A 228,842-nucleotide genomic window follows, 5' to 3' on the forward strand; every position below is an offset into this window, starting at 1 on the left:
AAGACGCGCGAGGCCCCCGATACGGACACGATGGAGGCGGCGAGCAGTCCCCCGGTCAACGACTCGGCCGCCGCGATGCTCCAGCCGAGGTCGGCGAGTCGGGCGACGAGGCGTTCCGGGTCGCTGCGGCGTCCCGCGGAGACGAGGGTGCTCTCGAGATCGTCACCCTCGGCATCCTGGTGTTCGTCGTGCGCACCGCCGCGCCGGGACGAGGGGCTCATCGACGGGTCCCGGTGCCGGCACCGCCGCGGGCCGCTCGGGCCCCTCTGATCTCGGTGACCACGTAGTCGAGGCCGCTGGCGACCGTGAGGATGACGGCGATCCACATCGTCACGGTGTTCACGACATGGATGCCCTCCCCCACCACGTTCCACAGCGGCAGCAGCGCGAGCGACAGCGCGACCGCCTGCGCGACGGTCTTCAGCTTGCCCATCCAGGCCGCCGCGACGACGTGGCTGCTCGCGACGACCAGGCGATGCACCGTGATGCCGATCTCGCGGATGAGGACCAGAATCGTGACCGCCCAGGGAAGCTCACCCAGGATGGACAGACCGACGAAGGCACAGCCGGTCAGCGCCTTGTCGGCGATCGGGTCGAGGAGCTTGCCGAGGTCGGTGACGATCTCGTACTTGCGGGCGAGATAGCCGTCGATGCCGTCCGTCGCGATGGCGACGATGAAGAGCACACCGGCACCCCACCGCAGCGGACCATCCCCACCCTGATCGGCCAGGAGCATCCAGAGGAAGACCGGCGCGCACAGGATGCGGACGATCGTGATCGCGTTGGGGAGCTGCCGGGGAATCGCCACGAGGCGAGCCTACTCGCGGCCCGTGCGCTGCACCGCCGCGCGTCGGCTCAGTCTCGGCCGGTGAGGCTCCAGGCGTCTTCGGATCCGTCGTCGCCGTCGACCACCGCCAGCCCGTCGAACTGGGCGCTCACCGCATCCGGCCCGTAGGGGTCGCTCACCGGCGCGGCCGGCGGGTCGTCGCCGCGCAGGCGCGCGAGCACCTCGGGCAGCTGATCGGGCGTCACGAGCACGTCGCGGGCCTTGGAGCCTTCGGACGGGCCGACGATCTCGCGCGACTCCAGCAGGTCCATCAGGCGCCCGGCCTTGGCGAACCCGACGCGGAGCTTGCGCTGGAGCATCGACGTCGAGCCGAACTGGGTGGAGATGATCTGCTCGGCGGCGGCGAGGAGCAGTTCGAGGTCGTCACCGATGTCGGCGTCGATCTCCTTCTTCTCGGCGACGGCCTGCACGTCGGCGCGGTAGTCGGGTCGCGCCTGGTTCTTGACGTGCGTGACGACCTTCTCGATCTCGCTCTCGGCGACCCAGGCGCCCTGCACGCGGATCGCCTTCGACGCCCCCATCGGCAGGAACAGGCCGTCGCCCTGGCCGATGAGGCGGTCAGCACCGGGCTGGTCGAGGATGACGCGCGAGTCGGTGACGCTGGTCACCGCGAACGCGAGGCGGGACGGCACGTTCGCCTTGATGAGACCGGTCACGACGTCGACGGAGGGCCGCTGCGTCGCGAGGACGAGGTGGATGCCGCTCGCGCGCGCGAGCTGCGTGATGCGCACGATCGAGTCCTCGACATCGCGCGGGGCGACCATCATGAGGTCGGCGAGCTCGTCGACGACGACCAGCAGGTAGGGGTAGGGCTTGAGCACCCGCTCGCTGCCGACGGGCAGGTTGATCTCCCCCGCCACCACGGCGCGGTTGAAGTCGTCGATGTGGCGGAAGCCGAACGACGCGAGGTCGTCGTAGCGCATGTCCATCTCCTTCACGACCCACTGCAGCGCCTCGGCGGCCTTCTTGGGGTTCGTGATGATGGGCGTGATGAGGTGCGGCACCCCGGCGTAGCTCGTGAGCTCCACACGCTTCGGGTCGATGAGCACCATCCGCACCTCGGAGGGCTTGGCACGCATGAGCAGGCTCGTGATCATCGAGTTGACGAAACTCGACTTTCCCGAGCCGGTCGATCCGGCGACCAGCAGGTGGGGCATCTTCGCCAGGTTCGCCACGACGTAGCCGCCGCCGACGTCCTTGCCGACGCCGATCGTCATGGGGTGGGTCTGGCCGGTGGATGCCGGGGAGCGCAGCACGTCGCCGAGCGTGACGATCTCGCGGTCGGTGTTGGGGATCTCGACACCGATCGCGCTCTTGCCGGGGATCGGCGCGAGGATGCGCACCTCGTTGGAGGCGACCGCATAGGCGATGTTGTTCGTGAGCGCGGTGATGCGCTCGACCTTCACGCCGGGGCCGAGAGAGATCTCGTACTGCGTCACTGTCGGGCCGCGCGAGAACCCCGTCACCCGCGCGTCGACGCCGAACTGCTCGAAGACGCCCATGATGGCGGCGACCACGCGGTCGTTCGCCTCCGAGCGCGCCTTCGGCGGGTCGCCCTGCGCCAGCGCGGCCACCGACGGAAGGCGATACGGCGCCTGCGGCGGCTGACCGTCGTGGTCGTCCCCCAGGGCGGAGATGCCCGGGAGGATGCCGTCGTCGAGGATGATCTCGCCGCTGTCCTCGCGGATGCCGGTGTCGGCGCGACGCGCGGCCTTCTTGGCGTGGGCGATCACGGCCGGATCGATGATCTCGGTCGGCGCCTCCGGAAGCGGCGGGACCGGCGGAACAGCGGCCGGCATCGCGACGGCCTGCTCGAAGCCGCCGTCGCCGCTGGTGTCCAACAGCGCCGTCAGGTCGTCCGAGCCGAGGTGGCCGTCGACATCCTCCTCACGGCCGGACTTGTTGCGGCGCCACCACGGCAACTCCTTGTCCGCGGCATCCGTCGCCTCACTGAAGGCGACCGTCGGCGCGTCCGTCGACGGCGCGTCGGGACGCTCGGCACCGAACATCCAGGCGTACAGGTCGCCCAGACGCCGCCCGATGCGGTTGGGCGGGGTCTTGGTGAGGATGAGGATGCTCAACAGCGTCAGAGCGCCCAGCAGCACGTAGGCGCCGATCGTCGTCAGCAGCGACAGCGGCTCGCCGATCGTCCACCCGAACAGCCCTCCCGCGGCGCTCAGCGCCGGCATGCCCTGCGACGGTTGCGGCCGACCGCCCGCGACGTGGCAGAAGCCCGCGATCGACAGCACGAACAGCCCGAAGCCGATGCCGATGCGTCCGTTGTCGTGGATGGACGGCGGGTGACGGAACAGCCAGCCCGCTAGCAGGAGCAGCAGCACCGGCATGATGAAAGCGACACGACCGACGAACAACCCCACGGTGTAGGCGCTGATCTGCGTTGCGGCGTCGTTGCCGATGAAGAACCACTCGTTCACGGCGCCGAGCGCGGCCAGCACCACCAGCAGGAACGGGAAGCCGTCACGGCGCTGGTCCTTCTCGAGGGTCTCCAGGCCGAACGCGCGGAACATCCCCCCGACGGCATGGGCCAAGCCGAGCCAGGCACGGACGGCGACCGGCGGACGCTCGACCTCGTCGACGTACTTCGCGGGGGCCGGAGCGGGCTTGCGGGCACGGGTCGAGGAGCCCTTCGCGGACGCGCGGGCGTTCGTGGGCGTGCTCGTGGATCGTGCCATTACTCCACGGTAGGCGCAGGGGCCCCCGGATCCGCGGATTGACGCGGCCCGAGCCGGGCTCGGCATCCGCGGCGCCGCCGCGTCAGCGGAGTCGCTTGACCATGGTGTCGCGACCGTGACCGGCCTGGGTGAGCGCGAAGCCCTCGCTGCGATAGAGCGTCTGGGCGTAGTTGCCCCGTTCCACCGACAGGCTGATGCGGCCGTAGCCCTCGGCTCGCGCATGCTCGCACAGTCGCTGGAGCAGGGCGCGTCCGACGCCGTGCGCGCGCCAGAGGGGCCTCACACCGATGATGAGCTCCGGCACGCCCGTGCCGATGTACCCGAAGCCGGGGTCGCTGCGCGGCAGCATCCGATACCACGCCGCGCCGACCGGACTGTCCTGCGCGTCGACCGCGACGAAGCCGGCGTCGCCGGGACGCATCCACCCCGAGATGTAGCGGTTGTGGTCAGGATGCGTCAGCACCTCGTGCCGCGGGCGCGCGCCCCCCTGCCGCCAGTTCGCCGCTTCGACGACCATGTCGCCCAGGAACGCCCCATCGGCCTGTGTCGCGGGGCGCACACGAAAGCTGACGGGCATGGAGCCGATGGTAGCGCTCCGCCGCGACCGCTCAGGCCTCGATGACGAGGGGGACGATCATGGGCCGGCGACGCAGCCGCTGATTGACCCAGCGTCCGATCGTGCGTCGGACCACCTGCGACAGCGCGTGCGTGTCGCGCACGCCCGACTGCGCCGCCTCGGTGAGGGCTGCAGCGATCTTCGGCTTGACGTCGTCGAACACCTTGTCGTCCTCCGCGAAACCACGCGCGTGGATCTCGGGGCCGGTGATGATCCGTCCCGTCGCGGCATCGACGACGACGATCACCGAGATGAAGCCCTCCTCGCCGAGGATGCGGCGATCCTTGAGGTCGGCGTCGGTGATCTCGCCCACGGTCGATCCGTCGACGTAGACGAAGCCGAGATCGAGCTGGCCGACGACGCGGGCGACGCCGTCCTTGAGGTCGACGACGGTGCCGTTCTCGGCGATGATCGTGTTCTCCGCGGGGATGCCGGTGTCCTGCGCGAGCTTCGCGTTCGCGATGAGGTGGCGGTACTCGCCGTGCACCGGCATGACGTTGCGCGGCTGCAGGATGTTGTAGCAGTACAGCAGCTCGCCCGCCGCGGCGTGACCCGACACGTGCACCTTGGCGTTGCCCTTGTGCACGACGTTGGCGCCGAGCTTGGTGAGGCCGTCGATCACGCGGTAGACCGCGTTCTCATTGCCCGGAATCAGGCTCGACGCGAGGATGACGGTGTCACCCGGACCGGGCTCGATCGCGTGGTCCAGGTTGGCCATGCGGCTGAGCACGGCCATCGGCTCGCCCTGCGACCCGGTCGACATGTAGACGATCTTGTCGTCGGGAAGATCCTGCGCCTTCTTGTAGTCGATCAGCACGCCGTCGGGAACGCGCAGATAGCCGAGATCCTCGGCGATCGTCATGTTGCGCACCATCGAGCGCCCGAGGAACGCAAGACGGCGCCCGTTCGCCGCGGCCGCGTCGATGACCTGCTGCACGCGGTGGACGTGGCTGGAGAAGCTCGCCACGATGACGCGCCGGGGAGCCTTGGCGATCACCTGGTCGAGCACCGGACCGATGTCGCGCTCGAGGGGGGTGAAGCCGGGCACGTCGGCGTTCGTGGAGTCGACCAGGAAGAGATCCACGCCGTCCTCGCCGAGGCTCGCGAACGCGCGGAGGTCCGTGAGGCGGCCGTCCAGGGGCAGCTGGTCCATCTTGAAGTCGCCGGTGGCCAGCACCGTACCGGCGTCGGTGTGGATCGCGACAGCGAGCGCGTCGGGGATCGAGTGGTTGACGGCGACGAACTCGAGGTCGAACGGACCGACCTGCTCTTCCTGCCCCTCCTGCACGGTCAGCGTGTAGGCCTTGATGCGGTGTTCCTTGAGCTTCGCCTCGACGAGCGCGAGGGTGAGCTTCGAACCGATGAGAGGAATGTCGCTCTTCAACCGCAGCAGGTAGGGCACCGCGCCGATGTGGTCCTCGTGGCCGTGCGTGAGCACGACGCCCACGACGTCGTCGAGCCGGTCCTTGATCGGCTCGAAGTCGGGGAGGATGAGGTCGACACCGGGCTGGTGCTCCTCGGGGAAGAGAACACCGCAGTCGACGACGAGGAGCTTGCCCTCGTATTCGAAGACCGTCATGTTGCGACCGATCTCGCCCAGCCCGCCGAGCGGGATGACGCGAAGGGTCTGCGGGGCGAGCGCGGGGGGCTCGGAGAACGTCGTGGGCATCGTCTGCCTTTCGTGGATGCCGCGGCATCCACCGGTATCGCGGTCGCTCAGCGGGTGGTGCCGTGGACCTTGGGGAGCGCGCCGCCGGCGGCGGCGTTGCGGTCGGGTCGGAAGTTGGAGAAGTCGGCCCCGTCGACGCCCTTGACGAGTGCGAGCTCGTCCTCGATGAGGGCGGCCTCCCACTCTTCGGGGCCGACGAGCGGCAGACGCACGCGCGGGCTGGAGATGCGGCCCAGGCCGTGCAGGATGTACTTCGCGCTCACCGTGCCGGGCACATGGGTCATGACGGCGCGGACGAGCGGTTCGAGCTGCTGGTGCGCGGCGGTGGCGGTGGCCAGGTCGCCGCGGTTCACGGCATCCACGATGACGCGGTAGGGCGTCGCGGTGATGTTCGCCGTCACGCCGATCAGGCCCGCGGCGCCGATCGACAGGTGCGGGAGCACATTGGCGTCGTCGCCGGAGAAGTACATGAGATCGGTCTGGTTGAGCACCCGGCTGACCTCGCTGAAGTCGCCCTTGGCGTCCTTCACGGCGAGGATGTTCGGGTGGTTGGCCAGCCGCAGGATGGTCTCGTACTTGATCGGCACGCCGGTGCGACCGGGGATGTCGTAGAGGATGACCGGGAGGTCGGTCGCATCGGCGACGAGGCGGAAGTGCGTCAGGATGCCGGCCTGCGTCGGCTTGTTGTAGTACGGCGTGACGATCATGATGCCGTCGGCGCCGGCCTTCTCGCTGGCCTTGTAGAGCTCGATCGCGTGAGCGGTCTCGTTCGAGCCGCCGCCGGTGATGATCTTCGCCCGGCCGGCGGAGACGGACTTTCCGACCTCGACGAGCTTCAGCTTCTCGGGATCGGTGAGGGTGCTCGTCTCGCCGGTGGTGCCGGTGACGACGATGCCGTCGGCTCCGGCGGTGATGACGTCGTCGATGTGCTTCTCGACGGCGGGCCAGTCGACTTCACCGTCGGCCGTCATCGGAGTGACGAGCGCGACGAGGACCTGTCCGAAGGGATTGCCCGAGTGCGTCATGCCTCCAGGCTACCGGCTCGCGGCGACCCCGTCGGAGCAGACCACGGGCGCGTCATCCCCGACCCGTCACCGTCCGGTGCGACCCGTCACCGTCCGGTGCGGGCCAGACGGGCGGCTAGGGGGCTCGGCAGCAGGCGCATCGCCGCCACGAGCAGCTTGTAGCGCACCGAGGGGATCGAGACGGCCTTGCCCCGAGCAGCGTCGCGCAGCCCTTCGCGGACGACGTCCGCGGCGTCGAGCCACATCACCGACGGGATGCCTTCCCGCCCCGGCGGCAGTCCCAGTCGCTCGTGGAAGTTCGTGTGCGTGAAGCCGGGGCAGAGCGCCGTCACGCTGACGCCGCGGGGCGCGTAGACCACGTTGGCCCACCGGCTGAAGGAGATCACCCACGCCTTGACCGCGCCGTACGTTCCGCGAGGCATGAATCCCGCGACCGAGGCGACGTTGACGATGCGCCCGTGTCCCCGCTCGAGCATGGCGCCCAGCGCGGCGTGCGTCAGGTGCATCGTCGCGCGCACGTGCAGATCGAGATGACGCTGCTCGTCGGTGATGTCGCCCGCCGCGAAGTCGAGATCGAGTCCGAATCCGGCGTTGTTGACCAGGATGCCGATCGGCCGCTCGCGGTCGGCGACGCGGCCGACGACCGCGGCCAGACCGTCATCGGCGACGAGGTCCGCCGCCAGCACCTCGACCTGAACACGGTAGTCGGCGCCCAGGCGCTCGGCGATGTCCCGGAGTGCGGCGCGGTCACGGGCGACCAGGACGAGCTCGGCTCCGCGGGCCGCGAGCTGACGGGCGAACTCCGCGCCGAGGCCCGAACTGGCACCCGTCACCAACGCTGTCCTGCTCATCGCACGCTCCCTCTTGTCGTCGCGGCTGGTCGCTCCTGGTCGCTGCTGCTCGCCGTGCGAACCGCTCAGGGTCTGATCAGCGTCAGGAACCGGTAGGGGATGCCTGTGCGCGAGACCGACCATCCGTCCTTCGGGTCCACCCGCGCCACGCTCCAGCCGTGCCGCTCGGGGGCGAACGTGTCACCGTCGACCTCGAGATCGAGCTCGGTGACCTCCAGCACGTCGGCGCGCGCGATCGCCTCGGCGAACAGCCCCGCTCCCCCGATGACCCAGGCCGATTCTTCCCCGTGCACGAGCTCCAGCGCCTGATCGAGCGAGACGGCCCGCTCGGCGCCGTCGTCCTGCCAGGAGTCGTTGCGCGTGACGACGATGTTCCGGCGACCCGGGAGGGGTCGGAACCGGGGCGGGAAGGACTCCCACGTCCGCCGCCCCATGATGACCGGATCCCCCATCGTCGCCGCGCGGAAATGCGCGAGGTCTTCCGGCACATGCCACGGCATTGCGCCGTCCTTACCGATGACGCCACCGCGCGCCTCGGCCCAGATCAGGCCGAGTCGGGTCATACCGCGACCGCTGCCCGGATCGTGGGGTGGTGCTGATAGCCCTCCACGACGATGTCCTCGTACGTGTAGTCGAAGATCGACTCCGGCGTCCGTGCGAACGAGAGGCGGGGATACGGATACGGCTCCCGCGTGAGCTGCTCGCGGACCTGCTCGAGGTGGTTGTCGTAGATGTGGCAGTCGCCACCGGTCCACACGAAATCGCCGGGCTCGAGCCCGGTCTGCTGGGCGATCATCATCGTCAGCAACGCATAGGAAGCGATGTTGAACGGCACGCCGAGGAACATGTCGGCGCTGCGCTGATACAGCTGGCACGACAGCTTGCCGTCGGCGACATAGAACTGGAACAAGGCGTGGCAGGGAGCGAGCGCCATCTGCGGAATGTCGGCCGGGTTCCACGCCGAGACGATGAGGCGACGCGAGTCGGGGCTGGTGCGGATCTGCTCGATGACCTGCGAGATCTGGTCGATCTGTCCGCCCGACGGCGTCGGCCACGAGCGCCACTGCACACCGTAGACCGGTCCGAGCTCGCCCTCGGCATCCGCCCATTCGTCCCAGATGCTCACGCCGCGCTCCTGCAGCCACGAGACGTTCGACTCGCCGCGCAGGAACCAGAGCAGTTCGTAGGCGATCGATTTCATGTGCACGCGCTTGGTCGTGATCAACGGGAAGCCCTGCGACAGGTCGAAACGGATCTGGCGGCCGAAGACGCTCGTGGTGCCGGTGCCGGTGCGATCGTCCTTGTGCACGCCGTCGGCGAGCACGTCGCGCAGGAGGTCTTCATACGGGGTGGGGATGGATGCCGCGCTCACGCCAGCAACCCTACCCTCGCCCGCCGACACCGGGACTGTTACGAACGGCCCGTCATCGGAGCCGGCTCCCATCGAGAGGCGGTATCGTGGCAGACCGTGAACATCGTCGATGCCGTGCTCGTGCTGACCGCACTGCTCGCCGTGACCCTCGCCGTCGGGCTCTTCCTGCGGTGGACGCAGAACCGTGCCCGCCGCGCCTCGACCGATGAAGTCGTGGAGCCGCATCGGCTCGGAGCGGACGCCCTCGGTGAACGCGCCACCCTCCTGCAGTTCAGCACCCAGATGTGCGCCCGCTGTCCCGGCGTGCACCGCGTGCTCGGATCGATCGCCGACACCCATGACGGCGTGATGCACCTGGACGTCGACCTCACCGACCGTCCCGACATCGCGAAGCACTTCCACGTGCTCCAGACGCCGACGACGTTGATCCTCGACCGCGACGGGGTCATCCAGACCCGCTTCGGCGGCACCCCCAGCCGCAGCGCGATCGAGCTGGAGCTCGGACGCGTCACCGGCACCCCCGCCGCCGTCTGAGGGGCCGTTCCTGCCGCCGGCCCGACCGGTTCCGTGGGGGCACGGGCCCGTCTAGGCTCGGATGCACACCGCCGCCACGCGGCCCGCATCCGACACGAGGAGCACACATGAGCGTCACGAGCGAAGCGTCCACGAGCTGGAAGGGCTCCCTCACCGACGGATCCGGCGAGGTCGCGCTGGAGAGTTCGAACCAGGGTCCGTTCGCCGTCAACTGGAAGGCCCGCAGCGAAGGCTCCTCATCGGTGACGACGCCGGAGGAGCTGCTCGCCGCGGCGCACTCGTCGTGCTTCAGCATGGCCCTCTCCCACGCGCTCGCCGGCAACGGAACGCCCCCGGAGAGCATCGAGACCACGGCATCCGTCACCTTCATCCCGGGCACCGGCATCACGGGCTCGCACTTGAACGTCAACGCGGTGGTCCCGGGACTGTCGGCCGAGGACTTCGCCCGCATCGCGGGCGAGGCGAAGACGGGCTGCCCCGTCTCGGCCGCCCTGGCCGGCATCGATATCACGCTCGAGGCGACGCTTGCCTGAGAACGGCCCATCGCGCGCCGAGGGGCGCGTCGTCGTCGCGGGAGCCTCCGGTCTCATCGGCCGCGCTCTCGTGGCGAGCCTGCGCGCCGACGGCATCGCCGTGACGCGCCTCGTGCGCCGCGCGAGCGCCGCGCCCGACGAGATCTCCTGGGATCCGGCCACCCAGCCGCTGCCCGCGGCGGCACTCGAAGGCGCGCGGGCCGTCGTCGGGCTCAATGGCGCAACGCTCGGGCACTTTCCGTGGACGCGACGGTACAAGCACGATCTCGTGTGGTCGCGGATCGCTCCGACGCAGGCGCTCGCGGCAGCGGTGCGCGCGCTCGGCGAGGACGCCCCCCATTTCGTGTCCTCGTCAGCGGTCGGCTACTACCCGTCGGCGCCGGGGGCGAGTTTCACCGAGTCGTCTCCGCGCGGAGACACCTTCTTGGCGGACCTGTGCGGCGAGTGGGAGACGGCCGCGACCCGCGGCGCCGGGGATCACGCCCGCGTATCCCTGCTGCGCACCGCGCCGGTCGTGCACACCGACGGTGTTCTCAAGCCGCTTCTGCTGCTCACCAAGCTCGGCGTGTCGGGCCCGATCGGGCGCGGAACCCAGGTCTGGCCGCTGATCTCTCTCGACGACGAGGTCCGCGCGATCCGCCACGTCATCGACAACGGCCTCGTCGGCCCGGTCAACCTCGCAGGACCCGAGCGCACGAGCGCCAACGATCTCGGGTTCGCTCTCGCGAGGCGGATGAACCGCCCCTACCTGCTGCGCGTACCGGAGTGGGCGCTGAAGCTGGTCCTCGGGCGCGACGCGGCAGAGGGACTGCTCACGTGCGACATGAATGTGGTTCCCGAGGCGCTCACGGCATCCGGCTTCGTCTTCTCGCATCCGACAGTCGAGGATGCCGTGGCCGCCGCGGTGCCGGCCTGATCAGCGCGTCGGCGGGTTCTTCTCGAGCGTGATCGCCCGTCGGATGGCTTCGCGGGCGCGGCGTCGATCACCGGCGCCGTCGTAGGCCAGCCCCAGCCGGAACCAAGCGCGCCAATCGGTGGGGTGCGCCTCGACGTCGTGCCGGTAGTGCGAGAACACCGCATCGGCCTGCGCACGGTCGGGACGGCCGCTGACACGGACATCCATCTCCTCGCTCGGGAGCGCGCCTTCGGCCTCCAGCCGCCTGGCGAGGCGCTCGGCGCTGCGCCCGAAAGCAAGCTCCCGCCAGAGCGCCCACCCCGCGATGACGGGCAGGACGATCAGCGCCACGCCCATGGCGACGCCGATGATCTGCCCCGAGATCAGCAACAGCCACGCGCGCTGCGCGACGAGAACGATGTAGAGGACGAGCAGCGCCGCCATGACGGCGACGCCCGCGCGAGCCTTCATACCCCGGTGACGCGGGCGACTTGCCCGGGAACGGAGCCCTCGTCGACGACCTCGATGACCGGCGCTGCGGGGCGCGGCGCGCCGAGACCGAGATCGATGAGCGCGTCGAGGCCGATCGTCACCCCGCGCGCGTCCCGCGCCGCCGCAAGGGCGACGCGGATGCCGGGCGCGTACGCGCGCGCCGGCTCGATCGTGTCGTGGACGATGGTCAGCGACTCCCCCGGCCCCGACAGGATCGTCTCCTGCTTCGCGATGACGCCCGGCCGGCGCAACGAATGGATGGGAACACTCGCGACCTGCTGGCCGCGCGCCCGCTGATCGACATGCGGCGATTCGACCGGGCCGACCCCGACGCGAGCGTCGGCGATGAGTTCGGCGGTGCGCACCGCCGTGCCACTCGGCGAGTCGACTTTCGTCTCGCGATGCGTCTCGACGATCTCGATCGAGGGGAACAGAGGTGCCGCTGCCGCCGCCAGTGCCGTCGCGACGACCGAGCCCAGGGAGAAGTTGGGAATGAAGACCGCGCCCGTACCCGCCGCTTCGACGAGGGGGCGCACCAGCGCGATCCGTTCGGTCGACCAGCCCGAGGTGCCGACGAGCACGTTCTTCCCGCGTTCGATCGCCGCGCGGACGACATCGATCGACACACCGGGCGTCGACGCATCGACGACGAGATCGGCCGCGTCGATCTCGGCGAGATCGCTCGCCGACCCGAGAACGGCCACCGTCTCGAAGTCGTCGAGCTCGTCGATCACGCCGGCGATGATCGCACCGAGCTTGCCGGTGCCGCCCACGAGGGCCACTCTCGTCGTCATGGTTCCAGCCTAGGCCGTGCGGCCGACACGGTTACGCTCGAGGGATGGTGCTGCTCGACCCCCTCGCCGCCGACGACCCGCGCGCACATGCCCTGCTGGAGGAGTACTTCCGGATGCGTGCCGACGCGTTCCCTGAGGGGCAGGCGTACCGTCCCGTCTTCCCCGCGCCATCCGTCTTCACGCCGCCGGCCGGCGTCTTTCTCGTGCTCGTCGACGATGACGGGGCGGATGCCGGGTGCGGCGGCATCCGCAGGGTCGAGGACGGACCGGCGGGCGTGCGGTACGAGGTCAAGCATCTGTACCTGCAGCCGCGCACCCGCGGCCGCGGCTGGGGTCGGCTTCTTCTGGACGCGCTCGAGGAGCGGGCCCGCGCGTTCGGCGCGGCAGAGCTCGTGCTCGACACCCACCACACGCTGGAGGCCGCCGGCGCGCTCTACGCACGGACCGGTTTCACCGCCATCGAGCCCTACAACGACAACCCGAACGCGACGCGCTGGTACGGCAAGGTGCTCTGAGCTCGGGCGTCTGCATCGACGGGTCGGCTTCGAACGGCGCGCCGACACGCGTGGAAGGATGTCGACATGCCCGCTGCGGAACACGACGTCACGGAACTCGTGGAGGCCGTGGCCTGGTGGCGCGCCGATCTGCCCCGCGCCCGAACCCTGCTCGCCGACGCGGCAACGGCGGCGCTGATCGCCGGCAAAGGCGGCGACGACCTGGTGCAGCTGGCGCTGATCGATGAAACCGCGAGCCGGTTCGACGTCGACACGTTGATCGACCGGGCAGCGATTGACGCGGGCATCGCCGAGGCCGTTCACGCGGACCTCGACCCGGTCGTCACGCGTCGGCTGTGCCGCCTCGTTCTCTGTGATCAGCTGAGCCCGCGTGAACTCACACGGTGGGCACACTCCCGGTACCATCACGGCTCCTGCGACCAGGCGATCGATCTGCTGGCGGTGCTCGACGACGAGTACGACGACATCGCCGAGGTCGACGGGGAGCTGGCGCCGCTCGTCGCAGAGATCCGCCGCGTCGCCGCACGGATCCTCGCACGCAGCGACTGATCAGCCACGCGGCGTGTTCACAACTCCGGAGTTTCGTCGACTCGCGCCCGGGTTTCCCCGCGGGGGCGCAGGCGTCCCGACGGCCCGGCGAGAATCTCCGGAGTTGTGAACGCGGACGACCGATCGCGCAGCGGCGGATGCCGGGCGCCTGAAGCGGTCGCCGCTCATCCCGCGTTCGCTCAGACCGGAGGAACCTCGGGCAGGCCCGTACGCAGTTCCATCGGCAGATGGGCGAGGTCGTTGTGGGTCACAAGAGCCCACGGCCGGCCCTTGCGCTGGGCGAGCACCGTGAGACCGCAGTGCGCCTGATTGATCGTCATCCATCGCCAGTCCGGGGCGTCGAGCACCTCACGGACGAACCAGGCGATGACGGAGTTGTGGGTGATGAGCAGCTCATGGGCGGCGGGCTTGCGTACGAGGAACTCGGCGACCGCATCCCCCATCTGTGCGCGCCCGGCGTCCATCTCGGCCTCGGTGTAGGAGCCGAAGAACGGCTCGTAGATCGACGGCGTCTCGGGCAGCATCCCGGTGGGAATGCAGTCGAACAGCAGCGCCGAGGGCTTCGGAGTCACCGAGGGGAGGCGACCTGCCACCGCGCGGGCCGTCTCGGCCGCGCGCTCCAGAGGCGAGTGCCACACGGCATCCAGCGGCACGCCGGACAGCCGGTCGGCGAGAAGCTCCGCCTGGCGTCGACCCCGCGGCGACAGCGGGCCGTCTTCGAGTCCGTGCTCCGCGTCGAGATGCTCTCCGTGTCGCACGAGGTACAGGTAATGCGTCACGTCATACTCGTCTCGCCTGGGGGTGGGGCAACTCCCAGCCTACGTCAGGCCGTCGCCGTCGCCCCGGGTCTTGACACCGGGCGACACGCCACCCTCTACTGCGTGGCGCGCGCGATCTCGCCCAGGTGCGAGCGGCTGAGCCGCGCCCCCACGCCCTGCACCAGCTCGTCGACGTGGCTCACGGCGAAGACGTTCACGATCGGGGCGACGACGGCGCGCTGCGCCAGCAGCCAGGCGATGGCGACGGCCGACGGCGGCACCGCGAGTTCGTCACCGATGCGGTCCAGCGCACGGAGCGTTCGCGATCCGCGCCGGTTCATGGCCGCCGCCAGTTGGATGCCGCGAACCGAATACGCCACCTGAGCACGGTCGCGATGTACGCCGGCGAGGTAACCGTGCTCGAGCGCCTGCGACGGCGTCACGGCGATGCCCTGGGCGCTGGCCACGAGACGCAGGTCACCCTCGAACTCCGACTGCCGCAGGATGTTGTACGGGACATCGAGCACCGTGAAGCGGGGGTAGCCCGCCGAGGCGAGAATCCGGGCTTCGACCAGCTGGGCGGCCGTATGACCGTAGGCGCCGACGGCGCGCACCTTTCCCGACTCGATCAGCCATTCCACCGTGGCCAGAGTGTCTTCGAGGGTGGTCGCGTCATCGGACAGCGCGTCGAGGTACAGCAGATCGATCCGGTCCGTGTGCAACCGCGTCAACGACGCTTCGACAGCCCGGATGAGGTTGACCGGACCGAGCCCGGGGTGGTCGGGGTTGGCGCCGACGCGAACGGCGACGACGATGTCGTCGCGGATGCCGCGATGCTGCATCCATTGCCCGACGATGTGCTCGCTGCGCCCCGCCGCATAACCGTCGGACGTGTGCACGGCGTTGCCGCCCCGCGCACGGTACGCGTCGAGGATGCCGTGCGCGGCGGTGAGGTCGACGTGCCAACCGAATTCGGCCGCGCCGAGGATGAACGGGAAGACCTGGAGCCCGGACTCGCCGAGCGCAACGCGGATGCCGGCTCCCACGGGTGCCCCCTGAACGGGAATGGGAGCGGACGGGTGCACGGGCGGCGCGGCGCGCACGGCCGTCGACGTCGCTCCGATGCCGAAGTAGCCCATCCGTTCACCCCCTTCACGAACCGCGGATGCGGTGTCGCCCTTCTTGTCTACCCACCCCCCGATGTGTAGTTCCGAGGGTAAGGCAGACGCGGGTACGGGCCGCGCATTGAGCCCAACGAACGGTAAACATTCCATAACGCTTGCGTCACGACGCCGTTCCGTGTGGGTGCGTGTCCCCCATCCGGTGGACATCGCGTGAACGAACGGATGCCCGCCCCTCCGAGACGGGAGGAAGCGGGCATCCGTGTCCTGGTCGCCGCCGCAGCACTGTCAGGGTGAAACCCTCAGCGCCGGGCGACGAAGCACTCAACCTTCGGCGGGAGCCTCCGGGCCCTCGCTGGCGGCCGCACGGCCCTCCTGGTCGGCAGCCTCTTCGAGCACGGGCTCGAGCGACAGCTTGCCGCGGTCGTCGATCTTGGTGATCTTGACGAGCAGCTTCTGACCGACGCCGAGGACGTCTTCGACGTTCTCGACACGCTTGCCGCCGGCGAGCTTGCGCACCTCGCTGATGTGCAGCAGGCCGTCCTTGCCGGGCAGCAGCGAGATGAACGCGCCGAACGCCGCGAGCTTGACGACGGTTCCGAGGAACTGCTCGCCCACCTCGGGGTTGGTCGGGTTGGCGATCGCGTTGACCTGGGCGCGAGCGGCTTCCGCCGCGGGGCCGTCGGTCGCACCGATGTAGACGGTGCCGTCCTCCTCGATGGAGATCTGCGCACCCGTCTCGTCCTGGATCGCGTTGATCGTCTTGCCCTTCGGGCCGATCAGCTCACCGATCTTGTCGACGGGGATCTGCACGCTGATGACACGCGGGGCCGTCGGCGCCATCTCGTCCGGGCCGTCGATCGCGGCGTTGAGGACGTTCAGGATCGTCATGCGCGCGTCCTTGGCCTGCGTCAGCGCGGCGGTCAGCACCGACGACGGGATGCCGTCGAGCTTCGTGTCGAGCTGGATCGCCGTGACGAACTCGCTCGTGCCCGCAACCTTGAAGTCCATGTCGCCGAGCGCGTCTTCCGCGCCCAGGATGTCGGTCAGGGCGGCGTAGCGCGTCTGGCCGTCGACCTGGTCGGACACGAGGCCCATCGCGATTCCGGCGACGGGGGCGCGCAGCGGCACACCCGCGTTCAGCAGCGACAGGGTCGATGCGCAGACCGAACCCATCGAGGTCGAACCGTTGGAGCCGAGGGCCTCGGAGACCTGACGGATCGCGTACGGGAACTCCTCGCGGCTGGGCAGCACCGGCACGAGGGCGCGCTCGGCGAGGAAGCCGTGCCCGATCTCGCGACGCTTCGGCGAGCCCACACGACCGGTCTCACCGGTCGAGTACGGCGGGAAGTTGTAGTGGTGCATGTAGCGCTTGCTGGTCGTGGGCGACAGCGAGTCGATCTGCTGCTCCATCTTCAGCATGTTCAGCGTCGTGACACCCAGGATCTGGGTCTCGCCGCGCTGGAAGATCGCGGAGCCGTGCACGCGCGGGATGACCTGGACCTCGGCATCCAGCGGACGGATGTCCGCCAGACCGCGGCCGTCGATGCGCACACCCTCGGTGAGGATGCGGCTGCGCACGATCAGCTTCGTGACCGACTTGTACGCGCCACCGAACTCGGCCAGCGCGCTCTCGGGCAGCTCGCCCGCCTCGACGGCGGCGACCAGCTGCGCCTTGACGTCGTCCTTGACGGCGTCGTCGGCGTTCTGGCGCTCGATCTTGTCGGCGATCTGGTACACCGGCACGAGGCGGTCGTACGCGCGACCGGCGACGAAGTCGTAGGTCTCCTTCGCGTAGGCCGGGAAGACCGGGTAGGGCTGGATCTCCTTGGCCGCCGTGTTCGCGACGACGTTCTGCGCCGCGACGAGCTCCTTGATGAAGGGCTTGGAGGCCTCCAGGCCCTGCGCGACGATCTCCTCGCTGGGCTTGACGGCGCCGGCCTTGATGAGGTTCCAGCTGTTCTCGGTGGCCTCGGCCTCGACCATCATGATCGCGACGTCGCCGTCCTCCAGGACGCGACCGGCGACCATCAGGTCGAACACGGCCTCCTCGACCTGCGCGGCCGTCGGGAACGCGACCCACTGGTCGGCGTGCTCGCCGTGGCCCGGGATGAGCGCGAGGCGGACACCAGCGATGGGGCCGGAGAAGGGCAGACCGGAGATCTGCGTCGACAGGGATGCCGCGTTGATCGCCAGCGCGTCGTAGAACTCGCCCGGGGCGATGCTCAGGACGGTGACGACGATCTGGACCTCGTTGCGCAGGCCGTCGACGAACGACGGACGCAGCGGGCGGTCGATGAGGCGGCAGACGAGAATCGCCTCGGTGGAGGGCCGACCCTCGCGACGGAAGAACGAACCGGGGATCTTGCCGGCGGCGTACGAACGCTCTTCGACGTCGACGGTCAGCGGGAAGAAGTCGAAGCCCTCACGCGGGTGCTTGCCCGCACTGGTGGCCGACAGCAGCATGGTCTCTTCGTCGAGGTAGGCGGCAACGGCACCCTGTGCCTGCTGCGCCAGTCGTCCGGTCTCGAACCGGATCGTGCGGGTGCCGAATCGGCCGTTGTCGAGAACGGCTTCGGCGGCGGTGATTTCTGGACCTTCCAAGAGGTCTCTCCTTCTTTGTTTAGACTCGCGCGCGCGTTTCGCGCACGAGATCGTGCGAAGGAGCAGGAACAGGCAGATCCAGACGCGCGGCGGCTCCGCGTGCGGCGCCGCCGGGACGATCAGCGCTGGCCACCAGTAGAAAGCCACCGTTCGCATCGGATCTCATCGAACGGGAACCCACCACAGGGGACCAGCTTCCTGCCGGCCTGCTCCGGATGCCGCGGAAGATCCACGGCAACCTGCTCAACCCTATCAGTCGCACCTCGGCGTGCGTATGGTTGACGGTATGAGCACCCACGACACCTCGGCATCCGATGAGATGAAGCGCAAGTTCAAGGAGGCGCTCGACAAGAAGAACGCGCAGCACCGCTCGGGTGAGGCGCACCTCGACGGAGATTCGTCGGTGCACGCCAGCCACGGCGCGGTCGCCAAGCGGGAGTTCCGCCGCAAGAGCGGCTGACTCCGCCGCAGCCGCTCGCTCGCCTCAGGACTGTGGCGCGGGGGTCCGCGCGCTCGATCCTCCGGCCGGAAGCTCGATGTAATCGGTGTGCTTCGCGGTGATCTGGTCACCTGCCGTGCGGCCGCGCAGGCGCCGCCACACCCAGGGCAAGGCGTCGCGCGTGAGCCAGGTCCCCGAGACCGGACGATCCTCTTCCGCGTGCAGAGCGGCATCGAGCGCCCCGAGCGCTTCGACATCCGGCACCCCGAGCACCTCCGCCGCACGGTAGGAGACGAAGCGGTGGCCTCGTGAGCTCAGGTGCACCTTGTCGTGCGACCACTTCTCGAGTTCCCCGACGTCCGGGTCGGTGTCGAGATCGAGGAGGAATGCGCCGTGTGCCGTCGCCGTCTCGCGCAGGCGCTCGGCGAACCGGGCGAAGCGCCGTGCGAACAGCCCCGACGCACGACGAGCGGGAAGAAACGGCGTCACCAGCAGCACATCGCTGCCGGCGGCCCGCAACACACCGACGGCGTGGTCCAGCCGATCGGCGAGCACGTCCGGATCGGCGCGATGCGACACGAGGTCGTTCGCGCCGATCAGCACGGTGGTCAGATCCGGAGCGAGCTCGAGCGCCCGCGGCAGCTGCTCGTCGAGCAGATCCCGCACCCGGCGACTGCGGACGGCGAGGTTCGCGTAGCGCACCGTCGACGACGAGCGCTGCGCGAGGAGCGTCGCGAGACGGTCGGCCCATCCCCGGTACTGACCCTCGGGCATGCGGGACGTGTCGCACAAACCTTCGGTGAGCGAATCGCCGAGTGCCACGACGCGGCTCCACGACCGCGGCGGGCGGGCAGGAGCGATGGATGCCGGGCGCACCCGCGCTGCGCGCGCCGTCGAGAGACCGGCCCCATGCAGCTGCTGCGCCTCGAGGTAGTAGCCGTGAAGAGTGTCGACGAGCGCGGGCCAGGTGCGTCCTTCGACGCCCGCGCGTGCCGCCGTCCCGAACGCCTGCCGCTTGGTCGCGTCGCCGACGAGATCGCGCACACGGTCGCGCAGATCATCGAGGTCGCCGGGGCGATAGAGCCAGCCGTCCACGCTGGAGCGGACCAGGTCGACGGGGCCGCCGCGTCCCGTGGCCACCACGGGAACCCCACTGGCGTGGGCTTCCTGGATCGTCTGACCGAACGTCTCGCTCTCCCCCGGATGCACGAAGACGTCGAAGCCGGCCACCGCCTGGGCGAGCTCGATCCCGGAGAGGTGTCCGAGGAACACCGCGCCCGGCAGCGCACGCTCCAGCCGGGCACGCGCGGGGCCGTCGCCGACGATGACCAGCCGCACACCCGGCATCCCGGCGATCACGGCCAGATCCTCCACCTGCTTCTCGGGAGCGAGTCGCCCCACGTAGCCGACGATGACCTCGCCTGGAGCGATCCACTGGCGCCACGCGTCACTGCGACGGCCGGGGTGGAAGCGTTCGGTGTCGACACCGCGACCCCAGAGGCGGGTGCGATCGACGCCGAGCTCGTCCAGTTGCGCGAGCGCCGCCGAGGACGGGGCGAGGGTGAGCGTCGCGCGGGCGTGCAGGCGGGCGACGTGCGCCGCGGTGAGGGCCGTCGCCCGCGGCAGACCGTACTTTCTGGCATAGGCGATGACATCGGTCTGGTAGACGGCCACGGTCGGCAGGTCCAGGCTCGCCGCCGCCGCGACGGCGCGCCAGCCCAACACGAACGGTGAGGCGAGGTGGACGACGTCGGGGTCGTAGTCCCGCAGGATGCCGGCCAGGGTACCGGTGCGTCCGAACGCCACACGCACCTGGGGGTAGCCCGGCAGCGGCATCGAGGGCAGCAGGCGTGTCTGCGCGTCGGAGCGTGCCCCCGGTGCGCCGGGGGCGACGACGAGAGCCTCGTGTCCGCTCGCGGTGAGATGGCGGACGGACTGCAGCACCGAACCGGTGACCCCGTTCATGTGAGGCAGGAACGACTCGGCGACGAACGCGACTCTCATGGGTCCAGCGTCGCGGCTGCGGGGCCGGCGACGGGGCCGAATCGGGCGCCGGAACGCAGTGTTCGCCGAACGGTCCCGCGGCGGCCATCCCGACGTCACCGGCGCACACGCCGTTCCCCGCCCGTTCATGACGGCGTGATACTCCGAGGGAGTGAGCGACGCGTGGTTGCAGGCCCTCGCCCAGAGCCCGTGGGCCCTCCCCGCGATGGCGCTCCTCGTCGTCGGTGACGCGTTCCTCGTCGTCATCCCGGGCGAGGCCGCCGTCACGACGCTCGGCGCCCTCGCCGTCGCGGAAGACTCTCCCCCGCTCGCCGCCGTCATCGTCGTCGCGGCGGCGGCCGCGCTGACCGGAGACCTCGGCTGCTACCTCGTCGGCCGCACGGCGGGGCTCGAGCGGTGGCGCTGGATGCGCGGGCCCAGAGTGGCGGCGGCCTTCGGTGCGGCGCGAACCGCGCTGGACCGCCGCGGTGCCACGATGATGTTCACGGCCCGCTTCATCCCGTTCGCCCGCCTCGCCGTGAACCTCGTCGCGGGTGCCTCACGGATGCCGCTCCGGCGCTACCTGCTGCTGGCAGCGCCTGCGGCTAGTGCGTGGGCGCTCTACCAGGCGTTGCTCGGCGCGGCCGTCGCGGCCATCATCCCGGGCGGCACCGTCGCCGCCGTGATCGCCTCGATCGTGGTGGCGATCGCGCTCGGCGCGGCGACGGACGCCATCGTCACCCGCGCACAACGGCGCCGCGCCCCCGACACATGATCGGGAGCGCGGCGCCGCGTGCGCACGGGTCGGGTCAGCGGACCCCGGCGCGCTCGCGGGCGCGCTCCTGCTTCGCCTCGGCTTCGGCGATCGCAGCCTCCTCGAGCCCCTGCGTGCCGACGGCCGCGGTGTCGGTCGACATGCCATCGTGCCCGTCACCGGTGAGGGTGGCCTCGTCGAACGGGATGCGTCCGGAGAGCACGTCGCGTACGCGGTCGCGGTCGATCTGCTTCGTCCAGGTGCCGATGAGGAGGGTGGCCACGGCGTTGCCGGTGAAGTTGGTGACGGCGCGGCCCTCGGACATGAAGCGGTCGATGCCGACGATGACGCCGACGCCGTTGACCAGATCGGGGCGGAACGCCTGCAGACCGCCGGCGAGGGTCGCCAGGCCCGCACCGGTCACGCCCGCAGCGCCCTTGGAGGCGATGATCATGAACACCAGCAGGCCGATCTGCTCGGGGATCGACATCGGCATCCCCATCCCGGTGGCGATGAACAGCGACGCCATCGTCAGGTAGATCGCGGTGCCGTCCAGGTTGAAGGAGTAGCCGGTGGGCACGGTGATGCCCACGACGGGCTTGGACACGCCGATGTGCTCCATCTTGCCGATCAGACGCGGCAGCGCCGACTCGGAGGAGCTCGTGCCGATGATGAGGAGATACTCGCGGGCCAGGTACTTGATGAGGCTGAAGATGTTGACGCGGGTGACGGCGTACAGCAGCGACCCCAGCACTCCGACGATGAACACCGCGCACGTGATGTAGAAGGCGATCATCAGGATGCCGAGGCTCACGATGGCCGAGACGCCGGTCTTGCCGACGACCGCCGCGATCGCGCCGAACGCGCCGATCGGGGCGAGCCACAGGATCATGCCGAGGATGCGGAACACGAGCACCTGCAGCTGCTTGACGGCGAACATGATCGGCTCGCCCTTCTTGCCCAGCTGCTGGAGTGCGAAGCCGACCAGCAGCGCGATGAAGAGCACCTGCAGGACGCTCGAGCCCGTGAACGCGCTGAAGAAGGTCGTGGGGATGATCCCGAGAAGGAAGCTGACGGTGTCGGTGGCCTCGGTGGACTTGCCGGCGTCGTACGTGGCGCCGGCCATGTTCAGGCCTTCCCCGGGGTGGATGATGTTGCCCACGACGAGCCCGATCGCGAGGGCGAACGTCGACATCACGAGGAAGTAGAGCAGCGCGAGGCCGCCGATCTTTCCGACCGTGGCGGCCTTGGCGATCGAGCCGACGCCGACCACGATGGTGCAGAAGATGATCGGCGCGATCATCATCTTGATGAGGTTGACGAAGGCCTTGCCGACCGGCTCGAGCCCCTTCGCGAAGTCCGGCCACAGCAGACCGACGACCGCGCCGAGCACGACGGCGATGATCACCGCCACGTAGAGCCAGGTGTGCTTGTCCCACGAGCTCTTGCCGCGGCGCCAGTTGTAGCCGGGGAGCTTGAAAGATGATGTGAGGGCCATGTCCGCCTCCAGGTGTGAACGGGTCTTTGTTCGGGTGCCGCCGACGCTGGCGGCCACACGCACAGAGTGCAGCGCGGGCCCCCTCGTGGTTCACTTGTGGTCGTATTGGTCCCGGCGGCCGCTCCGATACGCCGCCGGGACGACCCGAAGACCCGCCATCGACCGCCGAGGACGCCATGACCCGAAGGATCGGACGCAGCGCCGCGTCCCGGATCTTCCTGTGGCTGGCCGGCGCCGCTCTCGTGCTGGCTCTGGCCACCGCCGGGCTGCTGGTGCTGGAGGCGCAGCGCACCGCACGGGCCGAGGCGGAGCGTGTCACGCAGGCGGTGGCGGCGACCCTCGCCGACCTGCGAGAGGTCTCTGTGGCCCTCGCGCAGGGCGACGACGCCGCCGCCAGCCGCACGCTGCAGCCGGTGGCGACGGCGGTCATGTCGGGCGCCGGTGTCGACTTCGTGACGATCATGGATGCCGACGGCATCCGCGTGACCCACCGCGACCCGGCACAGATCGGAAAGCACTACATCGGCACCATCCCGGCCTCACCGGCGCCTCTCACCGAGGAGTTCAGCGGAACGCTCGGACCGTCGCTGCGCACGATCGTGCCCGTCGAGGCCGACGGGCGCCTCGTCGGCTGGGTCTCGGTCGGCGTGACGATCCGGACGGTGACCGCGCAAGTGGTGCCGCGCCTGCTCGTCGTCGCGGCCGTCGGCCTCGTGCTCGTCGGCGCCGGGCTCGCCAGTGCGGTGCTCGCCCGCCGTGCGACCCGTCTGGTCGCCGGCGACCTTCCCGCCGGTGCCATCCGCGACACCCTGGCCTCCGCCGAGTCGATGCGCACACTCGGCGAGGCCCTGCGCGCCCAGACCCACGAGCACGGCAATCGCATGCACGCCGCCGTCGCGCTCATCGAACTGGGGCGCACGGACGACGCGATCGGCATCCTGACGGATTCGGCGCGGCAGAGCCAGGCGCTCGTCGACCAGGTCGCTGCCCGCACAGACGGCGATCCCACGGTGGGGGCGCTGCTGCTGGGCAAGGCCTCGCAGGCGATGGAACGCGGCATCGAGTGGTCGACCGACATCGCCGCGGACGCCCCCCGCTCGCTTCTGAGCCCGATCGACGCCGTCGCGCTCGTCGGCAATCTCATCGACAACGCCCTGGATGCCGCGGCCGCCGGTCCGACGCCGAGATGGGTGCGCGTGCACATGTCGCGCACGGTGGAGGACGAACTGCTGCTCACCGTCTCCGACTCCGGCGACGGTCCCGACGAGGAGGTGCGTGCACGGATGTTCGAGCGAGGGTTCTCGACGAAGCCGGCCGGCAGCGACGGCCGCGGCATCGGGCTGGCGCTGGTGCGCGCCGTCATCGACGAGATCGGCGGGACGATCGCCGTCGATCTCTCCCCGACGACGTTCCGCGTCGTCCTACCGACGGTGCGGTCATGATCGGCGTGCTGCTCGTCGATGACGAGGCACTGACGCTCGAGCTGCACCGCTCGTACATCGACCGGGTCGACGGTTTCGAGGTGGTCGCCGAGTGCGCGGGCGCGCGGGCCGCGGTCACGGCGATTCTTGACGCGTCCGATCGCGACCGCATCGATCTCGTGCTGCTGGACATGACCATGCCCGACGGCTCCGGCCTCGACGTCCTGCGGCACGTCCGCGCGCGTGCCGCAGACGTCGACGTCATCGCCATCACCTCGGTGCGCGACGCCGACGTCGTCCGCCAGGTGGTCGCCCTGGGCGCGGCGCAATACCTCGTCAAGCCGTTCACCTTCGCGACCTTCCACGACCGGCTGGAGCAGTACCGCGCGTATCGCGAGCGCGCACGCGCGGCATCCGGGGCGGCGACCCAATCCGAGATCGATGCGATGCTGGGGGCGCTGCGCCCGACGGGGACGATCGAGTTGCCGAAGGGGCTGTCCCCCGCGTCGCTGGAACGCGTGTCGCAGGCCGTCCGCGACGGCGGAGGACTGTCGGCGACCGAAGCAGCCGATGCGTTGGGCATGTCGCGTGTCGCGGCCCGGCGCTACCTCGAGCACCTCGCGGATGCCGGTCGCGTGGACCGCGCGCCCCGCTACGGCACGCGCGGACGGCCGGAGACCGAGTACCGCTGGAGATGAGTCAGGAAGAGGCCCACCCGTCGGGACCATCCGATCCGGCCGGGTAGTCCTCCATGGGCACATCGCCGCGTCGCCACGCATCACGGACGGGTTGGATGATGCGCCAGCACTCCTCGGCGGCGTCTCCGCGGACGGCCAGCATGGCGTCGCCGTCGAGGATCGCGGCGAGCACCTCCGTGTAGGCGGCATGCGTGCCCAGACCGAGGTCGGCCTCGAGAGTGGCGCGGTGCAGGGCGAACGGCTCCTCGCCGCCGTTGACCGAGATCTCCATCGTGAGCTTGTCGGGCCCGAGGCCGAAGCGGATGACGGCTCCGCTCGCATCACCGGTGAAACCGACTGGCAGGTGGCGCACGGGTCGCAGGACCACGTCGACTTCCGCACGCTTGGCTGCAAGCGCCTTGCCGGATCGCAGGGTGAACGGCACGCCGGCCCACCGGGCGTTTCGCACCTCGACGCGCACCTGCGCGAGCGTCTCGGTCTCCCGTGCGGGATCGACGCCCGGCTCGTCGACGTACGACGGCATCCGTTCCTCGCCCGCCGTGCCGGCGGTGTAGCGGGCGCGGTGCGAGAAGCGCACGGCGTTGTCGTCCCACACGTGCGTCGCCCGCAGCACTGCCGCCGTGGCGTCACGGAGATCCGTCGCGGTGAGGGCCGCGGGCGGCTCCATCGCGACCACGGCCATGACCTGCAGCAGATGGCTCTGGATCATGTCGACGAGTGCTCCGGCGTGATCGTAGAAGCCCGCGCGGCCCTCCAGCCCGAGGGTCTCATCGAAGCGGATCTCGACGCGCTCGATGTGCTCCGCCGACCAGATGGGCTCCAGCAGCCGGTTCGCGAACCGCGCGCCGAGAACGTCCAGGACGGTGGAGCGGCCGAGGAAGTGATCGACACGGAACACCTGCTGTTCGGGCAGCAGCTTCAGCAGCACCGCGTTGAGCTCACGCGCGCTGGCTTCGTCCTCGCCGAACGGCTTCTCCAGCGCGAGGACCGTCCCCTCGGGCAGATCGGACGCAGACAAAGCCGCGCAGGCGGCGGCAGCGGCGGCCGGTGGCACGGCGAAGTAGAGCACGAGACGCCCCTGCGGCACGGCGCCGATCACCGCACGCAGGCCGGCGGCCGTGGTCGCGTCGGCCGTGATGAACGGTGTCGAAGCGACGGCGGAGAAGGCGTCCTCCGCCCCGGCCTCGCGGAAGGCGGTCCGCACGCGTCGCCGCCACTGCGCCTCGCTGATCTCGGTACGCCCGACGCCGACGAGGTGCAGCTGTCGGGCCGGTTGCTGTCGCAACAGGTCGGCGAGCGCCGGCAACAGCAGTCGCTGCGTCAGATCGCCGCTTGCCCCGATGATCACGAGTGTCGACACGTCGCCCATGTGCTCACCCTATGTCGCCCGATCCAGGTGGGCGAGGAGGCAGAATCGATCCGTGGCAGATGCATACACGGGCGGGGGCCCGTCCCCCACGCCCATCGAGGACTACGCGTTGCTGAGCAGCTGCCGCACGGCGGCGCTGGTCTCGCGGGACGGATCGATCGACTGGCTGTGCCTGCCGCGCTTCGATTCGCCATCCGTGTTCGCGGCCCTTCTCGGTGACGACCATCAGGGGCGATGGGCGCTGCGGCCCACAGATCCCGACGCGCGGGTGGCGCGACGCTACGACGGCGACAGCTTCACCCTCATCACCCGCTGGGAGAGCGCCGATGGGGTGGCCGAGGTGCACGACTGCCTGCCCGTCGACCCCCGACACCTCGACGTCTCGCACCGCGTGGATCTGGTGCGCCGCGTCGTCGGCATCAGCGGCCGGGTCGAGTTCGAGCAGCAGGTGCGCCTACGCTTCGACTACGCCCGCGCGCTGCCGTGGGTGCGCCAGACCGGCACCGCCGATGCCCCCGAGGTGACCGCGATCGCCGGGCCGGATGCCGTGGCTCTGCGCGGTGCGCCGCTCACCGCCACCGACCACGTGCACCGCGGCACGCTGAGCGTCGCCGCCGGCGAGCACCGCGACCTCACGCTCACCTGGCACGCATCGCACCGCCCCGCGCCGCCACCCCTGGACGTCGAGGATGCCCTGCAGTGCACGCGCGAGTGGTGGAGCACATGGGCCGAACGCATCGACGTGCAGGGTCCGCACCGGGACGTCGTGGTGCGCTCGCTGCTGACGCTGCGCGCACTGACGCACCGCGACACGGGCGGCATCATCGCCGCACCCACCACGTCGCTGCCCGAGCAGTTCGGCGGCGGGCGCAACTGGGACTACCGCTTCGTGTGGTTGCGAGATGCCTCCCTGACGATCGAGGTGCTCCTCGGCCAGGGCTTCGCCCACGTCGTCGCGCACTGGCAGCGCTGGCTGCTGCGGGCGATCGCAGGCGACCCCGCCGACCTGCAGATCGTCTACGGCATCGCCGGCGAACGTGACCTCGTCGAGCGGGAGCTCGGCGACCTGCCCGGCTACGGCGGCGCCGCCCCGGTGCGGATCGGCAACGGCGCGGCGCAGCAGTACCAGGCCGACGTGACCGGTGAGGTCATGACCTGCCTGTTCGCCGCGCGCGCGGCCGGCATCGAGCAGTCGGCGATCTCGTGGCCGTTGGAGCGCGCGCTGCTGCGCCGTGCCGAAGAGCGCATCGACGAACCCGATCAGGGCATCTGGGAGATCCGCGGCGAGCCGCAGGTGTTCGTGCACTCCCGCGCCATGGTGTGGGCAGCGTTCGATCGCGGCGTGCGCTCGGTGCGCGAGCACGGTCTGCACGGGCCCGACGCGCACTGGGAGCAGCTGCGCGACCGGGTGCGCGCCGGCATCGACGCGCACGGGGTCTCCGCGCGCGGCCACTTCGTGCAGCACACCGGCACCGACGCGGTCGACGCCTCGCTGCTGCTGCTGCCGACGGTCGGCTTCTGCGCCGCCGACGACCCGCGCATGCTGGCCACCGTCGCCGAGATCGAGCGCACGCTCATGGTCGACGGGCTCGTGCTGCGCTACCGCACCGAGTCGGGCGTGGACGGACTGTCCGGCACCGAGAACCCGTTCCTCGCGTGCTCGTTCTGGCTCGTCGAGCAGTATGCCGCCAGCGGCCGCCTCGATGACGCACGGGCGCTCATGGATCGAGCGTGTTCGCGAGCCAACGACGTGGGGCTGCTGTCGGAGGAGTGCGACGTGGTCGAGGGACGGCAGGCCGGCAACACCCCGCAGGCGCTCTCACACCTGGCTCTCGTGCGCGCGGCATCCGCCCTCGCCCGCGCCGAGGCCGCCGCCCGCTGACACGACGATGCCCCCGGCCGCAACGCGCGGCCGGGGGCATCGTGGGGGTCACTCCCCGGCGAGACCGCCGAGCAGATGACCGAAGGAGCGCCCCTCTCCGAGGTAGTTCGCCGGGTCGAACGGGTCGCCGCTGCCGACCGGTTGACGACGCGCGACCGCTTCCGCCAGTTCGCGAGCACCGCGCTCGACGCGGGAGCTGAGCGGAGCGACCTGGTCGGCCGCCGCTCCCCAGTCGCTGGATGCCGCGAACACACCCGTCGAGACGGCCTCCGCGTGCAGGTAGGCGAACAGCGGACGGATGGCGTAGTCGATCGCGAGCGAGTGCCGCGCCGTCCCCGCGTTCGCGCCGATCAGCACGGGCTTGCCGGTCAGCGCATCGGGGTCGAGCACGTCGATGAACGACTTGAACAGACCCGAGTAGCTCGTCGAGAAGATCGGCGTGACCACGATCAGCGCGTCGGCGGAGACGACCGTGTTGATGGCCGACTCGAGCGCCGGCGGGGCGAAGCCGGTCAGCAGGTTGTTCGTGATGTCGTGCGCGAGATCGCGCAACTCGATCGTGTCGACCGTGGCCTGGATGGGAGCACCGTCAGGCCCCGACAGCTCACCCAGCGCCGCCACGGTCGCCGCCGCGAGGCGGTCGGCGAGCATCCGCGTGGAGGAGGGGTTCGACAGCCCCGCCGAGACGACGGCGATGCGACGCGCGCTCATCGGGTCGCCCCCACACCGAACGCGGCGCCGGCGGGAGCGGGCGCGTCCTGGTAGGGCGACGGACCGCTGAGGTTGTCACCGCGGTTGGCGCGCGGCGTCGCCTGACGTGCCGGTCCATCGCCGTACGCGGCGCGCACCAGAGAGGCGTGCGTGGGGGCGTCGGGCACGTTCTCGGGACGGTCCTTCGCGAACTCCTTGCGCAGCACCGGTGCGACCTCCCCGCCGAGGAAGTCGAGCTGCTCGAGCACGGTCTTCAGCGGAAGACCGGCGTGATCCATGAGGAACAGCTGGCGCTGGTAGTCGCCGAAGATGTCGCGCATGCCGGCGTAGCGGTCGATGACCTGCTGCGGCGAGCCGACGGTCAGCGGCGTCATCTCGGTGAAGTCCTCCATCGACGGGCCGTGGCCGTACACCGGAGCGTTGTCGAAGTACGGACGGAACTGGTTCACGGCATCCTGCGAGTTCTTCGCCATGAACGCCTGTCCGCCGAGCCCGACGATCGCCGTCTCGGGGGCGCCGTGGCCGTAGTGCTCCCAGCGCTGGCGGTACAGACCGATGAGGCGCTGGTAGTGCTCGGCGGGCCAGAAGATGTTGTTCGCGAAGAAGCCGTCGCCGTAGTAGGCGGCCTGCTCGGCGATCTCGGGCGTGCGGATCGAGCCGTGCCAGACGAAGGGCGCGACGCCGTCGAGGGGTCGCGGGGTCGCGGTGAAGCCCTGCAGCGACGTGCGGAACTTGCCCTCCCAGTCCACGACGTCCTCGCGCCACAGCTTGTGCAGCAGCGCGTAGTTCTCGATCGACAGCGGCAGCCCCTGGCGGATGTCCTTGCCGAACCACGGGTACACGGGACCGGTGTTGCCGCGACCGAGCATGAGGTCCATGCGGCCGCCCGACAGGTGCTGCAGCATGGCGTAGTCCTCGGCGATCTTCACCGGGTCGTTCGTGGTGATGAGCGTCGTCGAGGTCGAGACGATGAGCCGCTCGGTCTGGGCGGCGATGTAGGCCAGCGTGGTGGTCGGCGACGACGACCAGAACGGCGGGTTGTGGTGCTCGCCGAGGGCGAAGACGTCCAGGCCCACCTCCTCGGCGTGCTTGGCGATCTCGACGGTCGCGCGGATGCGCTCGGCCTCGCTGGGCGTGTGGCCCGTGGTCGGGTCCTGCGTGATGTCGCTGACGGTGAAGATGCCGAACTGCATCTGCGGGCTCTTCTCGTTCACGGTGTCCTTCGCCTTCCGGATGCCTCGGCATCCAATACATGCAAATGAATGTATCTGGTGCAACGCGTCCGTGTCCAGGTTATTCCCGCCGCCGACGGCGGTCACACGGCGCAACACAGGCGCGCGATGGCGCCGCAGCGGCCTACCCTCGCCTTCATGAGCGACCTGAACCTGCCCGTCCTCGACTTCGCCCTGCTCGACGCCGGCCCGGAACAGGCGGCGCTGTTCCGCGAGCAGCTGCGGGTGGCCACCCACGACGTGGGCTTCTTCTACCTCACCGGCACCGGCATCAGCGGCGAGCTCGAGGAGCGCCTGCACCGCGCCGCCCGGGACTTCTTCGCCCTGCCGGAGGCCGACAAGCTCGCGATCGAGAACGTGACGAGCCCGCACTTCCGCGGCTACACGCGCATCGGCGGCGAGCGCACCCAGGGCGAGGTCGACTGGCGCGAGCAGATCGACATCGGCCCCGAGCGGGATGCCGTGACGGACCCCGAGGCTCCCGACTTCGCGCGGCTGATCGGGCCGAACCTGTGGCCGGCGGCCCAGCCGGAACTGCGAGATGTCGCGATCGCCTGGCAGGAGCACCTGACCGTCGTGGCGCGGACGCTGCTGCGCGCCTGGGCGCTCACCCTCGGCGCCCCCGAGGACTACTTCGACGAGCATTTCGGGGAGCCCTCGACGCTGCTGAAGATCGTGCGCTATCCGGGCTCGACCTCGCCGGAGCCCGCCCAGGGTGTCGGCGCCCACAAGGACTCGGGCGTGCTCACGCTGCTGTGGGTCGAGCCCGGCAAGGGCGGGCTGCAGGTCGAACGCGACGGGCAGTGGGTGGACGCGCCGCCGGTGCCGGGCGCGTTCGTCGTCAACATCGGCGAGATGCTCGAGTACGCGACCGACGGCTACCTGATCGCGACGAATCACCGCGTGGTCTCGCCCCGGCATCCCGAGGACCGCATCTCCGTGCCGTTCTTCTTCAACCCGGCCCTCGACGCGCGACTGCCGCTGATCGCGCTGCCCCCGCAGCTCGCCGCCCAGGCCCGCGGGGTCACGCAGGACCCGTCGAACCCGATCCACGCCCGCTACGGCGAGAACGCCCTGAAGTCACGGCTGCGCGCACACCCCGACGTCGCCGAGCGCTGGCACGCCGACCTGCTCGCCGCCCGCTCCTGAACCGCGCCTGAACCGCGCGCACGACGAGAGCCTCCCCACACCGTGGGGAGGCTCTCCAAGAACGTTTTGCGCGATTGAACGCTGAGCGCGAAGCTTAGCGGCGCAGACCGAGGCGCTCGATGAGCGAGCGGTAACGGTTGATGTCGATGTCCTGCAGGTAACCCAGCAGGCGACGACGCTGACCGACGAGCAGGAACAGGCCACGACGCGAGTGGTGGTCGTGCTTGTGCTCCTTGAGGTGCTCGGTGAGGTCCTTGATGCGCTGCGTCAGCATCGCGACCTGCACCTCGGGGGATCCGGTGTCACCGGGGTGCGTCGCGTACTCTTCGATGATCGCCTTCTTGACGTCTGCTTCCAGTGCCATAGGTGATCCCCTTCCTCTTCGTTGCGCGGCGCCCGACGCCTGATGCGTGGGCTCTCTTTATCCGCGGCCGATCGAACGGCAACCTCAGGAGTCTACCAGCGCCGAGGCCGGTCCGGAAACTCGTAGGCTCGGTGCGTGCAGTTCACCGTCCACGTCAAGCCCGGCAGCCGCAAGGGCCCCCTCGTCGAAGAGGATGCCGAGGGTCTCACGGTCTTCGTCCGCGAACGGGCTGTGGACGGCGCCGCGAACGAGGGCGTCGTGCGCGCGCTCGCGGCCCACTTCGGGGTGCCTCCGCGCGACGTGACGATCCTCCGCGGACACGCCTCGCGCCACAAACGCGTCGAGGTGGACGCATGAGCGGCAGCCATCTGATCGATCTCACGCCGTTCCGGCGCAGTCCCGCGTTCGCACGACTGTGGGTCGGCTCGACGCTGTCGGGGCTCGGCGGCCAGCTCACGATCATGGCCGTCATGCTGCACATGTACGCACTGACGTCATCGACGTTCGCGGTCTCGATGATCGCGGTGGCGGGCCTGGTGCCCATGGTGCTCGCGGGCATCTACGGCGGCATGCTCGCCGACGCCTTCGACCGTCGCACGGTCGCCCTGACGGCCGCCACGGTCACCTTCGCCTCGACGCTGCTGCTGGCTGTCCTGGCGTGGATGCAGCAGGAGGCCGTCTGGTCGCTGTACGTCCTCAGCGTCGTCAACGCGGCCGCCAACTCCATCGTGATGGCGAGCCGCTCCGCCATCATCCCGCGCCTGCTCCCCCGCGAGCTGCTGCCCTCGGCGGCGGCACTGCAGGGCGTCACGGTGGGCATCATGGTGATGGCGGGCCCTGCACTGGCGGGCGTGCTGGTGGCGACGACCGGCTACGCCTGGACGTACTCGATCGATGTCGTCCTGATGCTCAGCCTGTTCCTCGGGCTCTGGACGCTGCCTGCGATGCGGCCCGAGGGCGAGACGGTGCGTCCGGGGCTGGAGTCGCTCAAGGACGGGATCGCGTTCCTGAAGCGCGCGCCGAACATCCGTCTGCAGTTCGTGATGGACATCGTCGCGATGACCTTCGGCCAGCCCCTCGCACTCTTCCCTGCGCTCGGGATGGTGCTGCTCGGCGGCGGTCCGGTCACGGCCGGCGTCCTCACGGCCGCGATCGCGGCCGGCGCCTTCCTGTCGAGCCTGTTCTCGGGCCGCGTCGGCGGCTATCGCTGGCACGGCCGCGGCATCGCGCGTGCGATCGAGGTGTACGGAGCCGCCATCGGCGCCTTCGCCCTCGCGCTCGTGCTCGCCGCCGTCGGCATCGGTGCCCCGGACGGAGTGGATGCCGACCACGCCAACATTCCGATGATCGTCGCCGCCTGTGTGGCACTGGCCGTCGGCGGCGCCGCCGACAACGTGAGCGCGATCTACCGCTCCACCATGCTCCAGGCCGCGGTGCCGGATGCCGTGCGCGGGCGACTGCAGGGCATCTTCATCGTCGTCGTGGCCGGCGGTCCGCGGATCGGAGCGCTCTACGCCGGGACGCTCGCCACGATCACGACACTGTGGTTCCCGCCGCTGGTGGGCGGCATCCTGATCATCGCGATCGTCGCCGTCCTCGCGCGTCTGCACCCGCGCTTCCGAAGCTACGACGCCGAGAACCCCCTCCCGTAGCGAGCAGGGGTCCGCGAAGAGTTCCTGCCAGGCTCCGGCGGGTTTCGGACGTGGCACTCTGCGGCTGCCGGCGGCGTCGGACACCGCCGCTAGAGTCGGCCCGTGACACGTTCCCCCACTTCCCTGCCAGCTTCGGCGCCGGCCGCTCTCGGGCCTTCTGCGGCGGTGATCGCCGTGCAGTTCGTTCTCGTGGGGATCATCTGGGGATCGAGCTTCCTGTTCATGAAAGTCGCCCTCGGCGGCATCTCCCCCGCGCAGGTGGCCTGGGGGCGTCTCGTGCTGGGCGCAGCCACGCTCGGCGTCTTCGTCCTCATCCGTCGCGACCGGCTTCCCGCGCTGCGCGGTGCGGGCGCGCGCATCTGGGGGCACATGACGGTGCTCGCGGTGACATTCTGCGTCGTGCCGTTCTTGCTGTTCTCGTGGGCCGAGCAGCACGTCTCCTCGGGCCTCGGGAGCATCTACAACGCGACGACACCGATCATGACCGCGATCATGGCGGCCCTCGTTTTCCGTGTCGAGCGGCTGAAACCGGTGCAGATCACGGGCATCGTCGTCGGCATCGGCGGGGTTCTGGTGATCATCGCCCCCTGGAGCGGCCTCGACCTGACGCAGAGCCTGCTCGCCCAGCTCGCGCTGCTCGGCGCGACCGCCTGCTACGGGTTCAGCCTGGCGTACATGCGTCGCTTCCTCGCGAACTCGGGCATGACCCCGCTCGCCTTCTCCTTCGTCAACATCGGGATCGCCGCGGTGATCATGACGATCCTCGCGCCGGCGATGGCCCTCACGCCGGTGCGACTGGACCCGTGGATCGTGGGGAGCATGGTGTTGCTGGGCTGTCTCGGAACCGGAGTCGCCTACATCTGGAACCAGAACACCCTCCGGGCATGGGGGCCCACGGCGGCATCGACTGTGACCTACATCACGCCCGTCGTGGGCGTGGCACTGGGCGTGCTCGTGCTCGGCGAACGCGTCGGCTGGCACGAGCCGGTCGGCGCCGGCATCGTCTTCCTCGGCATCCTGCTGGCGCAGAACCGTCTCCGGATGCCGAAACGGCGGCCGCCCCGTGCGAACGGGGACGACCGCCGTCGGGCGGAGGGGCTCAGGCCTGGAGCGAGCCCTGCAGGTCGAGCGTGATGGTGACGTCCTTGCCGACGAGCACGCCGCCGGTCTCGAGGGCCGCGTTCCACGTCAGACCGAAGTCCTCGCGGTTGATGACACCCGTGGCGGTCGCGCCGGCCTTGTAGTTGCCGTAGGGGTCGGTGCCGAAACCGCCGAACTCGAGCTCGAAGGTCACCGGCTTGGTGACACCGTGCATCGTGAGGTCGCCGTCGACGAGGAAGTCGCCGTCCTGGTAACGGACGCCGGTGGAGACGAACTCGATGGTCGGGAACTGCGCGACGTCGAAGAAGTCGGCGCCACGCAGGTGGTTGTCGCGGTTCTCGTCGTTGGTGTTGATCGAGGCGACGTCGACGGTTGCGCTGACCTTCGCCTCGAGCGGGTTCTCCGGAGCCTCGATGCTGGCGCTCTTGAGCCCGAAGACGCCGCGCACCTTCGAGATCATCATGTGGCGGAGGCTGAAGGTGACTTCGCTGTGCGCCGGGTCGAGCACCCAGGTGCCGGCCTTGTAGCCCGGGATCTCGGGAACGGTGGTGGTGGTCTCGGTCATGTCTGCCATCCTTCGTCGGGGAAACGGTCTGCGGCTACTCAACACGCGGAGTCCGTATGTATTCCCACACATGGAAAAACTCTCGAGGAACACCTCGTGGAGAAAACGAGAAGGGGGTGGATGCCGCGGCATCCACCCCCTTCTCACGGAGATGTCGGATCAGCCGACCTTGAGCAGGTCGATGATGAAGATGAGGGTCTTGCCGCCGAGGAAGTGACCGCCGGCGGGGCCGTAGGCCAGGTGCGGCGGGATGATCAGCTCGCGACGTCCGCCGACCTTCATGCCGGGAATGCCGTCCTGCCATCCCTGGATGAGTCCGCGCAGCGGGAACTGGATCGACTCGCCGCGGCCCCACGAGGAGTCGAACTCCTCGCCGGACTCGTACTCGACGCCGGCGTAGTGCACGGTGACGTTGTCGCCGGGCTTGGCCTCGTCCCCGTCGCCGACGATGAGGTCGCGGATGACGAGATCGGCGGGAGCAGGTCCCGTGGGGGCGTCGAACTCGGGCTTGGTGCGCTCTTCGGTCATACGTCCATCCAAGCATGCGCGGATGAGTCGGGCACCCTCTTGACACCCTCCGCGCACCCGGAACACAATGAATCCAGGCCAACTCAGCGCCCGGGAGACACGCAGGCATCGCCGCGGCACCGGGCGCTGAGTCTGTGTCGGGGCAGGTGTCCGGCGACCGAAATCACCAAAACCTGCGGAGTTCATCGCCCCGCACTACCCTGGAGGGATGCGTTTCGCCCACGTCCTCCTGCCCGAGACGGACGATCCGCAGCTGGTCGTCGTCGTCGCACCCGGACGGATCGCCCCCGTGGCGGCCCTGTTCGACGCGGCACCGACCACGCTGCAGGCCTTGATCGAAGGGGGCGACGAGCTCCTCGCCCGCGTGCGCGAGGCTGCCCGCCACGTCGACGGCATCCCTCTGGACGGCCTGACGTTCGGCCCCGCGGTCAACGAGCCGCCCATCGTCCTCGCCGTCGGCTTGAACTACGCGGCGCACTCCAGCGAGCTCGGCCTCAAAGCCGACACCGCTCCGACGGTCTTCGTCCTGTGGCCGAACTCGCTGTCCGGACACGACGCCACCACCTCGTGGCCGCGCTCGCTCAGCGAGTCGGTGGACTACGAATCGGAACTGGGCGTCGTGATCGGCACACCCGCCAAAGATGTGGCGGCCGACGACGCGCTGGCCCATGTCTGGGGATACACGGTGGTCAACGACATCACCGCGCGCGACATCCAGTTCTCGGAGGCGCAGTGGTCACGCTGCAAGTCGTTCGACGGGTTCACCCCCAACGGTCCCTTCGTGGTCACCGCCGACGAGATCGCCGACCCGCAGGACCTGCACATCTGGGCCGTCGTCGACGGACAGACCGTGCAGGACGCCTCCACCGGGCAGATGATCCGGTCGGTGGCGACCCTGATCGCGCACCTGTCGCAGTCGGCGACACTGCTGCCGGGGACCCTGATCTCGACCGGCAGCCCGGGAGGAGCGGGATACTCTCGCGATCCGCAGATCTTCCTGCGTGACCGCTCCGTCGTGACCGTGGGTATCGACGGCATCGGCGAACTCACCACCCACTGCCGCATCCTGGACTGAACGCACGACGCCCCGGTGATCCGCGTCGGCGGACACCGGGGCGTCGTCTGCGGGCGACTCAGCCGCCGTTGCAGGTGATCGTCTTGCCGTTGAGCTCGTACACCCCGCTCGGATTGTTGGCGCAGAACTGGATGAGGTCGCCGGCCGTGTTGGCGAACACGACCGCGAGGATGATGCCGATGATGATGCTGATCACGATCAGCGCCGAGCTGACGATGATCGCGGCGAGCGCCATGCCGTTCTTGACGCCCGCCTTCTTCGACTGCACCAGGGCGACGATGCCGAGGATGAGGCCGATCAGCTGCAGCCCCACCGGGACGATGGCCAGCACGAGCGCGACGATGCCGAGCGTGCGTCCGGGAACAGTGCCGGCGGCGGCAGGGCCCCCGTTGTAGGCGGGAGCGGCGGGGTAGCCGGGCTGCTGATACGCGGGAGGTGCGACCGGAGGTGCGGCCGGAGGTGCGGCCGGCGGCGGAGTCTGCGGATTCACAGGGGGCTGGGTGGGGTCGGTCATGCGTCTCTCCTCGGTCGGCCGGTGCGGCGCGTTGCTGACAGCGACGTTATCGGCCCGCGCGCGTCTCGCGCAAAGGGTTGCGCCCCTCAGCTCTCGACGAGATTCTCCGCAGGCTGCACGACCGGAATGGCCTGCGTGACCGCCTCGAGCCCCGACAACCGCGCCGGAGAGAGCTGCTTGTCGACCTCATCACGAGTCATGAGCCCGGCTTCGACGACGAGGTCGCCGACGTTGCGGTGGGTCAGCAGCGCGGTCTTGGCGAGAGCCGCCGACGCCGCATAGCCGATGAACGGGGTGAGGGCCGTGACGACACCGACCGAGGAGCCGACCATGGCGCCGAGACGCTCGCGGTTCGCGGTGATGCCGTCGACGCAGTTGATGCGGAAGGTGCGCATGGCGCGTCGCATCCACGTGATCGACTGGAAGATCGAGTGGGCGATGATCGGCTCGAACGCGTTCAGCTGGAGCTGACCCCCTTCGACGGCCATCGTGACGGTGAGGTCGGCACCGGCGACGGAGAACGCGACCTGATTGACGACCTCGGGGATGACCGGATTCACCTTGCCGGGCATGATGCTGGATCCGGCTTGACGGGCCGGAAGATTGATCTCGCCGAGCCCGGCCTGCGGTCCGCTGGAGAGCAGCCGCAGGTCGTTGGCGATCTTCGAGAGCTTGATGGCGTTGCGCTTGAGGGTGGAGGAGAAGGACATGAACGAGCCGGTGTCGCTCGTCGCTTCGACCAGGTCGTCTGCGGTGGCAAGGTCCAAGCCCGTGATCTCGCGGAGGTGTCGCAGGACGGCGGGCGCATAGCCGGGGTGCGTCGTGATGCCCGTGCCGATCGCGGTGGCGCCCATGTTGATCTCGAACAGGAGGTAGGCGTTCTCGGTGAGGCGCTGGTGGTCGTAGCCGAGGGTCGTCGCGAAACCGTGGAACTCCTGGCCGAGGGTCATCGGCACGGCATCCTGGAGCTGGGTCCGCCCGATCTTGAGGATGTCGTGGAACTCGACGGCCTTCGCGAGGAACGACTGGCGCAGCAGGTCCAGTTCCTCCAGCAGGGTCTTCAGATCGAGACTGAGGCCCACCTTCACCGCGGTCGGGTAGACATCGTTGGTCGACTGCGAGCGGTTGGTGTGATCGATCGGCGAGAGGTACGCATAGTCGCCCTTGGGACGTCCCGCGAGCTCGAGCGCGATGTTGGTGATCACCTCGTTCGCGTTCATGTTGGTGGAGGTGCCGGCGCCGCCCTGGACGACGCCCACGACGAACTGATCGTGGAACTCGCCGTCGATGACGCGCTGCGAGGCCCGGTCGATGAGGTCGGCACGCTCGGCGTCCAGCACCCCGATCTCGAGGTTTGCGCGGGCGGAGGCCTGCTTGACCATCGCGAGCGCGGTCACGAGGTCCTTGTAGACGGAGATGGGCCGCATGGAGATCGGGAAGTTCTCCAGTGCACGTGCGGTGTGGATGCCCCAGTAGGCATCGGCGGGGATCTCCATCGATCCCAGGGAGTCGGTTTCGGTGCGCATCGTTGCGTCGAATGCCATGAGTGCAGTCCTTTTGGGTCGTCGCCTCGGGTGGTCGGGGTCGAGCCTACCTGCGGCGTCGATGCGTTTCCGGTGTACACGGCGTACACCGGATATGACGGTGCCCTCCGCCGCGGCAGGAGATCCGCGGCGGAGGGCACCCGCCCGCTCAGCGGTTGACCGTGGACATGTCGGCGTACCGCTCCCCCACCGGGGCCGTGACCGCGCTGAGCGCGGCGAGCTGGTCCGCCGTCAGCGCGAGCTCGGCCGCACCGATGTTCTCCTCGACGCGCGCGAGCTTGCGCGTGCCGGGGATGGGCGCGATGTGCTCGCCCTGTGCGAGCAGCCACGCGAGCGCGACCTGGGCCGGGGTGGCCCCGGCATCCCGCGCGATCTGCTCGACCTCGTCGACGATCGCGAGGTTGGCCTGGAACGCGCCGTCGGCGAAACGCGGGTTGCTCTTGCGGAAGTCATCCTCGTCGAGCACGTCCAGCGAGCGGATCGCGCCGGTGAGGAACCCCCGCCCGAGGGGAGAGTACGGAACGAACCCGATGCCGAGCTCGGCGAGCGCCGGCAGCAGCTCCGCCTCGGGGTCGCGCGTCCACAGCGAGTACTCGGTCTGAATCGCGGTCACGGGATGGACCGCGTGCGCGCGACGGATCGTCGCGACCGAGGCCTCCGAGAGGCCGTAGCCGCGGATCTTGCCTTCGGCGACGAGCTCGGCCAGCGCGCCGACCGTGTCCTCGATGGGCGTCGCGGGGTCCATCCGGTGCTGGTAGTAGATGTCGATGCGATCGGTGCGCAGCCGGCGCAGCGACCCCTCGACGGCCAGCCGCACGTTGGCGGGTGTGCCGTCCAGCCCGCGCTCGCCGGTCGTCGTGTGGCGGATCGTGCCGAACTTCGTCGCGATGACGGCGTCGTCCCGGCGGCCCGCCTCGGCCAGCGTCTTGCCGAGGAGTTCCTCGTTCGTGTACGGCCCGTACATCTCCGCAGTGTCGAGGAAGGTGACGCCGCGGTCGAGGGCGCCGAGGATCGTGCGCGCCCCGTCGGCGTCGTCCTGGCCCGCGCCGGTGTAGAAGGCGCTGATGCCCATCAGCCCGAGGCCGATGCGGCTGACCTCGATGGGCGTGGAGGTTCCCAGAGTGGTGGTCTTCATGAGAGTGAGATCTCCTTGTCGTAGATGTCGATCTTGTGGTCGATGGCCCGCAGGCTCGCGGTGATCTCGTCGAGCTGTGCGCGCACACGTTCGCGATGGGCGACGAGCAGCTCCCGGCGCTCGGGCACGGTGGACTCCCCCACGCGCACCAGCTCGGTGTAGCGGCGGATGCCGGCGATCGGCATGCCCGTAAGACGCAGCCGGGTCAGAAAGCGCACCCAGGCGATGTCCGTCTCGGTGTACCGCCGGTGCGAGGAGGATGCTCGGTCGATCGGCGCCAGCATCAGGCCCTCGCGCTCGTAGTAGCGCAGGGTGTGCGTGGACACGCCGGTGGCGTCGGCCGCCTCGGCGATCGAGACGCCTTCGTGGAGGAGTGTCATGCCCCCACGGTAGAACTTCGAGTGCACTCGAAGTCAAGCCGCCGACGGCACGGCGGACGCGTCACCGCTTGCGGGAGAACGCCTCGAGCCGTTCCTCGGGGCTGAGTGCGGCCATCGCGCGCGTCCACTCCTCGCTGAAGACGTCGGCGGTCTCCGCCTCGCCGACCGGCACGACGCTGTGCGTGATGGTGTCGTCGTAGACGTGCACGAGGTGGAAGGACTGCCCCCCGTCCATGCCGTTGACCTCCTGCGGCGGCCGCTGGAGGTTCATCGTGTAACAGGTCGCCGATGCGACGCTCACCGGGATGCCGGCGAAGGTTCCCGCCGTGGCGTAGTGGAGGTGTCCGGCGAGGATGGCGCGCACGTCGCTGCCGGCGAGCGCCTGCGCGAACTCGTTCTGATGGCGCAGTTCGAGGATGTCGAAGAACGGGATGTGACTGGGCAGCGGCGGATGATGCAGGGCCAGCACGGTGCCCCGCGGCGCCGCGTCGGCGAGGATGCCGCGGAGCCAGTCGAGCTGCGCGGCATCCAGATCACCGTGGTGCCAGCCCGGCACGGAGGAGTCCAGAGCGATCAGTCGCAACCCGCCGAGATCCCACACACCGGTGACGGGTTCGAGGCTCGGCGGCTCATCGAGCAAACCCTCCCGCAGCGCCGGACGCTCATCGTGATTGCCCGCGACCCACACGATCGGTGCGCCCAGACGCGCGGCGACTGGCTCGACCTGCGCACGCAGTGCGGCATAGGCCTCCGGCTCACCCAGGTCGGTCAGGTCTCCCGTGAAGACGATGGCGTCGGGTCGGACACCCGTGCGCTCGAGGGCCGCCAGCGTCGCGGTGAGGTTGGCGGCGGTGTCGTAGCGGCCGCCGAGGGGCCGGTTTCCGGCCAACAGATGCGTGTCGCTGAGATGGACGATCACGCGCTGGGCGGGCGGATGGATGCCGAACGAGAACGAGGCGGGGGCCATGAGGTCAGCCTAGGCGCCGCCGCCGACGCGGCACAGGCTGCGCACACGGGCGTTGCCGGTGCAGCGCGGGACGATCAGCGCAGAACGATCAGCGAGAGCCCAGCGAGCACCGCGAGACCACACAGCGCGAACGACAGGTACGCGCCGATCCGCGCCAAACGCTTCTGCCCGTCGGTCAAAGGGCTCTTCTTCGCCGCCTTCGCCGCGGCTTTGGCCGCGCGACGCGCCTCCTTCTCGCTGATCACGGTGATCGCGTCGGTGAACTCCGCGGGAGCGACGATGGGCGCCCGCCCTCCGCGCACCAGCAGCCGCAGGCCGACCGCGTAGAAGCCGACGACGAGCAGCGCGCCGAGCAACGCGGCGACGAAGACCTGGACGAAGGCGAACCAGTCGATGCTGATACCCATCACCGCTCTCCCGTCTTCTCAGCGCCGGCCTTCTCGACCGTGGACGTGCCGGGCGAGGGTTTCTCGGACGGGGGCTTCGCGGCTGCCGGCTTCTTCCCGCCGGGCGCCGTGCTCTTCGCCCGCTCCTTCGACCGGTCTGCCTTCTGCTGCGCGCGCTCGGCGCGCAGGATCGCGCGCTGACGACGCGTGGGCGGCGGGTTGCGCTTGACCTTGACCGCGAGCCCCGAGTCCGCGACCTCGCTCATCGCATTCGACGAGTCGACGTGCGTGCGACGCGAGCGCAGGAACAGACCCACGATGATCGCGACGGCGAGCACCGCGTCGATGACGATGCCGGCGCCTCCGAACCAGACGACCAGCAATGCGGCGAAGGCACCGACGGCGGCCGAGGCGGGCAGCGTCAGCACCCATCCCACGGCGATCCGCCCGACGGTGCGCCAACGCACTTTCGAGCCCCGCCGCCCGAGCCCGGAGCCGATGACCGAGCCCGAGGCGACCTGCGTCGTCGACAGCGCGAAGCCGAGCGCACTGGAGGCGAGAATGGTCGCCGCCGTGGAGGTCTCTGCGGAGAAACCCTGCGCAGGCTTCACGTCGGTCAGGCCCTTGCCCAGCGTACGGATGATGCGCCAGCCGCCCATGTAGGTGCCGAGCGCGATCGTGAGCGCACAGGCGAGGATCACCCACAGCTGCGGATCGGCGTGGGCACCGCTCTGCCAGCCCGCCATGATCAGCGCGAGGGTGATGACGCCCATCGTCTTCTGCGCATCGTTCGTGCCGTGAGCGAGGGCGACGAGGGAGGACGTGAAGATCTGACCCCAGCGGAATCCGTCGCGGCCATCGGGCTTGTTGTCGTAGCGACGTGTCATCGCGTAGGCGAGCCGCGTCGCCAGGAAGGCGATGACGCCGGCCGTGAACGGAGCGATCAGGGCCGGCAGGACGACCTTGCTCAGCACCATGCCGAAATCGATGGCGGACGCGGTGGCACCGACGAGCGTCGCGCCGATGAGGCCGCCGAACAGGGCATGCGAGGAGCTCGAGGGCAGGCCCAGCAGCCACGTCAGCATGTTCCAGGTGATCGCACCGATCAGGCCGGCGAAGATGATCGGCAGGAACGCGAGCGGTTCGATCTGGTCCTCGCGGATGATGCCGTGCGAGATCGTCTTCGACACCTCGGTCGACAGGAACGCGCCGACGAGATTGAGACTCGCGGCGAGGAGGACGGCGACCTTGGGCTTGAGTGCCCCGGTCGCGATCGGGGTGGCCATCGCGTTCGCGGTGTCGTGGAAGCCGTTCGTGAAGTCGAAGAACAGCGCCAGCGCGATCACCAGCACGACGATGAGGGCAGCGGTTTCCACAGTTCGCTTTCGTCGGGATTCACAGGAAGGGAGCCGACGGAATCGGCGATGCGAACGAAGAGTTCACCGTGGTTTCATACTCCGGCAACCGGACCACAGAAATACTCCCACATCCGCGCCCCCTCACAGAACGGGGAGCCCACCCCGACACGCCGAGCGTGGATTAGCGTGGAACGGTGACCCGAGAGCCGTCCTCCACGCCGCTGTCCGCCCCCGTCGCCCCCGTGCGTCCGACGCTGCGTCGTCATCATGGCGACGAGGTGCGCGACGACTACGAGTGGTTGCGGGCGAAGGAGGATGCCGAGGTCATCGCGCATCTCGAGGCCGAGAACGCCTTCACCGAGCAGCGGACGGCGCACCTGGCGGGCCTGCGTCAGCGGATCTTCGACGAGATCAAGGCCCGCACCCTCGAGACCGATCTGTCCGTGCCGACGCGCCAGGGCGCGTGGTGGTACTACGGGCGCACCGTCGAGGGCAAGCAGTACGGCATCCAGTGCCGTGCACCGCTGGCCGGCCCGGACGATTGGACGCCGCCCGTCCTCACCCCGGGCGTCGACGTGGAGGGCGAGAGCGTGCTGCTCGACGGCAACGTCGAAGCCGACGGTCATGAGTTCTTCTCCCTGGGCAGCTTCGACGTCTCCACGGACGGCTCTCGACTGCTCTACGGCGTCGACGTGGAGGGCGACGAGCGCTACACGCTGCGTGTGCGCGACCTCACCACCGGGGAGGATCTCTCCGACGTCATCGAGAACACCTCCGCGGGGGCGTCGTTCTCTCCCGACGGCCGGTACGTGGTCTATACGACGGTCGACGATGCGTGGCGGCCCGACACCGTGTGGCTGCACGAGGTCGGCACCGACGCCGCTGCCGACGCGCGCCTGTTCCACGAGCCGGACGAGCGGTACTGGGTGGGCGCCGGCTTCACCCGCAGCGAGAAGTACCTGGTGATCGAGGTGGGCTCCTCGATCACGACCGAGGAGTACCTCGTCGAGGCGACCGATCTTCGCTCAGAGCCGCGATCGATCTGGCCGCGTCGGGAGGGAGTCGAGTACTCCGCCACTCATGCCGTCGTCGGCGGCGAGGACGTGCTCTACATCGTGCACAACGACGGCGCGCTCGATTTCGAGCTGGTGCGCGTCGCGGCATCCGATCCGCAGGGTAAACGCGACGTCGTGCTGGCCCACACTCCCGGGCGCCGCGTGCTCGATGTGTCGGCCTTCCGCGACTGGGGGGTCGTGTCGTACCGTCGCGACGGCCTGTCGCGCATGGGAATCCTGGACTACGCCACCGGCAGCGTCGACGAGCTCGCCTTCGAGGAGGACCTCTACACCGCCGGAGCCGGCGGCAATCCGGAATGGGCCCCGCCGGTGGTGCGGCTCGGCTACGGCTCGTTCCTCACGCCGGGAACCGTGTACGACTACGACGTGGCGGCGCAGGAGCTGCACCTGCGCAAGCGCCAGCCCGTGCTCGGCGGCTACGATCCGTCGGCCTACGGTCAGCGGCGCGAGTGGGTCACGGCATCCGACGGCACGCGCGTGCCCGTCTCGATCGTGTGGAAGCGGTCGTTCGGCGAGCCGGGGGATGGCCCGCGCCCGGTGCACCTGTACGGGTACGGGTCGTACGAGCACTCCATCGAACCGGGATTCTCCGTCGCGCGTCTGTCCATGCTCGATCGCGGCGTCGTCTTCGCCGTCGCGCACGTGCGCGGCGGGGGCGAACTCGGGCGCCAGTGGTATGAGGACGGCAAGCTGCAGCACAAGCGCAACACCTTCACCGACTTCGTCGCGGTCGCGCGCCACCTGGTGGGCACCGGCGTCACCGCGCCGGATCTCCTGGTCGCGGAGGGCGGCTCGGCAGGCGGCCTGCTGATGGGCGCGGTCGCGAACCTCGCCCCCGAGCTGTTCGCCGGCATCCTCGCGGACGTCCCCTTCGTCGACGCCCTGACGACCATCCTCGATCCCTCGCTCCCCCTGACGGTGATCGAGTGGGACGAGTGGGGCGATCCGCTGCACGACGCCGAGGTGTACGCGTACATGAAGTCGTACACACCGTACGAGAACGTGCGCGAGTCCGTGACGTATCCGCGGATCCTCGCGACCACCTCCCTCAACGACACCCGCGTCTACTACGTCGAACCCGCCAAGTGGGTGGCGCGACTGCGCGAGGTCGGCGCCGACGCGCTGCTCAAGTGCGAGATGGTCGCCGGCCACGGCGGCGTCTCGGGGCGCTACAACTCCTGGCAGCAGCGCGCCTTCGAACTCGCCTGGCTGCTGGACGTGCTGGGCCTCGCCGAGGACTGACTCGGCCTGCCGGGCACGCGCACCGCACCGCGGCCACCCGCCGCGCGCCGCGCGACGCGCCGCATGACGCGCGACGCGGCTCGCCGAGAACAGGCGAACCGCCGGAAACAGGCGGAAATCCGCTGGATCTGCCTCTGCCCGGCGGATCGCCTGCGGCGGCGCGGCGCAACTCCTCCTCCCCCGTCGCGCGCAACCGGCACGTGTGCACAAAAGCCTGCGCGGGTTTCCTGCCTGCACCTCAGTTCGGGGAGAGTTCGAGGGTGACGGGGATCGACGACTGGCTGCGGGCGCGGGGCGGCGTCGCCCACAGCAGTGCGCTCCACGACGCCGGATTCTCCACGCACCGGATCGCGGGCGCGGTCGCAGCCGGCTCCGTCGTCCGGGTGCGGCGCTCGTGGCTGACCGTCCCCGAGGCGGATGCCGCGGTCATCGCCGCGGCCGAAGTCGGCGGGCGTCTCACCTGTGTCAGCGCGGCCGCGCGCCGCGGCCTCTGGGTGCCGGGTGCCCCCTCCCTGCCGCACGTCGCGGTCGCGCACTCCTCGTCAGCCCGCGCGGATGACGGCATCCGCCTGCACCGCGCGCGGGCGCCGGTGCCGTTGCACCGGACCGACCCGCACGAGCACGTTCTGAACGTGATGTTCCACGTCGCCCGCTGCCTCCCGCGGGGCGACGCGCTCGCGGTGTGGGAATCGGCGCTGCGCACCGGCGCGGTGGATGCCGAGGTCCTCGCCCGCGTGCAGTGGCGTTCGACGCGGGCGGCCGAGTTGGCGGCGGTGTCGGGTTCTTTGTCGGACTCCGGCGTCGAGACCGCGTTCGCCGCTCTCATGCGCTCCAGCGGTATCGCGATGCGCCAGCAGGTGTGGATCGACGGCCATCCGCTCGACGGACTGATCGGCGCACGCCTCGCCGTGCAGCTCGACGGCTTCGCCCACCACCAGGGGCGAGATCGCCGCCGTGACCTGCGCGCGGATGCGCGGTTGGTCCTGCGCGGCTACACGGTGCTCAGGTTCGATTACCAGCAGGTGCTTTTCGATGCCGGCTACGTCCGAGAGACGGTCCTGCTGGCGATCGCCCAGGGCTTGCACCGTGCCCGTTGAGAAGTCGGCGCCTCCGGGTGCGATCAGGCTCCGAGAAGAGGCGATCGGCCCAGAACAGGCGGGCGCGGAGCGCGGATGCCTGTTCTGGGCCGATTGCCTGTTTTCGGGCGGCGCGGCGCAGGGCGCGGCGCCGCACCGGGACTCAACCGAAGAGCGCGGCGGCCTCTTCGTAGCGGTAGATCGGCACCGTGTTCAGCTCGCCGAGCGCCTCGGCGAAAGGCACCCGCACGATGTCGGTGCCCTTCAGCGAGACCATCTGGCCCCAGGCCTGCTCGTAGACGGAGTCGGCGGCGTGCAGACCCAGGCGCGTCGCGAGCACTCGGTCGAAGCCGGAGGGCGAGCCGCCGCGCTGGATGTGGCCGAGCACGGTCGCACGCGTCTCGATACCGGTCAGACGCTCGATCTCGGGCGCCAGGACCTCGCTGATGCCGCCCAGGCGAGGGCGGTTGAAGGCGTCGAGCCCCTTGTCGCTGAAGGCCTCGTCCATACCCGTGAGCGTGAAGCCCTCGGACACGACGACGAGGGGCGCGCGCCCCCGGTCATGCGCCTTCTGCACCTGCGCGGCGATCTCGGTGATCGACATCGGCACCTCGGGGATGCAGATCACGTGCGCGCCGGCCGCGATGCCGGAGTGCAGGGCGATCCACCCCACGTGCCGGCCCATGACCTCGGCGACCATGCAGCGCTGGTGCGAGTCTCCGGTGGTGCGCAGGCGATCCATGGCGTCGGTGGCGATGTTGACGGCGGTGTCGAAGCCGAAGGAGTAGTCGGTGGCCCGGAGGTCGTTGTCGATCGTCTTGGGCACACCCATGACGTTGATGCCGTCGTTCCACAGCCGGTTGGCCGCGGCGAGCGTGCCCTCGCCGCCGATCGCGATGATCCCGTCGATGTGGTGGCCGTAGAGCGTCTTCGCGATGTTCTCCGCGCCGCCGCGGGGGCCCTCGTAGGGGTTGGTGCGGCTCGTGCCGAGGATGGTGCCGCCGACCTTCGAGAGGCCCTTGACCTCGTGGCGGGTGAGCGGGAAGAAGTCGCCGTCGACGACGCCACGCCAGCCGTCACGGATGCCGACGAACTCGATGTTGTAGTTCGTGGTGCCCTTGAGGACGACGCCGCGGATGACCGCGTTCAGTCCGGGGCAGTCTCCGCCGCTGGTGAGGATACCGATCTTCATGTGGAGATCCTTTGGTGATTCGGGATGTGATTCGGCGACGCTGCCTCCTTGACACTATCGCCGTATCGACGGCGGATGCCACCGCATCCGCCGTCGATAATCCCGGCCCGCCTCAGGCGGCTCCGAGCGCCTGTCGCAGCAGGTGCATGAGCGCCGACAGCTGCACGGAATCGCTCGAGGTGGGGTCGAGCTGGGCGCCGTCCAGGGCGCGCTGGGCAAGACCCTGCTTGGAGTCGATGAGCTCCGCGATCTTCGTGTCGATCGTGTGTGCGGCGATGATGCGCCACGCCGTGACCGGCTCATCCTGGCCGATGCGGTGCACCCGATCGATGGCCTGCGTCTGCTCGGCCGCGGTCCAGGAGAGCTCGGCGAGCACGACGTTGGATGCCGCCTGCATGTTCAGTCCGACGCCGGCCGCCGTCAGCGAGCACACCGCGATCGCCACACCGGGGTCGGTGTTGAAGGCGTCGATCGCCTGCTGGCGGGCGGTGGTCGTCTGATCGCCGCGGATGGAGATCGTCCGAAGGCCGGATGCCGCGAAGTGCGCCTCTGCGGCATCCATGACGTCGATGTGCTTCGCGAAGAAGACCACCTTGCCGACGGAGCGCTGCAGCTGCACGGCATAGTCCGCGGCGAGATGGGCCTTAGCCTGACCGATCTTGCGGACCATCGTGAAGACGTTGTCCGCGCCGGCGGCCGACGCCTTCGCGTCTTCGAGCTCACCGTGCGCGACGAGGCGGACGATGTCCTCGTCGACCTCGCCGATGAGCACCTTGTCGCCGCGCGCCTCGATGATGCGGCGGTACTTGGCCGCCAGGCGCGAGCCGAGCTCACGTTCGGCTTCGCGGATGGAGCGTCCGAACTCGTCGTCGAGCTCAACCGGCAGGTCGGCGACGAGCTTGTCGGGAAGATCGGCCGCGACGTCCTTCTTCTTGCGACGGACGATGCCCATCGAGATCACGGCGTCGCGCGCCTCGGGGTAGAACGCCTTGTCGGCCGGCGTGAATCCCGTCGCGTCGAGCTTCTCCATGAGCTCGGGTCCCGGCTTCTCACCGTTGGTCCAGCCGAGGAAGCGCCAGATCGCGTCGAAGTCTTCGACATCGTTGATCAGGGGCGTTCCGGTGAGCGCGAGCATCAGCGGGTTTCGCACCTGCTCGCGGATGCGCCCGCCCAGGGCCAGCACGTTCTGGGAACGCTGCGAGGTGAGGTTCTTGATGAAGTGCGCCTCGTCGACGACCATGCCCTTCACACCGAGCGAGCCGAGCCAGGACAGGTGCCGGTCGAGCACCTCGTAGTTGACGATGAAGACGTCGGCGAAGGCGTCGACGGTGTCGCCGTCGCCGTGGATGACGGTGGCGCGACGCTGCGGCGTCCAGCGCTCGACCTCGCGCGCCCAGTTCATCTTGACGACGTTGGGCACGACCGCCAGAAGCGGGTAGGCGTCGGCGACGGAGGCGGCGAGCACCGACTGTGCGGTCTTGCCGAGGCCCGGCTCGTCGGCCAGCAGGAACGACCGGTGACCGGCGCGCACGGCCTCCAGGAAGCGCGACTGGTGCGGCATGATCTCGAGCCCCTTGGGCGAGATCCGATCGAACTCGGGAACGGGCGGGAGCTCCATGGAGGCGCTCGCGCCGCCGGCCCCGATCTCGAACGCCTTGTACAGCGGTCCCATCAGCTCCCAGCCGTCCAGCCGGCGGCGGGCGGTGGATGCCGGTGCGCGCAGTGCCACGTCGGGAGCCAGGAACGGGTTCGCCTCACGGCGCGCCTCGATCTGCGGCGGCACGACCTGGCGCTCGGCGAGCGCGGCGGGCACGACGGGAGTCTGTCCCCAGCCCTGAGCGGCGGGCGCGGCATCGGTGATGATGAGCTCGTCATCGGGCAGCTCCGCCCCCGACTCGAGCAGCCAGTCGCGGCGCATGCGCTTGGCGACCGGCGAGGTGGCCTGGTCGACCTCGAGCAGCTGGATCAGCGAGGTGTCGCGGGCCGCGGTCTTGGCGAGGATCGTCGCGACGCCGTCGAGGCGCTTGAGCAGCTCGGCACGCGCTGCGGTGGGCACGGTCTCGTCGGCCTTGACGCGCGCGCGCTCCTCGCGGACGAGGAAGGCGATGACCTGGAACTTGACACGGTTGGTCGGACCGAGTTTGCCCTTCTGGGCCTTCGCCTCGACCTCGCGCACTTTGCGGGCGAGGATCGGGATCAGCGGGGCGTCGTCGTCGCGACGGGCGGACGAGCCGCGATGGGACGAGCCGCGTCGGCGTGACGCGGTGGCAGTGGATGCCGTGGTCGGCATGCTCCTCCTGAGCGTGAAGCGCCGGAAGACCGGCGTGGGTCCGGTCGGATGACCGGTCAGTCGTTCCGCAGCGGTCGCCGCGGGGTAGGGCGAGGTGCGGATCCTCCGGCTGCGGGTACTCGCTTCTGCGAGCTGCGGCGACGAACGGCGCGGACCTCCCCCTCAGTCTAGCGCGCCCTCCCCCATCGCCGCGAGCAGCCACATTTCGGACGAGCCGCCACGGTTCGGACGCACGGATGGTGGCGGCTCGCGAAGAACGTGGCGGCTCGCGGGAATGACGAGCGGGTCAGCGGCGCAGCCGCAGGCTGTTGAGAACGACGAAGACGCTCGAGAAGGCCATGGCCGCTCCGGCGATCATCGGATTGAGCACGCCGAGCGCTGCCAACGGCAGGGCGGCGACGTTGTAGGCGAAGGCCCAGAACAGGTTGCCGCGGATGATGCGCATGGTGCGCCGGCTGAGGCGGATCGCGGTGAGCACCGGTGACAAGCCGCTGCCGGTGACCGCGATATCGCTCGCATGCATCGCGGCATCCGTCCCCGACCCCATCGCGATGCCGAGATCGGCGGTCGCCAGCGCGGCCGCGTCGTTGACGCCGTCGCCCACCATGGCGACCCGGTGTCCGGCGGCACGCAGCCGCTCGACCTCGGCGACCTTGCCCTCCGGGAGCACGCCGGCGATGACCTCGTGGATGCCGACGGCACCGGCGACCGCCCGCGCGGCGCCCGCGTTGTCGCCGGTCAACAGCACGACCTCGAGGCCCATCTCCCGCAGCGCCGTGACCGTCTGAGCACTGTCGTGACGAACGGTGTCGGCGACGGCGATGACAGCCTTGATACGGCCGTCCCACCCGGCGACGATCGCGGTCGCGCCGCCTCGCTGCGCGCGATCGACGGCGTCCTCCACCGCAGCGGCCCGCTCCGGGTCGGACGCGGCGGCCTGATCGAGGGCGAACGCCGGTCGACCCGCGAACACGCGGTGACCGTCGACGACACCGGTCACGCCGAGCCCGGCACGCCCGGCGAAGTCGCTGACCTCCCGAGGGTGCTCGGCGAGCGCTGCGACGGCGCGCGCGACGGGATGCTCGGAGGCCCTCTCCAGCGAGCCGACAAGCAGTCGCACCATGGCGATGCCGGCTCCGCCGATCGGCGTGACGGCGTCGACCGTCATCGCCCCCTCGGTGACGGTACCGGTCTTGTCGAGGATCACCGTGTCGATCCTGTCGGCGGCCTCGAGCGCTTCGGGGCCTGTGATCAAGACGCCCAGTTGCGCGCCGCGTCCGGTGCCGACGAGGATCGCGATGGGCGTGGCCAGCCCGAGCGCGCACGGACAGGCGATGATGAGCACCGCGACGGCGGCGGTGAAGCCCGAGGCGAGCGCTTGGCCGGTGAATCCCCCCACCAGCAGCCACACGAGCAGCGTGAGGAGGGAGAGGCCGATGACCACGGGAACGAAGATCCCCGAGATGCGATCGGCCAGGCGCTGGACGCGACTCTTTCCGGCTTGCGCGTCTTCGATGAGCCGAGCCATCCGGGCGAGGCGGGTGTCGTCACCGATCGAGGTCGCCTCCACGACGAGGCGGCCGTCGGCGGCGATGGTGCCGCCGGTGACGGCGGAACCGGCCTCCACATCGATGGGAACGGACTCCCCCGTGATCATGCTCTCGTCGATCGACGCCTGTCCGCTGCGGACGACGCCGTCGGTCGCGACCTTCTCCCCCGGGCGCACGACGAAGGCGTCGCCGACACGGAGCATCTCGATCGGCACGCGGCGTCCGTCCTCGAGCTCGACGTCCCGAGCGGACAGTTCCATGAGCGCGCGCACGGCTGCGCCGGCGGTGCGCTTCGAACGCTGCTCGATCACACGTCCCAGCAGGAGGAACACCGTCACCACCGCGGCGACCTCGAAGTACACCAACGAGGAGGGGTCGTGGACAGGAGCGAACATGCCTCCCTCGTGGCGCATGTCTAGCCGTCCGGCGGTTCCGAACAACAGCGCCCAGATGCTCCACAGCGTCGCCGCTCCCGTGCCGAGTGTGATGAGCGTGTCCATCGTCATCGCGCCGTGACGCGCGTTCGCGATCGTCGCACGGTGGAAAGGCCACCCGCCCCACACCACGACCGGAACCGCCAGGACGAATGAAACCCACTGCCAGCCCGCGAACTGCCACGCCGGGATCATGCCCAGCACGACGACCGGAACGGCCAGCGCGGCACTCACCCACAGTCGGGTCATCAGCGGTGTCGCGCCCGGCCGGTCCTCCACATCATGGACATGGCCCCCCTGCGAGCCGTGCTCGTCATACGCTCCCGTCGCGGAGGCGTGCGCCGCCTCGTGTGCGTTCCCGCCGCGCTGGCGCACACGGGCGTCATACCCGGCCTCGCGCACCGCGGCGATGAGAGCCGCGGCATCGAGGCCGCTCGGGTAATCCACCCGCGCGGACTCGGTCGCGAGATTCACGGATGCCGAGACGCCGTCGATCCGCTCCAGCCGTTTCTCGACGCGCGCGACACAGCTCGCGCAGGTCATGCCCTCGATCTCCAGCACCGCCTCTGCCCGCGGCTCGGCGTCAGACGTGATCGCCTCCATGATCGTCCCCTCGCGTCAGCGTGCGACGACGGCGTAACCGGCCTCGTCGACGGCGGCGGCGATCTCGTCATCCGGCGCGGCGCCCTCGACGGTGACGGTGAGCGTGCCCTCGGTGACGTCGACGGCGACATCGGTCACGCCGTCGACCTTCCGGACCTCACGGGTGACCGCCCCGGCGCAGTGGGCGCAGGTCATCCCCTCGACGGCGTACGTGTGCGTGGACATGGGAACTCCTTTCGCCGACGGCGCGGATCCGCGTCGGCTGTCGATGACAACCATGATACCCCCCTGGGGTATTCCCGCACAGTGCTGGCGTAGGCTGGGAACATGTCCAGCATCACCGAACGCGACCTTGCCGCGACGATCGATCACGCCATCCTGAAGCCCGAACTGACGCGCGCCGATGTCGACGCCGAACTCGACATCGCCGCCGAGTGGCGCGTGTTCAGCGTGTGCGTCCGCCCGAGCGACATCGCGCACGCCGTCGAGCGGCTGGCGGGCACCGGCGTCAACGTCGGCACCGTCATCGGCTTTCCGCACGGCACGACCTCCAGCGCCGCGAAGGTCGCCGAGGTCCGCCAGGCCCTCGCCGATGGCGCGGTCGAGTTCGACATGGTGATCAACATCGGCGCCCTGCGCTCGGGCTTCGACGACGCCGTCGTCGCCGACATCCAGGCGGTGGTCGCGGCCGCAGCCGGCAAGGTGACGAAGGTCATCCTCGAGACCTCTCTCCTGGACGACGAGCAGATCGCCCGCGGCAGCCGACTGACCGAAGCCGGTGGCGCCGACTTCGTCAAGACCTCCACGGGGTTCGCCGGCGGCGGGGCGACCGTCCCCCATGTCGAGCTCATGCGCTCCAGCGTCGGCCCGGACGTGCAGGTGAAGGCCTCCGGCGGGGTGCGCAGCTACGCCGACGCCCTCGCGATGCTCGCCGCCGGAGCAACCCGGCTCGGCACCAGCGGCAGCGCCGTCATCCTCGGCGAGGCTCGCCGCGTGGATGCCGGGGAGCAGGCATCGGGCGCCGTCGACACCTCGTCGTACTGACCCTGCTCGGGTGCGCGCGGCTCAGCCGAGCGCGGTGCGCACCCGGGTGACGTCGTCGTCCATCTGGGCGATGAGCGCCTCGATCCCCTCGAAGGCGACCATGCCGCGGATGCGGTTCGTGAACCGGATCTGCACGCGATGCCCGTAGAGGTCGAGCCCCGTCTCATCCAGCACGTACGCCTCGACCTGGCGCGTCGGAACATCATCGAACGTCGGGTTGGTCCCCACCGAGATGGCCGCCGGGTAGCGGGTCGTCACCGTCGCACCATCGGTGCCGAGGTCGACGAGCCACCCGGCGTACACGCCATCGGCCGGGATGAAACCCTGTGCATCGGGCGACAGGTTCGCGGTCGGGTAGCCGAGCTCCCGGCCGCGCTTGAGGCCGTGCACGACCTCGCCCTGCACCGCGTGGGGACGTCCCAGCAGGCGCGCGGCGCCCTCGACGTCGCCCGCTGCGAGCAGATCCCGCACCCACGTGGACGACACACGGCGGCCTCCGCCCTGCACGTCCCCGACGACATCGACGTGGAAGCCGTACTCCGCCCCCAGGCGCACCAGGGTGTCGGGATCGCCCGCTCCCCCGTTGCCGAAGCGGAAGTCGTCGCCGACCATCACGTTGACCACTCCCAGGCCGACGAGCACGTGCTCGACGAAGGCACGGGGATCGAGAGAGGCCAGCGCCTCGTCGAAGCGGAGCACGAGGGTGGCGTCGACCCCGGCGGCGGCGAGCAGGTCGAGCTTCTGCGGGAGGCTGCACACGGGCTGCGGGCACCGTTCGGGGCGCAGCAGGCTCAAGGGGTTGCGATCGAACGTGACGGCCACCACCCGCGCCCCGGCATCCTCCGCGGCGACACGCGCACGGTCGATCACCGCACGATGTCCGGAGTGCACGCCGTCGAACTTGCCGATCGCGACGACGCTGGGGCCGAACCCGGCCGGCACCTCCGCGGGGTCGTGAAAGACGATCACCAGCTGGAGCTCCCCTCGGTGCGCACGGCGCCCAGGCCCGCCTGGTCGGACGCGGCTGCCGCGGCATCCACCTCTTCGGCGCGCTCGCGGCCTCCGCCGCTGCGCAGCCACCACAGACCGACGAACGGCAGCACGAGCGGCACCCAGAAGTAGCCGAAGCCATAGCCGGACCAGACGGTCGCGTCGTGGAGGAAGAGCTCGGGATGCGTGAGGCTGAGCGTTCCGACGATGAGCACGCCTGCCAGCTCGAAGCAGATCGCCACCCAGGCTACGAGGTACCACCGGCGGCTGTCCGACTTGACGAGGGCCACGGTAGCGAGCACGTAGACGACGGCCGCCGCCGCCGACAGGGTGTACGCCAGCGGCGCGGCGGCGAAGTCCTGCACGATCTGAACGAACGAGCGTCCGGTCGCCGCCAGCGCCATCACCGCGTAGACGACGACGAGCACGCGCCCGATTCCCGTCATCCGGGTCGGGGCGGCGGCGTCGGTGTGTGGCGCAGTCATGACCTGTCAATGATAGGCGCCCGCCTCCGCCGCAGCGGCGGCCTCACATGCCCGCGGTGGTCCAGATGACCTGCATGCGCCACACCATGACCGCGACCGACAACGCAGCGATGCCCATGATCACCGTGCTCCAGCGGCTGCGTTCGATGAGCGCCCAGATGACGGATGCCGGGGGGATGAGCACCGCCGAGACGAGGTAGACCCAGAACTCCAGCGCGCTGCCGGCCGGCGGGTTGCCGACGAGGGGGGCGACGATCGCGATGACCACCTGGGCGACCAGGAGCAGCAGGATCAGCGCCATCGCGCCGACCGTGAGATCGCTCGGTCGACGGCCGGCGAGTCCGAGGATGATCGCGACGAGTCCCGCCACGACGGCGACGGCGACCTGCACGATGGCGAACCACTCGATCATGCGTCCTCCGCCATGTTCATCGCGCTCTTGATGTCGGCACCGCGTCGCTCGACGATCCCGACGAGCCGGCCGTCGGGATCGATCGCCGCCGGCGTCGGTGACATCGCCCCCTCCAGCCGCGGTGCCGCGCCGACCAGACGTTTGCCGTGGCGGAGGTCGCGCGCTTCGTCGGCAGTGACGGGGAGGGCACCGAGCACGGATGCCGCAACCTGCGCCGGCGACAGCAGCGGCGCGTCCGCAGCGATCTCGGAGACGGCGTCGCGCACCTCGAACGCGCCGATGCGCGTGCGCCGCAGCGCCGTCAGGTGGCCGCCGACTCCCAGAGCGGCGCCGAGATCGCGCGCCAGGGCGCGGATGTACGTGCCGCTGGAACAATCGACGACGACGTCGAGTTCGATGCGCCCCTCGGCGGTGTCGCGGCGGCGAACGATGTCGAAACGATCGACCGTCACCCGGCGGGCTGCCAGCTCGACGCTCTCTCCCGCTCGGGCGAGGTCGTAGGCGCGTCTGCCGGCGACCTTGATCGCCGACACGGTGGTCGGAACCTGATCGATCTCGCCCGTGAGCGCCGCGATGCCGGCGGCGATGCGCTCGTCGGTCACGGCCGCGAGGGCCTCGGCATCCGCCCACGCGGTCTCGATGCCGTCCGCGTCGTCGGAGTCGGTCGCAACGCCCAGCAGCACGGTGGCCTCGTACGTCTTGCCGAGCCCGACGATGAAGGTGAGCAGCCGGGTCGCGGGTCCGACCCCCAGGATGAGCAGCCCGGTGGCCATCGGGTCGAGCGTGCCGGCGTGTCCGATCTTGCGGGTGTTCAGGGCGCGGCGCGCCCGTGCGACCACGTCGTGGCTCGTGATCGCCTGCGGCTTGTCCACGAGGAGGACGCCGTTGGGGGCAAGCAGAGAAGCGGGCATTGCTCCAGCCTAGGCGCGGCGCCACGTCTCGCCGTGTCTGCGCGCACCGCAGCGGCCCGCATCACAGTGTGGCCCCGCGTCACGCTGTGGCCCCGTCTGCCGCGCCTCTTCTCCCCTGCCGTCCGGCCGGTTCCGTGTTCAGTCCGCGCTGCCGCGGCAGAGTGCGGATCGTCGAGAACTCGCGGGCGCGCGGATGCCGCGATCGTGCGGAGACTGAATACGCAACGCGTCGGCGACCGTAGGCTGGTGCGATGCCCGACCTCGCGACGCCGCTCATCGCCTGGTACCGCGACAACGCCCGCGATCTGCCCTGGCGCGCGGAGGGGTTCGGGGCCTGGGGCGTGCTCGTGAGCGAGTTCATGCTGCAGCAGACGCCCGTGACACGCGTGATCCCCTTGCTCGAAGCCTGGCTGGCGCGGTGGCCGACACCCACGGCTCTGGCCGCCGATCCGCCCGCCGCGGCCGTCGCACAGTGGGCGAACCTCGGCTACCCGCGGCGGGCGCTGTGGCTGCACCGCGCCGCGGTGGAGATCCGCGACCGTCACGACGGGGTCGTGCCGCGTGAGGTCGAGGCCCTTCTCGCCCTGACGGGCATCGGCGACTACACGGCGCGGGCCGTGGCCGTGTTCGCCTACGGCGAGCGTCACCCGGTGGTCGACACGAACACCCGGCGCGTCATCGCGCGGGCCGTCGACGGACGCTCTCAGCCGGGACCGCCGGCTCGCGGTGATCTGGCGGCGATGACGGCGCTGCTTCCGCGCGACGATCAGGATGCCGCGATCATGAACGCCGCCATGATGGAGCTCGGCGCGCTCGTGTGCACCGCGCGTGCAGCGCGATGCGACGCGTGTCCGATCTCCGCGCTCTGCGCCTGGCGCGCCGCCGGCTACCCCGACACCGGCGATCTGCGCCGCAAGCAGGCTGCCTACGAGGGCAGCGACCGTCAGGCGCGCGGAGCGGTGCTGCACGCCCTGCGGGCGGCGCCGTCACATGCGCTGCCCGCCGACGACGTCGTCGCCGACTGGCCGACTCCCGCGCAGCGTGATCGTGCGATCGACTCGCTCATCGTCGACGGACTCGTCGAGGCCGTCGACGGCAACCTGCGCCTGCCGCAGTGAGGCCGCAGCGATGAGGCTCAGTCCTCGTCGTCGTCCTCACGCGGCTTGACGTACGGGTCGGCATCGCCCGCGTACGCGGCCCCGGCCGCAAGCCCTGCCACGGCCGCATCGCGCTCCTGCGCTTCGCGCAGCAGCTGCGCGATGTGCCCCGCGTTCTCGGGAAGCGCGTCGGGGATGAACTCCAGCGACGGGGTGAGACGGATGCCGAGACGCTTGCCCACCTCGCTGCGCAGCATGCCGGTCGCGGCCTTGAGCGCAGCGGCGGAGTCTTCGCGCGCCTGGTCATCGCCGTAGACCGTGTAGAACACCGAAGCGTGCTGCAGGTCGCCCGTGACGCGTACGTCGGTGATCGTCACGAAGCCGAGGCGCGGGTCGCGCAGCCCCTTCTCGAGCCGCTCGGCGATGAGCACGCGGATGCGGTCGGCGAGTCTCGCCTGCCGTTCGTTCGACATCTTCTCTTCCCTTCACACCACAGCAATGCGGCTGCACCGCAGTCACGGCAAAGGCGGAGCCGGTCGCGCCGCGGAGGCAATCGGGGTAGGGGCCCCGCTCTTGCCTCCGCGGCGCGACCGGCGCAGCCGCAGCCAAGGAGCGAGGATCAGCCTCGCGGCTTCTCCACCATCTCGGTCGTCTCGATCTCGTCGCCGACCTGGATGTCGTTGTACTTGCCCAGTCCGATACCGGCCTCGAAGTCGGTACGGACCTCGGTGACGTCGTCCTTGAAGCGGCGCAGCGACTCGATGGCCAGGCCGTCGGCCAGCACGACGCCGTCGCGGATGACGCGAGCCTTGGCATTGCGCGTGATCGTTCCCGAGCGCACGATGACACCGGCGATGTTGCCGAACTTCGAGGAGCGGAACACCTCGCGGATCTCGGCGACACCCGACTGCACCTCTTCGAACTCCGGCTTGAGCAGGCCCTTGAGCGACTGCTCGACGTCGTCGATCGCGTTGTAGATGACCGAGTAGAAGCGCACGTCCACGCCCTCGCGGGCGGCACGCTCGCGGGCCTTGGTGTCGGGACGGACGTTGAAGCCGATCACGATCGCGTTGTCGATCGTGGCGAGGTTGATGTCCGACTCGGTGATCGCGCCGACGCCGCGGTGGATGATGCGCAGCTGGACGCTGTCGTCGACCTCGATCTTCAGCAGCGACTCTTCCAGCGCCTCGACGGCACCGGAGACGTCGCCCTTGATGATGAGGTTGAGCGACTCGACCTTGCCCTCTTCGAGAGCACGGGTGAAGTCCTCGAGCGAGATGCGCTTGCGGGCCTTGGCCAGCTGGGCGTTGCGCTCGGCGGCCTCGCGCTTCTCCGCGATCTGGCGAGCCAGGCGGTCTTCCTCGGTGACGATGAAGACGTCGCCGGCGCGGGGCACCGAGTTCAGACCCTGCACCTGGACGGGACGCGAGGGGTAGGCCTCGTCGACCGCGTCGCCGTTCTCGTCGATCATGGCGCGGACGCGGCCGTAGGCCGTTCCCGCCACGATCGCATCGCCGACGCGGAGCGTTCCGGACTGGATGAGCACCGTCGCCACCGAACCGCGGCCCTTGTCGAGCTTCGCCTCGATCGCGACACCGCGGGCGGCCTTGTTCGGGTTCGCCGTGAGGTCGAGCCCGGCGTCGGCCGTCAGCAGGACGGCATCCAGAAGCGCCTGGATGTTCGTGCCCTGACGCGCCGACACGTCGACGAACATGACGTCCCCGCCGTACTCCTCGGCGACCAGCCCATACTCGGTGAGCTGCTGGCGCACCTTCGCGGGGTTCGCGTCGGGCTTGTCGACCTTGTTCACCGCGACCACGATCGGCACGCCTGCGGCCTGCGCATGGTTGAGGGCTTCCACCGTCTGGGGCATGATGCCGTCGTCGGCGGCGATCACGAGGATCGCGATGTCGGTGACCTGCGCACCACGGGCACGCATGGCGGTGAACGCCTCGTGACCGGGGGTGTCGATGAAGGTGATGGCGCGCTCGATGCCTTCGTGCTCGGTCCACACCTGGTAGGCACCGATGTGCTGGGTGATGCCACCGGCTTCACCCGCGACCACGTTGGTCTGGCGGATCGCATCGAGCAGTCGCGTCTTACCGTGGTCGACGTGACCCATGACGGTCACCACCGGAGGCCGGATCTCGAGGTCGTCCTCGCTCTCCGCCTCCAGCTCGGCCTCGAGGTCGAGACCGAAGCCCTCCAGGAGCTCCTTGTCCTCGTCCTCGGGCGAGACCATCTGGATCTTGTAACCGAGCTCGGCACCGAGCACCTCGAACGTGGCCTCGTCAAGCGACTCCGTCGCCGTGGCCATCTCGCCGAGGTTGAAGAGGATCGTCACGAGCGTTCCGGGCTGCACGGTGTAACCGCGCAGGGCCTCGAGCTTGTCCGCGAAGTCGGCGATGGATGCACCGCGGCGCAGGCGAATGATCTCGCCGTTGCCCTTCTGGACGTTGACGCCGCCGACGACGGGCGCCGACCGCATCTCGAATTCCTGCCGCTTCGCACGACGCGACTTACGCTGCTTGCTCTTGCCGCCACCCTTACCGAAGGCACCCGCGGTGCCGCCGCCGGGACCACGGCCACGACCGCCGCCACCGGCCGGACGACCCGCGAAACCGCCGGGAGCTCCCGGTCCGCCCGTGCCGCCGGGGCGCTGGAAGCCACCGGCACCACCGGGACGACCCGGACCACCGGGACGCTGCTGGAACGGTGCACCCGGACGGCCACCGCCGCCGGGCCGACCGGCGCCACCGGGACGCGGGGCACCCGGACGCGGCGCGCCGGGGCGAGGGGCCTGCGGACGCGGGATGTTGCCCGGCGTCGGGCGCTGGCCCATGCCCTGCGCGGACGCGAAGGGGTTGTTGCCCGGACGCGGGCCGGCGGGGCGCTGCCCCATGCCCTGCGCGGACGAGAAGGGGTTGTTGCCCGGTCGCGGTGCACCGCCCGGACGCGGTGCCTGCGGGGTGCTGGCACCAGGGATAGCCGGTGCGGCCGGTGCCGCCTCAGCGGCCGCGGGAGCAGCCGGAGCGGCCGGAGCAGCGGGAGCCGCCGGCGTCGCGGGAGCCGGCGTGGCGGCCGCGGCGGGCGTGGCCGGTGCGGCGGGCTTCGCCGGTCCGGGACGCGCCGCCGGGCGAGCGCCCGGCGTGGGGGCCTTGGGAGCCGCGCCCGCCGCCGGGGCGGCAGCGGAGTCCGCCGGCTTCTTCGCTGCGCCCTCGGCCTCGAGGGCCGCGCGGAGCTTGCGCGCCACCGGGGGCGCAATGGTCGATGAGGGGCTCTTGACGTATTCGCCGAGCTCCTTCAGCTTCGCGAGGGCGACTTTACTGTCGACGCCGATCTCCGAAGCGATCTCGTGCACGCGTGGGTTTGCCACAATTCTCCTGTCTGAGGTCTCCCCCGGACAGGGCAGACCGTTACTTGCGGACGGGTCTCATTTCGAGCCGTTCACTTTGTGTCCATAGCCGTTCAGCCGTTTCGCTGGTGGGTGTGTTGAAAGGTCTGCGTGTCGAGTGGTCCCGACACACGCAATGCTCGTCCGAAGGCGCGGCGCCGGATCGCGGCATCCACACACGCATCCGTGTCATGCACCCACGCACCTCGCCCGGGGAGGACGGCTTTCTCGTCGGCGACGAGGACACCGTCCCTGTCCACCACCCTCAGGAGGCTGGACCGGGAGACGCGCGCGCGGCATCCCACGCACGTTCGAACAGGATCCATCTTACCCCCACTCGCCACGCGGAGATTGCGATGCGGGGCGAGAGTGAGCAGCCGGGCCGGATCTCTCGGTCACGACTCGAGGATCGAGTCGGGCTGGATGTCGATCTTGGCGCCGGTGAGCTTCGCGGCCAGACGGGCGTTCTGGCCCTCCTTGCCGATGGCGAGCGAGAGCTGATAGTCGGGAACCAGCGCACGCACCGCCTTGGTGCCGGCGTCCAGCACGAAGCTGGACGTGACCTTGGCGGGCGACAGGGCGTTGGCGACGAACTTCGCGAGCTCCGGGTCGTAGTCGACGATGTCGATCTTCTCGCCGCCCAGCTCTTCGGTGACGGCGCGCACGCGTCGTCCGAGCTCGCCGATGCAGGCGCCCTTGGCGTTGATCGCCGGATCCTTGGCCGTGACCGCGATCTTGGTGCGATGGCCGGCCTCACGTGCGAGAGAGGTGATCTCCACGAGCCCCGACGCGATCTCCGGCACCTCGAGGGCGAAGAGCTTGCGGACAAGGCCGGGGTGGGTGCGCGAGACGGTGATCTGCGGACCCTTGGTGCCCTTCGACACCGACGTCACGTAGACGCGCAGACGGGAGCCATGGGCGTACTGCTCACCGGCGACCTGCTCCTCGGGCGGAAGGATGGCCTCGACGGTGCCGAGGTCGACGTGGACCATGCGGGGGTTGGGCCCCTGCTGGATCACACCGGCGACGATGTCGCCCTCCTTGCCCCGGAACTCGCCCAGGATGGCGTCATCGGCGATGTCACGCAGACGCTGGCCGATCACCTGCTTGGCGGCGTAGGCGGCGATGCGGCCGAAGTCCTCGGGCGTCGACTCCTCCTCGCCGATGATCGCGCCGTCCTCGTCGCGCAGGGGAATGTAGACGGCGACATGACCGGTCTTGCGGTCCAGGAGCGCACGTGCGCCCTCGGGAAGCTCCCCGTCGGGAGAGGTGTGCTTGGCGTAGGCGGTGAGAATCGCCTGCTCGATGATCCCGACCAGTTCGTCGAACGGGATCTCCTTCTCGCGCTCGACCGTCCGTAGCAGTCCCAGATCGATGTCCACAGGTGCCTCCCTATTCAGCTCTCGACGCGAGGTCACCCTCGGTCACCCGGCCGATTTTACCCGATGGCCTCCGCTGGCGGACTCCGCGGCCGTGCATACTGACGGAATGGATGCCGCAGTCCCCCCACTCGCACACGTGATCCCGGAGCCGCGGCGCGCGGATCCCGGTTTGATCGGCCTGCTCGGGTTCGTGATCGCGACCCTCACCGCTCAGCTGGCGCATCTGGGTGTGCAGAACGAGAGCGCGGTGTTCTGGGTGGGCGCGGTGTTCGGGGGCCTCGTCCAGGTGATCGCGGGGATGCTCTCCTACTTCGTCGGCGACGACTTCCACTTCGTCGTCTACAACGCCTTCGGGTGGTACTGGATCTGCATGCCCGGATTCCTCCTCGGCGGAGAGCTCGGCTTCTTCGAGGTGTCGGGCCCGGCGCGCCCGTTGTTCTCGATGATGTTCGCGGTGCTCGCGCTCGGATTCATGTTCGCCGGCGCCACCCACAACTCGGCGCTACCGCTGACCCTGCTGCTCGTGGCGGCGGGGTTGGCCCTCGAAGCCGTCGCCGCCTTCGCCGGTGCGGCGACGCTGGGTACCGCCGGCGCATGGCTGCTGATCGGCGCGTCGGCGCTGGCGTTCTACATGCTCGTGGACAAGTTCGCCTGGCGCACGATGGGGCGGCACGTGGTCCCCCTCGGACCGCCGTGGATCCGCCGCGGCGACGCGCCCGCCGGCCGCTCGTGACGGAAGCGCGCCGCGCGGCCGCCGCGACCCGGCGCCATCCGCTGGTGCAGGTGCTGGCACGGGCGGGCTTCGCCGCCAACGGCGTCGTCCATGCGTTGATCGGCGTGCTGGTCATCGCTCTCGCGGCCGGCGGTCGCGGCGAGGCCGATCAGGTGGGCGCGCTCCGTTCGGTCGCCGCGGTGCCGTGGGGCGCCATGGTCGTGTGGGCGGTCGCGATCGGACTCTGGGGCCTCGCGCTCTGGCACCTGGCGGCGGGCGCCACGTCTCGCGGCGACGGTCGCTGGGGACGACGTGCATCGGAGTGGAGCCAGGGTGTCGTCTTCGCCGCCGTCGGCATCCTCGCCGCGTCGATCGCCCTCGGCGCGACGCCGGATGCCGATGGGACGGCCCGGGTCGCCAGTCGGGGAATCCTCGCTCTGACCGGCGGACCCTTTCTGCTGGCCGCCGTCGGGGCGGGTATCGCCGTGGCCGGCGTGGTCTTCGTCGTGATGGGTGTGCGCCGCTCGTTCGAGATGCGCATGGCGATCCCGCGATCCTCCCTCGGCGCGCTCGTGCGCTCGCTGGGCGTCGCGGGTTTCGTCGCCAAAGGCGCGGCGCTCGGCATCCTCGGCGTCCTGCTGCTCGTGGCCGCCGTGCACGCGGATGCGGCACGCGCCGGGGGCCTGGACAGCGCCGTCGACGGCCTGCTCACGCTGCCGGCTGGACGGGGGATCGCCGTGGCCCTCGGGGTCGGGTTGATGGCGTACGGCGTGTTCTGCGGATTCCGAGCGCGGTACGCGCGCCTCTGAGTCCTGCGGGCCGTGCTGTCAAGGGCCTGGGGCGGGCGCGGGCGGGCGGGCAGGCTCGGGACATGAGCGAAATCACTGGAACCGAGGCCCGCAACCGCGTGAAGGCACTCGTCGAGGACATCGACATCACCATGCTCACCACCGTGGACTCGGCGGGACGACTCGTCAGCCGCCCGATGAGCACACGCGAGATGGACGAGGCCGGCGACATCTGGTTCTTCACCTCCGATGAGACGAAGAAGGCGGAGGAGGTCGAGGCCGACCGTGACGTCAACCTAGCGTACTGCGACGCCAAGGGCATGCGGTACGTGTCGGTGGCAGGCCGGGCCGCCCTCGTGCACGACCGGGCCCGCATGGAGCAGTTTTGGTCGCCGTCGCTGGACATCTGGTTCGAGGACGGACTCGACACGCCCGACATCGCGCTGCTGAAAGTCACCCCGGTCGAGACGGAGTTCTGGGAGCCGGCGCACGGCAAGCTCGTCATGGCGGCCGGCATGCTCAAGGCACTGGTCACGCGCGACACCCCCGACGACACGATGAACCACGGCAAGCTGGTGCGCTGAGGCTCGCGCCCCGCTGACGCGAGCTCGCGAGATCAGGACGGGCGCGCGTCGGCGGGTGCGCTCGGCAGGGCGTTCACCGCGCGGATCAGGTGATGCAGGTCGCCGACGCGACGCTGAGCGAACGTCATGACGAGGCGCGGCGCGGCGAGGTCGTCGTCATCCTCGCGCTCCGCCTTCAGCGGGCCCCGGCGCTCGATCGCGCCGTCGACGAGCAGATCCGCGAACCTGTCGTTGAGTGTGGCGACCTCGGCATCCGTGGGCTCGGCGCGCAGCCGCAGCACGAGGCGGCGACCCACCCAGCGCAGCGAGACGTAGTTGCGATAGAAACCCGTGATCTCCTCGACCGCGCGATCCACCGAGTCGGTCATGAGCACGCGATCGAGGTCGTCGGCCGAGATGACACCGTCGGGAATGAGCTGCTCGTCCGCAAAGCGGCGCAGTCCCTGCCAGAACGCGCCGCCCGGGCGATCGAGCAGCACGATGGGGGTGGGAACGGCCTTGCCGGTCTGCTGCAGGGTCAGCAGCTCGAACATCTCGTCGAGCGTGCCGAAGCCCCCCGGCATGCAGACGAAACCGCTGGACTCCTTCACGAGCATGAGCTTGCGGGTGAAGAAGTACTTCATCGCGACGCTGCGCTCATGCGAGGCGATGACCGCGTTCGGCTTCTCCTCGAAGGGCAGGCGGATCGAGACGCCGAGAGAGTGGGCGGGCCCGGCGCCTTCGGCCGCTGCCTGCATGATTCCCGGTCCCGCGCCCGTGACCGTCATCCAGCCGCGGGCGGCGAGCGCTGCGGTCAGCTCGACCGTCAGCCGGTACAGCGGCGAATCCGGCGCCGTGCGCGCCGAGCCGAACACGGTGATCTTGGGGACGCCGCGAAAAGGTGCGAACAACTGGAACGCGGCACGCATCTCGGTGAGGGCAGCCGACGTGATCTTGAGGTCGAGGCGGTCGGCGTGGTCGACGCCCATGCCGACCCCGGTCGCGAGGATGCGCGCGATGAGGTCGGCGTCGGCGGCGATGCCGGCGTCGTCCAGCAGGTGCCGGATGCCGTCGGTCACGGTGGGCGCAAGAGCGGAGCTTTCTGCCATGTCTCCACCCTCGCATCCTCGGGCAGCATCGGGTGAACGATCGCCGAACGGGGGTCGCTACCTCGCCGTCACCGTCAGGCGCGGGCTGGGCGGGGCGGAGCCGGCGGCGACCTGGAGGCCGACGCGGACGCTCTGACCCGTCGCGAGCGCACCCGCCCAGTCCGAGCCGGTGCAGCTGATCGTGCCGGAGCCGACCGCGCAGGACATGCCCCAGGCATTGACCACCCGCGTCGCCTGCGGGCTCGCCCAGGAGATCGTCCATCCGGCGACCGCACGGGAAGCAGTGACCGTGAACTCCGCCACATAGCCGTCCTGCCACGCGCTCTGCAGCATCCAGGTGGCGGAAACGGGGCTGAGGCCCGGGGACGGGCTCGGCGCGACCGTGGGAGTGGGAGTCGCGGAAGGCGTCGGTGTCGGCTTCGGTGTCGCCGATGCGGTGGCCGTCGGCTTCGGTGTCGCCGATGCGGTGGCCGTCGGCTTCGGTGTGGCGGATGCCGTGGGTGTCGGCGTCGGTGTCGGCGTCGTGGACTTCCCGGCGAGCAGCGGGGCGAGCGCGGCGAGCTTGGCTGTCTGCGGTGTCTTCCAGTCGTCGGCGACGAGTCCGCCCGTATCGCCGCTGTTCGGGTTGAACGACCAGTAGCCGAAGCTCAGGCCGGTCGATCCCAGGTACGACACCAGGGCCTTCAACCATTGGGCGTCGCTCGATGTCTCGAGCTTCGTGCCGAACTCCCCGACGAAGACCGGCGCAGCGCCGGTGCGGGCGAGATACCCCCAGTTCGCATCCCAGACCGAGGGGAGGTTGGCAGGGTAGTTCGACGCCGAGAACCACGACTGCCCGTACACGGATGCGGGATAGTCGTGCGGGGAGTAGACGACTCGGTTCGAGGTGGAGAGGACGACGGGCTTCGCCCCGGCATCCTTGAGGCCGCCGCCCCACCACGTCGTCTTGCCGTCGTTCTGCCGCTCGACGCCTTCGACGATGATCAGCAGTCGCGGGTTGGCGGCGAGCACGGCGTTGCCGGCGCGCGTCGCCGCCGCCTGCCAGTCGCGGGAGGCATCGCCGCACCCCCAGCAGGCGGAACCATGCGGCTCGTTGTGGAGGTCGGCGCCGACCACCGTCGGGTCGTCGCGGTAGCGGTTCGCGAGCATGACCCAGTCGTCGATCCAGCGCTTCTCGCTGTAGGTCGAGGTGTACCAGAGCTCGGACTGGCCCGACGACTCGATGCGGTGACGGTCGAGGATGACGCGCAGCCCGTGGGCGCGCGCCTTGGCGATGACCGCATCCATCAGCTGCAACGGCGTCAGCGCGACCAGGTCGGGATTGCGCGAGGCGTCGATGGACGATGTCGTGGATGCCGCGAGGCACTGGTTCGAGTACGGCAATCGCACCGTGTTGAACCCCATGGCCGCGATCTGCGCGAGGCCCTCGTCGAGGGTGATCGACCACAGCCCGTGCGGCGCGCAGTTGGGAGTCTCCAGCCCGAACCAGTTCGCCGCCTTGATGGTGACGGTGCTTCCGTCGGCGGCGACGATGCGCGAGCCCGAGGTGTGCCACCATCCGTCCGCAGCGGCGTGCGCCGACAGCGGGGCCACGGCGCCGACGGCCAGCAGCGCGCTGACGGCGAGCGCCGCGATGCTCATGAGGCGGCGGATGCCGAGGGGACGACGACGATCGCGCATGCGCATTCCTTTCGATGCCAACTGCGGGGGCGGTCGGCGTCTCGCGACAGGTGGCATCGTCGACGATCTCGCCGCCCCCAGAGTAGCGACCCGGCTCTCGCCGCGTCGCCGCTGGTCCCCAAACGCTTGCTCGGCCATGGACCAACACGCTTCCCCTATTCGAACATATGTTCTATACTCGGATCATGAACATCGACACCGACCTCGAGCCGGACCCCGGCTTCTGGGCGGACATCGTGGCGATCGCGTCGTCACTGCCGCCGCGCGATCCCGTCGCGCAGGTCACCGATATCGCCGCGGTGGTCGCGGTCCACACGGCGGAGCAGTACGCCTGCGTCGCCGCCGCGCGAAGCGATGCGATGGCCGCCGCGGCGCCGCACGCGTGCACCGACGACATGATCGACCGGTCGCTGCGACTCGAGCTGGCGGCGGCGCTTCGGATCACCGAGTACGCGGCCGGCGATCTGATGGCCCGCGCGACGGCGTTGGTCGAGCGCTACCCGGCGGCATGGGACGCACTTCACGGGGCACGCATCACCGACCAGCACGCACGTTTCCTCGTGGACGTGCTCAACAGCGTCGATCCCGCGATCGGGTCACGGCTGATCGATGACGCGGTGTCGCTGGCCGAACGCCTCCCCGCGGGAACCTTCCGCCGCCGGCTGCGCGATCTGGCCACCGCGGCGACCGCAGAGACCCTTGCCGACAAGCATGCGCGCGCCGTCGACGAGCGGCGGGTGTCCGTCGCCCCCGCCGGCGACGGCATGTCCCTCCTGACCGCTTATCTGCCCAGCGTCGAAGCGCACGCCATCTTCGACCGCCTCACCCGCATGGGAAAGGCCATCGCGGGCCGTCGAACCGGTCGTGGCGGGGCGGATGCCGCGCCGGCGACCCCCGGCACCGCGTCCGCAGACGAGGTTCCGCCCGACGAGCGAACGCTCGACCAGGTACGTGCGGACATTCTGGGCGATCTGCTCATCGACGGTCGCTGCGACGGCCATGCTCCGGCTGTGGCGGGCATCCGTCCGACAGTCGTCGTGACAGTGCCGGTACTGTCGCTGCTCGACGATTCCCACGCGGCGTCCGAGCCGGCCACCGTCGAAGGTGTGGGTCCCGTTCCGATCGACCAGGCACGACGACTCAGCGGCGGCGCCACGAGCTGGCTGCGCGTTCTGACGCACCCCGAGACGGGCGCGGTGCTGTCGGTCGGGCGCCACCGCTACGACCCGCCGCCTGAGTTGCGCCGGCTGGTCAGGTGGCGGGCGGAACGGTGCATGGCTCCGGGCTGCGCCATGCCCGCCTCGCGATGCGACATCGACCACACCGTGGCCTGGTTCGACGGCGGGAACACCTCCGCCGACAACCTCGCACCCCTGTGCGCCGTGCACCACACGGTGAAGCATCACGGCGGCTGGACGGTGGTGCAGCTCCCCGACAGCGGCGGTGTCGTGGAGTGGACGTCGCCGTACGGCCGGCGCTATCTCGTGGAGCCCGAACGACGCATGCCGGTGTTCCGAGCGGCGGAACCCTCAGAGCGCGCAGCGCCGTCGGACGACCGCGCGGCACCGTTCTGACCCGCACACGCCACACGCACGTGCGCCACGCACGCCGGCTCGCGAGGGCCCCTCGAAGAGCGGTGCGAGCGGTGCGAGCGACTGTCAGCGCGCGGCGAGGCGGGTGACGGCCTCGGCGGCCGAGACGAGCGTGCGTTCGCCGGAGCGACGATCCCAGAGCTCCACCTCGCCCTCGGCGGCGCCCCGGCCGACGATCACGATCTGCGGCACTCCCACGAGCTCGGCGTCGCCGAACTTGACGCCGGGCGAGACCTTCGGTCGATCGTCGTAGAGCACGTCGAGACCGACCGCATCGAGATCCGCCGACAGCTTCTCGGCGAGTTCGAAGGCCGCGGCATCCCGCCCCGTCGCCACGACCTGCACGTCGAACGGCGCGACGGCTGCGGGCCAGATGAGGCCCTTGTCGTCGTTGTTCAGCTCGGCGATGATCGCGAGGATCCGCGTGACACCGATGCCGTACGAGCCCATCGTGACCGTGACGAGCTTGCCGTTCTCGTCGAGCACCTTCAGCCCCAGCGCGTCCGCGTACTTGCGGCCCAGCTGGAAGACGTGACCGATCTCCATGCCGCGCGCCAGCTCGACCGGTCCGGAACCGTCGGGCGCCGGATCCCCGGGCCGCACGGTCGCAACCTCGACATACCCGTCGGCGGTGAAGTCGCGCCCGGCGACGAGTGAGTGGACGTGCTTCTGGTCGATGTTCGCGCCGGTGATCCAGCTCGTGCCATCGACGACGCGGGGATCGAGCAGGTAGCGGATGCCGGTCGCGGACTCCTCCCCGAGGATCGCGCCCTGCGGCGTCCACGGGCCGATGTAGCCCTTGACCAGCAGCGGCTGCTTCTCGAAGTCATCCGCGGTGGCCGGCTCGACCTCGGCCGGGGCGAACGCCACCTCGACGCGTTTGTCGTCGACGTCGCGATCGCCGGGCAGGCCGATGACGACCAGCTCGCGGGTGCCGTCGAGGTGGGTGAGCGCGAGTACGACGTTCTTGAGAGTGTCGGCCGCGGTGTACTCGCCATCCAGGACGGCGTTGGTGTGCGCCACGAGCGTGTCGATCGTGGGGGTGTTCGGGGAGTCGAAGACCACGGGCTCGGCGAGACCGTCGAAGGGGATGGCTTCGGGCACGAGCGTCTCGAACGCCTCGACGTTCGCGGCGTAGCCGCCCGCCGAGCGCACGAAGGTGTCCTCGCCGATGGCCGTCGGGTGCAGGAACTCCTCGCTGCGCGAGCCGCCCATCGCGCCGGCATCCGCCTGGACGATGACGTACTCCAGTCCGAGGCGCTGGAAGATGCGCTCGTAGGCGTCACGCTGGGCCATGTAGCTGGTGTCGAGCCCGGCGTCGGTGTAGTCGAACGAGTACGCGTCCTTCATCGTGAACTCACGGCCGCGCAGAAGGCCCGCGCGCGGACGTGCCTCGTCGCGGTACTTGTCCTGGATCTGGTAGATCGTCAGCGGCAGATCCTTGTACGAACCGTAGAGATCCTTCACGAGCAGCGTGAACGCCTCTTCGTGCGTGGGGGCGAGCAGATAGTCGGCGCCCTTGCGGTCCTTGAGGCGGAAGATGCCGTCGCCGTACTCCTCCCAGCGCCCCGTCGCCTCGTACGGATCGCGGGGCATGAGCGCCGGGAAGTGGACCTCCTGCGCGCCCGCCGCCGTCATCTCCTCGCGGATGATGGTCTCGATGCGGGCCTTCACACGCAGGCCCAGCGGCAGCCACGCGAAGATCCCCGGCGCCTGACGGCGGATGTAGCCGGCGCGCACGAGCAGGCGATGGCTCGTGACCTCGGCATCCGAAGGGTCTTCGCGAAGCGTGCGGAGGAAGAAGTTCGACAGACGGGTGACCACGAGCGTCAAGCCTAGTCCGCAGGACTCGGACTCACGGCTCGTCGTGGAGCCGGTAGCGTGTGCGCGTGCGCCCTCCCTCGCGAAGCCTGTCACGCAGTCTGCCGCTCCTGCTCGTCCTCGCCCTCACGCTCGTCGGCTGCGCCGCGGGGCACACCTCGACCGACCCGACCGGCGTGCACGACGACGACTTCGGAACGGCACGCGCCTTCGCCGTCACCGAGGACGGCACGCTGAACCCCACACCGGATGCCGCGGCGGAGGGAATCTGGGAGCTGTACGCGCGCATCGCCACGCGCGAGTACGCCGCGACGATGATGAGCTCGTATCGGGTCGGCAACGCGACCGACAGCGACACGCTCGCGTATGTCTCCCCCGACCCGGATGCCCCGGGGCGGTGGACGCTGGCCGCCAACGAAGCCTTCGCCGACGACCGCGAGCTGCTCACCTCGACGCTCGTCCACGAGTTCGCGCACGTGCTGAGCCTGAACACGACCGAGATCGACGCCGACTCCGGGCCCTGCCCGACGCTCGCGGTGTCGGAGGGGTGCGCTCGCGCCGGATCGGCGATCCTCGACTTCCAGCGGCAGTTCTGGGCCGCCTATGCCGACGCCCCGAACCCGGACAACGACGACAGTGCGGTCGCCGATGCCTTCTACGCCGCCCACGAGGCGGATTTCGTCAGCGCGTATGCCGCGACCAACGTCGTCGAGGACTTCGCCGAGACGTTCATGACGTATGTGCTCGAGACCGCTCCTGCCGACGCCTCGAGCCCGATCGGCGCCAAGATGGCCTTCTTCGACGCGCACACGTCCTGGGCTGCCCAGGCCACACGCATCCGCACCGCCCTCGGACGCTAGGCGGATACTGCGCGCGAGGCGCTGCCAGCGGCGACGGCGTCGGTCACATCCCCGCTTGCGCGCACCTCTTGGCGGCGTCATGTCATCTCTTGCGATATATTGCATATCGTGCCCCTCTCCCCCGCCCCACTCACCCGCGGCCTTCTTCGCGACGATGTGCACGCGCGCCTGCAGGACGCGATCGTGGACGGCAGTCTCGCTCCCGGCGAGCAGCTGCGCGACGGAGAACTCGCCGAGCGGCTCGGCGTCAGCCGCACTCCGGTGCGCGAAGCGCTTCTGGAGCTGGCGCAGGTCGGCCTCGTCCAGGCCACGCCGGGCCGCTCGACGGTGGTCGCCCCACTCGAGGAGGCCGCCGTCCGCGACGCTCAAGCGGTCGTCGGCGCCCTGCATGCTCTCGCCGTCCGCGCCGCGGTGCCGCGGCTCACCGCCGCGCAGCTGAACGAGATGCGCGCCGCGAACGCCGCTTTCCGCGCGGCGCTGTCGCAGCGCGACGTCAACGGCGCGATGGAGGCCGACGCCCGCTTCCACCTTGTCGCACTCGAGGCGTGCGGCAACGCCGCCGCGATCGCCGTCATCGCCCGCTACGAGCCCGTGCTGCGGCGCGTTGAGCGGTTGCGCTTCGCGTCTCACGAAGGTGCCGCATCGGCAGAGCGTCACGACCGCCTGATCGCGCTGTGCGCCGCCGGCGACGCCGACGGCGCCTCCCGCCTCGCCGAGAGCACCTGGCAATCCCTCACCCTTTCGCCCGCTCCGACCGAACAGGACCACGCATGAAGCTGCAGGAGTTCCCGCGCCACCCGCTCACCTTCGGGCCGAGCCCGCTGCAACACCTTCCCCGCCTGAGCGGCCACCTCGGAGGCGCACAGATCTGGGCGAAGCGTGAGGACGTCAACAGCGGGCTGGCGTTCGGCGGCAACAAGGTGCGCAAGCTCGAGTACATCGTTCCCGACATCCTCGCCTCGGGAGCCGACACGATCGTGTCGATCGGCGGGTACCAGTCCAACCACACCCGTCAGGTCGCGGCCGTCGCAGCGCATCTCGGGCTGAAGGCGCGACTCGTGCAGGAGAAGTGGGTTCCGTGGGACGACCCGACCAACGACAAAGTCGGCAACATCCTCCTTTCCCGGATGATGGGCGCCGACTCGCGTCTGGACGATGCCGGCTTCGACATCGGCATCCGTGACTCCTGGAAGCAGGCGCTGGCCGAGGTCGAAGCCGGCGGCGGTACGCCCTACCCCATCCCGGCCGGAGCGAGCGAGCACCCGCTGGGCGGCCTGGGCTTCGCCAACTGGGCGTTCGAAGTCGCCGAGCAGGAGAAGCAGCTCGGCGTCTTCTTCGACACGATCGTCGTCTGCACGGTGACCGGGTCGACGCATGCCGGAATGATCGCGGGGTTCGCCGCCCTCGAAGAGGCGACCGGCGTGAAGCGTCGCGTGCTCGGGATCGATGCGTCGGCGACCCTCCAGAAGACGCGTGATCAGGTCGCGCGCATCGCTCGGAACACGGCGGAGCTCATCGAACTCGGCCGCGATCTGCGCGACGACGAGATCCAGGTTTTGGAGGGGTGGGCGGGTGAGCTCTACGGCATCCCGGTCGACTCGACGATGGAGGCGATGGCACTCGGCGCGCAACTGGAAGCGATGATCACCGACCCGGTCTACGAGGGGAAGTCCCTCGCCGGGCTGATCGATCTCGTCGGCTCCCGCGAGATCCCGCCATCATCCACCGTGCTGTACGCGCACCTCGGCGGGCAGCCGGCGATCAACGCGTACCACTCGCTCTGGGACCCGACTGCCTCCTCCCGGTGACGCGGGCGAGCGGCCCGACACCCTCACGTCGCTCGAACACAAGGTGCGTCTCGGTCGTGAGCACCGCCTCGTGCACCGTGATGTGCTGCAGGACGATGTCGCGCAGCGCCGCGGCATCCTCCACGGCCACATGCACGAGGAAGTCGTCTTCACCCGCCACGTGGAAGGCCTCGATCACGCCGGGCGTCGCCACGATCGCCTCGAACAGCTGTCCGACACCCTCGCGCGTGTGCCGGCCGAGGCGTACGCGGATCACCGCCTGCAGCGGCAGCCCGAGCGATGCCGGATCGATCAGCACGCGCACGCCCGTGAGCACACCGCGAGCACGGAGCGAGCGGATGCGATAGGCACACGTCGACTCGGCGACGCCGAGTTCTTCGGCGAGCGCCTTGTTCGGGCGGCCGGGGGCGCGCACCACGGCTGCGAGGATCCGCAGGTCGAGCTCATCGAGGGCGGATGCCGTGCTTTGCTGTTCAGCCAAGTGCGCCTCCTGAACGGTCGTCTCGGGTTGCTCAGTTCGGCACAATTTGATCAGGTGATTGCGGATTTCACAATCGCACCGAACCTCTGCCGCACTTTCCTCCATACTCGCGGCATGGACCATCTCGACACGCTCGCCGTGCACGCCGGACGCGCGGACTTCGCCTCCCTCGGCGTGCACACCCCGCCGCTCGATCTGTCGTCGACCTACCCGTTGCCCGACGTCGAGCGCGGCGGGGACTCGTACGAGGCGCTCGCGACCGGCGGAACGCCGATCCCCGGGGGCAGCCACGTGTACGCCCGCCTGTGGAACCCGACGGTGTCCCGCTTCGAGGAGGCCCTGGCCACGCTCGAAGCGGCAGAGGCCTCCGTGGCGTTCGCCTCCGGAATGGCGGCGCTGACGGCGGCGATCCTCTCGCACACGGTCTCGATCGGGCGTCCGCACGTCGTGGCGGTCCGACCGCTCTACGGCGGCAGTGATCACCTGCTGGCAAGCGGCCTGCTGGGTACGCAGGCGACCTTCTGCGGTCCGGACGAGGTCGGCGCATCCCTGCGCCCGGAGACCGGACTGGTCATCGTGGAGACGCCGGCGAACCCGACGCTCGAACTCGTCGACATCGCCGCCGTCGTCGCGCAGGCGAACGACGTTCCGGTCCTCGTCGACAACACGTTCGCCACGCCGGTCCTCCAGCAACCGCTCGCCCACGGCGCGACGATGTCGCTGCACAGCGCGACGAAATACCTCGGCGGCCACGGCGACGTCGTCGGAGGCGTCATCGCATGCGGCTCCGAGTGCGCCGCCGCACTCCGACGCGTACGAGCGATCACCGGCAGCATCCTCCACCCGCTCGCGGCGTACCTGCTGCATCGCGGCCTGCCGACCCTTCCCCTGCGCATGCGCGCGCAGCAGGAGACAGCCGCGCAGATCGCGCGGCGCCTCACCGGGGATGACGCGATCGCCGAGGTGTTCTACCCGGGCCTGCACGGCGATCCGATGGGGCTGCTCACCCGTCAACAGCACGGCACCGGCGCGATGGTGTCGCTCCGCCTGCGCGGAGGCTACGATGCCGCGGCGCGCGTCGCGGCATCCACGCGCCTGTTCACCCATGCCGTCTCGCTGGGCGGCGTGGACTCGCTGATCCAGCATCCGGCCGCCCTCACGCACCGCCCGGTCGCACCCGAGGCCCGGCCCGACGCCGACATCCTGCGCCTGTCGATCGGTCTCGAGCACGTCGACGATCTGTTCGACGACCTCACGCAGGCTCTGGCGCTCACCCGCGACGGGAAGCCGACGGCGACCACGGTGCACTGACGCGCCGGAGGCGATCGGCGATACTCACTCCTGGGCGAGAGCGGCGATCGCCCGCTCCGCGATGTCCGGAGCGATCTGCCCCGAACCGACGTGAACACGGATGAGGTTCGTCCCGTCGGTGGCGAGAACGTCATCGCCCCGTCCCGGGTCGCCCTTGAGGATGCGCAGCGCCTTCTGTGCGCCTGCCACGGTCGTGACCTCGCCGACCGCATCGTCCTGCGCGCTCCACATCCACGCCCCGCCCGGTTGAGAGGTCACCGAGACGATGTAGTGCGCACCCTCAGCCGCCCCGTCGCCGGTGCCGTACTGGCAGAACTGCTGCACCCCGGCGTACTCGAACACGTCGTCCTCGGCTTGGCGGGAGCCCTCCCAGTAGCCGGACCAATAGCCCTCGCCGAGCACCTCGGCGAGCTTCATCCGATCGCCGAGCTCGGCACACGCCACGATCGGCCACCGCTGCGCGGTCACCGTCGCCGGCACCGCCGCCGCGGCGGACGAGGCGTTCGCGGCGGCTGCCGCGATCAATGCCCTCAGGGTGTCGACGGGCGCCGCTTCGGACTCCCCCATCGGGGATGCCGTGGCGAGGAACCAGAGGTCGCCGGCGGTCACGCCGAGGCGACACACACGCGTGTCGTAGCTCCAGTCGCAGGTCGGCTCGGCGAGCGCTGCCACCGTCTGCGGGTCGGCGAGGGGCGCGGGAAGGGCGAGAACGTTCCACCAACGACCGTTGCCGCCCTGCTCCGTCCAGCCGCACGACAGACCTCCAGCCGTTCCCTCCGGGCCGGGCGTCTTGTCCGGGAAAGCGACGGTGTTGAACTGCTTCCGGTACTCGGCCCGCTGGACATCGGCATCGACGGTGTCCGCGCCGAGCACGGACGACCGCTGCGACGGGGAGAGCATCGTGTCGCACTCACCACCGAACGCCACCGTCCACACCGGCGGCGCAGGCGTGGGGCTGACCGTCACGACCTCCGTCGGCGACGTCGACGCGGTCGGCTCTCCCGACGCGGACATCGGCACGCATCCCGCGAACATCGCGACGGCGGTTACTGCGGTGGCGGCGAGCAGGCCGAATCGGATGCGAAGCGACATGCCACCATCGTGTCAGCCCGCGGCGGGACGGCGCGCTCCGCGGGACAACGATCTGATCACACCCATGCCGTCGACGGCATATCGCGCCGCCACGGAGCCTCCGGGCGTCAGACGGTGACGACCTGCGCCGTGCCGAGCGGGGCGTCGGGCCCCATCTCGTCCGCGATGCGGTTGGCCTCCTCGATGAGGGTGGCGACGATCTCGGCCTCGGGCACGGTCTTGATGACCTCGCCCTTCACGAAGATCTGGCCCTTGCCGTTGCCCGATGCGACGCCGAGGTCAGCCTCCCGCGCCTCACCCGGGCCGTTGACGACGCAGCCCATGACGGCGACGCGCAGTGGCACGGTCATGTCCTTGAGACCTTCGGTGACGTCGTTGGCGAGTGTGTACACGTCGACCTGCGCCCGCCCGCACGACGGGCACGAGACGATCTCGAGCTTGCGCTCGCGGAGGTTCAGCGACTGCAGGATCTGATGACCGACCTTGACTTCTTCCGCGGGCGGCGCCGACAGCGAGACGCGGATCGTGTCGCCGATGCCCTCGCCCAGAAGGATGCCGAAGGCGGTGGCGCTCTTGATCGTGCCCTGGAAGGCGGGACCGGCCTCGGTGACGCCGAGGTGCAGGGGCCAGTCGCCCCGCTCGGCGAGCATGCGATAGGCCTTCACCATCACGACCGGGTCGTTGTGCTTCACCGAGATCTTGAAGTCGTGGAAGTCATGCTCTTCGAACAGCGACGCCTCCCAGACCGCACTCTCCACGAGTGCTTCAGGGGTCGCCTTGCCGTACTTCTCCAGCAGCCGCTTGTCGAGCGAGCCGGCGTTCACCCCGATGCGCAGCGACACACCGGCATCCTTCGCCGCCTTCGCGATGGCGCCGACCTGGTCGTCGAACTTGCGGATGTTGCCCGGGTTCACCCGCACCGCGCCGCAACCGGCGTCGATCGCCTGGAAGACGTACTTGGGCTGGAAGTGGATGTCCGCGATGACGGGGATCTGACTCTTCTTCGCGATGATGTGCAGCACATCGGCGTCGTCCTGGCTGGGCACGGCCACGCGCACGATCTCGCAGCCTGATGCCGTCAGCTCGGCGATCTGCTGGAGGGTCGCGTTGATGTTCGTCGTCGGCGTCGTGGTCATCGACTGCACGCTCACGGGGGCGTCGCCACCGACGAGCACCTTCCCGACCTTGATCTGACGGCTCTTGCGGCGGGGGGCGAGGACGTCCGGCACACGCGGCATCCCGATGTTCACTGCTGGCACTGCACCAGACTACGCCGCGCACACTGCGCGGGGGCTGCGCGGCGATCGTCATCTCTCGTTCTGATATCGTGACCGCATGTTCGCGAACACCTCCTGGTGGCCCACCCCCTGAGGCGGTGTGCTCGCGACCCACGACACAGACCGCCCTCGAGGCGGTCTTTTCGTTCCCGGACGAACGCAGCCCGCCCGACCTGAAGAAAGGCCCGGCGATGACCCCGAGCCCCTCCCCGCTGGAGTCCGTGCTGCGCACGGGCCGTGCGTTCGCCCTGATCGCCCGGGAAGCCGACACCGTCGAGCTCCTCGTCGGCGAAGTGGTCGACGTCCCGCTGCTGGCCGACATCCCCCTGACCGACGCCGACGGTACCCCGCACGAGGTGCTCGCCCTCGTCCCCTACCGCCAGGTGGTCGAACGCGGCTTCTCGTGTCACGACGACGGCGCGCCCCTGCGCTGCCTCCTGGTCGACGAGCACGTGACGCTCGAGCGGGCCGCGCTGGTGTCGACGCTGCCGTCCGAGACCGTCCCGCTCACCGACGCCGGGTTCGATGTCAGCGATGACGAGTATGCGACGATCGTCCGCCGCGTCATCACCGACGAGATCGGCCGGGGCGAAGGAGCGAACTTTGTCATCCGCCGCGACTTCACGGCATCCGTCGACACCGACGCGCTCACCGCGGGACTCACCTGGTTCCGCGCCCTGCTGGAGCACGAACGCGGCGCCTACTGGACCTTCCTGGTGTCCACGCCCGGACACCTCGCGGTCGGCGCAAGCCCGGAGGCCCACGTCAGCGCGCAGAGCGGCGATGCCACGACCCCGGGCACCAGCGTCGTCACGATGAACCCGATCTCGGGCACCTTCCGCCACCCCGCCGGAGGTGCCACGGCCGAGACGCTCACCGCTTTCCTGTCGTCGACGAAGGAGACCGAGGAGCTCTTCATGGTCGTCGACGAGGAGCTCAAGATGATGAGCGCCGTCTGCAGCGACGGCGGACGCATCACCGGACCGCATCTGAAGGAGATGTCACGGCTCACCCACACGGAGTACATGCTCCGCGGCACGAGCACGATGGATCCGCGCGACATCCTGCGCGAGACGATGTTCGCCCCGACGGTCACCGGCTCACCGATGCAGAACGCCTGCACCGTCATCAAGCGGCATGAGCGCGAACCTCGCGGGTACTACTCCGGCGTCGCGGCGCTGTTCACCCCGACCCCCGATGGTCGTCACGATCTGGACGCGCCCATCCTCATCCGCACCGCCTATCTGGTCGACGGCACACTGCGCGTTCCGGTGGGCGCCACGCTCGTGCGTCATTCCGACCCCGACGGCGAGGTCGGAGAGACCCACGGCAAGGCGGCGGGTGTGCTGGGCGCCATCGGCGCGGTCGCGCGCGATGCCGCGCCCGCAGCGATCGCCGACGAGGACGCCCCGGCACCGGCGGCGCCACGGCTGGCCGACGACCCGGCGATCGCCGCCCTGCTCGCGGCGCGCAACGAGCGCCTCGCGCCCTTCTGGCTGAACCCGCAGCACACCGATGTCGTGGGCCCCTACGTCGGCCGAACGGCGGTGGTGGTGGATGCCGAGGACCGCTTCACCACGATGCTCGCGCACCAGCTGCGCCACCTCGGCTTCGCCACCTCGATCGTGCCGTGGAGCCGCGCCGCCGAAGAAGCCCACACTCTCGAGGCCGCCGACATCGTCGTGGCGGGTCCCGGTCCGGGCGACCCGCGGGACGACGACAGCGCCCGCATCCGCACCCTGCGCGACGTCGTCACGGGGCGCCTCGACGGCGGCCGAGCCCTGCTCGCAGTCTGCCTGAGCCACCAGATCCTCGCCGATCGACTCGGCCTGGACCTCGCTCCTCTGGCGGCACCGCACCAGGGCCTGCAGAAGACGGTGGACGTCTTCGGGGAGGCGTCGTCGATCGGGTTCTACAACACGTTCACCGCCCGCGTGAGCCCGGGAACCACGAGGCTCGGACAGACCGAGATCTCGGCTGATGCGGCATCCGGCGACGTCTACGCCCTGCGCGGAGCGGGCTACGCCTCGGTGCAGGGACACCTGGAGTCGATCCTCTCGCGCGACGGTCTCGCCACACTCGAGCGGTTGGTGAGCTGGGCGCTGGCCTGACTCAGCCGAAGATCTTGAGCGGATTCACGATGTCCGCGAGGATCAGGATGCCGCCCATCACGACGATCGCGATGACCACGACGAAGGTCACCGGAACGAGCTTCGTCGCATCGACGGCACGCGGCGGCGGACGGCGCCACAGCAGCGCCCAGGCACGCTTCAGCCCGTCCCAGAGGGCGATCACCACGTGGCCACCGTCCAGCGGCAGCAGCGGGATGAGGTTGAAGACGAACAGCGCCAGATTCAGCGAGCCCAGCAGGCCGAGAATGGTGGCCACGCGGTTGAGGATCGGCGCATCGGTAGCCGCAGCCTCGCCGGCGAGCCGGCCGACACCGACGACCGACAGCGGCCCGTTGGGGTCGCGCGGCGCTCCGGTGATCATGTCGGACGCCGTCTGGTAGACGCGTGCCGGCAGTTGCCCCATGATGCCGACGACCTGACCGGCCTGCTGCACCGCTGCGGCAGGCCCCGCCCACAGCGGCTGGTGCACATAGTCCGTCATCGCGGTCATTCCGACGAAGCCGACGTCGGCGGTGACGGTGGTGCCGTCGGGCCCCGCGATCTGACGCTGCGCGAGCAGCGGCGTGACCTGGAGGGTCTGCTCGACACCGTCGCGGCGGACGACGACGGCGATGGCGCGGTTGGGCGAGGCCTGGATGATCGCCGACGCCTCCTCGAACGTCTTCACCGACGTGCCGTCGACCGACACGATCACGTCACCGGGCTGGATGCCGGCCGCCGCGGCGGGTGAGACGGGATCGTCTGCCGCGCACGCGGTCTGGGTCGATCCTGCCGGCAGCACGCACTGGTTCACCGCGGCGATGGTGGTCGTCGCGGTCTGCACGCCGATGCCGCTGAAGACGATCGCGAACAGGAGCATCGCCAGCAGAAGGTTCATCACCGGGCCACCGAGCATGATGACGATCCGCCGCCACACGGGGAGTGCGTAGAAGGTTCCGGTGCGGTCCACACCGTCGAGGGTCTCCTCGTTGGCGGCCCGCGCATCCTGCACCATCGACGCGAAGAAGCCGGCGCGCGCCCGCGAGGCGGCCGTGGCCGGCACGTTCTGCGGGGCCGGCGGATACATACCCGCCATGGAGATGTAGCCGCCGAGCGGCAGGAGCTTCACGCCGTACTCCGTCTCACCGAACCGGCGAGACCACAGCGTCGGCCCGAGACCCACCATGTAGCGGCCCACCCGCACGCCGAAGAGCTTGGCGGGCACGAGATGCCCGACCTCGTGCAGAGCGATGGATGCCGCGAGCCCCACGACCAGCAGCACGACGCCGACGATGAAGGCGATGAGGGTCACGAGCCAAGAGGCTACCGGTCGCCGCTTTGAGTTTGCTCAGCCCTCGCGCGGCACGCCCCTTTCGGCGCCGGTAGGCTCATCAGGTGCCCCACCGATCGACGAGCCGCCGTGTGCGCGCCCTGCGCGGCACGACCGCAGCGGCGATCGCGACGACGATCGCCTCGACGGGGCACACGTTCGGCGGCGGACAGGCACCCCCGCTGTGGCTGATCGTGGCCGTCACCGTTCTCGCCTCACCCGTCGCCGTCGCTCTCGTCGGACGACGCCGGAGTCTCCTTCGGACGGCAGCGGCCATCGCGGCGGCGCAGATCGCACTGCACACGATGTTCGCCGTGATCGGCCCCGCTTCCCTCCCCGCCGCCGGCACCGGGCACGTGCACGGCGCGCTCTCGATCGGTCCGGCCGTTGCCGGCCCCGGACACTCCGCCGCCCACCTCAGCGTCGGGATGCTGCTCGCCCACGCCCTGGCGGCGGTCGTCACCATCGCGCTCGTGGCCTACGGCGAGCGGCTTCTGGCGGTTCTGGCCCGCGGCATCCGGCGCGTCCTGAACCGTACCCACTCGCCGGCACCGCAGAGCTTCCCGTGGGTCGTCATTCCCTCCCCCGGCCCGCGCGTCGCGCGTGCCGATGCCCACCTGTCCGTTCTCACTCGACGGGGTCCGCCGGCGTTCGCACGCTGAGCACCGCCGCATCTGCGGCACCCCGCGGCACCGCCGCACCCGTCATCGCGGCATCCGCCGCGCCACGAACGAACAGAAAGAGCACCCTGATGACTGTCACCCCTCCCTCCCGCCGCCGCGCACGCACGATCGCCGGCATCCTCGCCGGCGCCGCCCTCGTGCTTGCGGCCCCCCTCGCCGCATCGGCTCACGTGCACGTCACACCGGACGCCTCGGATGCCGGGTCGACCACACGCCTCGCGTTCTCGTTCAGCCACGGCTGCGAGGACTCGCCCACCACCGCGGTGAAGATCACCATCCCCCAGGGCATCGACGGCGTGAAGCCGGTGCTCGACGGCGCATGGAAGATCTCCCGCGAGCTGAACACGGATGGCATCCCGTCCTCCGTCACGTTCACGGCGATCACGCCGGTCGACTCCGGCGTAGCGGCCTCGGTCGCGCTCGATGTGATCTTCTCGTCGAGCGCCGCGAACACCTCGGTCGCCTTCCCCGTCCTGCAGACGTGCGAAACCGGGTCGACCGACTGGTCGGAGGTCGCCGCCGAGGGGCAGAGCGAAGACGATCTGAAAGCGCCTGCCCCCGTCGTCGCGGTCGGTGCTGTGTCGACCGGCTCGGGCGACCACGGGCATGCATCGACGAGCGACCACGATGGCGATGCGGATGCGCACTCCGCCGCCGCGGCCGGGTCGGAGGCCGACCCGGTCGCGCGTTGGTTGAGCGGTGGCGCCCTCGCCGCCGCAGTCGCCGCGCTCGTGGTCGCCCTCGTGCGCCGACGCCGCGCCTGAGCCGCGCACGGCTCAACCTGAGTCGAGGCCCGGTCGCCGCACGGTCGGCGGCCGGGCCCCGCTTCTCCATCGACCCGGTATCCTGGTCATAGCTTTCCCATAGATATATGCGAAAGCATGAAAGGACTATGACCTCGGACGCGGGCAGCAATCTTCCCCCCACACTCCGCCCTTCGCGCGCGCCCCATGTCTCGCTCGGCGATCTGGTGCACCGCTTCGGAGGCGAGCGGCGGGCGGGAGATGACGATGTCATCCTGTCCGGAGTGACGCTGTCGACCGATGACGTGCGTTCCGGCGATCTGTTCGGCGCGCTCCCCGGCCGCAATCATCACGGGGCGCACTTCGTCGAGACCGCCGTCGCGGCGGGCGCCGCCGCCGTGATCACCGACCCCGTCGGCGCGGACCTGTCGTCCAGCGCGGGCGTTCCGATCGTCGTGGTCGACGATCCGCGTGCCGTACTCGGCGAGATCTCGGCCTGGGTGTACGGCACGGATGAGAACCTGCCGATCATGCTCGGCGTCACGGGAACGAACGGCAAGACGAGCGTCGCGCATCTGCTGAAGGCGATTCTGGAGCAGCTGGGCGTCGTGGCGGGCCTGTCGTCGACCGCGGAGCGCCACATCGGCTCCGAAGTGATCACCTCGCGGCTGACGACGCCTGAGGCGACCGAGTTCCACGCCCTGCTGGCACACATGCGCGAGTGCGGAGTGGAGGCGGTGGCCGACGAGGTGAGCGCGCAGGCGCTGACACGTCACCGCGTCGACGGGATCGTCTTCGACGTCGCAGGCTTCACCAACCTGACACACGACCACCTCGACGATTTCGGCGACATGGGCACGTACTTCCGCGCGAAGCTGCCGCTGTTCACCCCCGAACGCAGCCGACGGGCCGTGGTGAGTCTCGACTCCGAGTACGGCGCCGAGGTCGTCGCCGCAGCGCGCGTGCCCACGACGTCGATCATCACCCCCACCCTGTCCGTCGCACCCGCCGTGGCCGACTGGACCGTGGAGATCATCGCGGAGCGACACCACGGCACCACCTTCACTCTTCACGGCCCCGACGGCCAGTCGCTGACGACGACCGTGCCGGTGATCGGCCCGCACATGGCGTCCAATGCAGCACTCGCGATCGTGATGCTCCGAGAAGCCGGCTACGAGTGGAGCCGGCTGGCCGACGCGCTCGACGGACGTCGGATCGCGGCGGCCGTCCCGGGGCGGACGCAGCGCGTGTCCGCCGACCACGGTCCAGCGGTCTACGTCGACTTCGGCCACTCCCCCGACGCGTTCGAGAAGACCCTCGCCGCTGTCCGGCGCGTGACCCCGGGACGCGTTCTGATGCTGTTCGGCGCCGACGGCGACCGCGACGCGACCAAGCGATTCGACATGGGACGCACCGCCGCACTCGGCAGCGACATCCTCATCATCACCGATCACCACCCGCGATACGAGAACCCCGACGACATCCGCGCCGAACTGCTCACCGGCGCTCGCGCCGCCGTGTCGGCCACGGAGATCATCGAGATCTCGCCGCCGGAGCGGGCGATCGTCGAGGCGATCTCGCGCGTCGGGGACGGCGACGCGATCCTCTGGGCAGGCCCGGGACACCAGGACTATCGCGACATCCGTGGCGCTCGCGTGCCGTACTCGGCCAGGGAGCTCGCGCGACGAGCCCTCGCCGCAGCCGGGTGGAACCCGCCCGCCCCGACGTGGGCGGTGCCCTATCCACCGGACTCCACCCCGGACTCCGATCCGACCCGGCCCGCCTGACGCGTGCGACACCCCGACACCCCTTGTGGACTGACCACAAGGGGTGTCCTGGTTTTCGGTGAGCGATTGTGGGCGACATCCATCGTCCCGTTGTGGTCTGACCACAAGCGCTACGCTGATCTCAACGACTCGCCCACGGATGGGTGGACGGGCCGCTCCCACGAGGATTTGAGGAAGCGAATCATGACTACCGTCACCCCCTCCGCACAGGACACGCAGCCCGCCGCCTGGAACGGTTTCACCGCCGGCCCTTGGCAGGACGCGATCGACGTGCGCGATTTCATCCAGCGCAACTACACCCCCTACCTCGGCGATGCGTCGTTCCTGACCGGCGCCACGGCGCGCACCACGCGCATCTGGAGCATCCTGTCGACGATGTTCCCCACCGAGCGCGAGAAGGGCATCTACGACGTCGACGCGCACACACCGGCGGGCATCACCGCGCACGGCCCCGGCTACATCGCGAAGGACGACGAGCTCATCGTCGGCCTGCAGACGGATGCCCCGCTGAAGCGCGCGATCATGCCCAACGGCGGCTGGCGCATGGTCGAGGGGGCTCTCGAGACCTACGGCTACGAGGTCGATCAGACGCTCAAAGAGATCTTCACGACCTATCGCAAGACCCACAACGAGGCCGTCTTCGACATCTACTCGCCGAACGTCCGCGCCGCCCGCAGCTCGCATGTCATCACCGGGCTCCCCGACGCCTACGGTCGCGGTCGCATCATCGGCGACTACCGCCGCGTCGCGCTGTACGGCGTCGACCAGCTGATCGCCGCGAAGAAGATCGACAAGCTCGGCCTGGACACGACGCCCTTCACCGAAGAGGTCGTGCGCATGCGCGAAGAGCACGCGGAGCAGATCCGCGCCCTCGGCGAGCTGAAGCAGATGGCCGCCGCGTACGGCGTCGACATCTCCGGGCCCGCGACCACGGCTCGTGAAGCGGTGCAGTGGCTCTACTTCGGCTACCTCGCTGCCGTGAAGGAGCAGAACGGCGCCGCGATGTCGCTCGGACGCACCTCGACGTTCCTCGACGTGTTCATCGAGCGCGACCTGGAAGCCGGCCTCATCACCGAGACCGAAGCGCAGGAGATCATCGACGACTTCGTCATCAAGCTGCGCATCGTGCGGTTCCTGCGCACGCCCGAGTACGACAGCCTCTTCTCCGGCGACCCGACGTGGGTGACCGAGACGATCGGCGGCATGGGCGAAGACGGTCGTCCCCTCGTGACGAAGAACTCCTTCCGGTTCCTGCAGACCCTGTACAACCTGGGTCCGGCGCCCGAGCCCAACATGACCGTGTTCTGGAGCCCCGAGCTGCCGCAGGGGTTCAAGGACTACTGCGCACGGGTGTCCATCGACACGTCGGCGGTGCAGTACGAGTCGGACGAGATCATCCGCCCCGCTTGGGGCGATGACGCCGCGATCGCCTGCTGCGTGAGCCCCATGCGCGTCGGCAAGCAGATGCAGTTCTTCGGTGCGCGCGTGAACCTCGCCAAGACGCTGCTCTACGCGATCAACGGCGGCCGCGACGAGGTCACCGGCAAGCAGGTCTCGCCGGTGACGGCACCGGTCAGCGACGGCCCGCTCGACTTCGACGACGTCATGGAGCGCTTCGACAAGACGATGGACTGGCTGGCCGAGACCTACGTCGAGGCCCTCAACTGCATCCACTGGTCGCACGACAAGTACGCGTACGAGCGCATCGAGATGGCCCTGCACGACAAGGACGTGCTGCGCACGATGGCCTGCGGAATCGCGGGACTGTCGGTCGCTGCGGACTCGCTGTCGGCCATCAAGTACGCCACCGTCACCCCCGTGCGCGACGAACGCGGCATCGTGGTCGACTACGTCACCGAGGGCGAGTTCCCGAGCTACGGCAACGACGACGACCGCGCCGACCAGATCGCTGTCGGCCTGGTGGAGAGCTTCATGTCGAAGATCCGCCGTCACCCGATGTACCGCAACGCCCTGCCCACGCAGTCGGTGCTCACGATCACCTCGAACGTCGTCTACGGCAAGGCGACGGGCAACACACCCGACGGTCGCCGCGCCGGAGAGCCGTTCGCCCCGGGCGCCAACCCCATGAACGGCCGCGACACCCACGGCATGCTCGCCTCGGCGCTGTCGGTCGCCAAGATCCCCTACGCGCAGTCGCAGGACGGCATCTCGCTGACCAACACCGTCGTCCCCAGCGGCCTCGGGCGCACCGTCGAGGAGCAGGTGCGCAACCTCGCCGGTCTGCTCGACGCCTACGTGGGCTCGCACGGCTATCACATGAACGTCAACGTGCTGAACCGCGAGACGCTCGAAGATGCCATGGAGCACCCGGAGAACTACCCGCAGCTGACCATCCGGGTCTCCGGCTACGCCGTGAACTTCGTCCGCCTCACGCGCGAGCAGCAGCTCGACGTGCTGTCGCGTACGTTCCACGGCTCCATGTGATCCGGATCCTCCGGCAGACGAACCGACACGCAGAGAGAAGCTGAGGACAATGGCCAAGGCGATGCTCCGTCGCCACCCGTGCAACGCGGTGCCGTCCACCCTTCCCGCACTCCCCGATGACGCGGTGCGCCTGGAGGTCCCCCTCCAGGCGCCCGCCCACCGGCGCACGGGCGCCGGCCTCGACGGGCTCGCGGTCTCGGATGTCGATCGTCATGAGCGACTGACCGCGATGCGCGAGGGCCGGCTCGGCTCCGTGCACTCGTGGGAGCTCGTCACCGCCGTGGACGGGCCGGGAACGCGGCTGACCACGTTCCTCAGCGGATGCCCGCTGCAGTGCCTCTACTGCCACAACCCCGACACCCTCGCGATGAAGGACGGTCAGCCCGTCACGAGCGATGAGCTGCTCACCCGCATCGCGCGCTACACCGCGGTTTTCCAGGCGACCGGGGGCGGCATCACCCTCTCCGGCGGCGAGGTGCTCATGCAGCCCGCCTTCGCAGCACGGATCCTGCGCGGTGCGAAGGAGCTCGGCATCCACACCGCCATCGACACGTCCGGCTACCTCGGCGCCGCGGCATCCGACGCCCTGCTGGACGACGTCGACCTCGTCCTGCTGGACGTCAAGAGCGGCAATCCCGAGACCTACCGCGAGGTGACGGGGCGCGAGCTCGAGCCCACGCTGGCATTCGGTCACCGTCTGGCCGCTCGGCCCGAGGGGCCCGAGGTGTGGATCCGCTTCGTCCTCGTTCCGGGCCTGACCGACGACGTCGACAACGTCGAGGCGGTCGCTGCGTACGCCGCGTCACTCAATGAGATCCGCCCCGGCACGGTCACCCGCGTCGAGGTGCTGCCGTTCCACCAGATGGGCCGAGACAAGTGGGACGCGCTCGGGCGCGACTACCGTCTGGCCGAGACCGACCCCCCCTCCGTCGACCTCGTCGACCGGGTCCGCGAGCAGTTCCGCGCTCACGGCCTGCTCACGTACTGACCGTTTCACCCTGCCCCCGGCCGCCGCTTCCCCCGCGGCCGCTCGCCCGGATCGTTCCCCGATCGGGCGCTGACCGGACCGCCCTCCCCATCCTCTGCGGGCGGTCCGGTCCTCTCCGTCGCGCGCGCGGGCGCCTCGCCTCAGCCGGCGGCAATAGCCTCGTCGGCGGCGGCGCGGGCCCAGCCCTCCGCGTCGACCAGCGCCCCGCGTGAGAGCACGGGCGGCGCGTCGTGCGCATCGACGATGCGCCGGACCGTGTCCAGGATGCCGGGAAAGCTCAGGCGTCCCGCGTGGAACGCATCGACCGCCTGTTCGTTGGCCGCGTTGAACACGGCGGGGTAGGTCGCGCCGGCGCGCCCCACCTGCTTGGCGAGGGCGACCGCCGGAAAGGCCTCCTCGTCGAGAGGCTCGAAGCTCCACGAGGCCGCCCGGGTCCAATCCAGCGGTGCCCCGACGCCGCCCACACGGTGGGGCCAGTCGAGGCCCAACGAGATCGGCAGCCGCATATCGGGCGGCGATGCCTGCGCGATGGTCGATCCGTCGATGAACTCGACCATCGAGTGCACGATCGACTGGGGATGAACGACGACGTCGATGCGGTCGTAATCGACGCCGAAAAGCAGGTGGGCTTCGATCACCTCGAGCCCCTTGTTGACCAAGGTCGCCGAGTTGGTGGTGACCACCCGACCCATATCCCAGGTCGGGTGCGCCAGCGCCTGGGCCGGAGTCACACCCTCGAGTTCGCCGCGGGAGCGACCGCGGAAGGGGCCGCCCGAGGCGGTCAGCACGAGCCTGCGCACCTCGTCGCTCGTGCCGGCGCGCAGGGCCTGCGCGATCGCGGAGTGCTCCGAGTCGACCGGGACGATCTGTCCCGGGGCCGCGATGGCGGTGACCAGATCGCCGCCGACGATGAGCGACTCCTTGTTGGCCAGCGCGAGCGTGCGTCCGGCTTCGAGCGCGGCCAGTGTCGGGCCGAGGCCTACCGATCCGGTGATGCCGTTGAGTACGACGTCGGCATCCACATCCCGCACGAGCTGTTCGGCCTCGTCGGCACCGAGCGCCGTGTGCTCGACCTGGAACTCGGCCGCCTGCGCGGCGACGCCCGCCGCGTCAGTTCCGGCGGCGAGTCCCACCACCTCGAACTGGTCGCGACGGGCGCGGATCACATCCAGAGCCTGGGTGCCGATGGAACCGGTCGAACCGAGGATCAGGATGCGCCGCATGCGGCCAGCCTACCGGCGGGCCCTTACTGGGCCGCGGAGGTCTGCGCGCCCAGGATGTCGACGACGAACACCAGGGTCTCGCCCTTCAGGTCGTTGGCGTTGATCTCGCCCTCGCCGTAGCCGTCGGCCGGGGTCATCGTCACGAGCACCTGGGAACCCACGGTCTGGCCTTCCAGCGCCTTGCGGAAGCCGGGGACGACGCCGGTGGTGCTGAAGCTCGTCGGCACGCCGCCCTTGTCCCAGGTCGAGTCGAAGGTCTTGCCGTCCGACCAGCGCACGCCGGTGTACTGCACCAGCACCTGGTCGCCGCTCTGGACCGCAGCCCCGTCGCCCTTCTTCAGGGTGGCGATCTGCGTCTCGGTGGGCGGGTTGCCGCCCGGCAGCGTGATCGTGGGCGCTCCGTTGTCGGCCAGCGACACCGTCGGCATCCCCGCCACGGGTGCCTGCTCGGCGCCCCATGCGGCGCTCGGGACGATGCCGAGCAGGTCGACGACGTAGACCTGCGCCGCACCCTGCTCGCTCGCCGGGAACGTCGCGACGACGCGCTCGCCCGGCGCACCGCAGCCGAGAACCTGGCCGAGAGGGCTGGATGCCGAGATCTGCGCGGGAAGCAGCTGCCCGGGCTTGTAGCCGATGTCGCCGAGCTTCTGACCGGTCTCGGCGTCGTACGCCGTCATGGCGTAGGAGATGAACTGCCCCGCCGTCACGGGCGTACCCGACCCCTTGTCGATGGTCTTGGCCTGCAGGGTGTCGATCTGGATCGGCGCCGTGAACGACAGCGTGGGAGCCGCTCCCGCATCCCCGCTGACCGTCACCGCGTCGGCGGCGGCACCCGAGGAGACCTGCGCGTCACAGAGGTCCGCAGCCGGCGCGGCGGTCGGGCTCCCCGACGCGGTGGCGCCGGTGGACCCGGAGCAGCCCGCAAGCAGGATGACGGACACGGCGGCGACGGAAACAGCGACGAGCGGGCGCAGGCGCACGATAAGACCTCACAGATGGAAGACGGATTGGCTCCATCCTCCCCTACTTTGTTCTGCGTGCGCTGGGAGCGTGCCCGTGGCGCCATGCTCAACGCGGCATGCGATCGGGAGTACCCTCGACTGGTGACATCCGCAGAGCCCGCCCCCGACGCCGCCGGCGAGCTGCAGCCCCCGGACGGCGCCCATGACGTCACCGGAATCGGCCCCACCTACGTCATCGGCCGGTGGGTCGTGGCCCCGCTCGCGCGGCTGCTGTACCGGCCGCGCATCGAGGGGCGCAAGAACTTCCCCCGCAAGGGTGCGGTGATCCTCGCCAGCAATCACCTGTCGTTCATCGACTCCTTCGTCATTCCGATGGCCGCTCCTCGCCCGGTGCGCTTCCTCGCCAAGTCGAGCTACTTCGACGGTCCGGGGCTGAAGGGATGGTTCTCGCGACAGTTCTTCTACGCCGTCGGCGCATTCCCCGTTCAGCGCGGGGCGGGCCAGGCGGCCCTCGATGCTCTCGAGCAGCAGCGACGGATGCTCGAGGCGGGGTGGTCGACGGCGCTGTACCCGGAGGGAACGCGCTCGCTGGACGGCCGCCTGTACAAGGGCCGCACCGGTGTCGCATTCCTCGCGCTGCAGACCGGCGCACCCGTGATTCCGGTGGGCCTGGTCGGAACCAACGAGATCATGCCCGTCGGGGCGAAGTTCCCGCGCCTGCGTCCGCGGGTGACGGTGCGTTTCGGCGAGCCGCTCGACCTGTCCCACCACGGCTCCGCCGACTCCGGGCGCGCGCGCCGTCAGGCGACCGACGAGATCATGGCCGCGATCCATGCACTCTCCGGCCAGGAGCTGGCCAACGCGTACAACGAGGCCCCGGCGTCCAATCCCGTCGAACGTCTCAAGCAGGTTCTTCCGCACGAACGCCGCTGACGGCGCCATCCGGGGCCACCGTCACGATGGCGTCGTGACGAACCGGGAAGTTGACCGAGTTCGCGATGAAGCACCATTCGTGCGCCTGCGCGTGGGCGGTCTCTGCAGCGGCGACCATGGCGGCCGTGGCGACCTCGACGCGCGGTCGCAGCACGACCTCGGCGAATGCGCCGCCCCCTCGACCGTCCTCGGTCATCCGTCCCGTCGCGTCGTCCGTGTAGGACACGACGACGACACCCGCCTGCACACACGCGTGCAGATAGGACAGCAGATGGCACTCCGACAGCGCGGCCAACAGCATGTCCTCCGGGTTCCACTTCGAAGGATCGCCGCGGAACGGGCGATCGCTCGAGGCATCCAGCGCGGGCTTGCCGTGGACGGACAGCGTGACCGAGCGGTCGTAGTCGCGATAGCCGCTGGTTCCGGTGCCGCGGTTGCCTGTCCACCGGGCGTGCAGTGCGTAGCGGTGTTCGCCGATCATCCCGCCAGTCTCCCATCCGGATCGCGGTACGCGGCCGCGAGCTCCGCCAGATGCGCGTGCTCCTCGGCCATGCCGGGGTTTGCGACACGCGGATCGTCGGAGCGTCCACGGTGGATCATGTCGTCGAGGTAGCGCCGGTCGGCGTCGAGGCGGGCCAGCGCATCCTCGCCCACCGTCCCGTGACCGGGCACGATGACGGCGGCGCGGGCGGCGAGAGGCGCGAGGCGGTCGAGCGCGGCGAGGTATGCCGGCAGGTCATCGGGGAAGAACGGCAGGGGCAGTTCGATGTCGCTGAGCATGTCGCCGGCGATCAGCACCCGCCGCTCCGGCAGCCAGAGGGCCGTGTGCCCCGGCGCGTGCCCGTCATGGAAGACAGGTTCGATCTGCACACCGGTCGGCGCGCTGTCGGAGGGGAAGCTGTCGCCGATCCCGTCGACCCGCCCCATGAGCTCGACGAGCCACGGCGGTGCGTCCTCGCTCAGCGCTGCGACCAGGTCCGCGCGCTGCGAGACGGCGAGCGCGGCCGTGTCGTGGGAGGCCCACCGCGGGACGTCTCCGAACGCCGGGTGCCACAGCAGATGGTCGTGATGGGCGTGGGTCGCAAACCCCGCGCGCACGTGCAGGTTGCGCACGCGCAGCGTGGCAGCCAGAGCGTCGAGTTCGTCGGCGTCCCACGCGGGATCCACGAGCAGTGCTTCTTCGCCACCGACGATGACGGTGCTCGTGGTGGCCATGCGCCGGCTCGTCGTGACCCAGATGCCGTCGGCGACCTCGTCCAGCTGGCGCATGCCCATCTCCTCGGTGGTCCCAGCCGACCCGTTGCGCGGTGCGCGGCGAAGTAGGCTCTTCTGCGTGTCAGATCCTCTCACCGTGTCCCGTCCCTCCGCACCGTCCGGCACCATCGCGGTCGCCGACGCGGTGGAACTCGCCGTCGTCGAGCGCAGTGGCTTCGTCGAGTCGCGACACGCGGGAGCGGCGATCGTGCTGGACCCCGAGGGTGTGATCCAGCTGAGCCTCGGCGACGTCGACACGCCGATCCTGCCGCGCTCGAGCATGAAGCCGTTGCAGGCGCTCGGCTGCCTGACCGCCGGTGTCACGCTGGAAGGCGAGCAGCTGGCCCTGTCCACCGCCAGCCACAGTGGCACCGACCGACACGCCCGCGTCGTCCGCGAGATCCTCGCGACCGCCGGTCTCGGCGAGGACCATCTGCAGTGCCCGCCGGCGTGGCCCGGTGACACCGCCACGCGCGACGAGCTCGTACGCGAGCTCGGACAGCCGGCGCGCGTCCGCATGAACTGCTCCGGCAAGCACGCGACCATGCTGCTGGCCTGCACCGCGAACGGGTGGGACACCGACAGCTATCTCGATCCGCAGCATCCGCTGCAGGTGCATATCCGTGAGGTCATCGAACGCCTCACGGGGACGAAGATCTCCACGACCGCCATCGACGGCTGCGGGGCCCCGGTGTACGCCATGAGCCTGACCGCCCTCGCTCGCGCCGCGCACCGGATCGGCACCGCCTCGGAGCGCTCCCCCTTCGCGCTCCACCGCCTCGCCGGAGCGCTCGTGCGCGCGGTCCGCGAGAACCCGTGGGCGATCGACGGACCGGGGCGGCCGGACACCATCGCGATCGAGCGGCTCGGCGTGTTCGCCAAGGGAGGCGCCGAGGGAATCATGATCATGACGGCACCCAACGGCGCCACGGTCGCACTCAAGACGCTGGACGGCAGCGGCCGGGTGGCGACGGCTGTCGCGATCCGTCTGCTGGAGCGCGTGGGCGCTCTGTCGTCGGCGGACGTCGCCGCGACGCTCGACCAGCTGCCGCTGGAGATCACCGGCGGAGGCCGCGAGGTGGGACGCATCCGCCCCACCGTCTGACCCTTCGCGTTACGGCGTTCCGGTGTAGTCGCGGCCCGGCGTCTCCTCCTCGGCTGGTCACGACCAGGGCAGCAGCACGCGCTGTGCGGCACCGTCCGGCACGAGGCGCCAGGCACGGTCGGCACGTGCAGCGGCGTAGACGGGAAGATCTCGTCGCCCGGTGAGCGCGCGGTATTCTGCGCTGCACTCGGCGGAGACGACGAACTCGTGACGTGTGCGAAGTTCGCCCAACAGCTTCCACTGGGCGAGCCACTCCTCGGGCGTGCCGACCACGAGAGCCCGCGAAGACGCCCCGCCGCGCGACGCCGCCTCATCGACGCTGATGATCGGAACATCTCCTGCCGCACTCGCGCGATGCAGGCCGTCACGGGCGAAACCGTGAGCGACCACGAGACCGACCGTGTCGGCTTCACCGGGAGTCCAAGTGGGCGGTGGGGAGCCGACCACCGTTGGTGTCGTGGGTGCGTCGTCACGGATGAACTGCACCAGCACGCGTCCCCAGCGGCCCCGCCCGGGCGGCTGGTCACGGACATGGTCGGATCCGTCGCCTCCGGCCGCCACGTGGTCGGCGCGTGTCGCCAGCGGCAAGATGGCGCGGTGCGGGATCAGCTCCAGCAGACGGGCGAGCGGCCCCGCACATCTCGCCGCGGAGAGCACGACGAGGCCTCCGCTCTGTCCGGCGTCCCGCACGAGCCGCTCGATGCGCACCATCATCTCCGCCGCGTACTCCGCGGGATAGCGCGCCAGCAGCGCGTCGAGGTCGTCGACCACCACGCCCGTCCCGTCGCGCCGGCCGACGGCGGCGGCCACGGCATCCCATGCCGCCTCGGGGTCGTCGGACACCCACGTCGGGGGCTGCGGCAACTGACGGGCGATCGCGCGCAGCAACGAGGAGCGTCCGCTTCCCGGTGCTCCGATCACCGCCAGCGCCGTCGCCGCCAGGGGCAGCAGCACCGGTGCCTGTCGCTGATGCTCCGGTTCGTCCGAAAGCCCCAGCGCGATACGACCGGTCACCGCAACCCGATCCAGCTCCACCACGGAAGGAAGCGGGGGCAGCCACGGCGCCGTCGCGCGGTCATTTCCCGCCGCATCGCTGATCGCCGCGAGCGCGACCGGGGAGCATCGCGCCATCCGCACGCGCTGTGGATCGACGTCAGCCGCACGCCGCAGGAGCGCCATCCCCCGGGCCTCGGCGCGCCCAGGAAGCCGCACGGCGTCGTCGACTCCGATCACGGCCCGCGAGTCTGCGGCGTCGAGGGTGCGCAGTGCGATCCGCAGCGGCGCATTGGCCAGCAGCCCATCGCGGAACGCTCCGGCTGCGCGCTGGGATGCCAGGATCGCGTGGATGCCGAGTGCCCGGCCACGCGCCGCGACATCGGAGAACAGTTCGTGCATCTCGGGGTGCGCGGCCACCAGCGCGGCGAACTCGTCGACGATCACGACGAGCCGCGGCAGCGCTCCCGCGGCCTCCTCCACATCACGAGCACCGTGCTCGGCGAGAACGCGTTCTCGACGCCGGATCTCGGCTCGCAGGCTCTCCACCGCACGCACCGCCGCGCGGTCATCCAGGTCGGTCACGATCCCGGCGACGTGCGGGAGCGCCGCGAGGGCGTCGAAGGACCGGCCGCCCTTGAAGTCGATGAGGAGCAGGCAGACCTCACCGATGTGTCGTCCGCGACACAGGCCGGCCGCCCAGGTGACGAGCAGCTCGCTCTTGCCGGAGCCGGTCGTACCCACCACGACCGCGTGCGGCCCGTCGGCCACGAGGTCGACCGTGACGACCTCTCCCGCGCTCACGCCGATGGCGGCGGTCAGTCCCGCGCCGGAGCAATCGTCGACGAGCTCCTCGAATGCGACGGGAGCATCACCGCGGTGACCCAGCTCGCGAGCTCGCTCCGAGAGCATGGCCGCCACTTCGGACGCCTGCGCCGCCGACAACGCCTCGATGCGCACCGAACGCGTCGATCCCTCGTGGTCAAGGACCGCCTCATCACCACCCTGGAGAGTCAGGACGGCGCGACAGCGCGTCGGCGGCGGGGCGTCGTCGGCCAGGACGACGATCGGGATATCGGCATCCGAGCCGAGGCGGGCCGCGCCGTCGGCGAGCACCAGGGCATCCCCGGCACTCGCGAACGCATGCGGCAGAGGCGACACGTCGCCCAGGATCTCCCCCACGGCCTCGGGGTCGGCGATCCGGACCCGACCGGGAGCACGCACGAGGCAGATCTGCATCACGAGTGCCCGGACCACCGCCGTGGCCTGTGCCGCGGGGCCGCGCACGGCGAGTCCCGCATGCAGAGGCACGGTCACGGGCGCGTCCTCCAGGCGCCGGGCTCGCCGTCGCAACGCGCGCGCGGCGTCGTCGGCGGGCTCGCCCTCCATCCGCAGAGTGCTCACCCCCTCCCCGCGGCCGACCACCAGTGCCTCATCACGTCCGGGCACCGAGCGCCACACCTCTGCCTCGTCGGCGCACAGCGTCGCCACGTCGGGGGTACGCCGCCACGCACGGCGACGCTCCGCCTCGTGCCGCCGAGCGACCGCCTCCTCCAGGTGCGCCAGCGCACGGAGATCCTCACGCCGGGCACGCCGTCGGGCACGCCGGGCCGTCCGCAGCCCGTCGACGAACGAGGCCACCGCGACGAGCGGTCCGAGCGCGGCGAACCAGAGGGAATGAACCGACCCCGTGATGCGCCAGAGCACCAGCGCACCGACGACGGGAACGATGGCGGTCAGGATCGGCAGCGGTGCCCGCGCCGGTGGCGTCGGGGCGGGCGGCAGGCGGAGCGGCTCGTCGTCGAGATCGTCGACATCGGTCATGCCGGCAGTCAAGCGGGGCGGCGACCCGGTGCGACGCGCACCGGGTCGACCGGTGCACGACGGACGTCAGTCCACCGTTGGGGAGGAGCCGGTGCGATGCACGTTCAGGACGATGATCGTGATGTTGTCGCGACCGCCGTTCTCCAGCGCGGCGTCGAGCATGTCCGCCGCCGCGGCGGCCGGATCGTCGTGCTGCAGGAGGAAGTGCAGGATGCCGTAATCCGTCAGCTCTTTCGTGAGGCCATCGCTGCAGATCACGAAGCGATCGCCGTCGACGACCTCGAGTCGCACGTAGTCGGGCGCGACACCGTCGGAGGGACCGACGGCGCGTGTGATCACGTTTCCGTACGGGTGGTTCTCGGCCTCTTCAGGGCTGAGGCGTCCCGCAGCGATGAGCTCCTGGACGACGGAATGATCGGTCGTGACCTGGGCAAGGCCACCGTCGCGGAAGAGATAGACCCGCGAATCGCCGATGTTGAGGGTCACCCACGTGGGTTCGGCGGTAGACGTGTCGAGGTAGACCCCGGTCACCGTCGTCCCGGTGCCGTCATCGGTGGCTTCGGGGTGCGAAGCGATGTCCCCGACCGCCTTGGAGAGCGCCTTCTCGATGTTCTTGGGGCTGACCTCGCCCTTGCCGACCATCGACTCCAGGCGTGCGATCGTGCTGCTGCTGGCGATCTCGCCACCGATGTGGCCGCCCATCCCGTCGGCGACCACGAACAGCGGGTAGCGTGCGAGGACGGCGTCCTGGTTGACCTCGCGCCGACGGCCCGTGTGGGTCAGCTCCGCCCACTGCAGTTCGATCGCACCGTCCGCGAGCGGGAGGGTGCGCGAGTGAGTCGCGGCTTCGGGCACAGTCCCACTCTAGTGGACGGGTCGGGTCTGCACCCCGCCGACAGGCGGCGCAGCCGGGGCGGAGTCCGCCGCGGCACCGGCGGTCGCCTCGAAGGAGCAGGTCGGGCATCAGGCCACCGGACCGCCACGCGCGCCCGCCCGGGTGCGCTGCCAGCGCACCCGGGCGGGCGAGGACGGTCGATGCTGCTCAGGAGCGCGGCGGCTCCGGAGCGCTGGGCGGCTCCGTGGTCGGCGGCTCAGGGGCTGCCGGCGGCTCGGTGGCCGCGGGCGGCGCGGGCGGCGCGGGCGGCGCGGGCGGCGCCGGAGGCTGGTAGCCGGCCGGAGGTGCCGGAGGCTGGTAGCCCGCCGGAGGCGCCGGAGGCTGGTAGCCCGCCGGAGGCGTGTAGCCTCCGGGCGCTGCCGACGCCTGAACGGGAACGCCCTGCCAGACGGTGCGATCGGCGAGGAAGCCGTTCGCCGCCCACGGCGCGGGCGGCACGTTCGTGTTCCAGCGCGACTTGTCGAAGGCGAGGATGCCGAGCCAGACCAGGCCGAGCAGCACATAGAGGATGACCCAGGGGGTCTCCTTCTGCAGCTTCTGGCCCACTCGCCACGCGGCCAGTGCACCCACAGCGACCGGGAGCAGCGCGATGATCCACCCGAGAACCGGGACCTGGTTCAGCACACCGGACACCAGGATGGCGCCCAGCATGACCCACGGGCTGACGTCGCCGAGCTTGGCGAACACCATGAAGTTGTAGATCGGCACCCAGGCGCGCCACTTGCCCTGGACTCCCGCCTTGTCGAAGATCTTCATCAGGAAGAACGCACTGATCACGTAGCCGATCACCGCGAAGATGAAGATGAAGAACGCAAACACGATCAGGGCAGCTGCGGCGGCCGCAGCGCTCCCGCCCGAGTAATCATCCATGAGTACCTCCCCCGGCGATTCTCGCCGTCGAGCGCGACCACCGTGGCCGGCTCCGGCTCACATCGTATTGGTAGTGGAGCCACAGGCGCGAGGGATCCCGCGGAGCGTTTCGTCGCGTCGCGCGTCGGCCGGAGCGCTACCCTGGGGCCACCCCCGCCCGCGCCGGAAGGATCCGCCGATGCCCGAGCCCGCACTGCCGCCGTTGCCGGAACGTCCCGCAGAGGAGGTCGCGCGCGACGCGGCATCCGCGCCCGGCATCGCCGGCGTCGACGACACCGGGGTTCCACGCCTCGTCGGCGACCTCGACGACATCGGTCGCGGCTTCCTCTCCGCCCTGTTCGACCTGACCTTCACGCGGTTCATCACCCGTCGACTGGCGAGCGTCTTCTACCTCGTGGGGCTCGTCGCGATCGGCATCGCCTTCATCGCGACGTTCCTGTGGGGCCTGATCTCGGGCATCGGATCGCTCGGGTGGAACCTCGGCGGCGGCATCGCGCTCATCCTGTCGACCCTCATCGTCGTCCCCGTCGTCGCGTTCCTCGCCGTCGTCGTGCTGCGCTTCGTCATCGAGTCGGGGGTCGCCCTCGTGGCCATCGCCGAGAACACCGAGCGGACCGCCGCCAACACGGAACACGACTGATCAGACGACGAGGTCGATCTCTCCCGGCGCACCCTCGCGCAAAGCTACGCCGGCCGTGTCGGCCCACGACATCAGCGCCTTGCGCGTCGCGATCCGCGGGCGGGTCTGCGCGAGCCTTCTGACCACGGCGCCCTTGCCGTGCTTGTTGAAGTGGTTGAGCGCGCGCGTCACGCCGTCCTCACCGATCGTCACCACCCGCAGGTAGGCCGAATCCACCTCCGCGGGAACGGGACCGAGGGCGACGTAGGCCTCGGAGCGCAGATCCAGGATGAACGAGGGCGCGGCGGCACGCAAAGCCGCGGTGACCTCACCCGCCCAGTGTCGTCGCAGGGGCGGGATGCCGGGAAGCGCCGTTCCGGCGGCGAGCCGATAGGCCGGGATGGCGTCGAGAGCGCCGACCGGCCCGAAGGGCGCGGAGTGGATGAGCACGTGAGCGCCCAGCCAACGCCGCGACGCCGCGTCCAAGGTGGCGGCATCCAGCGCATCGAAGAGCACTCCCGTGTACCGGTCGACCGCGGGCAAGGTCGGGGCGGTGCGCAGCGTGGCGTTGTGGGCGATGTCCGGGCGCTGGCGCGGAGACAGCTTCAGCACGCGCGCAGCGTGCTCTTCGTCGCCACTCAATGCGACGAGCGCGTCCACCGCCGCGTCGCGCGTCGCGCGCAGCTCGGGGAGCGCGAGCGCGCCGATGTCGAGAGCTCGCTCACGCCCGCCGGGACGCTTGGTCTCCGACGGCGGCAACAGGATCAGCATGGGTGGTCTCCTCGCGCACAACGAAAACCACTCCCCGCTCGAGAAACGATGCGTTCTCGAGCGGGGAGTGGTTGCTGGCGGTACTCAGCGGGCGATCAGGACTCGAGAGCGGCGTGACCGGCCACGATGGTCAGCTCATTGCCTTCCATCGAGAGGAAGCCGTCCTGCGCACGAGCGACGACCTTCGTGCCGTCGGACTGCGTGATGCGCACCTGCCCTTCGGCGAGGATCGCGAGAACGGGCTCGTGGCCGGTCATGAAGCCGATCTCGCCCTCGACGGTCTTGGCGACGACGAGGTTCGCCTCACCGTGCCAGACCTCCTCCTCCGCGGAGACGAGGGTGACGGTCAGCGCCATGTCAGCTGTTCTCCTTCTGGATCTTCGCCCACTTCTCCTCGACGTCGGAGATGCCACCGACGTTGAAGAAGGCCTGCTCGGCGACGTGGTCGAAGTCACCCTTGACGATGGCGTCGAACGACTCGATGGTCTCCTTGATCGGGACCGTGGAACCCTCGACACCCGTGAACTTCTTCGCCATGTAGGTGTTCTGCGAGAGGAACTGCTGGATGCGGCGCGCACGCGACACGACGATCTTGTCCTCTTCGGAGAGCTCGTCGACACCGAGGATGGCGATGATCTCCTGCAGTTCCTTGTTCTTCTGGAGGATCTGCTTCACGGCCGTGGCGACGCGGTAGTGATCCTCGCCGATGTAGCGCGGGTCGAGGATACGGCTGGTCGAGCTCAGCGGGTCGATGGCCGGGTACAGACCCTTCGACGCGATCTCGCGGGACAGTTCGGTCGTCGCGTCGAGGTGCGCGAAGGTCGTCGCCGGCGCCGGGTCGGTGTAGTCGTCGGCCGGGACGTAGATCGCCTGCAGCGAGGTGATCGAGTGGCCGCGCGTCGAGGTGATGCGCTCCTGGAGCACACCCATCTCATCGGCGAGGTTGGGCTGGTAACCCACCGCCGAAGGCATGCGTCCGAGAAGCGTCGACACCTCGGAACCGGCCTGCGTGAAGCGGAAGATGTTGTCGATGAACAGCAGCACGTCCTGCTTCTGCACGTCGCGGAAGTACTCCGCCATCGTGAGGGCCGACAGGGCGACGCGCAGACGCGTCCCCGGCGGCTCGTCCATCTGGCCGAAGACGAGCGCGGTCTTGTCGAAGACGCCCGCCTCTTCCATCTCACCGATGAGGTCGTTGCCTTCACGGGTGCGCTCGCCGACACCGGCGAACACCGACACGCCGCCGTGGTCCTGCGCGACGCGCTGGATCATCTCCTGGATCAGGACGGTCTTGCCGACACCGGCACCGCCGAACAGGCCGATCTTTCCACCCTGCACATACGGGGTGAGCAGGTCGATGGACTTGATGCCGGTCTCGAACATCTCGGTCTTGGACTCGAGCTGGTCGAAGTTCGGCGCCTGGCGGTGGATACCCCAGCGCTCGGTGATCTCGATGGTCTCGCCGGGAGCGGCGTTCAGCACGTCGCCGGTGACATTGAACACCTTGCCCTTGGTGACATCGCCCACGGGCACGGTGATGGGGCCGCCGGTGTCGCGCACCTCCTGGCCGCGGACCATGCCGTCGGTCGGCTTCAGCGAAATGGCGCGCACGAGGTCGTCGCCGAGGTGCTGCGCGACCTCGAGCGTGATCTCCGTCGAGTCCTCGCCGATCGTGATCGTCGTCTTCAGCGCGTTGTAGATGTCGGGGATCGCATCGTGCGGGAACTCGATGTCGACGACCGGGCCGGTGACGCGTGCAACGCGCCCGACGACCGTCGTCTCGGCCTTTTCGGCGGTGGCGGTGGCAGTCATTGTCTGTCTCTTTCGGTGTGGTCGTTACTTGCCGGACGCCAGGGCGTCGGCGCCGCCGACGATCTCGGCGATCTGCTGAGTGATCTCCGCCTGGCGCGCGTTGTTGCGCAGGCGGGTGTAGTCGGTGATGAGCTTGTCGGCGTTGTCGCTCGCGCTCTTCATCGCCTTCTGGGTCGCGGCATGCTTGGCGGCGGAGGACTGCAGCAGCGCGTTGAACACACGGCTCTGCACGTACACCGGAAGCAGCGCGTCGAGGACGACCTCGGGGCTGGGCTCGAACTCGTACAGCGGGTAGACCTGGCTGCTCGCGCCGGCCGACTCGACGACCTCGTCCGCCTCGACGACCTCCAGCGGCAGCAGACGCACGGTCTGCGGCTCCTGGGTCATCATGCTGACGAAGCGGTTGAAGACGAGGTGGATCTCATCGACGCCGCCCTGTTCCTCGCCGCCGCGGTCGTACGCGTCCAGAAGTGCGCCCGCGATCTGCTCCGCCGTGTTGAAGTGCGGAGTGTCGGTGTCGCCGACCCACTCCCCCGCCGACGCCATGCGGCGGAACTGGAAGTAGCCCACCGCCTTTCGTCCGACGAGGAAGTACTCGACCTCCTTGCCCTGCGAACGCAGCAGCTCGCCGAGCTGCAGGCCCTCGCGCAGGATCTGCGAGTTGAACGCGCCGGCCAGTCCCCGGTCCGAGGCGAAGATGACGACCGCGGATCGGCGGATCGTCTCACGCTCGGTCGTCAGCGGGTGCTGAACGTTCGAGTGCGTCGCCACGGCGGAGACAGCCCGCGTCACGGCCCGCGCGAAGGGCGAGGACGCGCGCACGCGCGCCATCGCCTTCTGGATACGCGAAGCCGCGATGAGTTCCATCGCCTTCGTGATCTTCTTGGTCGTCTGAGCAGAAGAGATCTTCTGCTTGTAGACCCTGAGTTGTGCTCCCATGGATTCTCTGTCTCAGATTTCGCCCGGCGTCAGCCGCGGCGACCCTTGACGATCTGCTCCTGGTTCACGTCCTCCTCGTGCGCGGCGGCGACCTCTTCGTGGCCCGGCTTGTTGATCGCCTGGCCCTTGCCGCCCTGGAACTCGAGGATGAACTCGTCGGTCACCTTCTCGAGCTCGGCGGCCGTCGCGTCGTCCAGCACGTTCGTGTCGCGCAGCGTGTCGAGGATCGTCGTGTTGCGCTTGAGGTAGTCCAGCAGGTCCCGCTCGAAACGGAGCACGTCCTCGACGGCGATCGAGTCGAGCTTGCCGTTGGTGCCGGCCCAGATCGACACGACCTGCTCTTCGACGGGGTACGGGTCGTACTGCGGCTGCTTGAGCAGCTCGGTCAGACGCGCACCGCGCTCGAGCTGACGGCGCGAGGCGGCGTCGAGGTCGGAGGCGAACATCGCGAACGCCTCGAGCGAGCGGTACTGGGCCAGCTCGAGCTTGAGCGTTCCCGACACCTTCTTGATCGACTTGACCTGAGCGTCGCCGCCGACGCGCGAGACCGAGATGCCCACGTCGACCGCGGGACGCTGGTTGGCGTTGAACAGGTCGGACTGCAGGAAGATCTGGCCGTCGGTGATGGAGATCACGTTGGTCGGGATGTAGGCCGACACGTCGTTGGCCTTCGTCTCGATGATCGGCAGACCCGTCATCGACCCGGCGCCGAGCTCGTCGCTCAGCTTGGCGCAACGCTCCAGCAGACGCGAGTGCAGGTAGAAGACGTCGCCGGGGTAGGCCTCACGGCCCGGCGGACGGCGCAGCAGCAGCGACACGGCGCGGTAGGCCTCGGCCTGCTTCGACAGGTCGTCGAAGATGATCAGGACGTGCTTGCCGCCGTACATCCAGTGCTGGCCGATGGCCGAGCCGGTGTACGGGGCGAGGTACTTGAAGCCGGCCGGGTCGGATGCCGGGGCCGCGACGATCGTCGTGTACTCCATCGCACCGGCATCCTCGAGCGCACCCTTCACGGACGCGATCGTGGAGCCCTTCTGACCGATCGCGACGTAGATGCAGCGCACCTGCTTGTTGACGTCGCCGGACTCCCAGTTGGCCTTCTGGTTGATGATGGTGTCGATCGCGATCGCGGTCTTGCCGGTCTGGCGGTCGCCGATGATGAGCTGGCGCTGGCCGCGACCGACGGGGATCATGGCGTCGATCGCCTTGATGCCGGTCTGCATGGGCTCGTGAACGCTCTTGCGCTGCATGACACCGGGGGCCTGCAGCTCGAGGGCACGACGTCCCTCGGTCGCGATCTCGCCGAGGCCGTCGATCGGGTTGCCGAGCGGGTCGACCACACGACCGAGGAATCCGTCGCCGACGGCGACCGAGAGCACCTCGCCGCTGCGGGTGACCTTCTGGCCCGCCTCGATACCGGAGAACTCTCCGAGCACGACGACACCGATCTCGTTCTCGTCGAGGTTCAGCGCCAGGCCCTCGACGCCGTTGTCGAACCGGACGAGCTCGTTCGCCATGACGCCGGGAAGACCCTCGACGTGCGCGATGCCGTCGGCGGCGTCCACGACCGTGCCCACCTCGGTGGCGGCGGCACCGGTGGGCTCGTAGGCGGCGACGAAGTCTTTCAGCGCGTCACGGATGACGTCGGGGCTGATGGTCAGATCTGCCATGGTGTTCCTTCTGTTCTAGCCAGCGAGGCGCTGGCGCAAGTCGTTGATTCGAGAGGAGACGGTGCCGTCGATGACGTCGTCACCGATCTCCACGCGCATGCCGCCGAGCACCTGCGGGTCGACGATGACATTGACCGTCACCTCGACGCCGTAGCGGGTGCTGAGCGCGCTCGCGAGGCGCTCCTGCTGCGCGGCATCCAGGGCGTTTGCGACGCGGACCGTGGCGACCTTCTTGCCACGCTGGTCTGCGACCAGATGCAGCGCGCGGTTCAGGAGGAAGCGCACGCGACGCTCACGGGGCTGCTGCACGAGCTGCGACGCGACGAGTACCGTCGCCTCTCCCGCCCGGCCGCCCAGCAGCTTCTCGATGAGAGCGCCCTTGGCCGCGGCGTCGCCGAGCCGACTGCCCAGCGCGAGCTCGAGTTCCGGGTTCGCGGCGACGACGCCGACGAGCTGGAACAGCTCGCCCTCGACATCGGTCGACGGGGCACCGATCGCGGCCGCGCGGATCGCGAGCTCCTCGATGCCCGAGACGAGATCCTCCGTGGAGGACCAGCGCTGCGAGACCGCGGAGCTCAGCAGCCGGACCGAGACCGGGCTGTACGCGGCGAAGACGACGGTGGCGACCTGAGCGCGCGCCTCTGCGGGCGCGCCCCATGCGGAGAGCGCGCCGCTCAGCTGCGCCGAGTCGGCGATCTCGCGCGCGGCTGCGAACAGCTCGCGAGCGACCGTGAGGTCACCCACGTTCGCCGTCGTCAGCTCCGCCGTGGTCGTCGCCAGTGCCTGAGTGGTCGCGCTACCCATTACTTCGCCTTCTCGAGGTCGGCGAGGAAGCGGTCCACGACGCCCTTCGCCTTGGCGTCGTCGGTGAGCGACTCGCCGATGACGCCGCCGGCAAGGTCGAGCGCCAGCGTGCCGACCTCGCTGCGCAGCGAGACGAGTGCCGACTGACGCTCCGCCTCGATCTGCGTGTGCGCGGTCGCGGTGAGGCGGGCAGCCTCGGCGGATGCCGTGTCCTTGGCCTCGGCGACGATCTTCTTGCCGTCCTCACGGGCGGCATCGCGGATCTCTCCGGCCTCCTTGCGAGCCTCGGCGAGCTGCGCCGTGTACTCCTTGAGGGCGGCCTCGGCCTTTCGCTGGGCCTCGTCGGCCTTAGCGATATTGCCTTCGATGGCGGCGGCGCGCTGGTCCAGCAGCACCTTCATCTTGGGGAGGGCGACCTTCCACACAACGATGAGGATGACGATGAAGCAGACACCCGACCAGATGATGTCGTACCAGGCCGGGATGAGCGGGTTGTGGCCCGTCTCCTCCGCGGCGTACGCGACAAGATTGTGCATCCTGTCTCCTTAAAAGAACTGGTGCGGGCGATCAGACGAAGATGAAGCCGGCGGCGATGCCGATGAAGGCGAGCGCCTCGGTGAAGGCGATACCGATCCACATGAGGACCTGCAGGCGACCGGCCAGCTCGGGCTGACGGGCGACGCCCTCGATCGTCTTGCCGACGACGATACCCACGCCGATGGCGGGGCCGATGGCGGCGAGGCCGTAGCCCATCGTCGCGACGTTGCCCTTGAGCTCGGCGAGAACCGTAATTGCGTCCACGGGGTGTTTCCTTTCGGGGTTGGGTGGGAGAGGCGGAAGCCGCTCCCGCTCAGTGCTCTTCTGCGACCGCGAGCTGGATGTAGACCGCGGTGAGGATGGTGAAGACGTAGGCCTGGAGGAAGGCCACCAGGATCTCGAACAGCGTGAAGGCGAGGCCGAAGGCGAGCGAACCCGCCGCCAGAGCCGACCACCAGCCGCCGAGGGTGATGAGGAAGAACTGCGTCGCCGAGAAGAACAGGACGAGCATCAGGTGGCCGACGATCATGTTCATCAGCAGTCGCAGCGTCAGCGTGACGGGGCGGATGATGAACGTCGAGAGGAACTCGAGCGGCGTGACGATGATGTAGAGGAACGGCGGCACGCCCGAGGGGAACAGGGCGTTCTTGAAGAAGTTCTTGGGACTCTTCTTGATACCGGCGTAGATGAACGTGACGTAGCTGATGACCGCGAGCATCAGCGGGACGGCGATAATGCTCGTTCCCGCCAGGTTCATGAACGGGATGATGCCTGTGATGTTGAAGAACAGGATCATGAAGAACAGGGTCGTCAGGATCGGCAGGAAGCGCTGCCCGTCCTTCTTGCCCAGGAGGTCTTCGGCGATGTTGACCCGCACGAAGTCCAGGCCCATCTCGGCGATGCTCTGGAACCGGCCGGGAACCACGCGCATGCGGCGAGTGCCGAGCCACAGGAACAGCACGAGACCGATCGTCGCGATGAACTGGATGAGGTGGATCCGCGTGACGGGGACACCCAGGACGCTGAAAAGGACGTCCGGGAAGAACTCATCGATGGACGGGCCGTGGAAGCCGCCGTCTTCGGCGGTCTTGGCGATCAGTGTCGCAGCTTGGGTAAACAGCGCTGGCTCCAGCTTCGGGGCACCGGACTGATCCGGTGCGACGATGGTCGGTGTGAGCGTCACTGCGCACGCGTTTCGCGGAGCGCGAACGGGCGCAGAGACAGCCTATCAGTCCCGCGGGGGGTTGGCGTCCGCGGGCGGGGGCGTCTCGGCGGCATCCTCGCCCTGCTCCGGCGCCGTCGGGCGCCGCGCGTCGTCGACGACGTCCGCCAGGGTCGGCAGGGTGACGTCGACGGCGGGGACGCGCATGCGCGTCATCACGACCGCATCGATCACGAGCGAGACGACGACGCTCGCGACGAGCGCGACGAAGAAGACGCCCGCGTTCAGCCACGGCTGGCCGCGCAGCAGGAAGAGCACGACGAGGAACACGACGAACTTCAGCAGCCAGCCGCCCATGACGGCGCCGAAGAAGATCGGTACGTAGAGGGGGTCGCCGAACCAGCGGTTCGCGATGAGGATGGTGCCGGCGGTGAAGCCGAGGAACACGGCGGCCAGCACGATCGCGACGATCGCGCTCCACAGTCCGGAGGCGCCGCCGACGGCGAAGCCGATGATCGCGCCGGCGACGGCGAGCGCGGCCGTGGCCGCCGCCGACCACAGCAGCGTGGTGCGCAGGACGGGGGTGCTGGAGAGGGAGGTCATGGGTTCCTCGGGGTCGGATCGGACAGCGTGGGGGCGTCGGACGGCGACGCGGGCGGCCGCCGTGACGGCTGCAGGGTGACGACGAGGCAGGCCGCGACGCCGATGAGCACGAACACGACGCCGATCGTGTAGTCACCCGGCCACGCCTGGGTCGTGCCGATGTACATGAGCAGCACGCCCACCGAGACGACGGCGGTCCACGCGTAGAAGATGAGCACGGCATCACGGTCGCTGTGTCCCATATCGAGCATGCGATGGTGCAGGTGCTTGCGATCGGGCGAGAAGGGGGACTTGCCGCGCGCCATCCGGCGGACGATCGCCATGCCGAAATCGAGCAGCGGCAGCAGCACGACGACCACGGGCAGCAGGATCGGGATGAACGCACCCAGAAGCTGTGAGCGCCCGAACACGTCGTTGTCGCCCAGCAGCGCAGGAGGCAGGTTGCCCGTGAACACGATCGCGGAGGATGCCATGAGCAGACCGAGCAGCAGCGCGCCGGAGTCGCCCATGAACAGCTTCGACGGGTTCCAGTTGAGGGGAAGGAATCCGATGCACACTCCGATGAGGGCAACGGCGATGAACGAGGCCAGGCTCGAGTAGCTGGAAGCGCCCGTGTCGCGGGCGACGAGATACGAGTAGACGAAGAACACGGTGTTGGAGATGAGAGCGACACCGGCGACGAGGCCGTCGAGGCCGTCGATGAAGTTGACCGCGTTCATCACGATGACGATGGCGACGACCGACATCGCGAAGCTGGCGAAGCTCGACACGACGAACTGCTGGCCGAAGGGGATGAAGAAGATCTGGATGCCGCCGAAGCCGACGACGATGCCGGCGGCGAGGAACTGCGCCCCGAGCTTGATCATCCAGTCCAGGTCGAAGAGGTCGTCGGCGACACCCACCACGACGATCAGCGCGGAAGCGCCCAGCAGGGACCAGATCACGGCGGGATCGGCCCAGAAGATGGAGAAGTACGGGATCTGCGACGACAGCGCGAAGGCGACGAGCACGCCGAGGAACATCGCGACCCCGCCCACGCGCGGCTTGGGCGTCGTGTGCACGTCGCGCGCGCGGATCTCCGGATAGAGCTTGAAGCGCATGCCGATCCGCCACACCACCCACGTGAAGGCGAGCGTCGCCACGCCCGTCAGCAGGACGGTGAGCAGATAGAACCTCATGACGCGGGGGCGTCGTCGAGCGATTCGGGATCGGGTTCGAGCATCTCGCCGAGCACCTCGCGCAGACGCGCGCGGGACACGGCGCCCTCGCGAAGGACACGGACGGGCCGACCGCCCGCGCCGACGAGGCCGGTGGCATCGACGATCGTCGAGGCGACGCCGTGCGTCGAGGGCCCGCCGTCGAGGTAGACCGCGACGCTGTCGCGCAGCATGCTGTAGGCGCTGTGCGCGTCGACGGCCGCAGCCTTACCCGTCAGGTTGGCGCTGGAGACCGCCAGCGGCCCGCAGTCCTCCAGCAGCTCGAGCGCGATGCGATCGGCGGGCATGCGGACGGCCACGGTGCCGTGGGTGTCACCCAGATCCCATGAAAGCGAGGGCTGCGACGGCAGGACGATCGTCAGCCCCCCGGGCCAGAACTCCTCGACGAGCCGTTCCACGGGGGCCGGCACCTCGGCCACGAGCGCACGCATGGTCGACAGACCGGCGACGAGCACGGGGGGCGGCGACTGCCTCCCGCGACCCTTGGCGGCGAGGAGAGCCGCGACGGCGCTGGCGCTGAAGGCATCGGCGGCGATGCCGTAGACCGTGTCCGTCGGCATCACGATGAGCTCGCCGCGGCCGATGGCCTGCCGCGCCTTGCGCAGCCCGGGAAGCAGCTGCTCGGCGTCGCGTGCGTCGAAGAACTCAGACATATCCCCACCAGTCTACGTTTCGAGCGGCTCGCATCGCTCAACGACCGCAGCGGTCAGGGACGTACGGCCGTCGTCGCCCGGTCGCGCAGGGTGAGGTCCGGATGCGTGGCGCACGCCCGCCACCCGGCCGCGTCCAGGAGCGCACGGATGGGCGCCCCCTGCCACTCTCCGTGCTCGATCACGAGTGTTCCGCCCGAACGCAGCAGGCGCAGCCCGACGTCCGAGAGGACGCGGACGACGTCCAAGCCGTCCTCTCCCCCGTAGAGAGCGCTCGGGGGATCCCAGAGCCGCACCTCCGGGTCGCGCGGGATCGCGGCATCCGGCACGTAGGGCGGGTTGGACACGAGAACCGCGACCGTCCCGTCGAGCTCGGGGAAGGCGTCGGCGAGGTCGACGAACGCGAGACGCACGTGCGGGGCGTGGGTCGCGACGTTCTCCTTCGCCCAGATGTAGGCGTCGACGGCATTCTCCGCAGCGTGCACGCGCGCCTGCGGAACCTCGGTCGCCATCGCGAGGGCGAGCGCCCCCGAGCCCGTCCCGAGGTCGACCGCGATCGGCTCGGCATCCGGCATGGCGCGCAGCGCGTCGATCGCGAGTTGGGCGACCATCTCGGTCTCGGGACGCGGGACGAACACGCCGGGTCCGACGCGAAGTTCGAGGTGGCGGAACGGCGCGACGCCGGTGAGGTGTTGGAGGGGCTCACGCGTCGCTCGGCGCCGGATGAGCTCGTCGAACGTGGCCGTGTCCTCCGGCGCACGGTCCCCGCGCAGAGCCGCCGCGAGCAGCTCCCCGCGCGTCAGCGAAAGAGCATGGGCGGCGAGAAGCTCGGCATCGACGTCGGGCGTGGGAACACCGGCGGCGGCGAGGGTCGCCGTTGCGCCGCGCAGCAGCGCGGACAGATCGGCCGGCGAGCCGGGAGCATGCGGAGAGGTCATCAGCTTTCCCACCCTAGCCGCGCTCGAATGGCGACGCCGCGGCGCCCCGTGCCGAGCGTGAAGATTCGTCACATTCGCCCCGGGCTCAGAGGGGACGCTTAGGCTGATGCGACACGCTGACCACTGCGCGAACGAACGCGCGATCCGGCGCCACCCGCCCCGCACGAAAGGCAAGCCATGTCCGGCATCCACTCCGACATCACGAGCGCATTCGGCAACACCCCGCTGGTGCGTCTGAACCGCATCAGCGAGGGCCTGCCCGGCACGGTGCTCGCCAAGCTCGAGTTCTACAACCCCGCATCCTCCGTGAAGGACCGTCTGGGCATCGCCATCGTCGACGCGGCCGAGGCCTCGGGCGCACTGCAGCCCGGCGGGACGATCGTCGAGGGCACGAGCGGCAACACCGGCATCGCCCTGGCGATGGTCGGCGCCGCGCGCGGCTACAAGGTGATCCTCACCATGCCCGCCTCCATGTCGGTCGAGCGCCGCATGCTGCTGAAGGCATACGGAGCCGAGCTGGTCCTCACCGAGCCGTCGCTGGGCATGAAGGGCGCGGTCGCGAAGGCCGAGGAGATCGCCGCCGCCACGCCCGGCGCCGTGCTCGCCAAGCAGTTCGCCAACGAGGCCAACCCCGCCATCCACCGCAAGACCACGGCCGAGGAGATCCTCCGCGACACCGACGGCAAGATCGGCTACTTCGTCGCGGGCATCGGCACCGGCGGCACGATCACCGGTGTCGGGCAGGTCCTCAAGGAGCGTGTGGCGGATGCCAAGGTCATCGCCGTCGAGCCCGCCGACTCCCCGCTGCTGACGAAGGGCACCCCCGGACCGCACAAGATCCAGGGCATCGGTCCGAACTTCATCCCGGAGATCCTCGACCAGGGCGTCATCGACGAGGTCGTCGACGTCGAGTTCGACGACGCGATCCGCGTCGCCCGCGAGGTCGCGACCACCGAGGGCATCCTGGTCGGCATCTCTTCGGGCGCGGCGATCTGGGCCGCACTCCAGGTCGCGGCGCGTCCCGAGGCCGCCGGCAAGAACGTCGTCGTGATCATCCCCTCGTTCGGCGAGCGATACCTCTCGACCGCTCTGTACGAGCACCTGCGCGAGGACTGATCCCGCACGTGACCCGCACCACCGGCCCCTCCGCCGCGCCGCGACTCGGGGCGTTCGCCCGTGTCCGCGAAGACATCGCGGCCGCGAAGCTGCGCGACCCCGCGGCCCGCGGCGCGGCGGAGATCGCCGTGCTCTACTCCGGCCTGCACGCGATCTGGTCGTACCGCCTGTCGCACGCCCTGTGGCGGCGCGGCTGGCGCTTCCCGGCCCGCGCCCTGTCTCAGCTGACGCGGTGGCTGACGGGCGTCGAGATCCACCCGGGCGCGACGATCGGACGCCGCTTCTTCATCGACCACGGCATGGGCGTCGTGATCGGCGAGACGGCCGAGGTCGGCGACGACGTCATGCTGTACCACGGGGTGACGCTCGGCGGCCGCACCCGCGACGCGGGCAAGCGCCACCCGACCCTCGGCGACGGGGTCGCCGTGGGAGCGGGCGCCAAGATCCTCGGTCCCGTGACGATCGGCGCGGGCTCCGTGGTCGGCGCGAACGCCGTCGTCACGCGCGACGCGCCGGCGGACTCCGTGCTCGTCGGCGTGCCCGCCAAGGCGCGCTCGCGGCGCTCCGGAGAAGACACCAGGGCGCTGCTGACGACGCCCGAGTACTTCATCTGAGGCCAGGGCGCGACGGGCGCAGGCCCTCACGCACGACCTCGGCGACCGCACGCCACGAGCCCTCGGGCAAGGGGGCGTCCATCGACAGGACGATGGCGGCGCAGACGGCCCGGAACGCGGCGGCATCGACGTCGGCGCGCAGCAGTCCTCGCTCGATGTCGCGTGCGATCAGTCGCTGGAGATCGTCCGCACTCGCATCCAGCGCCGTGTGGACCAGCGACGCCTCCTCGCGCGGCGCCGCCGACAGGGCGAATCGCAGCGCGGCATCCGTCGCGGCGCGCTCGAGATAGCGGTTCAGCAGTGCGATGACGTCGCCGCCCGGGGACGGCTGATCGATCAGCGCCGCGATGACGCCGGCGAACTCGTCCAGCGTGTGCGCGCCGACGGCATCCACGAGGGCCGTCTTGTCCGGGAAGTGCCGGTAGAGCGTGCCGATTCCCACACCGACGGCCTGGGCGATCTCCTCCATCGAGGCGCCCGGACCGGCCGACGAGAGGACGGATGCCGCGTGTTGCAGGATCCGCTCGCGATTGCGTCGCGCGTCCGCTCTCACGTTCTCCCCCCACCCGAACCCGCGGTGTTGCGGTCACATCGATCCGCGCCTACTGTAGCAAACGGAAGACACATTCCGTTTAGTGAAGGGCAGGATGACAGTGGTCCGTTCGAGCGCAGAGACCGTCATCGATATCGCCGGCGCAGACGGCGTCCGCACCGCGATCGCGATCGTCGACGGCGTGATCGCCGACATCGCGCGAGACGACGTCGACGCCGCCGTCGCACGGTGGCGCGGACCGCAAACGGATCACCTCCGCCTGGACGGTGTCGCCCACCCCGCCTTCATCGACACCCACAACCATCTGATGCTCACCTCCGCGAACGAGCTGGGCGTGCCGATGGCGGCGAGGCGGAGCATTGCGGACATCGTCGACGGCATCCGCGAGCGGGCCGCCACCACGCCGCACGGCGAGTGGGTCGTCACCGCCGCGGACTGGCACGAGTCGGGCATCGCCGAGGGGCGCCTGCCGTCTGCGGCGGAGCTGGATGCCGCGACCGCCGACCATCCCATCCTGGTGCTGCGCGGGGGGCACAACGGCAGCGCCAACGGTCTCGCTCTCGCCCGCGCCGGCATCGATGCCTCCTCCCCCGACATCGCGGGCGGCATCATCGCCCGCGACGGGCAGCGACGGCCCCTCGGACCTCTGCAGGACGAGGCGCTCGTCGCTGTCCAGCGACTGCTCCCCGCGCCGAGCGAGCACGATCTCGTCGACGGCATCGACACGGTCTCGGCACGCTATCGCGCGCACGGCATCGGCGTCGTGCGCGACGCGGCGGTCTCCGTCTCGGACGTCGCGGCCCTGCGCGCCGCACACCGCGACGGCCGCCTGCACGTGCGCACGCGCGCGATGATCCTGAGCCCGATGAGCGCGATCGCGGCGGCGGGCGGCATCGATGCGTACCTCGACGCCCTCGAAGCGCAGGGCCTGCATCCCGACGACGGCGACGACGTCCTGCGGGTGTGGGGGCTGAAGATCCTCCTCGACGGCGGCGTGGAGGCCGCGGCCCTCGCCGAGCCCTTCACCGATCGCCCGGAGTTCACGGGCACACTGCTCGGCGACACCCCCGCGACCACCGAGATCGTCTCCGCCTGCGTGCGGCGCGGGTGGCGGGTGGGTGCGCACGCCATGGGCGAGCGGGCGATCCAGACGTTCCTCGACGCCGTCGACGCCGCGCGCAGCGCGCGGCTGGTGCCGGCGGCGGGACAGGTCGTGATCGAGCACGGTGCGCTGATCACCGGCGCACAGCGGCGCCAGGCCCGCGACGCCGGTGTCGCCCTCACCGGCCAGCAGGCGCTGCGCGACGGCCTCGTCGGGCCGTTCCTGCACGCCCTCGGACCCGACCGCGTCGCGCGGATGTTCCCCTGGCGTGCGCTGGTCGACGACGGCGTGGAGATCAGCGCGGGCACGGACCACCCGATCGGCCCGCTCGACCCGCTGCAGGGCATTGTGGGCATGACGACCCGGCGCACGCGGGCGGGCGTTCTCGGTCCCGACCAGGCCATCGAGCGCGCCGAGGCACTGAGCCTCTACACGACGGCCGGGGCGCGTCTTCTCGGCGGCGGCCTCACCGGCGCGCTGACGGTCGGCTCCCCCGCCGACATCGTCGTCTGGCCCGTCGATCTCGAGGCGGCATCCGCCGAGGACCTCGCGGGGATGCGCCCGGTCGCCTCATGGGTCGCGGGCCGGCGCTGAGCCGGTCGCAGGTCAGTCGCGGCGGGCGGCGACCTTCTTCTTCAGCAGCACGGCCGGCAGCAGGAACGCCGCGATCGCGGTGACGACCCAGACGATCATCGGCGCCACGACCCACGTCCACCACGGGGCGCCGATCGTGAGACCCGCTCCGGGGATGATGGCCGTCACCAGCAGGGCGACGAAGGTCGAGACGATGCCGATGCCGCCGAGGAACGCGGGCGCGTTGCGCTGGGCGACCCGCGCGAGCCAGGGGGCGAGCACGCTCTGCAGCACGGCGAAGATGACGATCGCCAGGATGAACCCGCCGGGGTTGCGCCAGTCGATCGCGAACCCGGGCAGCACGACGTCGGCGACGATGAGGCCGACCGCGGCCGATGCGAGGAAGACGACGGCGCGCAACAGGAACGTGATCATGACGCGAGCGTAGCGCCCTTCTCGGCCCCGGTCAGTCGGCGCCCAGAGCGGCGAGCCGCGCCTCCTCGTCGGCGGAGATCGCCGATTCGATGAGCGGCCCCAGCGCCCCGTCCATCACGTGGTCGAGGTTGTAGGCCTTGTACCCGGTGCGGTGATCGGCGATGCGGTTCTCGGGGAAGTTGTACGTGCGGATGCGCTCCGAGCGGTCCATCCCCCGGATCTGCGAACGACGGGCGTCGGATGCCGCGGCATCCCGCTCCTCCTGCTGCTTCGCGAGCAGTCGCGCACGCAGCACGCGCATGCCCGCCTCGCGGTTCTGCAGCTGGCTCTTCTCGTTCTGCATCGAGACGACGATGCCGCTCGGAAGGTGCGTGATGCGCACGGCGGAGTCGGTCGTGTTGACCGACTGTCCCCCCGGTCCCGAGGAGCGGAACACGTCGATCTTCAGGTCGTTGGCGTCGATCTGCACCTCTTCGGGCTCGTCGACCTCCGGGAAGACCAGCACCCCGGTCGTCGAGGTGTGGATGCGCCCCTGCGACTCGGTCGCGGGAACCCGCTGCACGCGGTGCACGCCGCCCTCGTACTTGAGGTGGGCCCACACACCCTGCGCCGGATCGGTCGAGCTGCCCTTGATGGCGACCTGGACGTCCTTGTAGCCGCCGAGGTCGGACTCGTTGCGCTCCAGCAGCTCGGTCTTCCAGCCCATGGATGCCGCGTACTGCAGATACATCCGCAGCAGATCGGCCGCGAACAGCGCCGACTCGGCACCGCCCTCCCCCGCTTTGACCTCGAGGATCACGTCGCGCGCATCGTCGGGGTCGCGTGGGATGAGCAGACGCCGCAGCTTCTCCTGCGTCGCCGCGACCCGTTCTTCGAGCGCCGGGACCTCCTCGGCGAAAGCGTCGTCCTCGCGGGCGAGTTCACGCGCCGCCGCGAGGTCGTCGTCGGCCGCCCGCCATGCGTCGTGGGCCGCGACGATCCTGGACAGCTCGGCGTAGCGCCGGTTGACGCGCTTGGCGCGCGCGGCATCGGCGTGCACCGCGGGGTCGGAGAGTTCCTCCTGGACCGCGCGGTGCTCGTCGATCAGCGCCTGGACGGACTCGAACACGACGAGCCCGCTCAGCGGATGCTGTTCTCGTGCCCGTGGCTGTGGCCGCCGCCGGCCGTGGACACCGACTTCATCTGCACGTTCTGCATCTGGTAGAGGAACTCGACGTTGGAGCTCGTCTCCTTGAGCTTGCCGAGCACCACCTCGAGGGCCTGCTGCGGGTCGAGGCCGGCGAGGGCGCGACGCAGCTTCCAGGTGATCTTCACCTCATCGGGGTTCAGCAGCATCTCCTCGCGGCGGGTCGAGGACGCGTTGACGTCGACGGCCGGGAAGATCCGCTTGTCGGCCAGCTGGCGCGACAGGCGCAGCTCGCTGTTGCCGGTGCCCTTGAACTCCTCGAAGATGACCTCGTCCATCTTCGAGCCGGTCTCCACGAGCGCCGTGGCGAGAATGGTCAGCGAGCCGCCGTTCTCGATGTTGCGGGCTGCCCCGAAGAAGCGCTTGGGCGGGTACAGCGCCGACGCGTCGACGCCGCCGCTGAGCACGCGGCCGCTCGTGGGTGCAGAGATGTTGTACGCGCGGCCGAGGCGCGTGATCGAGTCGAGGAGCACGACGACATCGCGGCCGAGCTCGACGAGGCGCTTCGCGCGCTCGATGGCCAGCTCCGCGACCGTGGTGTGGTCTTCGGCGGGACGGTCGAAGGTGGAGGCGATGACCTCACCCTTGACGGTCCGCTGCATGTCGGTGACCTCTTCGGGACGCTCGTCGACGAGCACGACCATGAGGTGGACTTCGGGGTTGTTCGTCGCGATCGCGTTGGCGATCTGCTGCAGCACGATCGTCTTGCCGGCCTTGGGCGGGGCGACGATGAGGCCGCGCTGGCCCTTTCCGATGGGCGCGACGAGGTCGATGATGCGCTGCGTGAGCTTCTCCGGCGCCGTCTCCAGGCGCAGGCGCTCCTGCGGGTAGAGCGGGGTGAGCTTGCCGAACTCGACACGCTCGGCGGCGTCGTCGACCGACAGCCCGTTGATGGCGTCGACCTTGACCAGCGCGTTGTACTTCTGGCGGCTGGACTGCTCGCCCTCGCGCGGCTGCTTGATGGCGCCGACGACGGCGTCGCCCTTGCGCAGGTTGTACTTCTTGACCTGGCCGAGCGACACGTAGACGTCGCTCGCCCCCGGCAGGTAGCCGGTGGTGCGCACGAAAGCGTAGTTGTCGAGGACGTCGAGGATGCCGGCGATCGGGATGAGGACGTCGTCCTCGCCGATCTCGGTCTCGAACTCGTCGCCGTTCTGCGCCGGGCCCCGACGCTTGTTGCGCTGGCGACCGCGGCCCTGGGCCTGCTCGTCGTCGCCGTCTGCGCTCTCTTCGGCGACCGGAGCGGCCGGAGCGTTGTTCTGGGCGTTCTGCGGACCCTGAGCGTTCTGACCGTTCTGGGCGTTCTCGCCGCGCTGACCGCGGTTGCGGCTGCGGCTGCGGCTGCGCGAGCGGCTGCGGCTGGGGGTCTCGCCCTCGGCCGCACCCTCGGCGGCGCTTGCGGCGTCTGCCGCGACGCTGTCCGTGGTCTCGGCACCCGACGCGTCGCCGGTGGCGGCGGTCTCGGCGGCGTCGGCGGGAGTCTCGGCCGTAGCCTCGGCCGCGGGGGTCTCGTCGGCCGCCGTCGGCGTCGAAGCGGCGGACTCTGCCGGGGCCTGCGCGGCGGCAGCGGTCTCGGTCACCGCGTCCGTGGCGGCATCCTCAGCGGGCGCGACGTCGGCGCTCTTCGCGCGGCGCGGCGCACGCTTGCGGGGAGCCTTCGCGGGCTTCTCCTCCGCGACGACGGGCGCCTCCTCCGCCGCAGCGGGCTCGGCCTCCACCGCAGCGGGTTCGGCCTCCACGGGGGCGGGCTCGACCTCGGCGGCGGCGGGAGCCTCGGCATCCGAGGCCACCTCCACGTCGGGGGCCTCGGTCTGAACGGCCTCGGCGGCAGCGGCGGCGGACTCCTCAGCGGGAGCCTCGACCTCAGCGGTCTCGGTGCTCTCGGCGACCGGGGTCGCCTCGGCGGTGTTCTCCTCGACGCCGGTGGCTTGCGCGCTCTCGACGTTCTCGGTGTTCTCGGTCTGGATCTCGGAGAGGGACTCCACGAGTTCTCCTTCGTAGGCATGTGGACGGATACCGTCCGCATCGCGCCGTCCACGACAGGCGCTACCGCTCTCGTGCGCGCATGCACGTCTAGCTCAGACGCGCGATGGTGCAACGTGAGGGTTATGCGGTGGTTCGCAGAATTGCGACGGAGGCCAGATTCACGGTCACGCCGTGGCACCCTCCGTATGGTTCCTCACTGTACCACCCTTGACGTCGACGGCGAGCATGCGCGGTTCCCACGGGGTGTCCGTGACGGATGCCGCGACCTCCGCCGCCTCCAGACGCTGCCCCGGGCCGTCCGCGAGCACGAGGACGCTGGGGCCGGCGCCGGAGACGACGGCGGCGAAACCCCGGGCGCGCAGCGCACGGACGAGCTCATCAGTAGCCGGCATCGCCTGCGCGCGGTACGACTGGTGGAGCTTGTCCTCGGTGGCGGCCATCAGCAGCTCCGGGCTCTGCGTGAGCGCCGCGATCAGCAGCGCCGAACGCGAGACGTTGAACACGGCATCCTCGCGGGGCACCTGGAGGGGGGCGAGCCCCCGGGCGACGGCCGTCGACATCGTGAAGTCGGGAACGAACACCAGCGGCGAGACGCCGCGGTGCACGAGCAGCTTCTTGTGCTGCGGACCGTTCTCGTCCATCCACGCGATCGTCAGTCCGCCGAACAGTGCGGGGGCGACATTGTCGGGGTGGCCTTCGAGCTCGGTCGCCAGGCGCAGGAGCGCGTCGGGGCCGATCTCGACGTCGCCGGCAAGCAGGCCCTTCGCTGCGAGCAGGCCCGCGACGACCGCGGCGCCGGACGATCCCATGCCCCGACCGTGCGGAATCGTGTTGTGCGCCTCGAGGCGGATGCCGGGCATCTCACGGCCGACGGCCTCGAAGGCGTACGCCATCGAGCGCACGACGAGGTGTGAGGCGTCGGTCGGCACCTCGCCCGCACCCTCCCCCGACACGACGATCTCCAGAGCACTGTCCGCCAGCGCGGTGACGGTGAGCTCGTCGTACGAGCTCAGCGCGAGTCCGAGCGTGTCGAAGCCGGGACCGAGGTTGGCGCTCGTGGCGGGAACACGAACCGCGACGGAACGTTCCGCCGAAGCCATGGCCGTCATGCCAGGTCGAGGACGGAGGCGACCTCACTGGTCGTCGCATCGACGACCGTGGGCTCGACCTCGGTGCCGTCGGCCTTGCGCAGGGCCCACTGGGGATCCTTCAGGCCGTGGCCGGTGACCGTGATGACGATCGTTGCGCCCGCGGGGATGACGCCCGCCTCGGCACGGTCGAGCAGACCCGCGACGCCGATGGCCGACGCCGGCTCGACGAAGACGCCGGCCGTGCTGGCCAGCAGCTTCTGCGCCGCGAGGATGCGTGCATCGTCGATCGCGCCGAACCAGCCCTGCGTCGCGTCGCGGGCTTCGAGCGCGAGCTCCCACGACGCGGGGTTGCCGATGCGGATGGCCGAGGCGATCGTCTCGGGGTTGCGGACGACCTCGCCGCGCACGAGAGGCGCCGAGCCTTCGGCCTGGAAGCCGAACATCCGCGGCACCTTGGTCGCCACGCCACGCGCCGCCTCTTCGCGGTACCCGCGCGAGTACGCCGTGTAGTTGCCGGCATTTCCGACCGGGATCAGGTGGAAGTCGGGCGCGTCGCCGAGCTGCGAGACGACCTCGTAGGCGGCCGTCTTCTGACCCTCGATGCGGTCGGGGTTGACCGAGTTGACGAGGTGGACGGGGTAGTTGTCGGCGAGCTCGCGAGCGATCTCGAGGCAGTCGTCGAAGTTGCCGCGCACCTGGATCAGCCGACCGCCGTGCACGACCGCCTGGCTGAGCTTGCCCATCGCGATCTTGCCCTCCGGCACCAGCACGGCCGCGGTGATGCCCGCGTGGGCCGCGTACGCGGCGGCGGATGCCGAGGTGTTGCCGGTCGAGGCACAGATGACGGCCTTCGCACCGTGCTCGACGGCGCGCGAGAGCGCGACGGTCATGCCGCGGTCCTTGAACGAGCCGGTCGGGTTCATGCCCTCGAACTTGATGAAGACGTTCGCGCCGGTCTGCTGCGACAGCGCGGCGGCCGGAATCAGCGGCGTGCCTCCCTCGCCGAGCGTCACGACCGTGGACGCCTCGGTGACACCGAGCCGATCGGCGTACTCGCGCAGGACTCCCTGCCAGACGTGTGCCATCTCCATCTCCTTCTTGCGGTGCCGCGACCGCGAGTTCAGTTTCCTTCGACGCGCAGGACCGACACGACCCGGTCGACCACGCCGCTGGCGGCGAGACGGTCGACGGTGTCGCTGAGATCCTGCTCGCGGGCCGTGTGGGTGCCGATGACGAGGCGCGCGATGCCCGCGACGCCCTGTGCGGCGGGGAGCAGGCTCTTCTCCTCCGCAGCCGGTTCGATGGTCTGCTCGATCGTCGCGATCGAGACCCGACCCTCACTGAGGATGCCGGCGACGGTGGCCAGAACGCCCGGCTCGTCGGAGACCTCGAGGGTGATCTGGTAACGCGTCGTCACGCGGCCGATCGGCACGACCGGAAGGTTCGCACGCGTGGACTCACCGACGCCCACACCGCCGGCGATGTGGCGGCGGGCGGCCGAGACGACATCGCCGAGCACCGCCGACGCGGTCTGCACGCCGCCGGCACCCGCGCCGTAGAACATGAGGTTTCCGGCGGCTTCGGCCTGCACGAACACCGCGTTGTTGGCGCCGTGGACGCTCGCCAGCGGGTGCTCTCGCGGAATCAGCGCGGGGTACACCCGCACCGAGATGGCTTCGCCGGTGGGCGAGTCCGCCTCGGCATCCGTGATGCGCTCGCACACCGCGAGCAGCTTGATGACGTAGCCGGCGTGGCGCGCCGCGTCGATCGTCTGGCGGTCGATGCCGGTGATGCCTTCGCGGTGCACGGCCTCGAGAGGCACGGCCGTGTGGAACGCGAGGGACGCGAGGATGGCGGCCTTCTGCGCCGCGTCGTAGCCTTCGACATCGGCCGTGGGGTCGGCTTCGGCGTAACCGAGTCGCTGCGCGTCGGCGAGGACGTCCGCGAACTCGGTGCCCTCGGTGTCCATGCGATCGAGGATGTAGTTCGTGGTGCCGTTGACGATGCCCATGATGCGCTGCACACGGTCACCGGCCAGCGAGTCGCGCAGCGGACGGATGATCGGGATGGCGCCGGCGGCCGCGGCCTCGTAGTAGACGGAGGCGCCCACCTGGTCGGCAGCGTCGAAGATCTCGGGACCGTGGGTGGCCAGCAGAGCTTTGTTCGCGGTGACGACGTCGGCGCCGGACGAGAGGGCGAGCAGGATGTCGGTGCGGGCCGGCTCGATGCCGCCCATGAGCTCGATGACGATGTCAGCGCCCACGATCAGCTGCTCCGAGTCGGTGGTGAACAGCTCTCGGGGCAGGTCGGTGTCGCGGGGAGCGTCGGGGTTGCGCACCGCGATGCCGACGAGTTCGAGGGCAGCCCCCGCACGGTCGGAGAGCTCGTCCGCGTGCGTGCGCAGGAGGTCGGCCACCTGGGATCCGACGGCTCCGGCTCCGAGCAGGGCCACGCGCAGTCGACGGTAGTCGGTCATTCGTTCTCCTCAGCCGGGGATGTCTCGGGCGATGCGGGGGCCGCGACCCCGAGATCGCGCGCGAGCAGGTCGTCGATGCTCTCGCCGCGGACGATGACGCGGGCGGCGCCGCCCCGCACCGCGACGACGGGCGGACGGGGCACGAAGTTGTAGTTGCTCGACAACGAGAAGCAGTAGGCGCCCGTCGCCGGCACCGCGAGAAGGTCGCCGGGAGTGATGTCGCCGGGCAGGTACTCGGCGTCGACGACGACGTCGCCGGACTCGCAGTGACGGCCCACGACGCGCGACAGGGCGGGCGCGGCATCCGAGGTGCGTGAGGCGAGGCGCGCCGAGTACTGCGCGCCGTACAGCGCGGGCCGGGCGTTGTCGCTCATGCCGCCGTCGACACTCACGTAGAGGCGGGTGAGGTCGTCGCTGGCGCGGACGGGCTTGACCGTGCCGACTTCGTAGAGCGTGACGCCGGCGCGTCCGACGATCGTGCGGCCCGGCTCGAACGCGAGATTCGGCAGGGGGATGCCGCGCACGTCGCACTCCCGCGCGACGGCCTCGACGATACCCTCGGCGAGATCGGCGATCGGCGTGGGCTCGTCGACCGATGTGTAGGCGATGCCGAAGCCGCCACCGAGGTTGAGGAGCGGGATGTCGCCGCCCGCGAGCAGCTCGGCGTGGAGGTCGACCACGCGCGCCGCGGACTCTTCGAATCCGCGGGTACCGAAGATCTGCGAGCCGATGTGACAGTGCAACCCGACGAAGCGCAGGCCCGGCAGTTCGCGGATGCGGGCGACGACCGCGGGGGCGTCGGACAGGGCGAAGCCGAACTTCTGGTCTTCGTGGGCGGTCGCCAGGAAATCGTGCGTCTCGGCGTGCACACCACTGTTGACGCGGACGAGCACCGCCTGCGGGGCCGCATCGTCCGCGCGGCGCCGCTCGACGATCGCGGCGAGACGCTCGAGCTCGATACGTGAGTCGATCACGATCGAGCCGATGCCGATCTCGACGGCGCGCTCGAGCTCGGCGACCGACTTGTTGTTGCCGTGCAGGCCGAGGCGGGACGGATCGGCGCCGGCGGCGAGGGCGACAGCGAGCTCGCCGCCGGTGGCGACGTCGACGGCGAGGCCCTCCTCGGTCACCCAGCGCACGACCTCGGTCGAGAGGAACGCCTTGCCGGCGTAATAGATGCGTGCCTGCACGCCGCGGCGCGCGGCCGCCACGGTGAACGCTTCGCGCACCTCGCGTGCGCGCGTGCGGACACCGTCCTCGTCGAGGACATACAAAGGAGTGCCGAATCGTGCGCGCAGCTCGGCGACGCCGACGCCCGCGATCTCGAGCTGGCCGTCGGCATCACGCGCGGTCGAGGCCGGCCACACCAGCGGCGCGAGCGCGTTCGCATCGGCCGGTTCGGCAAGCCACGCGGGCACGAGCGGGCGGTCGGAGGCGGCGGACACGTGCGGAACCAATCGTGTGGGGTCGGGCTGCCGTCGGTGACGTCACGCCCGGCAGTCCTAGAAGTCTAGGGCACCTGCGCATTCCGGCCCGCGCATGTGACGCGTCGGTGGGAGAGGCTCCCTCAGCTGCACGTGCCCTTCTGCTGCAGCGCCGCATCGACGGTGATCCGCGGATCGACGGCGACGTCGGCGACCACCTGCGCTCCGTCCACGCGCACACCCGACAGCGTGAGCCCCACCGGCAGGTACTGCTTCACGCACACATCCCAGTCGCGCACGACCGTCCGCGCCAACGCTCCGAACTGGTCGATGAGCACGTCGGCCGACACTTCGGCTCCCGAGACACGAAGGGTCCGCGGGGTGAGCACCAGGTCACCGCCGGATGCCGACGGTGTGAGGCTCACGCCGACCGGCACCGAGAGGGAGAACGCCGTCAGCTCGGTGGACATCACGATGTCGGGAGCCTCGACGGTGACGGCATCCGCGGGAAATCCGTCGACGGTACCCAGCAGCGCCCGCACCTGATCCTGGTCGAGCCGCACCGTCGCGCTCGCGCTCTGCAGCGGGGCGTCACCGCGGATGGGCACACCCGCCGCATGCACTTCGACATCGCCGGTCAGCGCGCCCAGGCTCACATCGGCGGCCGAGACCGTGACATCGTCGAGGCGCCCGCCGATCAGCTGCGGGATCACCTGGCCGCGCACATCCACGTCGACGTGCCGATCGGCGGGGATGTCCAGGCGGGAGGCGACCTGGTCGCGAATCGTCCGCTCCACGATGCCGCGGGCGATGTACTCTCCGGCGAACCACGCGCCGACCGCCAGCAGCACGACCGCGAGCACCGCGATCAGCCACGGCCAGCGGCGGCTGCGCCGTCGCGGGGCGGATGCCGCGGCATCCGTCGACAGCACCCACCGCGCAGAGGGGTCGGCAAGCGGCTGCGTGGGGCGCTGGTCGTTCACGTCACATCCGCTCCGGTGCGCTCACTCCGAGCAGATCCAGGCCGTTGCGGAGCACCTGACCGGTGGCGTCGTTGAGCCAGAGGCGCGTGCGGTGCAGGTCGGTGACGGGCTCGTCGCCGAGCGGGGTCACGCGGCAGTTGTCGTACCACCGGTGATACAGGCTCGCGAGCTCTTCGAGGTAGCGCGCGACGCGGTGCGGCTCGCGCACCTCGGCGGCGTAGGCCACGATGCGCGGGAACTCCTGCAGTGCCCCGAGCAGCGCCGACTCGGTCTCGTGCTCGAGCAGCTCGGGGGCGAAGACGCTGCGATCGACACCGGAGTCAGCGGCGTTGCGGGCGACGTTGTGCGTGCGGGCGTGCGCGTACTGCACGTAGAACACGGGGTTGTCGTTCGTGCGCTTCGTGAGGATCTCGGGATCGAGCGTCAGCGGCGAGTCGGCGGGGTAGCGCGCCAGCGAGTAGCGCAGCGCGTCGGTGCCGAGCCAGTCGCGCAGGTCGTCGAGCTCGATGATGTTGCCGGCGCGCTTGGACAGGCGGGCGCCGTTGACCGACACGAGCTGACCGATGAGCACCTCGATGTCCTTCTCGGGGTCGTCGCCGGCAGCACCGGCGAGCGCCTTGAGGCGGTGGACGTAGCCGTGGTGGTCGGCGCCGAGCAGATAGATCTTGTGCGCGAAGCCGCGGTCGCTCTTGTTCAGGTAGTACGCGGCGTCGGCGGCGAAGTAGGTGTACTCGCCGTTGGAGCGGCGGATGACACGATCCTTGTCGTCGCCGAAGTCGGTCGTGCGCACCCAGATGGCGTCGTCCTGCTCGAACACGTGGCCCTGCGCGCGCAGACGGTCGACGGCCTCGTCGACGAGGCTGGGCTCGCCGTTCGGGCCGTGCGCGTGGAGCGTGCGCTCGCTGAAGAAGACGTCGAAGTGCACGTTGAACTTCTCCAGCGACGCCTGCAGATCGGCGAGCTGCAGGGTGTAGGCGCGGTCGCGCGCCTGCACAAGCTGCTCGTCGTCGGACAGATCGAGGATGCCGGGCAGCTCGGCGAGCACGCGGCTGGCGAGGTCGCCGATGTACGAGCCCGGGTAGCCGTCCTCGGGCGTCGGCTCGCCCTTGATCGCGGCGAGGACGGAACGTCCGAAGCGGTCCATCTGCGCGCCCGCGTCGTTGATGTAGAACTCGCGCACGAGCGTCGCGCCGCTGGCCAGCAGCACGCGGGCGATCGCGTCGCCGAGCGCTGCCCACCGGGTGTGCCCGATGTGCATGGGGCCGGTGGGGTTGGCGCTGACGAACTCGAGGTTGATGCTCTGTCCGCGCTGGGTGTCGTTGGTGCCGTAGGCCGCGCCCGCCTCGACGATGGTCTTGGCGAGGGCGCCGGCCGCTCCCGCTTCGAGGCGGATGTTGATGAACCCCGGCCCGGCGACCTCGACGCTGGCGACGCCGTCGGTCGCGGCGAGCGCGTCGGCGATCTCCTGCGCGAACTCGCGCGGGTTCACCCCGACGACCTTGCCGAGCTTCAGGGCGGCGTTGGACGCCCAGTCGCCGTGGTCACGGTTGCGCGGGCGCTCCAGGGGGAAATCGGCCGCGGTCAGACCGGCGCTCGAGCCGGGACGTCGTGCCTCGGCGAGCGGGGCGATGACGGCGAGGAGGGCGGCGGCGAGGGCATCGGGATTCATAGCCCGTCAAGTCTACGGGCGCCCGCTGTCCCCCACCTGCGTGCGGACCTCGGCATCCGCGCCGCCGCGCGCGCCGGCGGAGCAGCCACCGGTCAGGGTCAGGCGAGCTGGATGAGTTCGGCGAAGTCGTCCAGAGCGGGGTCGGATGCCGCCGCGGCGGCATCCTGCGCCCCCACGTCGGCCGCATCGTCGGGCAGGACGCACGCGTCGACGCGCATGCGCTGCAGGCCCACATAGCCGCCGTGGTAGCTGAGGAAGGCACAGTCGGCGGCGTCGCGACCGGTCGCGATGCGCACGAGCGAGCGGCGGTTGGCGAGCCGGGTGGCGTCGATGACGTACCAGCTGCCGTCGAGGTAGGCCTCGGCCACGGCGTGGAAGTCCATGGGGCGAAGGCCGGGGGCGAAGCACGCGGCGTAGCGGGCGGGCATGTCCATGGCGCGCAGCAGTGCGATGACGACGTGCGCGTAGTCGCGGCAGACGCCCTGTCCGGTCATGAGGGTCGTGACGGCGGAGTCGGTGCCCTGGCTCAAACCCGGCGTGTAGGTCGTGCTGGAGGCGACGAACTCGCTGACCGCCGTGATGAGCTCGAGCCCCTGCAGGCCGCGGAACTGGCGGCGCGCCTGCGAGAACACCTCGTCGGACTGGCAGTAGCGGCTCGGACGCAGGTAGGTGATGGCTTCGAGGTCGCTTGTGGCGCGCTGCGCGACCTGCCCGTCGATGAGGGCTTCGTAGCGCACCTCGAGGCGGCCGGCCTCGCCGAGCAGGCGGTGCAGGCGGCTGCCGGACTGGTCGATGATCTCGGTGGGCGTGTAGACGCGATCGCCCTGCGTGAACGTCAGTTCCTCCCGCAGAACCGGTGCCGGTTGGGCCGCGGCGATCTGGAAGATGAGGTCGACGGAAGCACCGAGATCGAGGTCCAGTTCGGCGGTCACGAGGCGTTGCACCGGAGTATCCTCGCACGCCGCGATGGCCTCCGCGTACACCGATGTTTCGACCCTCCAGAGGGATGCCGCAACGCGCCCCCGCCGACCGTCGATCGCCGCAGATCCGGGGCCGCCGGCGGCGTGGCGGAGCCCTCGTCGGTGATACTCTCGATCGGTACGCCTCCGTAGCTCAGGGGATAGAGCGTTGGTTTCCGGTACCAAAGGTCGCAGGTTCGATTCCTGTCGGGGGCACTCCACTACACGGCGCGATCCGCTCGCCGTCAGATCGTCGACCACCCGCCGTCGCTCGGCAGGACGACGCCGTTGATGTTGGCTGACTGATCGCTCAGCAGCCACACGATCGCCGACGCGAGCTGCTCGGCGGTCGCGACAGGGGTCATCAGCGCCTGCATGATCGGACCGATCCGTCCCGCCGCATACTCGCTCTTCATCGGCGCCTCGATGTTGGTCGCGACGGCCCCCGGGGCCACCGCATTCGCACGGATGCCCTGCGGGCCGTAGAAGAATGCCACGCTCTTCGTGAAGCCTGCGATCGCGTGCTTCGACGCCGTGTACGCTGCCCCCGCCGATGAGGCGCGCAATGCCGCCTCCGAGGCGACGTTGACGATGGCGCCCTGCCCGCGCTCGATCATGGCGGGAAGTACCGCACGGGTGAGGCGCATCGGCGCCGTGACGTTCACGCGGAAGACGCGATCCCACGTCTCGTCGTCCACCTCGGCCGGCGGGAGGAAGGCGTCCATGATCCCTGCGACATTCGCCAGCCCGTCGATCGTCGGACCCGCGGCATCCACGATGTGCTGGATCGTCGCGGCGTCGGCGATGTCGCCCGCCACCGTCACGAGTCGATCCACCGACGCTTCAGCTCGCAGGGCGTCGAGCCGCTCTACCGACACATCCGCACCGACGACCCGCGCGCCTTCACCCAACAAGCGCACAGCGGTTGCTCGACCGATCCCCGATCCTGCCCCGGTGACGATGATCGTCCGTCCGGTGAATGTCGACGACTGTACCATGGCTGCTCCTTCGCTGCATCGGCAGCGGCCCGATCGTCGCTGTCGTTGAGACGCTACGCCGCGGACCACGACGACGGAAGCATGCGGGGCTATGAATCTGTCGAGATCAGTTCACGCAGGGCACCGCACCCGACACCATCGGCTGCTGCGAGTTGGTGTAGCTCTGCGAGGCCGGAGACCCCGATGGCGACGGCGATGACCCGTCGGCCCCATCGGAGGGAGAGCTCGGCGCGTCGCTCGCGGCGTCGGTGGGCGCGTCGGTGGGCGCGGCGGTCGGCGACGGCGGGTTGAGCAGGTCGCGCACGATGCCCGCGATCTTGTCCTGGTCGACGATGTTGACGCTCTCGCCGTCGATCGTGCCGAACCGCTCGACCGGCAGCGTCTGGAAGGTGATGTCACCGCCCGCGAGGCGCTGCGCGGTGCTCGCGAGGCTCAGCAGGTCGAAGCCCTGATCGATCGCGACGTACTGCTTCGCCGTGTCGATGAGCGAGCGCATCGCCCCGAAGTCCGTGAACGTCTGCGCACTCTTGAGCTTGACCGCGAGCGAGATCATGAACGCCTGCTGCCGGCGCGTGCGGTCGAGGTCGGTGAGATCGACGTTCTCGTACTGCGTGTCGCGACGCTGCCGCACGAACGCCATCGCCTGCGCGGCGTCGATCTGCTGCATTCCGGCGGCGAAGTCCGCACCCGAGAACGTGTCGGCCGTCGCCTGGTTGAGGCACACCGTGATCGGCTGCACCGCCTGTGCGACGCGGTAGAAGGCGGCCATCGTCACTTCGACGAAGTGGTCGATGCGCACGCCGCCGAGAAACGACGAGACGGTCTGGATCTGCGCCTGCCGCGCGGCGTCGCGGGCTCGCTGATACGCCGTCGCATCGTCGGTGCCGTTGCCGGTCAGCTCGTCGTACGTGGCCTGGAACGTGCGGCCGTAGTCCTCTTTGATCTTGCCCTTCGTGACCCCGTCGGGCGCGTTCGCGTAGTCGACGTAGTCGTCCCTCGGGATCGAGATGCCGACCGCCTTGCCGCCGTTGGCCGGGATGTGGATGAACATCAGCACGTTCGTGTTGTAGCCGCCGACGCTCTCATCCTCCGCGTGGATCGCGTCGTAGATCTCCTGCGGGAAGGGCTTGCCGTCCTGATCGACGCGACTGTCCAGTCCCATCACCAGGATGTTGACCTCTCCCGTGTTCTGCGCGACCCCGGGGCTGGCCGACGGCATCGCGATGTCGGAGCGGTGGATGCCGTTGAGGTCGGAAGCCACGACGGCCACCACTGCGATGACGGCGGCGGCGAGCACGGCGAGAACTCCCACGGTCACCCGGCGGCGCCGGATCTGCACGCGGCGTGAGACGGGACGAGACGTTCGAGACACCGACAGATCGTGTCAGAGGCAACCTATCGCCCCGGTGTGAGAGGCCTGGGAGGATCATCCTCCCGAAGGATGCCGATGCATCCGCGGCACGATGTGGAGCCCACCCTGCTGTTCGTAGCGTCGAGACATGACCACCTCGACCCTCACCCGTTCCTCGTCCTCCCTCGGCGCTGCCATCCTCTCGGTGCTCGGCAGCATGGTGGCGATCGGCGTCATCGCGATCGGCCTGCTCGTCGTGCCCGTCGCCGCCCTCCTCGTCTTCGGCCCCGCACTGCTGGCTCGTCTCTGAGCGTCCGACCACCGCCCGGATACGACGCGGCGACCGTCGCTGCCGGTACGGTGAAGGCATGACGGAGACAGCGCCTGCCGCCTTCCCCGCAGGCGCAGATCAGCTCGCGACGACGCGGGCCCACGCTCTCGTGCGTCTCGTACGCCACCTGCCGGCGACGCTGCTCACCGTGGCCGCCGTCCTCATCGTCGGCATCCTCTCGCAGGGCCTGTGGTCGCCCTTCGACGAGAGCGCCGGCATGGACACGTGGGCGTACGGTCTGCCCGCGCTCGAAGCCGGTCGATGGTGGACGCCCATCACCGGCACGTTCTTCGTCGCTGAGCCCTGGCTGTTCCTGCCGACCCTGATCGGATTCGTCGCGATGGGCGTACTCGAGTACGCCCGCGGCACGCGCGTGGCCCTCGCGTACTTCTGGGTCGGCCAGATCGTCGCCGTCCTGGCGACATCGCTGCTGTTGGCCGTGCTCAGTGTCTTCTCCGGCTGGGAGTGGGTGCAAGACACCGCCACCACGCTCGATGTCGGTGCCAGCGGCGGCACCTTCGCATGTCTTGCCGCCGTGATCGGTCTGCTCGCCTCGCCGTGGCGGCTGCGCGCATGGCTCGTGCTCATCGCGGTCGTCATCGTCGGAGTCCTGGTTCTCGGGACCGTGGCCGACCTCTCCCACCTCATCGCCGTGCTCGTCGTGCTCGTGTTCGACCGCACCCTGCGACCGCGTCGCGCCACCATCCGCGAGCAGCGCCTCATCGCCTTCATCGGCATGCTCGCCTTCGTCGGCATCGAAGTGATCCTGACGCTCATCCCCACCTACGGCCCGTTCGGGACCACCGACCCGCTCTCCAGCGACTGGACGACGACGGCCATCGACGTCGTCGTGGTGCTCGTGATCGCCCAGGGACTGCGGCGCGCGCGGCGCTGGGCGTGGATCTGCGCTCTCGTGCTGCTGGCGCTGAACATCCTGGCCGCGGCGCTGCTCGCGGTCATCGTCACGCTGGACGTGCGTCTCGACCTCGGTGTCCCCGTCGACGGTGAGACCGCGATCGAGATCGGCAGCGGCCTGATCGCGCTCGTGCTGCTCGTCTATCTCATCGTAGTGCGCGCCGCGTTCTCCGGCGCCCGGCGCAGCGAGCTCGGGGCGCCAGGCGCGCAGCCGAGCACCGCCGAGGTCGCCGACCTCATCCGCACGCACGGCGGCGGCACGCTGTCGTGGATGACGACCTGGGAGGGCAACAGCTACCTGCGCACGAGCACCGGCGTCGTCGCCTACCAGATCCGCGCCGGGGCGGCGATCGCCCTCGCCGACCCGCTCGGGCCCGAAGAGGGACGCCCCGCGTCTGTGGCCGAGTTCATCGCGGCATCGGAGGAGGCGGCCCTCATTCCGTGTTTCTTCAGCGCGGGAGCCGCCACGCAGGCGGCCGTGCCGGACTCGTGGCGCGCGCTCGTCGTCGCGGACGACACCATCGTCGACCTGCCGGGCCTGGCCTACACCGGCAAACGGTGGAACTCGGTGCGCACGACCCTCAACCGTGCGGGTCGCGAGGAGATGACCTTCCGCTTGACGCATCTGCGCGACGAGTCGTGGGGCGTGCGCACGCAGGTGCAGGCGATCTCGAACCAGTGGGTCGGCGAGAAGCAGTTGCCCGAGATGCGCTTCACGCTGGGAACGCTCGCCGAAGCGGACGATCCCGAGGTGCGCATCGCGCTCGCCCTCGACGCGCGCGGCGACGTGCACGGCTTCCTGTCGTGGATGCCGGTGTACGGCGAAGGCGTCGTGCGCGGCTGGACGCTCGACCTCATGCGCCGCCGCGAGCACGGGTTCGGACCGGTGATGGAGTACCTGATCGGCAGCTCGGCCGTCGCCTTCCGCGACGAGGGCGCCGAGTTCATGTCACTGTCCGGCGCGCCGCTCACCCACGAGTACCCGCCCGAGGCCCAGGGGCTGGCGGCGCTGAGCACACGACTGTCCGACGCGCTCGAACCGGTGTACGGATTCCAGTCGCTGCACCGCTTCAAGCACAAGTTCCACCCGCGCTACGAGACCATGTCGCTGCTGTTCCGCGACGAGGCCGACCTGCCGCGCATCGGCGCGGGACTCGCGCGCGCGTTCCTGCCCTCCGCGACGACGCGGCAGTTCGCCAGCGCCGGTCTGGAGCTCCTGCGCGGCGAGCGCTGAGCGTCGACGGATGCCGCGGCGCGTTCAGGGCGCCACGAGGAAGAACGCGTCCAGCAGCCCCGGGTTGTGCGCGTGCACGAGCACCGCGAACACGACGGCGTCGAAGAGCAGGTGCACCGTGACGACGTAGCCGAGCGAGCGGGTCTTGAGGAAGATGACCGCCTGCAGCAGAGCGAACGGAATCGTCAGCACCGGCCCCCACGCGCGGTAGCCGAGCTCCCACAGGAACGAGACGAACACGACCGCCTGCAGCACGGTGGCCGCGGCATCCGGGAGATGACGGCGCAGCAGAGCGAACACCGTGCAGATGAAGAACAGCTCGTCCCAGATGCCCACGGCACCGACGCCGACGAACAGCCGGCCGATGAGGTCGGGGCTGTCCACCACCGGCCAGTTGCGGTACACGCCCGAGGTGATGAAGTAGAACGGCAGGATCAGCCAGCCGAGCACGAGCACGGCGACGAGCCAGCCCCACTGCCAGCCGCGCCAGCGTCCCCCACCCCGCCACGGGAATCGGATCGCCCGATCGCGGTACACCCACCGCGAGACGGCGTAGGGCAGCGCGACCGCACCGCCCAGCGCGAGGGTGAATCGCATCATCGAGAGGGTGTCGAGCTTCGCCTCCAGCGAGATCGAACTCACCACGAGCATCCCCATCGCGATGAGCGACAGGTCGCGCGCGAGCGACGGTGCGGATGCTGCGACCCGCCGCCGTTCGAGCGCGACGGCTCCCCCGAGCCCGATGACCAGCAGCGCGATGCCGAGCAGCGGCTGCAGCAGGACGAAGAACGCGGGTGCGGCGAGGCACACCGCCGCCGCGGGAACAATGCCCACCCCGAGCCGCCGCGTGTCGACGACCTGTCTCACGGTGAGCCTTCCTCGTCATCGTGGAGGGGGTGGGCGATCTCGTCCTGCGGCATCCGCGCGACCCACAGCACGATCAGCGACAGCACGAAGGGGACGAGCCCCGCCACGATGAAGATGACGGGGATCGCGACGACGGTGGACAAGGGTCCGGCAAGCGCCATGGAGATGGGCATGAGCGCGAGGGAGACGAAGAAATCCAGGCTCGAGATCCGCCCGAGCATGTGACGCGGCACCCTGCGCTGCAGGAGCGTCCCCCAGATGACGTTGCCGTAGCTGAAGCCGAAGCCGCACGCGAAGCCGCTCACCGCCATCAGCCAGTACTCGTGCGTGAGGCCGATGACCACGAACGGCAAGGTGCTGAGGCCCCACACGAGGGTCATCGCGGTGAGGTAGCGCCGCGGCATCCGCAGCGACGAGACGACGACAGATCCCACCACCCCGCCGGCACCGAAGCAGGCCAGCAGGAAGCCGAACAGACGCGGATCGTCGCCGAAGCGCTCACGGGTGACGAACGGCAGCAGCACCTCCTCGGGACCCATCGTCACGAGCACCCAGATCGTCGCGAACAGCAGCGTCCACAGCAGCCACGGGGTGCGGATCGTGAAGAGCACGGCTTCGACGAGGTCGTGGCGGATGCTCCGGCCCGACACGGCGCCGTCGGACGCGTCGGCGGGGGCGGGAGCCGGTTCGGGGCGGAGGAACAGCAGCAGCACGAGTGCCGCCGCGTGGGCGAGGAGCACGGCGACGGCGGCCTGGCTCGGGATCAGCGCGGCGAGCAGAAGTCCCGCCATCGCGGGGCCGGCGGCCTGCTGCAGGGCGGGACGTACCGCGCCTTCGAGCCCGTTCGCCGGCAGCAGGTGCTCGGCCGGAAGGATGCGCGGAAGGATCGCGCTGTAGGAGGGAAAGAAGAAGCCCGCCCCGGCGCCGAGCACGAGCGAGACGATCGTGAGGTGGACGATCGTGAGGGTGCCGAACTGGCCCACCACGACGACCGAGCCGACGGCGAGGACATTCGCCGTCTCCACGGCACGCAGGATCACCCGGCGCGGCAGGCGGTCGGCGGCGATGCCTCCCGGGATCGCACAGGCGAGAAGACCGATCGCGTTCGCGGCGGCGACGAGGGACAGCTGCACGGGATCGTCGTCGATGCGGATGACCGCGTAGACCATGACGACGGCCCACATCCCGGCCGCCGAGATCGACAGCACGACCGCGCCGAACAAAATGCGGAAGTCGCGGTGCGCCAGCGGGCGCACGGCCCGCCAGCGATCTCGGGCGGGGGGCGCCGTGCTCACGCGCCCGAGGCCACGCGCGGCAGGCGGCGGTAGACGAGGTCGCGGATCTCGCGGCCCTTCGCGAGGCCCTTGCGCTCGAACGCCGTCATCACGCGGCCCCCGAACCGCTCGGCCCACTCACCGTCGAACGCGGGCGCGAACGCGTCGACGCCGGCGAGGACCTCGCGCATCTGCAGGGCGTACTCCTCCCAGTCGGTGGCCAACCGCAGCCGTCCCCCGTCATGCAGCGCCCGCGCGGCGAGCGGCGGGAACGGCGGCGCGATCAGGCGACGCTTGTTGTGCTTCGCCTTGTGCCACGGGTCGGGGAAGAAGATCCACAGCTCATCCACGCTCGCCGCCGGCAGCAGGTGCTCGAGCACCTCGGGAGCATTGGCCTCGACGAGACGGAGGTTGCGGATGCCGGCGCGGTCGGCATCGAGCATGGTGCGCGCCAGCCCCGCGCGGAACACCTCCACCGCGAGGAAATCACGCTCGGGCGCAGCGGCAGCGGCGTGGACGATCGCATGACCCTGACCCGATCCGATCTCGACGGTCAGGGGCGCCGTGCGCCCGAACACCTCGGCGGGCACGATCGCGGTCCCCGGAAGGATGCTGGTGGCCGCGGCATCCCGCTGCACGTCGATGACGTACTGCGGTGACAACTCCGCCCACGCGCGCTCCTGCGCGTCGCTCATCCGGCCGCTGCGGCGCACGAACGAGACGGGCTTGTCGCGGAAACGGGGAGCATCTCTCTCGTGCGGCACCCGACCAGGCTACCGGCGGGCACACTGGTTGCGGCGGCGAGGACCGAGCGACGGGCTCAGGCGGTGACGAAGTCGATGAGCTCTTCGACACGGCCCAGCAGCGCCGGATCGAGGTCGCGGTAGCTGTGCACGGCTCCGAGGATGCGCTGCCACGTACGGGCGATGTCGGCCTGATCGCGCGCCGGCCAGCCGAGAGCGCGGCTGACGCCCACCTTCCACTCGATACCGCGGGGCACGTCGGGCCAGGCCGCGATGCCGAGCGCGCGCGGCGTCACGCACTGCCACACGTCGATGTGCGGGTGACCGACGATCCGCACGTGAGCGCCGTGGGGGCCCCGGGCGACCGCGTCGGCGATGCGCGACTCCTTCGAGCCGGGCACGAGGTGATCGACGAGCACGCCGTAGCGCCGTCCCGGCCCGGGCGGCTCCTCGCGCAGCACGTCTTCGAGCAGGTCGACGCCCTGGAGGTACTCGACCACGACTCCTTCGACGCGAAGATCATCGCCCCACACCTTCTCGACGAGCTCGGCGTCGTGGCGTCCCTCCACGAGGATCCGCGAGGCGCGGGCCACGCGGGCGCGAGCGGTCTCGGCGGCGAACGACCCGGAGGCGGTGCGGCGCGGGCCGGATGCCGCGGCCTTCGGTGCCTCCAGGACGACGGCCTGCCCGTCGATGAGGAAGCCTCCCCCCAGGGGGAACAGTCGGCGGCGGCCGAGGCGGTCCTCCAGCTCGACGTGACCGGACTGGATGCCGGTGACGGCACCGCAGAAGCCGTCACCGGCGATCTCCACCACGAGCTCCGGCGTGGCTGCGACGCGCGGCACCGCGCGGCGGCCCGCGTCTCGCCACCCCGCCGCCAGCACATCTGCGCCGTAGCGGTCGGCACCGAATCCGTCGTTGTTCATGGTTCCTCCGAACGCGACACCATACCGGCCCGCATCGGTGCCGACGCAGGGACAGGCCGGGGAGGGCAAGACCCACGGCATCCCCGCAGGCCGCCTATCGGGTCATGCCGTTCGCGACATAGGATCGGCGTGAGGAGCGAGGATCCCGCACCTCGCGCAGGGGAGGAACACGCATGCGTGCGCGTCTGTGGCTGGCGCTGACGGCGGCGGCGGCGATCGTCCTGGGCAGCGCCACGGCGATCGTCCTGGGCGGCGCGACCGCGGCGATCGCCACGGGTCCCGTCGCTCTCAGCTCGTCACGCGTGGTCGATCAGTCCGGTGTGCTCTCCGGTGCACAGGTCTCCGAGGTCGACACACGCCTGCGTGCCTTGACCGCGAAGTCGGGTGTCGATCTCTGGGTTGCGTACGTCCCGCAGTTTACCGATCCGTCGACGCCCGAGGACTGGGCGAACCAGACGGCGCAGAACAACGGTCTGGGCCCGCACCAGTACCTCCTGGCGATCTCGACGGACGGCCGTCAGTACTATCTGTCGGGCTCCTCGGCCGGCCCCGTGACCGGCGATGAGCTCACCACGATCGAACGCGAACGGGTGCAGCCGGCGCTGTCGGCCGGCAACTGGGTCGGCGCCGCCACCTCCGCTGCCGACGGCCTGGCCGACGCCATCGCGGGAGGAACCGGCGGCGCGGGGGTCGACGCCGCCGGAATCATCACGCCGATCCTGCTCGTCATCGTGGTGATCGCCCTGGCCGGGCTCATCATCTGGATCGTGATGCGCTCGCGCAGGCGTCGATCGCCCGCGGGCCCCGGCACGGGAACACCGCCCGCGCCGGTGAGCATCGAGGATCTCACGCGCCGCGCGTCCTCAGCCCTGGTACAGACGGACGACGCCGTCAAGACGAGCGAGCAGGAGCTCGGCTTCGCCCGGGCGCAGTTCGGCGACGAGGCAGCCCGCGAGTTCGAGTCGGCGCTGGCCAGCGCGAAGGCTCAGCTGGATGAGGCCTTCGCCCTCAAGCAGAAGCTCGACGATGAGAACCCCGACAGCGACGACGACACGCGCGCCTGGAACATGCGCATCATCGAGCTGTGCGACGCGGCCAACGCGCACCTCGACGAGAAGGCTGCGGCGTTCGACGAACTGCGAAAGCTCGAGCAGAACGCCCCCGACGCACTCGCACGCCTCCGCGAGAAGAAGGCGAACGTGGCCGGCGCGCACGACGCCGCCGTCGCGACGCTCACCGGCCTGACGAGCGCGTACGACCCCCTGGCCCTGACCGCGATCGCCGACAACCCCGAGCAGGCGTCGCAGCGCCTCGCGTTCGCCGACACGCTGCTGGACACCGCCGCCGCGCAGATCGCCGCCGGCAACACGTCGGCCGCGGCGGTCAGCATCCGCGCTGCGGAGGACGCCGTGGCACAGGCCGAGATGCTGCACAACGCCGTCGCGCGCATGAGCGTCGACCTCGCCCAGGCGGAGGCGGATGCCGCGGCCCTCATCGCCGATCTGGAGACCGACATCGCCGCGGCAACGGCACTGCCCGACCCGGACGGGCGTCTGGCCCCCGTGATCGCGGCCACGCGCGCGCAGGTCGAGGCGGCGCGGCCGCTGGTCACCGGGCCCGCCAAGCGTCCCCTCTTCGCCCGCGAGGGTCTGGACCGCGCCAACGCACAGATCGACGCAGTCCTGGCCGGCGTCCGCGACGAGCAGGAGCGCGCGGCGCGCGCATCCGCACAGCTGGGCGGCCTCATCGCACAGGCGCAGGGCGAGATCTCCGCGGCGGAGGACTTCATCTCTTCACGCCGCGGCGCCGTCGGCGCCGAGGCACGTACCCGCCTCGCCGAGGCCGGCGCGTCGCTCGTGCAGGCCCGCCAGCTGCAGCAGAACGATCCCGCACAGGCTCTTGCCGCCGCACAGCGCGCGCACGAGCTGGCGACGCAGGCGATGCAGGCGGCGCAGAACGATGTCGGCGTCTTCCAGAGCGGCATGTTCGGCGGCTCCGGCGGATCGCAGCGCAGGGGCTCGGGCGGCGACATGATGGGCGCCGTCCTCGGCGGCATCGTCCTCAACTCCCTGCTCAACGGGGGCGGCGCCCGCCGCTCGCGCTCCGGCGGCGGCTTCGGCGGCCTGGGCGGGGGCGGCAGCATCTCCCCCGGCGGGTTCGGCGGCGCCGGCAGCCGCGCGCGCCGCGGCGGAGGTCGCTTCTGAGCCCGGCATCCGCTCGCCAACTTCGACCGCACGATCCCCTCGCACGCTGGGAAGTCTCCCGTTAGGAAAGGAAAAACGATGGCAAAGCAGTCCATCTTCGGTCGCATCTCGACGCTCGTGAAGGCGAACGTCAACGCCATGCTCGACGCCGCCGAAGACCCGCAGAAGATGCTCGACCAGCTGGTGCGCGATTACACCAACTCCATCGCCGACGCCGAGTCCGCGATCGCCGAGACCATCGGCAATCTGCGGCTGTTGGAGCGCGACCACGAGGAGGACGTGCGCGCGGCGGCCGAGTGGGGCAACAAGGCCCTCGCCGCCAGCCGCAAGGCCGACGAACTGCGCGGGAGCGGCAACACGGCGGATGCCGACAAGTTCGACAACCTCGCCAAGATCGCGCTGCAGCGCCAGATCAGCGAGGAGAACGAGGCCAAGGCCGTCGAGCCGACGATCAGCTCTCAGACGGAGGTCGTCGCCAAGCTCAAGGACGGCCTCAACGGCATGAAGCAGAAGCTCGAGCAGCTGAAGTCCAAGCGCAGCGAGCTGCTCGCGCGCGCGAAGACGGCCGAGGCACAGAACAAGGTGCACGATGCGGTCAAGTCCATCGATGTGCTCGACCCGACCAGCGAGCTGGGACGCTTCGAGGACAAGGTGCGCCGCCAGGAGGCTCTCGCCGCCGGCAAGGCGGAGCTGGCGGCATCCAGCCTGGACGCCCAGTTCAACGAGCTCGAGGACGTGGGCGAGCTCACCGAGGTCGAGGCGCGCCTGGCTGCCCTGAAGAGCGGCGGCGCCGGGGCTCCGGCCCTGGAGAAGTAGGCGGGATGACGGTCCGCGCCCCGGGGTCCGCCACACGGTGGACGCCGGGACGCGGACGTCGCGGTGCGCGTGGCGCGCAGGGAGGGACGGCAAGATGACCCGCTTCGTGGTGGTTCCGCAGTGGCAGGGCTCCCCCGCCGCGCGCGCGATGTTGCTCGTGGACGGAGCCGAGGCGATCGCCGGCGACCTGCCCCGCGCGGCGACCGCGCGCGTCGAGGTGCCGGCAGAGGCCGGTGAAGCGCTGGAGACCGGCATCCGCCGTTTCAGCGCGCTGAGTCGGGTCGCCGACGCCCTCACGGCGGAGCTCGCCGTCAGCGACGAGCCGGCGCTCATCATCGGAGGCGACTGCGGCGTCGCCGTCCCCGCGATCGCCCAGGCCTCCGCCCGACACCCGGATCTCGCGGTGGTCTGGTTCGACGCGCACGGCGATCTCAACACGCCCGCGACCTCGCCGTCGGGCGCGTTCGCAGGCATGGCCCTGCGCGCCGTGCACGAGAGCGGACCGGTGCCCGGAAGCGGCGCGGTGATCGCCGATCGTCTCGTGCTGGTGGGCGCCCGCGATCTCGACCCGGGCGAGGCCGTGCACCTGGCCGAGAGCGATATCCGCAGCGTCGCGGCCGACGCGATCGGCGACGGTGCCGCGGTCGCCGCCGCCGTGGCTGCCACGGGAGCGGATGCCGTCTACATCCACGTCGACCTCGACGTGCTCGACCCGGCCGAGCTCACCGGTGTGACCCAGCCGACGCCGTTCGGCCTGACGCTGCGGGAGCTGACCGCGGCGATCGCCGCCGTGCGCCGCACCCTCCCCCTGGTGGGTGCGTCGATCGCCGGATTCGCGCCGGCGTCTCCAGCCGCGGCCGTCGACGACCTCGGCACGATCCTGCGGGTCGTCGGGGCGCTCGCGTGATCGCGTCGCCCCCGCCGGGCTGGCAGGAACGGGCGGCCCGCGCCGTGGCGCGCGGACGCCGCCTCGATGCGCTGATTCCCGGCATCCTGCTCGACTCCCCCCTCAGCCTCGTCGGCTTCTGGTGGGGAACCGCCGTGGGCTGGGTCTGGGGGTCGCTGTGGTCGACGGGCCGCATCCATCGCCGCGGAGGCCTCTGGGTGTTCACCGGGATGCCGTCATGGACGTTCGGCCGCGGCGGCGTCTGCGTCGGCGGGTGCTTCTTGACCGACTCGCCGCGCATCAGCGACGACGTGCTGCGTCACGAAGCCGTGCACGCGCGCCAGTGGCGCCGTTACGGCTTTCTCATGCCGCTGCTGTACGCCCTGGCGGGACGCAACCCGCTGACGAACAGGTTCGAGATTCTCGCCGGCCTCGAAGAGGGCAACTATGTGCCGCGCGGAGCATCGGCAGGCACGGTCAGCGAGAGCTGACCAGCCCGAAACGCGCCGGTGTGTGCACCGCCGCCGGCGAGATGCCGAGGCGCTCGGTGAGGTGGTCGAAGATGTCGGCGGTGCCGAGGAATCCGCCGAGAAGGTGGATGCGGGTGCCGTCCTGGCACGTCGGCTCGTCTTCGTCGGCGCAGAGCATCTCATCGGCCCACGCCGTCACGGCCCGACTCACGGCCTGGCCGGGAGCACAGGAACGGCCGGTTCCGGGCTGGCCGCTGCGGCGTGAGCGGTCGAGCCAGGTGACGACCATGCGCGCCGGAACCGCGATCGGCGCGATCCACGAGGCGTCGGGAACCTCGATGAAGACACGACCGGTCGAGCAAATCGGCAGCGTCGCGATGAGCGCCTCCAGCTCGGCCAGCGCGTGCTCGTCCGCCGTGATGAGCTGCTGCACCCGCGCGTGACGAGACGCCTTGCAGGCGGACTCGTCGTGCACAGCACGCAGCGCGGAGGAGGTCATGATTCCTCCATCATACGCCCGTTAAGGCGAGCCTTACCTCAGCGTTCGATGAGGATCGTCGCGAGCGCGCCCACGTCGTCGCGGCGGAGGCCGTGTGCGACGAGGTAGTCCGCCGCCGAGCCGAAGCGCTCGCGCACATCCTCCAACAGCGCCTGCATCACGGGTGCCGGCGAGCGTGTCGCGAGGTCTTCGAGATGGCGAGCGTCGGGGTGCGCGCTGCGCAGATAGGAGAGCACACGAGCATTGCGCCGCGCCGGAAGCAGCTGCTCCGTGCCCGCGTAATCGGCCACGATCGCATCATGCTCGACGCCGACGGCATCCAGCAGCAGCGCGACGGCGACGCCCGTGCGGTCCTTCCCGACGGTGCAGTGCACGAGCGTCGGTGCACCCTCGAGGACGGCGCGCGCCACGTCGACCATCCGATCGGCCGACTCGTCCACGAGGCCGCGGTAGACGTCGGCGAGCGAGCGATCCTCGACGAAGAAGGAGGCGACCGAACCGAGGAAGAGCGGGATCCGGATCGTCTCGAGATCGAGGCCGGCGACGCGGCTGGGCTCGGCGGCCACTTCGTCGTCGGCGCGGAGGTCGACGACGCGACGGATTCCGAGACCGACGAGCGCCTCGCGGCCGGCCTCGTCCAACCCGGCGAGATTGCCGGAACGGAACAGCACACCCGCACGCGTGACGCCACCGCCCGCCGGGAGCCCGCCGACGTCGCGGAAGTTCAGGGCTCCAGAGACGATGCTCACGCCGGATCGTCTCCCGCGCCCGTCTGGGCCCCGCGCGGCGGGACGGGGTACTTTCCGGCGATCGTGATGCGGTTGAAGGCGTTGATCGACACGAGCAGCCAGCTGATCGCGACGTACTCCTGCTCCGAGAGGATGCCGCCGACGCGGTCGTAGACCTCGTCGGGCACGCCCTCCTCGTGGATGAACACGTAGCACTCCGCCAGTTCGAGAGCCGCGCGCTCGCGGGCCGAGAACACGCCCGAGTCGCGCCAGGCGGCGAGCTGGGCGATCTCATCGATGCCGAGACCCGCCGCGACCGCGCGGTCGACGTGCACGCGCACGCAGTACGCGCATCCGTTGAGCTGCGACGCGTGGATGAGCACCAGCTCCCGCAGGCGTGCATCGATGCCCGCCTCGGCGGCGACCGCGCCGACCGTCTTCGAGAACGCCTCCAGGGCGTCGTACGCGGGACGGGCCGACCGGGACAGGTGGACGCGACGCTCGGTGCTCATGCGATCAGCCTAGGACGCGTGGGCCGGCTCGACCGGGTGAGCGCGCGGCGCAGCCGTGCGTCGAAATCACCGGTGCGAGCGCGGAGAGAGGCACAATGTCCGAATGGATGAGTTCTCCTTCCTGGCCGATCAGGCCGCCGAGCTCGGCATCGACGCCGTCCCGCCCGTCCGCCGCCTCACCCACCGCCTCGACGACGGTCGTGTCGTCAGCGCGCTGCAGTACGGGGATCCCGTCACGGCCGCCTTCACTCCCCCGCAGGTGACGCTCCTGCACGGCGCCGGCCTCAACGCGCACACGTGGGACACGACGGTGCTCGCCCTCGGCATCCCCGCCCTCGCCGTCGACCTGCCAGGGCACGGCGATTCGTCGTGGCGGACGGATGCCGCGTACACCGGAGGCGTCCTCGCCGCCGACATCGCCCCGGCTGTCGCCGCGTGGAGCGCGGGCACGCCACAGGTGCTCGTCGGTCAGTCGCTCGGTGGCCTGACCGGCGCCGCGCTCGCCGCCTCACACCCGGAGCTGGTGCGCGAGCTGATCGTCGTCGACATCACGCCCGGCATCGACCCGGACGGCGACGCCGCGCAGATCGCCGCCTTCTTCGCCGGACCCACCGACTGGGCCAGCCGCGAGGAGCTCGTCGAGCGGGCACTCTCGTTCGGACTCGGCGGCTCCCGCGGCGCCGCGACCCGCGGTGTCATCCTCAATTCGCGCGAGCGTGCGGACGGCCGCGTCGAATGGAAGCACCACTTCGCGCACCTCGCGAACGCGCTGGCCGGTGACGCGGATGCCGCGGCGAGCGCAGAGGCGCAACGTCACGCGATCCGCGGCGCGCTGACCGCCGCGGGGTGGGACGACCTCGCCGCCGTCAGCGCCCCGATCACTCTCGTGCGCGGACGCCGCGGGTTCGTGACACCCCCTGATGCCGAGGACTTCCAGCGTCGCCTCCCGGCGGCATCCCTCGTCGAGGTCAACTCGGGCCACAACGTGCAGGAGGAGCAGCCGGTCGAACTGGCCCGACTCATCGCACAGGTCGCGCGCGGCTGACGCGGCCGATCGCATGACGCTCGGTGTCGCCGCAGCGAAGGCGGATGACCGCACCCGCCGTCGCAAAGCCTAGGCTGTAACGCGCACCCGAGTCAGCGGGCCGCTGCGCACAGCACCCGCGCATGCCCGCGCTGCCGAAAGGACACCTCTCACATGCTTCGCCGCACCACTGTCGCTGCCGCCGCGCTCCTCGCCGCCGGCGCCCTGCTGCTGACCGCCTGCTCCGGCGGCTCCACGCCCGATGCGTCCCCGACCGCGGTCACGCCCGACCCCGACGCGGTCGTGAACGTACGTCTTGTCGCGGAACCCGGCAACCTCGACATCAGGACCACGGCGGGCTCGGCTCTCGACCAGATCCTCATCGACAACGTCTACCAGGGTCTCGTTTCGCGCACGCCCGACCAGCAGATCGTCGACACGCTCGCATCCAGCCACACCGTCTCGTCCGACAAGCTCACCTATACGTTCACCCTGCGTGACGGCGTGACTTTCCACGATGGGTCGCCCCTGACGGTCGACGACGTCGTGTGGTCTCTGCAGCAGGTGAAGGCCAACACTTCGTACCGCGACTCCGACACGCTCTCTCGCGTGCAGAGCATCGCCGCGAACGGCAAGGACGTCGTGCTGACCCTCAGCCAGCCCGATTCGGCGCTGCTGTGGAACCTCACCGGACGCGCCGGTCTCGTGCTTAAGAAGGACGACCCCACCGATCGCAAGACGAAGGCGAACGGCACCGGGCCGTACAAGCTGACGAACTGGAAGCAGGGCGACTCGATCACCTTCGACCGCAACGACGGGTACTGGGGCGACAAGGCGAAGGTCAAAGAGGTGGTGTTCAGCTACATCCCCGACAACCAGGCAGCGCTCAACGGCGCCCTAGCAGGAGAACTCGACGTCGTCACTGGCTTCGACGCAAACCTCAGCGATCAGATCAAGGCAAGCGGCGAGTTCACTGTCGAGGTCGGAAAGTCGACCGACAAGGGCACGCTGGCGATGAACTCGACGAAGGCCCCTCTGTCCGACAAGCGGGTGCGCCAGGCGATCCGCGAGGCCATCGACCACGACGCGATCGTCAAGGCTCTCGGAGCCGGGCAGACCTTGTACGGCCCGATCCCTGAGTTGGACCCCGGCTACGAGGATCTGTCCTCCACCGCTCCGTTCGACCCGACCGCTGCGAAGAAGCTTCTTTCGGAGGCCGGTGTACAGGACCTGACGCTGACGCTCACCATCCCGTCCTGGTACGGAACGACAGTTTCTCAGATCCTCGTATCGAACCTCAACGACGTCGGAATCACTCTCAAAGTCAAGCAGGTTGAGTTTCCGACGTGGGTCAACGACGTTTACACCAACAAGAACTATGAGCTCAGCTTCGTGCTGCACACCGAGGCGCGCGACTTCGAGAACTGGGCGAATCCGGACTACTACTTCACCTACAACAACCCCGAGGTGCAGAAGCTCTATCAGCAGTCGCGCAGCGCGACGGACGACCAGACGTCGGCGAGCCTGCTGAAGCAGGCTGCGAAGATCGTCGCCGACGACCAGGCCGCCGATTGGCTCTATAACGGAGCGTCGGTTGTGGCCACTCGACATGGCGTAGCTGGCTTCCCTATTGTGAATGTCAACGAGCGCATGAACCTCAGTGCGCTTGAGGAGGCAGCGCGATAAGCACGCTTGCCATCAGGCGCTATTGGAGAAGCTATGAAACTGTCCCGGAAGACTGCAGGAGTATCGCTTGCGACCGCGCTCTTGGCTGCCGCTTTGGTCGGCGTCGCGGCTCCCGCGAATGCCGCGTCAAACTCGTTCCAATGCGTTCCAGCAGACCAAGTCGTCGTCGATCCTGCTTTTCCTTCAGTTACCGTTTACTACACTTTTACGGGGTGGGCAGGATCCAAGTACAAGTACTCCGTGAAGACAGTCTCTCCATCGACGGGCGCCTATTACAGCAGCAAGACCTGCCAGCCCTAGCTCGAGTCTCAGTTGAGGGCGGCTGTGCGCCTTCTATGGTTGGTCGTTGTCTAGATATCTAGCGCGTCGACTGGCCCTGCTGCTGCTGGGCCTGTTCGTCGCCAGTGCGCTGATCTTCCTGACGCTGCGGATCCTTCCCGGCGATGTGGCGCAGCTCATCGCCGGGATCGATGCGGGCCCGGCGCAGGTCGCCGCGATCCGTGAGCGCCTCGGGCTCGGAGAGCCCCTTGCCGTGCAGTACCTGTCGTGGATCGGCGGTGTCTTCCGCGGAGACCTCGGCCAGTCGTTGCTGACCGGCGCCCCCGTGGCGGCCCAGCTCGCCGAGAAGGCTCAGGTGACGGTTCCGCTCGGACTGATGGCGATGACCGTCGCCCTGCTGATCGCACTGCCGTTCGGTGTTCTCTCCGCCGTCCGCCGAGGCCGCCCCGACGGCACCGCCCTGTCGGTCGGAGCCCAGACCGTCGCCGCCGTCCCGGTGGTGTGGGCCGGCATGATGCTGGTGCTCGTGTTCGCTGTCTGGCTCGGCTGGGTGCCGGCCCAGGGATTCCCGCGCGCGGGCTGGGACGACCCGGCATCCGCCGTCCGGGCGCTGCTGCTGCCGGCGATCACGATCGGCGTCGTCGAAGGGGCGATGCTGATGCGGTTCGTGCGTTCTGCGACCCTCCAGGCGACGGGAGAGGATTTCGTCCGCACGGCGGCGGCGAAAGGCCTCACCCGCACGCAAGCCCTCATCCGGCACGGACTTCCCACGGTGGGGCTGTCGATCATCACGGTTCTGGGACTGCAGGTGGCGGGCATCATCGTCGGCGCTGTCGTCATCGAGCAGCTGTTCAGCCTGCCCGGCATCGGACGCATGCTCGTCGAGGACGTCGGCAAGCGCGATCTGCTCAAGGTGCAGGGCGAGCTGCTGGTGCTCACCGGCTTCGTGCTCGTCGTCGGCTTCGTCGTCGACCTCATCCACCGCCTCATCGACCCTCGACAGCGGGAGGCGGAATGAGCAGGTTCGCCTGGCTGCGTCGACTGTGGGCGCTGTCGACCGGACGCTTCGGCCTCGTCGTCGTGCTGGCGATCGGCGCCGTCGCGCTGGTCGCCCGATTCTGGCTGCCGTTCGATCCTCAGACGGTCGACGTCGACGGACGCTGGGCTGCGCCGGGGTGGCCGCACCTGCTCGGCACGGACGGCGCGGGCCGCGACATCCTGAGCCTGCTGATGGCCGGAGCGCGCACGACGGTGTGGGTGGCTCTGGGAGCCGGACTCGTGGCGACCGTCATCGGCGTCGCCCTCGCGACCCTCGGCGCCCTCACCGCGCGGTGGGTGCGGGAGAGCGTCGCGGTGCTCGTCGACATCCTGATCGCGTTCCCCGTGCTCCTGATCGCCATGATGATCTCGTCGGTCTGGGGCGGCTCGCTGTGGGTCGTGATCGTCTCGGTCGGCATCGGCTTCGGCGTCAACATCGCGCGGGTGACGCGCCCCGAACTGCGCCGCGTGCTGCACAGCGACTTCGTGCTCGCCGGTCGCGCCGCCGGCCTCACCCCGTTCCAGAACCTGTACCGCCACCTGCTGCCGAACGTCGCGCCGGTGTTCATCGTGCAGCTGTCGTGGGGCATGGCCGTCGCCGTGCTCGCCGAGGCCGGGCTCAGCTACCTCGGCTTCGGCGCCCCGCTCACCGAGCCCAGCTGGGGGCTGCTGCTGAAGGATCTGCAGCAGTACATCTCCGTGCACCCGCTCAGCGTCGTCTGGCCGGGACTGGCGATCACGATCACGGTGCTCGGGCTCAACCTGCTCGGCGACGCTCTGCGCGAAGCGACCGACCCCACCCTCACGCGCCGGCGCACGGCGGCGCAGACCCACACGACGGCGGTGATCTCATGAGCCTCGTGGTGCGCAACCTCTCGATCGAGATCGAGGGCCGCCGCGTCGTCGACGACGTCTCCTTCGACGTTCCCGACGGCGCACGCGTGGGCCTGATCGGCGAGTCGGGCTCGGGCAAGTCCCTCACCGCGCTCGCGATCCTCGGCCTGCTGCCGGATGCCGCGACGGCCGCCGGCAGCATCCGCTGGAATGAGCGCGAGCTGATCGGTCTGCCGGACCGCGAGCTGGCCCGCCTGCGCGGCGATGAGATCGGCATCGTCTTCCAGGAGCCGCGCACCGCCCTCAACCCGATCCGCACCGTCGGCCGCCAGATCGCCGAGTCCGTCCGCATTCACGAGGGGCTCGGACGCCGGGATGCCGCGGCGCGCGCCGTCGCCGAGGCCGAGCGCGTGCGTCTGCCCGAGCCGGCCCAGATCGTCCGCCGCTACCCGCACCAGCTCTCCGGCGGCCAGCGCCAGCGCGTGGCCATCGCCATGGCCCTCGCCTGCCGTCCGCGCCTCCTGATCGCCGACGAGCCGACGACGGCCCTGGACGTCACGATCCAGGCGGAGGTTCTCGAGCTGCTCGCCGGTCTGGTCACCCGGGACGGCATGTCCTTGGTGTTCATCACGCACGACCTCGCGGTGCTCTCCCAGATCGCCACGCACGCCGTCGTGCTCGAAGACGGGCGCGTGGTCGAGCACGGGCCGCTCTCACGACTGCTCACGGCGCCGGCATCCCCGGTGACGCAAGGCCTGCTGCGCGACGCCACCGCGACGCTGTGGCGACCGGGAGGTGCCCGATGAGGGCGGTGGACCCGGCGCTGCTGAGCGCACGCGCGCTCACCCGTCGCTTCCGCCAACGCGGAGGCGGACTGTTCGAGCGGGCGCGATGGACGACCGCGCTCGAGGACGCCGACGTCGACGTCTTCGAGGGCTCCGCCGTCGGCATCATCGGCGAGTCGGGCTCCGGCAAGTCGACGCTCGTCAGGCTGCTGCTGGGGTTGGATGCCCCCACGACAGGCACCGTCACGATGGCGGGTCGCCCGGTCGATGCCCGCGCGTCGGCGCGGGCGCTGCACTGGCTGCGCCGCGAGACCGGCATCGTCTTCCAGGATCCGTACGCGTCGCTGGACCCCCGCATGAGCATCGGACGGATCGTCGGCGAGCCGCTCTGGGCGCTGGATATCCCGGGAGATCGACGTGCGCGCGTGCGCGAGGTGCTCGACGCGGTCGGGCTCGAGGCCTCGATGGCCGAGCGCTACCCGCACGAGTTCTCCGGCGGACAGCGCCAGCGCATCGCTCTGGCGCGCGCGATCGTGCACCGCCCCCGCATCCTCGTCGGCGATGAACCTCTCTCGGCGCTCGATGTCACGGTGCGCGCGCAGATCCTGGAACTGCTGCGCGAGCTGCGGCAGCGGGAGAGTCTCACCCTTGTGATGGTGTCGCACGACATCGGCGTCGTGCAGAACCTCTGCGACGAGGTGATCGTCATGAAGGACGGCCGCATCGTCGAGGAGGGCCCCACCGAGAAGGTGCTGCTCGCCCCGCAGGTCGCCTACACCCGTCGACTGCTCGCCTCCATCCCGGTGATCGACCCGCCGCGGGAGTGATCACTCGGGAGCGCGGACGTCAGCCGGCAGTGCACGTCGGATGCCGGGCGTAGGGTGACGCCATGTTCGCGATCGTCCCGCCGTATCTGCTGTCTCGCCTGGCTGCCACCGACGCCCCGCACCTCGCGAACGCGGCCGAAGCCGCCCGCGCGACCCTCGCGATCCCCCGGGCGTACCTCCCGGGGTCCGAACGCGCACGCGCGCGATTGGAGCTGTCGGTCGACGGCGACGCCCTCGTGCTCCAGGGAGAGCCCGCGCCCGACCGGGTCGTCTCGGACGCCCGGCACCGGGAGACGCTTCCGGGCGTGCGTGTGCGCGGCGAAGACGACCTGCCCGTCGCGGATGCGGCCGTGAACCAGGCCTTCGACGGGCTGGGCGCGAGCTTCGAGCTGTTCTGGGACGCGTTCGCACGCCGCTCGATCGACGGCGCAGGCGGAACCCTCGCGGCGAGCGTGCACTACGGCGACCGCTACGACAACGCGTTCTGGAACGGCGAGCGCATGGTGTTCGGCGACGGCGACGGCGAGGTCTTCCAGGGCTTCACCTCGTCGATCAGCGTCATCGGACACGAACTCGGTCACGGCGTGATCGAGCACGGCGGCGGCCTCGCGTATCAGGGCCAGTCCGGCGCCCTCAACGAATCCGTCGCCGATGTCTTCGGGGCGCTCACCGAGCAGCACCTGCACGGCCAGAGCGCCGCGCAGGCGTCGTGGCTCATCGGCGCCGGCATCTTCACCGATGCCGTCCAGGGGGTGGCGCTGCGGTCGATGAAGGCGCCCGGAACGGCGTACGACGACGACGTGCTCGGCGCAGACCCTCAGCCGGCCCACATGCGCGACTACGTCCGCACCAGCGAGGACAACGGCGGCGTGCACATCAACTCCGGCATCCCGAACAAGGCCTTTCACCTCGTCGCCACCGCCCTCGGCGGCTCTGCGTGGGAACGAGCCGGTCGCATCTGGTACCTCACGGTCACGGAGGGCACACTGTCGCCGACGGCGGATTTCTCCGCGTTCGCGGCGGCGACCACGGCGGTCGCGCAGCGGGAGTACGGTGAGAGATCGGAGGAAGCCGACGCCGTCCGCACCGCGTGGAACGCCGTCGGTGTGACCGCCCGTGACTCATCACCCCGACCCGCGCGACCCGCCGGGGTCCGCGGCTGACCCGGACGCCCGCACCCTGAGCGTGAGTGTGGCGCGCTCCGGTGGTGTCGCGGGAGTCACCCGTCGGTGGCAGGTGTCGGCGCCTCCCCACGAGAGTGCGCACTGGATCCAGCTGGTGGAACACTGCCCCTGGGATGCCGAGGGCACCGTCGAACACTCCCCGACCCCCGCCGCCGCTCCCCCCACCTCGCGCGGCGCCGATCGCTTCACGTGGACCATCGAAGCTCGCATCGACGGTCGTTGCCATCGTGCGATCGTCAGCGAGGCGGACACCCGGGGCGCGTGGCGCGCCTTGATCGACGCGGTCCGCGGGGCCACGTCGTCAGCTCCCTGAGCGCTCCGAGCGCTCCGAGCGCGAGAACAGTGAGCGCTTCTTCTTCACCGGCGACAGCTGCTTCTGCAGGTAGATCGTGCCGAGCCAGCGGCCGAACTTGAAGCCGACGCGTCCCATGCGTCCGACCTCGACGAAGCCGAGCTTCTCGTGCAGGGCGATGGAGGACTCGGCGCCCTTGTCGCTGATGACGGCGACCATCTGGTGGATGCCGACCGCCTCGCTGGCCGCGATGAGCGCTTCCAGGAGCGCACGGCCGAGTCCCTTGCCCGTCGCCGCCTGCCCCAGGTAGATCGAGTTCTCCACGCTGTAGCGGTACGCCGACTTGGCCGACATCGGCTGCACGAGGGCGTAGCCGAGGATCTGCCCGCTCGGCGACTGCGCCACGAGGAACGGCATGCCGAGCTTGGCCAGGTGCTCGAGCTTCTCGCGCCACTGCGCGAGCGACCACTTCTTCTCGTCGAAGGTCACGACCGAGTTGGTGACGTAGTAGTTGTAGATCTCCCGAATGTCGGGGATGTCGCCGTCACGCACCGGCCTGATCTCGTACGAGAAGGGACGCTCCTGCTCGCTGCGCCGCAGATGCACGGGCAGCCGCCGGCGACTCTTGTCGTACTCCTCCTCCAGCATGTCGCTCAGCCTAAACGCCAGTCGACCGGCGTCGCACCCTGCTGCGCCAGCAGGTCGTTGACGCGCGAGAAGGGCCGTGACCCGAAGAAGCCGCGGCTGGCCGACAGCGGAGACGGATGGGCCGACTCCACGATCGGCGTCTCCCCGAGAAGAGGGCGGAGGTTCGCGGCATCCCGCCCCCACAGCACCGCGACCAGCGGCCGATCCCGGGCGACGAGGGTGCGGATCGCGTGCTCGGTGACCGTCTCCCATCCCCACCCGCGGTGCGACGCGGGAGCGCCGGGGGCCACCGTCAGCACGCGGTTGAGCAGCATGACGCCCTGGTCGCTCCAGGCGGAGAGGTCGCCGTGCGGCGCCCGCGGGATGCCGAGGTCGGCCTCGAGCTCCTGGTAGATGTTCGCCAGGCTCCGCGGCAGGGGCCGCACGTGCGCATCGACGGCGAACGAGAGGCCGATCGGGTGACCCGGCGTCGGGTAGGGGTCCTGCCCGACGATGAGCACCTTGACCTCGGCGAGCGGCCTCGCGAAGGCGCGGAGCACCTTGTCTCCGGCCGGAAGATAATGCCGACCCGCCGCGGTCTCGGCGCGCAGGCGCTCACCGAGGGCGGCGATATCCGGCGCCACCGGAGCGAGCGCGCGCGCCCAGTCGGCATCGATGAGCCCGGCGGCGGCCAGCTCATCGAGTGCCATCGCCATCAGGCGCTCGCCTCCGCGCCGGCGTCCTCCTCGATCACCGAACCGGCGGCCGACCACGGGAAGTCGATCCAGCGGTCGGTCTCGCGCCACGAGAAGTCGGGCTGGGCGACACTGCCGGGCTTCGTGTAGATGCACACCGATCGCACGTCGGCATCGGCGTCGCGCAGCATCTTGACGGCGAGGGCGAGCGTGCGCCCACTGTCGGCGACGTCGTCGACGAGCAGGACGCGCTTGCCGGGCAGGTAACCGAGGTCGAGGTCGGGCGGCAGCAGCGCCGGCGCCTCCAGCACGGTGCCGATGCCGGTGTAGAACTCCACGTTCAAAGCGCCGCAGCTCTTCACCCCCAGGCCGTAGGCGATGGCACCGGCGGGCAGCAGACCCCCGCGGGCGATCGCCACCACGACGTCGGGAACGAACCCGTCCGCCACGATCGATCGGGACAACGCCCGGGTCGCCTCACCGAAACCGTCCCACGTCAGTACTTCGCGCTCGCTCGTCACGGCATTCAGCCTAGGCGCCGCCGCGGTGCGCTGCGCACAGGCGTGGCTAGAGTGAACGCCGTGACCTCCTCCTCCGCAGGCTCCTCGACGGCGAAGAGCCCCCGCACGCGCTCGGTCCGACTTCCCGGCGGCCTCGGCATCACCGCCGGCCTCATCGGGTGGTTCATCCTGGTCGAGATCGTCAGCGGCATCCTGCAGGGCTATTACGTGCCGCTGTTCAGCGACATCGTCGTCTCCCTCGGCATCCACGACTCCGACGTCAACTGGTTCGAGGCGGCACAGCTGCTGCTGTCGGCGCTCGTCGTGCCGGTGCTGGCAAAGCTCGGCGACATGTACGGACACAAGCGCATCCTGCTGATCGCCGCGATCCTCACGGCCGGGGCGACCTGGTGGCTGGTGTTCGCGACCTCCTTCTGGAGCTTTCTCATCGCGTGGGCGCTGCAGGGCTTCTACGTCGTCTGGCTCCCGTTGGAGATCGCCCTCATCTTCGAGCGCGGGCGGGTGCAGCAGCGCGGAGTGTCGACGACCCGCCGCGCGGCGGGTCTGCTGGTCGTCGGGCTGGAGGCAGGCGCGATCATCGGTGCTCTCGCCGCCGGGCGGATCTTCGCCGCGAGCGGCCAGAACCTCACCGCGACGCTCGTCGTGCCGGCGATCGCGGTGACGCTCGTCGCACTGGTCATCTGGATCGGCGTTCCCGAATCCGCACCCGAGGGCGGACGACGCCTCGACACGTGGGGCTTCGTGCTGCTCGCGTGGGCACTGCTGCTCGTGACCGGCGGTCTGGCCTGGATGCGGATGATCGGCGAGCTCGCGCTGGGCGCCGGCGCCTGGGTCTGGGTCATCGCTCTGCTTCTCGCCGGGATCGCGGTGTTCGTGTGGTTCGTGCGCTTCGAACTGCGTCAGGACGACCCGGCGGTCGATATCCGCGTGCTGCGCCGGCCCGAGATGTGGCCCGTGCAGGCGACCGCGTTCCTGATCGGGATCAGCCTGCTCGGCGCCCAGGGGCCGCTGTCGACCTATGCCGGCACCGATCCCTCCCTCGGCTACGGACTCGGATTGGATGCCACGCAGCGCTCGAACATCATCGGCGTCTACCTCGTCTCCCTCATCGTGGGCGCCGTGCTGTTCGCCGTGACGTCGCGCCGAGCGAGCCCCCGTGTCGTGCTGATCGCGGCATCCCTGCTCGTGGGCGTCGGCTATCTGCTGTTCCTGCCGTTCCACCGGGAGCTGTGGCAGGTACTGCTGAACCTCTCGATCGCCGGGCTCGGCTGCGGCGCGCTCGTCGGAGCACTGCCGGCGGCCGCCGCGGCCGCCGCCCCGCGCGGGCAGACCGGCATCGCGACGGCGCTCACCAACACGACCAAGACGATCGGCGGGTCGTTCTCCTCAGCCGTCTTCGGTGTGGTGCTGGCGGCGGGAGCCGGCGCCGTGGCCAGCCAGACCGCGGCCTCCCTCGGCGGCTACCTCACGGTGTGGGCGATCTGCGCCGGCGGCGGCTTCCTCGCCGCCCTGCTGCTCGTCTTCGTTCCGAAGGTCGCGTTCGCCGACGCCGCCGAATCCTGACCCGCGCGGTCAGCCCCGCGGGCGGAGGCGACCGCGCGCGAGCAGGTGCTGCGCGGACTGGGCGACCGGGCGCATCGTCACGAGGTCCAGGTTGACGTGGCCGGGCGCGTTGAGGGCGTACGCGATGACGTCCGCGACATCGTCGGCGATCAGCGGGTGCTCGACGCCCTCGTAGACCTTTTCGGCCGTGGCGCTGTCGCCGCCGAGTCGGTTGAGGGTGAACTCCTCGGTGTAGACCATGCCCGGTGCGACCTCGGTGACACGGATCGGCTCCCCGTTCAGCTCCAGCCGCAGGGCGTGCACGAGCATCGCCTCTCCCGCCTTCGCGGCGTTGTAGCCGGCTCCCCCGGGGTACGCCGTCTGCGCCGCCGTCGAGGTGACATAGAGCGTGTCGGCGTGTCCGCCGTCCTCGATGCCGGCGCGCAGCAACGGCAGCAGCGCCGCCGTCACCAGCTGCGCCGACAGCACGTTCGCCTCGAACATCCAGCGCCAGTCGGCCGGGTCGCCGTCTTCGACCCGATCGGTCCCCCGCGCGCCGCCGGCGACGTGCACGAGGGCGTGCACCGCCCCGGTGCGCGCGACGTGCTCGGCGAGCGCCGCCACGTCGGCTTCGTTCGACAGGTCGGCAGCGAACGACGCCGACCCACTCTCGCGGTCCAGGGCCACCAGCCGCTCCGCGCGGCGGGCCACGCCCACCACATCCCAGCCCGCTGCCCGCAGCGCCCGCACGGTCGCGGCGCCGATCCCGGAGCTCGCCCCCGTCACCACGGCGCGACGACGATGGTCCTGAGGGCTCTCCTGCGGCGAAGTCATGCCCCCACGCTACGACACGGCCTCGGATGCCGAGACGCGCGCCGTTCGTTACGTCACATTTCCCGACCGTTGTTGACAACGGGCTCGAACTCTACTGTCAGTGGTGGCCGCGGCATCCGACCCCGGCTCCCCACCTCTTCCGATTCACCCGATGGAGCCCGACATGTCCGCATCCGAGAACTGGCGCTTCGAGACCACGCAGATCCACGCGGGCGCGCAGCCCGATCCCGTGACCAAGGCGCGTGCCACGCCGATCTACCAGACCACCTCCTACGTGTTCGACAACGCCGACCACGCCGCGAACCTGTTCGCGCTGGCGGAGTTCGGCAACATCTACACCCGCATCCAGAACCCCACGCAGGACGTCGTCGAGCAGCGCATCGCCGCGCTCGAGGGGGGCACCGGCGCCCTCCTCGTCGCGTCGGGCCAGGCCGCGGAGACCTTCGCCGTGCTCAACATCGCCGAAGCCGGCGACCACATCGTCTCGTCGAGCTCGATCTACGGCGGCACGTACAACCTCTTCAAGTACACGCTGGGCAAGCTCGGCATCGAGGTCACGTTCGTCGAGAACCAGGACGACCCGGAGGAGTGGCGCCGCGCCGTCCGCCCGAACACGAAGCTGTTCTTCGCCGAGACGATCGGCAACCCGCAGATCAACGTGCTCGACATCCGCACCGTCGCCGACGTCGCCCACGAGGCCGGTGTGCCGCTCATCGTCGACAACACGATCGCAACGCCCTACCTCATCCGCCCGTTCGAGCACGGCGCCGACATCGTCGTGCACTCGGCCACCAAGTTCCTCGGCGGCCACGGCACCGTCATCGGCGGCGCCATCGTCGACGGCGGCACGTTCCCGTGGTCCGAGCACGCCGACCGCTTCCCGGGCCTGACCACCCCCGACCCCTCTTACCACGGCGCGGTCTACACGCAGGCTGTCGGCGACGGCCTGGCGTACGTCATCAAGGCACGCGTGCAGCTGCTGCGTGACCTCGGCGCCGCCATCTCGCCGCAGAGCGCCTGGCTGCTCATCCAGGGCATCGAGACCCTGTCGTTGCGCATCGAGCGTCACGTGCAGAACGCGCAGGAGATCGCCGAGTGGCTGGAGAACCACGACGACATCGCCTCGGTCAACTACTCCGGCCTGCCGACCTCGCCCTGGTACGCGGCCGCGAACCGCTACGCCCCGAAGGGCGTGGGCGCGGTGCTGTCGTTCGAGCTCAAGGGCGGCGTCCAGGCCGGTCGCGAGTTCGTGAACGCGCTCGAGCTCTTCAGCCACCTCGCCAACATCGGCGATGTCCGCTCGCTCGTCATCCACCCGGCATCCACGACGCACTCGCAGCTGACGCCGGAGCAGCAGCTCACCACCGGTGTGACCCCGGGCCTGGTCCGCCTGTCGGTGGGTCTGGAGAACGTCGAGGATCTCAAGGCCGACCTCGAGCAGGCCCTCGCCGCCGCGCGCAAGGTTTCCGAGGCCGCCCGCGCCTGAGCCCTGCCCCGCCGCGGAGCAGCACACCCGTCCCCGACGGGTGCACGAACTCCGCAGGATGCCGCGAACTCCGCAGCCGGAAACGCTTCCCGCTGCGGAGTTCGTGCGCTTCTGCGGAGGTGGTGGTCGTGAGCGCACGACGAGCGCGTGCGCCACCCGGCCGTAGGATCGATCGATTGTTCATGGACGCGGAGTGACAGATTGCTTGACGACGTGCTCGGCACCCTCCTCGGAGGAGCCATCGGCGATGTCATCGGTCACGTCATCAAGGCACCCTTCATTCGCGCCAAGCAGAGCCGTGGCAAGATGCGCGCAGCCTTGCGTGTGGAGTGGGGATCGCACGACGGTCTGACGACAGCCTGGCGACGCGGCAACGTCCGTATCCGTCCCGGCTTTCTTGAGTTTCGCGGCCATGAGATCCGTGTCCTCAGCGTGTCCGACGCCGCGAGAAGCCCCGCGGTCGGCGAGTGGCTCCAGGTTCACACCGACTCGCAGATCTACTCCGTCGCCACGCCGTCTGCGCGGCTGCTGTGGGCGGTGCCGGGCCCGCAGTCCGCGTGGGCTCTGAGTCGGCTTGCTCATCCGTGCCGGCAAGAGCCTCATGCCGCCGACGAGTCGTAACAGTCCTCTCCGAGGGCACGCGACCACCTAGCCTGGAAGCTGGCGAAAGGTAGCGGGAGAGCATGGACTGGCAGACCTCCGAAGACACGGTGCCGAGCGCACCGATCACGGAGGCCGACGCGCGCCTGCTGCGCGGCCGCCCGCCGGCGACGGGCGCCTGGCGCGACGGCGATCCCGCCGGCGACCGCCGCTTCGCCGCGTTCGGCGCCTTCACGACCGAGGGCGGTCGGGAGCTTCCCGGCATCCGCCTGGCCTACGAGACCTGGGGCGAGCTGTCGCCCGCCCGTGACAACGCGGTGCTCGTGCTTCATGCCCTCACCGGCGACAGTCACGTGCGCGGCGCCGCGGGACCCGGTCATCCCACCGCGGGCTGGTGGGACGACATCGTGGGCCCGGGCGCCCCCATCGACACCGACCGCTGGTTCGTCGTCGCCCCGAACATGCTCGGTGGATGCCAGGGCTCGACGGGGCCGTCATCGATCGCCGCCGACGGGTACGAATGGGCGGGACGCTTTCCGTACCTGACCATCCGCGACCAGGTCGCCGCCCAGGTGCGCCTTGCGGATGCGCTCGGCATCGACGTGTGGGCCGCGGTCGTCGGCGGCTCGATGGGCGGCATGCACGCGCTCGAGTGGGGTGTGGGCCAGCCCGAGCGCGTCGCGCGGCTCGCCGTACTCTCCTCTCCGCCGACGACGACGGCCGACCAGATCGCGCTCAACGGCGTGCAGCTGGAAGCCATCCAGATCGATCCGCGCTTCGCCGACGGTGAGTACTACGACGCTCCCGACGGCGAGGGACCGCACCGCGGCCTCGCGCTCGCCCGCCGCATGGCCCTGCTGAACTACCGGAGCCCCACCGAGCTCAACCAGCGCTTCCAGCGCTCGTGGCAGTCGGGAAAGAGCCCGCTCGGTCACGGGGGCCGCTTCGCCGTGGAGAGCTATCTCGACTTCCACGGCAACAAGTTCACGCGCCGCTTCGACGCGAACACCTACATCACGCTGGTCGAGGCCATGAACTCCCACGACGTGGGACGCGACCGTGGCGGGGTCGAGGATGCCCTCGCGCGTGTCACCGCGACGACGCTCGTGCTCGGCACCGATAGCGACCGCCTCTTCCCGATCGATGGACAGCACCGCATCGCGCGCGCCATCCGGTCGACGATCGACGACGGCGCGGTCGTGCTCTCCAGCGACTTCGGCCACGACGGCTTTCTCATCGAGACGGCCGCCGTCGGTGCGCACCTGCGCCGCTTGCTGCAGAGCTAATCCGGCCTCGGGCCGCCGCGGCGGTGGCTCGCGACTCCCTGCCGTCCTGCGCCGGTCGGTCACCCGCCGTCGCGGTGTCCGCGGACCTGCACATGGAGATGCGGGTGGCGGCGCAGATCGCACCACCACCCGCATCTCGTCGGGTCAGGCCGACGTGCGGCCCCGAGCGGGACGCACGACCCGCAGGCCGACGCCTCCCATCAGCAGCAGCGTCGCGAAGAGGGCGAACGCCCACGGAGCCTGCGCACCGGTCACTGCCAGCTGTCCCGCGGGCAGCACCTGCAGCGGTACCTGCGCGATCAATACACCGGCACCGTCCCAGACGAACACCGTGTGCGCACCCACCGGCAGCGATGACGGCACCTGCACGTCGAACGCCACGCCGCCCGAGGCATCGGCCGTGGGGATGCCGCCGATCCGGATCGGATCGCTGTGCAACTCGGCCGTCACCTGCTCCCCCGGATGCAGGCCCGAGACCGTGATCCGCACCGAACCACCGCGCTCGACCGTCGAGGCCGACACCTCGACACGCGGCGACGGGGACGCTGACGGAGACGCGCTGGGCGACACCGTCGCGGACGGCGACGGGGATGCCGTCGGGCTTCCCGTCGGGCTCGGGGTCGGCGTCGGCGTCGGCGTCGGACCCGACGGAACGGCCTCCGGGGCGACGCTCGACAGCGTCGGCGTCACCGGCTGGAACGAGCCGTCGGGACCGATCGTCAGACGATCGATGGTCGTCTCGCGGTGGGTGCCGTCGCCGCCGGGAATGGCGAAACGATGGTAGGCGATGTACCAGTCGTCGGTGCCCGGCACGTTGATGATCGAGCTGTGCCCCGTGCCGAGGATGCCGAGCGACGCGTTCTTCTGCAGGATCACACCGCGGTACTGCCATGGCCCGTCGATGCTCGTCGACGTCGCGTATCCCACCCGGTAGTCCGGTGACCCCGTGTCATCGATCGAGTAGGTCAGATGGTAGAGCCCGTCGCGGTAGTTCATGAAGATGCCCTCGCGGAAGTCCGGCAGTCCGTCGATGCGACGGATCGTGCCGGGGACAACGCTCGTCATGTCGTCCGACAGCTGGGCGTACAGCGGGCTGCCGTTGCCCCAGAACAGGTAGTACTTCCCCGTCTTCGGGTCCTGGAACGCGGCCGGGTCGATCGCCTGGCCGCTGGCGACCGACTCGTCGTTGCGGATCATCGGCTGCGGCTGGGCGACGAACGGCCCGATCGGGCTGTCGGCGACCGCGACACCGATCACCTTGCGGTCGAGCTCCGGTGAGTGACCGCTGAAGTAGAAGTAGTACTTCCCACCGCGTTCGGTGATCGTCGGCGCCCACGCGTTGCCGCTGGCCCACGGGACGTTCCCGTCGGCCCCGTCGAGCGTGAGGAACGGCTGCTCCGAGCGCTTCCAGTCCACGAGGTTCTTGGAGCTCCAGACGTAGAAGGTGTTCCCACCCCAGCCCGGCACACCGTCGCTCGTCGCGTAGACGTAGTAGGTGTCGCCGAACACCGCGATGTTCGGGTCGGCGTAGAGACCGGGAAGAACCGGGCTCTTCACCTCGACGGCCTTTAGCGTCCAGACCACGTCGTCCTTGCCGTCGCGCTTCAGCGTGACGGTCGAGGGTGAGCGCAGATCACGGGCGGCCCCCGATGCGGGCGAGGCCGTGACACCGGATGCCGTCGCGTATACCGGCTGCAGCGTCGACAGGTCGGTGCCGCGAACGACCGGGAAGGTCACGGTACGCGTGTCCGCGTCGACGATCGGTGCCATCTTCAGCGCGCTCTCGTCGGCGAGGCTCACCGCGCCGAGCACATCCCGGTTACCCGACTGGTCCAGCACTTCCTGCGGCGAGAGTGCGCGGTTGTAGAGCGCGAACTCCCGGTACTGCCCACGGAAGAGGTTGTCGGGGGCGTAGAGCGACTTGCCGATGACGTTCGCCACCGTGGAGCCGTTACCGAGGTCGGCGGGTGTGACGGTCACGTCGGTGTTCACCGCGACCTGCACGCCGTCCAGGTACAGACGCGCCGTGCCCCCGCTGAGGGTGTACGTGAGGTGCACCCAGCGATTGCGCGGCAGGGCCGAGCCGGACTGCGCGTTCTGCTCCGTCGTGTAGTTGCCGCGAGCGATGGCGCCGCGGTAGGTGCCGTCGCCGGTCGCGAACAGGTAGCCGTTGCCTTCGTTGCCCGCGGTGTTGCCGAAGCCGTACAGGAAGTACGGGTTCGCCTGGGCGGGATCGATGCGCAGCTCGGCATCCACCGTGACGTCGGTGACGCCGGCGAGCACGTTGTCGGGCATCTGGACGTAGTCGTTGGCACCGTCGAAGGTCAGGCTGCCGTTGGACCACACGGCATCCCCCATGATCTTCGCGTCGCGACCCGCGCCGGAGCGATCGTGGAGCGTGGCACCCGAGCCGTCGGTGAAGTCGTAGCGCAGCACTTCACCCTTCTCGTTCGCCGTCACCGGGTCGGGGCCTGCGGGCAGGTTCGCACGCAGCGCCTCCAGTTCGCTGGCCGTCACCGGCATGACCGTGCCGTGGCGCGGGCTGGGCGGCAGGTTGGCACCCCCGGCGATCTTCCAGTCCGGAGCGGTGATGTCGTTGGTACCCAGCGGGATGTACCCCTGGCCGCCGTACTCGTCGACGAAGAGGTAGTACTTGTACGGCGAGGTGTCCCCCGGATTGGCGGCGAAGATCGTCGGACCCTCGACCGCGCCGCGCACACCGGCGTCGCGGCCGATGCAGCTGTCGACGAGCTTCCAGTTGCGGTTCGTGGCGCTCCAGCCGAGCTGGGAACGGTCATCGACGGCGGTGAGGCTCTTCGACGACTCCTGGATGATGTCCGCGCACCCGGTGACGCTGCCCTCATCCTTCGTGAAGCGCTGGTAGGAGTCGCCCACCTTCAGCACGGTCGAGTCGATGCGCGACGCTCCGAGGTCCTGCCAGACCTTGGGCTCGCTGAAGGTCACGAAGTCACGCGTCGTCGCGTACATCATGGTCTGGTAGAAGCCGCCCTCGTGCTTCGGGTCGTTCTCCCCGAACAGCGAGGCCGCCCAGAAGACCACGTAGGCGCCGAGCTGGTCGTCGTAGTAGGCCTCAGGTGCCCACGTGTTGCCGGCGTTGTCCGGACCGATCTTGACGTGGCGCTGCGCGCTCCAGTTCACGAGGTCGTGCGATTCCCACACCTCGATGTACTTCGAGCCCTGGCGCTGCGCGCGCCCCCAGTCGCCATTGCGCCCGATCGAGAGGTCGGTCGCGATCAGGTAGAACGTGTCACCCTCGGGCGAGCGGATGATGAACGGGTCACGAAGGCCCTTCTCGCCGTAGGTCGACGTCAGCGCCGGACGGCCCCGATTGAGGTCGGTCCACGACAGCGCATTGTTGCCGTTGCTCGCGGCGAAGTAGATGTTCTCCCCCGCCACGCTGTTTCCGGTGAAGTACGAGAACGTGTAGCCCGCGAAGGGGCCGATGTGCGCGGCCGCGCGCACGGTGAGCACGCTGTCGCGGGTGCGGCTGACGGAACCGCGCGTGGCCGTCACCGTGAGGGTGACGGTGGTGTCGGCCTCGCCGCGCACGACGACACCGTCGGTGGAGACCACCGACGGGTCGCTGGATACCCAGCTGAGCGCGACATCGCCCGCGGAGGCCGGCAGTGTGATGTTGCCGCGCACGTCATCTGCACTCGGGATAGAGATCGCGCCGAGGGCGGCGTCGACCGCTCTCGCGTCATCCGGCATGGCCTTCACGGTGACGCCGAAGCTCTTCTGCTCCGTCGCGCCACTCAGCGACAGCGTCGCCGTCAGGACGACGGTCGCGTCGTTCTGCCCTGCCGTGGGGCGTGTCACGACGCCGGTGGTGGAGATGACACCGGCATCGGAGGTCGCCCACGAAATGGTCGAGCCGTTCGGCGCGGAGGTCGGAAGGGTGAGGTTCGTCGTCACCGCGTCCCGCGCGCCCAGGTCGAGCTGCGCCGAGTCGCGGGTCACCCGTTCCGATGCCGTGGGCACGAGGGCCGCGACATCGCCGGCGCTCAGGGCACGGTCGTAGATGCGGAAGTCGCGAACACTGCCCGCCAGTCGCGCGTCGGCGTTGTACACCGATCGCCCGATGTAGTCGGCGGTCGTGACGCCGCTACCGATGGCGGCGGGCGTCAGCGTCGTGTTGGTGTTCTTCGCCACCTCGACGCCATCGAGGTACAGACGGCTCGTCTTGGATGCCGAGTCCAGTGTGTAGGTCAGGGTTTTCCACACTCCGCGCGGCAGCGCCGTGCCACTGTTGACGCCCTGCTCGCCGGTCCAGTTGCGGTCGGAGATCGATGCCCGGTAGTCGTTGCCGGTCGTGAACAGGTAGCCGTTGCCGACGCCGTCGCCTCCAGTGTTGCCGAAGCCCCAGATGAAGTAGGAGCCCCCTTGTTCGGGCCGCACGAGAGCCTCGGCGCTGACAGTGATCGAGCTCAGCCCGGCCATGATGTTGTCGGGCAGCTTGACGTAGTCGTCGGCGCCGTCGAGGCGGACGCCTTCGCCTCCGGTCAGCGTGGGGCCTCCGACGTACGTGGCGTCGCGCTGGTTGCCCGACGAGTCCACGGCCACCGTGGCGGCGCCCGTCTCATCGAGTTCGTAGTGCGCGACCAATCCCGTGGCATCGTCCGCGGCGGCGACGGCCGGAACCGCCAGCGGGCCAGCGATGAGGGCTGCTGCCGCCGCGAGGGCGAGCCACGTGGTGCGGCGGCGTGGGGCCGCCTGCGTGTGCGGGTTCGACACGGTGGGGTGATCCTCTCGAACGAGCGTCATTGCTGCTTCCGACAGCGATGTCGGCTCCGCAATGTTAGCGCTCACTCTCGACAGGTGTCACGCCTGACTTTCCGGGTCGCCGACGGGAGCGATCCCACAGTCGATCAGATCGTGTGATCTGCCGCGGCGGCGGTTCGGGCGGAGCGCGCCTCGATCCCGAAACTCACGAGGGCGAGCACGAGGCCGGATGCCGCGAGCAGCGCTCCCACCCAGACCGGTGCGACGAAGCCGAAGCCGGCCGCGATCACGACGCCGCCGAGAAACGCCCCGGTGGCGTTGCCGATGTTCAGCGCGGAATGGTTCAGCGCCGCGGCGATCGACTGGTTGTCACCGGCGACGTCCATGAGCCGCGTCTGGATCGACGGGCTCAGCACCGAGGACACGAAGCCGACGAGGAAGATGAACAGGCCGAGCGCGACGAGCAGTCCCGCCGTGAACGCGAGAAGCACCTGCACCACGACGAGAGCGCCGAGGCCCGCGAGCATCGTGCGTTTCAGGTTGCGATCGGCGAGGTGTCCGCCGACGAGGTTGCCGATCGTCATGCCGATGCCCATGACGATGAGGATCACCGGCACCACGGCCGCGGGAGCGCCGGCGACCTCGGTGACGATCGAGGCGACGTAGCTGTACGCCGCGAAGAACCCGCCGAATCCGATCGCACCGACGCCGAGGGTCAGCCACACCTGGCCGATGCGCAGTGCGCGCAGCTCCGCGCGGAGCGTCCGACCGGGATCGCCCGCGTGGGCGGGAACGGTCAGCGCGATCATCACCGCGGCGAGCGCGAAGATGAGAGCGACGACGAGGAACGCGATCCGCCATCCGAAGCGCTGTCCGAGGAAGGTGCCCAACGGCACGCCCACCACGTTGGCCACCGTGAGCCCCGTGAGCACGAACGCGACGCCCTTGGCCCGGTTGCCCGGCCCCATGACGTCCGCGGCGACGAGCGCCCCGATGCCGAAGTATGCGCCGTGCGGCAGGCCCGCCAGCACGCGGGATGCCGCGACGAGCTCGAACGTCGGCGCCAGCAGCGTCAGCGTGTTGCCGACCGTGAGGGCCACCGCCAGAGCCAGCATCACGCGATGGCGCGGATACTTCGCGACGATTCCCGCGATCGTGGGGGCGCCGATGACGACGCCGAGCGCGTACAGGGTGATGAGCCACCCCGCCTGCGCGACGGCATCCTCCGGAGAGGCCGCCCAGGTGGCGGGCAGGAGGTCGGCGGAGATGTTCGGGAGCAGGCCCATGACGACGAACTCGGTCATGCCGATGCCGAACGAGCCGACGGCGAGCGAGAGGAGCGCCCACATCGCCGCACCCCTCGACGGGGTCGAGGAGATCACCCGGCCATGCTACCGGTCACCGGCGGCGTCCCGGGCGGCCTCCCCGTCGACCTCCAACGCCGCGATCGCCGTCTCCAACCGTTCGATCTTTCCATCGAGCTCGCCGGTGCGGCCCGGGCGGATGTCGGCCTTGAGCACCAGCGAGACGCGTGATCCGAACGGCATGACGGCATCCGTCGCGGCCTTCACGACCGCGAACACCTCGTCCCACTCCCCCTCGATCTCGGTGAACATCGAGGTGGTGCGGTGCGGCAGACCCGAGTCGCGGACGACCTTCACGGCGGCGGCGACCGCGTCGTGCACCGACCCGTCGGCAGCGGCCGGCGTGTGAGGGGCGGTGCCGCTGGGGGCGACGGAGAAGGCGACGAGCATGAGAGCTCCTTCGGATCGGTGACGACGGGATCGGTGACGACGGGGTCAGGGCACGAGCGGGGCGGCGGCGGACTCGCGGGGCGCGCGTGCGGATGCGGCCGATGCGGGCGCACGACGGGCGATGGCCACGAGGCGCACGATCATCCACACGAACATCGCACAGAGCACGAGGTTGCGAAGGGTCAGCAGGCTCACCGGCACGACCTGCGGGTACAGGACGCCGTTGTAGGTGAGGGGGTATACGAGCTGCGTGAGCAGCGCGGCGAACAGCGACACGGTGGCCGGCGCCGTCCAGCGGCGCCGATCGATGACGAGTCCGACCACCAGCGACGGCACGAGCCAGCAGAGGTACTGCGGCGAGCCCACCTTGTTGAACACGATGAAGCCCAGCACGAACGCGAGCGAGAGCGTCGGGAACAGCGTCGCGTAACGGACACCGCGCACCACGGCCCACACGCCGAGGGCGGCGACCACCATCATCGCCACGACGAGAGCGGGAGTCATGGCGGCGATCACCGGATCGATCTGCGTGCCGGTGACCTGGAACGTCAGCAGATGCTGGTCGTAGTACACCCAGAACCCGCGGATGCCGAGCAGAGCGCCCCAGAGGTACGGCATGCTGACCGGCGCCTCCACCTGGAGGCCGCGCGTCGTCTGGTCGCCGATGAAGCCGAAGGCGTGCGCCCCACCGCCGAGAGCGCCGACCGCGAGCAGTGTCGCCGCGCTCACGAGCACCGCACCGCCCACCAGCGCACCGCGGCGACGCAGCGCCACGATCGCGGCGGCCAGGATCGCGGCGGGCCACACCTTCATCCACGTCGCGACCGACAGCAGCACCGACGCCGCCCACGGACGCCCGATGAGCCAGAGACACCCGAGCACGGCCAGCGCCACGGTGAAGCCGTCGAGCCGGTACAGCCCGACCGGGCCGAGCAGCGCCACGTAGGCGAGCCAGAACCATGCGGCCGTCACGCGTCCCGTCGAGCGGGCGCGCCCGACCAGGACGGCGAACGCGACGGCATCCGCGGCGGTCACGACGATCGCCCAGCCGACGGTGTAACCGGCGATCCACGCGAACGCGTGCGCCAGGAGCATGGGCAGCAGCGCGAGCTGGGGATACACCCACGACTGGTCGATGCCGACGATGCCGTGCCCCTGCAGTGCGCTCGTCGACCACGGTTCGTAGACGCGGTAGACGTCTCCCATCGGCTCGTTGGGCAGGACGAAGCCGAGCCAGGCGACACCGACGTGAACGATCGCGAAGGCGGTCCACAGCACGCTCCGCCTCATCATCCCCCCATCCTAGGGAGGCGACCTCAGCGTTCCGAGACGAGCTCCCCCACGACCCTCGACACCGCGCGTGCCACGTCGAGAGCGACCAGCGGACCCCCGCCGTGGCGGGCGGACGCGGCAGCTCCCGCCCGCCCGTGCACCCAGGCCGCGCAGGCGGCGGCATCCGCGAGACGATCCGGAGCTCCGGCCACCAGCGCCCCCAGGATGCCGGCGAGCACATCTCCCGTGCCGGCCGTCGCCAGCCACGCGACACCCGCCGTCACCGAACGCAGCGTCCCCGGGGGCGTCGCAATCAGCGTCGTCGCCCCCTTCAGCAGCAGGACGGCGCCGGTGACGGCGGCCGTCTCGAGGGCAGCCTGCTCCCGGTCGACGGCCGGGGCCAGACCCAGTCGATCGCGCAGTGCGGCGTGCTCGCGATCGTGGGGCGTCAGCACCAGCGGAGCGCGATCTCCGGTGAGGGCGGATGCCGCGACGACGAGATCCAGCGCGCCGGCATCGACGACGACCGGCACCCGACCGGCGAGGATCGTCCGGACCGCCGCGGTCTCGGCAGCGGTGCGGGTGGCGGGGGACGTCCCCGAGCCGACCACCCACGCCTGCACCCGCCCGTCGGCCGTCACCGTCTCGGGGCGACGCTGGAGCACGAGATCGGCGGCCCGGCGCGGACCGAGGTAGCGCACCATTCCCGTCCCTGTCCGCCACGCGGCCTCGACGCCCAGAACAGCCGCTCCGGGAAACTCCTCCGACCCGGTGCGCATGCCCACCACGCCACGGGAATACTTGTCGTCGTTGGCCGTTGGCACCCTGAGGAAGGTGGCCGTCTCCGGCGCCGTCCACGGCGAGGGTGCGCTCATGCGCGCCACCCTACCCGTCCCCGTCCCCGGTCGTTGAGCGAGGCGCAAAGCGCCGAGTCGAAACGCCCCCACCCGCATCGAGCCCGCGGAGAGCCATCATGAGCCTGCTGTTCACCCCGTACGAACTGGCCGGACGCACCGTCCGCAACCGCCTCTGGGTCGCGCCGATGTGTCAGTATTCGGCGACCGACGGCGTGCCCAACGACTGGCATCACGTTCACCTCGCCCAGTTCGCGTCCGGCGGCGCCGGTGTCGTCATCGCCGAGGCGACCGCGGTGACCCCGGAGGGACGCATCTCCCCCGAGGACGTGGGCCTCTGGAACGACGAACAGCGCGACGCGTGGAGGCCCATCGTTGCCGCGATCCGCGCCCGCGGAGCTCTTCCCGGCGTGCAGCTGGCCCACGCCGGACGCAAGGCCTCGACCTTCTCACCGTTCTCCGGGCGCCGCGGCAGCGTGCCCGCCGCCGACGGCGGATGGACCACGCTCGCCCCCTCCGCCATCGCCTACGACGGGTTCGAGGCGCCGGAGGCCTTGGATGCCGCGGGCATCCGCCGCATCGTCGAGGCGTTCGCCGCCGCCGCGGTGCGGGCGGTCGCCGCCGGCTTCGAGGTGCTGGAAGTCCACGCCGCGCACGGCTATCTGCTCCACCAGTTCCTCTCGCCGCTGTCGAACGAGCGCGAGGACGAGTACGGCGGCAGCCTGGAGAACCGCGCCCGGCTGCTGCTGGAGGTCGTCGACTCCGTCCGCAGCGCCGCCCCGGATGCCGCGATTCTCGTGCGCTTCTCGGCATCCGACTGGGCCGACGGCGGCTGGGATGCCGCGCAGACGGCGACCGTCGCCGGATGGGCGGCCGCGCGCGGCGTCGATTTCTTCGACATCTCCAGCGGCGGTCTCGTCGCCCACCAGCGCATCACGACCGGCCCCGGCTACCAGGTGCCGCTCGCCGCCGAGGTGCACCGACGGTCCGGCGTCGCCGTCGGCGCCGTCGGAGAGATCACCTCGGGCGTTCAGGCGGAGCAGATCCTGGCCTCCGGCGACGCCGATGTGATCCTGGCCGGTCGCGAGTGGCTGCGCGATCCGCACTTCGCTCTGCGCGCCCAGGTGGAGCTGGGCGAGCCGGACGCCGGCCTCTGGCCGCCGCAGTACGAGCGCGCCCGCCCCGCGACCCGCTGAGGGCGCAACGGCGTTTCGACCCGCTTCGCCCGCTCAACGACCGGAGGGGCGACCCCCGGTCGTTGAGCGAGGCCCGCAGGGCCGAGTCGCAACGCCGCTCCGGCTCAGTAGCCCCGGCGCGTCGCGTCGTGCACCTCGCCGACGAGTTCCTCGATGATGTCCTCGAGGAAGAGCACCGCCGTCGTCTCGCCCTGCGCGTTGCGCACCTGCGCGAGATGACGGCTGGTGCGGCGCATGAGGGCCAGCGCATCCTCCAGGTCGGTCGTTTCGGCGACCGGCACCATGTGGTGGATGCGCTTCGGTTTGATCGGCGCAGCGACCTTCTCCTCGGCGCCGGCGCCCTCGGCCGCCCGCAGCACGTCCTTGAGGTGGACGTAGCCGAGCGGGATACCCTCGGCATCCACGATCACGTAGCGCGAGAATCCGTGCTTGGCGACCGCGCGCTCGATCTCTTCGGGCGTCGTCGTCTCGGGAAGCGTCACGAGCTCCGACAGGGGCACGGCGACGTCGCCCGCCTTCTTGTCGGTGAACTCCAGCGCGGCCGTCACGGCACCGGAAGCGTCGTCGAGCACGCCCTCGATCCGCGACTGGTTCACGATCGTGGCCACCTCGTCGAGGGTGAACGTCGACGCCGCCTCGTTCTTCGGTTCGACGCGGAACAGGCGCACGATGTGGTTGGCCAGCCAGTTGAGCGCGACGATGATCGGGTAGAAGAGCTTCGAGGTCCACACCAGCGGTGTCGCCAGCAGAAGCACGGCCCGGTCCGGGAGCGAGAACGCGAGGTTCTTCGGCACCATCTCCCCGAACACCACGTGCAGGTACGACACCAGGATCAAGGCGATCGCGAACGCGACGCCGCCGATGACCGCCTCGTTCCAGCCCGTCAGTCCCAGGGGCACTTCGAGCAGGTGATGGATCGCCGGCTCCGACACGTTCAGGATCAGCAGCGAGCAGATCGTGATGCCGAGCTGGCTCGTGGCGAGCATGAGCGTGGCGTGCTCCATCGCGTACAGCGCGGTCACCGCGGTCTTGGAGCCCTTCTCGGCGAGCGGCTCGATCTGCGATCGGCGCGCGGAGATCACCGCGAACTCGGCGCCGACGAAGAACGCGTTGAACGCGAGCAGCACCACCAGCCACGCGATTCCGGCCCAGTCGCTCATCGGCCCTCACCTGCCTCGCGCGCCGTGTCGGACGCCTCGGCGCCCTCCGGCAACGGGTGGGGTGTGAATTTGACGCGGTCGACGCGTCGGCCGTCCATGCGCTGCACCTCCAGCGTGCCGTCCTCCAGCTCGATGCGGTCGCCGACGACGGGGATGCGCTCCAGCGTCGACATGAAGAAGCCGCCGACGGTGTCGTACACGTCTGCCTCGGGCACGCGGATGCCGGTGCGATCGAGCACTTCGTCGGGACGCAGCTCCGCCGGGAACGTCACCGCCCCAGCCACGCGCACGACGCCCGCGCGGGAGCGATCGTGCTCGTCGAGCACCTCGCCGACGATCTCCTCGACGAGGTCCTCCAGCGTCACCACGCCGGCGGTGCCGCCGTACTCGTCGACGACGACGGCCATCTGATAGCCGCGCGAGCGCAGCTCCGACATCACGGCGTCGAGGTGGACGGCTTCGGGCACCCGCAGCGGCTCGGTGGCGATGGCCGCCGCCGGAACATCGGCGCGGCGCTCGCGCGGCACGCTCACGGCCTGCTTGAGGTGCACGATGCCGGTGATGTCGTCCATCGACTCGTCGTAGACGGGGAAGCGGCTGTGGCCGGTGCGTCGGGCGAGCTGGATGACGTCCTCGACGCTGTCTCCGGCGGCGACGGCGTGGATGCTGGGGCGCGGGGTCATGACGTCCGCGGTCGTCAGCCGCGCGAAGGTGAGCGTGCGATCCAGCAGCGAGGCCGTGTCCTCTTCCAGCACCCCGGCGCTGGCCGAGCGTCGCACCAGGCTGGAGAGCTCCTCCGCCGTGCGGGCACCGGACAGCTCCTCCTTGGGCTCGATCCCCATTCCCCGCAGGATGCCGTTGGCCGAACCGTTCAGGACGGTGATCGCGGGCCGGAACACCGTGGTGAACGCGACCTGGAACGGCATGACGAGCTTCGCGGTCTGACGCGGGATGGCCAGCGCGAAGTTCTTCGGCACCAGCTCGCCGAGGATCATGGAGAACGTCGTGGCGACGGCGATCGCGACGGTCGTGGCGACGATGCGCACCACCGCTTCGGGAACGCCCCCCGCACTCAGCACGGGGCTGAGCAGTGTGGTCAGGGCGGGCTCCATCGTGTAACCGGTGAGCAGCGTGGTCAGCGTGATGCCGAGTTGCGCGCTGGAGAGGTGCGTCGAGGTGATCCGCAGCGCGCTGATGGTCAGCGACAGCCGCGACTCCCCCGCCGCCTGACGCGCCTCGAGGTCGGCGCGGTCGAGGTTGACGAGCGCGAACTCGCTCGCGACGAACAGACCGGTTCCGATGGTGAGCAGGAGCCCCACGCCCAGCATGACGAGTTCCATCACGCGTCACCCCCGATCATGATCGAGGAGGGTCGGTGGGGCGATCGTCTGCAACTGGGAGGGTCGTCCATGGTGCGAAGAAGTTTACGGCACCTGGCCCGCGTCGGCGCTGGATGCCGCGGGCATCCGCTGCCGAAATCGGCATCCGCTGCCGAAACCGTCGCAGCGCGGGCCGATTTCTGCAGCGTGACCGGGCGTGCAGCGCCTCCTCCCCAGAGCGGATGGCGGCACGTCTGTCCACGCGGTTGCTGAGGGGTACATGGAGAGGCACGTCCGTGCCCGACAGTCGGGGGATGCTCAACGTTCCAGATGTGCCCGTGTTGCGGCGAAGAGACCGTCTCGATCCCCTGGATGACCGTCGCGTTCGCAGAGAGCTCGCGGCGGGACGATGGACGCGCGTCGCCCCCGGCGTATTCGTGCCGATGGCGGCGTGGCGAGGCCTCAATCCCCTCCAGCGGCATCGCCTCCGCGTCGAAGAGGTCACGTCGAGACTTCCCTCATCGGTGGTGATTTCTCACTTCGCTGCTGCTGCGGTCTGGGGAATCGACGTACTCGGCTCCTGGCCTGCACTGGTCGATGTCACGATCGACCGGGCGTCGGGCGGACGGTCCGGGGGTACGCTCCAACGTCATGCTCTCGGGGTCGCGCATCGCCGCAGAGTGCCCTTCGGTCGACACGAGGTGACGACGCCCGCGCAGACGGTGCTGGACCTCGCACGGATGCTGCCCTACGTGCGCGCCGTGAGCGCGATCGACCAGGCGTTGTGGATCGGGCGGCCTCGCGGGCCGCTCGCGACGGCGGCGGAGATCTCCGACATCCTCGAGAGAACGCCCGTGGCTCGGGGAGGTCGTCGTGCGCGACGTGCGCTGGCGGCATCGGCCACACTGTCGGCCAACGTCCGCGAGACGCACATGCGCCTGCTGGTCGTGGCGCTCGGCTTTCCGATCCCGCGACTACAGGAACGCCGCACCCTCCCCAGCGGTCGCTGCGTCTTCGGTGATCTCTATTTTCCCGACGCAGATCACTGGCTGGAGATCGACGGTCGAGGCAAATACACGAGCCCCGAGTACACCCGCGGTCGGACTCCTGCCGCCGTCGTCATCGACGAGAAGAATCGCGAGAACGAGATCCGTCGAGAAGTGCGGGGCTTCTCGCGACTCGAAGCAACCGACGCCGATCACCCCCAACGCGTCTACGACGTCCTCACCGCGGATGGGCTGCGCAGCTCCAAACCGCGCCCGCGGGCTGGGGACTCCGTGCTCCGGTGACCGTCGCGCTACCTGAATCGGCATCCGCTATCGAAACTCTCGTCGCGCGAGCGGATTTCTGCAGCGCACCGGTCGAACGTTGGATGCCGCGGGCACAATGTGAGGGTGGACAAGGTCGACGCAGCGGAAGTCATCGGCGAGCGCGGCGGCATCCGCGTCCGCGCGTTCGAACGCGCCGACATCGACACGTACCGGCGGTGGCTGCAGCCCGACCAGGAGTGGCACCGCTGGGACGGCCCCTACTTTCCGAAGCTCGACGGCCCGCAGATCGACGCGGTCTGTGCGCGATTGTCGGGGGCGATCGAGGACGGCAGCTACGCGGCGCAGCGCCCCCTGACGCGTGCGGTGATCGCGACGACCGCCGATCCCACGACGATGATCGGCAGCGTGTCGTGGCATTGGGAGTCGGAGGAATCGGACTGGCGGCGCATGGGGCTCACCGTGTACGACCCGTCGATCCGCGGCCGCGGGATCGGAACGAATGCGCTGGCCGTCTGGACCGACTACCTCTTCCGCACCACGGCGGCCGTACGACTCGACTACTCGACGTGGTCCGGCAACGAACGCATGCTCGCCGTCGGTCGCCGCCTCGGGTTCACCGAGGAAGCGCGCTTCCGCGACGCGCGCGAGGTGCGCGGCCGCCGGTACGACTCGGTGGTGATGGGAGTACTCCGCCGCGAGTGGGAGGCTCGCGGCGAGCAGGCCGTCACCAGCTGACGGGCAGTGCCTTGCCCTCCTCGTAACCGGCGGCGGACTGCAGACCCACCGTGGCGCGGTCATGGAACTCGGGGACGGTCGACGCGCCCGCATAGGTGAACGAGGAGCGCACCCCCGAGGTGATCATGTCGACGAGGTCCTCGACCGACGGACGCAGCGGGTCCAGGTAGATCTTCGACGACGAGATGCCCTCCGCGAACAGCTCCTTGCGCGCACGCTCGTAGGCGTCCAGCCGGCCGAACCGGCCCTGGACGGCCTTCGTCGAGGCCATGCCCCACGACTCCTTGTACACACGGCCCGCCTCGTCGACCTGCAGCTGGCCGGGGGCTTCGATCGTGCCCGCGAACCACGACCCGATCATGACGGATGCCGCGCCCGCCGCCAGTGCCAGCGCGACGTCGCGCGGGTAGCGGACGCCGCCGTCGGCCCAGACGTGCGCGCCGAGCTCGGCCGCCGCCTGCGCGGTCTCCAGGACGGCCGAGAACTGGGGCCGCCCGACGGCGGTCATCATGCGGGTGGTGCACATCGCACCCGGACCCACACCGACCTTGAGGATCGTGGCACCCGCGCCGACCAGGTCGTGCGCGCCGTCGGCCGTCACGATGTTGCCGGCCGCGATCGGGATGCCCAGGCCCAGCCCGGACACCGTCTGCAGCGCGCGCAGCATGCCCTCCTGGTGACCGTGCGCCGTATCGACGACGAGCACGTCGACGCCGGCCGCCGCGAGGGCCTTCGCCTTCGCGGCGACGTCGCCGTTGATGCCGACGGCGGCCGCGACGATCAGCCGGCCGTTCGCGTCGACCGCGGGCCGGTAGAGCGTGGAGCGCAGCGCGGTGCGCTGTGAGAGGGTGCCGACGAGGTAGCCGTGGTGCAGGACGCACACGGTCTCGGCATCCGCCGCGACGAGCAGATCGAACGCGTGGCGGGCGTCGGTGACGTCGTCGGCGTCGATCGAGACGCCGCGACCGCGGGTGAGGTCACCCAGCCGCGCATCCGGCAGAGCCGTGCCCAGCCGCGTCGCCGGGACGACCCCCAGGATGTCGTCGACGTGCACGCGGGCGGGGTCGCCGGCCACGACGACGATGCCGTGGCCCTCGGTCGCGGGCAGCAGAGCCGCCGCCTCGGCGACGGTGGCGTCGGCGCGCAGCACGAGCGGAGTGTCCCAGCGCACGGGCTGGTCCTTGACCCAGCGGATCGCCGCGTCGATCTCCTGCAGCGGCATGTCCTGCGGCAGCACTCCGAGGCCGCCGCGACGCGCGAGCGCCGCCGCGAGGCGCGGACCGGTGACGGAGTTCATGTTCGAGGCGACCAGCGGGATGGTCGCCGAGGTGCCGTCGCGCGGCGATAGGTCGACATCGAGCCGGCTCGTCACGCCCGAGCGGCGGGGCACGAGGAACACGTCCGAGTAGGTGAGATCGACGGTGGGCTGAGCGCCGGAGAACTGCATGACTCCCACGGTACCGACAGAAAACCTGGGATACCCTTGATGAACGTGTGCGTGTGGGCCGCACCATACACGGCAGCGGGCCTCGCACGATCTGAACTTCATCGATGAAAGCAGGCGCAACCGTGTCCAGTCAGGTGACCGGCGTGGGGACTTCGAGCGACGGCGAGTTCGGGGCCAACGAATGGCTCGTCGCCGAGATGTACGACCAGTTCGCGAAGGATCGCGACTCGGTCGACCGGGCCTGGTGGCCTGTGCTCGAGGCGTACGAGAAGACCCAGCAGGATGCCGGGACCGCCGCCGCGGCCACGGCCGCTCCCACCGCGGCATCCGCGCCGGCCGCCTCGACGACGACGCCGGCCCCCTCCGGGTCGGAGCCGCGCCCGATGACCGCGCCGATCCCCGTCGTCGGCGCGCAGCCGGTCGCCCGGACGACCGCGCGACCCGCCTCCCCCCAGCCCGTGCCCGCGCAGGCGCCGAGTGCCGATCCCACCCCGACCCCCGCGGCCCGCGAGGACGTCGTCACGCCGCTGCGCGGCATGCCGAAGACACTCGCGGCGAACATGGACGAATCGCTTACCGTGCCGACCGCGACGAGCGTGCGCACGGTGCCGGCGAAGCTCATGATCGACAACCGCATCGTGATCAACAACCACATGTCGCGCACGCGCGGCGGCAAGGTCAGCTTCACGCACCTGATCGGCTGGGCCCTCATCCAGGCGCTCAAGGCCTTCCCCAGCCAGAATGTGTCCTACGCCGAGATCGACGGCAAGCCGTCGGTCGTCGCCCCCGCGCACATCAACCTCGGCATCGCGATCGACCTTCCCAAGCCCGACGGCACCCGCGCTCTGATGGTCCCCTCGATCAAGCAGGCCGAGGCGCTGACCTTCGGCGAGTACCTCGCGGCCTACGAGGACCTCGTCAAGCGTGCCCGCGGAAACAAGCTGACGGCGGCCGACTTCCAGGGCACCACGATCTCGCTGACCAACCCCGGCGGCATCGGCACGGTCCACTCCGTGCCGCGCCTCATGAAGGGCCAGGGCTGCATCGTCGGCGCCGGCGCCCTGGAGTACCCCGCCGAGTTCCAGGGCTCGAGCGAGAAGACCCTCGTCGAGCTCGGCATCGGCAAGACGATCACCCTGACCAGCACGTACGACCACCGGGTCATCCAGGGTGCGGGCTCCGGCGAGTTCCTCAAGATCGTGCACGAGCTGCTCACCGGTCAGCGCGGTTTCTACGAGGGCATCTTCGCGGCCCTGCGCATCCCCTACGCGCCCATCCACTGGGCCGGCGACATCAACGTCGACATCGCGGAGCGCGTCGACAAGACCGCCCGCGTGCAGGAGCTCATCAACTCCTACCGCGTCCGCGGCCACCTCATGGCCGACACCGACCCGCTCGAGTACGTGCAGCGCACCCACCCCGACCTCGAGATCGAGAACCACGGCCTCACGTTCTGGGACCTCGACCGCGAGTTCGTCACGGGGGGTTTCGGCGGACGACGCCTGATGAAGCTCCGCGACATCCTCGGCGTGCTCCGCGACTCGTACTGCCGCACGATCGGCGTCGAGTACATGCACATCCAGGACCCGGGCCAGCGCAAGTGGTTCCAGGACAACGTCGAGGTCAAGTACCAGAAGCCGAGCCACGACGAGCAGCTGCGCATCCTCGACAAGCTCAACCAAGCCGAGGCGTTCGAGACGTTCCTGCAGACCAAGTACGTCGGTCAGAAGCGCTTCAGTCTCGAGGGCGGCGAGTCCCTGATTCCGCTCCTCGACCAGATCCTGCAGGGCGCCGCCGGCGCGGACCTCGACGGCGCCGCCATCGGCATGGCGCACCGCGGCCGCCTCAACGTGCTGACCAACATCGCCGGCAAGACCTACAGCCAGATCTTCCGCGAGTTCGAGGGCTCCGTTGCGATCGGCTCCAAGAGCGGTTCGGGCGATGTCAAGTACCACCTCGGGACGCAGGGCACGTTCGTGTCGGATGCCGGGGAGGAGCTGCCGGTGTACCTGGCCGCCAACCCGTCGCACCTCGAAACGGTCGACGGCGTGCTGGAGGGCGTCGTCCGCGCCAAGCAGGACCGCATGCCGATCGGCACGTTCTCGTGGCTTCCGATCCTCGTGCACGGCGACGCGGCCTTCGCGGGCCAGGGCGTCGTCGTCGAGACGCTGCAGATGTCGCAGCTGCGCGGGTACCGCACCGGCGGCACGGTGCACGTCGTCGTCAACAACCAGGTCGGCTTCACGACGCTCCCGCAGGACGGCCGCACTTCGGTCTACGCCACCGACGTCGCCAAGACGATCCAGGCGCCGATCTTCCACGTCAACGGCGACGACCCCGAAGCCGTCGTGCGCGTGGCCGAGCTCGCCGTGGCCTACCGCCAGGAGTTCAACCGCGACGTCGTGATCGACCTCGTCTGCTACCGCCGTCGCGGCCACAACGAGGGCGACGACCCGTCGATGACGCAGCCGCTGATGACGAACCTCATCGAGGCGAAGCGCTCGGTGCGCCGGCTCTACACGGAGTCGCTCGTCGGTCGTGGCGACATCACCGAGGAGGAGTACGACAAGGCGAAGCAGGACTTCCAGAACCGCCTCGAGATCGCGTTCGCCGAGACCCACGCCGCCGAGACCGGCGCGACCGGCATCGTCTCCCCCGCCGTCACGGGCGGCGTGGAGCAGGCCGTCGGTGAGCCGGAGACGACCGGCGTCTCGACCGAGGTCGTGCACCAGATCGGCGACGCGTTCGTCAACAAGCCCGACGGCTTCACGGTGCACAACAAGCTGCAGCAGCTGCTCGAGAAGCGCCTCGACATGAGCCGCAACGGGCAGATCGACTGGGGCTTCGGCGAGCTGCTGGCCTTCGGGTCGGTGCTGATGGAAGGCACGAACGTGCGCCTGGCCGGCCAGGATGCCCGCCGCGGAACGTTCGTCCAGCGCCACGCCGTGCTCCACGACCGGGCGAACGGCCAGGAGTGGCTGCCGCTGGCGAACCTGTCCGAGAGCCAGGGCCGGTTCTACGTCTACGACTCCCTTCTCAGCGAGTATGCGGCGATGGCGTTCGAGTACGGGTACTCCGTCGAGCGTCCCGACACCCTCACCCTGTGGGAGGCGCAGTTCGGCGACTTCGCGAACGGCGCCCAGTCGGTCATCGACGAGTACATCTCCGCGGCCGACCAGAAGTGGGGCCAGCAGTCGAGCGTCGTGCTGCTGCTCCCCCACGGCTACGAGGGCCAGGGGCCGGACCACTCCTCGGCACGCATCGAGCGCTACCTGCAGATGTGCGCGCAGGACAACATGACGGTCGCGCGTCCCTCGACGCCGGCGTCGTACTTCCACCTGCTGCGCCGCCAGGCGTATGCGCGTCCGCGCCGTCCGCTGATCGTCTTCACGCCGAAGGCCATGCTGCGCCTGCGCGGCGCGACGAGTCCCGTCGAGGCCTTCACGACGGGACGCTTCGAGCCCGTCCTGGACGACGATCGGAACCTCGACCCGTCGGCCGTCACCCGGGTGCTGCTGCACTCGGGCAAGATCCACTGGGACCTCAAGGCCGAGCTGGACAAGAAGCCGAACCCGCAGGTCGCTCTCGTGCGTCTCGAGCAGCTGTACCCGGCTCCCATCGACCAGCTGAACGCCGTGATCGACCGGTACCCGAACGCTCAGCTGGTCTGGGTGCAGGACGAGCCCGAGAACCAGGGCGCCTGGCCGTTCATCGCGCTGGAGGTCGTCAAGCACCTGAAGGGACGCACGATCCGCCGTGTGTCCCGCGCCGCCGCCGCCTCCACGGCGACCGGCTCACCGAAGGTGCACGCGCGCGAGCAGGCCGCGATCCTCGAGAAGGCTCTGACCGTCTGAACGGTACGGGTACCGTTCAGGAGATCGGCGTCGTGCCATTGAGCGTGCCGGCGTCCTTGACGACGGCAGTGCCGCTCTCCCAGCCGACGAGGTTCGCGTCCGCACCCGCGTCGAGGACGACCTCACGCGCCGCGGCCATGATGACGATGTTCCCGTCGCCCTGGACGCTGAGCTCGTCCACGGCCGGCAGCAGGACGGTCGCTGCGGAGGCCAAGATCGTCACCTCGCGGCACGCGCCCGTCACCTCCACGACCGACGCGTCGGCGTTGCGGTCGACGGTGTAGGCGCCGTCCACGCACACCACGTGCTGGGTGACCTTGGCGCTCCAGCGGCTGCGCTGCAGCTTCGCCATGCGCTCATCGTCGACGACGCCCCGGACGTTCGCCGAGCCGGTCGGTGACGGCGAGGACGCCGTCGGGGTCACGGCGCCGGCATCGGAGACGCGAACGCCGCAGCCTGCGAGAGTGGCGCAGCTCGCGACCATGAGCGCGAGGGAGACGGCGAGGGGGCGACGTACCGTGTTCATGCAGACAACGTTACGAAACGGATGCCGCAGCCGCGTCGCGGCCACGTCGCGATCCCGCGACACGGCATGATGAGGCGAACACCCGCACGTCGCCGAGCCCCGCGGCGGCCGACCCTTCGACAGGACGACATGGACGTCGCACTCCTCGTCAATCCGACGGCCCGCGCCGCCGCGCGCACGCACACCGCCGACGCGGTCGCGACGCGACTGCGCGCCCACGGCATCCGCACGACGACGATCGCCGGCGGCAGTGCCGCCGAGTCCACCGACCTGCTGCGCATGGCGCTGGACATGGGGGTCGATGCCGTCGTCGTGTCCGGCGGGGACGGCACGGTGAATCTGGCGGTGCAGGAGCTGGCCGGCACCGCGATTCCTCTCGGCATCGTCCCGACCGGCACCGGCAACGACTTCGCGACGGCGCTGGGGCTGCGAGAACGAGATGCCATCGGGGCCGCCGACGCCGTGATCGGCGGCGCCACGCGGACGGTCGACCTCGCCCGGACCCGTCGGGCGGACGGCTCGTCGCGTCTGTACGCGACGGTGCTGGCCAGCGGCTTCGATTCCCGCGTGAACGACCGTGCCAATCGCATGCGGTGGCCACGGGGGCCGCGACGCTACGACGTCGCGATCCTTCGCGAGTTCGTCGCTCTGGCGACGGCGCGCTTCTCGGTCGAGCTGGAAGCTGCCGACGGCACGGTGGAGGTCATCGACGAGGACCTGCTGATGGCCGCGGTGGGAAACGCACCGACCTACGGCGGCGGCATCCCGATCTGTCCGGATGCCGACCTTTCGGACGGCCTTTTGGATCTGACCCTCGTGCGTCCCCTCGGGCGCGCCCGCCTGCTGCGTCTGCTGCCGCGGGTGTACCGCGGGACCCACACGACTCTTCCCGAGGTGCGAACGGCACGGGCACGCCGGGTGCGGCTCCGGGCGGGCGGCACCACGGCCTACGCGGACGGCGACCCGATGGGCATGCTCCCCCTGGAGATCGACGCCGTCCCGAGCGCCCTGCGGGTGTTCCAACCCGAGGTGTCACGGGCGATACCGCGAGACGGAACCCACCGGCTCGAGGGCCGCGGCTGACGCGGCGCCGCGCCGGCTCAGTGATGGGTCGCCTGCTCGGCGCGCAACCGCGCCAGCACCTGGTCCCGCAGCTCCTCGGGAGCCGTTTCCTTACAGGCCCGTGCGACGACCGCGGTCAGCGTCGTGGCCACCAGCGCCTCGTCACGGCAGGACGGGCACTTCTCCAGGTGCGCACGGATGTCGGCGTGCTCGGTCTTGCAGACCTCGTTGCGGAGGTACTCTTCCAGGTCCTTGCGCGCTTTGTCGCAGCCGCAGTCACTCATTTCTTGCTCCCTGATGAAGAAGTCGCGGGCACCGGCACGTCCATGCCGCGCTCGCGCGCGTAGTCGGCGAGAAGGTCGCGCAGCATGCGCCTGCCACGATGCAGGCGGCTCATGACCGTGCCGATGGGGGTCTTCATGATGTCCGCGATCTCCTGATACGCGAAGCCCTCGACGTCGGCGAGGTAGACGGCGAGCCGGAAATCCTCCGGAATCGACTGCAGTGCGTCTTTCACCGCGGATGCCGGCATGTGGTCGATCGCCTCGGCCTCGGCCGACCGGCTGCTGGTCGCCGTCGTGGACTCCGCGCCGCCGAGCTGCCAGTCCTCGAGATCGTCGATCGTGCCCTGATAGGGCTCGCGCTGCTTCTTGCGGTACGTGTTGATGTACGTGTTCGTCAGGATGCGGTACAGCCACGCCTTGAGGTTCGTGCCCTGGGTGAACGAGGACCACGACGCGAACGCCTTGACGAACGTCTCCTGAACCAGATCGGCGGCATCCGCCGGGTTGCGTGTCATGCGCATTCCCGCGGCATACAGCTGATCCATGAACGGCAGGGCCTGCTGCTCGAACTGCGCACGGGGGTCCGCGGCGCTGTCCGCCTCGTCCTGCAGGACGAGCTCTGTGGCCGGGGTCTCGGGGGTCGGCGACTCGAGGGCCGCGTGCTCTTCCATCAGGGCCCAGTCTACGTCGGCGATCTCCGGCACCAGGGGTGCGAGTGTCGCGGTCACGGGGCTCCTTTCTCCGTCGGCGTCCGCCGATCGGTAGGCCTGACCCGCCGCGCCGACGGCGGCGCTGTCGGACGGGTTCGTTAGGGTAGAACCCGATGACAGTCACCGGGTATTCCCTTTCTCCGCCGGCCGGTTCTCCGTGGCCGGCGCCGCGCGCGGACGAGGCCGTCCACGCGACCGTCTCGGTGCCCGGCTCCAAGTCGCTCACCAACCGCAAGCTGGTCCTGGCCGCGCTGGCCGACGGGCCCAGCACGCTCACGGCACCCCTGCACTCCGAGGATTCGGAGCGCATGATCGCCGCCCTGCGCGCGCTCGGGGTCGAGATCTCCGAGGTGCCGGGGTCCGGTCGGTTCGGCCCCGACCTGCTCGTGACCCCTCCGGCATCCTTCCGCGGCGACGTCGAGATCGATTGCGGTCAGGCCGGCACCGTCATGCGCTTCATCGCCCCGCTCGCCGGACTGGCCCGCGGCGACGTCACCCTCACGGCACACCCGAGCGCCCTGCACCGCCCGATGGGCGAGATGATCAAGGCGCTGCGCGAGATCGGGGCCGACATCGACGACGGCGGCACGTGGTCGCTGCCCTTCACGGTCCGCGGGCGTGGCCACATCCGCGGCGGTGAGGTCACGATCGACGCGAGCGGCTCGAGCCAGTTCGTCTCCGGACTTCTTCTGGCCGCACCCCGGTTCGACGTGGGCCTGCACCTCATCCATTCCGGTGAGCGCCTCCCCTCCATCCCCCATATCGACATGACCATCGAGACGCTCGCGCGTCGCGGCATCCAGGTCGAGCACCCCACGCCCCACGAGTGGGTCGTTCCCGCCGGCACGCTCCGTGGGCGCGACGCGTCCATAGAGCCGGATCTGTCCAACGCGGCGCCCTTCCTCGCGGCGGCGATGCTGACGGAGGGAACGGTGACCGTTCCCGGGTGGCCGGCGAGCTCGACGCAGCCCGGAGCGCTTCTTCCCGAGATCCTCTCCCTCCTGGGCGGGCGCGCGACCCGCCGCGGCGGCGCCCTGACCGTGACCGGCGGTCCCCACATCGCCGGCGTCGACCTCGACCTGAGCGCGGCGAGCGAGTTGACACCGACCCTGTTCGCGCTGGCCGCCTTCGCCGACGCCCCGACGACGCTCCACGGCATCGGACACATCCGCGGCCACGAGACGAACCGCATCGACGCGCTCATCGGCAACCTGGAGGCACTCGGCGGAAGCGCACAGGAGCTTGCCGACGGCATCCGCATCGTGCCTGCTCCCCTGCATGGCGGCCTGTGGCGCGCGCACCACGATCACCGCATCGCCACAGCGGGCGCCCTCATCGGATTGCGTGTGCCCGGGGTCGAGGTCGACCACATCGAGACGACCGCGAAGACCATGCCGGAGTTTCCCGCCCTGTGGACCGGGATGCTCTCCGGTTCGGCGGACGGCTGAGCCGGCCGATGCGAGGCGTGCGATGAGCTGGCTCGATCTCGGAGACGACGACGATCTCGAGTTCGATGAGGCCGACATCCGCGTCCGCCCCAATCCGAAAGCGAATCGCCCGCGCACGAAGCGGCGCCCCGCCCACGCCGATGCGGTGATCGGTCGGGTGCTCGGCGTCGACCGTGGCCGCTACACCGTGTTGATCGACGAAGACGGCCCCGACGAGCACTCCGCGCTCGCCACACGCGCGCGCGAACTGCGCAAGCAGCCGATCGTCACCGGCGACCGTGCACGCGTCGTCGGCGACACCAGCGGCGATGAGGGCACTCTGACGCGCATCGTCGGGATCGAGCAGCGCACGTCCCTCCTGCGGCGCAGCGCCGACGATACCGACCAGGTCGAGCGGGTCGTCGTCGCCAACGCCGACCAGATGCTCGTCGTCGTCGCCGCCGCCGACCCCGAACCTCGACCCCGGCTGGTCGATCGCTACCTCATCGCGGCGCTGGACGCCGGCATCCATCCCCTGCTCGTCGTGACCAAGACCGACCTGGCCGATCCGGCGTCGTTCCTCGCGCACTTCGAGGGAGTGGACGATCTGGAGATCTTCACGAGCGGCCGCGATCAGATGCCGGTCGCGGAGATCGGGCGACGCCTCCTCGGCCATTCGACGGTGTTCGTCGGCCACTCCGGTGTCGGGAAGTCGACGCTGGTCAATGCCCTCGTTCCCACGGCGGATCGCGCGACAGGGCACGTGAACGAGGTGACCGGCCGTGGCCGCCACACCTCCAGCTCGACGGTGTCGCTGCGCTACGTGACGGCAGAGGGCCGCGGGTGGGTGATCGACACCCCCGGCGTGCGATCGTTCGGGCTCGGACACGTCGACCCCGCGAACATCCTCCGGGCATTCACGGATCTCGCCGTCGTCGCCGAGGAGTGCCCTCGCGGCTGCACGCACCTTCCGGACGCGCCCGATTGCGCGCTGATCGAGGCGGTGGCCGAGGGACGCCTCGGAGAGCGCGGAGCGGCGCGACTGGATTCGCTGCAGCGTCTGCTCTCCACGTTCGCCTGATCGTAGGCTGGTGCTATGGCACGCCTCGAACCCGGTACCCCCGCTCCCGACTTCACGCTCGTCGATCAGGACGACGCACCGGTCAGCCTCCACGATCTGCGCGGCACACCGATCGTCCTGTTCTTCTACCCCGCCGCCATGACGCCCGGCTGCACGACTCAAGCCTGCGACTTCCGCGACAGCCTGGGACCGCTGCAGGCGGCGGGCTACGCGGTGATGGGGATCTCGCGCGACGACCCCGCGACCCTGCGCCGGTTCCGCGAGCGCGATGGGCTCACCTACCCGCTCCTCAGCGACCCCGACCATGCCGTGCACGACGCCTATGGCGCGTGGGGCGAGAAGATGAACTACGGCAAGACGGTGGAGGGCGTCATCCGCTCGACGATCGTCGTGGATGCCGAGGGTCTCGTCACGCACGCTCTGTACAACGTCAAGGCCACCGGGCACGTCGCCCGCGTGCGCTCCCTGCTCGGCGTCGGCTGACCCGTCGCGTCCGCCTCAGCTGCGATCGTCGCCGCGCCGCGCGGCGGCTGTCCGGGCCGCGAGAAAGAGGGCGACCAATCCGATGACGGCGGGAATCGCTGTGACCAGCGCCGTGGAGACGGACGGAGTCGGGCCCGTGATGGCGCCGAGCGCCACCGCGAGGATCAGGAGCTGACTGACGATCCCCCCGGACCGCCCCCAGGAATGACCCCGCCAGACGGCGAGCGCGAAGGCGGCGAGGGCCACCGCCCCGATCGCCGTGAGGACGATGAGCGCGATCGAGCTGACCGCGTCGTCGGTGTCGCCGGTGACCAGGGCAACGATCTCCCAGCCGGTCACGAGGAGTACGGCGAGCGCCTCCAGCGCCAGAATGGCCGAACCGGTCCGCTCTGCTGGCGTCGTCATCATGCGGGCAGGCCCTCCGATACAGGCAGTACACAGCACACGCCGGGGGAAATGCCGAGTTCACCCTTGATTCATCTGAATGACCATGGGAGCATTGATCTATCCGTGTGCTCCCACAGTGGCGTGGGGCGAGCGTCTGCTCGCACACCATCAGGGTAATCGACGCCCGACGTCACACCCACCCGACTTCTCATCCCGCATCAAGGAGCACCCCCTATGGATTGGCGCGACAAAGCCGCCTGCCTGACCGTCGACCCCGAGCTGTTCTTCCCCGTAGGGAACACCGGGCCTGCTGTCGATCAGATCGAGAAAGCCAAGTCCGTGTGTGCGCGCTGCACCGTCACGGAGGTCTGCCTGCAGTACGCCCTCGAGACCGGCCAGGACTCGGGCGTGTGGGGCGGGCTGTCCGAGGACGAGCGCCGTGCTCTGAAGCGCCGCGCTGCCCGCGCCCGCCGCGCAAGCTGAGGCGGCGCCCGCCCGCTGCCGCTCGCACCGTCGACGATGATCTCGCCGGTGTTGCTGGGGCTCAGCTCTGGGTGCGCCCCAGGTAGCGCATCGGGATCTCGATGGTCACCTCGGTGCCCGAGCCGACGAGCGTGTGCCAGTCGATCGTGCCGCTGAGTTCGCCCTGAATGAGGGTGCGGACGATCTGCGTGCCCAGCCCCCGGCCGACCTGCCCTTCCGGCAGGCCGACGCCGGTGTCACGCACCTTCACGCCGAGTCGATCCTCGGTGCGCTCCGCGATGATCTCGACCTCGCCCTCCTGGTCGACCAGACCGTGCTCGACGGCGTTGGTGACGAGCTCTGTGAGAGCAAGAGCGAGAGGCGTGGCGTACTCGCTGGGCAGCGTGCCGAACGTGCCGGTCTTCCGCGTACGCGCGCGGGTGTTGGGCGACGCGGCGACTTCCGCGACGAGCTTGAGCACTCGATCGAAGACGTCGTCGAAGTCGACGTTCTGAGCGAGCCCCTCCGACAGCGTGTCGTGGACCACGGCGATCGCCGCGACCCGGCGCATGGCATGCGTCAAGGCGTCGCGCGCCTCATCCGAGTGCGTGCGCCGCGACTGGATGCGCAGCAGCGACGCGACCGTCTGCAGGTTGTTCTTGACGCGATGGTGGATTTCACGGATCGTCGCGTCCTTGGTGATCAGCTCCTGCTCCTGGTGGCGGATCTCCGTGACGTCCCTGCAGAGCACGATGGCGCCGATCCGGGTGCCATGGTCCTTGAGCGGGATGGTGCGAAGCGACACCGTGACCCCGCGCGCCTCCAAGTCGGCCCGCCACGGTGCACGACCGGCCATGACGATCGGCAACGACTCATCGAAGTCGCGCCCTTTCGGCAGGATGCCGGTGGCCACTTCGAGCAGGGACTCCCCTTCGAGCTCGTCGTCGAAGCCGAGGCGGTTGAACGCGGACAGGGCGTTGGGACTGGCGAAGGTGGTGGTGCCATCGACGTCGATGCGGATCAGACCGTCGGAAGCGCGCGGCGCGCCCCGTCGCGGTGAGGTCGGTGCGGCGAGGTCGGGAAAGTCGGCGCTCGCGATCATCCCGAAAAGATCGTCGGCGCAGTCGTTGAAGGTGATCTGCTGGCGTGAGGGGGTGCGCGCCTCGCCGAGGTTGGTGTGACGAGTGAGCACCCCCACCACCATCGGCGATTTCTCACCGGCGCCGGCCGCGCGCACGATCGGCACGGCGCGCACACGCGTGGGGGTCTCTTCGAACCAGTCCGGGGATGCCGAATCGACGATCTCGACCCGCGTGAACGCGTCACGCACCTGCGTGCGCCACTGCGGGCGCACCATGTCGCCCACGATGTCCCGGTAGAACAGGGTCGCCGCACCGCTCGGCCGGGTGTGGGCGACCGCGATGAACGAGTCGTCCACCGTCGGTACCCAGATCACGATGTCGGCGAAGGCCAGGTCGGCGAGGAGCTGGCCGTCGCCGGCGAGGCGGTGCAGCCACTCGATGTCCGCCCCCGTGGATCGGCCCTGGGCATAGACGAGATCGCTGAGCGTCGACACGCACCCAGCCTAGGCGAGATCGTTCATCGGTGACGCGGCCGAGCGCGCCTCAGGCCACGCCGCGAAGAGTGCGTCGCGTCCGGAGCTGGGCGTCCCTGCGCCGGCCCTCGGTATCGGCGCCGGGTGCCACACGCGATCGACGCACCGCTGCGCGCGCCGGAGGCGGCTCGATCGCCTCGCCGACGAAACGACGAACGGCCCCAGACAGCGAGGAGCGTGGCGACACACGACCCACCGGCTGCGCCTGCAGGATCGCGGCGTCGGCAGCCTTCGGATCCCACGGGACGAACCAGCACGCGGCGACGCCGACGTAGCGATCGAGCGTGCGGCGCACCTGCGACCGCGCGTCGATCCCGAGCGTCGAGGACCGCGTCTTGTTGACCAGGACGTGGATGGGCGCGGCGCCGGCCGCGGCGCGCAGATCGGCGTGCGCACGGACGAAGCGTGCAACGCCGACGGGGTCTGCGGAGACGACCGCGACGACGATGTCGGCCGCGGCCAGGACCGCGAGCGTGGCCGCGTTGCGACGCGGACCCTCCACATCGCTCACGATCTCCTCGTCGCGCTCCAGCGGCGCCGCGACGTCGACGATGAGATCCTCGACCCACGTGCGACACTGCTCGAGAGCACCGCCGACCCGTGCCGAGGACAGCTCCGGCCAGCGCCCCGGCCGGTTGATCCCCGCCAGGACCGCGACATCACCGAGGGGCAGGGCGATCCGTTCGAGCTCGGCCGCGCTCAACGTCCCGCGCTCCGCCGCTCGACACGCCGCGGCGAAGCCCGGCCCCTCGTCGGCGAGCCCGGTCAGCATCGCGACCGATGGGGCATGCGTGTCCGCGTCGACGAGGCCGACACGGCGCCCATCCCGGGCGAGCTCCGCGGCCATCTCGATGGCCATGGTGGTGCGTCCCGGAGCGCCCGCGGGGCCCCAGACCGCGATGATGCGACCGCGCGGGGGCGCCGTCGGCGGCGCGGTCACCGCGTGCAGCACCGCCGTGCGGACATCGTCCGGCGCGCACGTGGCGATGCCGAACATCTCGGCGAGTCGGCGATCTGCCGCGCCGTCGCACACCGCGACGATGCGCACTCCGAAGCGGTCGCACACCGCCACCAGCTGAGGAGTCAGCGCGTCTCGGCCGGCGTCGATGGCAAGCACGTCGGCAGCGGCGAGCGCGCCGAGCAGTTCAGCCGCGGCGCGGCCCGTGACGGCGTCGGCGGCGGCATCCGCCGGAGCATCCGCCGCCACCACGAGGAGAACCTCGGCACCGTCGTCGCGGAGAGCGTCGACGACGACGGGGGTATCCAGCCGATCGGACGCCAGCACCACGCGCACGCTCATGAGCCCGCTCCGCCGCTCGGGACGATCGACAGACTGGACCCGTCGGCGATCGCGGCGAGAGTGGCGGCGACGTCGTCGCGGTCGATCACGATCTCGACCGCGACGGCGGTCGCGCCCATCATCGACCGGTCGCGATCGACCGACGCGACCGTCGCGGAGCCGACCAGGATGCGCGGCGTGTCGTACGCACCGCGCTCCCGCGGGGCCGCAGCCCAGACATCGACGGATGATCCCGTGCCGACGGTGGCGGGCACCTCGCTCGCGCTCGTGATGACGACCGTGGTGCTGCGCACGCCGGCCGCGTCACCGAGCGCATCGTTCGGCACGAGCTCGCCGGCGCGCACGACGCGGGTCGCGACGGCTCCCGGCCGAAGCGTCGTCGGCGTCGCGTAGGAGTCGTGCACCGGGCCGAGCGCGACATCGACCACGCGCAGGTCGGCGGATTCGACGGCCTCGCCCGGGAGCAGTGTCGTGGCTGCGGCGAACACGGGCGCCGTCTGGCGCGCCGCGGCGACCACGAACCAGACGCCGGCCACCGAGACGACGATCAGTGCGATCCCGAGGAGGAATCGCAGGTCTGCCCAGAAAGCGCGAGGGCGAGGTCGGGCCGTGACGGAGTCGCTCATGTCGATATGGTGACGCAGCGTCCCGCCGGCGCGGGCTGGTTATCCACAGCGCGGCGTGGACCCGTGAGGCCTCGCCTGGCGGGCCGCATAATGGCCTCATGCCCGAATCACCCGAAGCCGGCGCGCGCCTGCTGACACCTGCCCAAGTGGCGGAGATGCTGCAGATCGCCGTGGACGAGGTGGTCGCTCTCGTGATCGACGGCCGTCTTCGCGGCATGAAGGCGGGCTCGCCGGCGCGCTGGCGCATCGACGCCGGCAGCGTCGCTGTCTACCTCGACGATCAAGCGGAGGACGCGCGGCGGATGGCGCTGTGGCGTGAGTCGAATGCGGCGAGCTTTCCGGAGTTGTGGGGTCGAGGCGCGGTGCGCAACCCGGACTGATCGCCGCGCGCCCTCCGACTGCGTCAGACGAGGTCGACGAGCGCATCCATCCGCATCGCGGACACCGCCACGAACGGGACGATCCGGAAGCCGCGCACCTGATCGGCGCGGCGCACCCCACCGATCTCGTGCAGTGCGAGGTCGAGATGATCGGCGCCGGCGCGGTCGATCGTTCCCGACAGTGCGCGCCCCGTCACGAGATGCACCGTCACCGGGATGCGCCGGCGAACGAGATCGCGCACGACGAAACCCAGGGACATGCGCTGCGCGAGTGCGCCGCCGGGATGAGCGGCGCGCACACTGCCGAGAAGCTGCTGCGTTGCGAGCGCCATGGTCGCCACGGCGGCCAGGGGCACGATCCAGACCGTGCCCGTCGATCCGCCCTCGACGGTGACGGCGACCCAGTCCGATCCGACGCGCGTGACGGTCCCCGACAGCGTCGTGCCGTCCGTGAGCTCGAGGCCGACGGCGACATCGGCGGTCTCCGCGAGCACCACGAGCCGATCGCGGACGGGGATGCGCGCCAGACGCAGGCGCTCCGCTTCGGTGTCCAGGGCGGCGCGCTCAGCCTCCCACTCGGAGTCGAGTTGGTCTTCCAGATCCTCGAAGAAGCGGTCCCAGCGCACGCGGTGACCCTAGAGGAGGGATGCTGCCGCCCGCCGATTCTGTCCACAGGAGCCTCTCCACAGGTTGGAGGATTCTCATCCACCCTGTGCGTGGGCTGTGTTGTACTCGTCAGACGCCCGACCGGGCGGACGACGACAGAGGAGGACGGAGCATGGCCACCGCATCCCCCGACGCTGCCGGCACAACCCGGCGGAGCGTTTCGACACCGCGGCGCGGCTCCGCACTGGAGGTCGCCGAGTACTTCGCCCCCCAGCGCACCGGCACCGACGCGCTGCCCGCTCCGGAGCCGCTGCTGAAGAACCTGACCATCGGCGTCCTCGAAGCGCTCGCCGGGGTGCGCGAGGTCGATCAACTCGCACGCTGGTTCGGCGAGGACGCGTTTCGTGCTCTAATCACACGAGCCAATCTGTCGGCTCGCGCACGCAGCGCCCGAGGCGTCGCGCCGGCCCGACCCGTGCACCACATCCTCTCGACACGTCACTCCTCCCCCGCCGACGGCGTCATCGAGGGAGTGGTCATCGTGGCAGGACCGGCGCGCACCCGCGCCGTCGCCCTCCGCTTGGAGGGCTGGGACGGGCGCTGGCGTGCCACGTCCCTCGCGCTTCTGTGACCATCCGCAGGACGGGGCCGGCGCTGTCGCCGATCCCTACTGCCGGTACGAGGAGAGGAAGTTGCCGAGCCGTTCGATCGCCTCGGTGAGCACGCGCGCCTCCGGCAGCGTCACGATCCGGAAGTGATCCGGCGTCGGCCAGTTGAAGCCGGTTCCCTGCACGAGCAGCACGTGCTCGGCGACGAGGAAGTCGTAGACGAACTTGGCATCGTCGTGGATCTCGTAGATCTCAGGATCGAGCCGGGGGAACGCGTAGAGGGCGCCGCGCGGCTTGTGGCACTGCACCCCCGGAATCGCGGTGAGAGCCTCGAAGGCGGCATCCCGCTGCTCATGGAGCCGTCCGGTGGGAGCGATCAGCGCGTCGATCGACTGCACACCGGACAGCGCGGCCTGCACCGCGTGCTGAGCGGGCACATTGGGACACAGCCGCGTCGAGGCGAGCAGCTGAATGCCCTCCAGGAACCCGGTGGCGTGCTTCTTTCGGCCGGTGATGACCATCCAGCCCGAGCGGTACCCGGCCACGCGATACGTCTTGGACAGGCCGTTGAAGGTCAGGCAGAGCAGATCCGGAGCGAGCGTGGCGAGCGGGATGTGCACGGCGTCGTCGAACAGGATGCGGTCGTAGATCTCGTCGCTGAGCAGCAACAGCGAGTGCTCCCGGGCGATCTCCACGATCTCCTCGAGCACCTCACGGGAGTACACCGCCCCGGTCGGGTTGTTCGGGTTGATGACGACGATCGCCTTCGTGGCCGGCGTGACCTTCGACCGGATGTCTTCGAGATCGGGCTGCCACCCGTTCTCGTTGTCGCAGCGGTAGTGCACGGGAGTGCCTCCGGCCAGGCTCGTCATGGCCGTCCACAGCGGATAGTCCGGAGCGGGGATGAGAACCTCGTCGCCGCTGTCCAGCAGCGCCTGCATGGTCATGGTGATCAGCTCGGAGACACCGTTGCCCAGGTAGACATCGTCCGGATCGAACGTCGGGAACCCGGGAACCTGCTCGTACCGCGAGACGACGGCGCGGCGCGCCGACATGATGCCACGGCTGTCGCTGTAGCCGTGTGCGTGCGGGACCGCCTCGATCATGTCGCGCACGATCTGGTACGGCGCCTCGAAACCGAACACGGCGGGATTGCCGGTGTTGAGTTTGAGGATGCGGTGGCCGTCGGCCTCGAGTCGGTCAGCCTCGATGAGGGCGGCTCCACGGATCTCGTAGAGGACGTCCTTGAGTTTGGATGACTGATCGAGGATGCGGGGACTCATCGGATCAGGATATCGCCGCCGCGATGAGGCCAATCGCCGCCCGGTGGCCCGGACGGCCCGGACCGTCGACTACTTCTTCTTGCCGGCGGCGCGGCGCTCGGCGCGGTTGTTCGCCGCCGGAGCGGATGCCGCGGCATCCGTGCGCTGGCCGAACGCCCCGCGCGGAGCTTCAGCGGCGGGCGAGGCCTGCTCGGAGGGCGCGCTCTGCTGGCGGAGTTTGCTCGTCGCCGCCTGCTGCACCTGTCCGCGGTCGTTGCGGACCTCCACCTCGCCCGCATCGTTGGCAGCCGTGTACTGGAGCTTCTGGTTCTCGACCGAGGGCGCGACCTGCAGGCCCTTCGCCTCGACCTCCTCGCCGCTCTGGCGCACCTCGACCTCGAGGTTGTAGAGGAAGCCGACGGACTCCTCCTTGATCTGCCCCATCATCGTCTGGAACATCTCGTAGCCCTCGCGCTGGTACTCGATCAGCGGATCACGCTGTGCCATCGCGCGCAGGCCGATGCCGTCCTTGAGGTAGTCCATCTCGTAGAGATGATCGCGCCACCGGCGGTCGAGCACCTGCAGCACGACCCGCCGCTCGAGCTCGCGCATCGCGGGCTCACCGAGCTTCTCCTCGCGCGCCGCGTACGCGATCTTCGCATCGGAGAGGATCTCGCGCTTGAGCACCTCGGGCGTGACGCGGCCCTTGTTGCCGCTCTCGGCGACGACCTCGTCGATCGTCACCGACACCGGGTACAGCGTCTTCAGCTCCGTCCACAGCGCGTCGAAGTCCCAGCTCTCGTTGTGGCCCGTACCGGTGTGGTCGTCGATGATCGCGCCGATGGCGTCCTCGATGAAGTGGTGGACGCGGTCGGAGAGGTCGTCACCCTCGAGCATCTGCCGACGGTCGGCGTAGATCGCCTCGCGCTGGCGGTTGAGGACGTCGTCGTACTTGAGCACGTTCTTGCGGATCTCCGCGTTGCGGGCCTCGACCTGCGACTGCGCACTCTTGATCGCGCGCGAGACCATGGTCGATTCGATCGCGACATCGTCCGGGAAGTTCGTGCGGGCGAGGATCGCCTCGGCGGCGCCGGACTGGAACAGGCGCATCAGGTCGTCGGTCAGCGACAGATAGAAGCGGCTCTCGCCGGGGTCGCCCTGGCGGCCCGAGCGGCCGCGCAGCTGGTTGTCGATACGACGGGACTCGTGACGCTCGGTTCCGAGGACGTACAGTCCGCCGGCCTCGACGACCTTCGTCGCCTCTTCGGCGACGATGTCGCGCATCGCGGCGTAGGTCTCGGTCCATGCGGCGTCGTACTCGTCGGGCGTCTCGACGGGGTCCAGCCCCTTCGCCTTGACATCCTGCACCGCCAGGAACTCGGCGTTGCCGCCGAGCATGATGTCGGTGCCGCGGCCGGCCATGTTGGTGGCGACGGTGACGGCGCCGAGGCGACCGGCGCGAGCGACGATCTCGGCCTCACGCGCGTGGTTCTTGGCGTTGAGGACCTCGTGCTTGATGCCCTTCTTGGCGAGCAGGCGCGAGAGGTACTCGCTCTTCTCGACGCTGACGGTACCGACGAGCACCGGCTGCCCGCTCTCATGGCGGCGCGCGATGTCCTCCACCACCTGAGCGAACTTCGCCTGCTCGTTCTTGTAGACGAGGTCGGGCTGGTCCTTGCGGATCATCGGCTTGTTCGTCGGGATCGGGACGACGCCGAGCTTGTAGGTCGACATGAACTCGGCCGCCTCGGTCTCGGCGGTGCCGGTCATGCCGGCGAGCTTCTCGTACAGGCGGAAGTAGTTCTGCAACGTCACCGTCGCGAGTGTCTGGTTCTCGGCCTTGACCGGGACGTTCTCCTTGGCCTCGATCGCCTGGTGGATGCCCTCGTTGTAGCGGCGTCCGACCAGGATGCGGCCGGTGTGCTCGTCGACGATCATGACTTCGTCGTTCATCACGACGTAGTCGGTGTCGCGCTTGAACAGCGCCAGCGCCTTGATCGAGTTGTTCAGGAAGGAGATGAGCGGGGTGTTGGCCGACTCGTACAGGTTGTCGATGCCGAGGTAGTCCTCCACCTTCTCGATGCCGGGCTCGAGAACACCGATCGTGCGCTTCTTCTCGTCGACCTCGTAGTCGACGCCGGCTTCGAGCGTCTTCGCGATCTTCGCGAACTCGACGAACCAGCGGTTCGCCTCGCCGGAGGACGGGCCGGAGATGATGAGCGGCGTGCGCGCCTCATCGATGAGGATCGAGTCGACCTCGTCGACGATCGCGAAGAAGTGACCGCGCTGGACGAGGTCCTGCTTCTGCCAGGCCATGTTGTCGCGCAGATAGTCGAAGCCGAACTCGTTGTTCGTGCCGTAGGTGATGTCGGCGCTGTACTGCTCACGGCGCACCTCGGGTGTCTGCCCGGCGACGATCGTGCCGGTCGTCATGCCGAGTGCGCGGTAGACGCGCCCCATGAGCTCGGCCTGATACGACGCGAGGAAGTCGTTGACGGTGATGACGTGCACGCCCTGACCGGCGATCGCGTTGAGGTAGACCGCGAAGGTCGCGGTCAGCGTCTTTCCCTCACCGGTCTTCATCTCCGCGATGTTGCCGAGATGCAGCGCCGCGCCACCCATGATCTGGACGTCGTACGGACGCTGTCCGAGCGTGCGCTTCGCGGCCTCGCGCACGGCTGCGAAGGCCTCCGGCATCAACTTGTCGAGGCTCTCCCCCGCCTCGTGACGGGCGCGCAGCTCGGCGGTCTCCCCGCGCAGCTCCTCGTCGGTCAGCTGCGCGTAGTCCTCTTCCAGGGCGCCGACCGCCTTCACGACCTGCTGAAGCCGCCGCAGGATGCGTCCTTCGCCGGCGCGGAGCAGTTTCTCGAGAGGGTTGGCCACGGAGCATCTCCATCTATCGGGTGCGGGCGACGCGCGACGTCGCCTCGACCGCGCACGAGGGCACGGCATACGAGGCCATGTTACCTGGCTGTGACTTTGCTTACCTGCGCGAGACCTCGAAAACACGCGCATAGGATCGTGACATGGCCGGATTCTGGGGCGCACGCAAGCAGGAACGCGAGCAGCGGGCAGCGGAGGATGCCGAACTCGGCCGCCGGGCGGACGCCGCCCTCGTCGCGATCGATGAGCGGCTGCGCACCACGGAGGATGAGCTCGTCTTCGCCGAGATCGAGTTGGGCACCGAGCCCACGCAGAGCCTCCGCGAAGCACTGAAGGCGGTTCGCAGCCACATGGGCGAGGCGTTCCAGCTGAACCAGCTCAACCACGACCACATCCCGGACACCCCCGAGGAGCTGCGCACGCGCAACGCGCGCATCATCCAGCTCTGCGAGTGGGCACAGGAGCTTCTCGACGATCGCCTTCAGGCCCTCGCCGCACCCGTCGAGCGGGCCCGCCGCGCTCCGGAGATCATCGCCGGCATCCGCGCCGACGTGGAACGGGGCACGCAGCGCCTCGAACGCGCCGAGGCGACTCTCGCGCGTGTGCACGCCCGGTACGCGCCGGCCGCCGTGCGCCGCATCGAGAAGAACGCCGCCGAGGCGGCGCAGCTCTTCGCCTTCGCCACGCACGGCGCCGAGGTCTCCACGGCACGACGCGAGAACGGACAGCGCGAGCAGGCGAATCTCGCGCTGGAGACGGCGATGGAGGCGGTGCGACGGGCGACCACCCTGCTGGATGCCGTGGACGCCTTCGAAGTGGAGGCACTGCGCGCCGAGTCCACGCTCGATGCGATCGTCGAGGATTCGCGCGACGACCTCGTGACCGCTCGCGAGCTGGAGAGCATCCCCGCCGTCGGCGCCGCCATGGCCGCGCTCGAGAAGGAGCTGTCCACCCTCACCCCGGCCGGGGAGCTTCCCGACCCGTTCGGCGAACTCACGCGGCTGCGTGAGGCGAACTCCGCTCTGGATGCCGCGGTCGCCAAGGCTCGCACACGTCTGGCCAACCCCGTGCCTGCCGAAAGCCACGTCCGTCACGCGATCGACGATGCGGATCGCCAGCTCGGCGTCGCCCGCAGCGTCATCTCGGGCCACCGAGGATGGATCGGCGCCGATGCCCGCACCCGCCTCGCCGAAGCGGAACGGATCCGTCTGGACCTGGCGGCGCTGAGCGCACAGCCCATCGGCGAGGACGACCGCGAGCAGGCCCTCGCCGATGCCCGCCGGTGCGGACAGCTGGCGGCGGAGGCGCTGCAGCTCGCGCAGCGCGACATCGACTCGTCTCGTCCGAACGACGGCGGGTGGGGCGATGGGGGCGGCTGGGGAGGCGGCCGGCGCGGAGGAAGCGGCGGCGACATGGTCGGAGGCATCCTCGGTGGCCTCGTGATCGGCAGCATCCTGGACGGCATCTTCGACTGAGTTCGCCCTGTCCGGCGCACGTGCCGACCCGGATCGGAGAAACAGAATCGGATCGCAGAAACAGAATCGGATGCCGCACGCGGCGGCATCCGATTCTGTTCACTCGCCCCGATTCCGGGGGCCGGTCGGGTCGGTCAGGACGCGAGCTCCGCGGCCGGCGGAGCGCTGGCGGTGAGCGAGATCACGCCGTAGTCCCAGCCCTTGCGGCGATAGACGACGCTCGGGTGGTCGGTGCGGGCGTCGATGAAGAGGAAGAAGTCGTGTCCGACCAGCTCCATGCGGTCGACGGCTTCTTCGACCGTCATCCATTCGGCGTCGAAGTTCTTGGTGCGGATCACGACCGGGGTGTAGTCGTCCTCGCCCTCGTCGCCGACGGCGATCGGGATCTCGCCGGTCGCGACAGCACGCAGCGTCTCCACGGATGCCGGCTGCACATCGATGCCCGACAGCGCACCGCTGCCCTTGTCGAGCTTGGCGCCGCGCGGGTGGTTTCGGGCGTCCACGCGCTTGTCCTTGGCACGACGCAGCTGCTCGGCGAGCTTGTCGACCGCCATGTCGAGCGCCGTGAACTTGTCGCTGTCGGTGGCCTCCGCACGCACCAGCGGGCCCTTGCCGGTGACGGTCAGCTCGACCGTCTCTTCTTCGCGGCTTCCGTTGTGATACGCCCGGTGGGTGACCTTGACGTCGAGACGCTGCGCTCGGGGGGACAGCGTTCCGATGCGGACGGACTTCTCTTCGGTGACGGTGCGAAAACGATCCGAGATGCTCACACCCACGCCGACGATGCTGGTTTCCATCCTGACCTCCTTGTTCCGGGTCCGGCCGGTCAAGGGCGGACCCTGAGTTCGCCTTGGTCTCTCCCACGCTATCGGGGTGCGGCGGCGCTGTCACGCGCCAATCCCGGGAGTAACGGACCGATCCCCTGAGGATCCGCAATGGATCCGCGCTCACGGGGCGTGTCGCGCGGTCGCGGCGACGGTCGCTGCCCCGATCACGTGCGCACCGCCGGCCATCAGGGCTCGCACGGCTTCGCGCAGCGTCGCGCCGGTGGTCAGCACGTCGTCGACGACGATGACGGACAGCCCCGCGACACCGCGCGCCCGGAGGGTTCCCGCGACGTTCTGCGCGCGCGCCTCGCGGCCGAGACCACGCTGGTCGGCGACTGCGCCGCGCGAGCTCAGCGCCCGCAGCGGCTGCAGACCGCCCCGCCGTGCCAGCAGGGCGCCGGTCTCGTATCCGCGCCGGCGAAGCGCACGTCGCGACGAGGGCACGGGCACGATCGCCACGTCGGCGCCGCCGCCTTCGACGCGCGCCACGGCCGCGGCCAGGGCGCCGCCGAGAGGTCGGGCCAGCCCCGTGCGCCCGTCCTCTTTGAACGCGCGCAGAACGCGCGCCGGCACGCCGGAGAAGTCCAGTGCGGAGCAGACCGCGAGGCCCGGCAGCAGCGAACGTACGCGCACCCGTGGCAGAAGGAGTTCACGGCAGCGCACGCAGAGACCGACGTCTGGCTCATCGCAGCCCGCGCACCACACGGGCAGCACCAGCGAGAGCGCCCCGGCCGCAGCGTCGCCCACGCGGCGCCAGACGGGTGCGCGCAGCCAGGCCGGATCGAGCATGATGCCACCGTGTCGAATGCACGTCACGTGCGGGGACCCCGATGCGCATCTGTGGAGGAGCGCACTCGGAGCGCGGCGCGGGGAGGAAGTTCCGCCTCAGCGCGGCATGCCCTGCTGCACCGCCAGTACCCGGACGCCCCCCATCAGCTGCTGCCAGTTGGCACCCCGCTGCGCGTAGAGCTCGCCGTCGGTGTCGCTCACGCTCGCGTTCGAGGCCTGTCCGGAGAGTGTCGAGGTGTCCCCGGGCGTACGGATCGGCGCGTCCGGGAAGCCGCCCACGTGCACCGCCTCGACGTACTGGTCCTGCCCGGTGCCGGCGAGCACGCCGAGGGTGCTCGCATCGAGCCAGGTGAGATCCGTTGCGGCATCCGACTGCGTCGCGAGCTTCTTCACGGGAGACGCGAGCGCGGTGGGCGCCCCGGTGCGGTCCCGCTGGATCCCCGCCCCCCATACGGCGTAGCGGTTACCGTCGCGCACCACGGCGACGAGCCTCGTCCCGTCGCGCGAGACGCGCTGCGCGATGACCGCGGAGGCGCCCGCCCATCCCCCGGACATCGGAACGGCGGTGCCGCCCGGCGCGTACGCGATCACCGATCCGGGCGCGTCCGACGGCACCGACCACACGTATCCCGCGGGATCGATGGAGGGAGCGACGAGATCCGGACGCGTGTCGAGCCGGCGGATGGGGCCGTCGGCGGGGACCTCGAGAACCGCGCCCGACACGTCGCGGACAGCGGCGGCGGTGCGATCGGCATTGACCTCGATGTCGGTCGCCGAGATCTGCATCAGCGCGTCGGAGAGCCCCGCGATCGGCGAGATGGTCGTGCCCGACACGAAACCGAAGGCGTCATCGGTGCGAACCAAGGGGTTGGCCGCCACCGCGGTGGAACGCACGTCCACACGCTGGGCCGTCAGCTGCTGGCCCCCGGGAAGCAGCATGTCCACGCTCGTGATCCCGGGGACGTCCAGGCTCGCCTCGAGCTGGGTCTGCATGCGGTTCAGCGCGGTCTGGTCGAGCGAGCGGGCGCCGTCCTGCAGGGTCACCTGCGCGACGTTGGACTGGCGCGGGACGGAGGTCAGCTCCAGTCGCGCACCGTCGGTGAACGCGCTCACGACCGCGCCGCGCAGCCAGGGCGCGGGCGCACCGTCGACGAGGCCCTGAGCGATGTTGGTGGCGGCGTAGTACCGAGGGAACCACCGCACGTCGGGCACCAGGTAGGTCCACGTCGGATCGAAGTACATCAGCGAATAGTTCCCGAACACGGCCAGGAACTGGGCCTTGTCGAGCACGATCCCGTCGGGTGCCTGGGTGATCCGCCACTGCCCGTCGTCCTGCTGAGCGAGCTTGAAGGTCAGGGGAATGGGGCCGTTGTCGGATGCCGGGCTCATCTCCCCCGTGGCATCCACCGTCGCCACCGGCGAGACCGTCAGCACGATGTCGCCGGATGGGCTCTGCTGCAGGGTGCGCTGCCCGGAGGCGTAGATCGTGACGCCGGCCTGCGGCTTCCAGGTGCCCTTGTAGCTGGGAGCGAGGAACTGCTGCGCCGTCTCCCAGTTGTTGGTGGGGCCGGTGCCGGCCGCGATGAAGCCCTCCACGATCTGCTGGGGGGTGGCGTCCTTCACCGGCCCCTTCGGGATGAAGGCGATGTCGCCGGAGGTACCGTCGTCCACGATCCGCACGCCCGGGTTGACCGGTCCGGAGGTCGGCAGACCCGCGCACGCGGCGAGGGCCACCATGAGCACCCCGGCGAGCACGGTGATGCTCGCCCGGCGCAGACGCCGAACACTCATGAGCGTCCCCCCTTGTCGAACACGGTGATCGGCTGCGTCAAGCCGAGGTCGTCGAGCGAGACGCCGTCCTCGCCCGGGTCGAGGGGAACAGGTGACGAGCCGTCGATGGGTTGCCCCTGCCGCGGCAGCGTCAGTACGAAGTTCGTGCCGCGGCCGAGATCCGACCAGACAGCCAGGGTGCCGCCGTGCAGCTTCGCATCGCCGAGCGCGATCGACAGCCCCAACCCCGTGCCGCCGATCGTGCGCTTGCGCGACGGGTCGGCGCGCCAGAAGCGGTCGAACACGCGCTCGGCGTCGGCGGCACTCATGCCGAGTCCGTAGTCACGGACGCCGATCGCGACCGCCCGCTGGTTGCTGTCCACGGTGACGACGATGGGACGACCCTCGCCGTGCTCGATGGCGTTGCCGAGCAGGTTGCGCACGACCCTGCGGACGCGGCGGGGATCCATATCGACCGGCGAGTAGCCTCCGGGAGCGACCAGGCGCACATCCGTCCCGTGCTGATCGGCCAACTGCTGCATCGAGGCGATGACGTCCTCGGCGAGATGCGCGAGGCTGGTCGGCTCGTACTCCAGCTGCACCGAACCCGCGTCGTAGCGGCTGATCTCCAGCAGGTCGGTCAGAAGCGTCTCGAAGCGCTGCACCTGTGCATGCAGCAGCTCCGCGGCGCGGGCGGTCGTCGGATCGAAGGAGTCGCGCTGATCGTTGAGCATGTCGCTGGCCAGGCGGATCGTCGTCAGCGGTGTGCGCAGCTCATGAGAGACGTCGGAGACGAATCGCTGCTGCACGAGCGAGAGCTCGGCGAGCTCCTTGATCTGGGATTCGATGCTGTCGGCCATCGCGTTGAACGAGCGGCCGAGGATCGCGAACTCGTCCTCGCCCCGGACCGGCAGGCGCACGGCGAGATCGCCGGCGGCGAGGGTCGCACTCGTCTCGGCGGCCTCGGCGATCGGGACGGTCACCGAGCGCAGCACGAAGGAGGAGATCGCGGCGATCAGCAGCACCAGCCCGGCGCCGACGAGCCACAGCGTGATCTGGACGAACTGCAGGGTCTGCTGCTCCGGGGCGAGGTCGTAGGCGAAATAGAACTCGTAGGCGCCGACCTCGGGAAACTCGAGCTGCTGCCCGACGATGATCCCGGGCACCGTGCCGCCGTCGGCGGCCGGCAGCCCGACGGACTGCCACCAGCGCTTCTGACTGTCACCCTGAACGGCGCCCCGCAGCCCGGGCGTGATCAATCCTGCGCTCAGCCCGCCGCGTTGGAAGTCCTGCGGCGCGATCGTCGACGGCTCATCCGAGATGCGGAACGCGGCGATCATGTCGGTGCCCGCTTGCCGGGCGATCGAGTCGGTCGCGTTGTTCCACAGCGATTGCAGGGCGGCGCCGTCGCCGTCGATCTGCGCGGCGTTGAGTGTCTGCTGCGTCGACTGCGTGGCGCGCTGCACGGCCTCCTGCACCTGCTGGACGCGGGACTCGAAGAGATCGTTCTGGATCGCGAGGGCCATCGCGACGAAGGCGATGAGGATGGCGAGAGCCGTCGCACCGATCGTGATGACGAGCGTGCGAAAACGCAGCGACCGGGCCCAGGCATATGCCACCCGGCGAGGCCAGCTGCGCCAATCGCGCCAGCCGGTCAACGTCGGCACGGTCGCCGTCTGCGGCGTCATGAGCAGCCGATCACACCACCGCGCCGGCGCGATAGCCGACGCCGCGCACCGTCATGACGATCCGCGGGTTGTCGGGATCGATCTCGACCTTCGCGCGCAGCCGCTGCACGTGCACATTCACGAGACGGGTGTCGGCCTTGTAGTGGTAGCCCCAGACCTGCTCGAGCAGCATTTCGCGCGAGAACACCTGCTGAGGTTTGGAGGCGAGCGCCACGAGCAGCTCGAACTCCAGCGGGGTGAGCGCGATGACCTCGCTCCCCCGCCGCACCTCGTGGGCGGCGACGTCGACGATGACGTCGCCGATGCGCAGATCGCCGCCGGTCGCCTCGGCGGCGGGACGAAGCCGCGTGCGGATCCGCGCCACGAGCTCTTTCGGGTTGAACGGCTTGACGATGTAGTCGTCGGCGCCCGACTCGAGCCCGCGGACGACGTCGGCCGTATCGGTGCGCGCGGTGAGCATGATGATCGGGACGCCCGATTCGGAGCGGATGCGCGTGCAGATCTCGATGCCGTCCATGCCGGGCAGCATCAGGTCGAGGAGCACGAGGTCGGGGCGCTCCTCCCGCCACATCTCGACGGCGGCGGTGCCGTCGGCGCAGAACAGCGGTTCGAAGCCCTCGGTACGCAGCACGATGCCGATCATCTCGGCGAGCGCGATGTCGTCGTCGACAACGAGGATGCGGGAAGTCATATGGCCTGATTCGTCCTTCGGGTGGGCCGGATGCCGCGGCGCGGCAGGGCGCAACAACACAGTATCCGACGTGTCTGGGTTGAGACCGAGTGCCGCGCAGGACGACGCCGGGGCCCCTTCCGATCGGAAGAGGCCCCGGCGTCGTGTGGATGCGTACTCAGCGGTGGAGGTCGAAGCGGTCCAGCTCGGTGACCTTGGTCCACGCGGCGACGAAGTCGCGGACGAACTTCTCGGTCGCGTCGTCCGAGGCGTACACCTCGGCGAGCGCGCGCAGCTCGGAGTTCGAGCTGAAGAGCAGATCGACGCGCGTGCCGACACCGACCTTCTCGCCCGAGCCGTCCTTCACCCCGGCGAAGGCGTGAGAGCCGGGGTCCAGCGGCGTCCACGTCGTCCCGAGGTCGAGGAGGTTCACGAAGAAGTCGTTCGTGAGCACCCCCACGCGGTCCGTGAACACGCCGTACGGCGAACCGTCCCAGTTCGCGCCCAGCACCCGCAGGCCTCCGACCAGGACGGTCATCTCCGGAGCCGTGAGGGTGAGGAGGTTCGCCTTGTCGATGAGGTGGTACTCCGCGGGCATCGGGGCCAGCGGACCCTGGTAGTTGCGGAAGCCATCGGCCGCGGGCTCCAGGTAGGCGAAGGACTCGACGTCGGTCTGCTGCTCGGAGGCGTCGGCGCGGCCCGCGTGGAACGGCACCTCCACCGCGACGCCCGCATCGGCCGCCGCCTTCTCCACGGCGGCGTTGCCCGCGATGACGATCAGATCGGCGAGGGAGACGTCGATACCGCCCTGGGCGGCATCCGTCTTGATACCGCCGAGCACGCCGAGCACCCGGTGCAGCTGGGCGGGGTTGTTGACCTCCCAGTCCTTCTGCGGCGCGAGGCGGATGCGGGCGCCGTTGACGCCGCCGCGCTTGTCGCTGCCGCGGAAGGAGGATGCCGCCGCCCACGTCGTCGCGACCAGTTCGGAGACCGTCAGGCCGGACGCGAGCACGCGCGCCTTCAGGTCGGCGACCTGCGTGCCGTCCAGCCCGGTGCCGGTCGGCGCGGGAACCGGGTCCTGCCACAGGAGCTCCTCGGCCGGCACCTCCGGTCCGAGGTAGCGCGCGACGGGTCCCATGTCACGGTGCGTCAGCTTGAACCATGCGCGCGCGAAGGCGTCCGCGAAGGCATCCGGGTCGTCCCGGAACGTCCGCGAGATCTTGTCGTACTCGGGGTCCATGCGCAGGGCGAGGTCGCTGGTGAGCATGCGCGGCTCGCGCTTGCCGTCGCTGTGAGCGAGGGGCACCATGTCGGCGCCCTGGCCGCCCTTCGGCCGCCACTGGTGGGCACCGGCGGGGCTCTTCATGAGCTCCCACTCGTACGCGTACAGGATGTGGAAGAACTCGTTGTCCCAGCGCGTGGGGTGGTAGGTCCACGTGACCTCCAGACCCGAGGTGATCGTGTCGTCGCCGCGCCCGGTGCCGTGGCTGTTCTTCCAGCCGAGCCCCTGAGCCTCCAGGCCCGCAGCCTCCGGGTTGTCGTCGAGGTTGTCGTCGGATGCCGCGCCGTGCGTCTTTCCGAACGTGTGGCCACCCGCGATCAGCGCGACGGTCTCCTCGTCGTTCATCGCCATGCGACCGAAGGTCTCACGGATGTCGCGGGCGGACGCCAGCGGGTCGGGATTGCCGTTCGGGCCTTCCGGGTTGACGTAGATGAGGCCCATCTGCACGGCCGCGAGGGGCTTGTCCAGCTCGCGCTCTCCGGAGTAGCGCTCGTCGCCCAGCCAGGTGGTCTCGGGACCCCAGTACACGTCGTCGTCCGGCTCCCAGACGTCGGGGCGACCGCCGGCGAAACCGAACGTGCGGAAGCCCATCGACTCCAGCGCGACGTTGCCGGCGAGGATCATGAGGTCGGCCCAGGAGATCGACTGCCCGTACTTCTTCTTGACGGGCCAGAGCAGCCGGCGCGCCTTGTCGAGGTTGACGTTGTCGGGCCAGCTGTTCAACGGTGCGAATCGCTGCTGACCGGCGCCGCCGCCGCCGCGACCGTCGGTGACCCGGTAGGTGCCGGCCGAGTGCCACGCCATGCGGATCATCAGCGGTCCGTAGTGGCCGAAGTCGGCGGGCCACCAGTCCTGGCTGGTGGTGAGCAGCTCTTCGATGTCCTTCTTGACGGCCGCCAGGTCGAGCGACTCGAAGGCGGCGGCGTAGTCGAAGTCCGCGTCCAGCGGGTTACGCACCTGGGGGTTCTTGGCGAGGATCTTGAGGTTGAGCTGGTTGGGCCACCACACCCGGTTGGCCGACCCGTTCGTCGGGTGCGGCTGCGCGTGGATGACCGGGCAGGTCGCAGCCTCCTCGGCGTACGCCTCGTCGGTGTCGGTGACGGTGACGGACTGGTCGATGTCGGTCGCGTCAGCGCCGATACCGGCGCTGGTCGGGTCCTGGTCTGTCATGGTGTTCCTTCCGTGAGGGGTGGGGTGGCGGCTTGTGCGCACGCGGGGCACACGCCCCAGTACGTCACTTCCGCCGTGGTGAGGATGAAGCCGTGGCTGTCGGAGGGCTCGAGACACGGTGCCGCGCCGACGGCGCAGTCCACGTCGACGACCGCGCCGCACGACGTGCACACGAGGTGATGGTGATTGTCGCTGACCCGCAGCTCGAAGAGCATCGGCCGGCCCGCCGGCTCGATGCGGCGCACGAGCCCTGCGTCGGCGAAGTCACCGAGCGCGTTGTACACCGATTGGCGGCTCGCACGCGGCATCCGCTCCACGATCGCGAGGAAGACGTCCTCCGCGCTGGCGTGTGCGTGCGTGCGCAGCGTGTCGTAGACCGCTGCACGCGAGTCGGTGACCTTCAGACCCGCCGCCCGCAGCGCCGCCGCTGCATCGGCAGCATCGGCGCCGTGCGCGGGGGTTGCGATCGAGGCCATGCCTCCACCCTACCCAGTTTTGAAGAATTCAAAACAACAGCGGGGTGAACAGTCGCTGTGACACGGCTGTGGCTCGCCTGCACCCCGTCCCGGGGAGATCGGCCGTCAGTAGCGGTAGTGCTCCAGCTTGTAGGGCCCCTCCACGGGAACACCGATGTACGCGGCCTGCTCCTCGGTGAGCTCGGTGAGCTGAACACCGAGCGCCGCCAGATGCAGTCGCGCCACCTTCTCATCCAGGATCTTCGGCAGCACGTACACGCCGACGGGATACTGCTCCCGCTTCGTGTACAGCTCGATCTGCGCCAGCACCTGGTTGGTGAACGATGCACTCATCACGAAGGAGGGATGCCCGGTCGCGTTGCCGAGGTTCATCAGTCGCCCCTCGCTCATGACCAGGATGCTGTGCGGCGCACGGTCGGCACCGCCGGGCAGGCGGTACTCGTGCACCTGCGGCTTGATCTCGATCTTCTCGACGCCCGGGATCGCTTCGAGCCCGGCGATGTCGATCTCGTCGTCGAAGTGTCCGACGTTGCCGACGATGGCAAGGTGCTTGAGGTTCTGAAGGTGCTCGACCGTGACCACCCGTGTGTTCCCCGTACCCGTGATGAGGATGTCGACATCGCCGATGACCGACTCCAAGCGGGCGACTTGGAAGCCGTCCATCGCCGCCTGCAGCGCGCAGATGGGGTCGACCTCCCCGATGATCACGCGCGCTCCCTGACCGCGCAGCGCCTCGGCCGCTCCCTTGCCGACATCGCCGTAGCCGACGACGTAGGCGACCTTGCCGCCGATGAGCACGTCGGTGGCGCGGTTGAGGCCGTCCGGAAGCGAGTGGCGGATGCCGTACTTGTTGTCGAACTTGCTCTTGGTGACCGAGTCGTTGACGTTGATGGCCGGAAACAGCAGCGTCGCGGCTGCGGCGAGCTCGTACAGCCGATGCACGCCGGTGGTGGTCTCCTCGGTGACGCCGAGGATCTGCGCCGCCATCCGCGTGAAGCGCTGCGGGTCGCGGGCCAGGCTCGCGCGGAGCGTGTCGAGGACGATGCGGTACTCGTGCGAGTCGGACGGGGATGCCGCGGGCACCGCACCCGCCTTCTCGAACTCGACGCCCTTGTGCACCAGCAGGGTCGCGTCGCCGCCGTCGTCGAGGATGAGGTTGGGCCCGTCGAAGCCCTCGGCCGACCAGTCGAAGATGCGATCGGCCAGCTGCCAGTACTCCTCGAGCGTCTCACCCTTGAACGCGAAGACCGGAACGCCGGCCGGCTGGTCCACGGTGCCGTGCGGGCCGACCGCGACCGCGGCGGCCGCCTCGTCCTGCGTCGAGAAGATGTTGCAGCTGGCCCAGCGCACCTGCGCACCGAGAGCCACGAGCGTCTCGATGAGCACCGCGGTCTGCACGGTCATGTGCAGCGACCCGGCGATGCGGGCACCGGCCAGCGGCTGGAGCGGGCCGAACTCCTCGCGCAGTGCCATCAGACCGGGCATCTCGTTCTCGGCGAGGCGCAGCTGATGACGACCCGCCTCGGCGAGGCTGAGGTCGGCGACGACGAAGTCATGGATGCGGGCGGGGGCGGCAGTGGTCGGCATCCGCCCATTCTCGCACCCTCGTCCGGACGGCGGCCGAGCCTCAGACGCGCAGCGTCTCGTGGCGGACGACGACCCACCCCTTGGGCACCGACAGGCGGTCGGTGTGGATGGCGCAGAGGTCGTGCGCGTGCGGGTCGGTCGCCGCGCCGAGCGGGCCGAGGGCGGCCATCTGATCGCCGTAGTCGTAGGTCAGGGTCGTCACGGCCTCGCGGGCACAGCCCACCTTCGAACACAGTCGGGTACGCATCGCCCTCACGCTACCGGCGGCGCCACAAGAGGCGTGGGATGCCGCGCCGCCGCCGGACGCATCGACGACCCGGACGGGGGACGCTGACCTAGACTCGGAACATGATGAGGCGGCGCGCGAGCACTCCCCCGCGGGTGCGGCCGTCCCGCCACGGACGCCACGGTCGAGAGGACCGCAGTCCCGTGGTGCGTCCGCCCCTTCCGGCGCAGGAGACGCGCGAGGAACGTTTCGACTTCGTCGTCGGCACGGCGGCGGAGTTCCTGCGCAGCGCCTGGCCGGAGCTGCGGGAGGTCCGCTTCGAGGTGGCGGCCATGCCACCGGCATCCGATGACGACGGGATCCCCCGGTGGACGGTCTCGACCGAAGAGCGGCGCATCGTGCTGTACCGCCTGCCGATCGAACGGCTCGGGAGCCTGCATCGTGAGGACGAGCTGCACCGGCGCATGGCCATCGAGGGCTGCGTCTTCCGCGCGGCCGCGCAGTACCTGGACCGCGACCCCTGGGATCTCGGGCCGGAGCGGTTCCGCTTTCTCTGATCGTTCCGCGTCGACGGGCGGTGCCGGGGGCGGTGGTCAGCGGGGGTAGACGGTGACCGCCGACGCCGCCGCCGCGCTCGGCGCGACGGGGTAGCCGGCGACGGCGCCGGCACCGGCGTACGTGATGGCAGCGCGGACACTTCCCGTTCCCGGATCGAGGCGGTAGACGTCACCGGCCTGCACAGGGACGGTGACGGCGCCGCCACCCGGCACGGAGATGTCGGTCTTCGCGCCGGTACCGGATGCCGCCGTGAGCACGACCGTCTGCGGCTCGCCTGTCGACGAGACGATGGTCATCGTCGGCGCCGCGCCCGCGGCGACGGCGACGAGCGCGGGCGCGGAGATCGCGTCGGCGGCGACGAACCAGCCGAAGTCGCTTCCGGCCGCGAAGCCGGACGTGGCCCAGGCGGCACCCGTCACCGGGGCCGTCGCGCTCACCCGCACCGCGTACGTGCCGGTGGCGAGTCCGCCCAGATCGAGTTTGAGAGGTACGCCCGCCTTCAGGGGGACCGTCTGCGGTGCGCCCACTGCCGCACCGTCGCGCACGACGGTGACGGTCGCCTGGGCGTCGGCGCCCGGGGAGAGCAGCCGCAGCGACGTCGGGACGTTGCTCTCGCCGGCGCCGCCCTGCGTCGTCACGACGGGAACGCCCGGGATCACGAGATCCGTGTCGGGGACGGCGGTGGCGCCGACCTGATCGACGCCGCCGGCCACGAGCACGCGCGTGAGGCTGGTCTGCAGCGCGGCGCGGATGGGGGCTTGGGCCGACGTCACGCGCAGCACCGGGTTGTCCTCGCGCAGGGCGAGGGAGGCGAGGGGGATGATCCGCTGCGTGCCGGCGGCGACCACGATCGCGTTGCCCGCGACGGGCACGGCGCCACCGGAGGCGCCGTACACGGTGATCGTGACGCGCGCCGCGACCACGCCCGGGTTTTCGAGGACGACCAGATCGGAGGCGCCCGTCCCCCCGGAGCCGCCGACGAGCCACGACTCCATCTCGGGCCGGGCGCAGGAGGACGCGGCGAACCCGCTGAGATCGTCCGCGCTCACCTGCGCCGAGGTCGCTGCAGCGATCTCGGCGGGCTGTCCGCCCACCGGAGTGGCCCGCAACGTTGTCGGGCCCGTCCCCCCGGTCACGTCGGGGGCCGCCAGGGTGGAGGTCGCGGCATCCGTCGGGGTCGCCTTCGACAGCGCGGCGGAGGTCAGCGCGGCCGGGGCGGCATCGGTGAGCTGCGCGGCGCGGGTCGCATCGCGCCCCGGGGCCAGGACGGGACCGACGCACGTCGCGATGGATGCCGTCGCCGGCGCGTGCGCGGCGATCGAGAGGGCGGAGTCGTCGGTGTGCGTGGGAAGCGGCAGCGCGACCAATGCCACGCCCGCCGCCACCGCGGCTGCCGTGATGACGGTGCCGACGGCGAACCGCACGGTCGTGAGGCGACGAAGGCCGGGCAAGTGGGTGCTCATCGGAGTCCTCCTCCGGACGCGCGCCGCGCGCCGATGACGCGCGGGCGACGACGATTCAGCCGCAGGGAGCGCCGGGTGGGCAGAGCGAGCAGCAGGGCGATCAGGACGACCCCGAGCTGCACCGCGGCGGTGCGGGCGTTGTCGACCGCCGACGCCGCCACGCGATCCGTGACCGGGGCGGTGACCCGCCACAGCTTGCCCTTCGCGGTGTCGCCGACGATCTCGAGATCCTGACGCTGATCGAGGGCGGTCTCGGCCGCGATGCGCACCGCACGCGCCGCGTCGCTCTCACCCTCGGCGGTGCCGCCGAGGAGCACGAACGCGACCCCGTGCGCCCCCAGACGCGCGACCGCGTCGCCCGAGGGCACGGCGGTCAGTTCGGCCGTCAGCTCCGCGGCTTCGGCGTCGCCGGCATCGGTGGAAGAACGCGCCGAGCGCAGGGTGCTCTGCCCGCCCAGGGCCGAGGTCTCACCCCAGACGACATCCGTGACGACGGATCCGTCGGCCGCGGCGGTGAGCACGAAGGTGGCGTTGCCCAACCCCGATCGCCCCTCCGCCTCGACGTAGGCCGGCAGGGTGCTGCTCGGACCGTTCGTGACGGCCGACGTGCCGCGGGGCAGCGCGGTGATCACGGGGACCGCACTGACCGCGAGGGCGGTCAGCGCCAGGGCGGCGAGCGGTCCACGGAGTCGGGGGCGCGCCGGCAGCGCGTCGATCGTCAGCGCTGCCGATCCCAGCAGGGCGAGCCAGTACAGGCTGAGGGCGGCGCCCGGCCAGACCGCGATGGCGGTCCCGGCATCCGAGGTGACGACGATGCCGATGACCGCGACCGCCGTCGCGAGGGCGCTGAGCGCGATCATGAGGACGATCGCGGACGACACCGTGCGCGACACGATGGGGGCGGCCACCGCGAGCACGATCAAGGGCACGACGAGCAGGAACGGCCACGGCCCCGCGCCGTCGACGAGCTGACCCCAGTCCGAACCGCGAGCGGTGGGGAATCCGAGCGCGAGGGCGACGCGGCGGGCGAGATCGGTCGACTCCCCCGACGGCAGCGGCACCCCCGGGTCGGCGATCAGGGCCCATGGCTCGCCAGAGCCGAGACGGCGCCAGATCATCGGCGCCCAGACGATCACCGATGGAACGAGCAGCCAGACGACCCGCGCGAGTCCTCGACCGCGGCCGAGCGCTGCCGTGAGGACGATCGCGACCAGCCACAGCACGACGAGGGCCGGAGCCAGCGACGGGGCGCTGGCGAGCACCGCGACGGCGATCACCGATCCCATGCCCGCCGCGGTCCACGATCGGTGCGCGGCGACGGCGGTCCACAGCAACCAGGGAAGCAGCAGATGTGCGATGACGACCGTCGGTCGTCCCGATGCCAGCGCGTCCAGCAGGCTCGGCGCCAGGGCGTAGCCCACCGCGACGACGGCGCGGGCGAGGGCGTTGTCGGTCAGGCGCGTCGCGGCGAACCAGCCGCCGAGTGCGGACAGGGGAATCGCGAGAACCCACAGCACGACGAGGACGCGCGAGGGCGCGGCGGGCCAAAGCGAGCCGAGCACGGCGACGACGGCGCTGAACGGGTCGGCCGGCCCCTGCGTATCCCAGCCGAGAGGCCGGGCCCCGGACGCCGCATCGGCCCAGAGCTGGCCGACGGTCGCCCGCAGCGGCGCAAGGCCTCCCCCGCCGAGCACCGGCCAGGCGAGCAGGGACAGGAAGGCGAGGACCGAGACGAGCAGGGCGCCGAGGACGATCCAGGCACCGCCCCCGGAGAAGAAGTGCAGTTCACCGCGCGCGGTGCCGTCGATGATCACGTCGTCGTCGAGACGCTGACGCAGCTCGACCCGACTGACCCGCAGCGGTGCCAGCTGCGCCCAGGAGACGCGGCGGCCGGCACGGATGCCGCGGCGTGCGCGGGCGACGGCGGCGGGACGCAGCAGCACCGTCAGCGTGGCGCCCCATTCCGGACCGATCATCGACGGACGCTTGCCGAGGAGCAGGGCGACGGAGCGGAGGACCGCCAGCGGCAGCAGGGAGAGCCAGTGCAGCGGGACGGCGACCGCCGGCGCGTACACGAGTCGGCGGTGCAGTTGCGCCGTGCGCAGACCGTAGGCCCGACGCACCCCGACCGGCTCGAAGCGGTCGCCGAGGGTCGGCGGGTCGGTGCGATCGGGGTCAGCGATGGCGACGAAAGCCTGGGGCGCGAGGACGACACGGCCGCCGCGCAGACGCGCGCGCACACCGAGGTCGAGGCCTTCGTCCGCACCCGCCAGCGCCGAATCGAGACCGTCGAGCGCGCGCCACGCGTCGGTGCGCACCAGGATGCCGCGCACATCCGAGCCGAGAACGTCCTCGCTCGCGTCATGCTGACCCTGATCGTGCTCCCCGTCGGCGAGACCGACGGCGCGACCGCCCCGCGTCATCGACACACCGAGGGACACGATCCGGTCGTTGTCGTCGGCGCGGACGAGTTTCGGCGCGGCGATCGCGACCGAGGGCGCGGTCTCGAGAGCGCCCATGAGGCGAACGAGCGCGTCGGGCGCGGGGGTGGTGTCCTGGTCGAGCACCCACACGGCATCCCCACCGAGCCGTCGGCTCGCCAGTGCGAGGGCGTCGGCGAAGGATGTCCCGCGATCGGCGGTGATGACGGCTTCGGCGGCGGACTCCCCCGCGATGCGCTGAAGCTCGCGATCGGTCGCGTGTGGGCCGCACAGCACGATGGTGAGCGTGTCCACCGGGCGCGCCTGGGCCGCGAGCGCGGAAAGGACGCGGTCGAGACGGATGTCGGTGGCCACGCGCGCATCAGGGCGCACGACCAGTAGTGCGTGAACTCGGGCGGGCATGACGTCGTCAGCCTAAGCGGGAGCCGGCGCAGAACGCGGACGTCGCCCGCGAGTCTCGTGATCGGTCACGCCGCCGAAGCGGTCGCCGCGATCAGGCGCGACGCTTGAGCTTGCGGCGCTCGCGTTCGCTGAGTCCACCCCAGATGCCGAAGCGCTCGTCGTTCTGCAGGGCGTACTCGAGGCACTCGCCGCGCACGTCGCACGAGGTGCAGATGCGCTTCGCGTCGCGGGTCGACCCGCCCTTCTCCGGGAAGAAGGCCTCAGGGTCGGTCTGCGCGCACAGGGCGTCGGCCTGCCAGGCGAGAGCAGTGTCCTCGTCGGCGACAGAGGGGCGACGCACGCCCGGCACGCCCAGATTGACCGGGTCGACGAACCAGTTGTCGGGGACGCCGGAGCGGTAACCGGTCATATCGTTCTCCCCACGTTTTCCCGATGCGCTGATGCGCGTGTTGGAATAATTACACCCTTGTCATTCGCCGCGGTCAAGTCGCAGATCGTAAACCCTCAACGCGGGATTGAACCTTCACGCACGATCGTCGGCGTGTCGCGGCCGCGCCGCACTCACGGAGGCGGGGGGTCAGGAGCCGGGCTGGGCCAGGAAGAGCTCGCCCGTGCCGGAGACCTCGACGGCGTCTTCATCGGCGATGTGCACGGCCGCGCCGGGGCGGAGCGCCGCCGCGCCCGAGGCCGCCCCGACGACGACCTCCCCGTCGGTGCACAGCGCGATCGCGGGGCCATGCACCGCGACGCGAACGGTGTCGCCGGCGACGGTGACACGCTCGAGGAGGAAATCGTCCACGGGGGTGTCGTAGACGTCGACCCCGTCGGCGAGGGGGCGCGGACGGATGACGGGAGCCGGGGCGGGAGCCGCGTCCAGCACGTGCAGCAGCTCCGGGACGTCCACGTGCTTGGGGGTGAGGCCTCCCCGCATGACGTTGTCGCTCGCGGCCATCAGCTCGACGCCCAGGCCCGACTGGTAGGCGTGCAGCACCCCCGCCGGCGCGAACAGCCCCTCGCTGCGGCGGAGGGTCACGAGGTTCATCAGGAGGGCCACGATCAGCCCGCCATCGCCCGGGAAGTCGGATGCCGCGGCGCGCAGCACCGCGATCTCATCGGCGAACTCCGGCCGCTCCGCCGTGGCCGCGGCGTCGAGAGCCGTGGCCACGGATTGCACCGTCGCGGCATCCGCCTCGCCGAGCGCCCAGGCGAGCACGTCGCGCAGAGCCCGCTCGGCGGCGGGGCCGTCGTCGTCGACGTCGAGGCGGCGCTGCAGCTGCGCGACGCCCGCGGGGACCTCGTCGCCGGCCGCGGCGAGCACGGACAGGAAGCGACGCGTCGCGGCGAGGGGGCGGAGCCCGACGAGCGCGCGGAACTCGTCGCTCAGGGCGACGATGATCTCCGGCTTGTGGTTGTCGTCGCGATAGAGACGGTCGGCGGCGTCGCGCGGGATGCCGGCGCGCTCCTCCCGCGCGAAGCCCTCCTGGGCCTGCGCGCGCGTCGGGTGGGCCTGGATGGACAGCGAGGATGCGGCGGCGAGAAGCTTCAGCAGGAACGGCAGGGCGGGACGTCCCGCCTCGGCGAGGGCCACGTCGAGGGTGCGTCCGTCGGACGTCCGCGACGGGCAGCCCGGGTGGTCGCCGTACCAGATCTCGGCTTCGGGAGCCCCCGTCGACTCGCGTCCTTCGAGGGCGGGGATGAGGGTCGTGGAACCCCAGGAGTAGTCGCGAGGATCGTTGGAGATCGGCGTCAGCATGCCCCCAGCCTAGGACCGCCGCCGCGCTACTCTGATCAGACCATGGCCGTCCACACGAAGCATCCGGTCGCGGCTGCGCCGACCGCGCCGATCCGCGCGACGTCGGGCCACCTGCTACTGCGGGGATGGTGCATCTTCGTCCTCGCCGCAGCCCTCGCCGGGCCCGCCTGGCCGCTTGCCCTCGGCATCCCCGGCACCGCCGTCCTCGTCGTCGCCGCCGGCGTCGTCTCGGCGTCGGTGTGGGCGGTGCTGCGTCCGCCGGTGCAATGGCGTCGGCTGCCGTGGTTCGCGCTCGCCTATGGACTGTGGGCCGTGTGCTCGCTGCTGTGGACGACGCATCTCGCCGCGACGGCCGCGACCCTCGTCCTGCTGCTGGTGACGACCGTACAGGCCGTCTTCGTCGGAGCGGTGCTCACCTGGCGTGAGCTGGTGCGGGCGATGGCGTCGGCACTCAAATGGGTGCTCGGGCTGTCGCTCCTGTTCGAGCTCTGGGTGTCCGTGGTCTGGCGGGGCGTGCTGCTTGCCGGTTTCGCGCGGCCCGACGGCGTCGTCGCCGACGGGGCCGTCGTCTGGTCACACGATCAGCTGCTGAGCGGCGGGCGTATCCAAGGCATCGTGGGCGATGCCACGGCACTGGCGTTCCTCGCGCTGCTCGGCATGGTCGTGTTCGCCGTCCGCTTCGCCTCACGTGCGCCGCGGCGCACGCTGCTGGCGGGGTGGTTCGCGCTGTCGGCGTTCCTCTTCTTCCGCGCCGGCTCCGCCCTCGGGTGGCTCGGCGCCGCGGCGGTCGTCCTGGTGCTGGCGACGGTGCTGGTCATGCGGACCACGAAGCGCGCCGGCGAGCGCACCCGGTATTACCTGGTCTACGCCCTGGTCGCCGCGGCCGGCATTCTCGCCGTGTGGTTCGGGCGGAGCCAGATCTTCTCCTTCCTCGGCCGCAGCACCGACCTCGACGGGCGCGAAGGGACATGGGCGCTGATCACGGCGAAGGCGCTCGAGCGTCCGGTGCAAGGGTGGGGTTTCGCGACGCCGTGGCCACCGCGAGACGCGGCATCCGTCCCGTGGATCGCCGACGTCGACCCGACCCTCACCCAGGCGCACAGCGTGTGGCTCGACGTCTTCGTCCAGCTCGGGCTCGTCGGCATGGTGCTCCTCGCCCTGACCTTCTTCGCGTACGTCTGGCGCTCCTGGTTCTTCGCCGTCGACCGACCGCGCTGGGACCTCGTCGCCGACCGGCCCTACTCCCCCGTGACGCTCGTACCGACACTGACCGGCGCGGTGCTGCTCGTGCAGGGCGTCGCCGACTCCGGTCCGCTCGTCGCCGGCGGATGGCTGCTGATCGTCATGCTCGCGTTCAAGATCAAGCAGGCACCGCTGCTCGGACGCGGAGCCTCGGAGGAGCGACTGGTCGGCGAGCAGGGCGAGACGGAGCGGGTGCCGCGCTGACGAGCGGGGAATGCGCAGGGGGCCGGGTTAGACTTCTCGCGCTATGGCCTCCACCTCTGCGCGCCCCGACGCGGCCTCGACCGAGACGTTCACGCCCGCCAGCGCGACGATCGCGATCGTCACCTACAACCGTTCTGGCCTGCTCACCAAGCTGCTCGAGAGCATCACCGCGATGGAGCCGAAGCCCGGCCACGTGGTGATCGTGGACAACGCGTCCACCGATGACACCACCGCGGTCGTCGAGTCGTTCCGCGACCGCCTGGGCGCCGAGCTGGTCTACCGCCGACTCGACGAGAACACCGGCGGATCCGGTGGATTCAGCGAGGGTATGCGCGTGGCGTACGAGCTCGGCTCCACCTGGATCTGGCTCATGGACGACGACGTCGAAGTGCTGCCCGACGGCCTCGCGAAGATGGGCGCGTGGGCGCCGCGGTTCAAGTCGATCCAGGGACGGCGCTACGACTTCGACGGCAGCGAGTTCTACTGGCAGTACCGCGTCGCGGAGCCTCTTGCGATTCCCATTCCGTTCGCACCCAGCGGCTTCGACGAGTCGGGCTTCAAGGAGATGAACTCCGGCTGCTTCGAGGGCATGTTCATCCACCGCGACATCGTGAGCCGGATCGGCCTGCCCGACCCGCGCTTCTTCATCTATTGGGACGATCAGACCTACGGCTGGCTCGCGTCGCGCATCACCACATCGGTGATCGTGAACGAGTTCGTGCTGCGTCGCACGCGCGAGATCAAGCAGTGGGACATGGGCATCCGCCACATGAACGCGTCGAGCAACGCGTACCGCTACTACATCATGCGCAACCGCGCGATCATCAAGCGCTACTACCGGAGCCTGGGGGTCTACAACCCTGTGCTCTTCGGCTTCGGCACCGCTTTGACGTTCGGCAAGGAGCTCATCCGGCTCCTGTTCGTCGAGCGCACCGTCCGGGGCACGTCGAACCTGTTCCGCGGGCTTCGCGACGGACGCAAGATCTCGCGGGATGCCGCCTGGAAGCCCATGCCGCCGCTGGTCGCGGCGGGCACGGCATCCTGACCTGTCCTTCATCCGCTCGCAACGCTCGGAGCCTCTCGTGACTCACATTCTGCAGAACACCGTCCTTCCCACCGAGCGCGATCCCGATCTGTTGCCGCTGTACGTGGATCCCGAGACGTGGACCTCGATCGACGAGGAGCCCGTGCGCGTCTCCAGCCGCGCACAGCTGGGCAACATCCTCGGTCGCACCACGGCGCGCATCGTCGCGGGGCGACGCGTGTCGTTCGGCACTTACTTCAACGCGTTCCCCGCGTCGTACTGGCAGCACTGGACGACCGTGCGCGACGTCACGCTCACCGTTCGCACGAACGGGCCCGCGACGATCCTCGTCTACCGCTCGACGGGCAGCGGCGTGCGACAGCGCATCGACACTCGCGAAGTCGACGGCGAGTCCACCGCAACGTTCGAGCTCACGCTCAATCAGTACAGCGACGGCGGGTGGATCTGGTTCGACGTCGCTGCGGACGAGAAGTCTGCGACGTTCGAGGGGGCGACCTGGTCGACCGCGACGGAACCGCGTCGGCAGGGCAAGGCGAGCATCGGCATCACCACCTACAACAAGCCCGATTACTGCATCGGCACCCTTCGCGCGCTGGCGGCCAGTCCCGAGGTGCTGCCGCTTCTGGACCGCGTGTTCGTCATCGATCAGGGCGATCGCCTGGTGTCGGCGGAGACCGGCTACGAAGAAGTCTCGGGAGCGCTCGGCGACACCCTGCAGATCGTGACGCAGCCGAACCTCGGAGGCTCGGGGGGCTTCGCGCGAGCGATGACCGAGACGCTGGAGCGTCCGGAGAGCGACTTCGTCCAGCTGCTGGACGACGACGTCCGCATCGAACCGGAGTCGATCCGGCGGTCCATCATGTTCGCGCGGTTCGCGACGATCCCGACGATCGTCGGCGCCCACATGTTCGATCTGCTCGACCGTCCCAAGCTGCACGCCTGGGCAGAGGTCGTCGACGAGATGCCCTTCATGTGGCGCACGCTCAACCAGGAGCGGATGCCCCACGACTTCTCCGTCGCGAACCTCCGCCAGTCGCCCTCGCTGCACTCCCGGCTCGATGCGGACTACAACGGGTGGTGGATGTGCCTGATACCGACGGAGATCATCCGGGAGGTCGGGCTCGCCCTACCGGCGTTCATCAAATGGGACGATGCGGAGTACTCGCTCCGCGCGCGCGACGCAGGCTTCCCGACGGTGTCGGTGCCGGGTGTGGCGCTCTGGCACGTGTCATGGGTCGGTAAGGACGACTCGATCGACTGGCAGGCCTACTTCCACGCGCGGAACCGAATCGTGGCGGGCCTGTTGCACTCTCGGGCGCCGCAGGGAGGCACCCTCCTGAAGCACAGTCGCCGCCTGGACCTCAAACACCTCATGATGATGCAGTACTACCCCGTGGCACTGCGCCACCGGGCGTTGCGCGACGTCCTCTCCGGCCCCGCACACATGCGAGCGAACCTCGCGACGGCGATGCCCCAGGCTCGCGCACTGTCTGCCGACTTCCCCGAAACCGTCGTGCACCGCGACACGGAGACGCCCTTGCGATCGAGGCGCGGACGCCTGGTATTCCCTCAGCGCAAACGCAATCAGCTCGGCAATCCCACCGGCATGCGGCTGCGCTGGTTCACGGCATCCACCCTCGCTGCGCACTGGCTGCACGCGCCGCGTCCCGAGAACGTGGCGCAACCGGAGGTCGAGTTTGGCAAAGACGACGCGGACTGGTGGCGCGTCCCGGTGTTCGACAGCGCCCTTGTGAACGCGGCGGATGGGTCGGGAAAGAATGTCTACACGCGCAACCGCGCTCAGTTCCGACGGATGCTGATCGACAGCATCCGTCTGCACCGCACGTTGCGTCGGCGGTGGGACCGGCTCGCCGAGGAGTACCGCAGCCAGCTGCCGGAGCTCGTCTCGGAGGAGTCGTGGCGGGGCACCTTCAACGACGGGACTCGCTGAGCCCCGTCGCGGCGCACCGACTCTCGGTCAGGCGAGCTGGTTGTTCCACAGCGACAGCGCGGACCCGATCGCCATGTGCATGTCCAGGTACTGGTACGTGCCGAGACGTCCACCGAAGTGGACGTCCTTCTCACCCTTGGCCAGTTCGCGGTACGCGAGCACACCCGCACGGTCGTCAGGAGTGTTGACCGGGTAGTACGGCTCGTCCTCGCGTGTCGCGAAACGTGAGAACTCCCGCATGATGACGGTCTTATCCGTCGGGTAACGGTCCGCACGCTCCGGGTGGAAATGCTTGAACTCGTGAATGCGGGTGTAGGGAACACCCGCATCCGCGTAGTTCATCACGCTCGTGCCCTGGAAGTCGCCGACCTCGAGCACCTCCTCCTCGAAGTCGAGCGTCCGCCAGGACAGCTCGCCTTCGGCGTAGTCGAAGTACCGGTCGACCGGGCCCGTGTAGACGACCGGCACCTGCCCGACCGTCGCCTTCTTGTTCAGCGGCTGCGACTCGTCGAAGTAGTCCGTCGACAGCTTCACCTCGATGTTGGGGTGATCCGCCATCCGCTCCAACCAAGCGGTGTACCCGTCGGTCGGCAAGCCCTCCCACGTGTCGTTGAAGTACCGGTTGTCGTAGGTGTACCGAACCGGGAGGCGGCTGATGATCTCCGCCGGAAGCTCCTTCGGGTCGGTTTGCCACTGCTTGGCCGTGTAGTCGCGGATGAACGCCTCGTACAACGGCCGGCCGATCAGGCCGATCCCGCGCTCCTCGAGGTTCTGCGCCGACTTCGGGTCGAACTCCCCCGCCAGCTCGTGAACGAGCGCGCGTGCCTCGTCTGGCGTGTACGCCGCCTGGAAGAATTGGTTGATCGTGCCCAGGTTGATCGGCAACGGGAACACGACACCCTTGTGGTTCGTGTACACGCGGTGGACGTAGTCCGTGAACGTCGTGAACCGGTTCACGTACTCCCACACCGTCGCGTTCGACGTGTGGAACAGATGCGCCCCGTAGCGGTGCACCTCGATCCCCGTCGTCGCTTCGTCCTCGCTGTACGCGTTCCCACCGATGTGGTGGCGGCGATCGATGACCGTGACCTTACGGCCAGCGGCAGCAGCACGCTCGGCGATCGTGAGGCCGAAGAAGCCGGAACCGACGATGAGGAGATCCATGAGCAGGTCGCTTTCCGATGAGGGATGCCGGTGAACGGCCGAACCGGACAATCCTACCGAGGGCGCATTCCGTAGGCTGTGAGGGTCATGACTCTCGAAATCTTCGTTCCGTTCTGGGGAGACCCACATCTCCTCTTCCTCACCGTCGAATCCGTGCGCGCGCAGAGCGACGGCGATTGGAGGATGACTGTCATCGACGACTGCTATCCGTCCGACGTCGTCGCGCCTTGGTTCGACGCGGTGAGAGACGAGCGGATCACTTACGTGCGCAACGACGTGAATCTGGGGATCACCGAGAACTACCGTGAAGCTATCCGTCGCGCGCGAGAGCCGTACATCACGATCCTCGGCTGCGACGATCTCATGCATCCGAACTACGTCGAGACCGTCAAGCGCGCCGTCGCTTTGCAGCCCGATGCCGATGTGATCCAGCCCGGCGTCGACATCATCGACGAGAAGGGACGAGCGATCCGCCCCCTGGTAGATCGTGTCAAGCAGCAACTGTTGACGCCTCGCCGGAACCCGGGCGTGGTGTCGCTGCGTGGAGAGGAGATGGCGACGAGCCTGATCCGCGGCGATTGGCTGTACTGGCCATCACTCACCTTCCGCACCGACACCCTGAAGCGGATCGACTTCCGCGAGGGCCTGCCAATCATTCAGGATCTCGCTCTGCTGATGGATATCGCCTTCGCTGATGGAACCCTCGTTTACGATCGCACGCTGGCATTCTCCTATCGTCGGCACGGCGGTTCGGCATCGCAGAAGACCCTGCTGGACGGGCGTCGATTCCGCGACGAGCGCACGTACTATCGACAGGCCACAGGCCTCGCCCGTTCGCGGGGCTGGCGGCGCACCGCGTGGACGGCGCGAGTACGCCTGATGTCGCGACTGCACGCCGTCACCGAGCTTCCGAGCGTCATCCGTCACGGAAATCGAGCCGGGATAGGATCGACGCTGGCCCACATCTTCGCGGTCTGAACACGCCCGTCGTTGCCAGGCACCAAGGAGTCCACTTGTCCGAACACGTGCTCATCACCGGCGGCGCCGGTTTCATCGGCTCGCGTCTGGCTCGCCGGCTGGTCGGCGCAGGTCACACGGTGACGGTCCTGGACGCTCTGATCCCTCAGGTCCACGGCAACGACCCCTTCACGACCTCGCCCCTCGTCGCTTCGCTCGACGGTGTCGCCGAAATCATCGAGGGGACGGTCACGAGCACGACCGACCTCGAACGCGCGCTCAGCGGCGCGACGGCGATCGTGCACCTGGCCGCGGAGACGGGAACCGGCCAGTCGATGTATGAGATCGATCGCTACGTCGAGACGAACGTCGGGGGCACCGCGAAGCTCCTCGACCTTCTCACGAAAACGGAGCACAGCGTCACGCGGCTCGTGATCGCTTCATCGCGATCGATCTACGGCGAGGGCTCTTACGTCACTGAAGACGGACGCCTCGTCTACCCCGGCGCCCGCGAGGATGCCGATCTCGCCGGCGGGGACTTCGAGGTGCATGTGCCGGGAGAGGGTTCGCTGACACCCGTCCCCACGTCCGAGGACGCGCTACTGCATCCATCCAGCGTGTACGGGATCACCAAGCACATGCAGGAGTCGCTCGTGATGACCGTCGCGCCGACCGTAGGCATCGAGCCTGTGTCGCTGCGTTATCAGAACGTGTACGGCCCCGGCCAGTCTCTGAAGAACCCCTACACCGGGATCCTGTCGATCTTCTCCACCCTGATCCGCCAGGGAAAGGACATCAACATCTTCGAGGACGGTCTGGAGTCCCGAGACTTCGTCTACATCGACGATGTCGTCGAGGCGACCTTTCTCGCCACCACCCGGCCAGAGGCGGCGGGCGCCGTGTTCAATGTCGGCTCGGGAGTCGCAACGAGCGTGCTCGACGTCGTCGAGGCGCTGTTCGATGCCTTCGGCACCCAGGTGCCGACGCGCGTTTCGGGCAACTACCGGCTCGGAGACATCCGGCACAACGTCGCCGACACGAGCAGACTCGCCGAACGTCTAGGCTTCACCCCGTCGGTTTCCTTCTCGGAGGGCGTGCGCCGCTTCGCCGAATGGGTTCACACCGAACCCATCGAGGGCGATTCCTATCAGCGTTCTCTCGATGAGATGGCGGCCCGGAAACTGCTCAAGTGACCTCGGCCACGGCGCGGTGGATCGACCCCCACCGCAACTCGCTCAACCTGCTGAGACTCGTCCTCGCAGGCATGGTGCTCATCCACCACGTCTTTCCCGTCACCGGTCGAGGCGAGGGTATCGACATCACCCCCGGCGAATCGATCGGCGGGTGGGCGGTCTTCGGTTTCTTCATGATCTCGGGGTACCTGATCGCGGGGGCGCGTCTTCGTTCCGACGGCGGGCGATACCTCATCAACCGCATCGCGCGTCTCTTCCCGGCATTCTTCTTCGTCAACATCATCACCGCCTTCGCGCTCGCACCCATCGCGTACCGGCTCCAGCACGGCTCGCTGTCAGGGTTCCTCAGCACCGCCAACACTCCCGCCAGTTACATCCTCGGCAACGCCTGGCTCAAGATGACCGACTATTCGGTGGCGGGCACTCCGGCGGGCGTGCCCTACCCGCTTGCCTGGAACGGGTCGCTGTGGAGTCTTTACTACGAGTTCACGGCGTATCTGCTGATCGGTCTGTTCTGCGCGCTGCCGCTCGTCCGACGCCGCGTGTGGCCCATGGCGCTGGCGTTCATCGCTTCCTGCGCACTCAAGATCTTCGTCGGTCCCGCCACCGTCCTGATGAGCGGACTGGCCGGCGATGTGGTGCAGTTCAGCCGACTGCTGCCGTTCTTCTTCGGTGGCGCTTTGATCTTCATGATCCGCGAGCGCCTCGGGCACCGCTTCCCCCTCACCTGGTGGGGAGTTCTCGGCGCTCTCGCGGTGACGGTCGCTCTGGTGGCCCTCTTCCCGCGGTTCGGCGCTCAGCTCGCGGCCCCTCTCCTGACCTACGTGCTGCTGTGGGTCGGAGCGCGCGTCCCCTCTCCCGAGCTGTTCCGCGTCCACGATTTCTCCTACGGCGTCTATGTGTGGGGCTTCCCGCTGACCCAAATGCTCTGCGTCCTGGGCTGGGCGACGGCCCCCTTGATCGCTTTCATCCCCGTACTCGTCCTGGCGACGGCGGTGATGGCCGTCGTGTCCTGGTTCCTCGTGGAACGACCGAGCATCCGCTGGTCGCGCGGAAAAAAGAACCCCTTCGGTCAGCTTCGCGCCGAAGCGCGGTAACACGTCAGCTCAACGCGTACTGCCGCTTCACGTAGGCGCGGAACAACCCCGCGTACAGCCGTGGGGCGACACTCAGCAGTAGAGCACCCCCGCCGAGAAGCGGCGCGCGGCGCAGCGCCGTCGCGACAAGCCGGGGGCTCAAGCGGCTGCGGCATCCCGCCAGCACGGCATCGCCGGCCGCGCGGTCCGTCGAACGCATCGCGGACTGCGCCGTCAGCAGATAGAAGAGTGTACGGCAGACGGCGAAGGCGTTCGCATGCGAAGCGGGGCGGAGCCAGTCGCCGAGAGCATCGGCGGCGAAACGCAGCGCCGCGTCCGCCTCATCGACCCGCGGAACCCGACCCCACGTCAAAGAACCTGCCGCGACGTGGTATCGAATCAGCGCATCCGGGATCGAGACCACGGTGCTCACCCGCGACAGCGCGACCACACCGACGACCTGATCCTCGAACCGGTGGATGTCTTCGGGATAGGCGAGGCCGGCGAACGCTGCTCTGGCGATCAGCTTGTCCCAAGGGAACGGAGTGATCCTGCCCGTGAGCATGTCCTTCGCGGCATCATCACCGGAAATCACCCCCTGTCGGCGCGAGTGCGCGGCACGCGCGCGCCCGTCGGGAAGGACGACGGTCCGTCCGCAGACCACCGCCTCGGCATCCCCTCGAGATGCGTGCATCCGCCAGAGGAAAGACGGGGCCCACTCGTCATCGGCGTCGAGGAAGGCGATGAAATCTCCCCTCGCGTGCTTCAGCCCAGTGTTGCGCGCGGCGGAGATCCCCCTGTTCTCGGAGTGTCGGAGGATGCTCACTCTCGCATCCGGCACCGCAGCCAGAACGTCGGCCGAGCCGTCGGAGGACCCGTCGTCGATGATGAGCAGCTCGAAATCCCGATCTGTCTGCGAGAGGACGGACCGCACGGCCCTCTCGACGGTCGCCTCACTGTTGAACACGGGAAGGATAACGCTGGTCCGCACGTCACACCGCCGCCGCTCGCCCCGGGCGCAGGGAGCCGAGGATCGCCGTGAAGTGCACCGCGGATCCGACCATCGGGCCGACGAGCAGTGCGAGGATCGTCCTCGTTTCGAGGGCGAACGGGGTGAGCATGAGCGCGATCGACACCGCCAGAGCCGCGTACCAGCCGAGCGTGTTGACGGTGTGGCGATCCAGCGCCAGCGCGATGGCTCCGCCCAGCACCAGCAGGGCGAGGAAGGATGCCGCGGCGACGAGCATTCCGAGAACGAGGGCCGAGTTGCCGTAACTCGCGCCGAAGACCAGGCTCATGATCCACGGCCCGAGCAGGCCAGCCATGACGCCCCCGATCGCTGCGACCGCGATGACCGCGCAGACGAGCTTCAGCAGGGAGGAGCGCGCACGTTCCGGGTGCTGTACGAACGACGCGATCACCATCGATTGGAACGCCGTGATCGGAATGAGCAGAGGCGCCCTCGTCATAGACACCGCTACGACGAGCGGCGCCGCCGTCGCGTACTCAGCTGCGCCCGTGGTTGCGCTCATCAGCAGGGGGAACCCGGTGACGAGGAGCGCATTGGCTCCCGCAGCGGTCATCGCGTTGGTCATCCGGCCGATCAACGCCGCGGGCCGAATACTCACACGGGTCCGCCACGCGATCCTGAAGCGCGGCAGCAGAAGCGTCGCCAGCACCCACGTCAGCGCGCCGCCCGCGGCGGCGGTCTCGAATCCGATCATGCCCCACCCGAACCCCGCGGCGAGGAGGACAAGAACGAGTCGAACGAGCGCCTCTGTGGCCGTCAGCGATGCGAACGCACCCCATCTCGCATGCCCGGCGAGCGCACCGACGGTGGCGACGTGGCCGGTGTAGCTCGCGGCGGCGAGCGCCATGAGCGCGACCGAGAGGGTCAGCGTCGAGTCGCCCACAAACACCACCGCCCACACGGGGTACAGCGCAGCGACGATGAGCCCCACGACGACGCCGACCAGGAGCGCCACGGCGACCGGGGGCGTCGCCCGCGCATGCTCAGGCGGGAGCAACAAATCGGCCCGCACTGCGCGCGTCACTTCGCTTTGCACACCTGAGATGACGGCGAAGATCGCGAAAAGGGCGGCCCAGTACGTGAGAAACGCCGTGTTCTGCTCGGTCGGCAGAACGCGCGCGCTGATCGCGAAGACCACGACGCCGCTGAGCGCGGCGACCGCGGCACCCGCCGCGACGTGCAGGGCGGAGCGGCGACCGAGATCAGCCATCCCGTTCGACGTCACTCTCCGCGTGGCCGCGGTGCTGCTGCTCGAGCAGGTCCAGCCGCCGAGCCAAACGGTCGTGCTGCGCCCGCAGGATCGCATGCTCCTCCGCGGAACGGCGGATCTCGTCCTCCGCCTGCGAAAGCTCCCAAGAGAGGTGGAGAGCCACTCCGAGCAACAGCACGATCGCCAGCGCGAAGAGGAGGTTCGCGGGTACTTGCACGCCGAGCAGAGAGGTCAATCCGAGCAGAAGCTGGGGGAAAAGCCCGAGGATGAGCACTGCCACGCCGATCACGAGCCACAACGCCGCGTACTTCTCTCGAAGCCGCCGCGTGAGCAGCATCCACATGACGGTCGTGAGCATCACGAGCGCCAGCAGGATCCCGAAGAAGATGATCATGCTGTCCCCTCGTGGAGCTCAACCGGCTCGGTCGCCTTCGTCCTACGCATCAGCGCGAGAAGCAGGGCGAAGACAGAGCGCAGCAGGTAGATGGCTGATCCGATCGGCCCCTGGCTCGGTGTGCCGAAGCGGCGGGGCCTCATCGCGACGGGAACCTGCGTGACGGTCAGACCGGCGTGGCAGGCCGCGACGAGGGAGTCGAGGGTGTCCCCCAGATACTCAGCAGGGTAGTAACGCACATACTGGCGGATCGCACGAGGGCCGGCGGCGCGGAAACCGCTTGTGACGTCGGTGAGGCGTGTCTTCGCCACGCGGGAGAGGACAGATGCCAAGAATCGCATGGCCCACTTGCGCGGCCCGCGCACCGCGTAGTCGCCGAGATCGCTGAATCGCGCGCCGATGGAGATGTCCGCGCGCTGCAGACCCGCGAGAACTCGCTCGATGTCCACAGGATTGTGCTGGCCGTCCGCATCCACCTGAATCGCCCTCGAGTAGCCCTCGCGCAGGGCATAGGTGAACCCGGTGCGCATCGCTCCGCCCACCCCGAGGTTGAAGGGCAGACTCAGCACCGTCGCGCCTGCCTCAGCAGCCACGCGCGCCGTGTCGTCCGTCGACCCGTCATCGATCACCGCGACGTGGTAGCGGGCGTCGGCGGAGAGGATCTCGCGGACCGTGGTGCCGACATTTCGGTCCTCGTTCCACGCGGGAACGATGACGAGAACGCTCTCTGGGTGAACCGCCATGATGATCCAGTCTACCGGGGCACCCGGCACTCACCCGCAGGCGACGATCCGATACATACGCGCCGCGCCCTGTTCGTCGAGAAGTCGCACGGATGACGATTTCGCCAGATCTTCGAACCCCGGGAAGGCGTGGTAGCCGGGGTGCACCTCCTGACGTCCGAAATCCAGAACGTAGTCCACGCCCAGATCCGCGAGCGCCGCGCACGTGGCATCGCCTCGGCGCGCATCGTCGAGGTGATTGTTGATCTGGGCCATCTCACCTGAGATGTACATCAACGTGTGCGGCATCAGCACACGACGATCCGAGATCGCGAATGCCAACGAGGTGCCGGTCCAGGGGCTGCCCGCGATCACCGCGTCTGCCGGCACCTCGTTGGGAAGGCGCTGCAGAAGTGTGTACTCATCGGCTGTCAGCAGAGTCGAGGCGTCGTCAAGGCGGTACGAAGGCGCCGCCCAATCGACGGCCCGCGAGACGGGGCCAGCGAGTTGGGCGACCACTGCCAAGACGAGCGCGACGACCGTTCCACCCGCAGCCCAGAAGAGCCCCCTGCGCGAGCCTGCGTCAATCGACGGCGCGAAGTGATCGCGCAGGAGGTACCAGGTGCGGCCGGCACCGTACGCGGCGAGCGGGACCGCAGCGACGACGAGAATCGCGGCAAGACGCGGCAGGTTGTTGTACCAACTGCCCGTCAGCGCATCGCGGACCGACGGATACGGAAGAGCGGCCACGACGACGAACAGCGCGGCGGCGATCGCGTACATCGCGACGGCGACGACAGCACGCGGCTGCCGCGACACGACTGCCAGCACCACGCCGACGACGGTGAACGCTGCGATCACGACAGCCGGTACGAGGTACCACATGGAGAGCGACAGCGCCTGCCACACCGCCTCTCCAACGGACATCTGCGTCGGCCACCCGCGCGCTTCGGCGGGCGGTCTGAGGACCTTGACGAGCATCGCACCGACGACCAGATAGACGACGAAGCCGAGCGCGAGCACAATCCGTCGCCGCGTCGACCGGGCGGCTCGGCCGGCGCGCAGGAACGCCGACACGACCACAGGCACCGTCAACGCGAGCCAGGCGACGAAGCCGCCCGGGTGGGCCAGGGTCATCCCGACGACGGCGCCGAAGAGCACGAGGATCCACCAGGGCAGTCCCGCCGGCCGCGAGACACGACTCAGCCCGAAGACGCGGAGAGCAGCAGCGATCGACACGGGAAGCAGCGCGAGACTCATCTGCAGTGGGTACAGCACCCCGTAGTCCATGAGGAGGAAGGGGAAGGCCGGGACTCCGATCGCCGCGACCGCCGCCATGACCGTGTACGCGGGACGCGTCCCGAACATCGTCCGCACCAGCAGTACGGCAGACAGCGGCCAGACGACCGCGGCGACCACGAGCACGACGGCGTTGACAGCGACGGGAATCGTCGTCCCGCTCATCTGGACGATGAGCGAAACGACGGCGTGCCATGCAGCGGGATAGAACGGCAGACTGCCGTCCGGGCTCGTCATCCGTCCGAGCTGCAGTGAGGACGCATCACCTTCGCGCAGGATGTAGCGGATGCCGTTGAGGTGGAAGATGTTGTCGAACGACTGAGAGATGTTGCCCGGCGCCTGGATGATCTCGAGCACCCGCCAGGCGACCACGAAAACAGCCCCGAGCACCGCGAGCACAAGCGCCACGGCGCCGGCAGCCGGCGCTGGCACCAACGACTCGCCCGGACCTGGGAACCGCCGCCGGAGCAGGAGGATCACGCCTCCGACGATGGCCGTGACGACGACTACGGGCAGCACTGACCAGGGCACGTGGAGCCAGGATGCGACGACGGCAGTGCCGGCGACGAGAGTGACGGCGAAAGCCGGAGCAGCCGCAACCACCCAGAAGCCCCTCAAGCCGACCGCCAGCGCGAGCGGAACGCCGAGCACCGAGAGGAGCGCGAGCGTCAGGACGACGGGCAGGGCGAGCGGGGCGAAGTCCACCGGAATCCTTCAGTGAGTGAGCGGTGAGGACTGTCAGCGACGACCGTGCGCGAGCACGTTCAACAAGTAGGCACCGTACCCACTCTTCATCAGAGGCTCCGCGCGGGACCGTAGCTCGTCGTCGCTGAGGAAGCCCATACGCCAGGCCACCTCTTCCGGGCAGCCGATCGACAACGCCTGACGCTTCTGCACCGTTCGGATGAAGTCGGTCGCTTCGCTCAGCGACTCGAATGTGCCCGTGTCCAGCCACGCTGTCCCTCGGGAGAGAAGCTCGACCTTGAGAGCTCCGCGTTGGAGGTAGACCTTGTTGACGTCGGTGATCTCCAGCTCTCCGCGCGGGGAGGGCTTCAGCGACTTCGCGATATCGACGACCTCGTTGTCGTAGAAGTAGAGACCGGGAACCGCATAGTTGCTTTTCGGCTGGGCGGGTTTCTCCTCGAGCGAGACGACCTTGCCGTCGTCGTCGAACTCGACGACGCCGTAGGCCGACGGGTCGTCAACCCAGTATCCGAAGACCACACCGCCGGTCAGGTCGTTGTACTGGCGCAGGCGGGAGCCCATCCCCTGGCCGTAGAAGATGTTGTCTCCGAGAACCAGCGCGACGGTGTCATCACCGATGTGGTCCTCCCCCAGGATGAAGGCCTGCGCGAGCCCATCGGGCGACGGCTGGACGCGGTAGGTGATGGACACGCCGAAGCGCGAGCCGTCGCCCAGAAGGTTCTGGAACTGCGCCGCATCATGAGGCGTTGTGATGACGAGGATGTCCCGGATGCCGGCGAGGATGAGCGTCGACAGCGGGTAGTAGATCATCGGCTTGTCGTAGACCGGGACCATCTGCTTCGAGATGCCGAACGTAATGGGGTGCAAACGGGAGCCAGTGCCGCCCGCCAGAATGATGCCTCGCATCTGACTAGTCTCCCATCGACGGTTAGTCTGGTGAAATGCGGAAACTGCTCGTCACCGGCGGCGCCGGCTTCATCGGCTCCAACTTCGTTCACCACGTGATCGAGACCACCGACGACCACGTCACTGTCCTGGACAAGTTGACGTACGCGGGCAACCGGGCATCCCTGGAGGGCCTGCCTGCTGATCGCTTCGCGTTCGTCGAGGGCGACATCACCGATGCGGAGCTCGTCGACGCTCTATTCGAAGAAGTGGATGCCGTGGTGCATTACGCCGCGGAGTCCCACAACGACAACTCGCTCAACGACCCTCGACCGTTCCTCGACACGAACATCGTCGGCACCTACACACTGTTGGAGGCCGCTCGCAAGCACGACCGTCGTTTCCACCACATCTCGACCGACGAGGTCTACGGCGACCTCGAGCTCGACGACCCGGAACGCTTCACCGAGTCGACGCCGTACAACCCGTCATCGCCCTACAGCAGCACGAAAGCAGGTTCTGACCTGCTCGTTCGGGCGTGGGTGCGTTCCTTCGGCGTCCCCGCGACGATCTCCAACTGCTCGAACAACTACGGGCCCTATCAGCACGTAGAGAAGTTCATCCCACGGCAGATCACGAACGTAATCCGAGGGATCCGTCCGAAGCTGTACGGCGCGGGTGAGAACGTCCGCGATTGGATCCACGCCGACGATCATTCCGCGGCGGTCATCACGATTCTCGACAAAGGGCGTATCGGTGAGACGTACCTCATCGGGGCCGACGGCGAGAAGAACAACAAAGAGGTCGTGGAGCTCATCTTGAGCCTGATGGACCAGCCCGCCGATGCCTACGACCACGTCACCGACCGCGCTGGGCACGATCTGCGCTACGCGATCGACTCGACCAAGCTTCGGACAGAACTCGGCTGGCAACCGTCCTACGGCGACTTCGAAAGCGGCTTGGCCGCGACAGTGCAGTGGTATCGCGACAATGAGCACTGGTGGGCACCGGCCAAAGACGGCGTCGAAGCCTTCTATGCCAGCAAAGGACAGTGATCCACATCGCCGTCACGCCCTCTCGCAGCCTCATGGACGGACATGACTGAGTCAGATCCGGTAGCGACGCGCACCTCCAAGCACGATCGTCCCCTCGGCACGCCAACGGGCCGGGAGGGCAGTGCTGTGTCGTCTTCCTCGCGGCATGCGGTTGTTCTCCTTGTGCTTTGCTGCCTCGTGGTCTTCGCCGCCCATTTCCGCCCCTGGGAGGTGGCGTACCTCGAGGAATGGCCACTCGCCCGCGACTGGGACACGCTGGGCCCGTTGGGCTTTGCGGCGAACTACCTGCACTGGACGCTGAGCCGTCCTCTGCACCTCGTCCCCACGATGCTCGGCTTGGCCCTCGGCGACGGGTGGCCGGGAATGATTTTCCTCGTGCTCGCAGCGGTTGCGGTGCTTCAACTGCTCGCTGTGGTGTGGGCCTTGCGACCGGTGAGCCGCTCAGCCTGGCTGAACATCGCCGTCGGAATGTTCCTGGCGCTGCATCCTCTTTGGCCTGCGGGATACCTCCAGAGATTTCTGCCCGCGCAAACAGCAGCACTAGGCCTCGCTTTTGCGCTCGGCATGCTGATCCGATGGCTCGTGAACGGCCGTATCACCTGGCTGATCGGGGGGTGGGTGACGTTGCTCGCGGGCTTGGCGACCTATCCGGGACCCGCGCTCGTTGCGCCGCTGGCGTCTCTCGTGTTGGCCCTCGCGATTCCGGCGAGCTGGCGGCGACGGATGGCGACCGTGGTGACTGTCACCGCCGCGAGTGCGTTGATGACCTTCTATTCGCTGGTCGTCACCAAGTTCATTTCGCCCGATGCGCCCAGCTACGAACTCGGCAACATCCAGCACTCCGCCGTGAGCAGTGTGAAACAACTCGTGGTGCTGGTGGGCGGCACTCTGCGCCGCGACGGTAGTGTCGTCGTTCTGGGGATCGCCATCGTCGTCCTCCTCGCTGGCATCCTTGTCCTCGCAGCGGCCATTCCTCGCTGGAGCGGTGTACTCATCGCGGTTGCCGCGATCGCGAGCCCCGCAACGACGGTCGTGTTCTTCGGCAACACCGGCTGGCTTTCCGATATCGACAGAATTTCGTACGTCATATCCCTCGCGCTGGTACCGCCGCTGATGGTCTGGCCCCTGACTCGAAAGGAGTCGCGGCCACGTCTACAGGGGGCATTGGCAGCACTCCTGGTCGCGCTTTCTGGAATCGGTGGGCTGTTCGGCGTCCTGCACTGGCAGCCCTACATTGCAGCGCAGCACAAGTTGCTCACGGCACTCGGCCCGATCGTTCGCGAGGCCGGAAAGGACGAGATCGTCTCAGTCGTTGATCGCTCCGGCACGTTGGGTTTCTTCCCGTCCTTCCCCGAGCAGTATCTGGGACCTGCATCTGTAGTGTGGAACAGCGACAACACGCCCGTCTGGCTGTGCTTCGACACCTCCAGCGCGCTTCCGAGCGGCGCCTCCGTCTGCGAATCGAAGGACACCGGAACGACCTTGCGACTCGCGGGGTCCGTGCAGTTGGGCAAGGGAACAGCAGACATCTACATCGGCAAACGGGAGAAAGAATGACCGCCGGACCCACCGTCGCGATGAATGATCTCTCGCGGGGAATGCAACACGACCGCGACGATCTGATCGCCGCAGCCACGCAGGTCATTGACTCCGGATACGCCATACACGGCGCGCAGCATGCAGCTTTTGAGCGTGAACTCGCCGACTACCTGCAGGTCACGGACGCGGTCGGTGTCGCCAGCGGGACAGACGCTCTCGAGCTGGCGATCAAGGCGCTCATGCCCGAGGGGCGGCGAGAAGTGCTGACCGCCGGCAATGCCGGCGCCTACACCTCGACGGCGACACTGCGCGCGGGCTTCACCCCGCGCTACGCGGATATCGATCCCGATTCGCTCTGCCTGAGCGTCGATACGGTCCGCACTCAGCTCGACGGCCGCGTGGGTGTCGTCGTGGTGACGCACCTCTACGGGCTGCGCACCGACCTCACGGCACTTCGCGAGCTCGTCGAGGCGAACGGCTCCACCCTCGTCGAGGACTGCGCCCAGGCGATCGGAGCGCATGCCGACAGCTACGCCGGAGCGACCGGCCACGCGGGGACATTCAGCTTCTATCCGACGAAGAACCTCGGAGCCATCGGCGACGGCGGCGCCGTGGTAACGAACTCTCCCCAGACAGCAGCGCGCGTGCGCCAGTTGCGTCAGTATGGGTGGTCGAAGAAGTACGACGCCACCCTCACCGGTGGCGCCAACTCACGACTCGATGAAATGCAGGCCGCGTTTCTGCGCGTGCGACTTCCGCAGGTAGATGCAATGAACGCGAGGCGCCGCGAGATCATCGCCCGCTACTGCGCCGCTGCGGCAGACCTCGATCCTTCAGTGCTGACGGTGCTACCGGCGACAGGAGCGTCGCACGCTGCGCACCTCGCGGTCGGCCGCAGCGCCGAGCGCGACCGTGTCCGCTCGATGCTGCTCGCTCACGGCGTATCGACCGACGTGCACTTCCCCATCGCCGATTGGCAGCAGCCCGCGTTCGCTGCCTACGCGCCGACACACACGCTGCCCAACACGATCGCCGCCTGCGCCGAGGTACTCAGCCTCCCCCTGTTCCCGGAGTTGCGCGACGAGGAAGTCGATGTCGTATGCGCAGCCATCCGGAGTTTGGGTTGATGGACTTCTCCATCGTCATTCCGGTCTACGGCAACGAAGCCAACATCCCGTCGCTCGTCGCACGGCTCACGGAGTTGCTCCCCGACCTGCCGACCGCCACGGAAGTGGTCTTCGTGGTGGACGGATCACCGGACCGCTCTTACGACGTTCTCGCCCAAACACTCCCCCACGCCGCCTTCGCATCTCAGCTGCTTCGCCATTCCCGAAACTTCGGGTCATTCGCCGCCATCCGCACGGGTCTCGCCGCTGCGCGCGGCGACGCCATCGGCGTCATGGCGGCAGATCTTCAAGAGCCGGCGGAGCTGATGGTCGAGTTCCAGCGCGCGCTCTCCACGGGTGCTGTCGACGTCGCGGTGGGCCGCAGAGTCGCCCGCGAGGATCCGGCCTTGACGTCGCTGACTTCGCGCGCCTTCTGGTCGTTCTATCGTCGGCTCATCATTAAGGATCTCCCGCCGGGCGGCGTCGACGTGTTCGGGTGCACCCGAGCCGTCGCGAAAGAGCTGGCGAAGATGACGGAAGCGCATTCCAGCCTCGTCGCCCAACTGTACTGGGTCGGTTTCCGGCGCGCGGAGATCCCCTATCATCGGGTCGAGCGCACGGAAGGAACGAGTGGGTGGACGCTACGAAAACGGATCAAGTACCTCCTCGACAGCGTTTTCTCCTTCACGAACCTTCCGCTCGACCTCCTGCTGATCACCGGTCTCGTCGGGTCGCTGGTTGTGATCATCGTCGCGGCGGTCGTGCTGGGGTTCTACCTTGCTGGAGACGTGCATGAGCCGGGCTACGTGCCGCTGATGCTGACCGTCCTGTTCTCTACGTTCTTGACAATGACTTCGATCGGTATCGTCGGTGCCTATATCTGGCGGATTTTCGAGAACACCAAGCAACGCCCCTCTTCGATCGTCATGAGTCGAGAGAAATGGTGACGTCCGCACAGCAGCCGCGCTCAACAGCAGGCGCAGGATGGCGCTTCCTGCTAGTAGGCG

Annotated in this window: 211 protein-coding genes and 1 tRNA gene (2 of these 212 only partly in view); 82 read left to right on the plus strand and 130 right to left on the minus strand. The window is 69.8% G+C overall.

Annotated features, from left to right (window positions below; genetic code table 11):
- The 9 genes from DEU37_RS09855 to DEU37_RS09895 form a co-directional block, all read right to left on the minus strand.
- A protein-coding gene (locus DEU37_RS09855) for a CinA family protein (protein WP_121190533.1) crosses the window boundary here: on the minus strand, positions 1–221 show its beginning. The gene continues 349 nt to the left of window position 1, outside the view; the window shows 221 of its 570 coding nt (coding positions 1–221); the start codon lies at positions 219–221; its stop codon lies beyond the left edge, outside the window.
- On the minus strand, positions 218–808 hold the full coding sequence (gene pgsA, locus DEU37_RS09860) for a CDP-diacylglycerol--glycerol-3-phosphate 3-phosphatidyltransferase (protein WP_121190534.1): 591 nt from the start codon (positions 806–808) through the stop codon (positions 218–220). The genes DEU37_RS09855 and pgsA overlap by 4 nt, the downstream gene beginning before the upstream one ends.
- Positions 809–855: 47 nt before the next feature.
- The gene (locus tag DEU37_RS09865; protein WP_121190535.1) at positions 856–3,540 is read right to left on the minus strand and encodes a DNA translocase FtsK; all 2,685 of its coding nucleotides are present in this window, start codon (positions 3,538–3,540) and stop codon (positions 856–858) included.
- A gap of 82 nt (positions 3,541–3,622) precedes the next feature.
- A complete protein-coding gene (locus DEU37_RS09870; RefSeq protein ID WP_121190536.1) occupies positions 3,623–4,117 on the minus strand; it encodes a GNAT family N-acetyltransferase in 495 nt (164 codons plus the stop codon).
- A 31-nt stretch (positions 4,118–4,148) separates the two neighbouring features.
- Positions 4,149–5,825, minus strand: a complete 1,677-nt coding sequence (locus tag DEU37_RS09875) for a ribonuclease J (protein WP_016463251.1) — start codon at positions 5,823–5,825, stop codon at positions 4,149–4,151.
- 47 nt (positions 5,826–5,872) lie between these two features.
- The gene (dapA, locus tag DEU37_RS09880) at positions 5,873–6,850 is read right to left on the minus strand and encodes a 4-hydroxy-tetrahydrodipicolinate synthase (protein WP_121190537.1); all 978 of its coding nucleotides are present in this window, start codon (positions 6,848–6,850) and stop codon (positions 5,873–5,875) included.
- A gap of 86 nt (positions 6,851–6,936) precedes the next feature.
- On the minus strand, positions 6,937–7,701 hold the full coding sequence (locus DEU37_RS09885; RefSeq protein WP_121190538.1) for an SDR family oxidoreductase: 765 nt from the start codon (positions 7,699–7,701) through the stop codon (positions 6,937–6,939).
- 65 nt (positions 7,702–7,766) lie between these two features.
- Positions 7,767–8,264: a dihydrofolate reductase gene (locus tag DEU37_RS09890; RefSeq protein ID WP_036287254.1), complete on the minus strand. Its 498-nt coding sequence runs from the start codon at positions 8,262–8,264 to the stop codon at positions 7,767–7,769.
- On the minus strand, positions 8,261–9,073 hold the full coding sequence (locus tag DEU37_RS09895; RefSeq protein WP_259457244.1) for a thymidylate synthase: 813 nt from the start codon (positions 9,071–9,073) through the stop codon (positions 8,261–8,263). The genes DEU37_RS09890 and DEU37_RS09895 overlap by 4 nt, the downstream gene beginning before the upstream one ends.
- A gap of 96 nt (positions 9,074–9,169) precedes the next feature.
- Between DEU37_RS09895 and DEU37_RS09900 the strand changes: the two genes are divergently transcribed.
- From DEU37_RS09900 to DEU37_RS09910, 3 genes are all read left to right on the plus strand, one after another.
- The gene (locus tag DEU37_RS09900; protein ID WP_121190539.1) at positions 9,170–9,607 is read left to right on the plus strand and encodes a thioredoxin family protein; all 438 of its coding nucleotides are present in this window, start codon (positions 9,170–9,172) and stop codon (positions 9,605–9,607) included.
- Positions 9,608–9,714: 107 nt separating this feature from the next.
- Entirely contained in the window at positions 9,715–10,140 is a 426-nt protein-coding gene (locus DEU37_RS09905; protein ID WP_121190540.1) for an OsmC family peroxiredoxin, read from the plus strand.
- A complete protein-coding gene (locus DEU37_RS09910) occupies positions 10,133–11,056 on the plus strand; it encodes a TIGR01777 family oxidoreductase (RefSeq protein WP_121190541.1) in 924 nt (307 codons plus the stop codon). Before DEU37_RS09905 ends, DEU37_RS09910 begins: the two co-directional genes overlap by 8 nt.
- Here DEU37_RS09910 and DEU37_RS09915 read toward each other — a convergent pair whose 3' ends face one another.
- Together DEU37_RS09915 and dapB are read right to left on the minus strand one after the other, a co-directional pair.
- Positions 11,057–11,506 (minus strand): hypothetical protein, encoded by a 450-nt coding sequence (locus tag DEU37_RS09915; protein ID WP_121190542.1) that lies wholly within the window; start codon positions 11,504–11,506, stop codon positions 11,057–11,059.
- Positions 11,503–12,321 (minus strand): 4-hydroxy-tetrahydrodipicolinate reductase, encoded by an 819-nt coding sequence (dapB, locus tag DEU37_RS09920; RefSeq protein ID WP_121190543.1) that lies wholly within the window; start codon positions 12,319–12,321, stop codon positions 11,503–11,505. Before dapB ends, DEU37_RS09915 begins: the two co-directional genes overlap by 4 nt.
- A 44-nt stretch (positions 12,322–12,365) precedes the next feature.
- On the opposite strand from dapB, the gene DEU37_RS09925 reads away from it, so the two are divergent.
- Together DEU37_RS09925 and DEU37_RS09930 are read left to right on the plus strand one after the other, a co-directional pair.
- On the plus strand, positions 12,366–12,836 hold the full coding sequence (locus DEU37_RS09925; RefSeq protein WP_121190544.1) for a GNAT family N-acetyltransferase: 471 nt from the start codon (positions 12,366–12,368) through the stop codon (positions 12,834–12,836).
- A gap of 66 nt (positions 12,837–12,902) precedes the next feature.
- Positions 12,903–13,385, plus strand: coding sequence for a hypothetical protein (locus DEU37_RS09930; protein ID WP_121190545.1), 483 nt, complete (start codon positions 12,903–12,905; stop codon positions 13,383–13,385).
- Between the two features lie 179 nt (positions 13,386–13,564).
- On the opposite strand, the gene DEU37_RS09935 is transcribed toward DEU37_RS09930, so the two are convergent.
- The 3 genes from DEU37_RS09935 to DEU37_RS09945 form a co-directional block, all read right to left on the minus strand.
- Positions 13,565–14,164, minus strand: a complete 600-nt coding sequence (locus DEU37_RS09935; RefSeq protein ID WP_005048819.1) for a histidine phosphatase family protein — start codon at positions 14,162–14,164, stop codon at positions 13,565–13,567.
- A gap of 95 nt (positions 14,165–14,259) precedes the next feature.
- Positions 14,260–15,282 carry an aldo/keto reductase gene (locus DEU37_RS09940; protein WP_121190546.1) on the minus strand — a complete coding sequence of 341 codons (1,023 nt, stop codon included), beginning with the start codon at positions 15,280–15,282 and terminating at the stop codon, positions 14,260–14,262.
- Between the two features lie 306 nt (positions 15,283–15,588).
- Positions 15,589–17,868, minus strand: coding sequence for a polyribonucleotide nucleotidyltransferase (locus tag DEU37_RS09945; RefSeq protein ID WP_036282566.1), 2,280 nt, complete (start codon positions 17,866–17,868; stop codon positions 15,589–15,591).
- 286 nt (positions 17,869–18,154) lie between these two features.
- Here DEU37_RS09945 and DEU37_RS14860 point away from each other — a divergent pair, with 286 nt between their 5' ends.
- Entirely contained in the window at positions 18,155–18,328 is a 174-nt protein-coding gene (locus DEU37_RS14860) for a DUF5302 domain-containing protein (RefSeq protein ID WP_100226788.1), read from the plus strand.
- 24 nt (positions 18,329–18,352) lie between these two features.
- Here DEU37_RS14860 and DEU37_RS09950 read toward each other — a convergent pair whose 3' ends face one another.
- On the minus strand, positions 18,353–20,311 hold the full coding sequence (locus tag DEU37_RS09950) for a GDSL-type esterase/lipase family protein (protein ID WP_121190547.1): 1,959 nt from the start codon (positions 20,309–20,311) through the stop codon (positions 18,353–18,355).
- Positions 20,312–20,462: 151 nt separating this feature from the next.
- Here DEU37_RS09950 and DEU37_RS09955 point away from each other — a divergent pair, with 151 nt between their 5' ends.
- A complete protein-coding gene (locus tag DEU37_RS09955) occupies positions 20,463–21,065 on the plus strand; it encodes a DedA family protein (RefSeq protein ID WP_121190548.1) in 603 nt (200 codons plus the stop codon).
- A 34-nt stretch (positions 21,066–21,099) separates the two neighbouring features.
- Here the strand turns inward: DEU37_RS09955 and DEU37_RS09960 are convergent, their stop codons facing one another.
- Positions 21,100–22,542, minus strand: coding sequence for a cation:dicarboxylate symporter family transporter (locus DEU37_RS09960; protein WP_121190549.1), 1,443 nt, complete (start codon positions 22,540–22,542; stop codon positions 21,100–21,102).
- 176 nt (positions 22,543–22,718) lie between these two features.
- Between DEU37_RS09960 and DEU37_RS09965 the strand changes: the two genes are divergently transcribed.
- Both DEU37_RS09965 and DEU37_RS09970 read left to right on the plus strand, forming a co-directional pair.
- Complete coding sequence (locus tag DEU37_RS09965) at positions 22,719–23,984, plus strand: ATP-binding protein (RefSeq protein WP_121190550.1); 1,266 nt, start codon at positions 22,719–22,721, stop codon at positions 23,982–23,984.
- Entirely contained in the window at positions 23,981–24,661 is a 681-nt protein-coding gene (locus tag DEU37_RS09970) for a response regulator (RefSeq protein ID WP_121190551.1), read from the plus strand. The genes DEU37_RS09965 and DEU37_RS09970 overlap by 4 nt, the downstream gene beginning before the upstream one ends.
- Before the next feature lies 1 nt (position 24,662).
- Here DEU37_RS09970 and DEU37_RS09975 read toward each other — a convergent pair whose 3' ends face one another.
- Complete coding sequence (locus tag DEU37_RS09975; protein ID WP_121190552.1) at positions 24,663–26,030, minus strand: glucose-6-phosphate dehydrogenase; 1,368 nt, start codon at positions 26,028–26,030, stop codon at positions 24,663–24,665.
- Between the two features lie 52 nt (positions 26,031–26,082).
- Here DEU37_RS09975 and DEU37_RS09980 point away from each other — a divergent pair, with 52 nt between their 5' ends.
- Positions 26,083–27,912, plus strand: a complete 1,830-nt coding sequence (locus DEU37_RS09980; protein ID WP_183043647.1) for a glycoside hydrolase family 15 protein — start codon at positions 26,083–26,085, stop codon at positions 27,910–27,912.
- Positions 27,913–27,960: 48 nt separating this feature from the next.
- On the opposite strand, the gene DEU37_RS09985 is transcribed toward DEU37_RS09980, so the two are convergent.
- Both DEU37_RS09985 and DEU37_RS09990 read right to left on the minus strand, forming a co-directional pair.
- Entirely contained in the window at positions 27,961–28,623 is a 663-nt protein-coding gene (locus tag DEU37_RS09985; protein ID WP_005048787.1) for an FMN reductase, read from the minus strand.
- Positions 28,620–29,816, minus strand: a complete 1,197-nt coding sequence (locus DEU37_RS09990; protein WP_220699839.1) for an LLM class flavin-dependent oxidoreductase — start codon at positions 29,814–29,816, stop codon at positions 28,620–28,622. The genes DEU37_RS09985 and DEU37_RS09990 overlap by 4 nt, the downstream gene beginning before the upstream one ends.
- Before the next feature lie 177 nt (positions 29,817–29,993).
- Between DEU37_RS09990 and DEU37_RS09995 the strand changes: the two genes are divergently transcribed.
- Positions 29,994–31,004 (plus strand): isopenicillin N synthase family oxygenase, encoded by a 1,011-nt coding sequence (locus DEU37_RS09995; protein ID WP_183043648.1) that lies wholly within the window; start codon positions 29,994–29,996, stop codon positions 31,002–31,004.
- Positions 31,005–31,098: 94 nt separating this feature from the next.
- Here DEU37_RS09995 and rpsO read toward each other — a convergent pair whose 3' ends face one another.
- Positions 31,099–31,368: a 30S ribosomal protein S15 gene (gene rpsO, locus DEU37_RS10000; RefSeq protein ID WP_005048780.1), complete on the minus strand. Its 270-nt coding sequence runs from the start codon at positions 31,366–31,368 to the stop codon at positions 31,099–31,101.
- 135 nt (positions 31,369–31,503) lie between these two features.
- Here rpsO and DEU37_RS10005 point away from each other — a divergent pair, with 135 nt between their 5' ends.
- The 3 genes from DEU37_RS10005 (at position 31,504) to DEU37_RS10015 (ending at position 34,154) form a co-directional block, all read left to right on the plus strand.
- Complete coding sequence (locus DEU37_RS10005) at positions 31,504–31,725, plus strand: DUF167 domain-containing protein (RefSeq protein WP_121190555.1); 222 nt, start codon at positions 31,504–31,506, stop codon at positions 31,723–31,725.
- Positions 31,722–33,020, plus strand: a complete 1,299-nt coding sequence (locus DEU37_RS10010; RefSeq protein ID WP_121190556.1) for an MFS transporter — start codon at positions 31,722–31,724, stop codon at positions 33,018–33,020. The genes DEU37_RS10005 and DEU37_RS10010 overlap by 4 nt, the downstream gene beginning before the upstream one ends.
- 165 nt (positions 33,021–33,185) lie before the next feature.
- Entirely contained in the window at positions 33,186–34,154 is a 969-nt protein-coding gene (locus tag DEU37_RS10015; RefSeq protein ID WP_121190557.1) for a DMT family transporter, read from the plus strand.
- Here the strand turns inward: DEU37_RS10015 and DEU37_RS10020 are convergent.
- Both DEU37_RS10020 and DEU37_RS10025 read right to left on the minus strand, forming a co-directional pair.
- Complete coding sequence (locus DEU37_RS10020; protein ID WP_121190558.1) at positions 34,120–34,686, minus strand: YceI family protein; 567 nt, start codon at positions 34,684–34,686, stop codon at positions 34,120–34,122. The genes DEU37_RS10015 and DEU37_RS10020 overlap by 35 nt on opposite strands.
- Before the next feature lie 159 nt (positions 34,687–34,845).
- Complete coding sequence (locus DEU37_RS10025) at positions 34,846–35,214, minus strand: FKBP-type peptidyl-prolyl cis-trans isomerase (RefSeq protein WP_016463275.1); 369 nt, start codon at positions 35,212–35,214, stop codon at positions 34,846–34,848.
- A 208-nt stretch (positions 35,215–35,422) separates the two neighbouring features.
- Between DEU37_RS10025 and DEU37_RS10030 the strand changes: the two genes are divergently transcribed.
- Entirely contained in the window at positions 35,423–36,289 is an 867-nt protein-coding gene (locus DEU37_RS10030; protein ID WP_121190559.1) for a fumarylacetoacetate hydrolase family protein, read from the plus strand.
- 58 nt (positions 36,290–36,347) lie between these two features.
- On the opposite strand, the gene DEU37_RS10035 is transcribed toward DEU37_RS10030, so the two are convergent.
- The 7 genes from DEU37_RS10035 to DEU37_RS10065 form a co-directional block, all read right to left on the minus strand.
- Positions 36,348–36,803: a DUF4190 domain-containing protein gene (locus DEU37_RS10035; protein WP_121190560.1), complete on the minus strand. Its 456-nt coding sequence runs from the start codon at positions 36,801–36,803 to the stop codon at positions 36,348–36,350.
- An 86-nt stretch (positions 36,804–36,889) separates the two neighbouring features.
- Positions 36,890–38,347 carry an aspartate ammonia-lyase gene (locus tag DEU37_RS10040; protein WP_121190561.1) on the minus strand — a complete coding sequence of 486 codons (1,458 nt, stop codon included), beginning with the start codon at positions 38,345–38,347 and terminating at the stop codon, positions 36,890–36,892.
- A gap of 148 nt (positions 38,348–38,495) precedes the next feature.
- Entirely contained in the window at positions 38,496–39,482 is a 987-nt protein-coding gene (locus DEU37_RS10045; RefSeq protein ID WP_121190562.1) for an aldo/keto reductase, read from the minus strand.
- Positions 39,479–39,862 (minus strand): MerR family transcriptional regulator, encoded by a 384-nt coding sequence (locus DEU37_RS10050; RefSeq protein ID WP_005048759.1) that lies wholly within the window; start codon positions 39,860–39,862, stop codon positions 39,479–39,481. The genes DEU37_RS10045 and DEU37_RS10050 overlap by 4 nt, the downstream gene beginning before the upstream one ends.
- 61 nt (positions 39,863–39,923) lie before the next feature.
- Positions 39,924–40,829: a phosphodiesterase gene (locus tag DEU37_RS10055; RefSeq protein ID WP_121190563.1), complete on the minus strand. Its 906-nt coding sequence runs from the start codon at positions 40,827–40,829 to the stop codon at positions 39,924–39,926.
- Between the two features lie 74 nt (positions 40,830–40,903).
- The gene (locus tag DEU37_RS10060) at positions 40,904–41,236 is read right to left on the minus strand and encodes a peptidase (RefSeq protein WP_121190564.1); all 333 of its coding nucleotides are present in this window, start codon (positions 41,234–41,236) and stop codon (positions 40,904–40,906) included.
- Positions 41,236–42,591, minus strand: a complete 1,356-nt coding sequence (locus tag DEU37_RS10065) for an inorganic phosphate transporter (protein WP_121190565.1) — start codon at positions 42,589–42,591, stop codon at positions 41,236–41,238. Before DEU37_RS10065 ends, DEU37_RS10060 begins: the two co-directional genes overlap by 1 nt.
- A 176-nt stretch (positions 42,592–42,767) precedes the next feature.
- Here DEU37_RS10065 and DEU37_RS10070 point away from each other — a divergent pair, with 176 nt between their 5' ends.
- Together DEU37_RS10070 and DEU37_RS10075 are read left to right on the plus strand one after the other, a co-directional pair.
- The gene (locus DEU37_RS10070) at positions 42,768–44,891 is read left to right on the plus strand and encodes a S9 family peptidase (RefSeq protein WP_121190566.1); all 2,124 of its coding nucleotides are present in this window, start codon (positions 42,768–42,770) and stop codon (positions 44,889–44,891) included.
- 260 nt (positions 44,892–45,151) lie between these two features.
- Positions 45,152–45,988, plus strand: coding sequence for a DUF559 domain-containing protein (locus DEU37_RS10075; RefSeq protein WP_121190567.1), 837 nt, complete (start codon positions 45,152–45,154; stop codon positions 45,986–45,988).
- Positions 45,989–46,130: 142 nt separating this feature from the next.
- Here DEU37_RS10075 and DEU37_RS10080 read toward each other — a convergent pair whose 3' ends face one another.
- The 4 genes from DEU37_RS10080 to DEU37_RS10095 all read right to left on the minus strand — a co-directional run bounded on the left by DEU37_RS10080 (position 46,131) and on the right by DEU37_RS10095 (position 52,261).
- Positions 46,131–47,159 (minus strand): 6-phosphofructokinase, encoded by a 1,029-nt coding sequence (locus DEU37_RS10080; RefSeq protein ID WP_005048745.1) that lies wholly within the window; start codon positions 47,157–47,159, stop codon positions 46,131–46,133.
- A 112-nt stretch (positions 47,160–47,271) separates the two neighbouring features.
- A complete protein-coding gene (locus DEU37_RS10085) occupies positions 47,272–49,449 on the minus strand; it encodes a DEAD/DEAH box helicase (protein WP_121190568.1) in 2,178 nt (725 codons plus the stop codon).
- Between the two features lie 286 nt (positions 49,450–49,735).
- Positions 49,736–52,036 (minus strand): cation-translocating P-type ATPase, encoded by a 2,301-nt coding sequence (locus DEU37_RS10090; protein ID WP_121190569.1) that lies wholly within the window; start codon positions 52,034–52,036, stop codon positions 49,736–49,738.
- Between the two features lie 15 nt (positions 52,037–52,051).
- A complete protein-coding gene (locus DEU37_RS10095; protein ID WP_005048740.1) occupies positions 52,052–52,261 on the minus strand; it encodes a heavy-metal-associated domain-containing protein in 210 nt (69 codons plus the stop codon).
- 102 nt (positions 52,262–52,363) lie between these two features.
- On the opposite strand from DEU37_RS10095, the gene deoC reads away from it, so the two are divergent.
- Positions 52,364–53,080 (plus strand): deoxyribose-phosphate aldolase, encoded by a 717-nt coding sequence (gene deoC, locus DEU37_RS10100; RefSeq protein ID WP_121190570.1) that lies wholly within the window; start codon positions 52,364–52,366, stop codon positions 53,078–53,080.
- A 21-nt stretch (positions 53,081–53,101) separates the two neighbouring features.
- Here the strand turns inward: deoC and DEU37_RS10105 are convergent, their stop codons facing one another.
- The 4 genes from DEU37_RS10105 to truB are packed head-to-tail and all read right to left on the minus strand — an operon-like array spanning position 53,102 to position 55,878.
- The gene (locus DEU37_RS10105) at positions 53,102–54,049 is read right to left on the minus strand and encodes a bifunctional riboflavin kinase/FAD synthetase (protein ID WP_121190571.1); all 948 of its coding nucleotides are present in this window, start codon (positions 54,047–54,049) and stop codon (positions 53,102–53,104) included.
- Positions 54,046–54,555 carry a hypothetical protein gene (locus tag DEU37_RS10110; RefSeq protein ID WP_121190572.1) on the minus strand — a complete coding sequence of 170 codons (510 nt, stop codon included), beginning with the start codon at positions 54,553–54,555 and terminating at the stop codon, positions 54,046–54,048. The genes DEU37_RS10105 and DEU37_RS10110 overlap by 4 nt, the downstream gene beginning before the upstream one ends.
- A 43-nt stretch (positions 54,556–54,598) precedes the next feature.
- Positions 54,599–54,967, minus strand: a complete 369-nt coding sequence (locus tag DEU37_RS10115; protein WP_121190573.1) for a hypothetical protein — start codon at positions 54,965–54,967, stop codon at positions 54,599–54,601.
- Positions 54,964–55,878 (minus strand): tRNA pseudouridine(55) synthase TruB, encoded by a 915-nt coding sequence (gene truB / locus DEU37_RS10120; protein WP_121190574.1) that lies wholly within the window; start codon positions 55,876–55,878, stop codon positions 54,964–54,966. The genes DEU37_RS10115 and truB overlap by 4 nt, the downstream gene beginning before the upstream one ends.
- 251 nt (positions 55,879–56,129) lie before the next feature.
- Between truB and DEU37_RS10125 the strand changes: the two genes are divergently transcribed.
- Entirely contained in the window at positions 56,130–56,996 is an 867-nt protein-coding gene (locus tag DEU37_RS10125) for an A/G-specific adenine glycosylase (protein WP_121190575.1), read from the plus strand.
- 17 nt (positions 56,997–57,013) lie between these two features.
- Here the strand turns inward: DEU37_RS10125 and rbfA are convergent, their stop codons facing one another.
- The 4 genes from rbfA to nusA form a co-directional block, all read right to left on the minus strand.
- Positions 57,014–57,448 carry a 30S ribosome-binding factor RbfA gene (gene rbfA / locus DEU37_RS10130; protein ID WP_016463288.1) on the minus strand — a complete coding sequence of 145 codons (435 nt, stop codon included), beginning with the start codon at positions 57,446–57,448 and terminating at the stop codon, positions 57,014–57,016.
- A gap of 146 nt (positions 57,449–57,594) precedes the next feature.
- Positions 57,595–60,351, minus strand: a complete 2,757-nt coding sequence (infB, locus tag DEU37_RS10135; protein ID WP_183043649.1) for a translation initiation factor IF-2 — start codon at positions 60,349–60,351, stop codon at positions 57,595–57,597.
- A 92-nt stretch (positions 60,352–60,443) separates the two neighbouring features.
- Positions 60,444–60,695: a YlxR family protein gene (locus tag DEU37_RS10140; protein ID WP_082230606.1), complete on the minus strand. Its 252-nt coding sequence runs from the start codon at positions 60,693–60,695 to the stop codon at positions 60,444–60,446.
- A 69-nt stretch (positions 60,696–60,764) separates the two neighbouring features.
- Positions 60,765–61,751 carry a transcription termination factor NusA gene (nusA, locus tag DEU37_RS10145; RefSeq protein WP_005048719.1) on the minus strand — a complete coding sequence of 329 codons (987 nt, stop codon included), beginning with the start codon at positions 61,749–61,751 and terminating at the stop codon, positions 60,765–60,767.
- Positions 61,752–61,857: 106 nt separating this feature from the next.
- Here nusA and DEU37_RS10150 point away from each other — a divergent pair, with 106 nt between their 5' ends.
- The 3 genes from DEU37_RS10150 to DEU37_RS10160 all read left to right on the plus strand — a co-directional run bounded on the left by DEU37_RS10150 (position 61,858) and on the right by DEU37_RS10160 (position 63,835).
- Positions 61,858–62,484 (plus strand): acetate uptake transporter family protein, encoded by a 627-nt coding sequence (locus DEU37_RS10150; RefSeq protein ID WP_121190577.1) that lies wholly within the window; start codon positions 61,858–61,860, stop codon positions 62,482–62,484.
- Complete coding sequence (locus DEU37_RS10155; protein ID WP_183043650.1) at positions 62,481–63,272, plus strand: DUF1206 domain-containing protein; 792 nt, start codon at positions 62,481–62,483, stop codon at positions 63,270–63,272. The genes DEU37_RS10150 and DEU37_RS10155 overlap by 4 nt, the downstream gene beginning before the upstream one ends.
- Positions 63,273–63,334: 62 nt before the next feature.
- Complete coding sequence (locus tag DEU37_RS10160) at positions 63,335–63,835, plus strand: pyridoxamine 5'-phosphate oxidase family protein (RefSeq protein ID WP_121190579.1); 501 nt, start codon at positions 63,335–63,337, stop codon at positions 63,833–63,835.
- A 32-nt stretch (positions 63,836–63,867) separates the two neighbouring features.
- Here the strand turns inward: DEU37_RS10160 and DEU37_RS10165 are convergent, their stop codons facing one another.
- Positions 63,868–64,923 carry a TIGR00730 family Rossman fold protein gene (locus tag DEU37_RS10165; RefSeq protein ID WP_121190580.1) on the minus strand — a complete coding sequence of 352 codons (1,056 nt, stop codon included), beginning with the start codon at positions 64,921–64,923 and terminating at the stop codon, positions 63,868–63,870.
- A 57-nt stretch (positions 64,924–64,980) separates the two neighbouring features.
- Positions 64,981–66,603 (minus strand): cellulase family glycosylhydrolase, encoded by a 1,623-nt coding sequence (locus tag DEU37_RS10170; RefSeq protein WP_121190732.1) that lies wholly within the window; start codon positions 66,601–66,603, stop codon positions 64,981–64,983.
- A gap of 185 nt (positions 66,604–66,788) precedes the next feature.
- Here DEU37_RS10170 and DEU37_RS10175 point away from each other — a divergent pair, with 185 nt between their 5' ends.
- On the plus strand, positions 66,789–68,177 hold the full coding sequence (locus DEU37_RS10175; protein ID WP_259457246.1) for an HNH endonuclease signature motif containing protein: 1,389 nt from the start codon (positions 66,789–66,791) through the stop codon (positions 68,175–68,177).
- Between the two features lie 84 nt (positions 68,178–68,261).
- Here the strand turns inward: DEU37_RS10175 and DEU37_RS10180 are convergent, their stop codons facing one another.
- A complete protein-coding gene (locus tag DEU37_RS10180) occupies positions 68,262–70,019 on the minus strand; it encodes a proline--tRNA ligase (RefSeq protein WP_121190733.1) in 1,758 nt (585 codons plus the stop codon).
- 65 nt (positions 70,020–70,084) lie between these two features.
- Here DEU37_RS10180 and DEU37_RS10185 point away from each other — a divergent pair, with 65 nt between their 5' ends.
- From DEU37_RS10185 to DEU37_RS10195, 3 genes are all read left to right on the plus strand, one after another.
- Positions 70,085–70,876 carry an NADH:ubiquinone oxidoreductase subunit 4 (chain M) gene (locus tag DEU37_RS10185; protein ID WP_259457247.1) on the plus strand — a complete coding sequence of 264 codons (792 nt, stop codon included), beginning with the start codon at positions 70,085–70,087 and terminating at the stop codon, positions 70,874–70,876.
- A gap of 108 nt (positions 70,877–70,984) precedes the next feature.
- Complete coding sequence (locus DEU37_RS10190) at positions 70,985–71,650, plus strand: GntR family transcriptional regulator (protein ID WP_121190583.1); 666 nt, start codon at positions 70,985–70,987, stop codon at positions 71,648–71,650.
- Positions 71,647–72,684 carry a 1-aminocyclopropane-1-carboxylate deaminase gene (locus DEU37_RS10195; RefSeq protein WP_121190584.1) on the plus strand — a complete coding sequence of 346 codons (1,038 nt, stop codon included), beginning with the start codon at positions 71,647–71,649 and terminating at the stop codon, positions 72,682–72,684. Before DEU37_RS10190 ends, DEU37_RS10195 begins: the two co-directional genes overlap by 4 nt.
- Here DEU37_RS10195 and DEU37_RS10200 read toward each other — a convergent pair.
- Entirely contained in the window at positions 72,638–73,165 is a 528-nt protein-coding gene (locus tag DEU37_RS10200) for an Lrp/AsnC family transcriptional regulator (RefSeq protein ID WP_121190585.1), read from the minus strand. The genes DEU37_RS10195 and DEU37_RS10200 overlap by 47 nt on opposite strands.
- A gap of 114 nt (positions 73,166–73,279) precedes the next feature.
- Here DEU37_RS10200 and DEU37_RS10205 point away from each other — a divergent pair, with 114 nt between their 5' ends.
- Positions 73,280–74,476, plus strand: a complete 1,197-nt coding sequence (locus DEU37_RS10205) for a PLP-dependent aspartate aminotransferase family protein (protein ID WP_121190586.1) — start codon at positions 73,280–73,282, stop codon at positions 74,474–74,476.
- A gap of 24 nt (positions 74,477–74,500) precedes the next feature.
- Here the strand turns inward: DEU37_RS10205 and DEU37_RS10210 are convergent, their stop codons facing one another.
- Both DEU37_RS10210 and ispG read right to left on the minus strand, forming a co-directional pair.
- Complete coding sequence (locus DEU37_RS10210; RefSeq protein ID WP_121190587.1) at positions 74,501–75,568, minus strand: hypothetical protein; 1,068 nt, start codon at positions 75,566–75,568, stop codon at positions 74,501–74,503.
- A gap of 107 nt (positions 75,569–75,675) precedes the next feature.
- The gene (ispG, locus tag DEU37_RS10215; protein ID WP_121190734.1) at positions 75,676–76,806 is read right to left on the minus strand and encodes a flavodoxin-dependent (E)-4-hydroxy-3-methylbut-2-enyl-diphosphate synthase; all 1,131 of its coding nucleotides are present in this window, start codon (positions 76,804–76,806) and stop codon (positions 75,676–75,678) included.
- 230 nt (positions 76,807–77,036) lie between these two features.
- Here ispG and DEU37_RS10220 point away from each other — a divergent pair, with 230 nt between their 5' ends.
- Positions 77,037–78,956, plus strand: coding sequence for an anthranilate synthase family protein (locus tag DEU37_RS10220; RefSeq protein WP_121190588.1), 1,920 nt, complete (start codon positions 77,037–77,039; stop codon positions 78,954–78,956).
- Between the two features lies 1 nt (position 78,957).
- Here the strand turns inward: DEU37_RS10220 and DEU37_RS10225 are convergent, their stop codons facing one another.
- Positions 78,958–80,268: an RIP metalloprotease gene (locus tag DEU37_RS10225; RefSeq protein WP_121190589.1), complete on the minus strand. Its 1,311-nt coding sequence runs from the start codon at positions 80,266–80,268 to the stop codon at positions 78,958–78,960.
- Positions 80,269–80,351: 83 nt separating this feature from the next.
- On the opposite strand from DEU37_RS10225, the gene DEU37_RS10230 reads away from it, so the two are divergent.
- The 5 genes from DEU37_RS10230 to pflA all read left to right on the plus strand — a co-directional run bounded on the left by DEU37_RS10230 (position 80,352) and on the right by pflA (position 86,932).
- On the plus strand, positions 80,352–80,948 hold the full coding sequence (locus DEU37_RS10230) for a hypothetical protein (protein WP_259457248.1): 597 nt from the start codon (positions 80,352–80,354) through the stop codon (positions 80,946–80,948).
- A gap of 89 nt (positions 80,949–81,037) precedes the next feature.
- On the plus strand, positions 81,038–81,733 hold the full coding sequence (locus DEU37_RS10235; RefSeq protein ID WP_121190591.1) for a DUF1775 domain-containing protein: 696 nt from the start codon (positions 81,038–81,040) through the stop codon (positions 81,731–81,733).
- A gap of 128 nt (positions 81,734–81,861) precedes the next feature.
- Entirely contained in the window at positions 81,862–83,499 is a 1,638-nt protein-coding gene (locus DEU37_RS10240; RefSeq protein WP_121190592.1) for a Mur ligase family protein, read from the plus strand.
- 183 nt (positions 83,500–83,682) lie between these two features.
- Positions 83,683–85,944: a formate C-acetyltransferase gene (pflB, locus tag DEU37_RS10245; protein ID WP_121190593.1), complete on the plus strand. Its 2,262-nt coding sequence runs from the start codon at positions 83,683–83,685 to the stop codon at positions 85,942–85,944.
- 49 nt (positions 85,945–85,993) lie between these two features.
- Positions 85,994–86,932: a pyruvate formate-lyase-activating protein gene (pflA, locus tag DEU37_RS10250; protein WP_121190594.1), complete on the plus strand. Its 939-nt coding sequence runs from the start codon at positions 85,994–85,996 to the stop codon at positions 86,930–86,932.
- 140 nt (positions 86,933–87,072) lie between these two features.
- On the opposite strand, the gene DEU37_RS10255 is transcribed toward pflA, so the two are convergent.
- Together DEU37_RS10255 and DEU37_RS10260 are read right to left on the minus strand one after the other, a co-directional pair.
- Positions 87,073–88,155 (minus strand): 1-deoxy-D-xylulose-5-phosphate reductoisomerase, encoded by a 1,083-nt coding sequence (locus tag DEU37_RS10255; RefSeq protein WP_121190595.1) that lies wholly within the window; start codon positions 88,153–88,155, stop codon positions 87,073–87,075.
- A gap of 23 nt (positions 88,156–88,178) precedes the next feature.
- Positions 88,179–89,135 (minus strand): FKBP-type peptidyl-prolyl cis-trans isomerase, encoded by a 957-nt coding sequence (locus DEU37_RS10260; RefSeq protein WP_121190596.1) that lies wholly within the window; start codon positions 89,133–89,135, stop codon positions 88,179–88,181.
- Positions 89,136–89,219: 84 nt separating this feature from the next.
- Between DEU37_RS10260 and DEU37_RS10265 the strand changes: the two genes are divergently transcribed.
- Complete coding sequence (locus tag DEU37_RS10265; protein ID WP_121190735.1) at positions 89,220–90,050, plus strand: 1-acyl-sn-glycerol-3-phosphate acyltransferase; 831 nt, start codon at positions 89,220–89,222, stop codon at positions 90,048–90,050.
- On the opposite strand, the gene DEU37_RS10270 is transcribed toward DEU37_RS10265, so the two are convergent.
- Together DEU37_RS10270 and DEU37_RS10275 are read right to left on the minus strand one after the other, a co-directional pair.
- Positions 90,019–90,531, minus strand: a complete 513-nt coding sequence (locus DEU37_RS10270; RefSeq protein ID WP_121190597.1) for an OsmC family protein — start codon at positions 90,529–90,531, stop codon at positions 90,019–90,021. The two genes, DEU37_RS10265 and DEU37_RS10270, sit on opposite strands and share 32 nt — an antisense overlap.
- Positions 90,528–91,319: an MBL fold metallo-hydrolase gene (locus DEU37_RS10275; RefSeq protein ID WP_121190736.1), complete on the minus strand. Its 792-nt coding sequence runs from the start codon at positions 91,317–91,319 to the stop codon at positions 90,528–90,530. The genes DEU37_RS10270 and DEU37_RS10275 overlap by 4 nt, the downstream gene beginning before the upstream one ends.
- A gap of 64 nt (positions 91,320–91,383) precedes the next feature.
- Here DEU37_RS10275 and DEU37_RS10280 point away from each other — a divergent pair, with 64 nt between their 5' ends.
- Complete coding sequence (locus tag DEU37_RS10280) at positions 91,384–92,409, plus strand: asparaginase (protein WP_121190598.1); 1,026 nt, start codon at positions 91,384–91,386, stop codon at positions 92,407–92,409.
- A 57-nt stretch (positions 92,410–92,466) separates the two neighbouring features.
- Here the strand turns inward: DEU37_RS10280 and DEU37_RS10285 are convergent, their stop codons facing one another.
- The 3 genes from DEU37_RS10285 to DEU37_RS10295 form a co-directional block, all read right to left on the minus strand.
- Positions 92,467–95,226, minus strand: a complete 2,760-nt coding sequence (locus DEU37_RS10285; RefSeq protein ID WP_121190599.1) for an FtsK/SpoIIIE domain-containing protein — start codon at positions 95,224–95,226, stop codon at positions 92,467–92,469.
- Positions 95,227–95,292: 66 nt separating this feature from the next.
- Complete coding sequence (locus DEU37_RS10290; RefSeq protein WP_121190600.1) at positions 95,293–96,081, minus strand: PP2C family serine/threonine-protein phosphatase; 789 nt, start codon at positions 96,079–96,081, stop codon at positions 95,293–95,295.
- 187 nt (positions 96,082–96,268) lie between these two features.
- The gene (locus DEU37_RS10295; protein WP_121190601.1) at positions 96,269–96,991 is read right to left on the minus strand and encodes a DUF5684 domain-containing protein; all 723 of its coding nucleotides are present in this window, start codon (positions 96,989–96,991) and stop codon (positions 96,269–96,271) included.
- A gap of 178 nt (positions 96,992–97,169) precedes the next feature.
- Between DEU37_RS10295 and DEU37_RS10300 the strand changes: the two genes are divergently transcribed.
- A complete protein-coding gene (locus DEU37_RS10300) occupies positions 97,170–97,631 on the plus strand; it encodes a DUF4282 domain-containing protein (protein WP_121190602.1) in 462 nt (153 codons plus the stop codon).
- Here DEU37_RS10300 and yaaA read toward each other — a convergent pair whose 3' ends face one another.
- The 13 genes from yaaA to prmC form a co-directional block, all read right to left on the minus strand.
- Positions 97,632–98,381, minus strand: coding sequence for a peroxide stress protein YaaA (yaaA, locus tag DEU37_RS10305; RefSeq protein WP_121190603.1), 750 nt, complete (start codon positions 98,379–98,381; stop codon positions 97,632–97,634). It abuts the gene before it with no gap.
- A 95-nt stretch (positions 98,382–98,476) separates the two neighbouring features.
- The gene (locus tag DEU37_RS10310) at positions 98,477–98,737 is read right to left on the minus strand and encodes a F0F1 ATP synthase subunit epsilon (RefSeq protein ID WP_005048643.1); all 261 of its coding nucleotides are present in this window, start codon (positions 98,735–98,737) and stop codon (positions 98,477–98,479) included.
- A 1-nt stretch (position 98,738) separates the two neighbouring features.
- Positions 98,739–100,193 carry a F0F1 ATP synthase subunit beta gene (atpD, locus tag DEU37_RS10315; protein WP_005048641.1) on the minus strand — a complete coding sequence of 485 codons (1,455 nt, stop codon included), beginning with the start codon at positions 100,191–100,193 and terminating at the stop codon, positions 98,739–98,741.
- Between the two features lie 24 nt (positions 100,194–100,217).
- Complete coding sequence (locus DEU37_RS10320; RefSeq protein ID WP_005048639.1) at positions 100,218–101,132, minus strand: F0F1 ATP synthase subunit gamma; 915 nt, start codon at positions 101,130–101,132, stop codon at positions 100,218–100,220.
- Between the two features lie 29 nt (positions 101,133–101,161).
- On the minus strand, positions 101,162–102,802 hold the full coding sequence (atpA, locus tag DEU37_RS10325; RefSeq protein WP_005048638.1) for a F0F1 ATP synthase subunit alpha: 1,641 nt from the start codon (positions 102,800–102,802) through the stop codon (positions 101,162–101,164).
- Between the two features lie 15 nt (positions 102,803–102,817).
- Positions 102,818–103,606 (minus strand): F0F1 ATP synthase subunit delta, encoded by a 789-nt coding sequence (locus DEU37_RS10330; protein WP_121190604.1) that lies wholly within the window; start codon positions 103,604–103,606, stop codon positions 102,818–102,820.
- Positions 103,606–104,142 (minus strand): F0F1 ATP synthase subunit B, encoded by a 537-nt coding sequence (locus DEU37_RS10335; RefSeq protein WP_121190605.1) that lies wholly within the window; start codon positions 104,140–104,142, stop codon positions 103,606–103,608. The genes DEU37_RS10330 and DEU37_RS10335 overlap by 1 nt, the downstream gene beginning before the upstream one ends.
- A 31-nt stretch (positions 104,143–104,173) precedes the next feature.
- A complete protein-coding gene (gene atpE, locus DEU37_RS10340) occupies positions 104,174–104,407 on the minus strand; it encodes an ATP synthase F0 subunit C (RefSeq protein ID WP_005048632.1) in 234 nt (77 codons plus the stop codon).
- A gap of 49 nt (positions 104,408–104,456) precedes the next feature.
- Entirely contained in the window at positions 104,457–105,326 is an 870-nt protein-coding gene (gene atpB, locus DEU37_RS10345; RefSeq protein ID WP_121190606.1) for a F0F1 ATP synthase subunit A, read from the minus strand.
- Between the two features lie 45 nt (positions 105,327–105,371).
- Positions 105,372–105,908: a hypothetical protein gene (locus tag DEU37_RS10350; RefSeq protein ID WP_121190607.1), complete on the minus strand. Its 537-nt coding sequence runs from the start codon at positions 105,906–105,908 to the stop codon at positions 105,372–105,374.
- Positions 105,905–107,086, minus strand: a complete 1,182-nt coding sequence (locus tag DEU37_RS10355) for an MraY family glycosyltransferase (protein WP_121190608.1) — start codon at positions 107,084–107,086, stop codon at positions 105,905–105,907. Before DEU37_RS10355 ends, DEU37_RS10350 begins: the two co-directional genes overlap by 4 nt.
- A complete protein-coding gene (locus tag DEU37_RS10360; protein WP_005048621.1) occupies positions 107,083–107,778 on the minus strand; it encodes an L-threonylcarbamoyladenylate synthase in 696 nt (231 codons plus the stop codon). Before DEU37_RS10360 ends, DEU37_RS10355 begins: the two co-directional genes overlap by 4 nt.
- 53 nt (positions 107,779–107,831) lie before the next feature.
- A complete protein-coding gene (prmC, locus tag DEU37_RS10365; RefSeq protein ID WP_121190737.1) occupies positions 107,832–108,713 on the minus strand; it encodes a peptide chain release factor N(5)-glutamine methyltransferase in 882 nt (293 codons plus the stop codon).
- Positions 108,714–108,890: 177 nt separating this feature from the next.
- Here prmC and cysK point away from each other — a divergent pair, with 177 nt between their 5' ends.
- Together cysK and epsC are read left to right on the plus strand one after the other, a co-directional pair.
- Positions 108,891–109,829, plus strand: coding sequence for a cysteine synthase A (cysK, locus tag DEU37_RS10370; RefSeq protein WP_121190609.1), 939 nt, complete (start codon positions 108,891–108,893; stop codon positions 109,827–109,829).
- A gap of 8 nt (positions 109,830–109,837) precedes the next feature.
- Positions 109,838–110,443, plus strand: a complete 606-nt coding sequence (epsC, locus tag DEU37_RS10375; RefSeq protein ID WP_121190610.1) for a serine O-acetyltransferase EpsC — start codon at positions 109,838–109,840, stop codon at positions 110,441–110,443.
- On the opposite strand, the gene DEU37_RS10380 is transcribed toward epsC, so the two are convergent.
- A complete protein-coding gene (locus DEU37_RS10380) occupies positions 110,436–110,996 on the minus strand; it encodes a TetR/AcrR family transcriptional regulator (RefSeq protein WP_121190611.1) in 561 nt (186 codons plus the stop codon). The two genes, epsC and DEU37_RS10380, sit on opposite strands and share 8 nt — an antisense overlap.
- Before the next feature lie 94 nt (positions 110,997–111,090).
- Here DEU37_RS10380 and DEU37_RS10385 point away from each other — a divergent pair, with 94 nt between their 5' ends.
- Positions 111,091–112,692, plus strand: coding sequence for an amidohydrolase (locus tag DEU37_RS10385; protein WP_121190612.1), 1,602 nt, complete (start codon positions 111,091–111,093; stop codon positions 112,690–112,692).
- 12 nt (positions 112,693–112,704) lie between these two features.
- On the opposite strand, the gene DEU37_RS10390 is transcribed toward DEU37_RS10385, so the two are convergent.
- From DEU37_RS10390 to DEU37_RS10435, 10 genes are all read right to left on the minus strand, one after another.
- Positions 112,705–113,106, minus strand: a complete 402-nt coding sequence (locus DEU37_RS10390) for a phage holin family protein (protein WP_121190613.1) — start codon at positions 113,104–113,106, stop codon at positions 112,705–112,707.
- Between the two features lie 31 nt (positions 113,107–113,137).
- Entirely contained in the window at positions 113,138–114,214 is a 1,077-nt protein-coding gene (prfA, locus tag DEU37_RS10395) for a peptide chain release factor 1 (RefSeq protein WP_121190614.1), read from the minus strand.
- An 11-nt stretch (positions 114,215–114,225) separates the two neighbouring features.
- Entirely contained in the window at positions 114,226–116,277 is a 2,052-nt protein-coding gene (rho, locus tag DEU37_RS10400; protein ID WP_183043651.1) for a transcription termination factor Rho, read from the minus strand.
- Positions 116,278–116,442: 165 nt separating this feature from the next.
- Positions 116,443–117,387 carry a homoserine kinase gene (thrB, locus tag DEU37_RS10405; protein WP_121190615.1) on the minus strand — a complete coding sequence of 315 codons (945 nt, stop codon included), beginning with the start codon at positions 117,385–117,387 and terminating at the stop codon, positions 116,443–116,445.
- Complete coding sequence (gene thrC, locus DEU37_RS10410) at positions 117,384–118,454, minus strand: threonine synthase (protein WP_016463320.1); 1,071 nt, start codon at positions 118,452–118,454, stop codon at positions 117,384–117,386. Before thrC ends, thrB begins: the two co-directional genes overlap by 4 nt.
- Before the next feature lie 35 nt (positions 118,455–118,489).
- Positions 118,490–119,845 (minus strand): homoserine dehydrogenase, encoded by a 1,356-nt coding sequence (locus DEU37_RS10415; RefSeq protein WP_121190616.1) that lies wholly within the window; start codon positions 119,843–119,845, stop codon positions 118,490–118,492.
- A complete protein-coding gene (gene lysA / locus DEU37_RS10420; protein WP_121190617.1) occupies positions 119,842–121,290 on the minus strand; it encodes a diaminopimelate decarboxylase in 1,449 nt (482 codons plus the stop codon). Before lysA ends, DEU37_RS10415 begins: the two co-directional genes overlap by 4 nt.
- Before the next feature lie 122 nt (positions 121,291–121,412).
- Positions 121,413–122,252: a DUF2993 domain-containing protein gene (locus DEU37_RS10425; protein WP_121190618.1), complete on the minus strand. Its 840-nt coding sequence runs from the start codon at positions 122,250–122,252 to the stop codon at positions 121,413–121,415.
- Between the two features lies 1 nt (position 122,253).
- Positions 122,254–123,921, minus strand: coding sequence for an arginine--tRNA ligase (locus DEU37_RS10430; protein WP_121190619.1), 1,668 nt, complete (start codon positions 123,919–123,921; stop codon positions 122,254–122,256).
- Positions 123,922–124,019: 98 nt separating this feature from the next.
- Positions 124,020–124,865 carry a transglutaminase family protein gene (locus tag DEU37_RS10435; RefSeq protein ID WP_121190738.1) on the minus strand — a complete coding sequence of 282 codons (846 nt, stop codon included), beginning with the start codon at positions 124,863–124,865 and terminating at the stop codon, positions 124,020–124,022.
- A 158-nt stretch (positions 124,866–125,023) separates the two neighbouring features.
- Here DEU37_RS10435 and DEU37_RS10440 point away from each other — a divergent pair.
- Positions 125,024–125,096, plus strand: a tRNA-Arg gene (locus DEU37_RS10440).
- A gap of 29 nt (positions 125,097–125,125) precedes the next feature.
- On the opposite strand, the gene DEU37_RS10445 is transcribed toward DEU37_RS10440, so the two are convergent.
- Positions 125,126–125,878, minus strand: coding sequence for an SDR family NAD(P)-dependent oxidoreductase (locus DEU37_RS10445; protein ID WP_121190620.1), 753 nt, complete (start codon positions 125,876–125,878; stop codon positions 125,126–125,128).
- 106 nt (positions 125,879–125,984) lie between these two features.
- Positions 125,985–127,250 (minus strand): LCP family protein, encoded by a 1,266-nt coding sequence (locus tag DEU37_RS10450; RefSeq protein ID WP_259457250.1) that lies wholly within the window; start codon positions 127,248–127,250, stop codon positions 125,985–125,987.
- Between the two features lie 127 nt (positions 127,251–127,377).
- On the opposite strand from DEU37_RS10450, the gene DEU37_RS14865 reads away from it, so the two are divergent.
- Together DEU37_RS14865 and DEU37_RS10455 are read left to right on the plus strand one after the other, a co-directional pair.
- Positions 127,378–127,539, plus strand: coding sequence for a hypothetical protein (locus DEU37_RS14865; RefSeq protein WP_183043652.1), 162 nt, complete (start codon positions 127,378–127,380; stop codon positions 127,537–127,539).
- Between the two features lie 58 nt (positions 127,540–127,597).
- A complete protein-coding gene (locus DEU37_RS10455; protein WP_121190622.1) occupies positions 127,598–129,709 on the plus strand; it encodes a phosphatidylglycerol lysyltransferase domain-containing protein in 2,112 nt (703 codons plus the stop codon).
- 24 nt (positions 129,710–129,733) lie between these two features.
- Here the strand turns inward: DEU37_RS10455 and DEU37_RS10460 are convergent, their stop codons facing one another.
- From DEU37_RS10460 to DEU37_RS10475, 4 genes are read right to left on the minus strand one after another with little or no spacing between them, the layout of a single operon-like run.
- Positions 129,734–130,576, minus strand: a complete 843-nt coding sequence (locus DEU37_RS10460; protein ID WP_121190623.1) for a CPBP family intramembrane glutamic endopeptidase — start codon at positions 130,574–130,576, stop codon at positions 129,734–129,736.
- Complete coding sequence (locus tag DEU37_RS10465; protein ID WP_121190624.1) at positions 130,573–131,871, minus strand: MFS transporter; 1,299 nt, start codon at positions 131,869–131,871, stop codon at positions 130,573–130,575. Before DEU37_RS10465 ends, DEU37_RS10460 begins: the two co-directional genes overlap by 4 nt.
- Positions 131,868–132,614 carry a tRNA (guanosine(46)-N7)-methyltransferase TrmB gene (trmB, locus tag DEU37_RS10470; protein WP_121190625.1) on the minus strand — a complete coding sequence of 249 codons (747 nt, stop codon included), beginning with the start codon at positions 132,612–132,614 and terminating at the stop codon, positions 131,868–131,870. Before trmB ends, DEU37_RS10465 begins: the two co-directional genes overlap by 4 nt.
- 56 nt (positions 132,615–132,670) lie before the next feature.
- Positions 132,671–133,519, minus strand: a complete 849-nt coding sequence (locus DEU37_RS10475; RefSeq protein WP_121190626.1) for a DUF3097 family protein — start codon at positions 133,517–133,519, stop codon at positions 132,671–132,673.
- Between the two features lie 173 nt (positions 133,520–133,692).
- Here DEU37_RS10475 and DEU37_RS10480 point away from each other — a divergent pair, with 173 nt between their 5' ends.
- The 4 genes from DEU37_RS10480 to DEU37_RS10495 all read left to right on the plus strand — a co-directional run bounded on the left by DEU37_RS10480 (position 133,693) and on the right by DEU37_RS10495 (position 137,916).
- Complete coding sequence (locus DEU37_RS10480; protein WP_121190627.1) at positions 133,693–135,723, plus strand: TPM domain-containing protein; 2,031 nt, start codon at positions 133,693–133,695, stop codon at positions 135,721–135,723.
- Positions 135,724–135,801: 78 nt separating this feature from the next.
- The gene (locus DEU37_RS10485) at positions 135,802–136,539 is read left to right on the plus strand and encodes a PspA/IM30 family protein (RefSeq protein WP_121190628.1); all 738 of its coding nucleotides are present in this window, start codon (positions 135,802–135,804) and stop codon (positions 136,537–136,539) included.
- Positions 136,540–136,633: 94 nt separating this feature from the next.
- The gene (locus tag DEU37_RS10490; RefSeq protein WP_121190629.1) at positions 136,634–137,446 is read left to right on the plus strand and encodes an arginase family protein; all 813 of its coding nucleotides are present in this window, start codon (positions 136,634–136,636) and stop codon (positions 137,444–137,446) included.
- Entirely contained in the window at positions 137,443–137,916 is a 474-nt protein-coding gene (locus tag DEU37_RS10495; RefSeq protein WP_121190630.1) for a Fe-S oxidoreductase, read from the plus strand. The genes DEU37_RS10490 and DEU37_RS10495 overlap by 4 nt, the downstream gene beginning before the upstream one ends.
- Here DEU37_RS10495 and DEU37_RS10500 read toward each other — a convergent pair.
- The 3 genes from DEU37_RS10500 to DEU37_RS10510 are packed head-to-tail and all read right to left on the minus strand — an operon-like array spanning position 137,903 to position 139,634.
- Positions 137,903–138,394: an SIP domain-containing protein gene (locus DEU37_RS10500; RefSeq protein ID WP_121190631.1), complete on the minus strand. Its 492-nt coding sequence runs from the start codon at positions 138,392–138,394 to the stop codon at positions 137,903–137,905. The genes DEU37_RS10495 and DEU37_RS10500 overlap by 14 nt on opposite strands.
- A gap of 38 nt (positions 138,395–138,432) precedes the next feature.
- On the minus strand, positions 138,433–139,143 hold the full coding sequence (locus tag DEU37_RS10505) for a tyrosine-protein phosphatase (protein WP_121190632.1): 711 nt from the start codon (positions 139,141–139,143) through the stop codon (positions 138,433–138,435).
- Positions 139,140–139,634 carry a carboxymuconolactone decarboxylase family protein gene (locus tag DEU37_RS10510; protein ID WP_121190633.1) on the minus strand — a complete coding sequence of 165 codons (495 nt, stop codon included), beginning with the start codon at positions 139,632–139,634 and terminating at the stop codon, positions 139,140–139,142. The genes DEU37_RS10505 and DEU37_RS10510 overlap by 4 nt, the downstream gene beginning before the upstream one ends.
- Positions 139,635–139,737: 103 nt before the next feature.
- Between DEU37_RS10510 and DEU37_RS10515 the strand changes: the two genes are divergently transcribed.
- From DEU37_RS10515 to DEU37_RS15150, 8 genes are all read left to right on the plus strand, one after another.
- Entirely contained in the window at positions 139,738–140,679 is a 942-nt protein-coding gene (locus tag DEU37_RS10515; RefSeq protein WP_121190634.1) for an alpha/beta fold hydrolase, read from the plus strand.
- Positions 140,680–140,832: 153 nt separating this feature from the next.
- Positions 140,833–142,344, plus strand: a complete 1,512-nt coding sequence (locus DEU37_RS10520) for an ABC transporter substrate-binding protein (protein WP_121190635.1) — start codon at positions 140,833–140,835, stop codon at positions 142,342–142,344.
- Positions 142,345–142,690: 346 nt separating this feature from the next.
- Positions 142,691–143,641, plus strand: coding sequence for an ABC transporter permease (locus tag DEU37_RS10525; protein WP_121190636.1), 951 nt, complete (start codon positions 142,691–142,693; stop codon positions 143,639–143,641).
- On the plus strand, positions 143,638–144,516 hold the full coding sequence (locus DEU37_RS10530) for an ABC transporter permease (RefSeq protein ID WP_121190637.1): 879 nt from the start codon (positions 143,638–143,640) through the stop codon (positions 144,514–144,516). The genes DEU37_RS10525 and DEU37_RS10530 overlap by 4 nt, the downstream gene beginning before the upstream one ends.
- Positions 144,513–145,301, plus strand: a complete 789-nt coding sequence (locus tag DEU37_RS10535; protein WP_121190638.1) for an ABC transporter ATP-binding protein — start codon at positions 144,513–144,515, stop codon at positions 145,299–145,301. The genes DEU37_RS10530 and DEU37_RS10535 overlap by 4 nt, the downstream gene beginning before the upstream one ends.
- Positions 145,298–146,107: an ABC transporter ATP-binding protein gene (locus tag DEU37_RS10540; RefSeq protein ID WP_121190639.1), complete on the plus strand. Its 810-nt coding sequence runs from the start codon at positions 145,298–145,300 to the stop codon at positions 146,105–146,107. The genes DEU37_RS10535 and DEU37_RS10540 overlap by 4 nt, the downstream gene beginning before the upstream one ends.
- A 62-nt stretch (positions 146,108–146,169) precedes the next feature.
- Positions 146,170–147,270, plus strand: coding sequence for a M4 family metallopeptidase (locus DEU37_RS10545; protein ID WP_121190640.1), 1,101 nt, complete (start codon positions 146,170–146,172; stop codon positions 147,268–147,270).
- A 28-nt stretch (positions 147,271–147,298) separates the two neighbouring features.
- A complete protein-coding gene (locus DEU37_RS15150; RefSeq protein WP_310790701.1) occupies positions 147,299–147,604 on the plus strand; it encodes a protealysin inhibitor emfourin in 306 nt (101 codons plus the stop codon).
- Here DEU37_RS15150 and DEU37_RS10555 read toward each other — a convergent pair.
- The 3 genes from DEU37_RS10555 to DEU37_RS10565 are packed head-to-tail and all read right to left on the minus strand — an operon-like array spanning position 147,593 to position 149,426.
- Positions 147,593–148,231 (minus strand): GNAT family N-acetyltransferase, encoded by a 639-nt coding sequence (locus tag DEU37_RS10555; protein WP_121190642.1) that lies wholly within the window; start codon positions 148,229–148,231, stop codon positions 147,593–147,595. The genes DEU37_RS15150 and DEU37_RS10555 overlap by 12 nt on opposite strands.
- Before the next feature lie 5 nt (positions 148,232–148,236).
- A complete protein-coding gene (locus tag DEU37_RS10560) occupies positions 148,237–148,926 on the minus strand; it encodes a uracil-DNA glycosylase (protein WP_061683351.1) in 690 nt (229 codons plus the stop codon).
- The gene (locus DEU37_RS10565) at positions 148,926–149,426 is read right to left on the minus strand and encodes a phosphoribosyltransferase (RefSeq protein ID WP_016463342.1); all 501 of its coding nucleotides are present in this window, start codon (positions 149,424–149,426) and stop codon (positions 148,926–148,928) included. The genes DEU37_RS10560 and DEU37_RS10565 overlap by 1 nt, the downstream gene beginning before the upstream one ends.
- Before the next feature lie 60 nt (positions 149,427–149,486).
- Here DEU37_RS10565 and DEU37_RS10570 point away from each other — a divergent pair, with 60 nt between their 5' ends.
- Positions 149,487–150,989, plus strand: coding sequence for an MFS transporter (locus tag DEU37_RS10570; protein WP_183043653.1), 1,503 nt, complete (start codon positions 149,487–149,489; stop codon positions 150,987–150,989).
- 9 nt (positions 150,990–150,998) lie between these two features.
- Here DEU37_RS10570 and DEU37_RS10575 read toward each other — a convergent pair whose 3' ends face one another.
- Entirely contained in the window at positions 150,999–151,802 is an 804-nt protein-coding gene (locus DEU37_RS10575; protein ID WP_121190643.1) for an SDR family oxidoreductase, read from the minus strand.
- 163 nt (positions 151,803–151,965) lie between these two features.
- Here DEU37_RS10575 and DEU37_RS10580 point away from each other — a divergent pair, with 163 nt between their 5' ends.
- The 3 genes from DEU37_RS10580 to DEU37_RS10590 all read left to right on the plus strand — a co-directional run bounded on the left by DEU37_RS10580 (position 151,966) and on the right by DEU37_RS10590 (position 155,174).
- Complete coding sequence (locus DEU37_RS10580) at positions 151,966–153,288, plus strand: bifunctional o-acetylhomoserine/o-acetylserine sulfhydrylase (protein ID WP_121190740.1); 1,323 nt, start codon at positions 151,966–151,968, stop codon at positions 153,286–153,288.
- 201 nt (positions 153,289–153,489) lie between these two features.
- Positions 153,490–153,909, plus strand: coding sequence for a hypothetical protein (locus DEU37_RS10585; RefSeq protein WP_220699836.1), 420 nt, complete (start codon positions 153,490–153,492; stop codon positions 153,907–153,909).
- 62 nt (positions 153,910–153,971) lie between these two features.
- Positions 153,972–155,174 carry a homoserine O-acetyltransferase gene (locus DEU37_RS10590; protein WP_121190645.1) on the plus strand — a complete coding sequence of 401 codons (1,203 nt, stop codon included), beginning with the start codon at positions 153,972–153,974 and terminating at the stop codon, positions 155,172–155,174.
- 144 nt (positions 155,175–155,318) lie between these two features.
- Here DEU37_RS10590 and DEU37_RS10595 read toward each other — a convergent pair whose 3' ends face one another.
- The 5 genes from DEU37_RS10595 to DEU37_RS10615 all read right to left on the minus strand — a co-directional run bounded on the left by DEU37_RS10595 (position 155,319) and on the right by DEU37_RS10615 (position 163,818).
- Positions 155,319–159,959, minus strand: a complete 4,641-nt coding sequence (locus DEU37_RS10595; protein ID WP_121190646.1) for a family 43 glycosylhydrolase — start codon at positions 159,957–159,959, stop codon at positions 155,319–155,321.
- 104 nt (positions 159,960–160,063) lie between these two features.
- A complete protein-coding gene (locus tag DEU37_RS10600) occupies positions 160,064–161,266 on the minus strand; it encodes an MFS transporter (RefSeq protein ID WP_183043663.1) in 1,203 nt (400 codons plus the stop codon).
- Between the two features lie 42 nt (positions 161,267–161,308).
- Positions 161,309–161,671 (minus strand): thiamine-binding protein, encoded by a 363-nt coding sequence (locus DEU37_RS10605; protein ID WP_121190648.1) that lies wholly within the window; start codon positions 161,669–161,671, stop codon positions 161,309–161,311.
- A 45-nt stretch (positions 161,672–161,716) separates the two neighbouring features.
- Positions 161,717–162,964, minus strand: coding sequence for a DUF2029 domain-containing protein (locus DEU37_RS10610; protein ID WP_259457251.1), 1,248 nt, complete (start codon positions 162,962–162,964; stop codon positions 161,717–161,719).
- Between the two features lie 23 nt (positions 162,965–162,987).
- Positions 162,988–163,818: an ADP/ATP-dependent (S)-NAD(P)H-hydrate dehydratase gene (locus DEU37_RS10615; RefSeq protein ID WP_183043654.1), complete on the minus strand. Its 831-nt coding sequence runs from the start codon at positions 163,816–163,818 to the stop codon at positions 162,988–162,990.
- Positions 163,819–163,916: 98 nt separating this feature from the next.
- Here DEU37_RS10615 and DEU37_RS10620 point away from each other — a divergent pair, with 98 nt between their 5' ends.
- Positions 163,917–164,993: an NADH:flavin oxidoreductase/NADH oxidase gene (locus DEU37_RS10620; RefSeq protein ID WP_121190650.1), complete on the plus strand. Its 1,077-nt coding sequence runs from the start codon at positions 163,917–163,919 to the stop codon at positions 164,991–164,993.
- A gap of 104 nt (positions 164,994–165,097) precedes the next feature.
- Here DEU37_RS10620 and DEU37_RS10625 read toward each other — a convergent pair whose 3' ends face one another.
- Entirely contained in the window at positions 165,098–166,153 is a 1,056-nt protein-coding gene (locus DEU37_RS10625) for a hemolysin family protein (RefSeq protein ID WP_121190651.1), read from the minus strand.
- A complete protein-coding gene (locus DEU37_RS10630) occupies positions 166,150–167,493 on the minus strand; it encodes a hemolysin family protein (RefSeq protein WP_121190652.1) in 1,344 nt (447 codons plus the stop codon). Before DEU37_RS10630 ends, DEU37_RS10625 begins: the two co-directional genes overlap by 4 nt.
- Positions 167,494–167,996: 503 nt before the next feature.
- On the opposite strand from DEU37_RS10630, the gene DEU37_RS10635 reads away from it, so the two are divergent.
- On the plus strand, positions 167,997–168,761 hold the full coding sequence (locus DEU37_RS10635; RefSeq protein ID WP_259457252.1) for a hypothetical protein: 765 nt from the start codon (positions 167,997–167,999) through the stop codon (positions 168,759–168,761).
- Between the two features lie 105 nt (positions 168,762–168,866).
- Positions 168,867–169,478: a GNAT family N-acetyltransferase gene (locus DEU37_RS10640; RefSeq protein WP_259457253.1), complete on the plus strand. Its 612-nt coding sequence runs from the start codon at positions 168,867–168,869 to the stop codon at positions 169,476–169,478.
- Here DEU37_RS10640 and DEU37_RS10645 read toward each other — a convergent pair.
- Entirely contained in the window at positions 169,468–170,925 is a 1,458-nt protein-coding gene (locus DEU37_RS10645; RefSeq protein ID WP_121190653.1) for a GuaB1 family IMP dehydrogenase-related protein, read from the minus strand. The genes DEU37_RS10640 and DEU37_RS10645 overlap by 11 nt on opposite strands.
- Before the next feature lie 122 nt (positions 170,926–171,047).
- Between DEU37_RS10645 and DEU37_RS10650 the strand changes: the two genes are divergently transcribed.
- On the plus strand, positions 171,048–174,779 hold the full coding sequence (locus tag DEU37_RS10650; RefSeq protein ID WP_121190654.1) for a multifunctional oxoglutarate decarboxylase/oxoglutarate dehydrogenase thiamine pyrophosphate-binding subunit/dihydrolipoyllysine-residue succinyltransferase subunit: 3,732 nt from the start codon (positions 171,048–171,050) through the stop codon (positions 174,777–174,779).
- A 16-nt stretch (positions 174,780–174,795) separates the two neighbouring features.
- Here the strand turns inward: DEU37_RS10650 and DEU37_RS10655 are convergent, their stop codons facing one another.
- Entirely contained in the window at positions 174,796–175,305 is a 510-nt protein-coding gene (locus DEU37_RS10655; protein ID WP_121190655.1) for a DUF3060 domain-containing protein, read from the minus strand.
- A 129-nt stretch (positions 175,306–175,434) separates the two neighbouring features.
- Between DEU37_RS10655 and DEU37_RS10660 the strand changes: the two genes are divergently transcribed.
- Positions 175,435–176,388, plus strand: coding sequence for a diacylglycerol kinase (locus DEU37_RS10660; RefSeq protein ID WP_121190656.1), 954 nt, complete (start codon positions 175,435–175,437; stop codon positions 176,386–176,388).
- Positions 176,389–176,405: 17 nt separating this feature from the next.
- On the opposite strand, the gene DEU37_RS10665 is transcribed toward DEU37_RS10660, so the two are convergent.
- Together DEU37_RS10665 and DEU37_RS10670 are read right to left on the minus strand one after the other, a co-directional pair.
- Positions 176,406–176,651 carry a zf-HC2 domain-containing protein gene (locus DEU37_RS10665; protein ID WP_121190657.1) on the minus strand — a complete coding sequence of 82 codons (246 nt, stop codon included), beginning with the start codon at positions 176,649–176,651 and terminating at the stop codon, positions 176,406–176,408.
- On the minus strand, positions 176,648–177,379 hold the full coding sequence (locus DEU37_RS10670) for a sigma-70 family RNA polymerase sigma factor (protein ID WP_121190658.1): 732 nt from the start codon (positions 177,377–177,379) through the stop codon (positions 176,648–176,650). Before DEU37_RS10670 ends, DEU37_RS10665 begins: the two co-directional genes overlap by 4 nt.
- A 95-nt stretch (positions 177,380–177,474) precedes the next feature.
- On the opposite strand from DEU37_RS10670, the gene aroA reads away from it, so the two are divergent.
- Genes aroA through bcp form a run of 3 tightly spaced genes read left to right on the plus strand, consistent with a single transcriptional unit; the run spans position 177,475 to position 180,352 of the window.
- Positions 177,475–178,809 (plus strand): 3-phosphoshikimate 1-carboxyvinyltransferase, encoded by a 1,335-nt coding sequence (aroA, locus tag DEU37_RS10675; protein WP_121190659.1) that lies wholly within the window; start codon positions 177,475–177,477, stop codon positions 178,807–178,809.
- A gap of 22 nt (positions 178,810–178,831) precedes the next feature.
- A complete protein-coding gene (gene rsgA, locus DEU37_RS10680) occupies positions 178,832–179,869 on the plus strand; it encodes a ribosome small subunit-dependent GTPase A (protein WP_121190660.1) in 1,038 nt (345 codons plus the stop codon).
- 15 nt (positions 179,870–179,884) lie between these two features.
- Positions 179,885–180,352 carry a thioredoxin-dependent thiol peroxidase gene (bcp, locus tag DEU37_RS10685; RefSeq protein WP_121190661.1) on the plus strand — a complete coding sequence of 156 codons (468 nt, stop codon included), beginning with the start codon at positions 179,885–179,887 and terminating at the stop codon, positions 180,350–180,352.
- Positions 180,353–180,367: 15 nt separating this feature from the next.
- On the opposite strand, the gene DEU37_RS10690 is transcribed toward bcp, so the two are convergent.
- Entirely contained in the window at positions 180,368–180,760 is a 393-nt protein-coding gene (locus DEU37_RS10690) for a hypothetical protein (protein ID WP_061683365.1), read from the minus strand.
- Positions 180,761–180,973: 213 nt separating this feature from the next.
- Between DEU37_RS10690 and DEU37_RS10695 the strand changes: the two genes are divergently transcribed.
- Positions 180,974–181,222 carry a WhiB family transcriptional regulator gene (locus tag DEU37_RS10695; RefSeq protein ID WP_005048317.1) on the plus strand — a complete coding sequence of 83 codons (249 nt, stop codon included), beginning with the start codon at positions 180,974–180,976 and terminating at the stop codon, positions 181,220–181,222.
- 61 nt (positions 181,223–181,283) lie between these two features.
- Here the strand turns inward: DEU37_RS10695 and DEU37_RS10700 are convergent, their stop codons facing one another.
- Genes DEU37_RS10700 through DEU37_RS10710 form a run of 3 tightly spaced genes read right to left on the minus strand, consistent with a single transcriptional unit; the run spans position 181,284 to position 184,742 of the window.
- Positions 181,284–182,777 carry a sensor histidine kinase gene (locus DEU37_RS10700; protein ID WP_121190662.1) on the minus strand — a complete coding sequence of 498 codons (1,494 nt, stop codon included), beginning with the start codon at positions 182,775–182,777 and terminating at the stop codon, positions 181,284–181,286.
- Between the two features lie 49 nt (positions 182,778–182,826).
- Positions 182,827–184,116: a P-loop NTPase gene (locus DEU37_RS10705; RefSeq protein ID WP_121190663.1), complete on the minus strand. Its 1,290-nt coding sequence runs from the start codon at positions 184,114–184,116 to the stop codon at positions 182,827–182,829.
- Positions 184,113–184,742, minus strand: coding sequence for a hypothetical protein (locus DEU37_RS10710; protein ID WP_061683367.1), 630 nt, complete (start codon positions 184,740–184,742; stop codon positions 184,113–184,115). The genes DEU37_RS10705 and DEU37_RS10710 overlap by 4 nt, the downstream gene beginning before the upstream one ends.
- A gap of 98 nt (positions 184,743–184,840) precedes the next feature.
- Between DEU37_RS10710 and DEU37_RS10715 the strand changes: the two genes are divergently transcribed.
- A complete protein-coding gene (locus tag DEU37_RS10715; protein ID WP_121190664.1) occupies positions 184,841–185,122 on the plus strand; it encodes a helix-turn-helix domain-containing protein in 282 nt (93 codons plus the stop codon).
- A 23-nt stretch (positions 185,123–185,145) separates the two neighbouring features.
- Here DEU37_RS10715 and DEU37_RS10720 read toward each other — a convergent pair whose 3' ends face one another.
- Positions 185,146–185,748: a hypothetical protein gene (locus DEU37_RS10720; protein ID WP_036285779.1), complete on the minus strand. Its 603-nt coding sequence runs from the start codon at positions 185,746–185,748 to the stop codon at positions 185,146–185,148.
- A gap of 152 nt (positions 185,749–185,900) precedes the next feature.
- Between DEU37_RS10720 and DEU37_RS10725 the strand changes: the two genes are divergently transcribed.
- Positions 185,901–186,359 (plus strand): Rv3235 family protein, encoded by a 459-nt coding sequence (locus DEU37_RS10725; protein ID WP_016463358.1) that lies wholly within the window; start codon positions 185,901–185,903, stop codon positions 186,357–186,359.
- A gap of 36 nt (positions 186,360–186,395) precedes the next feature.
- Here DEU37_RS10725 and DEU37_RS10730 read toward each other — a convergent pair whose 3' ends face one another.
- Positions 186,396–187,619: a pyridoxal phosphate-dependent aminotransferase gene (locus DEU37_RS10730; protein ID WP_121190665.1), complete on the minus strand. Its 1,224-nt coding sequence runs from the start codon at positions 187,617–187,619 to the stop codon at positions 186,396–186,398.
- Between the two features lie 69 nt (positions 187,620–187,688).
- Positions 187,689–190,481, minus strand: coding sequence for a preprotein translocase subunit SecA (gene secA / locus DEU37_RS10735; RefSeq protein WP_121190666.1), 2,793 nt, complete (start codon positions 190,479–190,481; stop codon positions 187,689–187,691).
- Positions 190,482–190,624: 143 nt separating this feature from the next.
- Between secA and DEU37_RS10740 the strand changes: the two genes are divergently transcribed.
- Positions 190,625–191,956: a hypothetical protein gene (locus DEU37_RS10740; protein WP_121190667.1), complete on the plus strand. Its 1,332-nt coding sequence runs from the start codon at positions 190,625–190,627 to the stop codon at positions 191,954–191,956.
- Positions 191,957–192,090: 134 nt separating this feature from the next.
- On the opposite strand, the gene hpf is transcribed toward DEU37_RS10740, so the two are convergent.
- The 9 genes from hpf to DEU37_RS10785 form a co-directional block, all read right to left on the minus strand.
- Positions 192,091–192,753, minus strand: a complete 663-nt coding sequence (gene hpf / locus DEU37_RS10745) for a ribosome hibernation-promoting factor, HPF/YfiA family (protein ID WP_005048298.1) — start codon at positions 192,751–192,753, stop codon at positions 192,091–192,093.
- A 150-nt stretch (positions 192,754–192,903) separates the two neighbouring features.
- Positions 192,904–193,572: a ComF family protein gene (locus DEU37_RS10750; RefSeq protein ID WP_121190668.1), complete on the minus strand. Its 669-nt coding sequence runs from the start codon at positions 193,570–193,572 to the stop codon at positions 192,904–192,906.
- 96 nt (positions 193,573–193,668) lie between these two features.
- Positions 193,669–195,363: an LpqB family beta-propeller domain-containing protein gene (locus tag DEU37_RS10755; protein WP_121190669.1), complete on the minus strand. Its 1,695-nt coding sequence runs from the start codon at positions 195,361–195,363 to the stop codon at positions 193,669–193,671.
- A complete protein-coding gene (mtrB, locus tag DEU37_RS10760; RefSeq protein WP_121190670.1) occupies positions 195,360–197,030 on the minus strand; it encodes an MtrAB system histidine kinase MtrB in 1,671 nt (556 codons plus the stop codon). The genes DEU37_RS10755 and mtrB overlap by 4 nt, the downstream gene beginning before the upstream one ends.
- A gap of 10 nt (positions 197,031–197,040) precedes the next feature.
- A complete protein-coding gene (gene mtrA, locus DEU37_RS10765) occupies positions 197,041–197,721 on the minus strand; it encodes an MtrAB system response regulator MtrA (RefSeq protein ID WP_005048291.1) in 681 nt (226 codons plus the stop codon).
- A 157-nt stretch (positions 197,722–197,878) separates the two neighbouring features.
- A complete protein-coding gene (gene katG / locus DEU37_RS10770) occupies positions 197,879–200,152 on the minus strand; it encodes a catalase/peroxidase HPI (protein WP_121190671.1) in 2,274 nt (757 codons plus the stop codon).
- Entirely contained in the window at positions 200,149–200,628 is a 480-nt protein-coding gene (locus tag DEU37_RS10775) for a Fur family transcriptional regulator (RefSeq protein ID WP_121190672.1), read from the minus strand. The genes katG and DEU37_RS10775 overlap by 4 nt, the downstream gene beginning before the upstream one ends.
- Before the next feature lie 105 nt (positions 200,629–200,733).
- Positions 200,734–202,215 carry an adenosylhomocysteinase gene (gene ahcY / locus DEU37_RS10780; RefSeq protein ID WP_121190673.1) on the minus strand — a complete coding sequence of 494 codons (1,482 nt, stop codon included), beginning with the start codon at positions 202,213–202,215 and terminating at the stop codon, positions 200,734–200,736.
- A 40-nt stretch (positions 202,216–202,255) separates the two neighbouring features.
- A complete protein-coding gene (locus DEU37_RS10785) occupies positions 202,256–202,462 on the minus strand; it encodes a DUF3499 family protein (protein ID WP_005048283.1) in 207 nt (68 codons plus the stop codon).
- A gap of 182 nt (positions 202,463–202,644) precedes the next feature.
- Here DEU37_RS10785 and DEU37_RS10790 point away from each other — a divergent pair, with 182 nt between their 5' ends.
- On the plus strand, positions 202,645–202,998 hold the full coding sequence (locus tag DEU37_RS10790) for a metallopeptidase family protein (protein ID WP_081767962.1): 354 nt from the start codon (positions 202,645–202,647) through the stop codon (positions 202,996–202,998).
- Positions 202,999–203,034: 36 nt separating this feature from the next.
- On the opposite strand, the gene DEU37_RS10795 is transcribed toward DEU37_RS10790, so the two are convergent.
- The 4 genes from DEU37_RS10795 to manA all read right to left on the minus strand — a co-directional run bounded on the left by DEU37_RS10795 (position 203,035) and on the right by manA (position 209,058).
- Positions 203,035–204,462 (minus strand): DUF5719 family protein, encoded by a 1,428-nt coding sequence (locus DEU37_RS10795; RefSeq protein ID WP_121190674.1) that lies wholly within the window; start codon positions 204,460–204,462, stop codon positions 203,035–203,037.
- On the minus strand, positions 204,459–207,305 hold the full coding sequence (locus tag DEU37_RS10800; protein WP_121190675.1) for a glycosyltransferase: 2,847 nt from the start codon (positions 207,303–207,305) through the stop codon (positions 204,459–204,461). The genes DEU37_RS10795 and DEU37_RS10800 overlap by 4 nt, the downstream gene beginning before the upstream one ends.
- Positions 207,306–207,396: 91 nt before the next feature.
- Complete coding sequence (locus DEU37_RS10805) at positions 207,397–207,714, minus strand: WhiB family transcriptional regulator (RefSeq protein ID WP_005048276.1); 318 nt, start codon at positions 207,712–207,714, stop codon at positions 207,397–207,399.
- 168 nt (positions 207,715–207,882) lie between these two features.
- Positions 207,883–209,058, minus strand: a complete 1,176-nt coding sequence (gene manA, locus DEU37_RS10810; RefSeq protein ID WP_121190676.1) for a mannose-6-phosphate isomerase, class I — start codon at positions 209,056–209,058, stop codon at positions 207,883–207,885.
- Positions 209,059–209,100: 42 nt separating this feature from the next.
- On the opposite strand from manA, the gene DEU37_RS10815 reads away from it, so the two are divergent.
- From DEU37_RS10815 to DEU37_RS10825, 3 genes are read left to right on the plus strand one after another with little or no spacing between them, the layout of a single operon-like run.
- Positions 209,101–210,504: an O-antigen ligase gene (locus tag DEU37_RS10815; RefSeq protein WP_121190677.1), complete on the plus strand. Its 1,404-nt coding sequence runs from the start codon at positions 209,101–209,103 to the stop codon at positions 210,502–210,504.
- A gap of 43 nt (positions 210,505–210,547) precedes the next feature.
- Positions 210,548–211,549 carry a glycosyltransferase family 2 protein gene (locus tag DEU37_RS10820; protein WP_121190678.1) on the plus strand — a complete coding sequence of 334 codons (1,002 nt, stop codon included), beginning with the start codon at positions 210,548–210,550 and terminating at the stop codon, positions 211,547–211,549.
- Between the two features lie 37 nt (positions 211,550–211,586).
- Positions 211,587–213,500: a glycosyltransferase gene (locus tag DEU37_RS10825; protein ID WP_121190679.1), complete on the plus strand. Its 1,914-nt coding sequence runs from the start codon at positions 211,587–211,589 to the stop codon at positions 213,498–213,500.
- Positions 213,501–213,527: 27 nt separating this feature from the next.
- On the opposite strand, the gene glf is transcribed toward DEU37_RS10825, so the two are convergent.
- Positions 213,528–214,664, minus strand: a complete 1,137-nt coding sequence (gene glf, locus DEU37_RS10830; RefSeq protein ID WP_121190680.1) for a UDP-galactopyranose mutase — start codon at positions 214,662–214,664, stop codon at positions 213,528–213,530.
- A gap of 87 nt (positions 214,665–214,751) precedes the next feature.
- Between glf and DEU37_RS10835 the strand changes: the two genes are divergently transcribed.
- Genes DEU37_RS10835 through DEU37_RS10845 form a run of 3 tightly spaced genes read left to right on the plus strand, consistent with a single transcriptional unit; the run spans position 214,752 to position 217,911 of the window.
- Positions 214,752–215,642 carry a glycosyltransferase family 2 protein gene (locus tag DEU37_RS10835; protein ID WP_121190681.1) on the plus strand — a complete coding sequence of 297 codons (891 nt, stop codon included), beginning with the start codon at positions 214,752–214,754 and terminating at the stop codon, positions 215,640–215,642.
- 35 nt (positions 215,643–215,677) lie between these two features.
- Positions 215,678–216,814 carry an NAD(P)-dependent oxidoreductase gene (locus DEU37_RS10840; RefSeq protein WP_121190682.1) on the plus strand — a complete coding sequence of 379 codons (1,137 nt, stop codon included), beginning with the start codon at positions 215,678–215,680 and terminating at the stop codon, positions 216,812–216,814.
- Complete coding sequence (locus DEU37_RS10845) at positions 216,811–217,911, plus strand: acyltransferase (protein ID WP_121190683.1); 1,101 nt, start codon at positions 216,811–216,813, stop codon at positions 217,909–217,911. The genes DEU37_RS10840 and DEU37_RS10845 overlap by 4 nt, the downstream gene beginning before the upstream one ends.
- Before the next feature lie 4 nt (positions 217,912–217,915).
- Here the strand turns inward: DEU37_RS10845 and DEU37_RS10850 are convergent, their stop codons facing one another.
- From DEU37_RS10850 to rfbA, 6 genes are read right to left on the minus strand one after another with little or no spacing between them, the layout of a single operon-like run.
- Complete coding sequence (locus tag DEU37_RS10850; protein WP_183043655.1) at positions 217,916–218,881, minus strand: glycosyltransferase family 2 protein; 966 nt, start codon at positions 218,879–218,881, stop codon at positions 217,916–217,918.
- A 1-nt stretch (position 218,882) separates the two neighbouring features.
- Positions 218,883–220,130, minus strand: coding sequence for a hypothetical protein (locus DEU37_RS14870; RefSeq protein WP_183043656.1), 1,248 nt, complete (start codon positions 220,128–220,130; stop codon positions 218,883–218,885).
- The gene (locus DEU37_RS10855) at positions 220,123–220,524 is read right to left on the minus strand and encodes a DUF2304 domain-containing protein (RefSeq protein ID WP_121190685.1); all 402 of its coding nucleotides are present in this window, start codon (positions 220,522–220,524) and stop codon (positions 220,123–220,125) included. Before DEU37_RS10855 ends, DEU37_RS14870 begins: the two co-directional genes overlap by 8 nt.
- Positions 220,521–221,267 (minus strand): glycosyltransferase family 2 protein, encoded by a 747-nt coding sequence (locus DEU37_RS10860; RefSeq protein WP_039412637.1) that lies wholly within the window; start codon positions 221,265–221,267, stop codon positions 220,521–220,523. The genes DEU37_RS10855 and DEU37_RS10860 overlap by 4 nt, the downstream gene beginning before the upstream one ends.
- Before the next feature lie 30 nt (positions 221,268–221,297).
- Positions 221,298–223,250, minus strand: a complete 1,953-nt coding sequence (locus DEU37_RS10865) for a DUF6541 family protein (protein WP_121190686.1) — start codon at positions 223,248–223,250, stop codon at positions 221,298–221,300.
- Between the two features lie 33 nt (positions 223,251–223,283).
- On the minus strand, positions 223,284–224,156 hold the full coding sequence (gene rfbA, locus DEU37_RS10870) for a glucose-1-phosphate thymidylyltransferase RfbA (RefSeq protein WP_039412642.1): 873 nt from the start codon (positions 224,154–224,156) through the stop codon (positions 223,284–223,286).
- A gap of 35 nt (positions 224,157–224,191) precedes the next feature.
- Here rfbA and rfbB point away from each other — a divergent pair, with 35 nt between their 5' ends.
- The 5 genes in view from rfbB to DEU37_RS10895 are tightly spaced (at most 42 nt apart) and all read left to right on the plus strand, a layout consistent with a single transcriptional unit that may run on beyond the window.
- Positions 224,192–225,190, plus strand: a complete 999-nt coding sequence (rfbB, locus tag DEU37_RS10875; protein WP_121190687.1) for a dTDP-glucose 4,6-dehydratase — start codon at positions 224,192–224,194, stop codon at positions 225,188–225,190.
- 42 nt (positions 225,191–225,232) lie between these two features.
- Positions 225,233–226,747: a hypothetical protein gene (locus DEU37_RS10880; protein ID WP_220699837.1), complete on the plus strand. Its 1,515-nt coding sequence runs from the start codon at positions 225,233–225,235 to the stop codon at positions 226,745–226,747.
- A complete protein-coding gene (locus DEU37_RS10885) occupies positions 226,744–227,856 on the plus strand; it encodes a DegT/DnrJ/EryC1/StrS aminotransferase family protein (protein ID WP_121190689.1) in 1,113 nt (370 codons plus the stop codon). Before DEU37_RS10880 ends, DEU37_RS10885 begins: the two co-directional genes overlap by 4 nt.
- Entirely contained in the window at positions 227,856–228,782 is a 927-nt protein-coding gene (locus DEU37_RS10890) for a glycosyltransferase family 2 protein (protein ID WP_121190690.1), read from the plus strand. The genes DEU37_RS10885 and DEU37_RS10890 overlap by 1 nt, the downstream gene beginning before the upstream one ends.
- A protein-coding gene (locus DEU37_RS10895; RefSeq protein ID WP_039412664.1) for a GtrA family protein crosses the window boundary here: on the plus strand, positions 228,776–228,842 show its beginning. It continues 341 nt past the right edge of the window; 67 of the gene's 408 nt are visible here — the first part of the coding sequence; the start codon lies at positions 228,776–228,778; the stop codon falls past the right edge of the window. The genes DEU37_RS10890 and DEU37_RS10895 overlap by 7 nt, the downstream gene beginning before the upstream one ends.

This window comes from Microbacterium sp. AG790 (assembly GCF_003634765.1).
Classification (GTDB): Bacteria; Actinomycetota; Actinomycetes; order Actinomycetales; family Microbacteriaceae; genus Microbacterium.

Bases quoted from the DNA above. Each gene is read 5' to 3' on its own strand.
- DEU37_RS09930 (WP_121190545.1), top strand. From the start codon at position 12,903: ATGCCCGCTGCGGAACACGACGTCACGGAACTCGTGGAGGCCGTGGCC.
- DEU37_RS10060 (WP_121190564.1), bottom strand. From the start codon at position 41,236: ATGGGTATCAGCATCGACTGGTTCGCCTTCGTCCAGGTCTTCGTCGCC.
- DEU37_RS10860 (WP_039412637.1), bottom strand. From the start codon at position 221,267: ATGGCGGTTCACCCAGAGAGCGTTCTCGTCATCGTTCCCGCGTGGAAC.
- DEU37_RS10815 (WP_121190677.1), top strand. From the start codon at position 209,101: ATGGCCGTCCACACGAAGCATCCGGTCGCGGCTGCGCCGACCGCGCCG.
- DEU37_RS10010 (WP_121190556.1), top strand. From the start codon at position 31,722: ATGAGCGGCAGCCATCTGATCGATCTCACGCCGTTCCGGCGCAGTCCC.
- DEU37_RS10030 (WP_121190559.1), top strand. From the start codon at position 35,423: ATGCGTTTCGCCCACGTCCTCCTGCCCGAGACGGACGATCCGCAGCTG.
- glf (WP_121190680.1), bottom strand. From the start codon at position 214,664: ATGGATCTCCTCATCGTCGGTTCCGGCTTCTTCGGCCTCACGATCGCC.
- DEU37_RS10275 (WP_121190736.1), bottom strand. From the start codon at position 91,319: ATGCGCCAGCTGGACGAGGTCGCCGACGGCATCTGGGTCACGACGAGC.
- mtrA (WP_005048291.1), bottom strand. From the start codon at position 197,721: ATGACTTCCCGCATCCTCGTTGTCGACGACGACATCGCGCTCGCCGAG.
- DEU37_RS10385 (WP_121190612.1), top strand. From the start codon at position 111,091: ATGACAGTGGTCCGTTCGAGCGCAGAGACCGTCATCGATATCGCCGGC.
- DEU37_RS10755 (WP_121190669.1), bottom strand. From the start codon at position 195,363: ATGAGTGTTCGGCGTCTGCGCCGGGCGAGCATCACCGTGCTCGCCGGG.
- DEU37_RS10880 (WP_220699837.1), top strand. From the start codon at position 225,233: ATGACTGAGTCAGATCCGGTAGCGACGCGCACCTCCAAGCACGATCGT.
- DEU37_RS10350 (WP_121190607.1), bottom strand. From the start codon at position 105,908: ATGACCTCCCTCTCCAGCACCCCCGTCCTGCGCACCACGCTGCTGTGG.
- DEU37_RS10710 (WP_061683367.1), bottom strand. From the start codon at position 184,742: ATGAGCGACTCCGTCACGGCCCGACCTCGCCCTCGCGCTTTCTGGGCA.
- DEU37_RS10690 (WP_061683365.1), bottom strand. From the start codon at position 180,760: ATGATGACGACGCCAGCAGAGCGGACCGGTTCGGCCATTCTGGCGCTG.
- DEU37_RS10800 (WP_121190675.1), bottom strand. From the start codon at position 207,305: ATGCCCGCCCGAGTTCACGCACTACTGGTCGTGCGCCCTGATGCGCGC.
- DEU37_RS10050 (WP_005048759.1), bottom strand. From the start codon at position 39,862: ATGACACTCCTCCACGAAGGCGTCTCGATCGCCGAGGCGGCCGACGCC.
- DEU37_RS10535 (WP_121190638.1), top strand. From the start codon at position 144,513: ATGAGCCTCGTGGTGCGCAACCTCTCGATCGAGATCGAGGGCCGCCGC.
- rfbB (WP_121190687.1), top strand. From the start codon at position 224,192: ATGCGGAAACTGCTCGTCACCGGCGGCGCCGGCTTCATCGGCTCCAAC.
- deoC (WP_121190570.1), top strand. From the start codon at position 52,364: ATGTCCAGCATCACCGAACGCGACCTTGCCGCGACGATCGATCACGCC.
- DEU37_RS10240 (WP_121190592.1), top strand. From the start codon at position 81,862: ATGACCTCGGACGCGGGCAGCAATCTTCCCCCCACACTCCGCCCTTCG.
- DEU37_RS09970 (WP_121190551.1), top strand. From the start codon at position 23,981: ATGATCGGCGTGCTGCTCGTCGATGACGAGGCACTGACGCTCGAGCTG.
- DEU37_RS10160 (WP_121190579.1), top strand. From the start codon at position 63,335: ATGAGCGAAATCACTGGAACCGAGGCCCGCAACCGCGTGAAGGCACTC.
- DEU37_RS10890 (WP_121190690.1), top strand. From the start codon at position 227,856: ATGGACTTCTCCATCGTCATTCCGGTCTACGGCAACGAAGCCAACATC.
- DEU37_RS10330 (WP_121190604.1), bottom strand. From the start codon at position 103,606: ATGGGTAGCGCGACCACTCAGGCACTGGCGACGACCACGGCGGAGCTG.
- DEU37_RS10615 (WP_183043654.1), bottom strand. From the start codon at position 163,818: ATGAGCGCACCCTCGCCGTGGACGGCGCCGGAGACGGCCACCTTCCTC.
- DEU37_RS14865 (WP_183043652.1), top strand. From the start codon at position 127,378: ATGACCACCTCGACCCTCACCCGTTCCTCGTCCTCCCTCGGCGCTGCC.
- DEU37_RS14870 (WP_183043656.1), bottom strand. From the start codon at position 220,130: ATGGCTGATCTCGGTCGCCGCTCCGCCCTGCACGTCGCGGCGGGTGCC.
- DEU37_RS10555 (WP_121190642.1), bottom strand. From the start codon at position 148,231: ATGCTGGAGGAGGAGTACGACAAGAGTCGCCGGCGGCTGCCCGTGCAT.
- mtrB (WP_121190670.1), bottom strand. From the start codon at position 197,030: ATGACGCCGCAGACGGCGACCGTGCCGACGTTGACCGGCTGGCGCGAT.
- hpf (WP_005048298.1), bottom strand. From the start codon at position 192,753: ATGGAAACCAGCATCGTCGGCGTGGGTGTGAGCATCTCGGATCGTTTT.
- DEU37_RS10295 (WP_121190601.1), bottom strand. From the start codon at position 96,991: ATGGATGATTACTCGGGCGGGAGCGCTGCGGCCGCCGCAGCTGCCCTG.
- atpA (WP_005048638.1), bottom strand. From the start codon at position 102,802: ATGGCAGATCTGACCATCAGCCCCGACGTCATCCGTGACGCGCTGAAA.
- DEU37_RS09905 (WP_121190540.1), top strand. From the start codon at position 9,715: ATGAGCGTCACGAGCGAAGCGTCCACGAGCTGGAAGGGCTCCCTCACC.
- DEU37_RS10540 (WP_121190639.1), top strand. From the start codon at position 145,298: ATGAGGGCGGTGGACCCGGCGCTGCTGAGCGCACGCGCGCTCACCCGT.
- DEU37_RS10590 (WP_121190645.1), top strand. From the start codon at position 153,972: ATGGACTGGCAGACCTCCGAAGACACGGTGCCGAGCGCACCGATCACG.
- DEU37_RS10475 (WP_121190626.1), bottom strand. From the start codon at position 133,519: ATGAACAACGACGGATTCGGTGCCGACCGCTACGGCGCAGATGTGCTG.
- DEU37_RS10205 (WP_121190586.1), top strand. From the start codon at position 73,280: ATGGACCATCTCGACACGCTCGCCGTGCACGCCGGACGCGCGGACTTC.
- DEU37_RS10835 (WP_121190681.1), top strand. From the start codon at position 214,752: ATGACTCTCGAAATCTTCGTTCCGTTCTGGGGAGACCCACATCTCCTC.
- DEU37_RS10820 (WP_121190678.1), top strand. From the start codon at position 210,548: ATGGCCTCCACCTCTGCGCGCCCCGACGCGGCCTCGACCGAGACGTTC.
- DEU37_RS09990 (WP_220699839.1), bottom strand. From the start codon at position 29,816: ATGCAGTTCGGCATCTTCACCGTCAGCGACATCACGCAGGACCCGACC.
- DEU37_RS10165 (WP_121190580.1), bottom strand. From the start codon at position 64,923: ATGGCAGAAAGCTCCGCTCTTGCGCCCACCGTGACCGACGGCATCCGG.
- ahcY (WP_121190673.1), bottom strand. From the start codon at position 202,215: ATGCCGACCACTGCCGCCCCCGCCCGCATCCATGACTTCGTCGTCGCC.
- bcp (WP_121190661.1), top strand. From the start codon at position 179,885: ATGGCACGCCTCGAACCCGGTACCCCCGCTCCCGACTTCACGCTCGTC.
- DEU37_RS10025 (WP_016463275.1), bottom strand. From the start codon at position 35,214: ATGACCGAAGAGCGCACCAAGCCCGAGTTCGACGCCCCCACGGGACCT.
- DEU37_RS10530 (WP_121190637.1), top strand. From the start codon at position 143,638: ATGAGCAGGTTCGCCTGGCTGCGTCGACTGTGGGCGCTGTCGACCGGA.
- DEU37_RS10645 (WP_121190653.1), bottom strand. From the start codon at position 170,925: ATGCAGTTCTCCGGCGCTCAGCCCACCGTCGATCTCACCTACTCGGAC.
- DEU37_RS10885 (WP_121190689.1), top strand. From the start codon at position 226,744: ATGACCGCCGGACCCACCGTCGCGATGAATGATCTCTCGCGGGGAATG.
- DEU37_RS10430 (WP_121190619.1), bottom strand. From the start codon at position 123,921: ATGAATCCCGATGCCCTCGCCGCCGCCCTCCTCGCCGTCATCGCCCCG.
- DEU37_RS10855 (WP_121190685.1), bottom strand. From the start codon at position 220,524: ATGATCATCTTCTTCGGGATCCTGCTGGCGCTCGTGATGCTCACGACC.
- DEU37_RS10110 (WP_121190572.1), bottom strand. From the start codon at position 54,555: ATGACTGCGCCACACACCGACGCCGCCGCCCCGACCCGGATGACGGGA.
- DEU37_RS10355 (WP_121190608.1), bottom strand. From the start codon at position 107,086: ATGAGGTTCTATCTGCTCACCGTCCTGCTGACGGGCGTGGCGACGCTC.
- DEU37_RS09960 (WP_121190549.1), bottom strand. From the start codon at position 22,542: ATGGCCCTCACATCATCTTTCAAGCTCCCCGGCTACAACTGGCGCCGC.
- DEU37_RS10515 (WP_121190634.1), top strand. From the start codon at position 139,738: ATGGATGAGTTCTCCTTCCTGGCCGATCAGGCCGCCGAGCTCGGCATC.
- DEU37_RS10310 (WP_005048643.1), bottom strand. From the start codon at position 98,737: ATGGCGCTGACCGTCACCCTCGTCTCCGCGGAGGAGGAGGTCTGGCAC.
- truB (WP_121190574.1), bottom strand. From the start codon at position 55,878: ATGCCCGCTTCTCTGCTTGCCCCCAACGGCGTCCTCCTCGTGGACAAG.
- DEU37_RS09985 (WP_005048787.1), bottom strand. From the start codon at position 28,623: ATGAGCGCGCGTCGCATCGCCGTCGTCTCGGCGGGGCTGTCGAACCCC.
- DEU37_RS10795 (WP_121190674.1), bottom strand. From the start codon at position 204,462: ATGAGCACCCACTTGCCCGGCCTTCGTCGCCTCACGACCGTGCGGTTC.
- thrB (WP_121190615.1), bottom strand. From the start codon at position 117,387: ATGACGGCCATGGCTTCGGCGGAACGTTCCGTCGCGGTTCGTGTTCCC.
- DEU37_RS10285 (WP_121190599.1), bottom strand. From the start codon at position 95,226: ATGACCGATGTCGACGATCTCGACGACGAGCCGCTCCGCCTGCCGCCC.
- DEU37_RS09975 (WP_121190552.1), bottom strand. From the start codon at position 26,030: ATGGGCGACGTGTCGACACTCGTGATCATCGGGGCAAGCGGCGATCTG.
- DEU37_RS10730 (WP_121190665.1), bottom strand. From the start codon at position 187,619: ATGAGTCCCCGCATCCTCGATCAGTCATCCAAACTCAAGGACGTCCTC.
- DEU37_RS10575 (WP_121190643.1), bottom strand. From the start codon at position 151,802: ATGACTTCGCCGCAGGAGAGCCCTCAGGACCATCGTCGTCGCGCCGTG.
- DEU37_RS09865 (WP_121190535.1), bottom strand. From the start codon at position 3,540: ATGGCACGATCCACGAGCACGCCCACGAACGCCCGCGCGTCCGCGAAG.
- rfbA (WP_039412642.1), bottom strand. From the start codon at position 224,156: ATGCGAGGCATCATTCTGGCGGGCGGCACTGGCTCCCGTTTGCACCCC.
- DEU37_RS10035 (WP_121190560.1), bottom strand. From the start codon at position 36,803: ATGACCGACCCCACCCAGCCCCCTGTGAATCCGCAGACTCCGCCGCCG.
- DEU37_RS09885 (WP_121190538.1), bottom strand. From the start codon at position 7,701: ATGAGCAGGACAGCGTTGGTGACGGGTGCCAGTTCGGGCCTCGGCGCG.
- DEU37_RS10140 (WP_082230606.1), bottom strand. From the start codon at position 60,695: ATGGATCCTGTTCGAACGTGCGTGGGATGCCGCGCGCGCGTCTCCCGG.
- rbfA (WP_016463288.1), bottom strand. From the start codon at position 57,448: ATGTCGAACGAACGGCAGGCGAGACTCGCCGACCGCATCCGCGTGCTC.
- DEU37_RS09875 (WP_016463251.1), bottom strand. From the start codon at position 5,825: ATGCCCACGACGTTCTCCGAGCCCCCCGCGCTCGCCCCGCAGACCCTT.
- thrC (WP_016463320.1), bottom strand. From the start codon at position 118,454: ATGGCACACGTCTGGCAGGGAGTCCTGCGCGAGTACGCCGATCGGCTC.
- pflA (WP_121190594.1), top strand. From the start codon at position 85,994: ATGGCCAAGGCGATGCTCCGTCGCCACCCGTGCAACGCGGTGCCGTCC.
- prmC (WP_121190737.1), bottom strand. From the start codon at position 108,713: ATGACCTCTCCGCATGCTCCCGGCTCGCCGGCCGATCTGTCCGCGCTG.
- DEU37_RS09995 (WP_183043648.1), top strand. From the start codon at position 29,994: ATGAGCGACCTGAACCTGCCCGTCCTCGACTTCGCCCTGCTCGACGCC.
- DEU37_RS10055 (WP_121190563.1), bottom strand. From the start codon at position 40,829: ATGGCCCCCGCCTCGTTCTCGTTCGGCATCCATCCGCCCGCCCAGCGC.
- atpD (WP_005048641.1), bottom strand. From the start codon at position 100,193: ATGACTGCCACCGCCACCGCCGAAAAGGCCGAGACGACGGTCGTCGGG.
- DEU37_RS10095 (WP_005048740.1), bottom strand. From the start codon at position 52,261: ATGTCCACGCACACGTACGCCGTCGAGGGGATGACCTGCGCCCACTGC.
- DEU37_RS10625 (WP_121190651.1), bottom strand. From the start codon at position 166,153: ATGAGCGACTGGGCCGGAATCGCGTGGCTGGTGGTGCTGCTCGCGTTC.
- rsgA (WP_121190660.1), top strand. From the start codon at position 178,832: ATGAGCTGGCTCGATCTCGGAGACGACGACGATCTCGAGTTCGATGAG.
- DEU37_RS10085 (WP_121190568.1), bottom strand. From the start codon at position 49,449: ATGCCGACCACGGCATCCACTGCCACCGCGTCACGCCGACGCGGCTCG.
- pflB (WP_121190593.1), top strand. From the start codon at position 83,683: ATGACTACCGTCACCCCCTCCGCACAGGACACGCAGCCCGCCGCCTGG.
- DEU37_RS10170 (WP_121190732.1), bottom strand. From the start codon at position 66,603: ATGCGCGATCGTCGTCGTCCCCTCGGCATCCGCCGCCTCATGAGCATC.
- DEU37_RS09870 (WP_121190536.1), bottom strand. From the start codon at position 4,117: ATGCCCGTCAGCTTTCGTGTGCGCCCCGCGACACAGGCCGATGGGGCG.
- rpsO (WP_005048780.1), bottom strand. From the start codon at position 31,368: ATGGCACTGGAAGCAGACGTCAAGAAGGCGATCATCGAAGAGTACGCG.
- ispG (WP_121190734.1), bottom strand. From the start codon at position 76,806: ATGCCGCGTGTGCCGGACGTCCTCGCCCCCCGCCGCAAGAGCCGTCAG.
- DEU37_RS10045 (WP_121190562.1), bottom strand. From the start codon at position 39,482: ATGAAGACCACCACTCTGGGAACCTCCACGCCCATCGAGGTCAGCCGC.
- katG (WP_121190671.1), bottom strand. From the start codon at position 200,152: ATGACAGACCAGGACCCGACCAGCGCCGGTATCGGCGCTGACGCGACC.
- DEU37_RS10455 (WP_121190622.1), top strand. From the start codon at position 127,598: ATGACGGAGACAGCGCCTGCCGCCTTCCCCGCAGGCGCAGATCAGCTC.
- DEU37_RS10235 (WP_121190591.1), top strand. From the start codon at position 81,038: ATGACTGTCACCCCTCCCTCCCGCCGCCGCGCACGCACGATCGCCGGC.
- DEU37_RS10360 (WP_005048621.1), bottom strand. From the start codon at position 107,778: ATGTCTGAGTTCTTCGACGCACGCGACGCCGAGCAGCTGCTTCCCGGG.
- DEU37_RS10195 (WP_121190584.1), top strand. From the start codon at position 71,647: ATGAAGCTGCAGGAGTTCCCGCGCCACCCGCTCACCTTCGGGCCGAGC.
- DEU37_RS10605 (WP_121190648.1), bottom strand. From the start codon at position 161,671: ATGCTCGTCGCCTTCTCCGTCGCCCCCAGCGGCACCGCCCCTCACACG.
- DEU37_RS10115 (WP_121190573.1), bottom strand. From the start codon at position 54,967: ATGATCGAGTGGTTCGCCATCGTGCAGGTCGCCGTCGCCGTCGTGGCG.
- DEU37_RS10390 (WP_121190613.1), bottom strand. From the start codon at position 113,106: ATGATCACGTTCCTGTTGCGCGCCGTCGTCTTCCTCGCATCGGCCGCG.
- cysK (WP_121190609.1), top strand. From the start codon at position 108,891: ATGTCCGGCATCCACTCCGACATCACGAGCGCATTCGGCAACACCCCG.
- DEU37_RS09915 (WP_121190542.1), bottom strand. From the start codon at position 11,506: ATGAAGGCTCGCGCGGGCGTCGCCGTCATGGCGGCGCTGCTCGTCCTC.
- yaaA (WP_121190603.1), bottom strand. From the start codon at position 98,381: ATGCTGATCCTGTTGCCGCCGTCGGAGACCAAGCGTCCCGGCGGGCGT.
- DEU37_RS10695 (WP_005048317.1), top strand. From the start codon at position 180,974: ATGGATTGGCGCGACAAAGCCGCCTGCCTGACCGTCGACCCCGAGCTG.
- DEU37_RS10510 (WP_121190633.1), bottom strand. From the start codon at position 139,634: ATGAGCACCGAGCGTCGCGTCCACCTGTCCCGGTCGGCCCGTCCCGCG.
- aroA (WP_121190659.1), top strand. From the start codon at position 177,475: ATGACAGTCACCGGGTATTCCCTTTCTCCGCCGGCCGGTTCTCCGTGG.
- DEU37_RS10725 (WP_016463358.1), top strand. From the start codon at position 185,901: ATGGCCACCGCATCCCCCGACGCTGCCGGCACAACCCGGCGGAGCGTT.
- DEU37_RS10125 (WP_121190575.1), top strand. From the start codon at position 56,130: ATGCCCGACCTCGCGACGCCGCTCATCGCCTGGTACCGCGACAACGCC.
- DEU37_RS10560 (WP_061683351.1), bottom strand. From the start codon at position 148,926: ATGGCGATGGCACTCGATGAGCTGGCCGCCGCCGGGCTCATCGATGCC.
- DEU37_RS10705 (WP_121190663.1), bottom strand. From the start codon at position 184,116: ATGAGCGTGCGCGTGGTGCTGGCGTCCGATCGGCTGGATACCCCCGTC.
- DEU37_RS10485 (WP_121190628.1), top strand. From the start codon at position 135,802: ATGGCAAAGCAGTCCATCTTCGGTCGCATCTCGACGCTCGTGAAGGCG.
- DEU37_RS10520 (WP_121190635.1), top strand. From the start codon at position 140,833: ATGCTTCGCCGCACCACTGTCGCTGCCGCCGCGCTCCTCGCCGCCGGC.
- DEU37_RS10660 (WP_121190656.1), top strand. From the start codon at position 175,435: ATGGACGTCGCACTCCTCGTCAATCCGACGGCCCGCGCCGCCGCGCGC.
- DEU37_RS10805 (WP_005048276.1), bottom strand. From the start codon at position 207,714: ATGACCGGTTACCGCTCCGGCGTCCCCGACAACTGGTTCGTCGACCCG.
- DEU37_RS10090 (WP_121190569.1), bottom strand. From the start codon at position 52,036: ATGGAGGCGATCACGTCTGACGCCGAGCCGCGGGCAGAGGCGGTGCTG.
- DEU37_RS10020 (WP_121190558.1), bottom strand. From the start codon at position 34,686: ATGACCGAGACCACCACCACCGTTCCCGAGATCCCGGGCTACAAGGCC.
- dapA (WP_121190537.1), bottom strand. From the start codon at position 6,850: ATGACGCACTCGGGCAATCCCTTCGGACAGGTCCTCGTCGCGCTCGTC.
- DEU37_RS10775 (WP_121190672.1), bottom strand. From the start codon at position 200,628: ATGGCCTCGATCGCAACCCCCGCGCACGGCGCCGATGCTGCCGATGCA.
- DEU37_RS09890 (WP_036287254.1), bottom strand. From the start codon at position 8,264: ATGACCCGACTCGGCCTGATCTGGGCCGAGGCGCGCGGTGGCGTCATC.
- DEU37_RS14860 (WP_100226788.1), top strand. From the start codon at position 18,155: ATGAGCACCCACGACACCTCGGCATCCGATGAGATGAAGCGCAAGTTC.
- DEU37_RS09940 (WP_121190546.1), bottom strand. From the start codon at position 15,282: ATGGGCTACTTCGGCATCGGAGCGACGTCGACGGCCGTGCGCGCCGCG.
- DEU37_RS10220 (WP_121190588.1), top strand. From the start codon at position 77,037: ATGACCCCGAGCCCCTCCCCGCTGGAGTCCGTGCTGCGCACGGGCCGT.
- DEU37_RS10210 (WP_121190587.1), bottom strand. From the start codon at position 75,568: ATGTCGCTTCGCATCCGATTCGGCCTGCTCGCCGCCACCGCAGTAACC.
- DEU37_RS10740 (WP_121190667.1), top strand. From the start codon at position 190,625: ATGGCCGGATTCTGGGGCGCACGCAAGCAGGAACGCGAGCAGCGGGCA.
- manA (WP_121190676.1), bottom strand. From the start codon at position 209,058: ATGCTGACGCCGATCTCCAACGATCCTCGCGACTACTCCTGGGGTTCC.
- dapB (WP_121190543.1), bottom strand. From the start codon at position 12,321: ATGACGACGAGAGTGGCCCTCGTGGGCGGCACCGGCAAGCTCGGTGCG.
- DEU37_RS10335 (WP_121190605.1), bottom strand. From the start codon at position 104,142: ATGCACAATCTTGTCGCGTACGCCGCGGAGGAGACGGGCCACAACCCG.
- DEU37_RS09925 (WP_121190544.1), top strand. From the start codon at position 12,366: ATGGTGCTGCTCGACCCCCTCGCCGCCGACGACCCGCGCGCACATGCC.
- DEU37_RS10630 (WP_121190652.1), bottom strand. From the start codon at position 167,493: ATGGAACTCGTCATGCTGGGCGTGGGGCTCCTGCTCACCATCGGAACC.
- DEU37_RS10785 (WP_005048283.1), bottom strand. From the start codon at position 202,462: ATGCGTACCCGACTGTGTTCGAAGGTGGGCTGTGCCCGCGAGGCCGTG.
- DEU37_RS10480 (WP_121190627.1), top strand. From the start codon at position 133,693: ATGCGTGCGCGTCTGTGGCTGGCGCTGACGGCGGCGGCGGCGATCGTC.
- DEU37_RS10545 (WP_121190640.1), top strand. From the start codon at position 146,170: ATGTTCGCGATCGTCCCGCCGTATCTGCTGTCTCGCCTGGCTGCCACC.
- DEU37_RS10500 (WP_121190631.1), bottom strand. From the start codon at position 138,394: ATGACCTCCTCCGCGCTGCGTGCTGTGCACGACGAGTCCGCCTGCAAG.
- DEU37_RS10490 (WP_121190629.1), top strand. From the start codon at position 136,634: ATGACCCGCTTCGTGGTGGTTCCGCAGTGGCAGGGCTCCCCCGCCGCG.
- DEU37_RS09950 (WP_121190547.1), bottom strand. From the start codon at position 20,311: ATGAGAGTCGCGTTCGTCGCCGAGTCGTTCCTGCCTCACATGAACGGG.
- DEU37_RS10620 (WP_121190650.1), top strand. From the start codon at position 163,917: ATGAGCCTGCTGTTCACCCCGTACGAACTGGCCGGACGCACCGTCCGC.
- DEU37_RS10445 (WP_121190620.1), bottom strand. From the start codon at position 125,878: ATGGTACAGTCGTCGACATTCACCGGACGGACGATCATCGTCACCGGG.
- DEU37_RS10300 (WP_121190602.1), top strand. From the start codon at position 97,170: ATGCCCGAGCCCGCACTGCCGCCGTTGCCGGAACGTCCCGCAGAGGAG.
- DEU37_RS10150 (WP_121190577.1), top strand. From the start codon at position 61,858: ATGGATGCCGCAGTCCCCCCACTCGCACACGTGATCCCGGAGCCGCGG.
- DEU37_RS10080 (WP_005048745.1), bottom strand. From the start codon at position 47,159: ATGAAGATCGGTATCCTCACCAGCGGCGGAGACTGCCCCGGACTGAAC.
- DEU37_RS10415 (WP_121190616.1), bottom strand. From the start codon at position 119,845: ATGACCGACTACCGTCGACTGCGCGTGGCCCTGCTCGGAGCCGGAGCC.
- DEU37_RS10320 (WP_005048639.1), bottom strand. From the start codon at position 101,132: ATGGGAGCACAACTCAGGGTCTACAAGCAGAAGATCTCTTCTGCTCAG.
- DEU37_RS10665 (WP_121190657.1), bottom strand. From the start codon at position 176,651: ATGAGTGACTGCGGCTGCGACAAAGCGCGCAAGGACCTGGAAGAGTAC.
- DEU37_RS10715 (WP_121190664.1), top strand. From the start codon at position 184,841: ATGCCCGAATCACCCGAAGCCGGCGCGCGCCTGCTGACACCTGCCCAA.
- DEU37_RS10040 (WP_121190561.1), bottom strand. From the start codon at position 38,347: ATGGCATTCGACGCAACGATGCGCACCGAAACCGACTCCCTGGGATCG.
- DEU37_RS10655 (WP_121190655.1), bottom strand. From the start codon at position 175,305: ATGAACACGGTACGTCGCCCCCTCGCCGTCTCCCTCGCGCTCATGGTC.
- DEU37_RS10255 (WP_121190595.1), bottom strand. From the start codon at position 88,155: ATGCGGCGCATCCTGATCCTCGGTTCGACCGGTTCCATCGGCACCCAG.
- DEU37_RS09965 (WP_121190550.1), top strand. From the start codon at position 22,719: ATGACCCGAAGGATCGGACGCAGCGCCGCGTCCCGGATCTTCCTGTGG.
- DEU37_RS10580 (WP_121190740.1), top strand. From the start codon at position 151,966: ATGTCCGCATCCGAGAACTGGCGCTTCGAGACCACGCAGATCCACGCG.
- DEU37_RS10600 (WP_183043663.1), bottom strand. From the start codon at position 161,266: ATGTGGGCGCTCCTCTCGCTCGCCGTCGGCTCGTTCGGCATCGGCATG.
- DEU37_RS10750 (WP_121190668.1), bottom strand. From the start codon at position 193,572: ATGCTCGATCCGGCCTGGCTGCGCGCACCCGTCTGGCGCCGCGTGGGC.
- DEU37_RS10175 (WP_259457246.1), top strand. From the start codon at position 66,789: ATGAACATCGACACCGACCTCGAGCCGGACCCCGGCTTCTGGGCGGAC.
- DEU37_RS10265 (WP_121190735.1), top strand. From the start codon at position 89,220: ATGCTCAACGCGGCATGCGATCGGGAGTACCCTCGACTGGTGACATCC.
- DEU37_RS10595 (WP_121190646.1), bottom strand. From the start codon at position 159,959: ATGACGCTCGTTCGAGAGGATCACCCCACCGTGTCGAACCCGCACACG.
- DEU37_RS10270 (WP_121190597.1), bottom strand. From the start codon at position 90,531: ATGATCGGCGAACACCGCTACGCACTGCACGCCCGGTGGACAGGCAAC.
- DEU37_RS10610 (WP_259457251.1), bottom strand. From the start codon at position 162,964: ATGATGAGGCGGAGCGTGCTGTGGACCGCCTTCGCGATCGTTCACGTC.